Here is a 230,686-nt window from a genome sequence, read left to right on the forward strand (position 1 = left end):
CAAGTCGCGCCAGGAGGTCGACGCGTCGATCATTGATACTGGAGAACGCGCCGCATACGCGAGCGGAGTTCACGGTCTCCATCCGGAGCTCATCAAGCTGATTGGACGAATGCGCTGGAGAACGAGCTACGGCCAGAATATTCTGTCGCATTCGCAGGAGGTTGCCTGGCTGGCCGGAATAATGGCCGCCGAGCTGGGCCTCGACGTCCCGATGGCGCGCCGCGGCGCACTCCTCCATGACATGGGGAAGGTGCTCACGCACGAGCACGAGGGCACACACGTGCAGCTGGGCGTCGAGATGGCGACTCGCTATGGCGAGCATCCTCTTGTCGTGAACTGCATCGCCGCTCACCATGACGATGTGCCGCATGAGAGCGAGATCTCCGTACTCGTTCAGGCGGCCGACGCAATCTCGGGCTCTCGGCCCGGCGCGCGCCGCGAAGCGTTCGAGACCTACGTGAAGCGTCTCGAGGGACTGGAGAGAATTGCTTCAGGCTATCGCGGTGTAGAAAAAGTGTTCGCAATCCAGGCGGGGCGTGAGGTTCGCGTCATCGTCACGCCTGACGACATCGAGGAAAACAGGATGCCGTCGCTCAGCGATGAGATCGCGCGTCGCATCGAGGCCGAGCTGCAGTACCCCGGCCAGATCAAGGTCGTCCTGATTCGCGAGACACGCTCGGTGGACTTTGCCCGCTAAGCTGATCGACGGAGTTGCAATTGCGCGCAGCGTGCGGGATCGCGTCGCGCGCGAAACAGCGGCGCTCAAATCACTCGGCATAACACCGGGTTTGGCGGTCATTCTCGTTGGCGATGATCCAGCGAGCGCTACGTACGTGCGGTCGAAGGGGTTGGCGAGCGAGGAGGCAGGAATACACAGCTCGGCGATCCGCCTTCCGGCGGAGACCACGCAGGCGGAGCTGCTCGCCCGGATCGACGAGCTCAACTTGAATGAGTCGATTCATGGCATCCTCGTCCAGATGCCGCTGCCGCCGCAGATCGATCCGGATGCAGTCATTCTTCGCGTCGACCCGGCGAAGGATGTCGATGGGTTTCATCCCGTGAATGTCGGGAAGCTGCTGATTGGCCAGCGCGACGGATTCGTCTCGTGTACCCCAGCCGGAGTCATCGAGCTCCTTCGCGCCGCTCACGTGGAGACAGCGGGGAAAGAGTGCGTCATCATCGGCCGGAGCATGATCGTGGGGAGGCCGATGGCTGCACTGCTCGTTCAGAACACCGAGCCCGGCAACTGCACGGTCACGGTCTGCCACAGTCGCACCCGAGACCTTCGCTCTCACACGCTGCGCGCGGAGATTCTCATTGTTGCAGCGGGGCGCGCGGGCCTCGTGACGGGTGACATGGTTCGTCCCGGCGCGGTTGTCGTGGACGTAGGGATGAACCGCATTCCCGACGCCTCAACGCGCTCGGGGTCCCGCCTCGTGGGCGACGTGGATTTCTCTTCCGTCCGCGAAGTCGCGTCGAAGATCACGCCCGTCCCCGGCGGAGTCGGACCGATGACGATTGCGATGCTGCTCTCGAACACGGTGCTGTCCGCATCTCGCTTTGCAGATGCGCGCACACACGCGGCTGGCCGAGGCACTCCCCAGGCAGCGGCGGTTCACGCATGAGACCTCGCCTCACCCCTGAAGATTTTGCGACCTCGATGCCGTTGCTGGGCTTTCCGAAGGCACCGCCAGGCTCGACGCGCGAGACCGCTATCTGCATCACCGATCTCAACAACTCGACGAAGCAGCTGGTCGAAGAAACCTTCGGGCACTTCTGGGTGAGAGGGGAAGTGAGCGATTTCAAGCGGCATCGGAACGGTCACTGGTACTTCAGCCTGCGCGATAAAACCGCGCAGATAAGCTGCGTGATCTGGTCCAGCGACCAGCGGCGCATGCCGGCGTCGCCCGATGACGGAATGCAGGTTATCGCTCTCGCCCAGTTGACAGTGTTTCCGGGCAGAGGCTCGCTCCAGCTCAGAGTCATTCGGATCGACGCGGACGGCGATGGACTCTGGAGGAAGGCGATCGCCGAGACCGTTGAGCGTCTCCGCGCCGATGGACTTCTGGAGAGGGAGCGGAAGCGTGCTCTCCCTCTCTATCCTCGCTGCCTCGCTGTCGTGACAAGCGCGAACGGCGCGGCTTTGCGCGACATTATCTCGGTGGCGACGCGGCGGCGTCCCGGAATCGAGATCGTCGTCGCCTGCGCCGCTGTTCAGGGCGATAGCGCGCCACGCGAGCTGCGTGCTGCGCTCTCGCGCGTGCGCAGATGGAAAGGCGTGGACGTGATGATCATCGGGCGCGGTGGAGGAGCGCGCGACGATCTGCGCGCGTTCAACGACGAATCAGTTGCTCGCGCAATTGCCGCCTGCGAGATGCCGGTCATCTCCGCAGTCGGTCACGAGATCGACACCACAGTGTGCGATCTCGTTGCGGATGTTCGCGCAGCGACACCTTCGGCAGCGGCGGAGCGCGCGGTGCCGGCGCTTGCCGACCTCGACGCTGCGCTTCGCGCTCGACGCGGCAAGCTCATTGCCGCACTCACCCATCGAACTTCATTTGCGCGTGCCGACGTGAGGACCACCGCGCGAGACCTGCGGACTGCGGCAGTCCGCATCGTCGACAAACGCCGGTCAGTGATGAGCGGAGCTGCCGGCCGCCTCAACGCCCTCAGTCCTCTCGCCACGCTCTCGCGCGGTTATGGGGTCGCTCGTCGCCCGGATGGCGAGGCGCTCACGAGCGCCACCCAGTTCGCGGCGGGAGAAAGCTTCAACCTCACTCTCCGTGACGGGGTTGTCGACGCGACGGTGGAGAATGTCCGGGCAAAAAGGGGGAACACGTGACGGGACGGGCCGCCGAGACGTATAATTGCGATCCCCATCCGATGTCCAGATGACCGCAGCACAGCCCATCTCAGAGTCAACCGTTGTCGGCGGCCGCTACAAGATCGAGCATGAGGTCGGTCGCGGCGGCATGGCCGTGGTCTATCGCGCGCACGACACGAGACACGACCGCCCGGTTGCGATCAAGGTCCTGCACCCCGAGGTCGCGGCCGCACTCGGCACGACGAGGTTCTTCCAGGAGATACGTCTCGCCGCGCGCCTGAATCACCCGCACATCATCACGCTGCACGACTCGGGCGAGACGGACGGCACGCTTTACTACGTGATGCCCTTCATCGACGGGGACAATCTCAGGGCAAGACTCGACAAGCAGGGAAGGCTTCCCGCCGACGAGGCTGTGGATCTCGCGCAGCAGATCGCGAGCGCCCTCGATTATGCGCACCGGCTCGGCGTCGTTCATCGCGACATAAAGCCGGAGAACGTGATGATCTACGAGGGTGAGGCGCTCGTCGCCGATTTTGGAATCGCGAAGGCGGTCAGCGTAGCCGGTGGGGCAAACCTCACCAATACCGGCTTCGCGATCGGAACGCCGGCCTACATGAGCCCCGAGCAGGCGGCGGGACAGACCGACCTCGATGGCCGCAGCGATGAATACAGCCTCGCATGCGTTTTGTACGAGATGCTCACCGGCGAGCCTCCGTTCACTGCGTCAACGCCCCAGGCGTTGATTGCGAAACGCTTTACCGATACGCCACGCCCGGTGAGCGCAATCGTTCCCGCAATTCCGGAATACGTTTCGGTCGCTGTTCGGCGAGCGTTGTCGCGCGACGCGAGCGATCGATTCCCGACCGCCGCCGATCTCTCCATTGCGCTCGAGCCGCAGCAAAAGAAAGTGGACGAGAAGCCGTCGATCGCGGTGCTTCCATTCAGCAACATGAGCACCGATCCTGAGAACGAGTTCTTCAGCGACGGAATTGCCGAGGAGATCATCAACGCGCTGACCAAGGTGCAGGCTCTCGAAGTCGTCTCGAGAACGTCTGCGTTCGCGTTCAAGGGAAAGAATCTCGACATGCGTGAGATCGGTCGGCAGCTCGGCGTGAAGACTCTTCTCGAAGGCAGCGTCCGGAAGGCGGGGAACAGGCTCCGCGTCACCGCTCAGGTCATCGACGTCGACACGGGCTATCATCTCTGGTCCGAGCGGTTCGACCGCGAGATGGCGGACGTGTTCGCTATTCAGGACGAGATCGCCGAGAACATCGTCAAAGCCTTGCGCGTCGTTCTCTCGAAGCGAGAGGAGTCTGCGATCAAGGCGGCGCGGACGAGCAATGTGCGCGCGTACGAGTATTACCTTCGCGGCCGTCATCTCTTTCATCAGTGGCGGCGGGAATCCTGGGACGGGGCCGACGACATGTTTCGTCGGGCGATTGCTCTCGATCCGGATTACGCCCTGGCGTACACGGGGCTCGCCGACTGCTCGGCGACCCGCTACATGTATTTCAGCGGCGGCGAGGAGGCACTGCAGCAGGCCGATGCGGCGAGCCGCCGCGCCGTCGACCTCGACCCCACCTTGGCCGAAGCCCACGCGGCGCGAGGCCTCGCGCTCTCGTGCCAGAAGCGTCTGGACGAAGCCGACCAGGAGCTCAAGCGCGCGATGGAGCTCGATCCGACTCTGTACGAGGCGCCCTACTATTACGGACGAATGCTTCAGATGCAGGGTCGCTTCGCTGAGGCTGCAGGCTACTTCGATCGCGCTGCCTCACTCCGCGAAGATGATTTTCAGGCTGCGGGACTGGCACACACTATTTATCGCGATCTTGGTCGCACCGAGGACATGATAAGAGCCGCAAAGCGGTGTGTCGACGCGGCAAGGCGCGAGATTGCGGTCAGTCCCGGTGATTCACGAGCGTTGCAGCTCGGAGCGCTCGCGCTGCATGACCTCGGCGACACTAAGCTGTCGAAGGAATGGGCTGATCGCGCGATCGAAGTGGACCCGAATGAGGTCAGCACGCTGTACAACATTGCCTGCCTGTTCTCCATTAGCGGCGACCAGGATCGGGCGTTGGACCTGCTCGAGCGGGCGGTCGATCTCGGGTGGTCACGTGCGGAGTGGCTGAAGGCTGACCCCGATTTCACCGCGGTCCGCGGCCATCCGCGTTATCTGGCGCTTCTCGAGCGGCTCGGCGGCTGAACCGAAAACGCTCTTCATGTTAAGCCTTTACAGGGGCCCGTAAGTCGGCTAAATTTCAAGGCTTACGAGGATTCAAAGACACCAGCGCGCATAGGCGCGCGGAGAGCACAGCACCAATGGCATTTCAGAAAACAGCTACCGTCGAAAAGTACCGTACACACGGCACCGACACCGGCTCGGCCCAGGTCCAGGTTGCGATTATCACCGAGAACATCAACTACCTGACCGACCACTTCCGGGCTCACGCGAAAGACCATCACAGTCGTCGCGGATTGCTCAAGATGGTCGGAAGACGTCGCCGCCTGCTGGATTACCTCAAGCGGACCGACCTCGAGAGCTATCGCAAGATCATCGCTGATCTTGGACTCCGTTACTAAGCTGATTGTCTGATTGTTCGCGCGCGGGAGCACGGTGCTTCCCGCGCGCTTTGTGTTCTCTACAAAAATGAAGGAAAGAAATGCAACGCATTGAACGCGACTTCGCGGGCAGGAAGCTCGTCATCGAGACGGGCCGCATGGCAAAGCAGGCATCAGGCTCTGCAGTAGTTCAGTTTGGCGAGACGATGGTTCTCGCAGCAGTGACGGTCAGCGACACCGAAAGTCCGCTCCCGTTTTTCCCACTTCTCGTCGAGTACCGTGACAAGGCCTACGCCGCCGGCAAGATTCCCGGCGGATTCATCAAGCGTGAAGGCCGGCCGCACGACTCCGAGATCCTCAAGGCCAGAATCATCGATCGCTCCATCCGGCCGCTGTTCCCCGATGGATTCAAGAACGAGGTTCAGGTCTTCATCTATGTAATCTCCGCCGACCAGCAGAACGACGCTGACGTGATCGCGCTGCTCGCTGCGTCGTTTGCCATCAACACGTCGAAGATCCCGTTCATGGGGCCGATCGCCGGTGTTCGAGTCGGACGCGTACAGGAGAACTGGATCCTCAATCCGACGTTTCAGCAGCTCCCGTACAGCGACATGGACATTGTTGTCGCGGGCTCGAACGACTCGATCATGATGGTCGAGGGCGGAGCGATCGAGGTTCCCGAAGCGGACATCCTCGAGGCGATCAGCGTGGCACACGGCGGCATCAAGGACTTGATCGCGATTCAGGAGGAGATGCTAAACAAGGGTCGCGCTGCCAAGATGCCCTGGACAAAGGCATCGTCCTCCGACGAGCTGGAGACACGCGTCAAGGCGCTCGCCGAGGGTCCCATCAGCTCCGCGATCAATCAGCCTGAGAAGCACACCCGCATCCAGTCGGTCGAGCGAGCCAAGAAGGACGTTGCGAAGGAGCTCATCGATGAGTTCCCCGAGAACAGCAAGGACATCGCGGCTCTCGTGGAAGACATCGAGTACAACACGCTCCGCTCGCAGGTTCTCGACAGCGGAAGGCGCGTCGACGGACGTGGCCCCAGGGACGTGCGTGAAATCACGATTGACTCGCAGGTGCTGCCGCGCGCGCACGGGTCGGCGCTGTTCACCCGCGGACAGACGCAGGCGCTCGTCGCCGTCACCCTCGGTACCGCGAACGATGTGCAGCGTCTCGACAGCATCGACGAGGCGGGCGAGTCGACGAAATCGTTCATGCTGCATTACAACTTCCCGCCTTTCTCGACAGGCGAAGTTCGGCCTATGCGCGGCACGAGCCGGCGTGAGATCGGACACGGAAATCTCGCCGAGCGGGCGCTGCAGAGCGTGCTGCCGCCCTTCGATGAATTTCCGTACACGATTCGGATCGTGTCCGACATTCTCGAGTCGAACGGATCATCGTCCATGGCATCCGTGTGCGGAGGGTCCCTGGCACTCTTCGACGCGGGAGTCCCGATTCGCGGTGCTGTTGCCGGCGTCGCGATGGGTCTCATCAAGGAAGGATCGAAGTACGCGATTCTCACTGACATTCTCGGTACCGAGGATCACCTTGGTGATATGGACTTCAAGGTCGCGGGCACCGAGACGGGTGTGACATCCATTCAGATGGACATCAAGATTCAGGGCCTCGCCCTCGGGATCATGGAAGAGGCGCTTGCCCAGGCCCGCGAAGGACGCCTTCACATTCTGAACGAGATGAAGAAAGCGCTGCCCGAGCCGCGCGCTGATCTCTCAGCTTTCGCGCCGCGGATCGTGACGCTCAGTATCAGCCCGGAGAAGATCGGTGAGCTGATCGGGCCCAAGGGAAAGACCATTCGAGGCATCCAGGAAGAGACCGGCGCCGAAATTACAGTGGACGATGCCGGCCTCGTGACGATTGCGGCAGTGGGCGGCGAAGCGATGGAGCGCGCACGGCAGATGATTCAGGCGCTTACAGCCGAGCCCGTCATCGGCGAGACCTACGAGGGCACGGTGAAGAGCACCACTGCATTTGGCGCATTCGTCGAGATCATGCCTGGCACCGAAGGTCTGGTCCACATCTCGGAGCTGAAGCATGGACGCACCGAGAAGACCGAAGACGTGGTCAAGAAGGGCGATCGAGTGAAGGTGAAGCTTCTCGAGCGCGACGAGCGCGGGCGTCTCCGGCTTTCGATGAAGGCCTTGCAGCCGAAGCCGGAAGGTGGCGCTTTCGGCGATGCCCCAGGCGATGTGTCGGGTGGCAGTACTGGAGGAGCCGGCGGGTCGCGGGCCGAACGTGGCACCGAGGAAACTGCCACGGGCGGCGATGACAACTACGCGCCATCCGAGGGCGAGGCGACAGCTGCCGTCGGTCAACGTGAGGATCGTCCCCGGCGACCCCGCGGCGGCCGCTCTCCGCGAAGCGGCGGAGGTCGCGGGCGAGAGTGACCGTTGTCGCGACGGACGATGTAACACTTCGCCGCACCGTTTTGCCGAACGGCTTGACCGTACTCTCGGAGCACATGCCGGGAGTACGGTCTGTTGCGTTGGGGGCCTGGGTACGTGCGGCGTCGCTCCACGAAACGCCCGCGACGATGGGGCTCTCGCATCTGCTGGAGCACATGGTCTTCAAAGGTACGGAGCACCGGTCGGCGAAAGAGCTCGCGGTAGCGCTCGAATCAGTTGGTGGATCGCTCGACGCCTACACGTCGCGCGAGCACACCGCCTATCAGGCCCGCGTCCTCGATGAGCACGTCACGATCGCTGCAGACGTGCTTGCAGATCTCATCTTCCGTCCACTTCTACGCCAGTCGGACCTCGATCTCGAGCGCAAGGTAGTGCTGGAGGAGATCAGCACTGTCGAGGACACTCCCGACGATCTGGTCTTCGAGTTGCACGGCGCCCAGCTGTGGGGCGAGCATCCCTACGGCTATCCGATACTGGGAACCCGCAAGACCGTTGGCTCGTTCACGACGAGCGACCTTCGCGCGCTTCACAATCGTGCTTATCATCCCGACCAGGTGGTCGTTGCGGCCTCGGGCAATGTCGAGCATGACGAGCTGATCTCGATTCTCGACGCGACCGGATGGGCAAGTGTTCCAGCCGGTGGGCAGTCGCGACTGCGAGCCATCCCGGCGACGCCGGTTCTTCCGTCGATCAATCATTTCCGGCGCAAGGGCGCTCAGACGCACATCGTCTTCGGCTCCGCGACTGTGCCACACGGTGATCCGCGGCGGTATGCACTCGCGCTCGTCAGCACGCTGCTCGGCGGCGGCATGAGCTCGCGTCTCTTCCAGCGCGTGCGCGAAGAGCTCGGACTCGCATATGCCATTTACAGCTTCCAGTCGTTCCATCACGATGCGGGAGTTCATGGAGTCTACGTCGGTACGGCACCCGAGACCGCCGCACTCGCGATCGATGCAATTCGCGATGAGCTCAACCGTGTCGCGTCGGAAGGAATTCCCGAAGAGGAGCTCGTCGCTGGCAAAAACCAGCTAAAGGGTCAGATTACACTGTCGCTGGAAAGCGTCTCGTCGCGCATGTACCGGGCTGCCGGTGTCGAGCTATACGACGAGGAGTTCCGTTCGCTCGATGAAGTTCTCTCATTGATTGAATCGATTGATAACGAGAGTGTCCTCGCGGTTTGCCGTGATTTCTTTGCGCCGGAACGACAGACGGTGGTGAGCCTGGGTCCGGACGCCGCCCCGCAATCTGTCTGACCACACAACGTCAACTCACCACCATCCAATGAAGATCGGCGTTCCCAAGGAGATCAAGACAAACGAGAATCGCATCGCGCTCGTTCCCGCCGGGGCGGAAGCTCTAGTGGCCGCCGGCCACGACGTGTTGATCCAGCATGGTGCAGGCGAGGGCAGCGGCTTTCCGGACGAGCTTTACACGAGCGTCGGAGCGCGCATTGCGCGCGACGGGCCCACCGTCTGGCGCGATTCGGACATGATAATGAAAGTGAAGGAGCCAATCCGCCGCGAATGGCCGCGAATGCGCGAAGGCCAGACGATCTTCACGTATTTCCATTTTGCCGCTGACGAGGCGCTGACTCGCGCGCACATGGACAGTGGCGCGACCTGCATTGCCTACGAGACGGTCGAGCTCTCAAACAGAGAGCTGCCGCTGCTCACTCCGATGTCCGAAGTTGCCGGGCGTATGGCCGTGCAGGAGGGCGCAAAGTATCTCGAGCGCCTCTACGGCGGGCGCGGCGTTCTGCTTGGCGGCGTGCCGGGGGTGGCTCCGGCAAAGGTCGTCATACTCGGCGGCGGTGTCGTGGGGATCAATGCAGCCAAGATGGCCGCCGGAATGGGGGCCAAGGTGACCGTTCTCGATCTCTCACTCGAGCGGCTCCGGTACCTGTCGGACGTGATGCCGGCGAACGTCACACTCATCTATTCCAATCGTCATAACATACTAGAGCAGATCTCGACGGCGGATCTGGTTGTGGGCGCTGTTCTGATTCCCGGCGCTGTCGCACCGCGTCTTATTCGTCGTGAGGATCTCAAGACGATGCAGCCGGGATCAGTGATAGTCGACGTCGCTATCGATCAGGGCGGATGCGTGGAGACCATACATGCCACGACCCACGAGAACCCGACGTATGAAGTGGATGGCGTTATCCACTACGGAGTGGCGAACATGCCTGGCGGAGTACCTCGCACGTCGACTCTCGCGCTCACGAATGCAACGTTTCCCTACGCGATGAAGCTGGCCAACCTCGGCTGGCAGGAGGCCCTTCGTGAAAGCGCACCACTGCGCAAGGGCCTGAACATCGTCGGCGGACAAGTGGTGTACCCGGCGGTTGCCGAGGCATTCGGTTTGCCTCTCGCAAGCGTCGATTCATATTTCACCTGAGACTAAATGCGCTGGCCCTTCTTCAAGGCGGGATCGCTCTTCCCCGCGAACGCGATCGCCGTAGACCTCGGCACCGCCAACACCCTTATCTACGTGAAGGGCGAAGGCATCGTTCTCAACGAGCCGTCGGTTGTCGCGCTCGACCGCGAGACCAAGAAGATCAAGGGCGTTGGCCTCGAAGCCAAGCGCATGCTGGGCCGCACGCCGGAAGGAGTCATTGCCGTCCGGCCGATGAAGGACGGCGTCATCGCGGACTTCGACGTCACCGAGAAGATGCTCCGATATTTTCTCGCGCTGATCATCGAGAATCACTTCTTCAAGGTGAAGCCTCGCGTGATCGTGTGCGTGCCCTCCGGAATTACCGAAGTGGAGAAGCGCGCGGTGCGTGACTCGGCTCTTGGTGCGGGCGCCAAAGAGGTATTCATGGTCGCCGAGCCCATGGCGGCTGCAATCGGCGTCGGACTCCCCGTGGAGACGCCAACCGGCAACATGGTTATCGACATCGGCGGGGGAACAACAGAAATTGCCGTCATCGCGCTGTCGGGAATCGTCAGCGACACGTCGATTCGCACCGGCGGCGACGAAATCGACATGGCGATCCTTCAGTCGATGCGAAAGAACTACAACCTCCTGATCGGAGAGTCCACCGCGGAGCAGGTGAAGATCCAGATTGGCTCCGCGTATCCGGTTGGCGAGGAGCGGGAGATGGAAGTGAGGGGTAGAGACCTGGTGTCGGGAATTCCGAAGAGCGTCAGGATACATTCCGCTGAGATCCGCGATGCGGTGCAGGAGCCGATTCAGCAGATTGTCGGCGCAGTGAGGCGGGCGCTGGAGATCACGCCTCCCGAGCTCGCTGCGGATATTGTCGACCGGGGTATAGTGATGACGGGTGGCGGCGCGCTGATTCGAGGTCTGGATGTGCTCTTGCAACAGGAGACTGGCCTGCCGATTCACGTGGACGAGGATCCGCTGACTTGTGTCGTCCGGGGCACCGGTCGCATTCTCGACGACGAGGAAAAATACTGGTCTGTACTAGCAACCTGAGGTTGCAGTGGCACGCGCAATACGAAGCAGCAGCAGTCGAATTGATCTGATAGTGCTCGGGACCTGCGCCCTGCTGGCTCTGGTAGCCCGCGGCCTTCCGCCGAACCTGCGAGATCCGGTGGCGACGTCGATGCGGCGCACATTTCTCGCGCCGCTCGTGATGCTGCAGGAGCGGGCCGAAGCAAGCCGACGCTCACTCCTGCTCGACAAGGAGCGCACGGCGATTCGCGACAGCGTCACTCTTCGCGCCATGCAGGTGAAGAGCCTCGAGGACGAAAACGAGCGCCTGCGCCAGCTGATCGGCCTTGGCTCTCGGCTCAGATGGGGATTCGTTCCCGCCGAGGCGATTCACGGTCGCGGAGTTCGCGACGTGACGACGATGACTCTTACGGCCGGATCGCTGGCGGGGGTGCGGAGGCTAAGTCCGGTAGTATCGTCCGAGGGCGTGGTGGGGATGGTCACCGACGTCGATCCGACGATGAGCCAGGCGATGATCTGGACGCATCCCGATTTCCGGGTTAGCGCGATGTCGGAGGACGGCAGTGCCTTCGGCATAGTGCAGGCGCATCTGGCGAGTGCGACGAGCGGATACCTTATGGAGCTGCGCGGCATTCCATTCCGCACAGCGCTCAAGCCGGGAACTCTCATCGTGAGCTCCGGCCTCGGCGGCGTCTGGCCGCGCGGCATTCCCATTGGCCGCGTAATCGAAGAAGTAAAAACTTCGGAGGGCTGGGCGCGAACGTATCTCATCAAGCCGGCGGTCTCGCCAGCCGACGTTGGCGCGATCATGATCCTCCGCACAGAGCGGGCGACGAAGGAATTGGACAACGTCTGGAGCAGCGTCACGGCAGCAAACCAGGCAGCGATGCGGATTGTGCAAGCGGGCGATTCGGCGGCGAAGAGCGCGGCACTCGCCGAGGCGGCCGCGCGTCGTGCCGCCCTCGACACGACGGTAAGAGACACAACGGCCGGCGGGCAGATTCCCGGCGGGCTTCCGCCGGAGCTGCGACCGGACACCCTCGGCACCGCGGGACCCGTCCTGAGCGATTCTGCCGCGCGGGCTGCCGCGGCGAGGCGGGCGGCTGCAGCCAGGCGAGCCGCGGCACGGCGCGACTCCGCACGGCGCGATTCGATCAGTCGCGACTCGTTACAGCGTGACTCGCTGGTGCGAAGTCCGACCAGGGGCAACTGATGACCCTTGGCGGTACGCTGCGCGCCGTTGTAACGTTCGTAATACTGGTCCTGCTGCATTACACTCTCCGCCCGCTGCTCGGGTGGCGCGCTCCGATGGACTTTCTGCTCCTCGCTTTGCTCCTCGCTTCGATTCGCGTTCGTCCGGCCGTCGCTGCACTGATCGGACTCTCGCTGGGGCTCGTCGCCGATTCGCTCACGCCCGAATCTCTGGGGGCCGGCGCAATTGCAATGACCGTCGTCGGGTACGTCGCGTCGTGGCTCAAGGCCGTGTTCTTCGCTGACAACCTCGCGCTCAACGCATTCTTCTTCTTTCTCGGAAAGTGGACGTTCGACCTCATCTACTTTGTCGTTGAGCAGCGGCTTGGCGGCATCGAGCTCGTGCAGCAGGTGCTCCTCTGGTCTCCGCTGTCCGCCGCGGCCACGGCAACTGCCGGTGTGCTGCTTCTCCTGATCATGCGGCCGATGCTCGAGCCGGCGCGGGCATGAGCTTTCATCCAAACGACATCGCGCGGCGAACCCAGCTCAGCTCGGTTGCGCTGGCCGCGGGATTCATCCTGCTGCTCGGAGCGTTCTTCCGGACGCAGGTGCTGGATCATCGGAGCTACGTCCTGCAGTCGGAGGAGAACAGGCTCCGTCCCATACCTCTCCCGGCGCCGCGCGGGATTATTTACGATCGCGCGGGAAAGATCATAGCCGAGAATCTCCCGGCATACTCCGTCTCGCTGATTGCGCCGAGCGAGGATTCTCTTCGCGCAACGATGAAGGTGCTGCAGTCGACGCTGCAGCTTACCGACGGTGACATCTCCGCCGCTATCAGGCGTTTTCGCCGGGCGCCGACGAGGCCGACCGTTGTCCTCCCGGACGCATCGATAGATGTCATCTCGGTTCTCGAAGAGCACCGGATCGATTTCCCGCGGCTCATCATCCAGTCCGTTCCGAAACGCTACTACCCGGATGGCCCACTGGTGGCATCCTTCGTCGGCTACACGGGCGAGATAACCGAAGACGATCTCAACAAGCCGGAATTCGCGGGCTACAAGCCGGGCCAGATTATCGGGAAGGGAGGGCTCGAGAAGCAATACGAGCCGATACTGCACGGGCGGGAAGGCGTGCGCTTTGACGAGGTCGACGCTCGCGGTCGGCCGGTACGCGGGGTCGGGCCGCGTCCCGATCTCGATGCGCAGGGCGCACCACCGATGAAGACGAACATCGACATGGACCTGCAGAGATACGCCGCATCACTGTTCGGTGACTCGCTGATGGGTGGGGCGATTGCCCTCGAGCCGAAGACCGGAGGCGTGCTTGCATTGTACAGCCACCCGAGCTTCGATCCCAATCGGTTCACGGGCGGCATCCCTCCTGACTACTGGAAGGAGCTGAACACCGATCCCCGGCGACCACTGTTCAACAAGGTGATCCAGGGGACGTATCCGCCGGCCTCGACCTGGAAGCTTGCTACTGCCAACATCGGCATGGAATTGGGTCTGGTGAAAATCGACACTCGTATGCCCATCGCCTGCTCGGGCGGCCTCCAATACGGGCGCCGGTACTTCCGATGCTGGGAGAAGCGCGGGCACGGCAGCCTGAACCTCGCCGGCGCAATCACGCATTCGTGCGACGTGTACTTCTACCAGCTGGGGCTTAGAATTGGACTGAACCGGCTCGTCGCTGGGGGAGTAGACCTCGGGTTCCGCGAGCGTTCGGGGATTGACCTTCCAAACGAGTACAAGCCAAGGTTTCCGTCGAAGGACGTAAAAACCTACTACGACCGGTTGTTCGGTCGAAACTGGAGCAATTCGGAGACGCTCAACCTGGCGATTGGTCAGGGTGCAAACTCACAAACCGTCGTCAGCATGGCGAAGTTCTTCACGAGTCTGGCGACCGACGGTGCTGCGGCTACGCCCTACCTTGTCGCTCGCCCGCCGGAGCGGACTCCAATAATGAAGCTCACACCCGACCAAATAGCGGGATTGCGAAGGGCAATGGCTGGAGTTGTGTCAGCCGGTGGCACAGCCGCTTCTGCAAATATCAAGGGTGTGGTCCTGGCCGGGAAAACGGGCACCGCTCAGAACACCGAGAGACCAGACGAGGATCACGCATGGTTCGTCGGATTCGCTCCGGCTGACGACCCGAAGATAGTTGTCGCCGTGTTCCTCGAGTTTGGAGAGCACGGTTACTACGCGGCGCGCCTGGCATCGAAGATCATCAGTTATTACCTAAAGGTGGATGTGAAACCGGAGCTGGTAGAAGCTGGCGGCTAAGTGATGCGACGCATAGTCGCGGACTATCCGCTCGTCATCACGGCGCTTCTGCTCTCGCTGTTCGGTGTGGCGATGGTCTATTCCGCCGGCCAGACCGATACACCTACTGCGGTCATGCGCGTCTACCGATCCCAGCTGCTCTGGCTCCTCGTCGGTATGCTCGGCGCGTACGGCATCAGCCGCTCGTCGGTGCGCTTCATCGAATGGGTGACGGTGCCGGCCTACTGGCTGTCGATCGCTCTGCTCGCGTTGACTCTCGTCATCGGCGCCGGAGCCGGCACCGCGGCGAGCACCAAGAGCTGGCTCGCAATCGGCGGAGTTCGAATCGGGCAACCCTCCGAGTTGGCAAAGGTCACAGTGGTCCTGATGCTTGCGAGGATCCTGGCTGCGAGGCGCGAGCCGCCGAAATCGATTCTCGACTTGTGGTGGCCCGCGCTCGTCGTGGCGATTCCATGGGTCATCATCATGCTTCAGCCTGACCTGGGCACCGGCATCGTCTTCATCGGGATCTTTTTTGGCATGCTGTACTGGTCGGGAGTAGCGTGGCCGCTGCTGCTCCTGCTTGCAAGTCCCGTCGTGAGTCTCATCCTGTCGTTCAGTACCGGGCTGTGGGGAGCGTGGTTTCTGGTGCTCCTCGCGCTCGTGCTGTACTACAGGCCGTACCTGGTCGAAGGCATCGTGTTGATGGTCGCCAACATCGCGACCGGCGTAATTGCCCCGATTCTCTGGGAGAAGCTCGCCCCGTACCAGCAGAACCGACTACGGGTGTTCATCGATCCTTCGGCTGACCCGCGCGCGTCGGGATACCACGTCATCCAGTCGAAGATCGCAATCGGATCCGGCGGGCTGTTCGGAAAAGGGTTTACACTCGGAACGCAGAAGCGACTGGCGTTTCTTCCCGAGCAGCACACCGATTTCATTTTTGCGGTTGTCGGTGAGGAGATGGGATTCATCGGGGTGACCATCGTGCTCACCCTGTTCCTCGTTCTCTTTCTGCGTGTCACGCAGATCGCGGGGCGCGCGAACGATTCCTTCAGCTCACTCGTTGCGTTCGGTTTGATGGCGAGCTGGTTCGTGCACGTGCTGGTGAATGTCGGCATGACGCTGAACCTGATGCCGATCACGGGTATTCCGCTTCCGTTTTTCAGTTACGGCGGATCGTTCATGCTCGCGAGCTGGCTCGCGATCGGGATACTGATGCGGATCTCGGGAGAAGGGCGAGGCAAGGCGGCGTTCAAGAAGAGCTAAGCTGCCTTAACTGAACAACTACCAAAGCGAAGAGCGTCCAGGGCGTAAAGCGTCGGGCTTGGAGCTGCCTACGACAATGACTTCCCTCATGCGCGACAACGGCATTGCCTACGACGATGACTCATCTTGCGGGCGCGACTTGTCATCTCCCTTGTCCTTTTCCGCTTTCCGATCGTTGATACGATCCAATAATCCGTAAAGCATCTTACGAACCTCGATAGTTTGCGCGGTTAGCTTCGCATAGTGCTTTGTCGACATGGCTTTGAGGTCGTGCGCAACGAGTAAATGATATTCGAGCTCACTTGCCGAGTTAACAGAGCTTCGAAGGTAGCGCGCGAATTCGGCCTCACTGGCTTTTCCTCTTCCTTCAACAATGTTGGCGCCGATCGACATCGCGGCGCGACTCATCTGATTTCGCAGGGATGAATGCCTTCGTGGGCGTATCTTCGCTGCGACATGATCTGTGTTGAGCGCTAAGGCGTGAGCTTTACGCCAAACATGAAGTTTCTTGAAATCCGCCATGTGTTGACAATGGCCCATACCGCGCGAGAACTGTCATCATTTGATTCCGACCGTGACGGTCGCAACGCCTGTCGCGCATTGAGGGAAGTCATTGTCGTAGGCAGCTCCAAGCTGGACGCAGTAGGCCCTCGACGCTCTTCGCTATAGCAGTTGTTCAGTTAACGGTTCCCCAAAAAACAAGCGTAGCCGGTTCGGGGTCGCTTGCTTGCTCATCCCCCCGCAACCACATTTTAGTGAATGGCCTGGTTTCGCAAGGAAAAGAAGCCCCGGCAGCCGCGGCGCGAGAAGCACGAGATCCCGCCCGACGCGTGGGACAAGTGCGTGAAATGCGGGCACACCGACCTCACTGAAAAGTTCGAGCGGAACCTGAACGTCTGCCCGAACTGCGACCATCACCGGCGCATCCGGGCCATCGAGTACGTGAATCTCCTGCTCGATGAAGGAACCTCCGAGGAAACCGAAACCGAGATCCGATCGACCGACCCGCTCGGCTTTCCGGAGTATCCGCAACGCCTCGACAAAGCGGTGTCGAAATCCGGCGATGGCGACGCGATCCTTACCTTCACCGGTAGGCTGCTCGAGCTCCCTGTTTGTCTTGGCGTCATGGATTTCGCGTTCATGGGCGGATCCATGGGCTCTGTCGTCGGTGAGAAAATCGCGCGTCTCGGTCAGAAAGCTCTGGAGCGGAAGTTCTCGCTGATTCTCGTCTCGGCGTCGGGTGGCGCGCGCATGCAGGAGGGGGTGCTCTCGCTGATGCAGATGGCCAAGGCCGCGGCGATGTTGTCGCAGCTTGCAGAGCGACGCATACCATACGTGTCGATTCTCACGAACCCGACGACGGGTGGAGTGAGCGCGAGCTACGCCATGCTTGGCGATGCGATTCTCGCGGAGCCCGGCGCTGTCATCGGGTTTGCCGGTCCGCGCGTCATCAAGCAGACAATCGGACAGGATCTGCCCGACGGGTTCCAGACCTCCGAGTTTCTCCTCGAGCACGGAATGGTCGATGCCGTCGTTTCACGGAAGGATCTCAAGCCCACCGTCGGTCAGCTTCTCCGGCATATGAGCGGCAAGCCCGCCGCCACGGGGTGGACAGCGGCCTGACGAGCTACCGCAGCGCACTCGACGAACTCTTCGCGCGCACCGGCAGCACCGCCAAGTTTGGACTGGACCGCACGCATGCGTTCCTCGCGCTGCTCGGCAATCCGCACCGTCGCTTTCCCTCGTTCCACATCGCCGGGACAAACGGCAAGGGAAGCGTCGTGGCTACGCTCGACACGCTGCTGCGTGCGAAGGGATTGAGCGTCGGACGCTACACATCGCCGCATCTGGTGGATTTTCGTGAGCGCATCGTCGTCGACGAGAAGCAGATCGCCGAGGACCAGGTTCTGGATTTCATTCAACGCTGGCAAGGCGACTTCGAACGTCTGGGAGCTACTTTTTTCGAGATCACGACAGCGCTTGCGTTCGAGCATTTCGCGTCGCGCGATGTAGACGTCGGCCTCGTCGAGACAGGACTTGGCGGACGCCTCGATTCGACGAACGTCATCATGCCCGTTGTAGCCGGGGTTACGTCGATAGGCATCGATCACGTCGACTATCTGGGTGATTCTCTCGAAGGCATTGCCGCCGAGAAAGCCGGCATCTTCAAACGGGATGTACCGGCCGTGTTCGGTCCGGCGGCCTACGCAGCACGCGCCACGCTTGTCTCTGTGGCGCACGCCGCTGGGGCGACACCGGTCCTTCAGTCAACCGAGCTCTACCGCCCCATCAATGTTCGTGTGGACTGGACCGGGACGACATTCGATGTCGAGCGCGGCGGTGAATCCGCAACTCTCACGACGGGGCTTGCTGGAGACCATCAGGCGATCAACGCCTGCACGGCGCTCGCGATGCTCGATGCTGCGGGTGCTCCGTACCGAACGAGTCTGACTGAGGCAGGGCATTCGCTGCCTGGATTGAAACTCCCCGGCAGATTTCAGCGAGTGGGCAAATTCGTCCTCGATGTTGCTCACAACCCTGACGGAATTCGCGCGCTCATGTCGACACTCGATTCCGTCAAGCCGGCGCGCCCCATCGTTGCGGTGCTCGGAGTTCTTCGCGACAAGGACTGGAGAGAGATGATGAGATCCCTCTGTCCCGTGGTGGACGCCACCATCGTGACGACACCAGCCAGCGCTTCAGCGGAGCGTGTCTGGGATGCCACCGAAGCGCTGAAGTTCGGCAGGGAAGGCGGATGGTCGGTGACGCTGGTTCCCGAGGTTGCGGAGGCAGTGGAGCGTGCCGCCAGCGAGGCAGCCACGGTTGTCGTCACCGGCTCGTTTCACACTGTGGGCGACGCGAGCTTGTTCGGCGGACTCAGGTAAGGCAGGATGATGAGTGTGCTTGCCGCACTCTCAGGAATCCATAGCTTTCCCTAATGGCGCAACGGGCGTTACCGGGATTCCGCGATTTCTACCCTGAGCAGCTGGCGGAGCGCGCTTATCTCATGAGCGTCTGGCGCCAGGTGATGCACCGTTACGCGTTCGTCGAGTTCGACGGGCCTCCACTCGAGTCACTCGACATCTATCGAAAGAAGAGCGGGGACGAGCTCGTCGGACAGCTTTACGCCTTCACCGACAAGGGCGATCGTGAAGTCGCTCTCCGACCGGAGATGACTCCGACACTCGCGCGAATGGTCGCCGCCCGCGCAAGCTCGCTCCGCAAGCCGGTCCGGTGGTTTTCGATTCCGCAGCTCTTCCGTTATGAGCGTCAACAGAAAGGGCGACTGCGTGAGCATTTCCAGCTCAATGCCGACATCGTCGGCGAGGCGGGAATCGCCGCGGACGCCGAGCTGCTGGCAGCGGCACTGGACGTGATGCGTACTCTTGGACTCGGTTCTGCGGACGTCGTTGCCCGCGTCTCTGACCGGCGGCTCCTCCAGTCGCTGCTTCTCAACGCCGGCGTAACGGAAGCCGATCTTCCGGCTCTCTACACGGTGATCGACAAGTACGAGCCCGACGGTGGCGAGGGCTCGCGCATGAAGCTCGAGCGAGCCGTGGGAAACGGAGCCATCGCAGACAGCGTGGACTCGATTCTTGCCTGCCGCGATGTCGCATCACTGCTGAAGCATTATGGCGATCTTCCGGGCACCGGCGAGCATATCGAGCGGATGCGACAGTATCTGCGGTACGTTGCCGACCTCGGGTTTGGAGAATGGGTTCAGCTCGATCTGACTATCGTGCGCGGGCTTGCGTATTACACCGGCACCGTTTTCGAGCTGTTCGATACTGCCGGCGAAATGCGCGCGATCTGCGGTGGGGGACGGTACGACAAGCTGCTGGAGACGGTCGGAGGTGTGGACCTGCCGGCGCTCGGCTTCGGGATGGGCGACGTCGTGCTCGGCGATCTGCTGAAGTCGAGAGACCTCATTCCAGCCACGGTGCCCAGACTCGATTTCTGGGTGGCGTCGGATGACGAGTCTCTCACCGGCGACGTGATGAGAATTGCCGGCGAGCTCCGCCGCCGAGATGTGAGTGTCGAGTACGCGCTGCACCCGCAGCAGCTGGCCAGGCAGCTCAAGTCGGCTGCTGCAGCCGGTGCGCGACGCGTCGTCATCCTGAAGCGCGATCGATTCGTGTTGCGCGAAGTAACCGTCCGCGATCTCCTCGTCGGGACGGAGCGGACGCTCCAGGTCGAGGAGCTCATGAGTACCTTGCATTCACAGTTAAATGGCTGAAGACAAGAAACTGACGACACGCGCCGCCGATTTCAGCGCGTGGTACAATGAAACCGTTCTCAAAGCCGAGCTGGCAGACTACTCGCCTGTTCGCGGCTGCATGGTGATCAGGCCGCGCGGCTACGGCATCTGGGAGCGTATGCAGCGCCAGCTCGATTTCATGTTCAAGGATACCGGCCACGAGAACGCGTACTTTCCGCTCTTCATTCCGGAATCCTTCCTCCACAAGGAAGCCGAGCACGTCGAAGGATTCGCCCCGGAAGTCGCAGTCGTCACTCACGGCGGAGGCAAGAAGCTCGACGAGCCGCTGGTGATACGGCCTACCTCGGAAACAATCATCTATGCGATGTTCGCCAAGTGGGTGCAGAGCTACCGGGATCTTCCACTGCTTATCAACCAGTGGGCAAACGTCGTCAGATGGGAAATGCGCACGCGCCTCTTTTTGCGAACGCTCGAGTTCCTGTGGCAGGAAGGTCATACGGCTCACGCGACCGAAGCCGAGGCCGAGGAGGAAGCGCGGAAGATGTTGGGCGTCTATCGCGATTTCATGGAAGGGTGGATGGCAATGCCGGTGGTTACGGGCGTGAAGACCGACTCGGAGCGATTCGCCGGCGCGGTGCGCACCTACGCGTGTGAAGCGATGATGCAGGACAACAAGGCGCTGCAGGCCGGCACGACGCACAACCTCGGTCAGAACTTCGCGAAAGCGTTCGACCTGAAGTTTCAGTCCGAAGCGGGAGGCATGGAGTACGCGTGGAACACGAGCTGGGGCGTTTCGACCCGGCTTGTCGGCGCTCTCGTAATGACGCACGGCGACGACTTCGGCCTTCGCACGCCGCCGTTCCTTGCGCCCGTCGAGCTGGTGATCGTGCCGATATGGCGATCCGATGAGGACAAGGCTCGTGTGCTCGAGGCCGCGGAGAAAGTTCGAGCGACGCTTGCGGCCTGGGAGCGGCGGAAGACGGGAAAGCTGCGCGTGCACCTTGACGACCGGGAGGGCATGAAGCCTGGCGCGAAATACTACGAGTGGGAGCTGCGCGGCATTCCTGTCCGACTGGAGATCGGTCCGCGCGACATCGACAACAATCAATGCGTGCTTGTGCGCCGCGACAATCGCGTCAAGCGCACGGTCACGCTCGACTCAATCGGTGAAGACGTCGCCGACCTGCTGAGCATGATGCAGACAGACATGCGAGTCGCCGCGTTCGAGCGGCGCGAAGCGAACAGCGTGCGCGGCGATGTGACGTACGATCGTTTTCGAGAGCTGATGGCCGGAGAAGGCGGCTTCGTTTACGCCGGCTGGTGCGGCGGGGCTGACTGCGAGGTGCAGATCAAGGAAGAGACAAAGGCGACAATACGAGTTCTGCCCGACGAGGAATTCCGTTCCGCCGAAGCTCCGACCAGCTGCGTCAAGTGTGCGCGTGCCGCGACAGCCGAAGCTTTGTGGGCGAAGGCGTACTGACTTTGGGAGTTGACGCCGCGGCCCGCCCGCCTCTCGATCCGAGCCTAGCGCAGGCCCCCGGCTTCCGACGCGAAGCAGGTGCTTCACTGTTGTGCGACGGTGTCTCGCTCGAGCTGATTGCCGAGCAGATAGGAACGCCGTCTTACGTCTACAGTGCGCCGGCAATTCGCCATCAGTACCAGCGCCTGGCATCGGCGCTCGACGGACTTCCGAATCGGCTTCACTACAGCGTCAAGGCGAATTCCAACCTCGCGATACTCGGGGTTCTGCAACAGCTTGGTGCGGGCGTCGACATCGTTTCCGGCGGCGAGCTTTACCGCGTACAGTCAGCGGGGTTCGCAGGCCAGGACATCGTCTTCAGCGGAGTGGGCAAGACCCGACGGGAGCTGGAGGAAGCTCTGACGGTCGGCGTCCTCCTGATCAACGTTGAATCCGAGGACGAGCTCGATCTCCTGAACAAGATCGCCGGCGAAATGAATCTCACGGCTCCGGTCGCGCTGCGCGTCAATCCGGAAGTGATGGTCGATACGCCGCATCCATACACGCGAACCGGTGTGAAGGGGATGAAATTCGGCATTCCCTTCGACGAGACTCTGGTTGTCGCGAAGCGCGCGCTGGAGATGAAGAACGTGCGGCTGATCGGGCTCGACATGCACGTAGGGTCGCAGATCTCGAAGTTCCAGCCTTATGAGATCGGCCTCGGCAGACTGCTTCAACTGCATTGGGAGATCAAGGTCGCCGGCGCAACGGAGCTTCGCTACCTGGATATCGGAGGCGGGCTCGCAGTGACTTATGACGCCGAGCACCCGATTGACGTCGATGGGTTTGGCGCCGCCGTTCGTCGGCTGGTCAAGCCGACAGGGCTCGATCTCATTCTCGAGCCCGGCCGTTTTCTCGTCGGCAATTCCGGAGTCCTGCTCACTCGCGTTCTCTACAGAAAGCGCAGTGGAGGAAAGGAGTTCATCATCATCGACGCGGGAATGAACGACCTGCTTCGCCCGTCGCACTACAACGCGTTTCACAGGATCGAAGCGGTCACGCCGCGCGGGGGCAAGGTGACCGCCGACGTCGTCGGGCCGATCTGCGAGAGCGGCGACTTTTTCGGGCTGCAGCGAGAAGTCGATGACGTCCTTCCGGGCGACCTGATGGTGGTGCGCTCGTCGGGCGCGTACGGATTTGCCATGGCATCGAACTACAACTCGAGGCCGCGGGCCGCCGAAGTGCTCGTCGATCTGGGCCGCTTCGGCACTGTCACCGAGCGCGAGGATTATCCCGATCTGGTGAGGAAGGAGCGGCTCGAGCCCGACTGGAGGCCGGCCTGATGCTCGTTGGACTCATCGCCGACACGCACGATCGGCTTCCAGCGATAAGCGAGATCGTCAAGCAGTTCTCCGACCGGGGGATCACGCTCGTGATGCATGCGGGCGACTACTGTGCACCGTTTTCGCTCGATCCGTTCCACGAAGCGGGACTCCCGCTTCTCGGAATCTTCGGGCGCAACGACGGAGATCATGAAGGTCTCAAGGCGCACGGGGCGCTCGGCATGGCCACGGAGCTGTACGAATCGCCGCACAGCTTCGACGTCAGCGGCCACCGGATTCTTCTCGTCCACGACCTGGGCGAAGTGAACAAGCGATCGATCGAGGGCCATGATATCGTCGTGCACGGCCTGACCCATCGTCAGGAGACTGTCACGCGCGGTAACACGCTGCTCGTCAACCCCGGTGAGGCCTGCGGGTGGCTAACTGGTCGCTGCACGGCCGCAGTGCTCGATCTCGACACGAAGCACGTCGACATAGTCGACTTGTGAGCAGCCGGATACTCATACTGGACTACGGCTCCCAGTACACGCAGCTGATCGCGCGCCGCGTGAGAGAGGCGCGGGTGTACTCGGAGATTCATCCGCCAACGCGATCGCTGGAATGGATTCGCGCGTGGAATCCGGCAGGGATAATTCTGAGCGGCGGGCCGAACTCGGTATACGGCGAGAATGTTCCCACGGCCGATCGCGCGCTCCTCGACATCGCTCCCATTCTGGGGATCTGCTACGGGATGCAGCTCATCGCGTACATCGAGGGCGGGGAAGTCAAGCGGGCTGGTAGGCGTGAGTACGGTAGAGCGGAAGTACGCGTCACCGAGCCCGATGAGATGTTCGCCGGATTCGAGCCGGGGGAAGAGTTCTCGGCGTGGATGAGTCACGGCGATCACATCGAATCGTCGCCCGCCGGATATCGCTGCACCGCATCGAGCGAGATCAATCCGCTGGCTGCGTTCCGTCACGAGACAAAGCCGATTTTCGGTGTCACGTTTCATCCCGAGGTGGCGCACACGCCTCGCGGGGGCGAGATCATCGCGAACTTCCTGTTTGGCGCGTGCAACGCCGAGCCAAGCTGGACTGCAGGCGCGTTTATCGAAGACGAGATCGCGAAGATTCGGGCCGCCGTCGGCTCGAGCGGAGTGATCTGCGGACTGTCCGGCGGTGTTGACTCAGCAGTGGCGGCCGCGCTCGTGCATCGCGCGATTGGAGATCGGCTGACGTGCATCTTCGTCGACACCGGACTGCTCCGGATGCACGAACGCGATCAGGTCGAGCGCACCTTTCGGGAGCATCTGGGGCTCCGGCTCGTGACCATCGACGCTGAAGAACGATTTCTGACCGCGCTTGCCGGAATCGAGGAGCCGGAAAAGAAACGCACAGCTATCGGTCACACGTTCATTGACGTATTCGAGTCCGCGGCCGCGGAGGTTGGCGGTGAGCAGGCATTCCTCGTTCAGGGAACGCTTTATCCCGACGTGATCGAATCGACTTCACCAAAGGGCGGGCCTTCAGTGACCATCAAGACGCATCACAACGTCGGTGGTCTCAAGCCGGGAATGAAGTTCAAGCTCATCGAGCCGCTGCGCGAACTGTTCAAGGATGAAGTGCGGAACGTCGGAAGAGAGCTTGGCCTCCCGGAGGAAATGGTTGGCCGGCATCCGTTCCCCGGGCCGGGTCTGGCGATCCGAGTGTTGAGCGACGTGTCGAAGTCGAAGCTCGACATCCTTCGCGAAGCCGATGCGATCTATCTAGAGGAGATTCGCGCAGCTGGACTCTACGACACCATCTGGCAGGCATTTGCCGTGCTGCTGCCGGTTCGCAGCGTGGGAGTGATGGGCGACGAGAGAACCTATGAGAATGTGCTCGGCCTTCGCGCAGTGACCAGCACCGATGGAATGACCGCTGACTGGTATCCGTTCCCGCACGAGGTACTGGCGAGAATCTCGAACAGGATCAGCAACGAGGTAACGGGGATAAACCGCGTCGTCTACGACGTGAGCTCGAAGCCGCCGGCGACCATCGAGTGGGAGTGACGTAACCGGAGCATCACGCGCCCGGCCTCTTACCCTCGGTTCAGTAAGGATCTGTTAGCTTGCCACAGAGACACAGAGGCACAGAGAACTGCGGGAAATGGGGGAACAGCACCCGCCACCTCATTTACGACCGCAGTTGTAGTTAACCAAAAAAAGGAAGACCTTCATTGTGAAAGGTCTTCGAGTCGCGCCGCGATCGCGCTTGTCGTTTCTCTGTGCCTCTGTGTCTCTGTGGCCAGCTCACAGATCCTTACGGAAACGAGTGCACGAGGCCGTGCGGGCGATACCGAACTAGAGAGCTTTTTCCTCTAGAAGAGCCATGAACTGCGCGGGCTCGGACAAAGCGAAGAGACGGTCCGGGATGTCGGGCTCCTTGCTGAATTGAGCAATCTTGCCTAGGACGGGGAGGTATTGATTCGAGACTTCGAGCGGCGGCGCGACGATGAGAAAGAAGAAGTTCACCGGCTTTTCGTCGATTGCCTTGAAGTCCACCCCGTTTGTCTTACGGCCGAACGCCACGCGAAGCTTGCTGACTACCAGCGAGCGGCAGTGGGGAATCGCAATGCCGCGCCCGATCCCGGTCGATCCCAGGTTCTCTCGGCGCTTGAGCATCTTGAACAGCATTCCCTCGGACTTCTCGTCGAGCTTGAGCAGTGAGATCAGCTCTTTGAGAATGTCGTCCTTCGCGGTGCTCTCGAGCTCGAGCTTGACCGCGTCCTCGGAAAAAAACTCGCGCAGCTCCATTCACTCCCTCGGTTCGCTGTTGCACACGCCCGCGCGTGCGGAATCGAGCAAGTTACCGGTGAACGATAAGAGAGTCAAACCGTGACGTTGCATGCATTTCCAAGGTCCGTTAGCTTCGAAATCATGCGCTTCCCGTTCGCTGTCGACGCTGCATTGCCGCTTTATCTCGCACCGATGGCTGGTGTATCCGAGTCGCCTTTCCGGCGTCTCTGCCGCCGCTTTGGCGCTGATGTCGTGGTAACGGAGTTTCTCTCCGCCGAGGCAATCCGTCGCGAGAACAAGGCGACGCTTGCAAAGCTGCGCTTCGCTGCCGACGAGCGCCCTATCGGAGTGCAGATCTTCGGCTCCGATCCGTTGGGAATGGGAGAGGCTGCCGCACTCGTCACCGAAGTGTTCGAGCCAGAGTTCATCGACATCAACTTCGGATGCCCGGTGAAAAAGGTCGTGAAGCGCAACGGTGGCTCCGGCTGTCTCAAGGATCTCGATCTGGTGCAGACGGTCATACGATCGGTCATCAGTCACACGCATCTTCCGGTGACGGTAAAGATTCGCAGTGGATGGAGCGAGGAGATGCGCGATCCCGTGACCATTGGATTGCGCTGCCAGGACGCCGGAGCTCGCGCGCTTGCGCTTCACCCTCGCACGCGGACGCAGATGTACTCGGGTTCGGCGCGATGGGAGGAGATTGCAGCGGTCGTCGATGCGCTCGACATTCCGGTGATCGGGAATGGCGACATCAAGACGGCGGAGGACGCTGTGCGGCTTCAGCGTGAGACCGGATGCGCGGCAGTGATGATTGCGCGCGGCTCGTTCGGGCAGCCGTGGATCTTCGATCAGACGCGTGCATTGCTCGAGGGCAAGCCAAAGCCTCCCGCGCCGCCGGTCGAGGAGCGGTTCGCGATCGCCATCGAGCACGCGCGGATGGCGGAGCATTACGAGCCCGACTTGCGCGGCGCGGCGATCGAGTTCCGAAAGCATCTGGGCTGGTATGTGAAGGGATTGCCGAGCGCTGCCGAGCTCAAGAAGCGGCTGTTTGCTGTTCAGTCTTTTGGCGAGATAGAGGGGATTTTCGCCGATTATCTCGCCGGCCGGACGGAGGAGCTGGTCCCAGCGTAACTGTTGCTCTCCCAGCGGCTTGCGTGAAGCACTTCAAGTAACGTCTCAGCCTGATTTCTGTTGACTGGGGAGTGCTGGAGCGCTATATTCAATAATTAGGGGGCGACTGGCTTCGACGGGGTTGGTGAAGCTGTGGCCGCGTGCCCAGGTCCTCGGATCCTGGTAAAACCTCTGGGAAAATTTTCAACTGCCAACGATAACCTGGCACTGGCTGCGTAACTCTTAGGAGTTGCTGCACCTGCCCATGATGAAGCCCTCCTGAGGCGGCGTCATGGGTATCGCAAATTCGGGATAGTCGGGCGTCGCGCCTTCAGGCGCCCTGCGAAACTTTAGAAGGCTTGTTCAGCAGTGGGCCGCCCATCGGCCAGCGGCTGGAGACCTCAATCGATGGGATACGCACGTAGAAGCTGTGGTGAATTCAGTCTCGGACCGGGGTTCGAATCCCCGCGCCTCCACTCGTACGATGTCGATTTGAGCCGAGCGGCGCCTCGCAGGCGCCGTTTCGCTTTTCACGACTTCGCCGCGAAACGAAGACGATTTTCGGCATACAGACCCGCCGCCCACGACCTCGCAGCCGACAACTATATTGGAGCCGATGAGACTGTCAGCACTGTCCCTCGGCGCGTTGATTGGCGGGATCGCGGTCGGCTGCGGGCCGGATAAACGGGCGGCTGCGGAGAATCCCGTCAAATGGACCGTGTCGGATTCTACGGCGCAGCTGCACGCCGGAACCGCAACAACGTTGCGCCTCGCCGCCGCGATCGATTCCGGCTGGTACATCTACTCGATCACCCAGAAACCCGGCGGTCCCACGCCAATGACAATCTCCGTCGCTCCCTCGCCGCCATTCAGTCTCGATGGATCTGCTGTTGGCCCGCAGCCGATAGTCATCTTCGACAAGGAGTTCGGAATCGAAACCGAGCGCTACGAAGGGAATCCTGCTTTTGCCGTTCCGGTTTCCGTCGCTGCGACTTCAGGCGCAGAAACTAAGACGCTCGACATCAAAGTTCGCTATCAGGCGTGTAATGCCAGCTTCTGTCTCCCGGCACGGACAACGGTACTTACGACGCGCGTCGAGGTAGCAGGTCGAACATGAGCTCTTTCCTCTGGCTTGCAGCTGTCACAGGCGCGCTCTCGCTCCTCACGCCCTGCGTGTTCCCGATGATTCCGGTGACGGCAGCGTACTTCAGCCAGCTCTCGCACCGCGGACGCGGCTGGGTGCTGCGCAACGCGCTGCTCTTCGCCGGCGGGATGGTCGTGACCTTCACGGGGCTGGGACTCGCGCTCGCCCTGCTCATCGGAGCGTCCGGCCTGGCACGGCTCGCCGCCAACCCGTGGGTGAACATCGCGATCGGAATTTCCTTCGCCGCATTTGCGTTTAACCTCATGGGGCTCTGGGAGCTCAGAGTGCCATTTGCAAACGCAGCCGCAGGCAGCGCGGACGCTTCCGCCCGCGCGCGCGCAGGAAGCGGATCCGCCTCGCTCCTCATGGGCTTTGCATTCACGCTCGCTTCATTTACGTGCACGGCGCCGTTCGTCGGCCCGCTGCTCGTGTCGGCCGCGCGAGGGGACTGGCCTCGCCCGCTGCTCGGCATGCTCGTGTTTTCGCTCGTCTTCAGCGCGCCGTTCTTTCTGCTGGCTGCCGCACCGGGATGGACTCAGCACCTTCCGCGTCCGGGGAAATGGATGGTCGAGCTTCGATTCGTCGTCGGCCTGGTTGAGCTGGGCGCTGCAATCAAGTTCTTCTCGAACGCCGACCTCGTCTGGCGCACAGGCATGATTTCGCGCGAGGCCATCGTTCTCTTCTGGGCAGCGCTGATGCTGATCGGCGCGATTTATCTCGCGCGGCCGTTCGCACGGTGGGGAACAGCGACACGTTTTTCGCTTGCGCGCTCCTTCGGCGTCATCGCGTGTGTCGTGTTCGCCGGCTGGATTGCGCGAGGTACGAGCGAAGGCACACTCGGTGAGCTGGAGGCTTTTCTACCACCGGAAGAAATCAGCGAGTCGGCATCGGCGTCTCTCGCGTCGGGCGGCGGCCCGGAATCGATCCGGTATCAATGGATTCTCAACGATCATTCGGCCGCTTTGAGAAAAGCACGCGAGTCGGGCAAGCTCGTCCTTATCGATTTCACCGGCTACACCTGCACCAACTGCCGGTGGATGGAATCACGTATGTTCGCCCGCCCCGACGTGTCAAAGGCGCTGAGCAATTTTGTCCTCAGCCGTCTCTACACCGACGCGGAAGGGGAGATATACGAAACGCAGCAGGCCTTTCAGGAGCGTCATTTCGGCACCGTCGCTTTACCGCTCTACGCGATTGTCGACGCCAATGGCCGAACCGTTCGAACTTTTGCCGGACTCACCCGGAGCCCCGCCGAGTTTCTCGCTTTCCTTGGGGCTGTCTCCTAGAAGAACAGGCTCGCGGTTCTCCGTGAGCGACTCCGCCTCTTTCTTCGCGCGCGACTTGAAGATGAATTCCGGCGCCAGTAGCACTCCCAGCAACGTCAGCGGAATTATCTGCAACGTCTGAATCAGCAGTGACACCGCGATCGCATCGTTGCGCGGGACGCCGAACTGCTCCGCCGTGAGCGCGTAGACGAACTGAAAAAAGCCGACGTTCCCGGGCGTCGCGCGAATCAGAAGCCCCAGGTTTACGGCGAGAAGCGCGGCGAGACTCGCGGCATAGGGCATGGGGACATGCGCCGCCTCGGCGGCAAGCACGAACGTCACGAGCTGCCCCGCCCATGACAGCATCGAGAAAAAAAGTGCACCCAGGAATCGCGGACCGGTGGAGAGCGTCCGCGTGCTCGACGCGAACCCGGAGAGATACCGGCGTACGCGGCCCCACATCGCGAGCGGCTTGGCGCTCTCGTCGGCAACCTGCGCCGGCGAAGCTTTTCGAGCGCCGTAGAGAAACCAGACCAGCAGTATCGTTATTCCGACCAGCAGCAGCTCCGCCGGCACGCGCCATTTCTCGAGCGCGTTTGGAAGCTCGAAGGCAAGCACCCCATAAACGAGGAGGATCACGAAGCCGACCGGATCGAACAGCCGCTCGAGCGCGAGCGTCGCGAGAACGGTCGAGCTCGGTAATCCCGTTGCGCGCGAGACGAAGACTACTCGCGCAGCGTCACCGCCATTCGCGACGAGGACGTTGTTCAAGCCGGCTCCGGCGATTGTCGCTCGCATCGCGAGCGGCAGCGACGGCGATCCCGCCGGCTTGAGGAACAGCCACCAGCGCACCCCCTTTACCGCCATGGAGAGGAAGTTGATTACGACTGCGGCCACCAGCAGCGGCATGGACGCTTGACGGATGGAAGTCCACGCAGCCGTCCAGTCGATCGTTCGCGCAAAGACGACCAGGAACGCAACGATCACCGCCGTGAGAAGCCAGCGGAAACCGCGCGCTACCTTGTGATTCATGCGACGGGCAGTGTCACGAACTCGTAGCCGCGCTCTCGCAGCCGTGTGATGATTTGCGGAAGCGCACCAGCAGTCTGCATGCGATCACCGCTGGCGTTGTATCCGTCGCCGTCGTGAAGCAGCACGATCGACCCCGGCTTCACGCCCTCCACTGTCTGGTCAGCGATCGCCTGCACGCCTGGCCTGTCGCTGTCCCACACTCCGAGCGACCATCCGATGGTTCGCTCGCCCAATGAGCCCGCAATCGCGGAAACCCATGGGCTTCGGAATCCGTGCGGCGCCCGAAAAAACTGCGGTGTCTCCGAGCTGGCTCGCTCAATCGCGCGCTTGCCGAGTGTCACGTCGCGCCGGACATAATGCGGAAGCTTGAAGTGCAGCTTTCGGTGAAAGTAGCCGTGATTGCCAACCTGATGGCCTTCCTGCACCGCCCGATGGACGAGCTGAGGCCAACGCTCCGCATGCCGTCCGAGAATAAAAAACGTCGCCTGCACGCCGTACTTGGCCAGCGTATCGAGGATAGACGGGGTCGCCTCAGGATTCGGGCCGTCGTCGAACGTGAGCGCAACCTTTCGATCCTCCGTCGGCAGATGGCCCAGCACCGGCCCGAATACAAAACTGTTCCGGTGGAACGCGCCGTGTACCGCGCCTCCAAGCATGGAGAGTCCTACGGCTGCCTGCAGAATCATACCGTCACCGATGGGCCAAGAACGGCCGCATAAACGTCGAGCACGGCTTCGGTAACGCTCGGCCAACCGTACAGCTGAGCTACCTGGCGTCCCGCTTTTCCCAGACGCGCGCGAAGCGTCTCATCATCGAGAAGACGAACGAGACTGTCCGCCAGCGCGTCGCGGTCGCCGCAATGAAACATGAGTGCTTCACGCTCGTGCTTCACCACGTCGCGAAACCCCAGGATATCGGAGCATACAACGGGAGTCTCACACGCCATCGATTCCAGCAGAGTGATTCCAAACGACGCCTTCGTTGTCGGGCACGCGTAGATGGCGCTGTGAGCGTAATAGCTCGGCCTCGAGCCGAGAACTGAGCCGACAAAGGTGATGTCAGGATCGGCGCCTGCGGCGCGATAGTAGTGTTTCCGCAGCGGACCGTCCCCGACCACCACCAGCTGCGCCTCGCGGTGGCGACCCCGAACCTTCTTGAAGGATTCAATCAGCGTGGTCAGTCCATTCCTTGGATCGAATCGACCGAGGAAAAGAATGACCGGCACGTCGCGCCGGATTCCCGGCGGCGGCGGCACATGTGGATTGAAGAGGTGAAGATCGATCCCGTTCGGGACGATCGTCCAGTTCGCTTCGAAGTAGCGGTTCAATGCGACCGTCGTCGAATGCGACACCGCGATCGCCGCGGAGAGCTTGTCGAGCTTGTTCTGCAGATACTGGCGACTTATCCCGTACAGATACGAGCGCTCGAAATAAGTGTGGAAAGTTCCAAGCACGGGACAGTCCGCCTCATCCATCGCCAGCAGGGGAAGCGAAGGGCTGAGCGGAGAATGCACGTGAACGAGATCGTATCTGCCGCGCCTCAACGTCTCGCGCATTTTCTTGCGCAGCGAAAGCCCGACTGTGAGACGAGCCTGCGAGCCATTGAAGTAGACCGGCTGGCTCGTGCCCAGGCGAATGACATGCGGCTCGTCCTGCGTGCCTTCGAGCTTGGATGTGATGATGTCTACGTGGTGCCCCAGCCTGCGTGCTTCACGCGCAAAGAAATGCACGTGCTCGCAGATGCCGCCGAGGTGAGGATAGTAGTACTCCGTCACGAGCGCGATTCTGAGAGGGCGCGCGAACATCGGCGCCTCGACCGGCAGCCAGGCCGCCGGCGTCATGTCTATCGCTCTCGCGAGATTGTTAGTTCTTACCCAGGGCGGCATGAGCAGCGGCTAGGCGCGCGACGGGCACGCGGAATGGTGAGCAGGAGACATAGTCGAAGCCCATATCGTGACAGAGCTGAACGGAGCGAGGCTCGCCTCCGTGTTCGCCGCAGATTCCGATCTTCAGCTTCGGGCGCACCCGCCGTCCGTCTTCGACAGCGATCCTGATGAGGCGGCCGACGCCGGCCGCATCGAGCACCTGAAACGGATCGTCGGCAAAGATACCACGTTCGAGGTACGAAGGAAGGAAACGGCCTGCATCGTCGCGGCTCAGGCCAAAGGTTGTCTGTGTGAGGTCGTTGGTCCCGAACGAGAAGAACTCCGCTGACCGGGCGATCTCGTCGGCCGTCAGCGCCGCCCGCGGAAGCTCGATCATCGTACCGATGAGGTGGTGGATTGTCTCGCCCATTGCGCCGAGGACCTGCGCCGCGCTCTCCTCGAGGATGGCGCGCTGATTGTCGAACTCGGTTACGCTCGAGACGAGCGGGATCATGATCTCCGGCCTGACGTCGATGCCCCGTCGCGCCGCACGCACGGCAGCTTCGAAAATCGCTCGTCCCTGCATCTCGGTGATCTCGGGGAACGTGATCCCAAGTCGGCAGCCACGATGCCCGAGCATCGGATTCGTCTCACGGAGCGACTCGACGATGCGACCGAGGTCTGCACGTCGGAGGCCGAGTGTGCGCGCGAGCAGCTTGCTCTCTTCGCCTCCATGCGGAAGAAACTCGTGCAATGGCGGGTCGAGCAGGCGAATCGTAACCGGGTATCCGTTCATCGCTTCGAAGATTCCCTCGAAGTCCGAGCGTTGCATTGGCAGGAGCTTCGCGAGTGCACGCCGGCGGCCGGCCGCGTCCCGGGCAACGATCATCTCCCGCATCGGCGTGATGCGGTCCCCCTCGAAGAACATGTGCTCGGTGCGGCATAATCCGATGCCCTCGGCTCCGAACCCACGCGCGATGCGAGCGTCGCGCGGAGTATCGGCGTTTGCCCTGACGCGCATCGTTCTGATCTCGTCCGCCCAGCCGAGCAGCTCGGCATACGACTGATACACGGGAGCGGCAGAGCTTTGCAGATCGCCTGTTGTCACTCTCACGATCTCGCTCGGAACGGTCGGGAGGTGGCCGGCAAAGACCCGTCCGGTTGCGCCATCCAGCGTCAGCCAGTCGCCTTCCGATATCTCCGTGCCGTTTACCGCAAAGCTGCGACGCTCGAGGTCGACCTCGATCTCCTTGCAGCCGACGATGGCGCACTTTCCCATTCCGCGCGCGACAACCGCTGCGTGGCTCGTCATTCCGCCACGCGCTGTGAGTACCGCACGCGCGGCGACAATTCCGGCAAAGTCTTCCGGGGTGGTCTCGTCACGGACGAGTATCACGTGGTCGCCGGCGGCCGCACGGGTCTCGGCACTATCGGGATCGAACACCGCAATGCCGCTCTCCGCACCCGGGCTCGCGGGGAGCCCGGTGCAAAGTGGAACGGCGCGAACTGACGGGTCGATGATAGGATGCAGGAGCTGGTTGAGCTGTCCGGCCGGAACGCGCCTGACCGCTTCGTTCTTGTCGATGAGTCCCTCACTAACCATGTCACGGGCTATGCGCACTGCTGCGGCAGCGGTGCGTTTGCCCGTACGCGTCTGCAGAAGAAAGAGTTTCCCGCGCTCGACCGTAAACTCGAGGTCCTGCATCTCGGCATAGTGTTTTTCCAGCCTGTCCTGAGTCTGGAGCAGCTCGGTGTACGCCGCGGGCAGCCGCTCGGCCATTTCCGAGATCGCCAGCGGAGTTCTAATGCCTGCGACGACATCCTCTCCTTGCGCGTTGACGAGAAACTCTCCGTAAAACTTCGGCTCGCCGGTGGATGGATCGCGTGTGAAGGCAACACCGGTGCCGGAATCATCGCCGAGGTTTCCAAATACCATGGACACTACATTGACCGCTGTCCCAAGGCCTTCGGGGATGTTGTTTACTTTCCTGTAGTCACGCGCCTTTTTCAGCGTCCACGACTTCCACACCGCTTCGATCGCGCCCCACAGCTGCACCGTTGGATTGGTGGGAAAAGCCGCGCCCGCGCGGTTGCGCACCAGCGACTTGTATTCCTCGACGAGGTTGCGCAGTGCGTCTTCGCTGAGCTCGGAGTCGCTGCTGGCGCCGGTCGTCATCCGTCGGGCCTTCAGCAGATGCTCGAAGTCGCTTCCCGGGACGCCGAGGACGACGTCGGAGTACATCTGGATGAAGCGACGGTACGAATCGTATGCGAAGCAGGCGCTGCTGCTGAGCCTGGCGAGCCCTTCTGCTGTCCGATCGTTCAGCCCCAGGTTAAGAATTGTTTCCATCATCCCCGGCATGGAGACGGGCGCGCCGGAGCGAACAGAGACGAGCAATGGATTCGCCGGATCTCCGAACCGCCGGCCAGTTGCCTTTTCGAGGCGAGCCAGATTTCCCTCCACCTGGGCGCGCAGTCGATCGGAGTACTTTCCGTCGCGCAGGAACGCGATGCACTCGGAGCACGCAATCGTGAAGCCGGCTGGAACCGGCACGCCGAGGTTGGTCATTTCGGCGAGGTTGGCGCCCTTTCCTCCGAGGACGCTCTTCATGTCGCGCGTGCCTTCAGCGGCGCCGTTGCCGAAAAAGAAAACAGATTGGGTCATGCCGTCAGCAGCCGCAGCCGAATCGAAGCTTCTCGGGGTCGGTCGGCGGCGGAGTTGGATAGTCGCCCGAGAAACAAGCGTGACAGAATCCGTTCGGGCCGTTAGGTACCGACTCGAGCATTCCTTCGAGAGAGAGGTAGCCGAGCGTATCCACCTCGAGAGTGCGGGCTATGTCATCCACCTCGAGATTGGCGGCGATCAGCTCGTCGCGGTTGGGCGTGTCGATTCCGTAATAGCACGGGCCCGTGATGGGTGGAGAGCTGACGCGCATGTGAACCTCGCGCGCCCCCGCTGCGCGAACCATCGCTACGAGCCCCTTTGTTGTCGTGCCACGCACAATGGAATCATCCACCATTACGACGCTTTTCCCGTTGAGCACCTCGCGGACCGCGTTGTACTTCACCTTCACCTTGGCGTCGCGGCCGGCCTGCGTCGGTTGAATGAACGTGCGGCCTACGTAGTGATTGCGAATCAAAGCGAGCTCGAACGGCAACTTTGATTCCTCGGCGTATCCAAGGGCGGCGGAATTGGATGAATCCGGAACGCTGAAAACAAGCTCTGCGCCCGGAGCAGGGCATTCGCGCGCAAGTCGGCGCCCCAGAGCACGACGCGCGCGGTCTACCGATCCGCCAAACACCCTGCTGTCGGGTCGCGCGAAATACACGTACTCGAAGACGCACTGGCGGCTTTCCCGCTTCGGCAGCGGGAATGATGATCTTGTTCCGTCCGCGTCGACGGCCACGATTTCTCCGCGCTCCACCTCGCGTACAACGGTTGCTCCAACAATGTCCAGGGCGCAGGTCTCGGATGCGAAAACGGTCGAGTCACCGAGCTTGCCCATCACGAGCGGTCGCCAGCCTCGCGGATCGCGCGTTGCGAGCAGGGTCTCACCGATCATCACTACCAGCGAGTAGGCTCCTTCGACATCGCATAGCGCGTCGGCAAGACGCTCTTCGGGCTTGCCCGCCGAAGAGCGCGCGATCCGATGGACAAGCACCTCGGAGTCCATCGTCGACGTAAAAATCGCCCCGGTTTCAACGAGATCGTGTTTCAGCTCCGTGGCGTTGGTCAGATTGCCGTTGTGCGCGAGAGCGACGTATCCATCGCGCACGCGCGCAAGAACCGGCTGTGCATTCTCGATTGTCGACGAGCCTGCCGTGCTGTAGCGTGTGTGGCCGATCGCCAGGTCGCCCGCGAGACGCGCGACATCCATCGCCTCGAATCCTTCCGAGACAAGGCCCATCGTCTTCGACGCGCGCGCGCCGGTGAGTCTGTCCAGCGCAACGATGCCCGCCGATTCCTGTCCGCGGTGCTGCAATGAATAAAGCCCGAGATGCGTTATCTCAGCGGCTTTGGGGTGGGCGTAAATACCAAAGATTCCGCACATCGTCAGACGCCGGCCATGACAGGCTCGGGCTCCGGGTCGGACGCAAGCGCCGGCCGCGACATGATCTCTCGAATCGCGTTGTGATAGGCGTCGGAGAGTGCATTCACCTCGGCCCTCAGCACGTCGCCGCCCAGTCCGATACGAAAACCTTCCTCCGGACCCGTAACGCTGCCAATCTCGCGAGCAGGAACCCCGTGCGAGGAGGCAATTTGCAACACGGCCTCGACGGCGCTTGTCGAGAGAACGAACCGCGCCTGCGCCTCGCCGAACAATGCCGCACGCGTAGAAATGCCGTGATCCGATCCGAGCTCGATGTCGATGCCATGCGGCGGGTCGCGATTTGCGACGCAGCACTCTGCGAGCGCCACGGCAAGGCCACCGTCGCTGCAATCGTGCGCGGATGCGACGAGTCCGTCAGCGATGCATTCGAGAAGCGCTTCGATGGCGGCGCGCTCCGCGTCGAGATCGCACGCCGGTGGGCGGCCGGCAACAACACCGTGTATGCACGCGAGATACTCGCTGCCGCCGAGCTCGCCTGTGCACTCGCCGAAGAGGACGATGTGGTCTCCTTCGTTGCGGAACGTCGCCCGCGTCGCGTGGGCGATGTCGCTCAGCACGCCGACCATTCCAATTACCGGTGTCGGGTAGACGGCGCCGGCGGGACTCTCATTATAGAGTGATACATTCCCACCGGTGACGGGTGTCGAGAGGGTCGTGCAGGCCTCGCCTATTCCCGCTATGGCCTCGCTCAGCTGAAAGAAGACTTCGGGCCGCTTCGGATTGCCGAAGTTGAGACAGTTCGTGATTGCCATCGGACGTCCGCCGCTGGCCGCGACGTTGCGCGCGGCTTCGGCCACGGCGAGACGTCCTCCCATTCGTGGGTCGAGATAGACATAGCGCCCGTTGCCGTCGGTCTTGAGCGCGAGGCCCTTTCGCGTTCCGCGCACGCGGATGACGGCTGCGTCGCCGCCAGGGCCAACGACCGTGTTCGTGCGAACGGTCGAGTCATACTGTCGGTAAGCCCAGGCCTTGCTCGCAATTGTCGGCGAAGCGAGAAGCTGCAGCAGTGTCCACGAGCGATCACTCTCCTCCGGAAGCTCTGCGATTGCGTCCACGTCAACGGCGCGCAAGGCCGCAATCTCAGGGTCTTCGCGTGCCGGCGGCGAGTAGCGCGGGCAATCCGTGACGAGCCGCGAACCCGGGAACTCAGCGACGATCCGCTCGCCCTCTGTTACGCGATAAACGGGCTCGGCAATGACTTCACCGATCACCTCCGCTTCCAGATCCCATTTTGCGAGTATCGCTCTGACTTCGTCCTCCCGCCCGCGAAGTGCGACGACGAGCATCCGCTCCTGGGATTCGCTGAGCAGAATCTCGTACGGAGTCATGCCTGTCTCCCGCACCGGGACTTTGGTGACGTCGATCACCACGCCAACTTCGCCGCGCTCGGCCATCTCCGCCGAGGAGGAGGTGAGCCCGGCTGCTCCCATGTCCTGGATGGCTACGATATGTCCGCTTGCGATGAGCTCGAGGCTCGCCTCGAGAAGAAGCTTCTCGGTGAACGGGTCGCCCACCTGCACACGCGGCCGCTTTGCGTCGCTCGCCTCCGAGAGATCTTCCGAAGCGAACGATGCTCCATGAATTCCGTCGCGACCCGTGCGGGCCCCGACCGCCATTATCGGGTTGCCGACTCCCTCGGCCTTTGCGCGAATCAGATCTTTCTCGTGCACCAGGCCGACGCACATCGCGTTGACGAGAGGGTTTGTCTCATAGGCTGGATCGAAGACGATCTCGCCGGCAACGGTGGGAATACCGACGCAGTTTCCGTAGTCGCCAATTCCTTTTACGACTCCCGAAAAGAGGTATCGCACTCGCGCGCTCTCGAGAGATCCGAAGCGTAGCGAGTTGAGCATGGCCACCGGACGTGCTCCCATCGTGAAGACGTCGCGGAGAATTCCACCGACGCCGGTTGCCGCTCCCTGGTACGGTTCGACGGCCGAGGGATGATTGTGCGACTCGATCTTGAAAGCGACGGCCATGCCGTCACCAATCGAGATCACGCCGGCGTTCTCGCCCGGACCCTGGAGCACATACGGCGCTGAAGTCGGGAGCGTCTTCAGCAGATTTCGGGAATGCTTGTAAGAGCAGTGCTCACTCCACAACGCGCTGATGATTCCGAGCTCGGTGAATGTAGGCGTGCGTCCGAGCATTCTTGCGAGCCAGTCGAATTCAGCGTCAGTCAGTCCGTGCTCCGCGACGATGTCGGGAGTGATTGGCGGATCGCCGGGGCGGGGAAGGACCTTCGTCACGCTGACGCAGCCGATTCGAGTAGAGACTCGAAGATTCCAATGCCGTCACACGAACCGACGATCTGATCCATTGCCCGCTCAGGGTGTGGCATGAGCCCCACGACGTTGCCGCGCTCGTTGACTATCCCCGCGATGTTATTGGCCGCGCCGTTCGGATTTGCCCGCGCCGACGCTTCTCCCCTGGAATCCACGTAGCGGAAAACCACTCGTCCCTCACTCTCGAGCTTGTCCAGCGTCTCTGCATCGGCCGTATAGCGCCCATCGCCGTGGGCAACTGGCATCGTGACGAGCTGACCCGGCTCGTACGACGACGTGAAAATGGTCCGAGTATTCTCGACCCGCATTGTGATCGGCGACGAAACGAACTGCAGTGTCTGATTTCGAAGCAATGCTCCGGGGAGCAGGCCGGCCTCGCACGCGATCTGGAATCCGTTGCAAATGCAGAGAACGGGTGCGCCGCGGCGCGCGTGCAACACGACCTCGTTCATGATCGGACTGAACCGCGCGATCGCGCCGGGACGCAGGTAATCGCCGTAGCTGAATCCCCCCGGGAGCACGACTACATCCACGCCCTGCAGATCGCGGTCCTTGTGCCAGATGTAAACTCCCTGTTCCCCAAGCGTGTCGACGACCCCGCGCATAGTGTCGTAGTCGCAGTTCGAGCCCGGGAAGGTGACGATTCCAAACTTCATGCAGGTGTCGCGGATTCGATCTCGAAGTCTTCCGTCACAGGGTTGGCGAGCAGGCGCTCACACATTGCCGTTACCGACGTTACTGCGGCGTCGGCATTCTCGCTTTCGGTGTCGATAGTCAGGTGGCGGCCGACGTGCACTGACATCACTCCCTCGAACCCCAGCGAATGAAGGGCGCTTTCCACGGCCTTACCCTGCGGATCGAGGATGCCGCGGCGAGGAGTGATATGAACGGATACACGGAATATGCTCACAGGTCCTCGTCGGGCGCCGCGGGGCGAGGTGGAAAATCGCGCGGGCGATTTTCGTCCTCGCGAGGATAAGGACGCCGGCGTTTGCGCCGGCGCGTCCCTCGCTGCGGAACCGGGCCGATGTCCGGCACCAGTATCTCCGGCGGATCGGTCCGCCCGACGTCGAACTCCTCGTCGTCGTCGGTAATTACCGGGATGTCCCCGCGTGGAAGCTTGCCGATCAGTCCAAAGAATACTGTTTTGCCCACACCGTAGAGGACATAAGCGACAAGGGCTGGGAAGTAGAATTGTTTCTGCAGGAAGATGATGCCCAGGATCGTACCGGCCACGACGAGTGAGCCGAGGATCTCCGAGATCTTGCGATAGCCGATAGTCGGGACTGCGGGATACGAGACGTTGCTGATCATCAGAAAAGCGAGGGCCAGCATCAGGAACCGGAGCCAGAAATGCCACGGCAGATCTCCAAGGATGGTCTCCGTGTACAGCGGGGTCTGACTGAACCAGTAATAGGTGGCGAGCGTCATTCCCGCGGCGGGGCTGGGCAGCCCGTGGAAGTACCGCTTGGCCCGGCCCGCCTGCTCGACGTTGAAGCGCGCGAGTCTGATTGCCGCGCAGGCAACGTAGAAAAAGACGACGAGCCAGTCCCACCCCTCACGATTCAGGATCGCGAAGTACATGATCATCGCTGGAGCCAGTCCGAACGAGATCACGTCAACGAGCGAGTCAAGCTCCGAGCCGAATCGGGATCCGCTGCCCGTTGCCCGCGCCACGCGTCCGTCAAGCGCGTCGGCAACTCCGCCCAGCACGATCAACAGTCCGGCCAGATCGAGCTGATTGCGCGACGCGCTGATTATCGCGAAGACGCCGCAGAAGAGGTTGGCCAGCGTCAGGCCGCTCGGCAGAACCACGACGCTTCGCCGAAGCTTCTGCCGGCCACGCCTCACCCGATGCTCGCGGGGCTCGTCCGGGGTGCCGATCATTGCAGCTCTGCCAGCACGGTCGTCCCGGCGGTCGTCAGATCACCAACCTTGGCGAGGACTCGGGCGTCAGCGGGAACGAAGACATCCACCCGCGATCCGAATCTGATCAGTCCCATTCGGTCGCCCTGACGCACAACCGTCCCAACCTTGCTATACGTCACGATTCGTCGCGCGATCAGCCCCGCTATCTGGCGAACCAGCACGCGGTGCTGACCGGATTCAATTCCAACCGACATCTGCTCGTTCTCGAGACTGGATTTCTCGGCGGCCGCGTTGATGAACTTTCCCTTGTTGTAATGCACGTAACTCACCGTCCCGTCCACCGGGTACCTGTTTACATGGACGTTGAAGACGTTCATGAAGATGGACATGCGGACGGCCCGGCCCTTGATGAAGGCCGACTCATCCACCTCCGTCAGCATTATGAGCCGTCCATCGGCGGGAGCGAGGACCAGCTGGGCGCCTCGGTCGCCCGTACGCTCGGGATCGCGGAAGAAGTACGCGACCCACAGGGCAATGAGCGTTACGATCACTGCGAGCAACCACAGCGCCCAGGACCTGCGTGCCAGAGCGAGAGCGAACGCTGCTACGGCAGCGAGTGTCGCAATGCCAATGAAAAGGTATCCTTCGCGCGCAAAGTTCAATGGATCGGTCCATTCCGAAGAGGCGCGCCTGTCAACCGGCGGAAGATTTCGAGATACCGGTCGCTCGTGGCGTGCACGACGTCCGGCGGCAGGGGCGGCGCAGGATGCTCGCCGTTCCAGTTGCCGAGGCGCCGCTCACCGTCGAGATGATCGCGTAGCGGCTGCTTGTCGAAGCTCGGTTGAGTCCGGCCGGGCTTGAAACCTTCGTGCGGCCAGAATCGGGAGCTGTCGGGAGTCAGCACTTCGTCCACTAATATAACCTCCGCAGGGTCGAATCCCCGCGAGCTTCCCGAGTAGCCAAACTCCAGCTTCGTATCCGCGATGATGATGCCGCGCTCGCCCGCGACCGCGCGGCCGTATTCGTAGACAAGGCGTGTCAGACGCTCCAGCTCGGCTGTGGCTTCGCTCCCCACAAGCTCGCGCATCTTCGAGATGGTGATGTTCTCGTCGTGCCCGTGTTCGGCTTTCGTTGCCGGACTGAAAAGCGGCACCGGCAGGCGCTCCGCCTCACGGACGTTCGGAGGAAGTTTCTCGCCGGCCAGAGTCCCGTGCGCCAGATACTCCTTCAACGCCGACCCCGCGATGTATCCGCGAATCACGCATTCAACCGGAAACACTTCCGCACGAACGCAGAGCATCATCCGATCGCGAAGCTCATCGGCGTGCGCCGCAAGCTGCGGCAGCCGCCGAATGATCTCTTCACTGTCGGCGGAAAGCATGTGATGGCGAACGAGGCCGGCAAGCTGCTCGAGCCACCATGCGGTGAGCTGCGTGAGAACGGCGCCCTTGAACGGAATCGTCTCCGACATCACGACGTCGAAGGCGCTCACCCGATCGGTTGCAACGAGCAGCAGGCGCTCAGCGTCGACTTCGTAGACGTCTCGCACCTTGCCCCGCCGGAGAAGCGGGAGGGGAAGCCCCGTCTCCGCGACCAGCACTTAGACGCGCACCTCCGTGTGGCCGGCGCCGTCTTCAGCACCCGCCAGCAGCGGCGCGACAACCTCATCGAGGAACTCGTCCACCTGCTGTGGCGCTCGACCGACGAACGCCCGCGGGTCCGCCGCATCTTCGATATCGTGACGGCTCAGGCCGAGCTGAGGGTCGCCAGCCAGTCTATCGAGCAGCCCACCTGATTCGCGTCCATCAGAGGCGTCTCTTGAAAACGCAACGGTATGGCGACGGATGGCTTCGTGAGCGTCCTGGCGATCGCGTCCGCCGCGGACCGCCAGCACAATGAGGCGCTCTGTGGCCATCAGGGGCAGCTCGGCGCGGACACGCTCGGCGATTCGGTTGCGCCGCACTTCGAGTCCCGACGCGACATTGCTCATGAGAATGAGAATCGCTTCGGCGGCGAGAAATGATTCAGGAATAACGAGCCGTCTGTTCGAGCTGTCGTCGAGCGTGCGCTCGAGGAACTGAACAGAATGTGTCTGGTTCGCGTTGGGCTCGAGCGAGAGAACGAAACGGGCGAGACCGGCAATGCGCTCTGATCGCATCGGGTTTCGCTTGTAAGCCATGGCCGAGGAGCCAACCTGCTCCTGCTCGAAAGGCTCCTCGATCTCGCCGAACGACTGGAGCATGCGGATGTCGCCGCTGAACTTGGCTGCCGAAGCGGCGATGCCTGCGACGACAGCGAGAATCGAAGCGTCGAGCTTGCGTGTGTATGTCTGGCCGGTGACACTCAGCGACGATGGAAAATCCATCATCGCGGTGACGCGCCTGTCCAGCTCGCGGACCTTAGCATGGTCGCCCTCGAATATCTCGAGAAAGCTCGCCTGCGTTCCAGTCGTTCCTTTCACTCCGCGGAAAGGAAGAGTCGAAACGCGGTGGTCGAGATCCAGCACGTCGAGAACGAGGTCCTGCATCCACAGTGTGGCGCGCTTTCCGACAGTCGTGAGCTGAGCCGGCTGCAGGTGAGTGTATCCCAGTGTGGGCTCGTCCTTCCATTCCGCGGCGAATGCCGCGAGCGAGCGCAGAACTCCAACGAGTCTTCCCCTCAGGAGGTGGAGACCGCGCCTCATCAGAATGAGGTCTGCGTTGTCGGTGACGTAGGCACTCGTTGCGCCGAGATGTATGAACGGCTTTGCGGCAGGTGCGGCGTCGCCGAAAGCGTGAAGGTGTGCCATCACGTCGTGACGGAAGCGTCGTTCGTACGCAGCGACCGCGTCGAAATCGATGCCGTCCAGATTCGCGCGCATCTGCTCCATCGCTGCGTCCGGAATCGGGACGCCCAGCGCCTTCTCGGCTTCCGCAAGCACGAGCCATAGCCGGCGCCACAGGCCGTACCGCGTCCGCGCAGACCACAGCTCGAGCATCGCCTCCGATGCGTATCGCTCCGAAAGGGGTGACGAGTATGTGTCGTGCATCATTACTGGATCACGAACTCGGTTGTGTATACCTGGCCTCCGCGCTCCAGGTACATCACGATCACTCCGCGTCCGGCGTAATAGTCGATCGCTCGCGCGGCTGATTGGGCGTCTGCGATTGGCACTCGATTGACTTGAAGGATTACGTCGCCCGCCTGAATTCCCAGCTGCTCGGCCACCCGCGGCGTCACCATCTGCACGAGTGCTCCATTCGCGCGGCGCACGCCACGCTCTGCCCTGATTGCGGGCGTCAGCGTGACGAGCTGAATCTCACGGAGAACCGTCACCTTCGGTGCATTCACCTCCGGCAGGTCGGCGACCTTCACGCTCACGCGTACCGTTTGTCCACCACGCCGGAGCACTAGCGGCACATCCTCTCCAACCCGCAGCTCCAGCCGCTCCGCTTCCCAGTCGTACGGGTTATGGATCGATCGTTCCCGCGATTGTGCCAGCACGTCCCCCGCACGGATGCCGGCCCGGTCCGCCGGCGAGCCCGCGACGACCGAGACAATCGGAATTCCGTTCGACGAGGAAGCGCGGGTTCTCGTCGCGCTGCCGAGCTGAAGCTTGATGCCAATCCACGGCCGCCGCACGACGCCGTGCGCGAGCAGATCGTCCGCTACGCGCCGAGCCCGGTTGATCGGAATCGCGAAGCCAAGGCCGATCGACCCGCCGCTCGGCGAATAGATGGAGCTGTTCACGCCGATCACCTGACCCAGCGCGTTTACGAGAGGCCCGCCCGAGTTGCCGGGATTGATGGACGCGTCCGTCTGTATCATGTCGACATAAACGCCTGAGCCCTGACTCTGTGCAGCGAGATTGCGGCCGGTTCCGCTGACGACGCCGGCCGTCACGCTCGGCTCGGTATTCGCCAGCATGAATCCGTAAGGATTTCCAATTGCTATTGCCCATTCTCCAACGAGGAGATTGGACGAATTGCCCAGAGGAGCGACCGGGAAGCCCTTGGCGTCGATCTTGATCACCGCGAGATCGTTGGATTCGTCCGCCCCGAGGAGCCTGGCCGGATACGTTGTGCCGTCGCGCATTGCAACGGAGATGCGTGATGCGCCGGTGACGACGTGTGCGTTCGTCAGAATCACGCCGTCCTCGCGGACGATGAAGCCCGACCCGAGGCCGGCGGCAGAGCGTGTGCCGGAACGACCGCCGAAGAATTGCTCCAGCAGGTCCGCGGGGACCCGCTCGACGACCTCCGTTTGCACGGTCACCACGCTCGGTGCAACTCGCGCGACGGCCGCGGTAATCGCGGTGCGCCGGCCAGCGGCAATCTCCTCTGTGCGCTGTGCCGGAAGCTGTGTCGCCTCGGCGGCCGGCAGCGCCTTTTCCTCGCAAGCGCCAACGAGCACAGGGAGAAGGGCGATCCACAGAGGTGATTTCATTGCTGATCCACAGGGGCTCGCGGACGCTTGCTGAGGCTGCTGAGGAATCGATCCAACCCCCGATCGGTGAGCGGATGAAGAAGCAGCGAGCGCAGCACAGCAGGCTCGACGCAAACGATCTGAGCGCCGGCAGTGATGCATTCCGTGAACTGCGTCGTAGTGCGGGGAGAGGCGACCATCACATCGCACTCGCACTCGCTTGCGGCGAGGAGCGAACGGATCTCGGTAACCGCGTTGGTGCTCGTCTGACCCTGAGCGTCGAGGTCGTGCAGGGACACGCGAACCATCGATGCACCTGCCTTTGCGGCGAGGACGGCCTGCGCGCCGTTGAACACGTAAGTCGCACAGATGCCGATTCCTTCTGCATTCAGACGATGCATGGGAACGAGGGCATCCTCCACCAGGGGAAGCTGAACGACGACGTTGTCGGAGATTCTGGCGAGCTCACGTGCGGCCTGATACATGTCGTCGCCGCTGATCGCGCCGACCTCGACGCAGATCGGAACTGCAAACTCCTGTGCAATAGCCGCGATCAGGTCGTGTGCCCCGACCGCGGCCTGGCCCGCCGAATGATCATACTCGGAAAAGATCACTCCGTCGGCGAATCCGGCCGCCGAAGCCTGCCGGATCTCGTCGATCGAGACGCTCTCGATGAAAATGTTCATGTGGCTCGCAGATAGAGTTCGGGAGGATATTCAACCTGGTCGAGGTAGAGCGCATGCGGTGGCACCGGCGGTGACGCCTCGTGGTTGTCGCCGGATTCGAGCAGTCGTTTCACGAGGCCTGCATCGCGGCGGCCGCCGGCAACGTCCAGCATCGTGCCCACGAGAAATCGGACCATGTGGTGCAAGAAACGGTTCCCCCGGATTCGGAAATCGATGCCGTCGCTCCGCTCGGTCCACGCTGCCTCATAGATGGTGCAGCGATGCTCATCGTGCACGGGGGCGGTGCCTTTTACCGCGAAAGCGCGGAATGAGTGATCGCCGATTATTTCGGCCGCGGCCTGATCGAGTGACGTCATGTCAATTGGGCGCCGCCAGGAAAGCTCGCGATTTCTTCTGAACGGTGACTCCGCCTCCTCATCGGTTCCAACCAGATAGCTGTAGCTCCGCGACAACGCACTATATCGCGCATGAAATTCCTGGCGCATCTCGAATGATGATTTCACCCAGACATCCGAAGGTAGGACCGCGTTGAGCGAGCGTCGCAGCGCCGGCGCGGTCCATTTTTCCGGCACTCTCACTCCCGCGGCCTGACCGCGAGCGTGAACTCCGGCGTCGGTCCTTCCTGCGCCGAGCACGGATACGTGCGACTGGCACAATCTGAGCAGCGCGTCCTCGACAACGCCTTGCACGGTTCTTTCATCAGGCTGCCGTTGCCACCCCGCGAAGCCCGCTCCGTCGTACTGCAGTACAAGTTGCATGCAGCGTGACGTCATGGCTGAAGTTACCGTGCGGCGGAAACTGCCGCGAGTGTGCGAGTTGGAGTCAGTGACGTTTGTTGATCGGCTCAGCCTCCCATTCTCAGATGTGCCCACCGACGAAATAGAGTGGACGACCCGCGCGACGATCCTGGTGATTGACATTCAATGATGCAACGCTCAAACTCGGGACGCGCACTCTGCGTTTCCGGACCAAATGCCGCCTCGCACACTCGCCAGTCTAGCCACGGTTCTTTCCGCAGCCCGCGATGCGGATGCCGCGCTGACGCTGCTGCAGCACGAAGCGTGGGACATCGAACGCTCGGCGCAGGTCGCGCTTTTTTTGTGTGATTCGCGCCGCCAGCTCATAACCGAGCGCCTGACTCCAGTTGCCGGCGGCATCGGCCGAACCCCCATGAACGTCGCAGTGGACCATCTCCCGGCGCCAATTCGCCGGACTCTCGCGTCTGGCTCGGCGGTCGCGGACTTCGGTACTGAGTCGGACGACTACCTGAAGCTCCTGGGTCTGGCGCCACAGCAGGGCGGTGGAATTCTTTCTGTTCGTGGTCTTACACTCGACGGCGAGATCTGTGGGTTTGTCGCCGTGTACGAGCCGAGGCGACGGTTCGGCAATCGAGTCATCGAGCGGCTTGCCCCGGCAATCGACTTGTTTGCGCTCGCATTCGAGCGCATCGCGGAGCACGACGCGCGCTTCGAGGCGGTGCAGGCTCTGGAGGAGCTGACGCGGAACATCCACTCCGAGTACAACAGCGCCGTCCGCGGGCTCAAAGCCGAGCTCGATCAGGCACGGTCACTCAATGGCTCACCCGACGAGGCCGCGGCTCAGCGGATTGCCGAGCTCGAGCGGGCAATCGCCGCTGCTGCCGACGACGCACACGCGAGAGGAGCCCGTCTCACGGCAGTCGAAGACCAGATTGCGCGAGCCGTCAGCCGCCTGGAGGAGGCTCACGTGGAGCTTCACTCGCAAGGTGAGCTCGCACGGAATCAGGGGCGCACTCTATATGAGATCGAGCGCGCACTCGATGAAGGCGGCGATCCGGAAGAAATCGTGCGAAGAGTCAGGGCCGCGTTCAGCCCGCGCAGCTGACCCGAGGCTCAGATGACTGCGGTCCCGCCTCAGTCGCCGCTTTACGCGGCAATCGTCAAGCTCGCGCATCATTCCGCTCTCACGGCAACCGATGCTGCAGATGCATTCGGTGTGATCATGAGAGGCGAGGCCACCGCGGTTCAGATAGCCGCCATGCTCACCGGCCTTCGCGTACGGGGAGAGACGGCCGATATAGTCGCCGGTGTCGTCCGAGCACTGAGGGCGGTGATGGTGCGCCTCGATTCGTCCGATCCGGATTCGCTCGTCGACACGTGCGGGACCGGAGGCGGCGCCGTCACGACGTTCAATATCTCCACAGCAGCCGCACTTTTGGCGGCCGGGGCCGGAGTGCGAATCGCAAAACATGGGAACCGGTCGTTCACGTCGCGGTGCGGCAGCGCCGACGTCCTCGAAGCGCTGGGAGTGAAGCTCGAGGTCCCGGTGACGACGATGGCGGCTGCTCTGGAGAGCGCGGGAATCGTCTTCATGTACGCTCCGCTGATGCATCCGGCGATGCGTCACGTCGGCCCGGTGCGGCGAGAGCTCGCGATACCTACGGTCATGAATGTGGTCGGACCGCTTGCAAACCCTGCCGGTGCCCGGCGGCAGGTTGTCGGAGTTGCCGATCCCAATCGGGTGCCGATTCTCGCGGGCGCGCTCCTCGAGCTGGGCTCACTCCATTCGCTCGTGGTTCATGGAGAGCCGGGCCTGGACGAGATCTCACCGCTCGGCCGCACGAGCGTTGTGGAGGTGCGCGACGGCCGCGCGACCGAATGGACGATCGACCCTGCGGAGTTCGGCTACATGGGCATGAATGCGGATGCTCTCGCCGGGGGCGACTCGGCGAACAATGCGCGAATCATCCTGGAGATTCTTGGCGCTCAGGCAGTTAGCACGGATCCCTCGGCCGCCCGGGCCGCGGTCGTGATGAATGCAGCCGCGGCGATTTACGTCAGTGGGAACGTGGCCTCGTACTCGGAAGGCGTCGCGGCCGCGCGGAACGCACTCGAGAAAGGCGAGGGGATCCGCGCTCTGGACCGCCTCAGGTCGGCTTACGCGGCGAGCTGATCAGCAGCGGCGAATCACGCCCACGACGACGCCCTGAATCGAGATGTCGTTCTCATGGACGTAGATCGGCGTCATCGATTCGTTCGCCGGCTGGAGACGGATCCTTCCGTCCCGCTCGCGATAGAATTTCTTCACGGTAGCGGAATTGCCGTCGACCAGCGCGATGACCATCTCACCATTGTCAGCCGCCTGGCGCTCATTCACGACGACAAAATCTCCGTCGCGAATCTGTTCGTCGATCATTGAATTGCCGCGGACACGAAGGACATAATGGTTGCCGCCCCGCCGAACGAGGTCATCTGGCACCCCGATGGACTCGCGTGTCTCTATGGCCTCGATGGGCAGACCAGCAGCCACCGTACCGACCAGCGGAAGCTGATGTGCGCGAGGGTACATCTCGGACGGTAGAACCTCGATTGCACGGCTCTCGTTGTACTCTCTCTTGATGTAGCCCTTCTTCTCGAGGTTGCTCAGGTGCTCATGCACTGTTGCCAGCGAGCTGTATCCGAATTTGCCTGCGATTTCCTCGAAGCTGGGCGCGTAACCGCGCTCCTCGGAGTACTCTGAGAGGTAAGTGAGAATCTCCCTTTGGCGCTTTGTCAGCGACATATCTTTCCCTCGAAGATTGGTTTCTTCGCCTGCGACCTGACCGAACATTTGCCGAATTCAAAGGATAGCCGAACAACGCCCGAAACGCAAGGTAAAACGCTTTGGGCCCCGCCAAAGGGCGCCCTGGGAGCCCTGATAAAAGCGGCGACCGACCGGGCGGCGGCCCTCGAACGGCGAACATCCGAACTCGAAGCGGAGGCTCTCGCGATGCCACGCGCTCCATCACTTTTCAGCGCGCTTCGGGCTTCACATGTTGCGGTGATCGCCGAGATCAAGCGAGCTTCGCCATCTCTCGGCGGGATTCGCCCCGGACTCGACGCCGAAGCACAGGCACGAGCTTACCGGCGAGGCGGGGCAGCCGCGATTTCAGTGCTGACGGAGCCTGACCGGTTCGGCGGGTCCGACGACGACATCCGTACGGCAGCTCGCGGTGCCGCGCTCCCGATTCTCCGGAAGGATTTTCACGTTTCCGTCTCACAGCTTCACGAGGCGCGCTGCCTCGGCGCTTCGGCAGCGCTCCTCATCGCCCGAGCGCTCGAGCCCGCGCTTTTCTCGCACTTTCTCGAAGCGGCGAGAGCAATCGAGCTGGAGATTGTGGCCGAGGTTAGAGATATAGCGGAGCTGGATAGAGTTCTCGCGGCAGGAGCGACAATCATCGGGGTAAACAACCGGAATCTCGAGAGCCTCGTGATCGAGCAGGGGACCGCAGAGTCACTCATCCCGCGAATTCCTCACGGCGTCATCGCCGTTGCCGAAAGCGGGTATGCCGACAGAGCGAGCATAGAACGCGTTGCCGCCTGTGGTGCCGATGCCGTGCTGATCGGCTCCTTTCTCTCAGCCTCGGCCGATCCGCGGGCTGAAGTCGAACGACTTACCGGGGTAGGCAGAGTGAATCGTGGCAGATAGCGATCAAATACCGCAAGCTCAGGCGGATGCGACCCCGCTCATCAAGTTCTGCGGAATAACGAGGACGGAGGACGCGACGGCAGCCGCGAGGCTCGGTGCCGCGTACGTCGGGGCGATTTTCGCGACAAGCCCGCGGCAAGTCGATGAAGCCACAGCCCGCTCCGTGTTCAGTGCGGCAGGTTCCGGCATTGGAAAGGTCGCGGTTTTCGCGGGCGGTGCGATCGAGAATATCGCCGCCGCTGCAGAACGCGTGGCGGCAGATGTTGTCCAGCTCCATGGTGACATCGGGCCGGCGACCATTGAAGCGCTTCGCGCGAGATTCGCTGGTAAGATCTGGGCAGTCGGCTCGGTCGATCCCGACGGGGAGCTGCTCAGTCCCCATCTCGACGATCTTGCCCGGGAAGCCGATGCGATTGTCTTCGATACCCGGGTCTCCGGGCGGACCGGTGGCACGGGCGTGCCCTTCGATTGGGGTCGGCTCGCGGATACCGTCGATCGCGCTCGACAGGACACCAGCATCGTTCTGGCGGGTGGTTTGGACGCCGGTAACGTCGCCTTTGCTATTCGTGCCCTTCAGCCCAACGTCGTCGACGTTTCCTCCGGAGTCGAGGCGTCACCCGGAATCAAGGATCACTCGAGAATGCTTGCTTTTGCGGAAGCGGTACGTTCCGCGTCTACAGATGGAGGGAGAACCACCTCTTCCTCATAACGAGTCACCGAATGACAACTACGGCGGAGACCGGCCGGTTCGGCGCCTTCGGGGGCCGATACGTTCCGGAAACATTGATACCAGCTCTGGATGAGCTGGCTGCGGCGTTCGACGCGGCCGTTGCCGACTCGGCATTCATGGTCGAGGTGGATGAAATGCTGTCGAGCTATGTCGGCCGGCCGTCGCCGCTCAGCTCGGCGCCCCGGCTTTCGGAAGCACTCGGCGCGACCGTCTTCCTCAAGCGCGAGGACCTCAATCACACCGGCGCGCACAAGATCAATAACACCGTCGGTCAGGTGCTGCTCGCGCGGCGGATGGGTAAGCGACGCATCATCGCAGAAACCGGTGCAGGCCAGCACGGCGTTGCGACGGCGACAGTGTGCGCGCGATTCGGCCTGGACTGCGTCGTTTACATGGGCGAGGAAGACATCAGGCGCCAGGCGCTCAACGTTTACCGCATGCGGCTGCTTGGGGCCAGGGTAGTTCCGGTCACCTCGGGAACGCGGACGCTCAAGGACGCGACCAGCGAAGCGATTCGCGACTGGGTGACGAACGTGGGCGAGAGCTATTACGTCATCGGCTCTGTTGTTGGTCCGGCGCCATATCCAAGGATGGTGCGCGAATTCCAGGCTGTCATCGGGAAAGAAGCCCGCGAGCAGATTCTCGCCGCCGTTGGTCGCTTGCCGTCGGTCGTGGTTGCCTGTGTCGGAGGCGGATCAAACGCCCTCGGAATCTTTCACGCATTTGAGAGTGACAGGGCTGTTCGGCTCGTTGGAGTCGAGGCGGCCGGGCGCGGTCTCGACTCGGGTGAGCACGCCGCGTCGCTTCTGAAGGGGTCGCCGGGCGTATTACACGGGAGCTTCAGCTATCTCCTTCAGGATGCCGACGGTCAGGTTCATCCCGCGCATTCAATTTCAGCGGGTCTCGACTACCCTGGCGTCGGCCCGGAGCATTCGTTTCTCAAGGAATCCGGCCGCGCGGAATATGTCGCTGTGACGGATGGTGAGGCCGTCGAGGGATTCAAGATGTTGAGCCGCCTCGAGGGAATCATTCCGGCGCTCGAAACTGCACACGCAATCGCCTGGGCTGCGACAAACTCGTGGTCACCCGACGATGTGGTTCTCATCTGTGTCAGCGGTCGCGGTGACAAGGACATGGCTCAGCTCTCCGAGCATGGAGCCCTCGACCAGTGACGGAGCTCCGCTCGAACCTCGCGCTCGTGGAAGATTCCGATGAGCCGCCCTTCGAGATATCGGTTGTCACGGACGTCCTTCGCCAGTTCGGGAAGGCGGCGCGCGCGCAACAACTGTATGCGTCCAACAATCCAATGCATGCGCGGGCGATGACCTCGGTGCGTGAATCGCTCAAGGCGCTCTGGGACCACGCCAGCTCGCTCGAGCTTCAGATTACCGACAGCACCTTCGCCTGGCTCGGGCGCACGGTCATCGAGGAGCCTGGACGTACGTCGGACAGTCTGCCGTGGCTCTTCTACAAGGATGGCGTACGGGAGCTGACGATGCTGCCCGGGTTCGAGGATGAAGAGCTCGCGATGCTTCTTGAAATCGTCCAGCGGACCAGACTTGCATCGGCTGACGACGACGACATGCTGACGCGCCTGTGGGAGCGCGAATTCGGGTTCCTTCAGTACAAGTACGTCGAGCTCGCGGTTGAAGTCGGGGCGCCGCTGCTGGCACACGGCATAGTCGCTGGGTCGAAAATCGTTTCACCGAGGGCGGTCGAGTCGCAGGAGAGTGAAGTTCTCTCCGCGTCGTCCTTCGCGCGGATGGAAGAATACGATTCCACGCTCTACTTCCTCGAGGACTCGGAGATCGACTACCTCCAGCGGGAGATAAAGAGTGACTTCAGCTCGGATCTGCGAAGCAGAGTAGTCGCATCACTGCTCGACACATACGAATCCGAGCTCGACCCCACAGTCCGGGAGGAGATCGCCGCCATCCTGGAGCAGTTCTTTCTCGTGATGCTTTCGCTCGGCCATTTCGGCCCGGCGGCCTACATCATTCGAGAGGCAAAAGTTACAGCGGGCCGCGCGCGGAACGTTCTCGACACCGAAAGAGAGCGGCTCCTCGCACTCGCGGACGGGCTGAGTGAGCAGGAGGCTATCGAGCAGCTGCTGCAGACTCTCGAGGCAACTGCGCTCAGACCGCCGCAGAACGATCTTCACGAGCTGCTGATGCAGCTTCATCCCAAGGCGATGGCGAGCATCCTCGGGTGGCTTGGTGGAAGCACGAATGCCGAGCTCCGCGCTCTGCTCGAGAGCGCTGCTTCGCGGATGGCGGCTTCGCATACGACGGAGCTTGTACGTCTGATTTCGGTCGAGGATGGGGTGGTCGCCTTCGAGGCGATCCGCCGCGCGGGTTCGCTGAAGGCGGCTGCGGCGGTTCCCGCTCTGGCCGGAGCGATTGCGCAGGGAACTCCGGAGATGCGTATTGCGGCCGTCACTGCGCTCTCGCAGATCGGCTCGGCCGGTGCGATGGAAGCTCTCGGCCGCGCGCTCGAGGATGAGGACACCGACATTCGGATCGCTGCAGTCCGCGTGCTCGCGACGCGCGGCCACAGCGCGGCGGTTCCGCGGATCGAAGCCCGCATTCGTACGTCGAGCGTTCGTGACGGATCTCTCGCGGAGAAGATGGCGTTCTTAGAGAGCTACGGTGCGCTGGCCGGTGAGGCAGGCGTTGGGTTTCTCTCCGGTATCCTCAATTCGCGCGGATTCTTTCACAGGCGAGAACCGGCAGAGCTGCGGGCGTGCGCCGCTATCGCGCTCGGAAAGATCGGAACCTCGCTCGCTATGGAAGCACTGCAGCAGGCGGGGGGCGACGGTGAGCTCATCGTTCGAAACGCGGTGAGCAGGGCGATTCGGGGTGGCTGAGCTCCTGTCCCTCACTCAGCAGCGCGAGCCTGACAAGGCAAAGGGCGTCGACTCTGCCGCTGCCTACCTGCGCCGGCGGGGCCGCGACTTCATCATCTCGTTCTACGGAACGCTTCGCGCAATCAAGCTCTACCCTCTCGAGCACACTGCGGTCAAGCGATCGCTCGTGGAGCTTTCCGGAATTGCGCGCGAGATCGTCGGGCGCGAGCGCGATCTCGAGTTTCGCTTTTCCGGTGAATTCATTTTCATCAATACCACTCGGCTTCGACTCGACCTTACCAACTACGCGAGCTTTGGCTATCTGCTGAAGATCTGTCGGGACGCCGGCATCGGGGTGATTCGTGTGCACGACGACGCGGGAGAGCGCACGTGGCGTGTGTTTCTCTCGCTCCTCGACTCATCCACCGAAACAGATCCCGACGAGCGGCGCGAGAAGATCATCGGACAGCTCGCCGACGCTGGACTGACATCGCTCGAGCTCGGGCCGCCGCAGGAAGACCTCAACGACAACGAGCAGGCCGAGCAGACGAAGGAAGCGGCCAATCGCACGTACACGCGCTCAGTCGCACTCACGCGGGACGTGATCAACTCCGTCAGGCTGGGGCGTACGCCGAGCATAAAGAAGATCAAGCGCGTCGTGCAGGGAATTGTCGACCAGATTCTCAACGAGGAAACATCGCTGATCGGGCTCACCGCGATCCGCGACTACGACGAGTACACGTTCACGCACAGCGTCAACGTCTGCATCTTCTCTGTTGCACTTGGCCGCCGACTTGGGATGACGAAGCTCCAGCTGTTCGACCTCGGCATCTCCGCCCTGATGCATGACATCGGAAAGTCCCGGATTCCTGTGGGGCTGCTTCAGAAATCCGAGGACCTGTCGGAGGACGAGTGGCTCCGCATTGCCGCGCATCCGTGGCTCGGTGTCCTCGTCCTCTTCAACCTGAAGGGTCAACAGGAGGAAGTCAGCTATCGCGCAATGACCGTTGCCTACGAGCATCACATGCGAGCGGACTTGAGCGGGTACCCGAAGGTCATCCGACCGCGCAGTCCGAGTATGGCCAGCAGGATCGTTGCGGTTGCAGACGGTTACGACGCGGCGACATCGCGTCGCTCATACCAGACCGTGCCATACCCGCCCTCGGCGGTGCTTCAGGATATGCGCGACAACCCGCGGCGCGGAATGGATCCCGTTGTCGTGAAGGCCTTCATCAACCTCCTCGGTATTTACCCGCCTGGCACACTCGTTGTCCTGGACACGTTCGAGCTCGCGGTGGTTTCCGCGGCAAATTCGGGCTTTGATGCTCTGTCCCGTCCCATCGTCAAGATCGTGAGTGACGCCAACGGCAACATGGTCGCTCCGCCACTGGAAGTTGACCTTGCGCAGGTAGACAGCAACGGCGACTATCCCCGAACGATCATCAAGACGGCGGATCCCGACAGGTATGGCATCAACATTGGCGATTGTATCGTCTAATCGAATAGATCGGCGATTCGCGATTCTGAAGGGTACGCGTCGAACGGCGCTGGTCTGCTACGTCACGGCCGGCTACCCCGACATGAAAAGGTCGCTCGAGCTCCTTCGCGGCCTGGAGGACCAGGGAGCGGACGTGGTCGAGGTAGGTGTTCCGTTTTCCGATCCGATCGCCGACGGGCCCATCATTCAGGAAACCTCGATGCGCGCTCTCGAGGCAGGAATGACCTTCGAGCGAACACTGGAACTCGTGGCGCAGGCGGATTTGGGCATTCCAGTTGTGCTCTTCAGTTATCTGAACCCGATCCTCGCCGCGGGTGAGACCTGTCTGCACCGGGCGGCGACTGCGGGAGTGGACGGCGTTCTCGTAACCGATCTTCCGGTTGGTGCGGACAAGGAGCGAGAGGCGTGGCTGGGCGAAAGCCAGCTTGCGTTCATCAGGCTCGTCGCGCCGACGACGCCACTCGAGAGGATGCGGGAGATCTCGAGCCACGGCAGTGGATTTGTGTACTTGATAAGTCGCCTCGGAGTGACTGGAATGCAGGAGTCGATCTCTGCGGAGCTCGAGCCTGCTGTCGCGCGTTTGCGGAGCGCGACTGACTTGCCGATCTGCGTCGGCTTTGGCATCTCGAGTCCGGACCAGGCCCGCGCGGTTGGGAGACTTGCGGATGGAGTAGTCGTGGGGAGCGCTCTCGTGCAGGCGGCAGGCAGAAGCACAGATGAAGCCCTGAATCTTGCTGCCGCGCTTCGCGCGGCACTCGACTCCTAGAGATAATGCCTTCGCTCGACGTCGTAACACTGAAGGCCATGGCCTTCCACACGCGCATCGGCGTGCTTCCGCACGAAGCGCAGATTGCCCAGTCCATAGAGGTGGATCTTTCGGTGTGGGTGGCGCGCCCGCCTGGTGCTCATGGTGGCGAAGGCATTGTGGACTATCGTCAGCTGTACGATCTCGTCGCGGCCGTCGTCAACGAAGGCCACACCCATTATCTGGAGAACCTCGTCGAGCGCATTGCCGCGGCTGCGCTCGAAATCGCCGGCATTCGGCGCACCCGCGTAACGGTTCGGAAGCCTCACGTCGCACTGCCGGGCCCGCTCTCGTACGCTGAAGTCTCGCTGGAGCGCGCCGCTGATGAGTGACCTCGTGTATGTTGCGCTCGGATCAAACCTCGGCGACCGCGAAACGACTCTGACGAAGGCCCGTGCCGCGATCGCCGCAATCCGCGGCGCTCGCATCGTTGCAGAGAGTCCTATAGAAGAGACCGATCCGATCGGCCCTATTCCTCAGGGGCGATATCTGAACCAGATGGTGGCCGTCGAGACGATGCTTCCGCCACGTACTTTTCTTTCCGCTCTGCAGCGCATCGAGCGCGCAGCGGGACGGATCAGGTCAATGCGCTGGGCTCCCCGCACGCTCGATCTGGACATAGTTGTGATCGAGGGAAAAGAGTTTTCAGACGAGGTCCTGACGGTGCCCCACCCGGAGCTTCACAATCGCGACTTCTGGCAGCGCGAGCTCGACGAGCTGAGGATTGCTCTCCATGTCTGACAATCGGGCATCGTCGGCGAAGCGCATCACGCTTAGAGAGATAGCGCGCCTCAAGCGCGAAGGGCAGAAGCTCGTCGTCGTGACAGCATATGATGTGCTTTTCGCTCGCGTTGTCGACGACGCGGGCGTGGACATCGTGCTCGTCGGTGACTCGGTGGGGAACGTCGTCGCTGGATTCGATTCGACGCTTCCTGTAAAGCTCGATCAGATGATCTACCACGGCGCGGCCGTGCGACGAGGAGTAAAGCGCGCGCTACTGGTAGTCGATCTGCCATTTCTCGCCTACCAGGCGAGCGTCGAGCGCGCAATTCTAAACGCGGGTCGAGTCATGCAGGAGACGGGCGCCGACGCCGTGAAGATGGAAGGCGGAAGTTCTGAAATGGTAAAGACAGTCGCGGCGCTGACGCGGATCGGCATCCCGGTGATGGCGCATCTGGGCTTTACTCCGCAGTCGGTGCGGGCTCTCGGCATGCGGGTTCAGGGCAGGGAAGAGGGTGATGCTGATCGGCTCGTGAATGAAGCGTCAGCGCTCGAGCAGGCCGGTGCATTCTCGGTTGTTCTCGAGCTGCTGCCCTCTGACGTCGCGGCACAAATCACTGCCGCGGTGAGCATCCCGACGATCGGCATCGGCGCCGGGCCGCACTGTGATGGGCAGGTGCTCGTGCTCCCCGATCTGCTCGGCTTGAACGACGGGTTCGAGCCAAAGTTTCTCAAGCGCTACGCCAACCTTGCTGAGACGTCCCGCGAGGCGGTGGCGAAGTATGCGGACGAAGTCCGTTCCCAGGTCTATCCGGATGCCGAGCACAGCAACTAGCGTCCAACGCGTGTCGAGGATCGCCGATGCACGCGCGGCGATTGCGAAAGTGAGAGCCGATGGTGCCCGCATCGGATTTGTCCCGACAATGGGCGCTCTTCACCGGGGCCACCTGAGTCTCGTGGATCGCGCGCGTCGCGAGAGCGACGCCGTCGTGATGAGCATCTTCGTCAACCCCCTCCAGTTCGGTCCCACCGAGGATTTCGGTCGCTACCCACGTCCGCTGGAGGAAGATGCGCGCCTCGCCTCCGAGGTCGGTGTGGACATTCTATTCACACCTTCCTCCGACGAGATGTACCGCGACGGGCGCGCTACGATAGTCAGCGCCGGCCCGCGGGGCGAAGTGTGGGAGGGAGCAGTCAGGCCGGGACATTTCGACGGCGTGCTCACCGTGGTTGCGAAGCTCTTCAACATCGTTCAACCCGACGTCGCGATACTCGGCCGAAAGGACCTGCAGCAGGCATCTCTCATTCAGGCGATGGCTCGCGATCTCGATTTTGATTTGACGATCGTCGTGGCACCGACAATCCGCGAGGGCGACGGACTGGCCCTCTCGAGCCGGAACGCTTACTTCAGCAAGTCCGAGCGCGGTGACGCTCTTGTGCTGATTCGGGCGTTGCGCGCTGTCGCTGCCGCGTTTGGCGCCGGTGAGCGGGACGGACGGCGCCTCGAGGACATCGGCCGACAGCGATTTGCCGATGTTCGTCGAGCGAGTCTCGATTACTTCGCGGTTGTGAATCCCATGACGCTCGAGCCGGAGCCCCGCGCGGAGCGGGGATCGGCCGCGATAGTTGCGGCGCGTCTCGGCGCGACACGACTCATCGACAACATCATCCTCGGCGAGAATGATCAGGACTGACGCCAATGGGCTGCCGGCGTGGGCGTGTGTCGGCCAGAAACGGCTGTCACACATCGAGCGTGTATGCTCGCTTTTGCGCGCGTGGGGAGCGGCGATGCGCCTTCCCGCCGATGAGGCGCGCGCATGGCTCGACGCGGGGGTCTGGCACGATGCACTTCGTGATTCGCCTGAAGACGAGCTGCGTGAAATCACTGGCGACACCACATCACCGGCGGGTCTTCTTCACGGGCCGGCCGCGGCAATTCGACTCGAGGCTGATGGCGAGAAAAGGCGTGACGTGGTCGACGCCATTCGGTATCACACCGTCGGCTCGCCGGACTGGGGACGAACCGGGCGGGCCCTGTACATGGCGGATTACCTCGAGCCCGGCCGCAAATTCCTTCACGAGGACCGTTTCTTTCTCGCGGCCCAGGTACCTCATTCGTTCGACCAGGTTTTCCGCCAGGTGGTGCGCTTTCGACTCGACTGGTCGGTTCGTGAGGGCAATCACATCTTTCCCGAGACCATCGCGCTTTGGAATAGTCTGCGGTGAAGGTTGGAAGGTGGATCCTTCTCGCGGCGGTTGTGGGAGGTGCCGGCTACTACGGCTGGACTCGTTACGAGCGCGCGCGCTCAGCCGCCGGCGCGCAACTCGATGCGCCCGTCGATGCAAAGGCGCCGCCCAACACGCGCATAAAGGTCGAAGTGCTGAATGCGACAACGACCAAGGGCCTCGCGCGACGCGCCACACTCTTCCTGCGTGATCGGGGGTTCGATGTCGTCGCTATCGGCACGGCGCGCGAGCAGAGGGAGACGACGCTTGTGATCGATCGCTCGAACCATCCCGCGTGGGCGCGGCTTATCGCGAATGCATTGGGCGCGACCATTACCAGCCGCCCGGACAGCTCACGCTACGTGGATGCCACCGTGCTTGTCGGGGCGAGCTGGCACCCGCCTGCCAAGCCTTTCTACCCGTAGCTGGCCGCAGGCCGCGGCGATGTCCACGCCACGGCTCTTCCTGATTGCGACCTCGACGCCTTTTGCGCGTACCGCGCGCGCAAAGACTGCGATCCCATGCGGAGTCGTCGGCGTGAAATTCCCCGCGCCGCCTGGATGGAGCGGGATGAGATTCACGAACGCCTTGCAGCGTCGTGCAAGCTCCGCCAGCTGCCGGGCCTGATCGAGGGAATCATTAACCCCGCCGAGCATCACGTACTCGAAGGTCACACGCCGGTCGAAGGCGCCGGCGGCATCGATTACATCGGCCAGCGGATACTTCACGTTGATCGGCATGAGCTTTCGCCGGAGCTCGTCCGTCGGCGCGTGAATGGAAAGAGCGAGACGGAACTGCTCGCGGCGCTGCGAGAGCGCGACGATTCCCGGCAGGACTCCCACGGTCGAGACGGTGATGTGACGCGCGCCGATGCCGATACCTGCTTCATCATTGATAATCGTCAGCGCGAGATCGACCGACTTCCAGTTCATCAGCGGCTCGCCCATTCCCATGAAAACGATGTTTGTCGGCTTTCGCTGCGTGAGCAGCATCACTTCGCGAATCTGGCTCGCGATCTCGAACGGCTTGAGGTTGCGCGAGAATCCCATCGCCCCCGTGGCACAGAAGGAGCATTGAAGTGCGCATCCTGCCTGTGACGAGATGCACAGCGTCAACCGTGCCCCTTCTGGAATTGCGACTGTCTCGATGTGTTCCCCGTCCTCGAGCCGAAAGAGAAACTTCTCCGTTCCGTCCGTGGACAGTTGGCGCGCAGCCAGCCCGAGGCGCGGAATGCTGAAGTTTTCGGCGAGCAGGGCACGAAAATTTGCAGGAAGCTCATGCATCTCAGCGAAGCCGGCGCGAGGCGCGCGCCACAAATGCTGCATTACCTGCGTGGCGCGAAACTCACGCTCCCCATGCTCGACTGCGAAATCCCGGATCAGACTCTGGGCATCGGGCGGGGTGAGATCGAGAAGGTTCATGGCAGCCGCACTCTGGTCTGCCGATGCCTCATGCGTCACCTCCACTCCTTCCACCAACTGTATGTCATAACTAAGTTTAACGCGTTGCCACTCATACCTGAAACGGCGTTCAAGACTTCGCTCAGAACCCACCGGGGAGGCGCCTTACGCGCCTCCGATGACGGTCAGCCCGTGTCGCTCGCAGGGTGGGTGCACCGGTCCCGGAATCTGGGCGGAATCGTCTTCCTGGATCTCCGTGACCGCGCCGGCATCGTTCAAATCTCATGCGACCCGAAGTGGACTCCGCCCGCGGAAATCGAAAAGGCGGCTGCACTCGGTCAGGAGTCCGTGGTTACCGTTCGCGGCGCGGTCGCACTCAGGCCTGCCGAGATGCGGAACCCGGAGCTCGCTACGGGCGATATCGAGGTTCGCGCGCACGCCGTGGATCTCATCGGACCCGCGGAGACTCCCGCGATTCCCGTGGCGAGGGGGAAGGGAGAGAAGCTGGCAGCCGAGGAGCTGCGACTGCGTCATCGCCATCTCGATCTGCGACGTCCGGAGCTCCAGGAGAATCTTATGCTGCGCCATCGCCTCATGCAGACGACGCGAAGGTATCTGGACGAGCGCGGCTATCTCGAGATCGAGACTCCAATCCTGACGAAGCCGACTCCCGAGGGAGCAAGAGACTATCTGGTGCCCAGCCGGGTACACGCCGGCGAGTTCTATGCACTGCCGCAATCGCCCCAGCTCTACAAGCAGCTGCTGATGATCTCGGGATTCGATCGCTACTTCCAGATAGCGAGATGCTTTCGCGACGAAGACCTGAGGGCGGACCGCCAGCCGGAGTTCACGCAGATCGACATCGAGGCGTCGTTCATCGCGCCCGAGGACATCATCGCTCTCACGGAAGGTCTGCTCGCCGAACTTTTTCGCGATGCGGGCATCGAGATTCCAGCGCACTTCGACCGTCTTTCGTACGCCGAAGCAATGGAGCGCTTTGGCACTGACCGTCCCGATATGCGCTACGAGCTGGAAGTGTTCGATGCCAGCGCGGCATTCCGCGGCAGCGACTTCGGCATCACGCGCTCGGCTCTCGAGGCCGGTGGCCGCGTGCGAGGGATCAGGATTCCCGGGGGCGCGGCGCTTTCTCGCAAGCAGGTTGACGAGCTCGAGGCGATCGCGAAGTCCGCTGGCGCATCCGGAGTGCTTCGCGTGCGCAACGCCAATGGCACGCTCGAGGGACCGGCCGCGAAATTCCTGACTGGCGCGAGCGCCGAAGTTCTCGCGTTGAGCGATGGCGAGCTCTGCCTCATGGTCGCGGCATCGGACGATGTCTCGTCGCCAGCGCTCGACCGCGTTCGCCAGGAAGCCGCACGCCGGCTGGACCTCATTCCCGATCGGTCGGCACGCATGCTCTGGGTGACCGATTTTCCGTTGTTCGGCCGCGACTCGAGCACCGGTGGACTTACGTCGGTGCATCATCCATTCACGGCCCCCCATCCGGACGACCTCGACAAGCTGGAAACCGATCCACTATCCGTGAGAGCGCTGGCCTACGACGTCATCATGAACGGCACAGAGCTCGGCGGTGGCAGCATCAGGATAAGTGACCCTGCGCTCCAGCGGCGGGTACTTGGCGTGCTTGGAGTCAGCGACGATGAAGCGACCGCGCGCTTCGGATTCCTCCTCGAGGCTCTCAATGCAGGCGCGCCGCCGCATGGGGGAATCGCGTTTGGATTCGACCGGATCGTCATGCTTCTTGCCGGAGCACCATCACTGCGGGACGTCATAGCTTACCCGAAGACGACAGCAGCGCGCGCTTTGTTCGAGGGCGCGCCGACTCCGATTGATTCAGCTGACCTTGCCGACCTTCACCTGAGGACAGAATCAAGAGCTTGAGCGACGAACCAGTAGTCCAGCGCCTCAATACCGAAGGGGCAGACATGCTTACGCTCGCGGGGGTGAATGACGAGAACCTCGTCGAGCTCGCGAAGCAATCGGGTGCGAAGATCGGTCTGCGCGGAGATACGCTGACGCTGACCGGAACACAGGAAGCGGTCAATCGTGCATCGCCAATCGCGCAGCGAATGATCGATACGGCCAAGCAGCAGATGCCGCTGACCTCGGACGACGTGCTCCGCATGAGCTACGAGGCACCGCGGGATTCGAACGGCGCGGAAGACAGCATGCGCATCGTTCTCCCCGGCGTGCGGAAGGTGATTCAGCCGAAGACGAGCGGGCAGGCGGAATACCTGAAGCTCATTCTCGCCAACGACATTGTCGTTGGCATCGGGCCGGCGGGAACCGGAAAGACTTACCTCGCCGTTGCGGCCGCAGTCGACGCTCTCGCCCGCAAGCGCGTGCGCCGGATAATCCTCGCGCGTCCCGCTGTCGAAGCAGGGGAGAGTCTGGGGTTTCTTCCAGGAGATCTGCAGGCGAAGGTCGATCCCTACCTGCGGCCGCTCTACGACGCGCTCGATGAGATGATGCCGCCCGAGCGGGTACAGAAGGCACTCGAGACGCGTGTGATCGAGATTGCCCCCCTCGCATACATGCGTGGGCGAACGCTCGGCGACGCGTTCGTCATTCTGGATGAGGCCCAGAACGCGACCAACGCGCAGATGAAAATGTTTCTGACGCGACTTGGCGTGAACTCGAAGGCCGTCATCACCGGCGACAAGACACAAATCGATCTTCCAAAACGGGAGGAGTCGGGGCTCGTGCAGATCGAGCGGATCCTCCAGGGAATCGAAGGAATAGGTTTTCAATACATGACCGAGTCCGACGTCGTACGGCACCGACTTGTGCGCCAGATAATTCGGGCGTACGCGGAAGACGCCGGAATCTGAGCGGCGTCGGGGCGGCGCGAAGCGATCGCGCCCCCGGCGTCAGGCAGGTGTGAATGTCGATGTCGCGTCGACTGTCAGGCGCCAGCCGATGTCCAATGCCAAAGTTCGAGAGATCGTTAAGGCGACACTCGAAGCCGAGCGCGTTCGCGATGCGCTTGTCTCCGTCGCCTTCGTTGGTACGGGCACGATCTCGCGACTCAACAGGAACTACCTGTCACGGAGCGGTCCCACGGATGTGATCGCATTCGGGCTCGAGCGCGGCGGCTCGACTCCGGTCATAGGCGATATCTACATTTGCCCGCCAGTTGCGGAGCGAAACGCACGCCGACTCCGGATGCCCGTTAAGCGGGAGCTGGCGCGGCTCGTAGTCCACGGTACGCTTCACGTTCTGGGGCTCGATCACCCCGAAGACGAGACTCGCGTCTCGTCCGCCATGTGGAGAAAACAGGAAAAGATTCTTGACTCCATCGACTGAAAGGCTTCTCACGGATTTCGCCGCAGGTCGCACGGCTGCGCTCGCGCGCGTAGTCAGCATCGTCGAGAACCGTCGGCCGGACGCGGATGACGTTCTTGCGTCACTCCATCCGAAATTAGGTCGGGGGAGGCGCATCGGGATCACCGGGCCGCCGGGGGCGGGGAAGAGCACGATCACGACGCTCGTCGCACGCGATTACAGGCAGGCGGGTCAGAAGGTCGGCATCGTGTGCGTTGATCCGACCTCTCCTTTCACCGGCGGCGCACTGCTCGGGGATCGCGTGCGCATGGAGCAGGTTGCACTCGACAAGGATGTGTTCATCCGGTCGATGGCGACGCGCGGCTCACTTGGGGGACTCGCTGCAACAACGCGCGAGATCGCCGATGTCTTCGACGCATTCGGCTTCGACCGGATAATCATCGAAACGGTGGGAGTCGGGCAATCCGAGCTCGATGTAGCGCGTACTGCCGACTCGACCGTTGTCGTGCTCGTTCCGGAATCCGGGGACTCCATTCAGACGCTCAAGGCCGGCGTGATGGAGATCGCGGACATCTTTGTCGTCAACAAATCCGACAGGCCGGGCGCCGACCGTCTCCGGAACGACGTCGAGCTGATGCTCGGACTTCGCCGCGGCGTCAGTTATGGAAATCTTCCGGCGCATCACGGCGTTGATGTCAGGCGACTCACGAATCCGGCGCGCGTGGCACGGGAAGCTGCGGCCGATGCGAGCGCCGTGGAATGGACCCTGCCGGTGCTTCGCGCGGTAGCAGCAAAGGACGAAGGGATAACCGAGCTCGTCACCGCTCTCGACAGGCATTTCGAGTATCTTCAGAAAAGCGGCGCCCTGGTGGAGCGACGGCGCCGGCGGTTGATGGAGCGCGTCGTGGACGCGGTGGAGCGACGGATGCACCAGCGGCTATGGCGCGACGGCGAGGCGAACGAATGGATCGGCGCCCGGATCCCGCAGCTCGAGTCAGGCGCGACGACGCCGTACTCCGTCGCTGATGAGCTCCTCGCAGAGCATGGACACCTCGTAACGCGGACGGACGATTGACTTCAATAGATAGCCGGCGGAGCACGGAGTTCACGGAGCTCGAAAGCGCGAAGAAGGAAGTCGAGCGCCTGCGCGCTGAGATCGCCGAATGGAAGCGGAAGTACGACGCCGCGCCGAAGCGCGATATTGCCTTCACCAATTCGGCTCATGAAGTAGCGCCGGTGTACACGGCTCTCGACGTCTCGCATGAAGATTCCGTAAACCTCGGCGCGCCCGGCGTCTATCCGTACACGCGCGGCATTCATCCCACAGGCTACCGCGGAAAGCTGTGGACCATGCGGCAGTTCGCCGGCTTTGGCAGTGCACGCGACACGAACGAGCGCTACAAGTTTCTTCTCGCTCACGGGCAGACGGGGTTGTCCGTCGCGTTCGATTTCCCGACGCTCATGGGTTACGACTCGGATCACCCGCGCTCCGAGGGCGAAGTCGGAAAGTGTGGCGTAGCGATCTCGAGCCTCGCCGACATGGAGGTTCTGTTCGACGGCATTCCGCTCGACAAGGTGTCGACGTCGATGACGATCAACGGACCGGCCGTGATTCTCTACTGCTTCTACATTGCCGCGGCCGAGAAGCAGGGCGTGAATCCGGCTGCGCTCCGGGGGACGATTCAGAACGACATCCTCAAGGAGTACATGGCGCAGCACGCCTGGTGCTTCCCGATCGAGCCGGCGCTGAGGCTGATCGTCGATTGCTTCGCGTGGTCTGCCGAGCATGTCCCGCAATGGAATACCATCTCCATCTCCGGTTACCATATCCGTGAGGCAGGCGCTACCGCCGCTCAGGAGCTCGCGTTCACTCTGGCGGACGGATTCACGTACGTCGAGCGGGGAATAGCGCGAGGCCTCGACGTCGATACATTCGCGCCGCGCCTCTCGTTCTTCTGGGACATCCACAATGATTTCTTCGAGGAGATCGCGAAGCTGCGCGCGGCCCGGCGCATCTGGGCGCGGCACATGCGCGAGCGCTACGGCGCAAAGGATCCTCGCTCGCTCGTCATGCGATTTCATTCGCAGACCGCCGGAGTCACACTGACGGCCCAGCAGCCAATGAACAACATCGTGCGCGTCGCGTACCAGGCGATGGCCGCAGTGCTCGGCGGAACTCAGTCGCTGCACACGAACTCGATGGATGAGACGCTCGCGCTCCCGACAGAGGAGTCAGTCCAGGTCGCGCTCAGAACCCAGCAGCTCCTCGCTTACGAGAGCGGAGTTCCGAACGTCATCGATCCACTCGGCGGCTCGTACTATGTCGAGGCGCTTACGTCGGAGCTCGAGGATGAAGCGGAGTCACTCTTCGCTCAGATCGAAGAGATCGGCGGCGTGGTGCGTGGACTAGAGACGGGCTGGCTGCAACGTCGGATTGCCGAGTCCGCAGCGCGCCAGCAGTGGGAGATCGAGCAGCACCGTCGCGTAATTGTCGGCGTCAACGACTTCGTCACCGACGAGCCCGAGCTCACGATCCCGCTGCTGAAGATTGGCGACACCGAAGCAGAGCAACGAGAGCGGTTGAGCAGCCTGCGCTCGACGAGGGACAACGAAAGGGTCGCCAGAGCGCTCGCAGCGCTGCGCAGTGCTGCGGCATCGGATGAGAACATGATGCCGCACATTCTCGAGGCTGCACGCGCGTACTGTACCCTGTACGAGATTCGCGCGGCGATGGAGGATGTGTTCGGAGCTTACCGGGAGCCGGTGTTCTTCTGAGGCGCCGCGCCGAGTGGTGGGAAAGCTATTTCGATTCGCAGTATCTCAAGGAATACGAGCCGGTATTTGATCCGGTCCGCGATCGCACAGAAGCACGCCGGCTCATCGAGGTTCTCGGACTCCCTGTCGATTCACGCGTGCTCGATGCACCGTGCGGGCAAGGGCGGCACGCGCACCTCCTCGCCGAAGCCGGTTTCCGGGTGGACGGCATCGACTTCTCGCGCGAGCTCCTTGCCATCGCGGCGAAACGCGGAATGAGCGAATCGCTGCGCTATCGCCGCGCGGATATGCGCAAGCTTCCCGCGAGCTGGAGCGGCCGTTACGACGCGGTCGTCAATCTTTACACTTCGTTTGGCTTCTTCGACAACCCAGCGGACGACGCGCGCGTGATCGCTGAATTCTCACGCGTCTTGAAGCCCGAAGGCACTCTTGTGTGGCAGGGCGCGAGCAGAGACGGTGTGATGTCGCGATTCCTGTCTCGCGACTGGTGGGAGACCCGCGACGGCTCGATGGTCGGCCAGGAGCGGTCGTTCGATCCGCTGTCAGGAGTCTTGCGAATAGAATCCACGCTGCGGCGAAAGAACGGCAGAACTTCGCGCCGCGAGCACCGCATCAGGCTCTACACCGCGACACGACTGGCCGAGCTCTGCGCGCGTGAAGGGTTGATCGTCGAAGAGGCATTCGACGGGTTCAGCGAGCGGCCGTTGACGCGACGATCGGGTGAAATGCTGCTCATTGCGCGCAAGCGCTGAGCAAGCTGACGGCTGCCAGTCATTCCTGCTAATTTCCACGCCGTATGAGACCCATTCGAGTGCTTGTTGCAAAGCCCGGCCTCGACGGCCATGACCGCGGCGCAAAAGTAGTCGCGGCGGCGCTGCGCGATGCAGGCATGGAGGTCATCTACACCGGCCTGCATCAGACGCCGGAGATGATTGCGTCCGCCGCCGTGCAGGAAGACGTGGACGTTATCGGTCTGTCCATCCTGAGCGGTGCGCACATGACGCTCATTCCGCGCGTCAGGGAGCTCGTGACCGCGGAGGGGCGCGACGACATCCTGATCACCGGTGGAGGGATCATTCCGCGCGAGGACATGGACGCTCTTCAGGCGCAGGGAATCGGCCGCCTTTTCGGTCCGGGGACTCCGACCTCGGAGCTGATCGACTACATAAAGGAGTGGTTCGCCTCGCGCGAAGGCGCCGCCGCGTCGCAATCATCGGGCTGAAATGACGCCCCGTCTGCGCGCCCTCAGCGCGGAGGTGCGCGCATTGGAGGCTCGTCTCCGGAAAGGCGGCGGCGACGAGCGGATCGACAAGCTGCACCGGCAGGGAAAGCTCACCGCTCGCGAGCGCGTGAGTCTGCTCTGCGACGACAACGCGCGATTCCTCGAGATCGGCCTGCTCGTCGCACACGATCGATACGATGGCCAGGCGCCCGCGGCTGGGGTCGTCACCGGTATCGGAATCGTCGAGGGACGTGAGGTCGTAATCGTCGCGAACGACCCGACCGTAAAGGCCGGCTCATGGTGGCCCGAAACCATAAAAAAGATTCTTCGCGCTCAGGAGATCGCCATGCGATGCCGCGTGCCGATCATCTATCTCGTCGATTCCGCGGGCGTGAATCTGCCGTTCCAGGAAGGAGTGTTCCCCGGCCAGTACGGCGCTGCCCGCATTTTTTACTACAACTCCCTGATGCGGCGCTACCTCCGCATCCCACAGCTCGCTGCCGTCATGGGCCAGTGCGTCGCCGGCGGCGCGTATCTTCCGGCGCTGTCGGATGTGATTCTGATGGTCAAAGGAACCTCTTTCATGGGGCTCGGCGGGCCTAACCTCGTTAAGGGCGCGACAGGCGAGACGATCGATTCGGAAACTCTCGGCGGAGCAATCACGCACACGGAAATCAGTGGTGTCGCTCATTACGCGCTGGACAATGACGAGGAGTGCCTCGCGAAGCTGCGTGATCTCGTCGCCCGGCTCCCCGGAAAAGGCGCCTCAGCTGCCGAAGGGGATCCATATGCGGTGCGATTCACTCCCAGTGGTGCGGCCGGCAAACGCTCCGGCCGCAAATCGGCGAAGACGCCGGCCAAGCCCTCGGCTGCGGTCGACGCACTGTACGACCTGCTTCCATCCGATCATCGCATGTCGTACGACATGCGCGCCGTTCTCGCCTCGATCCTCGACGATGGGGCGCTCGACGAATTTCAGGCGGGACTCGCCCGCGAGATGATCTGCGGCGACGGGAGTATCGATGGAATACCGATCGGCGTGATCGCCAACGAGCGGGGGCTGGTCAAGGGAAGGGAGGGTGAAAAACCCCGCTTCGGCGGGATCGTCTACGCCGAGAGCGCGGAGAAGGTCGCGTACTTCATCGATCGATGCGACCGCCAGAAGATTCCACTCCTGTTCGTGCAGGATGTATCAGGATTCATGGTAGGCCCCGAAGCGGAGCAGCAGGGAATCATTCGCGCCGGTGCGCGCTTCGTGGAAGCGATGGCAACCGCGCGGGTACCGAAGCTCGTGCTTACGGTGAATCACGCCTCAGGCGCCGGCTACTATGCAATGGCGGGGCAGGGATTCGATCCGGACTTCATCTTCACCTGGCCTACCGGGCGCATGGCGGTCATGGAAGGTGAATCCGCCGTACAGGCCGTGCACGGACCCGCGCTCGAGAAGGCAAAGAAGAGTGGCGCCGACCCCGCGCCGGAAGTCGTCGCTGCAGTCGAGGCAATGCGCGACGACTACGAGCATCAGCTAGACGCACGGTATGCCGCCGCGCGCGGATTCGTGGACGCCATCCTCTATCCGGAGGACACACGCGAAACGCTCGCGATGGCGCTCAGGACGTCGCTGCACAATCCGGGGCCGCATCTCGGACCTTTCGTGCTGCCGCCTCACCTCGGCGAAGACCAATGAAGGAGATCGTACGCGTCGCCAGTGGCCAGGGCTTCTGGGGAGATTCGCTCGAGGCGCCGCGACAGCAGGTCGAGGGCGGCGAGGTGGACTATCTGATGCTCGACTATCTGGCGGAAGTGACGATGTCCATCCTTCAGAAGCAGAAGGAGCGCGATCCGTCACTGGGCTATGCGAGAGATTTCGTCGGCGCAATCGAGAGTGTGCTGCCTGCCGTCACCGAGCGTGGCGTGAAAGTCGTGGCAAACGCCGGCGGAGTGAATCCCCCGGCGTGTGCTGCTGCGATACGTCAGCTCGCCGACGGCCGAGCTCTCTCGGAGAAGATAAAAATCGCTGTCGTCACCGGCGACGATTTGCTCGGACGTCTCGACGAGCTGATCGAAGCAGGCCACAGCCTCTCGAATATGGAAACTAGCGAGCCGCTCGCGACAATTCGGGACAGGGTGCTGTCAGCGAATGCCTACATCGGCTCGACGCCAATAGTCGAAGGACTCGCCAAGGGCGCCAGCATTGTCATCACGGGCCGCTCCACGGACACAGCGCTCACCATGGCGCCCCTCCGCCACGAGTTTGAATGGCGCGGCGACGACTGGGATCTTCTAGCCGCCGGAATCGTCGCCGGGCACATCATCGAGTGCGGGGCGCAGTGCTCCGGGGGAAACTGCCTCTACGACTGGCGCTCCATTCCCGACCTTGCCAACGTCGGGTATCCCATCGCGGAGGCAAAGCCGGATGGAACGTTCATCATCACGAAGCACGCCGGCACCGGCGGCCGCATATCGGTGCCGTCGGTGACGGAGCAGCTCGTCTACGAGATGGGCGACCCGCGTGAGTACATCACGCCAGATGTCGTCGCTGATTTCACATCCATTCGCCTCCGCGATTGCGGTGAAGATCGCGTCGAGGTATCAGGCATCACTGGGCAACCTCCGACAGACAAGCTGAAGGTCTCGATCGCCTACCGCGCGGGTTTCAAGGCGGTCGGAAGTCTGGTTTATTCGTGGCCGGATGCGCTCGACAAGGCACAGCTCGCGGACCGCGTGCTGAGAGAGCGGCTCGACGGACTTGGCCTGCGCTTCGATCAGATTCTGACCGAGTTCGTTGGATACTCGTCCACGCACGGTGCGCTCGTTGAGCGTGAGCTTACTGCAAGCGCGTCAAGCCTGGCGAGTGAGCTCCCCGAAGTTCAGCTCCGCTTCGGCGTGCGTGGGGACGACAAGGCGGCCGTTGACCGCTTCACTCGTGAAATTGCGCCTCTGGTCCTGAACGGACCGCCGAGCGTCACAGGATTTGCCGGCGGCCGGCCAAAGGTGGAGGAGATTGTCGCGTATTGGCCGGCGCTGATCGACAAGACGACCGTGACTACCAAGGTCGAGATCGTCTGATGCAGATTCGCCTGCTCGACATCGCACACGCTCGCTCAGGTGACAAGGGTGATACGGCAAATGTCGGCGTGATCGCGTTGAAGCCGGAGTGGTTTCCGGTGCTGCAGCGCGAGCTTACAGTCCAGCGTGTCGCCGATCATTTCGCTGGTGTAATCGAGGGAGATGTCGAGCGCTTCGATCTGCCGAATCTGAACGCACTCAATTTTCTCCTTCACGGCGCGCTCGACGGCGGAGGCACGCTTTCGCTCAAGACCGACGCTCAGGGCAAGGTGTTTTCGACGGCTCTGCTGCGGATGAAGCTCGAGTTGGCTGACGGCGAGGCACGCGCGCTGGGAATTCAACCGGGAATGAAATAATGACGCCCATTACCACAGCTCGGCTCATAGTTGCACTCATTGCCGCGATACTACTGGTTTACGGAATGCGAATGGACGATGAGGCTGTGAGGTGGGCGGGGATAGGTTTTCTCGTCGCCGCACTACTCATGCGCTTCATTCGTCCACGGGAGAGACCATGACGGCGAGCTCGACAAGATCAGCGCCTGCTGTATCTGACGCGTCGCAGATGGACGCTGTCGCGGTAGCCGCGAATCGCGGGGAGGTTGTGTACTTAGACGGCCGCTACATGCTGAAGAACGAGGTGTTTGTCTCGCCCGACGATCGCGGGTTTCTTCTCGGTGACGGGATTTACGAGGTTGCCGCCGCGTACGACGGCAAATTCGTCGCGCTCGACCGTCACATGGATCGGTTGCGGTCGAGTCTGCGCGAAGCACGCATCGACGACAGCGTTGCCGACCCGCTCGAATCGGTGTTCACCGGGCTGCTCGAGCGGAACGGTTTCGCCGAATCCGGAAAAACGATGGTCTATCTTCAGGTGACACGCGGCGCGGCGCCACGCACGCACGCCTTCCCGAAGACACCGGTTCGTCCCACCGTTTACGCCTACGCCGCCCCGTTTCCCGACATGGGCGATTTTTCCGTGGGCGTAGGTGCAATTGTGCGTCCCGATCTCCGCTGGTCCAGGTGCGACATCAAATCGATCTCGCTCATGGGAAACGTTCTGGAGAATCAACGTGCAAAGGACGCAGGTGCCTTCGAGGCGATCCTGGTACGCGATGGGGTGGTTCTCGAGGGAACGCACACAAGCATTTTCGGAGTGATCGGCGGGGAAGTACGCACGGCCCCGCTCTCCAATCTCATTCTTCCCGGAGTCACGCGAGCGATTGTAATCGATCTTTGCCGCGACAATGACTTTCCAATCCGCGAGGAACCGATGTCGGAGGACGAGCTCCGGAGCGCTGAAGAGCTGTTCCTCACTGGAACCACCACCGAAGTCGTGGGGATCATTTCGCTCGATGGAAAACCCGTCGGCGACGGACGGCCGGGCCCAATTACAGTTCGCCTCGAGAATCTTTACATGAACGCGATCCGCGTGTCGGCGATATGAGCGAGACTGCAATGCTCTACGACGCCGAGCTGTTGTTGCGCGTGGTTGCTGCGGGCTTGATGTCAGGGATCCTCGGCTGGGAGCGGCAATCGGCCGGCAAGCCAGCCGGGTTTCGAACTTTGCTCCTTGTGGGAATGGCCGCCTGTCTGTTCGTGGTGGCGGGAGAGGCCGCTGCGGTTACCTATCCCGCGGGCTCATCTGCGTTGCGCGTCGAGCCTTTTCAATTGATTCAGGCCGTGGCCGTTGGAATCGGCTTCCTCGGCTCTGGCGTCGTATTGCTGACTCAGGATGGAACTCGCGTAATAGGCTTGACGACTGCAGCGTCGATCTGGGCGACGGCCGCTATTGGGCTCACCGTCGGATTCGGGCGTTACATCCTCGCGGCGGGGACGACGGTCCTCATGCTCGTGACACTACGCGTCCTGAGGCGATTCGACAGCTCGCACCCGAACGACTAGCGGTGAATCGACCAGCCATCGCCGTTGCGCGCGGCGTATTGAAGACCGCGTTCGGGTACGATGGATTTCGTCCCGGGCAGGAGGCGGCCATAGAGTCCGTTCTCGCGGGCTCCGACACACTGGTTGTGCTGCCAACCGGGGGCGGCAAGTCGCTTTGCTTTCAGGTGCCCGCGCTCGTTCTTCCCGGACTGACTGTCGTCGTTTCTCCTCTGATCTCCCTGATGAAGGATCAGGTTGACGCGCTGGACGCGCGCGGACTCCCGGCAGCGTTCATCAACAGCTCGTTGACGTCATCCCAGGTCAGCGATCGGCTTGGCCGAGCCACGCGCGGCGAGCTCAAGCTGCTTTACCTCGCGCCCGAGCGATTCGATTACGGAAACATCGCCGAGCGACTGCGCCGCATCGGCATCAGCCTGCTCGCAGTGGATGAAGCGCACTGCATCAGTCAGTGGGGACACGATTTCCGCCCGAGCTATCTCCGAGTCAGGGACGTCCGCGAAAAGCTCGGCTCGCCTCCTACGATCGCGCTGACGGCGACGGCGACGCCGGGTGTGCGCGACGACATAGCTCTACAGCTCGCCCTGCGTAATCCTCGCGTGATCATCACCGGGTTCAATCGCACGAACCTCACCTACCATGTGCTGCCGGCGAGAAATGACACGGAGAAAGACGCGCGGCTCGTGCAGACACTGCGGGCGAAAGACGGCCTTGGCATCGTTTACGCTTCGACCCGAAAGTCGGTCGACCGGCTGAGCGGCATGCTCGAGCAGCAGGGAATTCCCGCGGCCGCGTACCACGCGGGGCTCGACGACCGCCATCGACGCGATGTTCAGGAATCCTTCATGGCCGAGCGGGTCCGCGTGATCGTAGCGACGAACGCGTTCGGAATGGGAATCGACAAGCCCAACGTTCGCCTCGTCGTGCACCACTCGATGCCAGGGACGCTCGAGGCGTATTACCAGGAGGCAGGACGAGCGGGACGCGACGGAAAGCATTCCGACGTTTTTCTGATCCACTCATTCCCCGACCGGTTCACTCACGAGTTCTTCATTCGTGGCTCGTATCCCGAGCGCACGACTATCGAAGCTGTTTACTCAGCGCTCGTGAAACAGTCGCAGCGTGGGGAGCTCCCACACTCGCCGTCGGCAATCGCGTCGCTCGCCGGTGGGAAAACCTCCGAGCGCGAAGCCGAGAGCGCCGTTCGGATTCTATTGAGCGCGGGTGCAATCGTGGACGAGGCAGCGTCAACCGCACTTGCGCGCGTCCGTCTTCTTGCGACTCCCGAGCGAATCAAGCGCGAGCTCACCAGCGACGCGGATCCGGCGCTTGGCCTACTGCGAGCGTTGTGGCGAATTGCCGGCGAAAAATTGCAGACGGGAGCAACGGTCAACCTGGACGCCCTTCCACCGGGGCTCGCTGGACTTCAGACCGCAGCGTCACTGCTCGATGACCTGCAGTCGCGACAGCTACTCATGTGGGAGCGTGTAGGCGGCGGACTTCGGCTCGTTTCTCCGGATCTGCCGATGCAGCGCCTTGCCGTTGATTGGGCGCTGCACGCGCGACGACGCGCGGCAGAGCTGGCCAAGCTCGACGCGGTGCAGAAATACGTCTACGCGAAAGGCTGCAGGCGCGGATTCGTATTGCGCTACTTCGGCGATCCCGAAGCCATGTCGAAGTGCGACGGCTGCGACAACTGTCTCGGCATTACAGTAGCGCGACCACCGGCCGGTGAGCCGGCTCCGCGCAAAGTTCGCGAGCGCAAACGGTCACCGGCAGGCAAGGCGGCTGCCAACCCCGCGCGCAGCAGACACCGCGAGAAGGCGTCGCCTTCGACCGAAGACATTTCGCTCGACGCGGCCGAACAAAAGCTGTTCGAGGCGTTGCGCGCGACCCGAAGCGAGATCGCCCGTAAGGAGAAACTCCCAGCGTATATTGTTTTCTGGGACAGAACGCTGGCGGAAATCGCGAAGCGCCGTCCGCGATCGCTTGCCGCGCTACGCGACGTCCCAGGTGTAGGCGCATCAAAACTGGAGCGTTACGGCAGCGAGCTCCTCGCGGTGATAAATCGCTCAGAAGGCACGGAAGCAGCCTGACGACTGCACTCGATTGATCCGCAACTGGTATCAGCATGCTGGCAGCGGCAAGCAGGTTGCGGCCAACGGGTACGGCTACGGGAAACGGATACACGCAACGGGTAACCGGTAACTGGTAACTGGTTTTGGACGACTCCCTCTATTTCTCTGAGCAGCATCTGGCCGTACGCGACATGGTGCGCGAGTTCGCACGCGACGAAGTGGCTCCCGTCGCTGCGCAATTCGATGCGTCCCAGGAATTCCCCTGGGCGAACATCAAGAAAATGGGGGAGCTGGGACTTCTGGGCATCCCATGGCCGGAATCACTCGGCGGCGCCGGACTCGACATACTCAGCTACCTCATCGTCATCCATGAGATGGCGAAGGTGGACGCCTCGCACGCGATCACGATCTCCGCGCACACGACTCTCGGCACTTCGCCGATAGTCAACTTCGGCACCCCCGAGCAAAAGGAGCTCTACGTCCCGCTCCTCGCCTCAGGGCGTGTGCTCGGCGGATTCGGTTTGACCGAGCCGACCGCGGGCAGCGACGCAGCCGGTACTCGCACAACGGCTGTCCGAAAAAACGGTCACTACGTCCTCAACGGATCGAAGGTGTTCATCACGCACGGCGGGGTTGGCGAGATCTTCGTCGTCACGGCCGTCACCGATCCGGCGCTCGATACGAAGGGCATCACTTCGTTCATTGTCACCAAGGAAGCCGATCTGTCGCAGCGCGGCGCAGATGTGGACATCGGTCACGAGCCGTCGCTTCCGTCGATGGCGGGCTTCAGAGCCGGAAAGAAGGAAGACAAGCTGGGCTGGCGTGCCTCCGATACCCGGGAGCTCATCTTCGAGGATGTCGAAGTACCGGTCGGGAACAGACTTGGCGAGGATGGAATGGGCTTCATCAACTTCATGCAGACGCTCGACTCGGGCCGCATCGGAATCGCTGCCCTCTCGCTCGGAATTGCCGAGGGCGCCTTCGAGCAGGCTTTGAATTACGCTGCCGGGCGCCGGCAGTTCGGCCGTGCCATTGCGAGCTTTCAGGGGATCCAGTTTCAGCTCTCCGACATGGCGACTGAAATCGAAGCAGGGAAGCACCTGATGTTCCATGCTGCCTGGCTGGCTCAGCAGAAGAAACCATTCGGTAAGGAAGCCGCGATTGCAAAGCTTTTCTGCTCCGAGCTTGCAATGAGGTCCACGCTCAAGGCAATCCAGATCCACGGTGGGTACGGCTACACGAAGGATTATCCTGTCGAGCGAATGATGCGCGACGCGAAAGTCTGCGAGATCGGAGAAGGGACCTCCGAAATACAGCGAATCGTGATCGCGCGTCACCTCCTGAGGGGCATCGCCGATTGACTTACTCCGAAGCAGCCAAGAAGCTACGGTTGCCGCTCGGTTTCGCCCTCGGAATTCTCTATCTGCTGTTTGCCCGGCCAACCCAGCTCTCGCTCATCACCGGAGGGCTCATCGCCCTCGTCGGGGTAGCGGTCCGCGCATGGGCCTCAGGACACATCTCTAAGAACGAGCAGCTCGCCGTAGCCGGGCCGTACGCCCACACGCGCAACCCGCTCTATTTCGGGAGCTTCCTGATTGCCGCGGGCTTCGCGGTCGCTGCCCATTGGGCGCTTCTGCTTGTGGTCATCGCGTTCTGGGCCTTTGTCTATGCGCCAACTATGGAGCGGGAACGGGCGAACATCAGCAGCCGCTTCCCGGAGGGCTACGCACGCTACTCGCAGAACGTCCCGGCGTTTGTTCCGCGGGTGAAACCGTGGCGTGAGGAAGCTTCGAACGCGAGTGCGTTCAGCCCCACTCTGTACATGAAGCATGGCGAGTGGAAGGCCTTGCTCACATATCTGCTAGCTATTGCGTGGCTGGCGCTCAGGATTAGTTGAGAGGGCTAAGTCGTTGTCACTATTGCCAAAAGAGAGTTTTTCCCTACATTACAAACGAACAAATTCATTGCTCCGACGAGACTGGGGACGAGCGCGCGACTCGCGCCGTCCAGCACCAGCCCTCGCTGGGGAAAATCAGCGCTGGCCCTGAAGTCCACTCAAGCGTCGCAGTAGTGCGCGCCAACACATAAGGACATCCGCCCGCAATCCCGTGATGCCGAGTCGCCGTCACGGATGCCGGGTGGACGACGATGAAAAGAGAAATCCTCATCAACGCCGGCGCGCGCGAGACGCGCGTGGCGATCCTGGAGGACGGGGAGCTCGTAGAGCTACTCGTCGATCGTCCAGACAACCGTCGCATGGTAGGCGACGTATACCTTGGGAAGGTCGAGGCGGTGCTGCCGGGGATTCAGGCGGCATTTGTCGACATCGGCACGGAGAAGAGCGCCTTCCTTCATGCCTCCGATCTCGTTCATGAAAGCGCCGAAGAGGCGGAGGACGACGAAGACGAGGACGATCCCGACAACGGGAACGGGAACGGAGTCGCGTCGGCGGCGCGCAATGGCGCCGAGAGTATTCCGGCCGCGGTCCATCAATCGCGGCGAGGCCGCAAGGCGCCGCCGATCCAGGACGCGCTCAAACGCGGGCAGGAGATCATGGTCCAGATCTCCAAGGAGCCGATTTCGACGAAGGGTCCGCGCGTAACCGCCCAGCTCTCACTCGCCGGTCGATTCCTGGTCTACATTCCGGATTCGTCGCGGGTCGGCGTAAGTCGGAAGATCGGGTCCGGAGCGGAACGCCAGCGTCTCAAGGAGCAGGTTGCCGCGATATTGCCCGAGCGCTCGGGCGGAGTAATCGTCAGGACAGTGAGCGAGGACGTTACTCCCGAGGCTCTGGAGCGAGACCTCGAGATGCTGATGGCCCAGTGGAAGAAGATCCAGCGCAAGTCCAAATTCACCCGTGCGCCGGCTCTGCTACACCGCGAGACGGGGCTCACCCGGGGTCTCGTCCGCGATCTGTTCAGCGCAAAGGTAGACAGCCTGAAGATCGACTCCAAGCCCGTGTTCAACGAGGTGGTCGAGTACCTCAAGACGGTGGCTCCGGATCTCATTCCCCGCGTGAAGTTGTACGAAGCCCCGACGCCGCTCTTCGACTCAGCGGGAATCGAATCCGAGATCCGGAATGCCTTCAAGCGCCGCTGCGATCTTCCTTCAGGCGGTTACCTCATCATCGAGCCGACGGAAGCGCTGGTGTCGATCGACGTGAACTCCGGCAGGTATACCGGCAAGAAGGACCCGGAGAAGACGGTGCTCCGGACGAACATCGAGGCCGCTGCCGAGGTCGCGCGTCAGCTGCGGCTTCGCGACGTTGGCGGAATTATCGTCTGCGACTTCATCGACATGGAGACGCGGCAGTCCAGGGAGCGTGTCCTGCAGGAGCTTCGCATGCATCTGAGTCGCGACCGCGCGCGCACAAAAGCTTTTGCGGTAAGCGACCTGGGGCTGATCGAGATGACGCGGCAGCGCGTCAGGCAGAGTCACTACCAGAGCATGACCGGGCCGTGCCCGACATGCGAAGGCACCGGAAGGGTGTTCACGCCCGAGACGATCGTGCGCAGAATGGAGCGGTCCGTGCGGCGAATGGTGATCGAAGGCCGCCGCGACAACCTGCTGGTGAAGCTCCATCCCGAAGTCGCGATGTATGTTCTCGAGGAAGAAAAGGAGCTGGTCCACAAGCTTCAGAAAGCCGCATCCTTCTCGCTCGAGCTTCGGGATGATCCGTTGCTCAAGCCCGATGAATTCAAGCTGGTTGTCAAAGCGCAGGGCAGGGACGTAACACAGCAGTACGCGCTCTCATAGCGGGCGCGCGGCCGCCACCGGCCGCTATTTCGGACAATGGAGCAGAATGCAACACGCGAGTGCTGCACGTGCATGTCGAGCGCTCCGCCGCTGCGCAGCGGCCTCGTGGTGCATCGCGCTGCTTGGCGGCTGCTGGAAAATGACTCCGCCCTCCGGTCAGCTGGAACCGACGCTCCGCCGTATCGGCTGCGAAGCGGAGTCGTGTGGCAATCCGGACAATCAGGTCGACGTAACCTATCTCGGCACATCCGGAATTCTCGTCCGGTATCGCGGGGCAGCGTTACTCGCTGCCCCTTTCTTTTCGAAACCTCCCCTCAAGCGCGTTGTTCTCTCACTAATGGCGGCGGGCAGCTCTCGCCTGACGCCCGACACTGCACTGATCGAGCGTTTTCTCCCGGTAGCCGCGGACAGTGCGTCGGCAATTCTCGTCGGACACGGACACTACGACCATCTCCTCGACGTGCCGTACATTGCCAACCACCGTGCGAAATCAGCGAGGATCTATGGGGGCCCATCGATTCGCCACATGTTGATGGGAGATGCCTCGCTTCGGGCAGGCAGCGGGTCGCGGCTGATTGCGATACCCACCGAGAGAGCTGGAACGCGGGACCGTGCCGGGACGTGGATCTATACGAGGGACCGCAGGTTCCGCTTCATGCCGCTTGTCGCGACGCACGCTCCAACGGTGAAGCGTCTCGGAACAAGCTACCGTTTCGCGCCGGGACGCTTGTCGAGGGATTTGCGATCGCTGCCTGCGACCGCCTCGGACTGGAAGCTCGGCGAGCCGTACGCCTATCTCATCGACGTTCTCGCACCTCGCGACACGACGCCCCGGTTTCGGATCTATTATCAGGACGCTCCGAGTGAGCCTCCTCACGGATTTCCTGATCGTGCGACCCTCGAGGCGCGGCGGGTCGACCTTGCGGTTATCTGCGCGGCGACTTCCACCTACCTCAGGAACACGCCGGACAGTCTTCTGAAGGTGCTCGCGCCGCGGAACGTGATGGTTACACACTGGGAATCGCTTTTCAGGCGCGGTACACTCTCGCTGCAGTTCAACGCAGCGTGGGATATCGACAACTTTATCGGGCGCCTCGAGCGCGGATTGCCGCCGGACTCCAGATGGGCGATGCCGCCGCCTCAACGAGTGATGAGCTTCAGGACAACGGCGAACTAGGCACACACAGTCGCGAATCCGCGAACGGCTGCCGCCTCAGGAAAGTCCGAGATTGCTCAGGAGTACATCGAACCGCGGGTCGAGACGAAACGGATCGTACATCGGTGAGCGGATCCCGAATGCCAGCGTGCACGAGCGCTCGGCAAATGCCTGATCGAGACATTCGAAGGCAAGGTCAATCTCTTCGAGGTGTGCGTGAACCCACGAAAGGAGAATGGGAGCGACATACTCTGATCGTGCTTTCTCTTTCAACTTCGCAAGGACATCCTGTGCCTCCTGGATCTTCCCGGACATCGCGTAGACGACGCCGAGCAGCGCCTGCATGAACGTCACACCGGGCGAAAGCCGCGCGCCTTCCCGCGCGTAGTTGATCGCCTGCTCGTACCGCCCTTCGTGGGCGTACGACAGGCTTATGGCGAACAATCCGGTGAACGACTCCGGGTCCAGCTCCAGAACTCGCTCGCAGTACGCGATAGCCTCGCCGTACTCTCGCGCGTGATAGTGTACCAGTGCGGTGATCATGTTATGGAGTGGATCTATCTCGGACGCCCGCTTTGCAGCAGCCTTCGCTTCGGCCCGGCGATCCATGTCGGACAGAAGCCAGGCGAGGTACGAATGTGCGAGGGCGTGTCGTGGATGTTTGGCGATAACCGCGCGCAGAGTAGACTCTGCGCCAGTCCAATCCCACTCGAGGATCTGAACATGCCCGAGGGTCGTTCCCGTCTCGGCAAGATCCGGTGCCAGTTCGACACCGCGTACTGCTGCCGCCTTTGCCCTCGGCATCACCGCGACTGACGGCACGAAGCCATAAACGGCGAGCACGGAATAGCAGTCAGCGAGGCCGTGGTATGCGAGCGCGTATCCCGTATCGTGCTTGAGAGCTTCGCCGAAATGCTGCATCGCCGCCTGCATCTTTCGTGTTCCATTCCATATGAAACGGCCACGCAGGTAGTGCTCGAAAGCTTCGACGTTGTCGGTCCGCCGGCGTCCGAGTGACTCTTTCTGTTCACCGGTGAGCCTTATCTGCATCTTGCCGACGATGCTTTTCGCTATCTCCTCCTGAATCGCGAATACGTCGTCGAGCTCCCGGTCGTAGCGTTCGGCAAAGAGGAGATATCCATCGTCAGCGTTGACCAGCTGCGCGTCAATTCGGACCCGGTTCTTCGAGCGTCTCACACTTCCCTCGAGTACCGCGTCGACCTTCAGCTGCTCCGCTATCTGGGACACATTGAGACCGCGTCCTTTCAGCGCGAACGACGATGTCCGTGCCGCCACTCGAAGAGAAGCGATGCGGCTCAAGGCGCTGATGATCTCGTCGGCAATGCCGTCCGAGAAGTATTCGTTCTCGGGGTCCGCACTAAGATTCGCAAACGGCAACACGGCGATCGAAGGCTCCCGACGCCCACGACGGGTTGTCGCCCTGGACTCCCCGCTGAAGTTGCCGGAGTCCAGCGCCGACACCAGCTCTGCCGAATGCTGTGGCCGGTCACCCGGCTCTTTCTGCAGGCAGTACATCACAAGTGTGGCGAGCGGATCGGGAATGTCCGGGCGACGGGTTGCCACCGGCTCGGGCTGCTCGACCAGGTGCGCCGCGAGCATCGCATGGCGGGAGCGGCCGGCGAACGGAGTTGTACCAGCGAGCATCTCGTACGCCATCACGCCAAGGGCGTAGATGTCCGAGCGGTGATCGAGCTCCAGATCGCCTGCTGCCTGCTCCGGAGACATGTAGGCCGGCGTACCAATTACGAGGCCTTCGGACGTCAACGCGTTGTCATTCGGGCGCATCGCCGCGTGAATCGCTTTGGCGACTCCAAAATCCATCACCATCGCCGAGCCATGGGACAACAGGATGTTGTCCGGCTTGATGTCCCTGTGCACGATTCCGCATCGATGCGCATAAGCAAGCGCCGAGGCCACTTCGCGAAGGATGCGCACCGTGTCGGCGATTGGAAAACCGCCCGACGCGCCGAGCTGTTTTCGCAGCGACTCACCGATGACGAACGGCATGGTGAAGTAGGGAAGCCCACTAACTTCCCCCGAGGAGAATACCGGCAGTATGTGCGGGTGCTGAAGCTGGGCTGCCATCTGGATCTCGCGGCGGAACCTGTCGAGCATCACCGCCCCTGCCAGCTCGGAGGGAAGAACCTTCAGGACGATCTTCCGATTGAGCGAGACCTCGTTCGCCAGGAAGACACGCGACATGCCTCCGCCGCCAAGCTCTCGCTCGATTGCGTAGCTGGCACCAAGGGCGGATTGCAGCTGTTGTCGGAGCTCGTCGGGCAGTTACTACCTCGGGGACGCGGGTTACATGGGTAAGGGTGTTACAACGATACGGATTGACTGAGTCAACCGCCACGTTGGGGGTCGCTGACTGTAGTGCGGTAGTGTCCGATTTTGACTGTGACATTAGGCCGCCTGACCGAGTTTGATTTTCGGGTCCATGAGGCCTAGCACTTTCTCAATCGTCCAAACGTGGTCCGTCACGCCCGCCGCCATGGCGGGTGTCGTCTTGATTCCGTTCGCCGCTTTCGTCAGGGTGATGTGTGAGCGGCAAAAGTTGTAATACATGAAATGCAGGCTCACGGCGTGCGCGTGATTCTCTGCTTTCTTGGAAAACGCATTGGTCAACCGCGTGAAGCGGCGCATGTGCATCCGCATAGTGAGGTTGCACCGCTCGACGTAGGACGTTGAGCAAAGGTCCATGTCCGGGTCGCCCATGACCCACGCTTTGTCCACCCCGATGCAAATGGCCGGACTATACCGCCTCCGTGGGTCCTGCGGGACCATCGTGTTCCCGTAGTCCTTGTCGATGATCGCGTAGTCACAACCACCCCAACCGAAAGCGGCCTCGACAGCATTAGGGTACATCTCGTGTCCGTCCGTCGAAATCTGGACGCGGTTGGCTACCCTGCGGGCGACATCGTACATGAGCGCATGGGCGTTCTGGCGGTTGCGCTTTCCAACCATCCACGACAGGGCAAGCTTCGTTGTCGCGCAGATCGCGGTATACGTCCAGATGTCACCCTGACCCGCTTTCTTGGCGTTCCGTTTCTTGGCGCCCACGAATGACCAAATCTCGTCTGCTTCGATTCTCTCGCAGGGGAGATTGACTAGAACGTGGTGCTGATAGATCGAGCAAAACTCGCCAACCTCAACCAGTAGGCGAGTGACAGTGTCTTTGTCCGTTCCCGTCATACGGGCAACGGAACGGATTGAACCACCTTCAACTAGGCCGCGAATGACAGCGGCGCGTCTGGAAATAGAGAGTACGTTCATACCTAGTAATATGCTTGAGCGGTCAAGCATTATCAAGGGTATGTTACAAACAAAAACCGCCCCGTTACGAGCGGTTAGGAGACTGTTTGACGGGGGGTTATTCCCGGTCTTTCCAGCGGGCGTTTGCGGCCCGTTTGGCAATCTCGGAGCGTTCTTTGGGGGATAGTGATTCGGCTCTTGCTCGACCACCCTTGAGGCCGCCCCGGCGACCCAGCTCAACCGCTGCGGGATTCTTCTTATGGGGCTTGGGTGTGCCTGTAGCCCGCGCCACAATGGACGCAGCCAGTTGGTTGGCGTCGAGTCTCTTACTACTGCTTGACCGCTTAGGCATATTTTCAAACTAATGTCAGAAATCCCTGAAAGCAAACGCCGTTGTGTATTCTGCGGTGGCGGCCCAATGACACGCGAGGACGTTTGGCCTGTCTGGCTGTTGGAATTGATGGAGCAACGACTAACAACGACAGAGGTGGTTGTTTCCCGTGACGGTGTCGAACGAACGGCGCCCAACTTAAAGACACGGGTTAGGCAGGTTTGCAAGTCGTGCAACAATGGTTGGATGTCGCTGTTGGAGGCCGAAACAAAGCCCATCCTCTCGCCCATGATTATGGGGGACGGAGTCTTTACGCTAAGTGAGCGCGAGGTGAAAATACTCGCCCGATGGGCCATGAAGACGTATCTCATGATCGATCTGATTTTCCCTTCACACAGAAGGGTCATTCCTCCTTTTGCGTATCCAGGGTTTCGCCGTTACGGGACCCCACCAAAGCAGTGTGTTGTGTGGATAGCAGCGTACGGAGGGAATAAGCCCAGCTTCACCATCCACAGTGGTTCCGCTGCCGAGGTTGCTCCGGCTGTCTTCAACAACGACGGAGTTGTCATCTCCGGACGTACGGGACCCATCGGTGCTCGGTGCACCTTCTCCGTCTATCGGGTCGTGTTTCAGGTCATCATCATGAACACACCCCTGCCGCTGCGTGGAGCGACCGACCACATCGGCGCGCAGAAGATCTGGCCCCTTCCACGCGGCCCCGTCCAATGGCCTGTCGGCAACATGGCTTTCGACGATGATGTCCTCCTCAGCTTTGCCAATCGGCACATCGACGTCTTCATCCCACGTTAGCCACTCCCCTCGAAACCACTCATCGTCAAATCGCGGGTCAGTCATAGCCGCCCCCGATTTTCGTTACAATCAAAACCGGACACCGCCTGTAGTGCAGAGAAATTGACTTGACTCGGCGAGAAGCTTATTGTTATAGGCTGTACCCGATTTCTTTAACCCGCAGTGCCCAAATGGCTTACGCAATCATCCGGACAGGTGGCAAGCAGTACCGCGCCGAGTCCGGCAAGACAATTAGAATCCCCAGCCTGCCAGGAGACGAGGGATCGAAGGTCACCTTCAGCGACGTCATCCTCGGCTCGGACGGCGACAAGACGATCGTTGGTGTTCCCGCGCTCAAGAGCGCGTCAGTCAAGGGCGAGATCGTCAGGCAGGGTCGTGACAACAAGATCGTCGTCTTCAAGATGAAGCGCCGAAAGAACTACGCCAAGAAGCAGGGGCACCGGCAGGGCTTCACTGAAGTTCGCATCAACGACATCAAGCTCGGATAAAGGAGTTCTCATGGCACATAAAAAGGGCGTCGGCTCGTCCCGAAACGGACGCGACAGTAACCCGCAGTACCGCGGCGTGAAAAAGTTCGGCGGTGAGAAAGTCGTCGCCGGCAACATTATCGTCCGCCAGTGCGGAACCAAGTGGCATCCCGGCCGCAACGTCGGACTCGGCACTGATTTCACGATCTATTCGCTGATCGACGGAGTCGTGAAGTTCGAGCACAAGAACCGAACCCGTTACAAGGTGAGCGTCTACCCCGAGCAGACCGCCGAGAAGGGGAACGCCGCGTAAAAGCTGCCGCATTCATCGGATCGTTTGCGAAGGCGTCGTACGGAAACCCCGCGGGAGCGGGGTTTTTTGCATCCTATGAAACTGCTGGTGGATTTTTTGCGTAGACTAAACACGCAGGGCATCCTCTAACCCGAGACTACAATGGCGTTATTCGACAAGCTCAAGGAAGAGCTCGACCGCGCAGGGAAGGCAGCGCAGGGCGCTTTCGATGAAGGCAAGATCCGGCTCGAAGCGTTCCGCACGCGTCAGCTCGCTGACAAGGCGGCGCAGGCGCTGGGGTACGCCGTGTTTCGGGCGAAGCAGGGCGGCTCGGAAATAGACCCTGACACTTACGCGCGACTCTCGGCGACGCTCGCCACTCACGACGCTGAAGCTTCGCGTTACGAAGGGGAGCTCGACCGGAAGCGGCGGGAGTCGGCCGCTGATCGCGCAGCCAGCGCAGCTGCCCCAGACACAGCGACCGGTGCGGCCGACGCAGGAGCGGCAACACCGTCCACGTCGTCGACATCGAGCACGTCGTCCTCGAGCACGTCATCCTCGACCGGCGGCGACCCAACGACAACCGCAACGGCCGAGTCTCCGCCTTTAGGCGGCTGACACAAGCTCCGAAAACTGTCGAACACGAAGCCCGCGAGATACCTCGCGGGCTTCTGATTTTCTGGTGTTAGCGACCAGCGCCCAGCGCCCAGCGACTAGCGGGTAGCGTGTAGTGCCACCTTGTCGTTTACCGAAGCTTCCCCGGCATTGTGAGGTAGCGTTCAGTAAGCAGATCCTGACGGGTCTTCTCGGTTCGCTGGATACCTCGAACGAAAACATGCTCCGCTCGAGTCGTGAACTCGAATGGATCACCGCTCCAGACTACGACGTTCGCATCGCGGCCCGGCGAGAGCGAGCCAACGCGGTCGGACACGCCGAAGATTTCCGCCGGCCAGAGCGTGACCGCCTTCAGCGCATTCTCCCATGTCATTCCGTAGGCAACGGCGTTGCCGGCTTCCTGCTTGATGTTTCGCACGTTGAAGGCTTCTTCGTCCCCGCCGCCGGCGTTTCCAATGAGTGCAACACGGACACCCGCCGCGCTGAGCAAGCCCGGATTTTCCTGGCGCTGGCCCAGCGCCGCAAAGCCCGCGGGAATGTTGTTCATCGCCCCGGTCAGCACGGGCACGCGCGCAGCAGCGAGCTTGCCTGCCATCAGCCACGCTTCCGCGCCGCCTCCGACAATGAGCTTCAGGTTGTAATCGCGCGCGATGCGCAGCGCGGCGTCGATGTCTGATTGCTTGTCGACGATGACGAGCAGCGGAAGTCGTCCCTGGACGACGGGAATCATCGCCTCGAGATCCAGACGACTCGCCCGAAACTCCCGAGTGTCGGCCCGGTCGAACTGGGCGCGGTGGGTGATGAAGAACTTCGTGTCTTCCAGGAGCTCGCGCAGCTTGACGATCAGCTCGCCTCGCGACGTCGTTCCCGCCTGCGCGGCATTGCCTATCTCGGCGACCATCGCGACCGGCGATCGCATGATCATGTCGGTCGTTGTGCCCTCGACGAGATCGAGTATCGCCGCCTGGCCGGAAACCAAGCCGCCCGTCGGCAGCACGACGAACGAGGTGACGCCTTCCTTTCTAGCCGGAGCGAGCATCACCGAATTGGGATTCAATCCTTCCCAGACCGTGAACGACGCCGCGATGTTGTCCTGCCCGCGCGCCTGCATATCCCGGGTGTCGGCGACCTGGCCAATCTCCACCAGCCCAAGCTGCGTTGACGAGTTGATGAGTCCTGGTGTCACCCACTTACCGCTCGCATCTACACGGCGCGCGTTGGCGGGCACGGGAATATTCGCGCCGACACCCACGATCTTGCCGTTGGTGATTACAACTGTGCCATTCTCGATTGGCGGTCCGGAAACCGGGAAGACCTTGCCGCCGGTAATGGCGATCGTCTGAGCCGCGGCGGGATGCGCCTGGAGAACGAACGCAAACGCCGACATCATGAGCGCTGCAGCTCTGCGCATGAGAAAGTCTGTCATTGTCAGCGGGCCCTCGTCGGCACGAAGCCAAGCTCGAAATCGGTTCGCCAGTGCTCCGCGGTGTCGAAGCGGTCGTACAACATCGCGCCGTCCACCCAGACTTTCTCAACTCGCGTGTAGACGCTGAATGGATCCGCAGACCATAAAACGAGGTCTGCGTTCTTTCCTTTCTCGATAGATCCGATCCTGTCATCGAGGCCGAGGGCCCACGCGGCATTGATCGTCATCCAGCGAAGCGCCTGATCCGACGTGATGGAAAGTCCCGCCTCGATCCCCGCCTTCATCGCCTTCGCCACTTCCTGATTCAGCCGCTGCGAGCCGGAAGGATCATCGGAGTGGACCATCGCATGCGACCCGGGAATGCGGTCGACAAGCGGCAGGTTCGCGCGAACCGCATCCATCGCTTCGATCTTGAAGCTGCCCCAGTCGGCCCAGACGCTCGCTCCAATGCCTTCCTTCGCGAGAACGTCAGCGATCTTGTACGCCTCGACCCCGTGGTGGAATGAGCGGATCTTGTAGCCGAACTCCCGCGCGATGTCGATCATCTGCGCCATCTCGTCTGCCCGATAGCAGTGGTTGTGAACGAGAATGTTTCCGCGAAGCACTTCGGCGAGAGTCTCCTTTCCGAGGTCGCGGGTCGGCGGATCGCCCTTGTGGCCATCATTCCACTTGTCCCACTGCCGGCGGTATGCTTCGGCATTGATCCAGGCGGTGCGATAGCCGGCAACGTTTCCCATGCGTGTGGAAGGCCCGTCGGCCCGCGTCCCGTAGACGCGCTTCGGATTTTCGCCGCAGGCCATCTTGAGGCCGTACTTCGCGCCGGGGAACTTCATGCCCTGAACCGTGCGCGATGGCACGACCTTGAGTACGACGCTGCGTCCGCCAATGAGATTTGCTGATCCGGGTAATACCTGGATCGTTGTCACCCCGCCTGCGAGGGTGCGGGGAAATTGAGGATCATGGGGCCACACCGAATGCTCCGCCCAGACGTTCGGCGTGCTCGGGTTTGTGGCTTCGTTGCCGTCGCTCAACGCGCTGCCGCCCGGCGAGGCATAGACGCCGAGATGCGAGTGAACGTCCACGATTCCCGGCGTGACGTACTTGCCGTTGCCGTCGATCAACACGGCACCGGCCGGAACATCGACCGTCGCGCCGACCGCGACGATCTTTCCATCTGCGACCGAGACTGCCCCGTTGCGTATCGTCGGGCCTGCCGCCGTCATGATGTGCACGTTTCGAATGACGAGCGGCGCCGAAGCGACTCGCACGTACGTGCTCGGAAATGGGTCAGCGTTGGGAAGTGATTTCGAGCCCAATCCGGCAGCAGCGACGGCCGAATCTTTTCCGGATGCCGGTGATGGCCGCTGAGTGCCCGAATAAGGTCGGCACGCTGCCGCCGCAAATGTCGCAAGCGCGGTGAGACGTACGAAATAGCGTCGCATCTAGATGGATTTCCTCCTGTTGTTCATTGGCGAAGCGTCCTCGCTTCGACGCGGCCGAAAACATAGCTCGCCACCTCGAGCTCGGCACGTGTGACGTTGCAAGGGAATTGCGGCATCATCAGCTCTCGTCGATTTCGCGGAGCCAGCTCGCGCAGGCAGCGCTTCTGTCCGTGCAGATGCCGTCCACGCCAATGCCGCGGAAGTGCGCCCACTGCGCGGGGTCGTCACTTGTCCACGCGATGACACGACTACCTCGACTGTGGATTGTGGTTATCAGCGCTTCGTCGATGAACTCGCATGACTGCCAGAGATCTCTGGCGTCGGCGGCTTCCAGGAGGTACGAAGGGTCCACCGGGTATCCCACTTGGAGAATTCCTGCAGGGACATCCGGCGCGAGCGAGGCGAATCGCTTTATGATGCGGTGGTCAAATGAATGAACCGCGCAGCGCGCTGCTGCGGCCGGAACGCTCGATATGACTGCCGCCACGCGGGCCTCTATGTCGCGCGCCTTTATCTCTATGTATACGGCGGCACGCGCCCCGATTGCCTGCAGCACCTCCTGAAGCGTTGGAAGGGCGACACCCGGAGCCAGCTCGAAACTGTCGAGCTCTGCCAGCGAAATAGAGGCGATCGCGCGCCCGGCGATGGGAGAATCGAGGGCCGGCGGAAGGAGGGGGTCGTGATGGACCACAACAGCTCCATCACGCGTTGCATGAACGTCGAGCTCGACGCCGTCGGCGCCCGCATCCAGTGCCGCTTCGAAGGCCGGAAGCGAATTCTCGGGGTATCTGTCGCGAATGCCACGGTGGGCAATTACTTCAGGGTTGCGCAGATCTTTTCCCCCATTGGCGAAGGCGGATGCCTGATAATCATATGCGTTAACGTTCGCCCCGGGATAGCGTCTAACATGCGAGTTGAATGAATCCTCGAACCCAACGGCGCCCCGACGAAGCCGACTCGGTATTGATCGAGCGGTGGAAAGCGGGCGATTCACGAGCGCCCACCGAGCTGGTGGAGCGCCATGCGGATGCGCTCGCACGCTTCGCCGCGAGCGCGGGGGAGCGGGAGGAAATCAAGGAGCTGGTGCAGGACACGTTCGTTCGCGCGTTCGGGTCGCTTCACGCGTTTCGTGGCGAGAGCTCATTTCGGACATGGCTGTTCACGATCGAGCGTCGGTTGATGCTCGATCGGCGTCGAGCGGAGCAGCGGCAGAACAATCTCGTGCCAATCGAAGCGGCGGATGCGCAGACCACCTTCGACGCGCTCGACGGGATGGTGGCGCAGGAGACGGCGACGCGTGTGAGGCGGGCAGTGAATGGGTTGTCGCCGATGCAGCGCGACGTTTTTTCGATGAGAGTGGAGCAGGGCCTGTCCTACAAGGAGATCGCGGCGGTTCTCGAGACGACCGAGGGCGCCGCGCGAGTTCATTACCACAACGCGATACGCGCCGTTAAGGAGTTTCTCGATGAATGATTGCCTGAGCGCCGAAATGCGCGATGTGCTGCCGGAGGTAGTTCACGGCAGGCTCGACGCGGCGAAGCTCGCCGAGGTCGAGGCACACGTTGCATCGTGCGATGCGTGCGCCTCGGAGCTCGAGCTTCTCAGGGCCGTTGTCGCATCAATGCCGGTAGCGCCGGCAATGGATGTTCAGCGGATCGTTGCTGCGCTTCCTGTCGCGGCGAAACAAGGACTGCTGCTGCACAGAGGCAATGGGGAACCGGCTTCGGCGTCTGACACGCCAATCGGGCGGCCGCAGAGTGTGTGGTCCAGTCCGTTGCTGCGCGTTGCCGCAGCCGTTGTCGTTGTCGCGGCCGGCGGACTCTCGCTACTCGTCGGAAGGGACGTGCTCAACCCTGAAGCTCAGGTTGGCGGCAACAATAATCGTATCGCGGTGACGAGTCGGCCCGTGGCGCCTCCGTCTTCGGCGACGACGGTAGCACCGAGCGCTCCTGTGGTTGTCGAGTCGCCTCCGGCCGGCGTACCGGTGGCTGGCACCGGAGCGGGTTTGCTCATGAGCGAAGTGGATGGACTTTCCGACGAGCACCTTGTCGCGCTGCTCAGCGAGATGGACAGCATCGATGCTCTTCCTGACGTCGAGCCCGAGACTATCGTGCCGGCGGTTGTGGATTCGGACAGCGGGGCGGGCGAATGAAACGAGTGAGGTTCGTATTTCTGGTGGCTGGAATAGCTCTGGGCGTGCTTGCATCTATGCCTTTGCAGGGTCAGCGCACGGGCGACTCCGCCTTCCGCCGACCCCTCGGCCCGCAACGCGAGGAGCTCGAGCGGCGTTTTCGGGAGAGAAGCGCCGAGATCGCGCGCCGGCAGCTTCAGCTCACCGATGACCAGATGTCGCGTTTGCGCGCCGTGAATCAGCAGTTCGAGACACAGCGAGTATCACTCTTTGCGGAGGAGCGGCGGGCGAGGGAGGCTTTGCGCGGCGAGCTCACCTCGGCCGCGCCGAATCAGCAGAAGGTCGCGGCCCTGCTGGATGAGCTGATGGGAGTGTCACGCCGGCGTTTCGACATTCAGGCGAGTGAGCAGAGGGAGCTGGCGAAATTCCTGACGCCCGTGCAGCGAGCGAAATACTTTGGCTTGCAGAATCAGCTGCGACAGCGAATGGAGCAGGTGCAGAAGCGCGGAGGTCAACGAGGCGGGCGTCGCCGTCCCCCGATGGCGCCGCCGGGCGGCAGACGCGGGCTTGACTGAGCGATAGACTCCGGCGATACGTGCCGCAGTCGCCGCCGCTCAGCGCTGCGCTCGATTGGTCTTGTTCTGCACCGCCGTCTCACTTAAATAGAAATCCGTACCCCCGTCGCCCGGGTGGCGGAATTGGTAGACGCACGGGACTCAAAATCCCGCGAGCTTAGGCTCTTACGAGTTCGATTCTCGTCCTGGGCATGACACCTCGGTTTTTGCGAACTCCGAACACTACGACGGCGTCATCCGTATAACTTTGGATGATGCCGTCTTTTCTGCTTCTTGTGGCTTTGCAGGGCACGCTTGCAGCCCAGCCGCGCACCCCAGCCTTGATTGACAGTCTCCCGCTCACGCTGCCGCAGGCGGTCGAGCGGGCAATTCGCATCGGCGACGAGTCACGTGCCGCCGCGGCACAGGTCGATGTCGCGGACGCTCAGGTCACCGTCGCGAGAGCCTCCGGACTTCCGCAGCTCCGGCTGAATACCAGCCAGAGTCACGTGATGCAGAGCGCACGCGCGAGCGCCGTCGGGCAGATCTTCAACCAGCCCAATACCTACACAGCGAACGCCATTCTCTCGCAGACGCTGTTTCAAGGGGGGAGGGTCATGGCCGGTTCACGTGCCGCGGCGGCAGTCAGAGGTGCGGCACGTCTGGATCAGACGGAAGTCGCAGCTCAGGTCTCGCTCGACGTGCAGCGTGCCTATCTGCAAGGGCTGTTCGCGGCGAACTATGCCGAAATCCAGGATACCGCTCTCGGCCTTGCCCAGCAGCGTCTCGCGCAAACAATGCAGTTCGAGCGCGCCGGCCGCGCTTCGAGGTACGATGTGCTCCGCGCGGGAGTAGAGCGCGCCAATCTTCAGCCGACAGTCATCCAGGCACACAGTGACGTCGAGCTGGCGATGGTGGATCTGCGGCGTCTCATCAACGTCCCCTTCGATCAGCCGCTCAAGCTTACAAGCCGGATCGACACGACTTCGGTGCTTCGCTGGATCGCGCAGCTCCGCGCTGATCAAGCCACGACGAATCGAGCCGCGCTGCGATCGGCCGAACTCGTGTCGCAGGCGCGACGTGCTGCGGTGAGCGTCGCGCGCGCAGACTTGTTTCCGACAGTCAGTCTCATAGGCATTGTGGGCGCCCAGGCGTTTCCTCAGACGGGCTTTCCCACGACGCGCGGACGATTCGAAGAGATCCCCTGCGCCGACGGCTCGACCACGCGAGTATGCACACGTCAGAACGGCGGGTGGTTCGGTGACAAGTCTTTCGGCGTGAGCATCGGCATTCCGATCTTCGACGGCTTCAGAGCGAAGGGTGCAATCGATCTCGCGAATGCGCAGGCGAGACTCGCCGACCTGCAGCTCGCGCAGACGCGCGAACGCATCGAGAGCGAGACTGCAACGGCTCGCGCCGAGCTCGATCGTGCCGAGGCGCTTTTTGCCGCCGGCGGACAAAACGCGGCGGAAGCGGCCGAGGCGTATCGTCTGGCGAGCCTCCGTCAGTCCCGCGGCCTGGCGACGCAGCTCGAGGTTTCCGACGCCCAGCTCGCTTTGACTTTGGCGCGCACGAACCAGGCGCGGGCGGTTTACGATCTTTATCTTGCGGCTGCAGGCTACGCCCGTGCCATTGGCAGGCCGCCGCAGCTGTTCGATCTTCCGGCTACAACAACTCGTACGTCACTTCCACCTTCGGTGAAGCGTGCTCCGTAAGAATCAGCGGCTGGTCTGCGCGGGATTTTCGGCGTGCATCGTCGTTACGGCCTGCTCCGGCTCCGACCGGGGAGAAGCATCCGCGCGTCCGGCGGGCGGTTCTGCAGCAAACGGCGGTAGAGGGGGGCAGATGCTCACTCTCGCCGAGACCGACATCACCGTTGCGCGACGGGCGAACATGGTCGATGGCGTCGCGATAACGGGTACGCTGCGCCCCATCGAGACCGTGGACGTTCGGGCAAGAATAGAAGGGGTGCTGCAGGGCGTGTTCGTGCGCGAAGGCGACTACGTTCGGGCGGGGCAGCTGCTCGCGCGCTTCGAATCCAGCGGGCAGGAGAGCACGCTTCAAAGCGCCGCCGCCGGGAGGGCTGCCGCCCAGGGCGATCTGGCCACTGCCGAGTGGCGGCTCGCACAGTCCGAGCAGCTCTTCAAGCAAGGCGCAATTGCCGAGGAAGAGTTGCGTAGCTCACGAGCTGCAGTTGGAGCGGCGAGAGCAAAGCTTGCCGCGGCAAATTCCCAGGTGAGGTCGAGCTCGCTGAACCGGCGCGACACGCGCGTTCTCGCGCCCACGTCGGGCACGGTCGAAAAGAGATTCGTCGAGACTGGGGAGCACCTCAATTCCGGGGGACAGCTCTTCACGGTTGTGCGCAACGATATTCTCGAGCTTGCGGCGGCAGTGCCGGAGAAGCAGGCGAACAGCGTGGCAAGAGGGCAGTCAGTCGAGTTCTCCGCAAACGGCCAGGCGTTCGAGGGACGCGTCGCGCGGCTGAGCCCCACAGTCGATCCCGCGTCGAGGTCGATAACCGTCTACGTCCAGGTTCCGAACCCGACAGGTGCTCTGAAGGGTGGCACATTTGCCACGGGAACGGTTCTTTCGCGGACGATAAGCAATGCACTCGTGATCCCGGTTTCGGCACTACGACAATCCCCGAGGGGTGGCCAGATTGTCTACAAGGTTGTGCAGGGCAGCGTCGATACCGCGACAGTTCGGGTCGGGGTCGTTGACGATCGCACTGGAATTGCTGAAGCTCTGTCAGGGGTCGCGGACGGGGACAGCCTCGTCTCGGGTAACGTCGGCAGCCTTGGGAAGGGAATGAAAGTTCAGGTCGTTGGCGCCGGCCGTGGGCAGTCATCCCGGGCATCGTCGCCCGGAGCGGGCACGCCACCGCGCAGTCCGTAGCGAGGAGAAGCGATGTTTCTCTCGAACGTCTCGATCAAGCGGCCGGTATTCGCAACCATGATGATGGCTGCTCTCGTCGTCCTTGGCATCGTCTCCTATGGCAAGCTGGCGATCGACGAATACCCGGACATCACTTACCCGATCGTCATCGCGCAGACGAGTTACCCCGGCGCATCCCCCGAGGTGATGGAGAGGGACATCTCGCGCCCCATCGAGGAAGCGCTGAACACAGTGCAGGGGTTGAAGGAGATCAATTCGACTTCGCTCAACGGCATTTCGATCGTTCGGCTAACACTGAATCTCGACGTTGACGTTCTTGCCGCTCAACAGGATGTGCAGGCGAAAGTCGCCCGCATCCGCCGCACGCTGCCTCCGGAGATCGAAGAGCCAATAATCAATCACTTCGATCCAAACAGCCGACCGATCATATCGGTGGCGATCCAGAGTGGCGACCGCCCGATTCGCGAGCTGACGAGCCTCGCCGAAGAGGTGATATCGCCACGACTTCAGGCAATACCCGGCGTTGGCGGCATAAACGTTTCTGGTGGCGAGACGCGGCAGATCAGGATCGAGCTCGATCCGGCGGCGATGAAGTCATATGGTATCGGGCCGCCACAGGTGATCGCGGCGCTCAGCCGTGAGAATCAGGAGGTACCGGCCGGCCGCATTCAGCAGGGAGACACGGAGCGGCTCATCCGGGTGACCGGACGAGTGGTGAACCCCGCCGCGTTCGCGAGTATCGCCGTAGCGATCCGTGGCGGTGTTCCGATTCGCCTTGGAGACGTTGCGAAAGTCGTGGATGGATCCGCGGACAAGCGGACTGCGGCGCTCCTCGACAACACTCCCGCGCTGGCCATCGACGTTCTGAAGATCTCGGGGTCGAACACCGTCGCCGTTGCCGATTCCGTGCGCGCCGCGGCGGCGGACCTGCGGCGACAGCTTCCCGCAGACGTTCAGCTGCGCGTGATTCGCGACGATTCGAGGCGCATTCGCGAGTCTCTCGAGGACGTCGAGCTCAACATCATCCTCGGCGCGGTTCTGACGATCGCCATCATCTACCTGTTCCTGAACTCGTGGCGCTCGACGATCATCACCGGCCTGACACTGCCGGTGAGCATCATCTCGGCTTTCTTCATCATGTGGGTGTTCGACTTCACGGTGAACACCATGACGCTGCTGGCGCTCTCGCTCGCGATCGGACTGTTGATCGACGACGCCATTGTCGTTCGCGAGAACATCGTCAGGCACGTCCACATGGGTAAGGGTCACGTTCGTGCCGCGCAGGAAGGAACCGACGAGATCGGCCTCGCCGTCGTGTCCACCTCGCTCGCGGTAGTCGCCGTGTTCGTTCCCGTTGCGTTCATGGGCGGAATGATCGGCAAGATCTTTTTCCAGTTTGGCGTCACCGTCACGTTCGCTGTTCTGGTATCGCTGTTCGTGTCGTTCACTCTCGACCCGATGCTGTCCAGCGTCTGGCCGGACCCCGCAGGTGAGAGCGCGCATTCCGGCAAGGCGGTAAGGACAAGAAATCCAATCCGCCGGGTAGGACTCGCGTTCGACGCCTGGTTCGAGAGAACGGCGAACAAGTACCCTCCGCTGCTCTCGTGGGCCCTGGGCCACCGCGCGTTAGTGATGGCGGGTGCTGTAGGATCGATCGTCGCTGCAGGGTTGATCTACCCGTACCTCGGATTCACCTGGCTGCCGGACGTGGACGGCGGCGAATTCAACGTTCGAGTGTCAACGCCACCGGGCTCGAGTCTTTCGTACACGGTGTCAAAGGCGCAGGAAGTGAGCTCGTTCCTCAGATCTCAGCCCGAAACCGAATTCACCTACACGACCATCGGTGGAGGGTTCAGGGGAACGCCCAACAACGGGAGCATTTACGTACGCCTCCGCCCGAAGGGCGAGCGCGAGCGATCGCAGGAAGAGATACAGGGTGCTCTGCGCGGAAAACTTTCTCAGATGGCGGGTGTGCGCCCTGTCATCACCGGGACGCCATCCATCTTCGGCGGATTCCGTCAGCCGATAATCGTCAACGTGCAGGGGCCCGAGGAGACCCGGCTCAAGGTTGCGGCGGAGCAGGTGTTGAATCTGATCAGGGAGACCCCCGGCGCAGCGGAGCCCAATTCCAGTGACGAGGGACAGATTCCACAGCTCGACGTAAACGTCGATCGCCAGCAGGCGTGGGCCGCGGGGCTCGGCATCAACTCAATTGCCGGAACTCTGCAGCCGCTTTTTGCGGGACAGCGTGCTACGCGCTGGGAGGATCCGCAGGGCTTTTCTCACGACGTCGTTGTCGTGTATCCCGATTCACTGCGCAAGACGGCATCCGATGTTGCGAACATTGCGATTCCCGCGGGCACCGTCGATCCGAGCACCGGTCAGCCGCCGATGATTCCGCTCTCACAGGTGGCGGACGTGCAGACTAGCCTGGCGCCGCAACAGATCGACCGCCGCAATCTCGAGCGACAAGTCTCCATCTCCGCCGGCGTCATGCCCGGCTTCGCGATGGGAGCAGTCGCCGACGCGGTTCGCGCCGGCATCGACTCACTTGGACTGCCTGTGGGATACCATGCCCAGTTCACCGGCGACGTGCAGAATCTGACGGAGACGAAAGGTTTTGTCCTCGCGGCTCTGGGGCTCGCCGTCATCTTCATATATCTGATCCTGGCTTCGCTCTTCGGCTCGTTCTTCCAGCCGCTCGCGATCATGCTTGCTCTGCCATTGAGCTTCATCGGCGTAGCGCTGGCACTGCTGTTGACGAATGGAAGCATCAACGTGATGACGATGATCGGAATCATCATGCTGATGGGTCTCGTGACGAAGAATGGAATCCTGCTGATTGATTTTGCGAATCAGCAGCGTGAGAAGGGACATTCGCGCGATGAGGCACTTCTGATCGCCGGGAGAATCAGGCTTCGTCCGATCATCATGACGACAACCGCGATGATTTTCGGGATGATCCCACTCGCTCTCGCGCTGGGCGCGGGCGCGGAGCAGCGTGCTCCGATGGCGCGCGCCGTCATCGGCGGATTGATCACATCGACTCTTTTGACTCTGCTCGTTGTTCCGGTGATGTCGACGCTTCTCGACGACGGCGTGACGCTCCTGAGAACCCGGCTGCCCGACGCGGTGCGGCGGCTTCGCACCAGGAGAATCGCTCCAACGCGCGCGCCGGTGCCTCGACCACGACCTGCAGGTGAGCCTGGAATAGCCGCGCTCGAGCGCGCGGAAAAGATCGCACTCGACGTTCGGTAGGGTCCGGTGAGGCTAATGGCCTGCTGTACTACGTCATGCCTTTCGTCGACGGAGAGTCACTGCGCGACAGAATGAACCGCGACAAGATTCTTCCGATCGAGGACGCGCTGCGCATCGCGAGCGAAGTGGCCACCGCACTCGACTTCGCCCACCGGAAGAACATTATCCACCGCGATATCAAGCCGGAGAACATTCTTTTACAGGAAGGTCACGCACTGATTGCGGATTTCGGAATCGCGAGGGCGGTGAACAGTATGAACACCGCAGCGTTGACCCAGACCGGCATGTCGCTGGGCACTCCGACCTACATGGGCCCGGAGCAGGCGTTCGCGGAAAAGGATATCGACGGCCGAACAGACGAGTACGGCCTGGCGTGCGTTCTCTACGAGATGGCGACGGGGGCCCCTCCCTTCACCGGACCGAACGCGCAGGCGCGCGAGGTTCCTAAAGCAGAGCCATCGACACGGAAATACATCATCGCCGCCGCGGCAGCCGCGGTCCTGCTGATCGTCAGCCTCGTAGCGTGGCAACTCTTTTGATCGCTAAGCTGATCCGCGACGCGTGACGCGGATCGCTTGCTGGGGTCATTCGGCGCGCCTAGTTTGATAGGCCTGCGCCCCCTCCAATTTCCCTGATGGCCGACTATAAACTCTCGACAGTTCCCCGCAACGGCGAGCCGATTTCGTACGCCGACGGAAAGCTCTCCGTGCCTGCTAACCCGATCATTCCCTTCGTTGAAGGCGATGGCACTGGGCCGGACATCTGGCGAGCGTCCGTTCGGGTGTTCGACGCAGCGGTTGAAAAGGCGTTCGGCGGCGAGAGAAAAATCGCGTGGATGGAAGTATACGCCGGCGAAAAATCGTTCAAGCAATTCAATCACTGGCTGCCAAACGAGACCGTCGATGCGCTTCAGGAGTTCCGCGTATCGATAAAGGGTCCGCTGACGACACCTGTCGGAACGGGGATTCGCTCGCTCAACGTGACGCTCCGCCGAGTGCTCGATCTGTATGCGTGCATTCGGCCCGTCAGATATTTCGAGGGCGTGGGAGCCCCCATGAAGGAGCCGGAAAAAGTCGACATCGTGATCTTCCGCGAGAACACTGAGGATGTGTACGCCGGAATTGAATGGCGCGCGGACTCTCCCGAGGCCGCGAAGCTGCGAGCCTACCTGAAAACAGAGTTCGGAAGCGAGATTCGCGACAAGTCCGCCATCGGGATCAAGCCGATGTCGGAGTTCGGCACCAAGCGGCTGGTCGAGATGGCCATCAGCCACGCGATCGCAAAGAACCGCGAGTCGGTGACACTCGTGCACAAAGGCAACATCATGAAGTTCACGGAGGGCGCATTCCGCGACTGGGGTTACGAGGTTGCGGAGGAAAAATTCCGCGACGCGACCTGCACCGAGGCGGATGTGGAGAAAAAGGGCCGCGACACTCGCGCCGACGCCGTCATCATGAAGGATCGCATCGCGGACTCGATGTTCCAGCAGCTTCTGCTGCGCCCGTCGGAGTATGCCGTGATCGCAACTCCGAACCTGAACGGAGACTACCTGTCTGACGCCGCCGCTGCGCAGGTGGGTGGCCTCGGCATCGCGCCCGGTGGAAACGTGGGCGACGGCATGGCCGTGTTCGAAGCAACGCACGGAACTGCTCCAAAATACGCGAACCTCGACAAGATCAATCCGGGCAGTGTGATTCTGTCGGGAGCGATGATGCTCGAGTATCTGGGCTGGAACGAGGCTGCGAATCTCGTAATTCGGGGAGTCGAGAACGCGATCAAGGCCAAGAGGGTGACGTACGACCTTGCGCGCCAGATGCCCGGAGCCACCGAAGTCTCCACATCCGCATTCGGTGACGCAGTGATCGCAGGCATGCGGCAATAGTGGCACCCGAGATTCAGCTCAGCGCCGCCGCAGTCGCGGACTTTTCGACCGCTCTCCTCGCTGTTGCGATGGACGAGAACCCCGGCGCCGCGACGCTCGAGGATCTCGACCGCGCGCTGGGAGGCGAGCTGCAGCGCTCAATCGCTGCGCGCGAGTTCCGTGGGGCACGGGATGAATTGCTGCAGTTCACCGGCACAGCAAACGGGGCGCGCCGTATCATGCTCGTCGGGATGGGAAAACCAGGCGACAGAGCTGGTGGTCTGCGGCGCGCGGCGGCAGTGGCTGCGCGACAAGCCCGTAAGCTCGGGTCAGGAGACCTTGGATTTCACGCCGGCGTTCTAGGCGAGCGCGAAGTCGAGGCCGTAACAACCGGCTTGCTCGCCGGAGCGTGGGAGTACAAGGATCTGAAGAGCCCACCTCCGGAGGAGGAGCGGCGTGCACCGCTCGCGCGCGTAACGATACTCGCGGACGACAATCCCGAGAACCGCGCTGCGATGGACGCAGGACAGGCAATTGGCGCCGGGCATTCTCTGGCGCGCACGCTCGCCATGATGCCCGGCAACCTTTGCACTCCTCAATTCCTCGCTGACACCGCGAAACAGATCGCCGACCGTCACGGCCTCAAGCTAACTGTGCTCGGACGCGCTGAAATGACGGCCGAGGGGATGGGCTCTTTCCTCAGCGTCGCGCAGGGAACACCGCAGGACCCGAAGCTGATCGCCCTCGAATATGCAGGTGGCAAGCCGGGTGAGAAGCCGGTCACGCTCGTCGGGAAGGGGCTGTGCTTCGACAGCGGCGGAATTTCGATCAAGCCCGCGCAGTCGATGGAAGACATGAAGTTCGATATGTGCGGCGCGGCCGGAGTGCTTGGAGCGTTTGACGCGATATGCCGAATGAAGATTCCGGTGAACGTCGTGGGTCTGATCGGTGCGACCACCAACATGCCATCCGGAACGGCAGTCAATCCGGGTGACGTCGTGAAGAGTCATCTCGGCAAATACATCGAGGTCATCAACACTGACGCCGAGGGCCGACTTGTTCTCGCTGACGTTCTCTCGTATGCGCGCCGCTTCGATCCGGCGGTCGTTATCGACGCCGCGACTCTGACCGGAGCGTGCGTCATTGCGCTCGGTCATACGGCGACCGGAGTTTTCGGGCTCGACGACGCTCTCATCGGCGAGGTGATTGCGGCCGGCAAACGCGCCGGTGAGCCGGGCTGGTCCATGCCGCTTTGGGACGAATACCGCGATCTCATCAAGTCGGACGTCGCGGACATCAAGAACTCGGGCGGCCGGCCTGCCGGGGCGATCACAGCGGCAATGTTTCTCAAGGAATTCACGGAGAGCTATCCCTGGGTTCACCTCGACATCGCCGGCACCGCATACTCGGACGCGGACCTTGGCGCGATCCCCAAAGGCCCGACAGGAATTCCAACGGGCACCTTCATCGAGTTCGTGCGGGGAAGGGTGACCTGAGCGTGCTGCAGCATCACCGCTGGGGTCGTGCTCGCCTCGGCCTGATGGCCGGGGCGTTTTTCGTCGGAGTGCATGTGACCGCCGGAGCACAGGTCGTTCCGCCGCCCGGAAGTGAAGTGCCGATCCCGCCGAAACCCGCGACCGATTCCGCGGTGCCGAAGCGTGATACGATCAAGGCGCGCTTCGGCCGCTCCCGGGATCCCGTCACCGCGGACATAGGGCCTCAGTACAGCTGGGACCGCGAGGAGCTCTTCGCCAGTGGTGCGTTGACGGTCGCGGACCTACTGGACCGGATTCCCGGAGCGCTTACGTTTCGCAGCGGCTGGCTTGCGTCGCCAAAATTCGTGGCAGTAAACGGTGCCGTCGATCGTGTACGCATTTTCTACGACGGCCTGGAGCTGGACAATCTCGATGCGCGAACCGCGCCTTTGCTCGACCTCAACACCGTGCAGCTCTGGACGCTCGAACGGGTAAGCGTGGAGCGTCTTGGTGGAGAGCTCCGGGTGCATCTACGAAGCTGGCAGGTGGAGCGCACGGTGCCGTACACGAGAGTCGACGTTTCGACCGGCGACGAGGACTCCAACCTTTATCGCGGCTATTACGGCAAGCGCTTTCAGAATGGCGCCGGTGTTCAGTTCGCCGGACAGCAATTCAACACGAACTCGGCTCGCTTCGGCGGCGGTGGTGACGGACTGTCACTGCTGGGGCGCGTCGGAACTGGCGGTGCACACTGGAGCGTAGATGCTCTGGCGATCCGCGCAACGCGCAAACGCGTCGTACAGCCGACATTCGGCGCGGGGCAGTCGCTTCCCGGGTACAGTGGAACGCAGACACTCGCATACCTTCGCGCCGCGTGGGGCCGAATCGGCAGTGGCCCCTGGGTCGAGGCGCTTGCATCGGTGAACCGCCTTCAGGAAGACAGCAGACACGTGACGGCAGCGACGGCTGCATCGCTCCGCATCATTCCCGATAGTGCCGACACGACGAGCCGCTTCCAGCAGTACGTCCTGTCCGGCGGATTCGCGCGCGGACCAGCTCGATTGTCGGCCATGCATCGCGTGCGCAGCCGCGATGGCGTAACAACGCACTCACCCAGCGGCCGCTTCGAGCTCGACTGGCGCTATGCACTGGTGAGCGTCTTTGCCGAGCGTGACGGTTTTCACGGAGCGAATCGCGCGGACATCGTGGCGAGGCTGACACCGGTTCCATTCGCGGCGATCACGGGCGCCGTGACACGCTCGACCGATACTCGTGATGAGCTAACGCGCGGGCCTGATATCAATTCGGCGCGCATAGAAGCTGGGGTAAGGGTTTTCAGAACCTGGGTGTCCGCAGGGTTCATGACCCGGGACACTGCGTTGCTGCAGCCGCTCCGCGTTTTCGATACATCCTACGTGGCGACGAGCGCCGGTCTCAGAAGCGGTAGTTTTCTGGCCATCCGCGGGCCGATCATCGGCGCCCTCGGTGCCGACATCATCGCCACGAGATGGGCAGCGTCCGACGCGTACCGTCCCCTCCAGCACTCGCGCGCCGAGATCAATTTCATCACGAGCTGGTTGTCACGCTTTCCGAGTGGAAACTTCGGAATCCATGCCGCGGTGATTCACGAGTATCGCGGCATCGCGCGCTTTCCGGTCGCCCAGGGCGACCGCACCGCGGCGTCCAGCAATGTTTTCATGGGACTGCTGGAGATTAGAATCCTTCGGGGTACTATCTCGTATCAGGTTCGGAACCTCGCGGGCTTGCTCCACCAGATCGTGCCGGATTTCTACATGCACCGGGCGGTCAATCTGTACGGCGTCAGGTGGGAGTTCTGGAATTGACCATCTTGTGTCCTGTCGTAACTTAGGTAGCCGCATATGATAACCAGCATGACGGGGTTCGGGTCGTCGGAGGGCAAGGTGGGATCCCTCCGGGTCAGCGTAGAGCTGCGGACCGTAAATCACCGGTTCTTCAACCCGAGCATCAAGCTTCCCGCCGCCTTCAGCAAGTGGGAAGGGGACGTGCGGGAGATACTGCGGCAGCGAATCGCCCGCGGTCATGCCGCGCTCACGGCCCGGGTTGATCGGGATAGCACGCCAGCCGGGGGGATAAACGAGGCGCGCTTCGCCGAGTATGTCGCAGTCCTTCGCGGCCTGCAGGAGAGGCACGGCCTTACCGGCGGCCTCGATGCCGCCACCGTACTTTCGCTGCCCGACGTCGTGAATCTCGTGAGTCACGAGGGCGACGATGGCTCGGTGGACGAGCTACTTGCAGTGGTCGAAAGGGCAGTTGCGTCATTGCTCGCGATGCGCTCCGAGGAGGGCGCGCGCCTCGCTGGATTTCTCCTCGAGAGGATTAACCTCGTCGCCGCTTCTGTGGACCGGATCGCCGAACGAGCCCCCATTCGGTTGGCGGAGCACGGCACACGGCTCCGCAAATCGGTTCGCGAGCTGGCAGGAGCCGCGAACGTCGATCCCCAGAGGCTGGCGCAGGAGGTCGCGATCCTCGCCGACCGGATGGATATCTCCGAGGAAATCGACAGGTTCAAGGCGCACATCGACGCCTTCTGTAACACGCTCGACGAAACGGAAAGCGACGCGGTTGGCAAGCGGCTCGGCTTTCTTCTGCAGGAGATGGTCAGAGAAGCGAATACGATGGGAAGCAAGGCAGCCGACGCGCCCATTCTCGGCGAAGTGGTCAGCATCAAGGAAGAGCTGGAGAGAATCCGCGAGCAGGTAGAGAACGTAGAGTGAGCGGTTTTCCACTCATTCTTTCATCACCATCCGGGGCCGGCAAAACCACCATCGCGCGCGAGCTTCTGAGGCGCCGTCACGACCTGGGATACTCAGTATCATGCACCACCCGGCCCCCGAGGCCAGCCGAAATCGACGGAACCGATTACTTTTTCCTGACGCCCGAGGCGTTCCTCGCCGCCCGCGAAAAAAATGAGTTCGCGGAATCTGCCGAGGTGCACCAGCATCTTTACGGTACGCTGCGCCGGGAAGTCGACCGGGTGCTTGCAAGCGGCCGGGACGTTGTGATGGACATCGACGTGCAGGGGACGCGTCAGTTCATCGAGGCTTACCCGAGGTCGGTGCTTGTTTTCGTGCTCCCTCCCAACGCGGGAGTGCTGCTCGAGCGATTGAAGGCACGGGGAACCGAGAACGTGCAATCGCTCGACAGGCGGCTGCGGACCGCGGTAGCAGAGCTCAAGGCGGTAGGGATGTATCATTATGTAGTGGTGAACGACGATCTCGATCGTGCCGTTGAAGCGGTATCGAAGATCGTGGACGCAGAAAGGATGCGCACATCGAGGATTGCCCGGCTGGGCGAGCGAGTGGGAGAGCTCGTCGTCGGCCTCGAGGGTGAAATCGAAAACAACAAGAGGAGCAGTTAGACATGCAGGTTTTCATACCGAACGACATTGCCAAGCATGCCACGAACAAGTATCTGGGCGTTCTGGTGGCTGCGAAGTTTGCGCGCGTGATCAATGAATTTCCCCGCGACCGCTCAGCCGCTGGCGAGAAGAAGCTCACGACGCGGGCGCTCGAGGAGCTTGCGCGCGGTGAGATCGAGTATCGCGTCATCCCGCGGCGCCGCACGGAGTAGGTGATTTGCGGCCGTTCGATGGCCGCCGCATTCTCCTCGGCGTAACGGGGGGAATAGCAAGCTACAAGACCGTGATGCTGGCGCGTCTGCTGACCCAGGCAGGCGCCGAGGTCGACGTGGTGATGACGCGCGCGGCTCTCGAATTCGTTGGAGCGATAACGTTCGAGGCGGTCACCGGCCGCCGCAGCTACAGCGAGATTTTCGGCGCCGGCAATGCTCTCGATCATATCCGGCTCGCGAATGAGGCGGCGCTCTTCGTGGTGGCGCCGGCAACGGCCGACTTCCTCGCGCGCGCCGCGCACGGCCACGCAGACGATCTGCTCACGGCCGCCCTGCTCGCAAACACGTCGCCGGTTCTCCTCGTACCCGCGATGAACGACCGGATGTGGGCGAACACGCAAACGGCGGCAAACGTCGCCAGTCTCCGCGAGCGCGGCTACACTGTGCTCGATCCCGACGAGGGGCCTCTGGCAGCCGGGGAGGGCAGCGGGCCGGGGCGGATGCCTGAGCCCGAGACGATCATGTCGCATATCGCGCGGCGGCTGGAGCCGGACAGCTCTCTTTCGGGGAAACGCATCGTCGTCACGGCCGGTGCAACTCGCGAGGCAGTCGATCCCGTTCGATTCATCTCCAATCACAGCAGCGGAAGGATGGGAATTGCGATCGCGGAAGCCGCCTGGCGCCGCGGCGCCTCTGTCACGCTTGTGCTTGGCCATGCGGAGGTGCCGGTTGGTGCCGGGCCCGTAGTCCTGCGTGCGGAGAGCGTGGACGAAATGGCTGCCGCTGTCGCGTCCACTCTGCCGACCGCTGATGCGCTGGTAATGGCGGCGGCCCCGGCAGATTTTCGTCCGGCGAAGCCCGCCGACCGGAAGATCAGCAAGCGTGACGATTCGGCCGGGATGGCGATTCGCCTTTCACCGACCACCGACATTCTCCGTTCAACGCTGCCGTTGCGTCCGCCGCACGCGATAATTGTCGGGTTCGCGCTCGAAACGGGTGACGCACTGGCAAAGGGCGAGGCGAAGCTGCGTGAGAAATCACTCGACATGATCGTCGTAAACGATGCCCTGGAAGAAGGAGCCGGCTTTCGTGTCGACACAAATCGAGTGACGATCGTGACTCCCGGCGCCAAGCCGGAGAGGCTTCCATTGATGACGAAAGCCGCGCTCGCCGATGCGATTCTCGACCGCGTGGAGCCGCTGTTAAGTGGACGCTAGAGATCAGCTTCGCCGGTACCTCGAGCAGCGCCGGGACATGGGCGAGACCGAGCTTCTGCTCGATACAATGACCGTTGACGACGTCATGAAGGCGATTGGTGCGATCAATGCTGGTGGCTCAAGGGCTGTAGCGGCGGCGGAGCCTCGAGGCGACTGGCGCGCGGTGCTCGGAGAGAAGCCGGCACCCGCTCGAGGCCTGGAGGCTCCGGCCGATAGCACGGGACTCTTTGACGACGACGTCATGCGACTCGCATCTCTGAAGGCAGTCGAAAAGTCGGTGGCGAAATGCACGCGCTGCCGCCTGTACAAGACCGCGCTGAACCCGGTCCCCGGTGAAGGCAACCCCAAGGCACAGCTCGTGTGCGTCGGCGAAGCGCCGGGTGGCACCGAGGACGAAACGGGACGGCCGTTCGTTGGGGCTGCGGGGAATCTGCTCAACAAGATTCTCGCGGCCGTGGAACTGCGCCGCGAAGATGTCTTCATCTGCAACGTCCTCAAACACCGCCCGCCCGGCAACCGCAACCCGCTGCCTGACGAAGTCGCTGCCTGCAGTCCGTACCTCATAAGGCAGCTCGAGCTTATCAAGCCGAAAGTAATCGTTGCGTTCGGAGGCTTCGCCGCCCAAACTCTTCTCGACACCAAAACACCGATCGGAAAACTGCGGGGCCTGGTGCATCAATATCGCGGCATCCCGCTGGTCGTCACGTACCACCCTGCGGCACTGCTCCGGAATTCCGCATGGAAACGCCCAACATGGGAAGATGTCAAGCTCGCCCGTCGAATACTCGATAGCCCCTCAAGGGCGTGATCCGTACTCGGAGCGGCGCCCTCCGTATTCGGAGGATGCCGAGCAGGCCGTGCTGTCCGCGATGCTCATGGACAAGGACGCGATTCTGCGCGCCAATGAGCACGTCGACGAAAGCATGTTCTATCGGGAGGGGAACCGTCGAATTTTCCGGGCGATGGTCACCCTGTCGGACCGCGGCGATGTAATCGATCCGCTGACGCTCACCGAAGAGCTGGGCCGCACCGGCGAACTGGAGGCCAGCGGCGGCCGAGACTACATCAGCTTTCTCGTCGACGCCGTTCCCACCGCGGCGAACGTCGAGTATCACGCCAAGATCGTTCGAGAGAAAGCCCTCCGCCGCAGGCTGATCGAGGTTTCAACCGCAATCGTCAGCGAGGCGTTCGACTCTGCCGCATCCGCCGGCGAGCTGCTCGATGCCGCGGAGCACAGGATATTCGAGGTAAACCAGAGCAGGGGAGCCGAAGGATTCACGCGGATCAAGGAGCTCCTCTGGCCGACCATGGAGCGGATCGAGCTCCTGCAGCGCGGCGGCGAATCGATTACAGGCGTGCCAAGTGGGTTCAAGGATCTGGATGACATCACGGCAGGTTTCCAGCCGTCGGACCTCGTCATCGTCGCCGGCAGGCCATCCATGGGAAAAACAGCGTTCATTCTCAACATTGCCCAAAACGCTGCTCTCGATAACGAAGTTCCCATCGCGTTCTTCTCTCTCGAGATGAGCAAGGAGCAGCTGGTTCAGCGGCTTCTGACGTCGGAGGGTCGCGTGGACGCCCAGCGTCTTCGCAAGGGCAAGCTGCACGATGACGAATTCGTCCGTCTCGGCCGCGCCGCGGGAATGCTCAGCCACGCGCCAATCTGGATCGACGACACGCCGGCGATGACGCTGCTGGAGATGCGGTCCAAGGCGCGCCGGCTCAAGATCGACAACAACATCGGCATGATCGTCCTGGACTACCTGCAGCTGATGCAGGGGCCGACGAATACGGAGAGCAGGCAGCAGGAGATCAGTTACATATCGCGATCCCTGAAGGCGCTTGCCCGCGAGCTCCGCGTACCCGTGGTTGCATTGTCGCAGCTGTCGCGCGCACCTGAACAGCGCACGGGGGAGAACAAGCGCCCGCAGCTCTCCGATCTTCGCGAGTCCGGCGCAATCGAACAGGATGCCGATCTGGTGATGTTCATCTATCGGCAGGAGGTGTACGACGGGCCGATTGACAAAGACGGGAATTCGCTCGAGGGCCGCGCGGAGATAATCGTCGGCAAACAGCGAAACGGGCCGACGGGTCTGGTAAACCTGTTCTTCAACAAGACCTTCACCCGCTTCGAGAACTATTCGCCTCGCGCTGTTCCAGCGTGACTCCGAAGGCAAGGACGCTATACCGCTGCACCGGCTGCGGTGCGGACCATCCGCGATGGGCGGGACGCTGCGACGTGTGCGGGGAATGGAACACGCTCGTCGAGGAATCGATCTCGCGCGCTTCGACGGCATCAGCGGGGAAAGGCGCCGCTCGCCGCATCGGTGGTGCGCGAGCGCTCGGCGAGGGCGGCGACGTTGCGACCCCACGCCGTCTCGCGGACATAGTCGGTGCAGCCGAGCCGCGGTGGGTGAGCGGACTTGCCGAATTCGATTTCGTGCTCGGAGGTGGAATCGTTCCCGGCTCGATGGTCCTTGTCGGCGGCGAGCCCGGCATTGGCAAATCCACGATTCTGCTCCAGGTCGCGGCGCGCCTTCAGCAGGCGGGGCACCGCACGCTCTACGTATCCGGAGAGGAATCAGGACTTCAGGTAAAAATGCGCGCGGAGCGTCTGGGAGACGACGCGGGCGATGTTCTGGTCCTCGGTGAGACTCTTCTGGAGACGATTGTCGCCACCGCCGTAAAGCTCACTCCGCATATTCTGATTGTCGATTCGATCCAAACTGTTTTCACAGCGGACCTCGAGAGCGCGCCGGGAAGCGTGGGTCAGGTGCGCGAATGCGCGGCGCGGCTCATGAGATTCGCCAAAGAGACCGGCACGACGGTGTTCGTCGTCGGGCACGTAACGCGCGAGGGAGGAATCGCTGGTCCGAAGACTCTCGAGCACATAGTCGACACCGTTCTCTATTTCGAGGGCGAAGGAACCCTGGATCATCGCGTGCTGCGCGCAATCAAGAATCGCTTTGGAAGCGTCGACGAGATCGGGGTTTTCAGAATGACCCAGAACGGGCTCGACCCGGTGGCAAACCCTTCCGAGCTGTTCCTCGGCGACAGACTGAATCACGCATCAGGGAGTGCCGTAACCGCTCTTCTCGAGGGAACCCGACCGGTGCTGATCGAGATTCAGGGTCTGGCCGCAAAGTCAAGTTTCGGCACACCGCAGCGCGTAGCCACCGGATACGACGGCCGCCGTCTCGCGCTGCTCCTCGCCGTGCTCGACAAGCGCGCCGGCATTTCGTTCGCGCAGCTCGACGTGTTTCTGAATGTCGTGGGCGGTGTGCGGTTACAGGAGCCTGCCGGAGATCTAGCCGTTGCGACTGCCCTGGCATCGAGCGTTTACGACCGCCCGGTCGCTTCGAGCTCCATCTTCCTTGGCGAAGTGGGACTCGGCGGTGAGATCAGACCAGTGTCGCAGTCGGAGCGGCGGCTCGCAGAGGCGGCAAAGATGGGAATGACGACGGCGTATATGTCAGCGCGGGCGATTCCGTCGCGGCCTCCAAAAGGAATCACTCCTCGAGGAGTTCGGACCGTGAGTGATCTCTTCGGTCAGCTGTTTCAGTGAGCGCGGCTGACGTCGGCGTGATCATCGTTGCGGCTGGCTCGAGCACCCGAACCGACGGCGAGGAGCTCAAGCAGTTCAGATGGATCGCCGGAAAGCCGATGCTCCTGCACAGCCTTCAGACATTTCAGCAGCGGGTCGACGTTGCGATGGTGGTTGTGGTTCTTCCCAGGCAGCACGCCGGCGACCCCCCGCCATGGCTCTTCCAGTGTGACGCCGAGCGAATGCTGGTTTCGGTGGGCGGACGCGAGCGGAGTGACTCGGTTCGCAACGGGCTCGAGGACATCGGTGATCTCGCACGAATCGTCGCAGTGCACGACGCAGCACGTCCACTGGTGAGCGAGGCGATGATCGAGCGGGTCATCAGCGAAGCGAGAAAGGGTCACGGAGCGGCGCCCGGACTTCCCGTAGTCGACACGCTGAAACGCGCGGACAACGCCGGCAAAGTTCTCGAGACTGTCGATCGCACCGGACTCTGGAGAATACAGACGCCGCAAGCTTTTCCGCGCGAGATGCTCGAGCAGGCGCACATCGAATCGGCCGCGACTGATGTAACGGCGACGGACGACGCGTCGCTGTGTGAGCGACTCGGCATGGAGGTCGTGATCGTGCCCGGGAGTGAGCGCGCGATCAAGATTACCAGCGAGACGGATTTCGCGCTGGCTGAGGCGCTGAGTATCTTGCCGGAATGACATCTGAAGGGCGCGCCATCCCGTTCTGGTCGGACGAGGAAGTCGAAGCTGCGCTTGGTGCCGCAAAATCGCATTTGAGAGAGCATGGTGTTCTTGCGTATCCAACCGAGACGGTGTACGGGTTCGGCGGGGCAGTGGACACGGAATCGGTCAACAGACTGATCGCACTCAAAGGCCGTCCGCCCAACAAGCCTTTTCTCCTCATCGTTGCCGCGAGCGAGATGATCGGACGTCTTGAATTACATCTCAGCGCTTACGCATCGCAGCTTGCCGCGCGCTTCTGGCCCGGGCCATTGACGCTCGTGCTCCCTGGTGGCGAACGGCGCGTCCCCGATCAGTTACGCGGGCCCGAGGGAGGAATCGCGGTCAGGTGGACGCCGCATCGCGGCCTTAGCCGGCTTGTGCAGGCGTATGGCGAACCGATCACCTCGACCAGCGCGAACCGGCCGGGAGTGGACGCCGCGACGAACGCCGGGGAGATCGTCGAGCAGTGGCGGGAGTCGATTGTTCGCGGCGTACTGCACGTCCTCGACGGAGGTCAGCTTTTGCAGTCACCTCCCTCGACCGTTGTGGATTGCACTGGACCGCGACCGCGGGTAATTCGCCCCGGCGCAGTGTCGGCAGCAACGCTGAGAGCCGTCGTGCCGGACATCGTCGCCGACACGTAGGCCGTGAGAATCCTTTTCGTCTGCACCGGCAACACCTGCCGAAGCCCGATGGCCGAAGCTATCGCGCGCCGACTCATCCTCGAATCCGGCAGGACAGACCTGGAAGTCGAGAGCGCCGGTACTCAGGCGTGGGACCGCTCACCGGCATCGGATGAAGCGCTTCTCGTCGGAGTCGAGCGCAATCTCGACATATCGGGCCACCGGGCTCGCCGATTGACGCCCGAGATTGTCGCCAACGCCGATCTCGTGCTCGTGATGTCGCCGGCGCATCTGGCGCAGGTGCGCGAGATGGGTCCGAACGCCAACGTCCATCTTTTCGCCGGCTACGGGGTGAGTGGCGCAGCCGGTCGTTCAATCGCCGATCCCTTCGGCGGAAATCTCAACGACTATCGCGCGACAGCCGACGAGCTCGAGCACGAGCTGAAGGAAATTCTGGAGCGAATCCAGGCAGCGTGAGGCTCCCCGGGCGGCTTGTGCTACTCGGCCATCCAGTGGCGCACTCGCTGTCACCGGTCATGCACAATGCTGCGCTCGCAGCTGCCGGAATTCCTCTGCGCTACGAATTGCTCGACGTTCCGGCGGCTGCACTCGACGCGGTCCTTGCTTCGCTCGCAGGCGAGCGCGCTGCGGGCAATGTGACAATACCGCACAAGGAAGCCGTCGTGAGTCTCATGAACAACGTCTCGCCTCTCGCCGAGCGCATCGGTGCGGTCAACACATTCCGCACGTCCGACGAAGGTGATCTCGCCGGCGACAACACCGACCCCGTAGGTTTTGGCGCGTTTGTTCGCGCGATGCTTGGACAGGAGCCTCGAAACGCGCATTTCGCGATTGTCGGCGCGGGCGGCGCTGCCGCGGCCGTACTGGCCACGATCGAGAGATGGCCAGGATGCAGCGCCGGCATCTATTCGCGAAACCAATCACGTGCCGGCCGTCTCGTCGCACGCTTTCCTGATGTTGCGCGCATCGAAACGCTGAGCGAGGACCAACCTGTCCGTGGTGAGATTGTGATCAATGCCACGCCCATCGGTCTCGAATCCGACGATGTCCCAGTTTCGCTTGCGAAGCTCGACCGTGATGCCGCTGTCCTCGATCTCGCGTACAGGGTGGGAGAGACGGCATGGGTTCGCCTCGCGCGAGCCGAGGGCCGGATTGCAAGCGATGGTTTGCCGATGCTGCTCGAGCAGGGTGCGGCCGCCTTCGAGATATGGTTTGGTGTGCAGCCCGACCGGGATGTAATGTGGACGGCATTGAAAGCGGCCACCGGACGTGCATAACGCAACGAGCGGCCTCTTTGACGGACGCGGCGGTGGTGGCGGCGGCGGCGAGCGGCCGAGCACTGGTTGAACTCTTTCTTCCCATTTGTTGCGTTGTCTGCGAGCGCCTTGTTCCTCACGGCGACAGGGGAATCGTCTGCGGACATTGCTGGACGCTCGTGCGGGAGCTGCCGTACCCGAGATGCGAGCGGTGCGGTCACCCGTTGAGCAGGTACAGCTGCCAGTGGTGCGACAATCTGCCTCCCTTCGTGCGCGCGGCGCGATCCTACTGCTGGGTTTCGCCCGGCACGGGCGGGCAGATCGTGCACGCTCTCAAGTATTCCGGGTGGTGCGATGTGGCACCGTCGGTGGCGCGGCGTATGACGCGCCTTGCCTGGCCGCGGGATGTAATCGACGAGCGAGCTGCAGTCGTTCCCGTTCCACTCGCTCCGTCGCGGGAGCGCGAGCGCGGATACAATCAAAGCGCCGTCATAGGGGGCGAGCTCGCGCGGCTCTGGAGGATTCCGATGTGGGAGGATGTGCTCACGCGAACACGAGCCACACGCACGCAGACGGAGTTGACTCCGGGGGAGAGACTGAGCAATGTTGCCGGAGCATTTCGCGTCCCCGAAAATGCGCGCGCGAAGCTCCGCGGCGGACACGTTCTTCTCGTCGACGATGTCGTGACGACAGGTGCAACCCTGAGCGCATGTGCCGCCGCGCTTTTCGACGCGGGTTCGCGAATCATCAGCTACGTGACATTCGGCCGGGCCGCTGCTGCTGGTGACCGGCTGACACCATAGGAACGAATCGAGAAATGGCCATTCGTGTCGGCATCAACGGTTTTGGGCGCATCGGGCGACAGGTGCTTCGTGCCGCGAAGGAGCAGGAAGTACTGGACCTTGATTTTGTCGCGATCAACGACCTCACGGACACGGGAACACTCGCCCATCTCTTCAAGTACGACTCGATCCATGGAACATACCGCGGAGATGTCGGAACCGATGGCTCGTGCCTGTCCGTGGATGGAGACGAGATTCGCGTCCTCACCCACAAGGATCCGGCCGAGCTGCCGTGGCGTGAGCTTGGAGTCGAGATCGTTCTCGAGTCCACCGGCCGGTTCACGAGCGCGGCGGATGCAGGGAAGCACATTACTGGCGGCGCGAAAAAGGTGGTCATCTCCGCGCCGGCGAAGGGCGAGGACATCACCATCGTGATGGGCGTCAACAGCGACCGGTACGATCCCGCGAAGCATCACATCGTCTCGAATGCGTCGTGCACCACGAACTGTCTCGTACCGATGGTCAAGGTGATTCGCGATAATTTCGGTTTTGTGCACGGGTCGATGCTCACCGTTCACAGCTACACCAACGATCAACAGATCCTCGACCTGCCGCACAAGGATCTGCGACGCGCACGGGCCGCCGCTCTCTCGATGATTCCGACAACGACTGGCGCGGCAAAGGCTACATCACTCGTCATTCCCGAGCTCAAGGGAAAGATCGACGGGGCCGCCATTCGCGTGCCGACGCCGGACGTCTCCTTCACCGATCTCACTGTCGAAGTGGAGAAGGCGACGAACGTCGCGGACGTCAACGCGGCGTTCAAGGCCGCCGCCGCTGGCGATCTCAGCGGGTATCTCGAGTACACCGAAGAAGAGCTCGTCTCGAGCGACTACATCGGCAATCCCGCGTCGTGCATCTTCGATGCGAAGACGACGATCGTCGTCGACGGCACGCTCGTGAAAGTCTCCGGCTGGTACGACAACGAGTGGGGATACGCATCGCGTTGCGTCGACATGCTCCGCTTCATGGGCGCCCGCCTTTAACCCGATCCGGGTGGCAAAGAAAACGCTCCGCGATCTGAGCGAAGAAGAGCTGCGCGGCAAGCGCGCACTCGTTCGCGCGGACCTCAACGTTCCGCTCGATGACAAAGGCGAGATCACCGATGACACGAGAATCCGGGCATCGATGCCAACGCTCAGGTATCTGCTCGACCACGGCTCGCGTCCGGTCGTTCTCTCGCATCTTGGGCGGCCAAAGGGAAAGCCAACGCCCAAGTACTCGCTGCAGCCCGTGGCGGATCGGCTCGAAGAACTGATGAAAGTGAAAGTGTTATTCATCGAGACGACCGACACCGACGAAGCGATGAAGGCTTCGCGCAACCTCGGGCCAGGCGAGATTCTTCTTCTGGAGAACACGCGATTCCTCGGTGGCGAGGAGACGAATGATCAACGCCTCGCGCGCGCCCTCGCCGAGCTGGGCGACTTCTTTGTCAACGATGCGTTCGGAGCGGCCCATCGCGCCCACGCGTCGACGGTGGGCCTGTGTGAATTCCTTCGGCCCGCGGTGGCCGGCTTCCTCATGGAGCGCGAGCTCGAATATCTCGGGAAGGCTCTCGCGGACCCTGAGCGACCTTTCGTGGCAATTCTTGGCGGCGCAAAAATCTCCGGCAAGATCGACGTGATAGAACAACTGGTGCCAAGAGTGGATGCGCTCCTCATCGGAGGCGCGATGGCATGCACCTTCTTTCGGGCTCTGGAGCTCGTGACCGGCAAGTCTCTTGTCGAGGACGACCGGCTGGAGATGGCACGCTCGCTTGTCGACCGAAGCGGGACGAGACTCATCCTTCCGCATGACGCAGTCGTGGCCCCCACACTCGACGACGCCGCCTCTGCGCATGCGGTTCCCAGGGACGGAATCCCTCCTGGCGAGGCGATGTACGACATTGGTCCGAAAACCGCCGAATCGTATTCACGAGCTATCGCTTCGGCGAAGACCGTAATCTGGAATGGCCCGATGGGTGTTTTCGAAAAGCCGCCGTTCGACAAGGGAACAATGGCGATCGCGCAGGCAATGGCGGCCGCAACCGATCGTGGGGCCACGACGATAGTCGGCGGAGGGGACTCAGCAGCCGCCGTCGCGCGCGCAGGGCTCGAGGGCCGGATGAGTCACGTCTCGACAGGCGGCGGCGCGTCGCTCGAGTTCCTCGAGGGCAAGCAACTGCCCGGCGTCGAAGCGCTGGACGACCGGGAACCTGCATGATCGCCCCAATCTTTGCCGCCAACTGGAAGATGAACAACGGGCCAACGACCGCCCGGGAATTCATGCTGTCGTTTCTCTCGCAGTATCCACGGCAGAACGACAGAACTATCATTTTTTTCCCGCCCGCTCTTTCGCTTCATGCGGTTGCCGCAACGCTCGGGGAGAGGCACGACATACTGCTCGGCGTGCAGAACGTGCATTGGGAGGATCAGGGCGCGTTCACGGGCGAGCTGTCGGTTCCGATTGCGCGCGACGCCGGTGCGCGCCTCGTGCTCGTGGGTCATTCCGAGCGCAGGCACGTCTTCGGTGAGACGGACGAGGACTGCGCGCGGAAATGCGCTGCAGTCGAGCGCGGGGGACTGACGCCGATGTTATGCGTCGGCGAAACGCTCGAGCAGCGCGAAGCGGGCCAGGCGGAAGCGACGGTCACACGGCAGCTGCGCGCCGGGCTTTCGCGGATGACTCAGCTGATGCAACGCCCGGTCGCCATCGCGTACGAACCAGTCTGGGCAATCGGCACGGGCAAGAACGCAACACCCGACGACGCGACGACGATGCACGAGGCCATTCGCGACGAGCTCGAGACCCTGTGCGGCGATCGAGCGCGAACGACGAACATTCTTTACGGCGGGAGCGTCAATCCCGGAAACGCTCCACAGCTCATCGCGGCTCCTGAAGTGGATGGTCTGCTCGTTGGAGGAGCAAGCCTTGACCCGGGCGTCTGGCTCGCAATTGCCCGCGCTTAGAAACGCGATACGCTGGGGCCAGGGAACGACGGGACGACGGAACCACAAAAGAAATGGAAAAACGATTCGGCGGATTTAAGCGGATTCGGCGGATAACTACAGGTTTTTGGGGGGCACAGCGGTAGGAGACGGTCACTGCCTCGACCGTAGTTGCCGTAGAACCAAAGAACTCCCGTCGTATCGGCCGAATCTGTATGAATCCGCCGAATCGTTTTTCCATTCTTTTGTGGTTCAGTAGTCCCGTAGTTCCGCAGTTGATCTGCAAAATCCGGAAGCACTGTTGACTAGAGTGCGATGCGCCCGTGATATTTCGATGTCGGACTCCCTCCTCGCAAACTCTGAATGCTCTACAATTTCCTTCTCGTAATTCTCGTCATAGATGCGCTCGTGCTCGTGACCGCCATTCTGCTTCAGGCGGGCAAGGGAAGCGGACTGGCCGCGAACTTCGGCGGCGCCAGCTCTTCACCCGACGCGTTCATTGGGATCCGCCAGGCCGGCACGATTCTCACCAAGGCCACATGGTGGTGCGCCGGAATTTTTCTCGGCCTCGCCTTTGTGCTGCAGGTGATGTCCACCCGCGCACAGGCTCCGAGGTCAGTGCTCGAGAAGACGTTCGCCAACCCGCCCGCTCCCGCGGCGCCGACTCCGGGAACATCGGCACCCGTAATTCCGCTCGAGCCCGCAACCGGTGGAACACCAGCTCCCGGCGGCGCCGCGGGCAGTGCGCCACCAACTGGTGGTGCCGCGACGACGGGCGGCGCAGGTGTTCCGCTCAGTCCGGCTCCCGCGACTCCGCCACCAGCGGCGCCACAGAAGAAGTAGCGCGAAAGTTGAGCGACCGCGAGCTTCAAACAGGGTTCCTTCTCCTCGAGGATGGAACCCTTTTTCGCGGGCACCTTCGGGCGCGGAATGGCTCCCACGACGACGCGGGCCTCGCCGCCGCCGAAGTCGTTTTCACAACGAACATGACAGGCTATCAGGAGGTCTTTACCGACCCTTCCTACAACGGTCAGATCGTCGTCATGACCGCGCCTCAGATCGGCAATTACGGAATCAACACCGAGGATCCGGAATCGCAGCGCCCGCAAATCAGCGGCGTAGTCGTTCGGGAATTGTCGAGACGCTACTCCAACTGGCGCGCGACCGGCGATCTCGGGACGTGGCTTGCTTCGGCAAAAGTTCCGATTCTGCAAGGAGTTGACACCCGGCGATTGACGCGTCACTTGAGGTCAGTTGGAGTGATGAGAGGCGTCATTGGCGCCGGTGAAACTCCAAGTGCAGCCGCCCGGGAAAAACTCGCGGAATGTCCCTCGATGGAAGGCCTCGACCTGGCGAGCCGGGTTACTACGCGCGAGAGCTACAAGTGGGGCGATCCTGGCGCGAAGCGGCACATCATCGCCTACGATTACGGAATAAAGCGCAACATTCTGCGCCTCTTCTCGGAGCACGACTGTCGCGTAACGATTGTCCCCGCCGACACGCCCGCGCCGGACGCGCTCGCCGCACGCCCGGACGGGATTTTTCTCTCGAACGGGCCGGGCGATCCGGATGCGATTGCGTACGCGCCGAACACAGTCCGCGACCTGGCGACGAGCGGGACACCGGTTTTCGGCATTTGCCTCGGTCATCAGCTCCTCGGGCTCTCGTTCGGGGGCACGACCACAAAGCTTCCGTACGGACATCGCGGAGGAAACCATCCGGTGAGGGAGATGCGAACCGGGCGGGTATTGATCACATCGCAGAACCACGGCTTCGCGGTTGAGGGCGACGAAAGCGGCGTCTCGAGAGCTCCCGACCTTCAGGTCACGCACGTGAATCTCAACGACGGGACCATCGAAGGCGTCCGCCACCGCGAGCTGCCGGTGTTCGGAGTTCAGTATCATCCGGAGGCGGCTCCGGGCCCGCACGACGCCGTCCCCCACTTTGACGAGTTCCTGACTGCGATAAAGACCCGCTAGGCCCCCCTCCGAGCCCACGAGCCATAAAGACCCACTAGGCCCCTCGTCCGAGCCCTCGCGCCATCTTCGAGAACGCTTGACACAATTTCAGTAAAACCATACTTTGAAACGAGTTACGCTACATAGCCCGTGTCACTACTGAGGCATCCAGATGACGAAAGCGGACCTGGTCGAGCGAGTTACGACCCAGATCTCCCGAACCGCAGGCCCTATGATTTCGAAGAAGGACTGTGCGCGCGTCGTGGATGCGTTCCTGGAGGCGATCAAAGAGTCGCTTCAAAATCAGGAAAACATCGAGGTGCGGGGCTTTGGCACTTTCAAGATCCGCCGGCGCAAGACGAGAATGGCCAGGAACCCCCGCACCGGCTCTCCTGTCGAGGTTTCCGCCCGTCCCGTCCCTGTCTTCAAGCCGTCCAAAGAGCTGCGCGCCCTGGTCGCGGCGGTGGAAATGACCGACTCGAAGGAACGCGAGCTTTCGGGCGCCGAGTAGTTCCGCAGACGGGTGGTGAGCGAGATGTTGATCACCGTCCGGTTCTTCGCCTCGTATGCTGACAGCCTGGGCGTCGCCCGCACTCAGCTTGCGCTCGATTCGGGATCTCGCGTCAGCGATGTGCTAGCTTCCGTCGCTCGATTGCCAGGAGCCTCGGCACTTCCGAAGAACCCCCGTGTCGCAGTAAATCAGATCTTTGCCGAAGCCGACACGGTCCTGAAGACCGGCGACGAGGTGGCACTCATTCCGCCTGTCGCAGGCGGCTGAGTGCGCGCTGCTATCGTAAAGGCTCCGATCGACATCGGCGGTATGATTCAGGAAGTTGCCGACGCCCGGCACGGGGCGACCGCGATATTTGTTGGAACGGTGCGCTCAGTCAACGAAGGACGTGAGGTGCGGGAGATCGAATACACGGCGTACGAAGAGATGGCACAGCGTGAGATGAGCGCAATTCTCGCTGAAGCAGGGCGCGCAAACGAAGGGGCCGCCCTCGTCGCCGAACATCGTATCGGCCTGCTGGCAGTTGGCGAGGCAAGCATCGTGATCGCTGCCGCTCACGAGCGACGCGGATGCGCTCTCGATGCGCTTCGCTACGCAATCGACCAGATGAAAGTCCGTGTCCCGATCTGGAAGCGCGAATTGTACAGTGATGGGAGCCAGTCCTGGGTCGATCCAACGCGGGCAGCAGCAACATGAACGCAAGCGACGGGGCAAGAGACCAGTTCGGCAGGCGCATCGAGTACCTGCGTATCTCGGTGACGGACAAGTGCAACTTCCGATGTCTCTATTGCATGCCGGCCGAGGGATTGCCCTGGCTGCCGCGCTCGGAGATCCTCGATTACGAGGAGATCGCCGCGATTGTAGCGGAGCTTGCTCCCCTCGGCGTACGGCGGCTCCGGCTCACAGGCGGAGAGCCGACTCTCCGCCCGAACCTCGAGATTCTCATTTCGCTGCTGAGAAACGTCCCGGGCGTCGAAGACATCGCGCTATCCACCAACGGTGTGAGATTCGGTGAGTTCGCACCCGTGTTCCGCGCTGCCGGTCTCGATCGCGTCAATATCAGCGCGGACTCGCTGAGGTCCGATCGCATCCGCGCCATCTCCCGTCGCAATCTCGATTTCGCGCCGCTAGCCGCGATTCGGCTCGCGCATTCGGCCGGCCTGACGCCGGTGAAGCTGAACGTGGTTGTGCTGCGGGGCATCAACGACGACGAGATAGAAGACTTTGCCCGGCTTACGCTGGAGCAACCGGTGCATGTCCGGTTCATCGAGCTGATGCCGGTGGGCGGGATGCGTGAGCTCACCTGGGAACACGTAGTGCCGTCGCAGGAAGTTCTGGAGCGCATTTCGTTGCTCGGACATCTCGCGCAGGTTGCCGGCCCGCCGCGTGGCAACGGCCCGGCCGAGTACTATCAGCTGGACGGCGGAGTGGGAACGGTCGGCGTGATCACTCCGATGTCGCATACTTACTGCGGCACCTGCAACCGTGTCCGTCTCACCGCCGACGGCCGGCTCAGGACGTGTCTTTTCGGTGACCACTCGGTGAATCTCCGCGAGCCGCTCAGGGCCGGCACTCCGATTGGGCCGCTGTTCGAGAGGGCACTCGAAGAGAAGCCGCTGGAGCATCACCTCCTTCGGATGAACGTCGGCGGACTTCGTGCGCTCTCCGAGGTTGGCGGCTGACATTGCACGCGAGCGTGTACCCATAGCTCTCGCTGACAGGCTCGGATAACTTTCCGGCTCCACCAAAAAGAAAATCGAAATGGTAAACAAGATTACGGTCGTCGGCGCAGGGAACGTTGGCGCGACGACCGCGCAGCGCCTGGCGGAAAAAGAGCTCGCCGGCCGCGTGATACTCGTCGACATCCAGGAAGGCATTCCGCAGGGAAAGGCACTCGATCAGTGGCAGTCGGCGCCGATTGAAGGATTCGACACGCGTCTGACCGGAACGAACACCTACGACGAGACTGCTGGCTCGGATATCGTCGTGATAACTGCTGGCATCGCGCGCAAGCCCGGCATGTCGCGCGATGATCTGCTGAATACGAATGCCGGAATCGTGAAGCAGGTCTCCGAGAACGTACGCGAGACGTCGCCCGAAGCGATCATCGTGATGGTGTCGAACCCGTTGGACGTAATGTCGTACGTCGCCAAGCAGGTGACCGGCTTTCCACGCGAGCGCGTGCTCGGGATGGCCGGCGTCCTCGACACCGCTCGGTATCGCGCGTTCCTCGCGGAGGCGCTCGACGTGTCCGTGCGGGATATTCAGGCAATGGTCCTCGGCGGCCACGGCGACACCATGGTTCCACTGATCTCATACACGAGTGTCAGCGGCATCCCCGTCAGCCACCTGATGTCAGCAGACAGGCTGCAGTCAATCGTCGACCGTACACGAAATGGCGGCGCCGAAATCGTAAAATATCTGAAGACGGGCTCGGCGTATTATGCGCCGTCGGCAGCCGCGGTGCAGATGTGTGAAGCAATCGTGCACGATCAGAAGCGTATCCTGCCTTGTGCGGCGTGGCTCGAGGGAGAGTACGGAATGACCGGTCTCTTTCTCGGTGTGCCATGCAAGATCGGCCGTCGAGGTCTGGAGCGCATCATCGAGGTCACACTCACGGAAGCTGAGCGTGAGGCGCTCGCCAAAAGCGCTGAGGCAGTTCGCGAGCCGATGGCGGCAGTGAAGTTGTAGCTCTGGAAGCGTGAGCAAATCGTAGCCGCCCGGGCGTGGATTCAGCCCCCGGGCCGTTCAAATGCCGCATTTCGCAGGGGTTCTTGCGGGTTGCGGCATTTTGCCAACCTCTCGTTCTCCTTCTCAAAATCGTTGTAAAAACTTTTCGAACCTTTTTCGGGAGTTGCTCGTCAATAGGGGACTGCACTGCGTCCGATCACACCGAAACCCTGGAGTGTGACGCCGACAAACGTGTGGCTCCGATCGTGCTTTTGTGCATTTTGTTACAAGATTTTCGAAAGTTCGTCTGTGGGGCATAGGGCAGTAACGCAACAGAGTTGAACTTGTTCGCTCCTCCCCAATGGAGGTCGCGACAAAGGCAAACCCGCTGAAAAGCGGGGACGCAAAGCCACGAGGCTACAGCTGACGCGAATGCGGCGGCCAGGCCGGTCGGGTTACCGAACGATTCAGGAGGAGTCGAATGAAGTCGATTCACGATTTTCGCACGTCCCGGTCGGGCCTTGGTCGCTTGATTCTCGCAGCTGGTCTGACGACGACGCTGTTTTCCTGCCGCGACGCAGTCGCCCCCGTCACACCATCAGACGATCAATCCGTGTTGGGAGCGCTGGCATCAGCGCGCGAAGACCGGAAGATCAAAGACGAGTACATCGTCATCTTCAAATCGAGCGTTTGGGACGTACAAGGCGCCGTGAGTGGCCTTGCGCGGCGTCATACGCTTTCGCCCAGGCACTTCTACACGAGTGGACTCAGAGGCTTCGCCGGACATATGTCCGCAGAAGTAGCCCAGGAGCTCGCTGAGGATCCAAGCGTCGCATACGTCGAGCAGAACGGAGTGGTGAGCGTAACAGACACTCAGTCGCCGTCTGGTTGGGGGCTCGATCGGATCGATCAGTCGGATCTGCCGCTCACCGGGTCGTACTCATACTCGGGGAACGGTTCGGGCGTCAACGTCTACATCATAGACACGGGAATCAGAACGACGCACACGCAGTTCGAGGGTCGCGCGGTTGCGGCATTCACGTCTGTTCTCGACGCGAATGGACTCCAAGGCTGTCACTGGCACGGCACTCACGTGGCGGGAATTGTTGGCGGATGGCAAGTGGGAGCCGCCAAAGCAGCGACGCTCTATTCAGTCCGCGTGCTCGACTGCGCCGGCCTCGGAACCGTCGCCGGCGTGATCGCGGGCATCGATTGGGTGACGGCGAATTCGGTGAAGCCTGCCGTCGCCAACATCAGCATTGGTGGGTCACTCAGTATTGCGATGAACGATGCGATCCAGCGTTCCATTGCTTCCGGCGTCACGTACGTTGTTGCAGCCGCCAACGACGCTTCTGACGCGTGCAACGTGTCGCCAGCATCGGCGCCCAACGCGATCACTGTTGGTGCGACCGGCAAAACCGATGCGCAGACGAGCGTTTCGAACTGGGGAACTTGCCTCGATATGTACGCGCCGGGCTACAACATCCTCTCGGCGTGGAACACCGACGATGTCGCGCTCGGTCCGGCAAGCGGAACATCGATGGCTGCTCCTTACGTGGCAGGCGCCGCGGCACTTTACCTGCAAGGCCGTCCGTCAGCTTCACCGGCCGAGGTTGCGAATGCGCTGATTTCGACGGCAACGAATGGGGTACTCACTGGTCTCGGACCGGGGTCGCCGAATCGCCTTCTGCGCGTGAATGTTCCTTTCCCGGAGCCAGCTCCGGCGCCAGCTCCTGCTCCGGCACCTGCTCCAGCACCAGCTCCGGCGCCAGCTCCGGCGCCAGCTCCGGCTCCAGCACCTGCTCCAGCACCTGCTCCGGCGCCAGCACCTGCTCCAGCACCTGCTCCAGTACTGAGCCAGCCACCGACGGCCTATTTCAGCTGGAGCTGCTACAAGAACACCTGCTCGTTCAATGGTTCCGGTTCGAAGGACGACGTAAAAGTTGTGGCCTGGAATTGGAACTTCGGCGACAACACAGCAGAGGTGCGTCTGACAACCTCCTCGACGAAACACACCTTTGCGGCGAAGGGCTACTTCTACGTGAAGCTCACGGTGTACGACGCCGACGGACAGAGCCACAGCCTGACGAGGAGGGTCAAGATCGAGAGACTCGCCAACTGAGACTCATAGAGGCCTCCGCACGGAGGAGGCCGACCCGCGCGCTGCCCGCGTGGAGGCGGTGGGCAGCGATACCGTAGCCGCTTCCCTCAAATACAAAGAAGGACCCTCGCGAGAGGGTCCTTCTTTTACAGCCGCGGGAGCGTCACCCCGGTCTGGCCCTGGTACTTCCCCTTCTTGTCCTTATAGGAGACAAGCGGTTCTTCCTCACCCTTGAAGAAGAGAACCTGCGCAATGCCCTCGTTCGCGTAGATCTTTGCCGGAAGGGGAGTGGTATTTGAGATCTCGAGCGTAACATACCCTTCCCACTCCGGCTCGAAGGGCGTGACGTTCGTGATAATGCCACAACGCGCGTAAGTGGATTTTCCGACTGTGATTGTCACGACATTCCGCGGAATCCGGAAATACTCGACCGATCGCGCCAGCGCGAACGAGTTCGGAGGTACAATGCAGACGTCACCGCTGAATTCCACGAACGAGCGCGGATCGAACAGCTTCGGATCGACCACCGAGCTCAAGACGTTCGTGAAGATTCGAAACTCGTTCGCGACGCGCATGTCATAGCCGTACGAACTGACCCCGTAGGAGATCACCCCGTCGCGCACCTGGCTGTTCTCGAACGGCTCGATCATGCGATGCTCGAGGGCCATTTGCGTTATCCATCGGTCTGATTGGATTGTCATTCTGTGGATAGGATTTTGCGGAGGGGTGCGCGCGGGTCGGCGCTCGAAGCGAGGCGGTGAATGTATCCGAGCGTGTGAAATCCTGCCACTTCGTGCGCCCCTTTCGCGGCCGTAGCCGGGCACGATAGATTTTCATTACGGAGTTAGTGAAATTTTTCACGAAGTCGGAACTCGATGAGCCGCGCGTATTTGCCCGTCCTGATGTTAGTCGGATTCGTCGTCATGAACGCCGTCCTCATCGTGGCGATTTCGGCGCTGACGATGCGCTCCCGTCCCACACCTGTCAAACAGAATCCGTACGAATCCGGCATCCCGCCGCTGGGCGATGCCCGCGAGCGATTCTCCGTCAAGTTTTACCTGATCGCGATTCTGTTCATCATCTTCGACATCGAAACGGTGTTCATGATTCCGTGGGGAGTGCACTACAAACAGCTCTCCTGCGCCGAGCCGCTCGTACGTGGAGTCTGTCCCCCCGAAAGCGTCACCTTCTTCGGGCTCGGCGAGATGATCGTGTTCATGGTGATCCTGTTCGTGGGCTTCATCTATGTCTGGAAAAAGGGAGCCCTGCAATGGGATTGACGACACCCGCGCACGGCTCGCGCGCCGTTTCATACGTGCCAGAATCGCAGGAAGGCTGGGTAGCGACGCGACTCGACTTTCTCGTGAACTGGAGCCGGGCGAATTCGCTGTGGCCCATGCCATTCGGAACAGCATGCTGTGCGATCGAGTTCATGGCGACTGCGGCCAGCCGATTTGATCTCGCCAGGTTCGGGATGGAAAGGATGAGCTTTTCACCGCGGCAGGCAGACGTGCTGATCTGCGCCGGCAGGGTTCCATTCAAGCTGGCGCCCATCATCCGCCGGATCTGGCAGCAGATGCCTCAACCGAAGTGGTGTATCTCGATGGGAGCCTGCGCATCGAGCGGCGGAATGTTCGACAATTATGCGGTGGTGCAGGGAATCGATACGATCATTCCGGTAGACGTCTATGTGCCGGGATGTCCGCCCCGCCCGGAAGGGCTGATTCACGGGATAAGGCTGCTGCAGGAAAAGGTCATGAACGAGCGCAGAGCGGACAAGCGGATTCGTGAGGAGATGGATCCCGATCCGTCGAGCGAGCTTTACATCCCGGCCTCGGTGATCAACGAGCTTGGCGAGCCGTTTGGAAACTCCGTCCATCAGAACCGAAGCGCCCCATGACCGCAGCCGGACGGTTCGAGATCGTGACTACGGGAAGCGCAGTCGCCGCGGCGCCGGCACCAGTCACTCCGAGGAACGTGAGTCATCTTGCCGGTGAGGCAAACCCAAGCGCCGCTGCGCTTCTCGAGAAATTTCCACTGGCGGTCGAGCGGACGCTCGTCGTGTGGGGTGAGACGGTCGTCTATGTCTCGACGAACGCGCTGCTCGAGGTGATGCAATGGCTTCGCGACGACCCCACACAACGCTACGACTATCTGAGCGACGTCACCGCGGTCGAATACCGCGACTTCGACCAGCCGATTGAAGTCGTATGGCATCTTCGGTCGCTTCCGTTCCGTCGTTTTCTGCGAGTGAAGGTACAGCTTCCCAAGAGCGGCCCGCTCGAGGTTCAAAGTGTCTGGAGCCTCTGGAAATCCGCGGATTGGCTCGAGCGTGAGTGCTTCGACATGTTCGGGATAAGATTCAACGGCCATCCCGACCTGCGCCGGATTCTGATGTGGGAGCAGTACCGCGAGGGTTACCCGCTGCGCAAGGATTTCCCGCTGCGCGGCCGTTTCAGCCGCGCAGAGCAGCTGCGTCAGGCGCTGGTGCAGAACCCGGAGTCTCGCTACTCGATGGAAGAGCTGACCGTCGCCGACGCGTTCGAGGATCTGCCGGAAGATATGCGAAGGCGCTTGAGCGCGGGCGAGAGGACGGGCGAGTAGATGGCGTCAGGAACTCGCACGGTAGAGGTAGAGCTTTCGACAACGGGTCTCGATGCCCAGGGCCGTCCGCAGCGCGTGCCCCTGGTGACTGGTGGTGATACAGGCGATTTCGCCGTCGCGCCGTCGCCGTCGCTCGAGCCGGAGCTCTCGACCGATCACATGCTCATCAACCTCGGGCCACAGCACCCGGCTACGCACGGAGTGCTTCGTCTGGTTCTCGAGCTCGAGGGCGAGACGGTCGTGCGCTGCATCCCGCACATCGGCTACCTGCATTGCGGGTTCGAGAAGATGGGCGAGTACCGCCAGTACAACCAGATCATCACCTGGACCGACCGTGAGGACTACCTCAACTCGATCGGAAACAATGTCGCGTTTGCCCTTGGCGCGGAGCGTCTGTGGGGCATAGACATCACCGAGCGCTGCACAGTGCTGCGTGTCATTGCATGTGAGCTTTCGCGAATCATCTCGCATCTCGTCTGGCTCGGCACCACTTGCATAGACATCGGCGCTTTCACGCCGTTCTTATGGGCGTTTCAGGAGCGCGAGAACGTCTACAACCTGCTCGAGGGCTGGGTTGGCGCGCGTCTCACGACTTCGGCGACGCGCGTGGGTGGGATGGCGGCGGACATTCCCGCCGGCTGGCTCGACGGGCTGCGAAACTTCATCCGCAGTTTCCCGAACACAGTGGATGAGATCGATCGCATGCTCACGAGGAATGCGATCTGGGTGGGACGAACCGTTGGCCTTGGGATCATGACTCCGGACGAAGCGGTCAACTGGGGTCTCTCGGGTCCGATGCTCCGTGCGTCCGGTGTCGATTACGACGTGCGCAAGGATTTTCCATACCTCGACTACGAGACTTACGACTTCGACGTCCCTGTTGGAACCAATGGTGACGTCTACGACCGTTATCTGGTTCGAATGGAAGAGCTGCATCAGTCGGTGCGCATCCTTCAGCAGGCGCTCGATCGGCTTCCTGACGGACCGATAAACGTCGACGATCCGCGCGTGATTCTGCCGCCGAAGTCGAAGGCCACGAGCGAGATGGAATCTATGATCCATCACTTCAAGCAGGTGATGGAAGGGCCCCGTCCACCCGTTGGTGAGTCGTACGTTGCCGTCGAAAGTCCGAAGGGGGAGAAGGGGTACTATATGGTCTCCGACGGAACGTCGAAGCCGGTGCGGTGGCGGATTCGTCCGCCGTCGTTCGTGAATCTGTCGGCGATCCCGAAGATGGTGGAGGGTCACCTACTCTCGGATGTAATTGCGATCAATGCCAGCATCGACATTGTGATGGGAGAGATCGACCGTTGAGCCGTCCCGTGATGGGAGGCGCCGAGTCGCCCGACGTGGCGGCTCACGATGCTCACGCGCACGAGATCGAGCCTCATGTACCGGTTTTCGCTGCCGCTGTCAGGAACGAGCTGGACGAGCTTCTAACCCGCTATCCGACGAAGATGGCGGCACTTCTTCCGGCTCTGTGGATCGTGCAGCGCGAGCGCGGCTGGGTGAGTGAGGAATCGATGGCCGAGGTTGCCGGACTTCTCGAGCTCACGCCGGCATACGTGAAGGGCGTCGTAACGTTCTATACGATGTACCACCAGCACCCGGTGGCGAAGTACTTCATTCAGGTGTGCACGACGTCACCTTGCGGCATCTGTGGAGCGGAGGATGTTGTGAAGGCTCTCCTGCGCCATACGGGCGGGGGCGAGCTGGGCGTTCCGTCGGCAGACGGCAGATTCGCGGTCATCGAAGTGGAGTGCCTCGGTGCCTGCGGCTTTGCCACGCCGATCATGGTCAACGACGAGTTCATCGAATCCGTTACGCCGGCAAACGTGCCTGACATTCTCAAGCGGCTCGCCTGATGGGTTATCCGCACAAGTCGCATCCACGCGAGACTCCGCTCCTCACGCGCTATTTCGGCGAGGAGGAAGCGCGAACCCTCGACGGCTGGAAGAAGCGCGGCGGTTATCAGGCGCTGGAGAAAGCGCTCGTCATGACCCCCGCCGAAATAGTTGACATTGTCAAGGAATCAGGATTGCGCGGCAGGGGCGGAGCAGGCTTCCCGACGGGAATGAAGTGGTCCTTCATGAAGCCGGGCGACGGCAAGCCTCATTACCTCTGCTGCAACGCCGACGAATCGGAGCCGGGAACCTTCAAGGACCGCGAAGTGATGCGCTGGACTCCACACGCGCTCGTCGAGGGATGCGCGATCGGTGCGTATGCGATCGGGGCCGAGACCACCTACATCTATATAAGAGGTGAATTCACCGAGCCGCTCATATGGATGGATCGGGCGATTCGCGAAGCGTACGATGCCGGAATTCTCGGCGCCAATGCGATGGGCACCGGCAAGCGAATCGAGATGTACGTTCACAAGGGCGCGGGCGCCTACATCTGCGGCGAGGAAACCGCATTGATGAACTCCCTCGAGGGCCAGCGTGGAAACCCGCGCATCAAGCCGCCTTTCCCGGCCGTCTCGGGGGTGTTCGGACAGCCGACGACGATCAACAACGTCGAGACTCTCGCGGCGGTGCCTGAGATCATCATGAAGGGCGCCGCGTGGTACAAGAGCATGTCGCTCTCGAATCTGAAGAGCACAGGAACCAAGCTGTACTCGGTGTGCGGCAACATTCGATATCCGGGAACTTACGAAGTCGAAATGGGGTTCCCGTTCGGGGAGTTCCTGCATGAGCTTTGCGGCGGGGCTCTCGACGGCCGGAAACTCAAGGCTGTCATTCCTGGCGGGGCATCAGTGCCGATTCAAACAATGGCCGAAGCAGACGCGACGCTGATGGATTACGAGGGCTTCGTAGCCCAGGGATCGATGCTCGGCTCCGGCGGCGTGATAGTCATCGACGACAAGCAATCGATGGTGCGGGTGATCGCCCGACTCGCTCGCTTCTTTGCCCACGAGAGCTGCGCTCAGTGCACGCAATGCCGCGAAGGCACCGCGTGGACTACGAAGATCCTCGAGCGAATTCGCGACGGGCAGGGCACGATGGAAGACCTCGATACTCTGCTGGATCTCGCGGACCTCATGACGGGAACGACGATCTGCGTGCTGAGCGATTCGTGCGCGGTTCCAGTCGTTTCGGGAATCAAGAAGTTCCGCGCCGAGTTCGAGGCTCTGATTCACGGCAAGCGCGTGCATCCCGTTCTCTCGGCGGTGGCCTGATGGCCGAGCGAAAGATGGTGAGCCTGACGATAGAGGGACGTCCTGTCTCCGTGCCCGAGGGAACATCGATCCTCGAAGCCGCCAAGGCCGTGGGAATTCTCATCCCCCACTACTGTTACCATCCCGGACTGCCGGTGGCCGGCGTGTGCCGCATGTGTCTGGTGGAAGTCGAGAAAGCACCGAAGCTTGCAGCGTCCTGCGCAACCCTTGTGGCGGACGGCCAGGTTGTGCGGGTCCACACCGAGCGCGCGCTCGAAGCGAGAAAGGGCGTGCTCGAGTTCCTGCTCATCAATCATCCGCTCGACTGTCCCATCTGCGACCAGTCGGGTGAGTGCGAGCTACAGGACTACACATATCAGGAGGGCCGGGCGGATTCGCGGTACCGCGATCCCAAACGATTCAACCCGGTAGAGGACTTCGGGGGAGACGTTCTTTACGTTCCCAATCGGTGCATACTGTGCACTCGATGCGTTCGCTTCATGGACGATGTCGCGCATGACACCGTCCTCAATGTCAGCGAGCGCGGCGACCGCGCACTCATTGGAAAGTTCGAGGGAAAGGATCTCACGCATCCCTGGGCTGGAAATGTCGTGGACCTCTGTCCTGTTGGAGCGCTCCTCTCCAAGGATTTCCTCAACAAGGCTCGCGCGTGGGAGCTCGACCGCGTTGCTTCCGTTTGTCCGAGCTGCACGCAGGGCTGCAATATCACGATCGAAACGCGTGATTCAGCCGTCGTCCGTCTCAAGCCGCGCCCGAACGAAGACGTCAACAAGTTCTTCATGTGCGATTACGGCAGGATGAATTATCGGTGGATGAATCGCACCGACCGCGCTGAGTCGCCGCTCGTCCGCACGGAGGGCGCGCTTCGCGGTATCGACTGGGATGTAGGGATCCATGCCGCGGCATCGCTCCTTCGCGAGAGGCGCGTATTCGTTGTCGCTTCTCCAAAGCTGTCGAACGAGGCGCTTTACCTGTTGTCGAGGCTCATCGAGGGAAGCGGCGGAGCAGGAGTGTTCCGTGTCGACACTGGCGATGAAGCTCCGCTGGCCGGAGTGGAGGACCTTGCACTTCGGCGTGACCGTGCCGCCAACGTGAAAGGCGCGGAGCTGTTCGGCTTCGAGCGTTCGGAGAGTCCCCTGGCGAAGCTCGGTGACGGCGATGTTCTCGTGATTGCCGACGACGATCTCGATGGAATCGCAGCGGACGATCTCGTACGTGCCGCTCAGGTGATCGTAATCGGAACGACACTGCCCGAGGCTGCGAAGGATGCAGCGGTCCTCTTGCCGATCACTAACGTCGCCGAAGAGGAAGGGACCTTTACGAATCTTCACGGCCGCGTTCAGCGATTCATGCAAGCCAAGCCGGCCCCCGGCCTCGCGCGGCCCAGCTGGCTCGTGCTTGGCGATCTCCTCGGGGCGCTCGGAAAGCAGAACGGTTTCTACCTGCCGTCTGACGTCTTCACGCGCATCGCAGAGTCGCATCCCGCGTTCTCCGGTCTTTCCTACGATTCGCTGGGGATGCGTGGCTTGCCCGTGCTCGACTCGGACGCGCGTACCACGACACGAATGGGTGAGGGTTTGGGCATGGGCCAGGAGGCTACGAGATGATCGAGCCTCTCGCACTCCTTCAGCTCGCAAACCCGCAGCTCCCCCCGACCGGAACTGGCGTTTTCGTCATCGCGACGATCGTGAAGATTCTGATCGTTTTTACCATCTACATGGTTGGCGTCGCGTTGCTCACGCTCGCCGAGCGCAAGATCTCGGCGTGGATCCAGGACCGGCACGGCCCGAATCGAGTCGGCCCTTCCGGGCTGCTGCAGCCGGCGGCAGACGGTCTGAAGAACTTCATGAAGGAAGAGACCTATCCGGAGGCTGCTTACAAGCCGCTGTTCATCCTTGCTCCCATACTTTCGTTCATTCCAGCTCTCACAACGTGGGTGGTCATACCGTTCGGCGCTCCGTTCCCGACGCGGTGGGGCCGAATCGATCTCGTCGTTGCCGATCTACCGGTGGGATTTCTCTTCATCCTCGCCATCTCTTCGCTCGGCGTGTACGGAATCGTTCTCGCCGGCTGGGCGTCGAACAACAAGTACGCGCTTCTCGGCGGCTTACGGTCCAGCGCGCAGATGATTTCCTACGAGATCTCGCTCGGCCTGTCAACCATTCCGGTGCTCCTGCTGGCCGGCAACGTGACGCTGGCCGCGATCATCACGCAGCAGGCATACGGTGGATGGAACGTGGTGAACCTGACGATCGCGTTCTTCATCTTTCTGGTCGCAGCATTCGCCGAGACCAACCGGCTGCCGTTCGATCTTCCGGAGGCGGAGTCGGAGCTCATTGCCGGCTACCATACCGAGTACAGCGCGATGAAGTTCTCGCTGTTCTTCATCGCAGAATACGCGAACATGGTGACGGCGAGCGCCCTGATGGTGACGCTGTTCTTCGGCGGTTACGACGTGCCGTTCACGCCGCGCGACAACATCGGGCCTTTCAGCGGATGGCTCACCATTCTCTCGCTGCTGATCTTCTTCGCGAAGCTTCTGTTCTTCCTGTTCTTCTTCATGTGGGTGCGCTGGACGCTCCCGCGTTTCCGTTACGACCAGCTGATGTCGCTGGGGTGGAAGTTCATGCTGCCGCTGGCACTGGCGTACATCATCGTCATCGCAGCCGTGGTTCTGGTGCTCGATGCAGCAGGAATCACGCGTGGCGCCATGCACAGCTCGATTCTCGGCGCGGTGAACGTGGTGATCGTGATGATCGTCTTTGCGATTCTCGATCACGGCCGGATCATCAGTCCGGCTTACGGACGCATCGACGCTGCTCGTATCGCGAGACTGCGCGGCGTTTCCGGCCGGTCACCCCTCGCATCCGGAGTCGTCAGATAATGCCGATCACCGTCAAGGTGCTCGATCGTCCCATCGAGGACGTCAGCTATGTCAAGGCGACCCTCAAGGGAATGGCGCTGACTCTCAAGCACCTGGTCAACCCGCACAAAGTCACGGTGCAGTACCCCGAGGAGAAGTGGCAGATCTCTCCGCGGTGGAGGGGAACGCATCGTATGCTCACGACGGAAACCGGAAAAGCAAAGTGCGTCGCCTGCGGTCTCTGTCCGACAGTTTGTCCGGCCAACTGCATTAAGCTGGTGCCGGGTGAGGACGAAGAAGGGAACCGGTATCCCCTGATCTTCGAGATCGACGAGTTCCGCTGCATCTTCTGCGGCTACTGTCAGGAGGTTTGCCCCGAAGAAGCCATCCACGTCGGAAGACATTACGAGAACGCCGAATACAGTCGCGCGGGATTCGTTTACGATCTCGAGCGGCTGACGGCGCAGACTCATCCCGTTTGCGAGATGTGGGACCCCGACGATCCGAGGGGCGAATAGATGCAGCTGCAGTATCCGCTGTTCTACACTTTCCACTTCTATCTCTTCGGAGTGATCGCGATCGCCTCCGCGCTTGCGTTCGTCACGCGCAAGAGCCCGGTTGCCGCCGCACTCTGGCTCGTCAACACGATGTTCTCGCTCTCAGCGCTGTTCGTGCTGCTGGATGCACAGTTCATCGGGGTGATGCAGGTGCTCGTGTATGCGGGCGCGATCATGGTGGTGTTTCTCTTCGTCATCATGCTTCTCAACCTCGGTCATCCTTCGGAGATCGCCGACAAGCGCGGCCTCTGGGCGACTCTGATCGCGGTTGGGATGGGAATTGTACTGGTGGCGCAAATCATGGTGATTTCGAGCGGAAAGGTGGCGACTCCATACGTGATGCCCCCCAACTTCGCCGCCGACCAGATGAAGAAGATGGGCGCCGTAAGCACTGTTGCCGCTCCACTCTTCAATGAGTACCTGCTCGCATTCGAGCTGACGAGCGTGTTGCTGCTGGTGGCGATTGCCGGAGCGGTTGTGCTGGGGCGAAAGAGAGACGGCCGTGCTGGCTGAGTCGCTCGCACTATCGGCCGTGCTGTTCACTATCGGTGTCGTGGGAGTCCTCACGCGCCGGAACGCGATCATCATCTTCATGTGCGTGGAGCTGATGCTCAACGCGGTGAACCTCACTTTTGTCGCCTTCTCGCGCGTTTACGGGGCGACCGGTCAAGTGTTCGTCGTGTTCGTGATGACCGTCGCGGCGGCTGAGGCTGCGGTGGGACTGGCGATCATCATCGCGATCTTCCGTCACCGACAGACAGTGAATCTGCAGAACATCAACCTCATGAAAGGTTGATGCTTCTCCAGGAAGTCGTGGCGGTGGGCGCGCACCCGCTCGCAGGTACGATGGCCCGCTACGTGTGGCTGCTTCCGATGCTGCCTCTGCTGGGCTTCCTGATCAACGGACTTCTTTCACTGGTGAGTGCGGCGCGAATCGGCCCCGACGATCCGGATATGGCGCATGGTGATGACCATTCCTCGGCGGCAAGTCATGATGCGCATGCTATCTCCGCTGCAGACCAAGCCGAGGCTCCCGGCGACGACCACCATGCAATCGCGCCGCACCGTTATGCCGGCATCGTAAGCATCGTGGGGCCCGGTGTGCTCGTGCTGTCGTTCGTGCTCGCGTGGGCCATGTTCGCGGCGATGCGGAGCGTGCCCATGGAGGCCCCCTTCGTTCAGACTTACTTCAACTGGATGCCCGTTGGAACGCTCCAGATTGATGCCGCACTGCAGCTCGATCAGCTGTCGATGCTCATGGTGCTCGTTGTGACAGGAGTGGGGGCGCTCATTCACATCTTCAGCGTCGGATACATGCACGAGGACCCGGGCTATCCACGCTACTTCGCCTACCTCAACCTGTTCGTGTTCTTCATGCTGGTGCTCGTGCTCGGCGCGAACTATCCGGTGTTGTTCGTCGGCTGGGAGGGCGTGGGGCTCTGCTCCTATCTGCTCATTGGCTTCTGGTTCTCCGACAAGGTGAACGCCGACGCGGGGAAGAAGGCATTCATCGTCAACCGAATCGGAGACTTCGGGTTCCTGGTCGCGATGTTCATTCTGTTCGCGACACTCGGCGCGCTCGATTTTCAGAACGTGTTCGCGAGCGCCGCATCGCTTCCGTATGGCGGAACGGTCGCGACCGCGATCTGTCTTTTCATGTTTCTGGGCTGCGTAGGAAAGAGCGCGCAGATTCCGCTTTACGTCTGGCTGCCTGACGCGATGGCAGGTCCGACACCGGTGTCGGCTCTGATCCACGCCGCGACGATGGTCACTGCCGGCGTCTATCTCGTTGCGCGCAGCGCGCCGCTCTTTTCGATGGCTCCAGTGGCCAGCCTCGTCGTCGCACTCACGGGCGCAGTGACCGCGATCTTTGCGGCGACCATCGGGCTCAAGCAGTGGGACATCAAGAAGGTTCTCGCCTATTCGACGGTGTCGCAGCTCGGGTACATGTTCGTTGGTGTCGGAGTGGGAGCCTATACCGCTGGCCTCTTTCATCTCGTTACGCACGCCTTTTTCAAGGCGCTGCTGTTCCTCGGCGCGGGCTCGGTGATTCACGCGATGCATGCAGCGTATCACAGGACGCACAGTCAGGACGATGCCCAGGACATGCGAAACATGGGCGGCCTCAAACAGTTCATGCCCATCACGTGGGTGCTGATGTGGATTGCGACGCTGGCGATCGCGGGCAGCCCGCCGCTCTCCGGATTCTTTTCCAAGGACGAGATTCTGGGCGCCGCCTTCCACCGGGCGGGAGGCTCTGCGCTGGCGGATGCGACGCTGTTCGGAATAAGCGGAGGAGCCTGGCTATACCTCGTGTACGTGCTGGGAATCGCTGCCGCTTTTCTCACAGCGGTCTACATGACGCGGCTCATGCTCTACACCTTCCATGGCCCGAACCGTACTGGTGAAAAAGAGCGCTCGCATCTGCACGAGGCGCCGTGGGTGATGACAGGCCCTCTTGTTGTCCTTGGCGTATTGAGCGCGTTCGGGGGATGGCTCAACATCCCCGAAGTGATCTCCGATCTCGTACCGCTTGGACCAACGGCAACTCTCGAGCACTGGCTCGAGCCCGTGCTTGGCGCATCGACGGCGCGCGTCGCGCAGTCGGCTGCCCCACATGCGATGTCGGTCACGACTGAGGAGCTGCTGATCCTGCTGGCGGTAGTTGTGGCCATGGCGGGAATCGCGTTCGCCTGGTATCGGCTCAAGCCCGCGCACCTCGTTCCGAAACGCGAGGCCAGGCCTGAAGAAGGCTTTGAACTCGTCCTGGCCAACAAGTACTTCGTAGACGAGGGCTACGCTCGGGCAATCGTCAACCCGACGTATCAGATCTCGCGGAATGTCCTCTGGCGATTCGTGGACAACGGCATCATCGACAGCTTCTTCGTCAACGGCAGCGCGGCTCTTGCCCGCGGATTTGGATGGGTCGGATCACGCTTGCAGACCGGTGCGGTAGGGACATACGCCTGGGTGCTTGTCGCCGGCGTCCTTGCAGTCCTCGGCGCGGTGACTCTCCGCTAGACGATGAGAACACTCCTCGAGTCAATCGGCTTCAACGGATGGGTTCTCCCGGCCCTGCTGATCATTCCAATGATCGGCGCAGGGCTGATACTTGCGCTCACGACTGGGAGCGGCGAGCCGGCTCGAGCGGAGGCGGCGAATCGTGCAGCTCGTCTCATCGCGCTCTGGTTCTTCATCATCGAGTTCATTGTCTCCGCCGGCCTGTGGTGGTCGTTCGATCCTGCCATCACAGAGTGGCAGGCCGTTACCGACATCGCCTGGATCCCGACCTGGGGGATCAGATTCACACTTGGGCTCGATGGCATCGCGCTCATGATGATCCTGCTCACGACGTTCATCATGCCTCTCACGGTTCTGGGAAGCTGGACCAGCATCAAGACAAAAGTGCCTGCGTTCTTCGCGCTCATGCTGATTCTCACCAGCGGAATGCTGGGAGTCTTCGTCGCGCGGGATCTGTTCCTGTTCTACGTGATGTGGGAAGTGATGCTCATTCCGATGTATTTCATCATCGGAATCTGGGGCGGGGAGCGACGCATCTACGCGAGCATCAAGTTCTTCATCTACACGATGCTGCCGTCGCTGCTGATGCTCGTCGCGATCCTCTACCTCGGCATAAAGGCCGGCAGCGGCGGAACACCGAATTTCAGCTATGACAATCTGCTGGCGAATCTGACAGTCGCGCCGAGGGCGGCGCTCTGGCTTTTCGCGGCGTTCTTCCTGGCGTTCGCGGTGAAGGTTCCGATGTTCCCGTTCCACACGTGGCTGCCCGACGCTCACGTTGAGGCACCGACAGGCGGCTCGGTGATCCTTGCGGCGATCATGCTCAAGATGGGAACCTTCGGCTTCCTTCGATTTGCGCTGCCGCTTTTCCCCGACGCGGCGATGAACCCGACCGTCCGCGCCACTGTTGTCACGCTGGCGGTAATCGGAATTGTGTACGGCGCGCTGGTGGCGATGGTGCAGCCCGACCTGAAGAAGCTCGTCGCCTATTCCTCCGTCAGCCACCTCGGGTTCGTTATGCTTGGAATCTTCGCGGTGACGCTGCAGGGCGTTCAGGGAGCGCTGATGATCATGATCAGCCACGGCATTTCGACCGGCGCGCTCTTTCTCCTTGTGGGAATGATCTACGAGCGGCGCCACACCCGCGAAATCGAGGCATACGGAGGCATTGCGCGCGTTGTGCCGCTGTTCGCGACGGTGCTGACCATAGTCTCGCTCAGCAGCATTGGGCTCCCCGGTACCAACGGATTCATCGGCGAGTTTCTGGTGCTGGTCGGGTCATTCCAGCCTTATCCAATAGCGACGATGATTGCGACGACCGGTGTGATACTCGCGGCAGCGTACCTGTTGTGGGCAATCCAGCGAGTTCTCTTCAACCCGCTCGCCAAGCCGGCGAACGAACACATTCCTGATCTGAACTGGCGAGAGATTGCGATAGTCGCTCCGCTCATTGCGGCCATTATCTGGCTCGGCGTGTATCCAGCTCCCGTTTTGAGACGGATGGAACCGGCAGCGGCGAAATTCGTCGCGCAGGTACAGGCAGGCATGCCCCCGGCGGCCGTCCCGACGACAACCATTGCAGCCGAGACGGACGGCACGCGATGACGCTCAACCTCGCGATCCCCTCGCAGCTGATGACCGCCCTCGGGCCCGATCTTCTTCTGATGGGCGGCGCGATGCTGCTGCTCCTGTGGTCCGCATGGCGCCCCGAATCGGAGGCGCACCAGAGGCAGATCGGTATCGCCAGCATTGTTCTTTGCGTCTCGGTCGTCCTCGCGATCGGATTCTACGTTGCGAAGGGCGACACGGCCGGAAACGGCGTGATTGCAATGGACAATTTCCGCTGGAGCGCCGACCTCGTTTTCCTTATCGCGACGATCGCGACGATTGCGCTGTCGATGGACTACAACGCGAGACAGGGCATCACAGCCGGCGAGTCGCATGTGCTGCTGCTCTTCGCCACCTCCGGAATGATGACTCTCGCCGCCGCGCGCGATCTGATGATCGTGTTCCTCGGGATCGAGATCATGTCCGTTGCTGTGTACGTGCTCGCGGGCCTCAACCGGCGGAGCGAGCGCTCCGCAGAAGGCGCAATCAAGTATTTCCTGCTCGGCGCATTCTCGACCGCATTCCTGCTGTATGGAATCGCCCTCGTCTACGGTGCGACTGGCACGACGAATCTCGCGGATATCGGATCGCGCGTCCGCGAGCTCGCGCTTGCCGGCAACACTTTCCTAGTTGTAGGCGTTGCGCTGCTCCTCGTCGGGTTCGGCTTCAAGGTTGCCGCAGTTCCATTTCACATGTGGGCGCCCGACGTCTATGAGGGTGCACCAACGCCGACCACGGCTTACATGGCTGCAGCCGTAAAGGCCGCGGCCTTCGCCGCATTTCTCCGCGTCTGGCTCGAAGCATTTCCAGGCCTGGGCGAGAGCTGGCACGGGCCGGTATGGTGGCTGGCCGCGGTGACGATGATCGTTGGCAATCTCGTCGCACTCGTGCAGAAGAACATCAAGCGGATGCTCGCGTACTCGAGCATTGCGCACGCGGGATATATCCTCGTCGCGATCGCCATCGGTACGCCAGCGGCCACCGGGGCATTCATGTTCTACCTCCTTGCCTATACTCTCGCGACCTTTGGGGCGTTCGGCGTGATCGTCGCGCAGGGCGACGCCGGAGAAAATCTGGACATCGACGGTTACTCCGGGCTGTGGCACGTACAGCCGAGAACCGCAATCGCGATGGCCATTTTCATGCTGGCGCTGCTCGGATTTCCTGTTTTCGGCGGTATCGGCTTCCTCGCGAAGTACTGGATAATTCAGTCCGCGCTTCAGGCACCCAACCCGCAGACGCGCCTCGCCGTGATTCTTGTCGTCACGAGCGTCGTCTCGGCCGGCTATTACCTCTATGTGGTGATGGTGATGTTCATGCGGCCGAGGAAGGCTGACGCTTACGTGCCGCCGCCTGCCGGCACGTGGACCCGCTTCGTAGTCGCCGGCGCTGCTGTCCTGATAATCGTTCTCGGGATCCTGCCGAACTCAGTGGTTCGCTGGACTGAGCGCAGCAAGCCCTCGATGGAAAAACCCGCTGCAACAGCGGCTCTTCCCGCGCCGGCTCCGGCCGCGTCGTCCGCGCCATGACAACCTTGTCGCGGGATATATTCCGCGAGTATGACATCAGGGGGATAGCTGGAAAGGATCTGACGCCGGAAGTGGCACGTCTCGTCGCTCGCGCGTATGCCGCTTTCCTCGTTGAAAAGAAAGTGGCGGGAGCAATTGCCGTTGGACGCGACAACCGTCCGAGCGGTGTGAACCTGCACCGCGAGATCGTTGACGGGCTCCTGGAGAGCGGATTCGACGTCGTCGACATCGGTGTGGTTCCGACTCCCGTCTCCTACTGGGCTCAGCACAAGCTCGACGTTGTGGGTGGAATAACGATTACCGGCTCGCACAATCCACCCGAGTTCAATGGATTCAAGCTCGGGTTGGAGACGCGGTCGATTTACGGTGCCGACATTCAGCACATGTACGCCATCGCCGCTGCCGGGAATTTTCCGCAAGGCACGCGGAACGGAACGAGTCGCAGCGAGGACGTCATTGGACCGTACATCGACGATATCGTCGCTCGCATTGGGCAGCTGCCGCCCGAGCTGAAGGTCGTTGCCGATGCCGGCAACGGCGCGGGCGCATTGGTGGCACCAATGCTTTTCGAGCGACTCGGCATCGCAGCTCGATGTCTCTTCTGTGAGAGCGACGGGACATTTCCCAACCATCACCCGGATCCCACGATTCCCGAAAATCTCCGAGATCTCATCGCCGCCGTTGCCGAGGACAAGGCGGACGTGGGCATCGCGTTCGACGGGGACGCGGACCGGATCGGTGTCGTCGACGACACTGGTGAAATCATCTGGGGCGATCACCTCCTTATCATCTACGCGAGGGATGTCATCGCAAGAAAAGGGAAGGGCCAGCCGATCATCTTCGACGTGAAGTGCTCACAGGCGCTGCCGGAATCGATAGAAAAGGCGGGTGGCAAGCCGGTGATGTGGAAGACAGGCCACTCGCTGATCGAAGAGAAAATGCACGAGACGGGAGCCCCGATTGCCGGCGAGATGTCGGGGCACATGTTTTTTGCGGAAGGATTTTACGGATTCGACGACGCGATGTACGGCGCGGCACGCCTGCTCCGCATCATCGCGGACTCCGGAAGGTCCGTCCACGAGATGCTGGCCGATGTCCCCCGATTCGTCTCGACCCCCGAGCTTCGTGTTGCATGCCCCGACAACCTGAAGTTCGGCATAGTCGAGGAAGCGAAGAAGCACTTTGCTGCGTCCCACAAAGTGATCGACGTGGACGGTGTGAGGGTCCTCTTCGGGGACGGCTGGGGCCTGATTCGCGCCTCCAACACACAGCCCGTCCTCGTGATGAGATTCGAAGCCAGAACGCAGGAAGATCTGCAGAGAATCCGGTCGGAAATGGAAGGATGGCTCCGGCAGCACGGAGTGCAGGTTTGAGATGACGCCGGGGCGGCGGCTCCTCTTAGGGCTCGCCGCTGCTGCGGCAGTTCTCCTCCTCGGCCGCATTCTGGCGGTGGTTTACGCCGATTACAGCTGGTACAGCGCTCTCGGTGCATCCGCGCTGTGGAGCGAGCGGGCGCGCGACGTCGCCATGATCCACACTGTTTCCGCCGCGGTGGCCGGCATTTTCGCCCTGATCAACCTCTTCGCCATTCGCCGGAGCATCGTCTCACTGGCTTTCCCACGGCGACTGGGAAACGTGGAGTTTGGCGAGGCGGTACCGGCGCGGTATCTCGACAGGGGAGTGCTGATCCTGTCGCTGGTCGTTGCGCTTCTCGCCGCGATTGTGGTCCCTCGCTGGGAACATCTCGCTCTGATTAAAACGGGGGTCCTGTTCGGCGAGAGAGATCCGTTTTTCCGCATGGATTTGAGCTTCTACGTCGCGTGGCTGCCGCTGGAGCTCAGCGCGTATACGTGGGTGCTCACCGTGCTCGTCAGTGTGTCCGCCGCAGTCATTGGACTCTATGCGCTGACGCCGAGCCTGCGCTGGGAAAGGGGCGCGTTCCGATTGTCGGTTCACGTGCGCAGACACCTGGCGGTACTCGGCGCGTTGTTTCTGCTGATCACGGCTTGGAATTACCGCCTCGCCGGCTATCGTCTGCTGATCGATGGAACCGGCGTGAACGGAATGTTCTCCTACATCGACCATCAGTGGCTCATCCCAGCGTATCTGTCGCTGTCGGTGGTCACCGTCGCGGCGGCAGCGCTGGTTCTCGTCAGCGGGTGGACTGGTCAGCTGAGGACCATCTTCTTCACGATAAGCGCAGTTCTCGTTTTCTCGATCGCCCTCGACCTCGTTCTTCCTTCGGTCGCGCGGAGGTTCGCGGCCTCGAGCGTTGATACGAGCCAGCAGCAGCCCTATGCAGCCACGAGGGCAGCGTTCACGCGGCGCGCTTACGGCGAAGGTCCGCGGTCTCCAGGTGCGCCGACCGAAATCACCCGCTTTTCCAGTTTCGGAGACTCGGCGCGTTCTGCAGGACTCATCGAGGAAGAGAAGGAAAGGATGCTCGTCTATCCGGGTGCGCATACCGCTGCAATCGTGCGCCCGGCCGCCGCCATTCCCGCACCAGCCCTCGGCAGTGGACTTAGCCGTCTCGCTCATGCCTGGGCGGAACAGCGTCTGGATCTGATCTGGGGTGCGTTTCCGCCGACGGCCCGAGTCGTCCGCATTCGAGACGTTCGCGACCGTGTCCGATTGCTCGCACCGGTTTTTGCGCAGGGCAGCAGAGTAAGTCCCGCATTTCTGGGGGATACTGTCATGTGGGTGGTGGAGCTCTATTCCGCCTCCGCGACGTATCCGCTGAGCGCGCATTTCACTCTCGCCGGCGAAGAACGCTCCTATTTCAGACACGCCGGAACCGCTCTCGTCAACTCGAGGACCGGCCGCACGTCTTTCGTTTCGAGCGCGACACCCGACCCGGTCGCCGTCGCGTGGCGCGAGCGGTTTCCGGCGACGTTCCGGGCCGGGGGCCCAGACATTCTCGACGCGCTCACCGCCAATCCGCTGAGTGTGGCGGGAGGGCCACGCGGCGCACGCTCGTCTCCCACGGACAGCGTCTTTCGGCGCGAAGTGTCGCGGCTGTACGCGCGCATGCGGCAGGCACTCGCATCCGGCAACCTCACCGCGTTCGCGACGGCTTACGACTCGCTTGGGGCGTTGATCGGACGTGAGTGATGGACAGCGAACGGCGGTCGTCGCGCTGGGAGGGAACGCGTTGTCGCCGCCGGGCGAACGGTCGACGATCGCCGACCAGTTCCGTCATACGCGCGAGAGTCTCGCGGCAATCGTGGACCTCGCCCGCGACGGATGGCACCTCTGCGTCGTCCATGGCAACGGACCCCAGGTTGGTGATGAGCTCATCCGCAACGAAGTTGCGCGCGCCGACGTCGAGCCGCTGCCACTGGGAGTCCTCGTCGCGGCAACGGCAGGATGGATCGGCTACATGATCCAGCAGTCGCTCGACAATGCGCTACGCAAAGCCGGAATCGCTCGTTCCGTTACGACGATCGTCACGCAGGTGCAGGTAGATCCATCGGACAGCGCGTTGCTCAATCCGTCGAAATTCATCGGACATGCGATACCCGAGGACAGAGCCGCTGCGCTCATCGGCGAAGGGCACTCGGTGAAACAGGATGCCAACGGGATGTACCGCCGAGTAGTGGGGAGCCCGGTTCCACGTGGCATTCACGACATGGAGATCATCAAGCCGCTGGTCGAGAGTGGAACGATTGTCATCGCCTGCGGCGGCGGCGGAGTTCCGGTTTACACCGATGCGCTGAAGAACCTCGAGGGTGTTGACGCAATCATCGACAAGGACGCGGTTGCTGCGGTGCTCGCCGCGGAGCTGGGCGCGGAGCTGCTGTTGATTCTCACCAGCGTCGATGCCGTGTACGCTGATTGGGGAACGCCGGCGAAGCGTGCGCTCTCCACCATGACTGTTGCCGAAGCCCAATCGCTCGACGCGGCGAAGGCGTTCGGGGAAGGGAGCATGGCGCCCAAGGTTCGCGCAGCTGCTGACTTCGTCAGCAAGACCGGAGGCCGCGCAATCATTGCGGCGTTGGATCAGGGAATGGAAGCAGTTCATGGTCGGGCGGGAACCACTATTGCCCGTTAAGTTCCCCCGGCGCTCATCCGTCATAGATGCCACAGCATATCTGATGAGGAAATCGATCTAGGTGAACATCCACGAGTACCAGGCAAAAGAGATTTTTCGCGCAGCGGGCATCCCGATCCCGCCCGGCGAGGTAGCCACTACTCCCGATGAAGCTGAGAAGATCGCCCGAAAATTCGGCGGTACAGTGGTGGTCAAGGCGCAGGTCCATGCGGGCGGGCGGGGAAAGGCCGGAGGCGTGAAGCTCGCAAAAACCCCAGAGGAAGCGCGCGAAGCTGCTGCCCGAATACTTGCTCTGACGATCAAAGATCTTCCAGTGAAAAAAGTTCTCGTCACCCCGGCGGCCGAAATCGCGACTGAGGCGTACGTAGGAGTGATCGTCGATCGCGCGTCGAAGCGGCCTGTTTTCATGGTGAGTCCGGCCGGCGGCATCGACATCGAGGAAGTGGCGGAAAAAACGCCCGAGAAAATCCGGCGGCACCCGGTCGACCCGCGGTATGGACTGCGCACCTACGAGGCAATGGAGCTCGGCTTTTTTCTGTACGACGATGTGAAGCAGGCGCGCGCTGCCGCGAAGATCATGCAGCAGCTTTACTCGGCCTTCATCGCAAGCGGCGGGTCCCTCGCTGAAATCAATCCGCTGGTCACGACGCCCTCGGGAGATGTCGTTGCTCTCGACGCAAAGATGGTCGTCGACGACAACGAGCTCGATCGTCTACCGAACCTTGCCGCGCTCCGCGACGAAACCGCGGAGGCGCCAAGCGAAGTCGAAGCGCGCAATGCAAGCCTCACCTTCATCAAGCTCGACGGAAATGTGGGCTGCGTCGTGAACGGAGCTGGACTCGCGATGGCAACAATGGATCTCGTGAAGTACTACGGCGGGGAGCCCGCGAATTTCCTGGACATCGGGGGCTCTTCCAATCCTGAAAAAGTAGTCGCCGCGCTGCGCATCATCACCGCCGATCCGAATGTGAAGGCAATCCTGTTCAACATATTCGGCGGAATAACGCGCACCGACGATGTAGCGAATGGAATAGTGACCGCGACAAAGCTCAATCCTCTGAAAGTGCCGATCGTGATCCGGCTCACGGGGACCAACGAAGAGATTGCGGTGAAGATCCTCGAGGAGAACGGGTTCGTCGCGATGACCGACATGGATGAAGCCGTGCAGAAAGCAGTGGCGCTCGCGACGGGAAAAGCAGCGTGAGCATATTCATCGATAACGACACGCGGCTCATCGTTCAGGGCATCACCGGCCGCGACGGCTCGTTCCACGCGCGGCAAATGATGGAGTACGGGACCCGGGTCGTCGGTGGTGTCACCCCGGGAAAGGGTGGGCAGAAGTTCGACGGAACAGTGCCGATCTTCAACACCGTCGAGCAGGCAGTAGCAGAGACCGGTGCAAACGCATCGGTCATCTACGTTCCACCGATGTTCGCGGCCGACGCGATGATGGAGGCTGCAGATGCCGGAATTCCTTTCATCGTCTGCATCACCGAAGGCGTCGCTGTGCTCGACATGACGAAGGTCTATCCATTCGTGCGGGAGAAGGGCGCCAGGCTCCTCGGACCGAATTGTCCCGGCCTCATCTCTCCGGGAAAGTCGAAGGTCGGCATTATCCCCGGCAGGATTTGCACGCCGGGGCCAATTGGGCTCGTCAGTCGTTCCGGAACGCTTACCTACGAGGTTGTCTTCCAGATGACGAGGGCCAACCTCGGACAGACGACATGTGTCGGAATCGGAGGCGATCCGATAAACGGGACCAGTTTCATCGACTGCCTCGCGGCCTTCGAGGCCGATCCTGATACCCAGGCTGTCGTCATGATCGGCGAGATCGGCGGCACTGACGAGCAGGAGGCAGCGGCATTCGTGAAAGCAAAGATGAGCAAACCGGTGGTCGGGTTCATTGCGGGGCAGACGGCTCCGCCGGGACGCAGGATGGGTCACGCAGGCGCGATAATCTCGGGATCGTCCGGCACGGCGGCCGAGAAGATGGAAGCCTTCGAGAAGAACGGAATCGCTGTCGCAAGGCGGCCCATCGATGTCGTGCAACTTCTCAGGTAACAATAACCAAGTCACTACAGGACAACGATATGGCTGGAAGCAGGACTCTCTCTATAATCAAGCCGGATGCCTTCGCCTCCGGGAAAGCAGGCAAGATCATATCGCATCTCGAGGACGCGGGATTTCAGATTGTCGCGTCGCGAGTGTTGCGACTCACTCAGGAGCAGGCCGGCGCTTTCTACGCGGTCCACAAAGAGCGCCCCTTCTTTGGGCCGCTCACGACTTTCATGACCTCAGGCGCGTGCATGCCGATGGTGCTGGAGCGCGACGACGCGGTTGCGGCGCTCAGGCGGACGATTGGAGCGACCGATCCGGCCGAGGCGGAGGAGGGTACGGTCCGCAAGCTGTACGCGGAATCGAAGGAGCGAAACGCGATTCACGCCTCCGATTCGGACGAAAATGCGGAGCGCGAAGTAGCGTTCTTCTTCCCGGCAACCGAGCTTCTTCAGGCGCGCTAGGGCGCGCGCCGTCGGCCTTTTCCCTTGCGGTTAAGGTCGCTAGTTTTAAGAACTTATGCTGTCATTTGACATCCGCTCGCTGGAGTCGCAGGCAGCGCATGTGGACGGCACCGTTTCACCGGACGATCCGGTGTGGGAGGCCCGAGACATGCGCCCCGCGAGGCCGATCCATGTCGAGGGTCGGCTTTCAGCGGCAGGTCCGGGCCGCTTCTATTTCAGCGGACGAATGAGCGGCACAAGCGAAATGCCTTGCCGGCGATGCCTGGAGGACGTGCGAGTTGAGGTGTCGGAGGATGAGCATTTCATCTTCTCGGCCGCCGGTGAGGAGGAGACTGACGATCCGGATGTCTTTCCTTTCGATCCCCAGGCTCACCAGCTCGACATGAGGCCGGCCGTCAGGGAAGCCTGGCTGCTCGCCGCGCCAGCCTTTGTGCAATGTCGTGAGGACTGTAAGGGGATTTGCCCGACGTGTGGAACCGACTGGAACGTGGCCGATTGCGACTGCGAGCCAGTGACAATTGACAGCCGCTGGGAAAAGTTGCGCGCGATTCGCGACGACCTTTCCTAGAGCGTACCTACTTTATCCTGATATCAAATGGCCGTCCCGAAGCGACGTACCTCGAAGAGGAAGAAACGCGCGCGCAACACGCACAAGATTGCGCCTTCGATTGCGATCCAGAAGTGTCCGCGCTGCCAGAGCATGAAGCGTCCGCATCACGTTTGTGAGGAGTGCGGATATTACGACGGTGAGCAGCGAGTAGCAGCAAGGGAAGCATAGAGTTGGCGCGCATCGCGTTGGACGCCATGGGGGGCGACTTCGCTCCCAGGGCACCTATCGCCGGTGCGCTGCATGCTCTGACAGAGCTCGAGCACGACCACGTCGTGCAGCTCGTCGGGCACACTAGGTCCATTGAGAATCAGCTCAGCGCCCTGCTTGAAGGCGAGCTCGCGGGATGCCGGCACGTGCGCGAGCGGATCACGATCGTCGACGCTCCGGATACGATAGCGATGTCCGACAAGCCGACCGCAGCGCTGCGGAGCGGATCGAACAATACCGTGTCGGTCGGATTGAGGCTGCAGGTGGACGCTGAATCCGACGCATTTGTATCCGCGGGGAACACCGGCGCTCAGATGGCCGCCTCCGCACTGCTACTCGGGCGGCATGCCGGACTCACGCGGCCGGCGATCGCCACGATTTTTCCAACGGCGCGCAAGCCCCTCGTTTTCCTCGACTCCGGCGCAAACGTCGACTGCTCCGCAAACGAGCTCGTGCAGTTTGCCTGGCTCGGTTCGGTCTACGCCGAATACGTGCTCGGCCGGTACAAGCCGGCGGTTGGCCTCCTCAGCATCGGCGAAGAGAAGGAGAAGGGAAATACCACCAGTAAAGCGGCATACGCTCTGTTCCAGAGCGCAGGCTTCAATTTTCACGGCAACGTCGAAGGTCGTGACCTTCCGGCCGGCGCAAGCGACCGCGGGCCGATCGACGTCGTCGTATGCGACGGCTTCGTCGGCAATGTCGTGCTCAAGTTCTACGAGGCCGTCATGCCGATGATCGTCGGCCTTTTGACCGACGTGCCATCGTTCGACAGAGGGAAGCTGGAGGCTGCGCTCGGCCCGCTTGATTCCACTTCCTACGGCGGAGCGCCATTGCTCGGCGTTCGTGGCGTCAGCATCATCTGTCATGGAAACTCTTCGCCGCGGGCGATCAAGAACGCAGTGAAAGTCGCAGTGCGTGCGGTCGAGACGCGCGTGAACGAGCACATCGAAGAGCGTCTGCTCGGCCTGGTGTCGGGCTCGGGCACGGGACAGGTCGCGTGAAGCGGCCTATCGCGGCGGTGGTGGGCACCGGTCGAGGCGTTCCCGAAGGCGTGATGACGAATCACGACTTCGCAGCCATCGGAATCGAGACGTCGCACGAGTGGATTGTCGAGCGGTCGGGGATCGTCGAGCGCCGCATCGCCCGCAACGGCGAGACGACATGTTCGATGGCTGCAGACGCCGCACGGAAAGCCATGGAGCGCGCCAACGTCCACCCCGGACAGCTCGACACCATCATTCTCAGTACAGCCACGCCCGACCGCCTGCTGCCTTCGACTGCCGTCGATCTTCAAGCCGAGCTCGGCGCAGGCCGCGCCGCTGCTTTCGATATTGGAGCTGCGTGTGCGGGCTGGCTCTACGCGATGACCGTGGCCGAAGGGATGATTACCTCTGGAACGTCCGAGACGGTTCTCGTCGTAGGCGCCGAGAAGATGAGCGCAATCGTCGACTGGAAGGATCGAGCGACGTGCGTTCTCTTCGGAGACGGGGCCGGCGCGGCGATTCTCCAGCGCGCGAAAACGGGCAAGGGAATTCTCTCTGCCTACATGCGGAGTGACGGAAAACTCGCCGACCTGCTGTATCGCCCCGCGGGCGGGGCGACAAATCAGTTCTCGCAGCAGGTGCTCGACGAGCGTACCCACTACGTGCGGATGGCCGGGAGGGAGGTTTTCAAACACGCGGTCAGGTCGATGTCCGATGCTGCTGACCGTGCTCTCGACGCGGCAAGATTGACCGGTGACGACATTGACCTTCTGATTCCGCATCAGGCCAACGTCCGCATCATCGAAGCGACTGCCAAGCACTCCGGCATTCCCATGGAAAAGGTCTACGTCAATGTCGACCGCTTCGGCAACACGTCGTCGGCGTCGATTCCAATCGCTATCGACGAAGCAATCGAGCGCGGTCAGATTCACGAAGGAAGCACCGTCCTTCTTGTCGCTTTCGGCGCCGGCTTCACCTGGGCGTCGATGATAATCCGCTTCTAGAAGGTGGACGTCGTCCTTCTGTTCCCCGGCCAGGGTTCGCAAAAGCCCGGGATGGGTAAGGATCTCGCAGAGGAGTTTCCGGAGGCGCGCCGGGTTTTCGAGGAGGTCGACGAAGCTCTCGGCTTCTCGCTCAGCAAGCTCTGCTTCGAGGGCCCGGCCGAAGAGCTGACGCTGACGCACAACGCGCAGCCGGCGCTGCTTGCACACGGGGCCGCAGCGTGGAGTGTCGTTCGGAATCGGATCGGAAGCGCGGTCTGCGCCGCCGCGGGCCACTCACTCGGCGAGCACACCGCCTACCACGCCGCCGACGCGACGACGCTCGCGGATGCGGTGAGACTGGTTCGCCGGCGCGGACAGCTCATGTACGAGGAGGGGCTCAACCGGCCCGGCGCGATGGCAGCTGTTCTCGGCAAGCTCGAGCAGACCATCGAATCACTTTGCGAGCAGGCAAGCCGCACTTCGGGAGTCGTCGTACCCGCGAACTACAATACGGAGGAGCAGATCGTCGTGTCCGGCGAAGTGAGTGGAGTTGAGCGCGTAATGGCGCTGGCAAAGGAGGCGGGTGCGAAGCGCGCAGTTCGTCTTCCAGTGAGCGGTGCGTTTCATTCGCCATTGATGAAGCCTGCCGAGGACGGCCTTCGACAGGCGCTGGCGTCGACGCCGTTTGCGGAGCCCGCTTTTCCTGTTTTCTCGAACGTGACCGAGCAGGAGTCGCGCAGCTCCGCCGACGCGCGCGAGCTTCTCGCAACGCAGCTCACTTCGCCCGTACGGTGGGCCGGGGAGATCACCAACATCGCTTCTCGCTTCCGGGACCCGATTTTCGTGGAGCTCGGCCCGGGAGCAGTATTGACTGGATTGCTGACGCGGATCGTGCCCGGTGCGCGGGGGTTGGCGTGCGGAACACCGGCTGAAGTCGAGAAGCTCATGAGTAAGGTGGCTTGATGGAGATCGATCTCTCGAACAGAGTCGCGCTCGTCACAGGCAGCACGCGCGGAATCGGGCGCGCGATCGCCTCGACGCTGGGTAGCTGCGGTGCCCGGGTCGCCGTGGTTGGACGAGACAAGGAGAAGGCCGACGCCGTTGCGGCCGAGCTCGGTGGTGGGGCGATGGGCTTCGCGTGCGACGTGAGCGACTCGGCTGCGGTCGCGCAGCTCGTTGCGGAGACTGAAGCCGCGTTCGGCTCACTGGACATCCTCGTCAACAACGCCGGATTGACCCGGGACAACATAGTCATGCGTTTGAAGGACGAGGACTGGGACGCGGTGCTCGATGCAAACCTTCGCGGCGCGTTTGCGACAATACGCGCAGCGAGCAAAGGAATGATCAAGCGCCGGTGGGGAAGGATCATAAACATCTCGAGCGTCGTCGGGATCATTGGCAACAAGGGCCAGGCAAACTACGCGGCGAGCAAGGCGGGGCTGATCGGTTTAACGAAGACAGTCGCGAAAGAGCTGGCATCCAGGAACATTCTGGTGAATGCCATCGCGCCGGGCTTCATCGAGACCGAAATGACAGACGCGATGACGGCGGAGGCCCGTAAAGGCCTGATTGACGCCATCCCGCTCGACCGTCTCGGATCAACGGATGATGTAGCTCAGGCAGTTGCGTTTCTTTCATCTGATTATGCGTCGTACATCACCGGCCAGGTACTCGTTGTCGACGGCGGAATGGTGATGTAGAAGCCGCTCTAACGCAGCGGCGTAACTTTCTGTCAGTACGTCAGTTGGATATATTTCTGACCCAACCCACCACGAAGAGGAATTTGAGATGGCCGACAACTCTGAGAAGGTCAAGGACATCATCGAGAAGGAGCTCGGCGTCGAGCGTGAAAAGCTCACCAATGAAGCCAGCTTCATCGAAGACCTTGGGGCGGACAGTCTCGACATCGTCGAGCTCGTCATGGAATTCGAGAAGGAGTTCAATATCGACATTCCTGACGAGGATGCAGAGAAGCTGCGGACCGTCGGAGACGCCCTGGGCTATCTGAATACGAAAGTTCCCGCGTAATGAAGCGAAGGGTCGTCGTCACCGGCATGGGAGCGATTACGCCCGTTGGTAACGACGTGGCGACGACTTGGCAGGCCCTGCTGGATGGAAAATCAGGCGCCGCGCCAATCACCCACTTCGACGCGTCCGGCTTTCCGGTCCGCTTTGCGTGTGAGGTGAAAGGATTCGATCCCCTCGAGTTCATGGATCGGAAGGAGGCCAAGCGCGCCGACCAGTTCACCCAGTACGCAGTCGGTGCGGCGAAGCAGGCGATGACACACGCCGGTCTCGCGGTGCAGAACGGAATGGACCCCGACCGTATCGGCGTGATAATCGGGAGCGGCATCGGCGGTCTCAAGATTTTCGAGGAGCAGCACGATGTCTACCGGCAGCGTGGACCGGGAAAGATCTCTCCTTTCTTCATCCCGATGTTCATCTCCGACATCGCCGCCGGCATCGTGTCGATGCAGTTCAACGCCAAGGGCCCAAACTACGCCACCGTATCAGCTTGTGCGACGAGCGCTCACGCAATTGGTGATGCCTACCGCACCATCCAGTACGGCGACGCCGACGTGATGATCACCGGAGGAGCGGAAGCGACTGTGACGCCGATGGCGATCGGCGGATTCGCGAACATGAAAGCTCTTTCGGAGCGGAACGAATCACCCGAGACAGCTTCGCGTCCCTTCGACGCGACGCGCGACGGCTTCGTGATGGGTGAAGGCTCGGGGATCGTGATCCTGGAAGAGCTCGAGCACGCGCGCGCACGCGGCGCGAAGATTTACGCCGAGGTCGCCGGGTATGGAGCGACGGGAGATGCATACCACCTGACCGCGCCGGCTCCAAACGGCGAGGGCGCCCAGCGCGCCATGAAGCGGGCAATGAAAGATGCGGGATTTGCCGTGGAAGACATCCAGTACATCAACGCCCACGGAACGTCGACGCCGGCCAACGACCTGAACGAGACTGCCGCAATCAAGGCGGTGTTCGGAGATGCTGCGAAGACCGTGAGCATCAGCTCCACCAAGGGAGCGACCGGTCACATGCTTGGAGCGGCTGGAGCGATCGAGTTCATCATCAGCACGCTGGTGGTACGCGAGGGGGTCATTCCTCCAACCATCAATTACGAGACTCCCGACCCCGAGTGCGATCTCGACTATACGCCCAACAAGTCCATCGATCGCGACGTCACGGGTGTCCTCAGCAACAGCTTCGGCTTCGGCGGGCACAATACAACGCTCGCCGTGAAGCGATTCGTCGACTAGACGATGCTGCGCTCGCCGGAATTCGATCTGTCCCGTGTTTCGGACGCGCCGCTTCGCAGGGTTGGCGAGAAGGTCCTCGCGGGCGCGCGACTCAATGACGACGACGCGGGAGTCATGTTTCGCTCTCCCGATCTCCTCGGTCTCGGCGCACTTGCTTCGCATGTGAATGCGCTCCGTCACGGCGACGTCGTGACATTTGCCGCGAATCAACACATCAACCCGACCAACGTTTGCTACCTCAGGAAGACATGCGTTTTCTGTTCCTTCGCGCGGCTCCCCAAGGAGGACGGTGCTTACCGATACACGCTCGAGCAGGTGCTCGACGAGGCGGCTGTGGCGGGGAATGGCCTGACGAAAGAGTTCCACATCGTTGGCGGCCTCGATATGCACGCGGGCCTCGACTACTACAGCGAGATGTTCCGGGAGCTCAAGACGCGGCATCCGCAGGTTCACATCAAGGCCCTCACGGCGGTTGAGATTGCACACATCGCCCGTATCGAGAAGATGTCCATCGAGGAGGTTTTGATCGCCCTGCGCGAAGCCGGCCTCGACACTTTGCCGGGCGGGGGCGCCGAGGTATTCGGGCGCGGCGTAAGAATGGAGATAGCGGACAAGAAGCTCGCTGCCGAGGATTGGATCGCCGTCCACCGGACGGCTCATCGGCTGGGAATCAGGTCGAACTGCACGATGCTTTACGGCCACGTCGAGACGATCGAGGACCGCGTTGAGCATCTCGGAATTCTTAGATCTCTGCAGGACGAGACCGGCGGCTTCCTCGCGTACATCCCACTCGCGTACCATCCGGACAACAATGCGCTCGGCATCGAGCTGGGCCGCGAGGGCACGGCTACGACCGGGTTCGACGACCTTAGAAATCTGGCAGTGGGGCGGCTCTTCCTCGACAACTTCGAGCACGTCAAAACGCACTGGATCATGGTTACGCCTTTCCTCTCGCAGATTGCGCTCTCGTTCGGAGTCAATGATCTGGAGGGCACGGTCGTACGCGAGAAGATCTACCATGAAGCTGGCGCAACGACGGCGCAGGGACTCGGGCTCGACGATCTGCTCAAATTGATCCGCGACGCTGGGAAGATTCCGGCGGAGCGCGATTCGTTCTACAACATCCTGCGGACGTTCGACGGACCGCACGCGGCGGCGGCATGACTTTGACCATCGGCCGCATCCCGTACATCAACTGCTATCCCGTTTACGGGGCCATCGACCGCGGGCTGATCCGGATCGATGCAGACCTCGTCGATGGAGTGCCGACGGCGCTGAACGCTTTGATGGCGGCCGGGAAGCTCGACGTGAGCGTTGTCTCCGCCGTGGAGTATGCGAGGGATTCGCGTCGCTACCTCCTGCTCCCCGATCTGGCGATCTCCTGCGACGGGCCGGTGCGAAGCGTGATGCTCTTTTCGAAGCGGCCGGCGACCGAGCTGTCTCAGAGGCGCGTGCTCGTCAGCCGAAGCTCCATGACGAGTGTGGCGCTCCTGGAGCTGCTTTTCGACAACGTGTGGCACGCGCATCCGCTCTTCGTACCGACAGACGCAGAGATAAGTGATGTCGCAAGATTCGGCACCGAAGAGCACGAAGCCCGGCTCGTCATCGGCGACGCGGCACTTCTGCTGGAAAGCAGCTCCGCTGCCGAAGCGCATCGCGCCGACAAATGGTCGCAACTTGCAGCAATTCCCGATTACCCATACGCATACGACCTTGGCGACGAGTGGAAGCGGTGGACCGGACTTCCATTCGTCTTTGCCGTGTGGGTTGCGCAACGCAACGTGGCGGTGGATGCCGCGCTTGCAGCGCACGCCGGACTCATCGCATCCCGAGACTGGGGCATTGCCAATGTACGCACGCTTGCCAGACAGGCGTCGCAAGCAACGGGCGTCACCGTCGGCGCATGCGAGGAATACCTGGAAGGCCTCGACTACGGGCTGTCTTACCCGCACCTCGCGGGTCTCACGGAGTTTTATCGTCGTCTCGTCGAGAGGGGCAGCGTGCCCAATGGCACTTTGACATTCCTCCCGGCTGCGTGATGGCGCGCGACCTCCTCGACTTCTACGCCAATGCCCCGCTCGTCGAGCTGGGAATGGAGGCAGACCGCGTCCGGGAGCGACTGCATCCCGGCAACATCGTCTCGTATATCATCGATCGAAACATCAACTACACGAATGTCTGCGTAGCCGATTGCGGCTTCTGCGCTTTCTACAGGCGGCCGAAGCACGGCGAAGGCTACACGCTCTCATTCGAGCAGATCGGCGCCAAGATCGACGAAGCCAAGGCCCTCGGCGCAGTACAGATACTGATTCAGGGCGGCCACAATCCGTACATCCCGTTTCAGTGGTATCTGGATCTGATGCAGTACATCAAGCACAACCATCCGATTCACATTCACGGGTTCAGCCCGAGCGAGGTGGACTTTTTCGCAAAGCTGTTCCGGATGGAGGCGATCGACGTCATTCGCGCGCTTCGTGCCGCCGGCCTCGATTCGATCCCGGGCGGCGGAGGGGAGATTCTCGTGCAGCGAGTGCGCGACATCGTCGCGCGCAAGAAGGCCGGCGCAGACAGGTGGCTCGAGATCATGGAGCTCGCGCACGGCGAGGGAATGAAAACTTCGGTCACGATGATGTACGGCATTGGCGAGACTCTCGCCGAGCGGATGGAGCATCTGGAGCGCGTCCGTGAAGTGCAGGCGCGGACGGCCGGATTTACAGCGTTCATCTGCTGGCCGCTCCAGCCCGAGAACACGCCGACGATGTCGAATCAGCCGAAGACCGGCGCCGACGAGTATCTCCGTACTGTGGCCATCGCACGGATCGTCCTCGACAACGTTCCGAACCTGCAGTCGAGCTGGGTGACGATGGGAATGAAGATCGGGCAGATCGCGCTCCGCTTCGGATGCAACGACTTCGGGTCGTTGATGATCGAGGAGAACGTCGTGTCCGCGGCGAACACGACGCATCGAACCTCGACAGAGGAGATGGAGCGCCTCATTTCTGACGCCGGATTCAGACCCGTGCGCCGACGCCAGGACTACTCGCTCATCGAGTCCGCGGCGCATGCCGCCTGAGCGACCGCCCATCGCTCGCACCGGCATCGGCTACGATTCGCACCGCTTCGCACCCGGCCGCGCTCTCATCCTCGGCGGCGTAACAATCCCATCGGAAGTTGGTCTGGAGGGGCACTCCGACGCTGACGCGGTCGCGCATGCGGTTACTGACGCACTGCTCGGCGCTGCCTGCGAAGGCGACATCGGCACGATGTTTCCGGATACCGACCCCGCTAACAGGAACCGGGATTCTCTGGAGATGCTTTCCCTCGCCGTCGAGCGCTTGAAGAGCAAAGGATTTTTCGTCGTGCACGCCGACATCACGGTAATCGCTGAGCGTCCGCGCATCGGGCCTCATCGCGCGGCCATTCAGGAATCTCTTTCTGGTGCTCTGAGCATTTCGCCGTCCGAAATCAGCCTCAAAGCCAAGACGAATGAAGGGATGGGATGGATCGGCAGAGGCGAAGGTCTTGCGTGCATAGCGGTGGCGACGGTGGCCACGGTGGCCGAATCGACCGGGTGACGTCGCCAAAGATCTCGCGGTTGGCAGGACCAGAGAAAGAAACGGGCAAGGCCGCATGAACATCCAGTCGATCATCGATACTCTCAGCGGCATGCCGCTGCCGCTTCTGTACCTGTCCATCGCCGTCATCTCGGCGATCGAGAACATCTTTCCGCCGTTTCCCGCAGACGCCGTGGTCGCATTCGGCAGTTTCCTCGCGGCACGCGGGACGGGCGATCCTTATTCCTCATTCCTCTCTGCGTGGCTCGGCAACCTCGCCGGCGCGACGCTCACGTATTACATCGGGCGCCGATACGGGTCCGGTCCGTTTCTGCTTCGTCTCGAGAGGTGGGTCGGGCGGAACGCGGAGGTGCGCTTCATGGAGCTCTACGGGCGGTTTGGTCTTCCCGCGCTTTTCGTGAGCCGCTTCCTGCCGGCGGTGCGGTCCTTGGTGCCGCCATTGGCTGGAGCTATGAAGCTGCCGCCCATTCCGGTTGCAATTGCCGTGGCGGGTGCTTCGGGAATCTGGTTCGCGTTTCTCACCTGGGTCGCTTTCCGGGCCGGATCCGATTGGGACGCGCTTTACGCGTACATACTCCGCTCGACAAAGATGGTCGGCGGGGGGGCGGTAATCGTTCTGGCAATCCTGGTGCTGGGCATTTACCTGTGGCGACGTCGAAGGAAGCAGAAACTTGAGCCGTAGCGCGACAGTCGAGCTCTCCGATGAGCTGTCACGCGCCTTCCATCTGGAGGGCTTCCACGATTTTCTCGCCGTGGAGAAGGGGGCCTCGGCGCGCACCGACGAAGCATACCTGCGTGACCTCGCTCGGTTCGCGACGTTTGCGCGGCTGAAGGGCGCGAGTGCGCCAAGCAATGTCGGCGCAAAGACTCTCCGCGAGTACGTCTATCATCTGAAGGATCTCGGACTCGCTCCGTCATCGATTCGGCGCAACGTCTCGGCCGTTCGGAGCTACTTCCGCTTCATGCTCGATGAGGGTCATCTCGTGCGCGATCCGAGCGAGAGGCTGGAGACGCCGAAGCGTTGGCGAACGCTGCCCGAAGTCCTGACGGTGCAGGAGGTGGAGAGTCTCATCGCGGCGCCGTCGCTGGACGAGCCGCTGGCCTTTCGCGACCGGGCAATGCTCGAGCTCGCTTACGGGGCCGGGCTCAGAGTCTCGGAATGGATCACCGTGGGAGTACGCGATGTCCTGATGGACGAGCGGCTGGTCCGCGTGTTCGGCAAGGGCGGCAAGGAGCGGGTTGTTCCTATCGGTCGGAAGGCGATTGGAGCGGTCGCTATCTACACGCGCGAGCTCAGGCCAAAAATCGAGCGCGGAAAAGGGAAGGGGATTCTGTTCCTCAACTCGAAGGGAGAGCCGTTGTCGCGGATGGGAGCGTGGAAGATTCTTCGCAAGTACGTCGATCAGGCAGGCATCACGAAGCGTGTGTCTCCGCACACTCTCCGCCATTCGTTTGCAACTCACCTTCTCGAAGGTGGCGCTGACCTTCGTGCGGTGCAGGAGATGCTTGGGCATGCCGATATTTCGACAACGCAGATTTACACGCACGTCGACCGTGAATATCTGCGCACCGTTCACCGTCAATTTCATCCACGCGCGTGATACTTGTAATCGACAACTACGATTCTTTCACCTATAACCTGGTGCAGTATCTCGGGGAGCTCGGTGCAGAGCCCGTGGTTCGGCGCAACGACGAAATGACGGTCGACGACGTGGAGTCGCTGAGTCCACAGGCGATCGTGATCTCGCCAGGTCCCGGAAAACCGGCCGACGCCGGGATAACCGTGCCCCTCGTGCAGCGGTGGGGGAGCTCGATCCCCATGCTGGGTGTGTGCCTCGGTCATCAGGCAATTGCGGAGGCGTATGGCGGCAACGTGGTACCTGCACCGCGGCTGATGCATGGGAAGACATCCTCGATTCTGCACGAGCGTAAAGCACTGTTTCACGGCATGCCTTCGCCGTTACAGGTAATGCGCTATCATTCTCTCATCGTCGAGCGCGAGTCGCTGCCGGGGAGCCTCGAGGTGATTGCCTGGAGTGAGGATGACCATTCCGAGATCCATGCCGTGCGGCATCTGGAGCATCCAGTCTGGGGCGTTCAGTTCCATCCAGAATCGGTGATGACCGACCACGGCAAGGACCTTATCAAAAACTTTCTTTCACTGGCAGGATGATCCACTCCAAATTGCGCACCCGCATTACCAAGCCGCTGTTTTTCGCCGCGGCTTTTGCATTGGCGGCCCCGCTGGCAGCGCAGGGGACCACGCCGGGCCAGGCCGCAGACACGAGTTACGTCGAGTACCGCGAGAGTCCGATATCGCTCCCCCAGGGAATTGGCGTCCGCGTTCCGATGTACAATCGAGTCGATGGTCTCGTAATCCCGTGGGGCCCCTTGATCTCGCTTGCGAACGACCGCATTCGCGTCGACCCAACGGTTACGTATCGCTCGCACATCGGGAAGTTCGACCCGTTCGTCAGAGTTCAGATTGCTCCGATGGCTGGAACGCGGGTCGAGATCGCGGGCGGCCGAGGGACGTTCACCAATGATGCATGGATTCGATCAGATCTTGTGAACTCCCTCGCCGCGCTTGCGGTGGGCAGCGACGCCAGGAACTATTTTCGGGCCGATCGGGGTTGGGCGACCGTCGCGCACGATTTCGTGGCGAACGCCATCGTGTTCACTCCATCGATTGGAGTGCAGACCGAGAACGACTGGTCTACCGGCTCGCCAGTGCGCCATACGAATGCACCGTGGAGCCTGCTGAACGAAAGTGATTCGCTGAAGTTGCGGCGGCCCAACCCGGCCATTGTGGAGGGCCACGTCAGCTCGATACTTGGCAGGTTGAAGACGGATTATGAGCGGGAGGACGTAAAGGCGAATCTCGATGTTGGAGTGGAGCACGCGTTTGACGGTCCCCCATCGTCGTACGTAAGTGGTAACCGCTCCGTGTCCAATATTGACGGCGACTTCACGCAGTTTACGATTGGAAGCAAAGCGTCCTTTCTGACGTTCGGAGAGCAGAGTTTTGCGTTTCGTGGCCACGCTCTGTTTATGGCTGGAGCGTCGGCACCTGCGCAACGGTATGGCTACCTCGGCGGAGCGGGTACGCTTGCAACGGTCGATCTTATCGCACTCGGTGGCGACAGGCTCGTGTTCGTCGAGGGTGAATACTCGATTCCTATCCCGCGGGTCCAGCTGCCACTGGTGGGCAATCCAATCGTAAGCCTCCGCTACGCCACCGGATCGGCTGGTGTGGCGGAGCTACCGGAATTCATTCAGAACATCGGAGTCGGCGCGGGAGTGCGCTTTCTGAAAGTCGAGTATCACATCGATCCGAACTACAATGAGACTCCTTTCACGCATAAAACCGCGTTCTCGGTCAGTTTGTCGCTATCGCTGTAAACTCTGACGCGCGGTTTTGTTTGCTCGTCGCGACTGAAAGGTCTATATTCAATGGCGTGACTTTTGCATCCGGCCGCGCGAATTTGGATGGTGGGTGAGGACGCTAGTGGTGATTCCGGCGCGCCTCGCAGCGGTGAGACTCCCCCGCAAACCGCTCCGCCTCCTCGCCGGCGTCCCACTCATCGTCAGAGTGTGGCAGCGCGTCTCCGCAATGAAGATCGCCGACGCTTGCGTAGTCGCTACTGACAGCGAGGAAGTAGCAGAGGCGGCGCGCGATGCCGGCGCTGAGTGCGTCATGACGAGCAGCTCGCACCAGTCCGGCACCGAGCGAGTAGCAGAAGTCGCGCGGCAGCCGGCGTTCGCGCGCTGCACGACTTTGGTGAACGTGCAGGGGGATGAGCCGTTTATCGGACGAGGCGCCGTGGACGGAGCAGCAAGAATGGTCTCGTCCGGAGCTTTTCCACTTGGAACCGCGGCTTCGCGCGCTTCGTGGGAGATCGCCGAGAATCCCAGCATCGTGAAGGTCGTTTGCGCCGACGATTCGAGGGCGATGTATTTCTCGCGCGCCGCAATACCATTTCCAAGAGATGGCGCTGGATCTGCCACAATTCAGCCGTTACAGCATATCGGAGTATACGCCTACTCGCGTGACGCTCTCGAGAAATGGGTCGCTCTTCCTCCGCACGAGCTGGAGGTAACCGAGCGACTCGAGCAGCTGAGGCCGCTTGCCGCCGGAATCCCGATGGGAGTTGCGATCGTCGACGAGCCACCGGCCGCGGGAATAGACACCGAGGACGACTTGAGCCGCGCCAATGCGCGGTGGGACGCTTTCATCGCGGGACAATAGAGCATGCAGCTGAATCCGAGTCAACAGACACGGTACATCTTCGTCACCGGAGGCGTCGTCTCGTCCCTCGGCAAGGGAATCGCTGCGGCGTCGATCGGCAGGCTGCTCGTCGAGCGCGGGATGCGCGTGACGATAATGAAGTTCGATCCATACCTGAACGTGGATCCGGGAACGATGTCTCCGTTTCAGCACGGAGAGGTGTTCGTCACCGACGACGGGGCGGAGACCGATCTGGATCTCGGACATTACGAGCGTTTCATCGACCGGTCGCTGGCTCAGGCCAACAACGTCACAACCGGCCGGATTTATCTGAACGTCATCACGAAAGAGCGGCGTGGAGAGTACTTAGGCTCGACAGTGCAAGTGATTCCTCACGTCACGGATGAGATAAAGGCCGCGATGAAGCGGCTTGCTCCGGAGAGCGACGTCGTAATCATCGAGATAGGTGGAACAGTCGGTGACATCGAGTCGCTGCCGTTCCTGGAGGCGATTCGTCAGTTTCGACACGAGATCGGTCGCGAGAACGCAATCTTCATTCACCTCACGCTCGTTCCGTTCATCGCCGCCGCCGGCGAGGTAAAAACAAAGCCTACGCAGCATTCGGTTCGAGAGCTGATGGAAATCGGAATTCAGCCCGACATACTCATCTGTCGCAGCGAGCGCGCCCTATCCGAGGAAGTGAAGCGGAAGATCGCGCTCTTCTGCAACGTCGAGTTCGGTGCAGTGGTCGAAAGCCGCGATGCGCCGACGATCTACCAGATCCCGCTCGATTTCCACGAACAGGGTCTCGATGAGCGCGTGATGTACCGCCTGGGTCTGCTCGGCCGCAAAGCGCCCGATCTCTCTCGTTGGCGGCGGATGGTTCAAAGCATTGTCGATCCCACGAGCCGGGTGAAAATCGCCGTGATCGGCAAGTACACTGAGCTCGTCGACTCGTACAAGAGCGTTCAGGAAGCGCTGATTCACGGCGGAATTGCCAACGACGTGGGCGTGGACATCTCCTGGCTGGCGAGTGACATGTTCACCGACCGCGCGCGCACTCGGGAGCTGCTGGCGGATTTTCACGGCGTTCTGGTTCCCGGTGGCTTCGGCGTACGCGGCGTTGAAGGTATGCTCGAGGCGATTCGCTACGCGCGCGAGTCAGGGCTGCCGTTCTTCGGCATCTGTCTTGGCATGCAGAGCGCGATCATCGAGTTCGCACGGAATGTGATCGGGCTCGACGACAGCCACTCCAGCGAATTCGCTCCGGAGTGCGCCGATCCGGTGATCTCACTCATGGAATCTCAGCAGCATCTGACGGATATGGGTGGAACGATGCGGCTCGGCGCCTACCCGTGCAGGCTGGGCGTCGGCACTCGCGCCGCGACCATCTATGGTGTTCCGCAGGTCAGCGAGCGGCATCGGCACCGATATGAGGTTTCCAACGCTTATCGCGACCGATTCGTCGAGCATGGTCTCACCTTGAGCGGACTGTCGCCGGACGGATCGCTTGTCGAAATCGTCGAGCTTCAGACGCACCCGTGGTTCATCGGCTGCCAGTTCCATCCAGAGCTTCAGTCCCGTCCAACCCGGCCGCATCCACTGTTCGCCAGCTTCATAGCCGCAGCGACCGAGGCCAGAAAAGCCCGCACCGAGCGGCGCCGCGCAGTGCTCGAGACAGCGGAATAGGTGGACCCGCTCTTCCCGCCGGACCGGCTGTTCGTCATCGCCGGTCCTTGTGTCGTCGAAGACGATGCGCTCAACATGCGCGTCGCCACAGAGCTGGCGCGCCTCCAGTCAGGTGTGCCGGGTGGAATCGTCTTCAAGGCGAGCTTCGACAAGGCGAACAGATCGAACGCGGACGCCGCTCGCGGCCCGGGGACAGATCGCGGTCTGGACGCGCTCGGGCGCGTGCGCGCGGAGACAGGTTTGCGCGTCCTGACCGACGTGCATCTTCCCGACCAATGCTCACGCGTCGCCGAGGTCGTGGACGCGCTGCAGATTCCGGCCTTTCTCTGCCGTCAGACTGATCTGCTGCATGCTGCGGGGGCTACTGGCAGGCCCGTCAACGTGAAGAAGGGCCAATGGCTTCATCCCGAAGCTATGCGAGGCGCTGTCGACAAGGTTCGTGGAGCACGGCCGGCCAGCGGCGCGGCCTTAGGCGTTAGCGACGAGATCGCGGTGACGGAGCGCGGGACGTTCTTCGGCTACGGCGATCTCGTCGTTGACATGCGGTCTTTCACGAGATTGCGCGAAACCTGCGAAGTACCGGTCATCTTCGACGCCACACACAGTGTTCAGCGTCCCGGCCTGGGCGCCGGCGGCTCAAGCGGCGGGACGAGGGAGTTCATTCCTCATCTCGCGATGGCTGCTGTAGCGGCAGGCGCGCAGGGGATCTTCATCGAGACCCACCCGGACCCGGACAACGCTCCGAGTGACGGGCCGAATATGTTGCCGCTCTCCGATCTCGAGCGACTTCTCGAGCGAATCGTTGGAATCTGGGAAAGGGCTCAGCCGTGAAACAGTCAGAGATCCTCGAGCGTGGGCGTCGGGTCATCCGCATGGAGAGGGAGGCGCTCGCCGAAACGGAGAAGCGACTCGGCGAAGACTTCGCGCGCGCTGTCGAGGCGCTCGCGAAATCGACCGGTCGAGCGATCGTCGCTGGAGTCGGAAAGTCCGGGCTCATCGGGAGAAAGATCGCTGCGACGCTGACCTCCACCGGCACCCCGGCAACCTTCCTTCACCCGGCAGAGAGCCTGCACGGCGACCTGGGAATCGTCGGCGCGTCCGACGTCGCAATTCTGATTTCAAAGAGCGGCGAGTCGCATGAGATGGTCGATCTTCTCGATCACCTCAAGCGCCTTGGAGTTTGCACGATCGCGATCACCGGCAACGATGGGTCGACTCTTGCCAAGCACACTGACATTCACCTGGACGGGTGGGTCAGCGAAGAAGCATGCGTCCATGATCTGGCGCCAACTACCAGCACCACGGTGGCACTGGCGCTCGGCGATGCGCTGGCGGTCGCGCTGCTCGAGCAAAAGGGGTTCAACGCCAACGATTTTGCCCGGCTCCATCCGGGCGGTGCCCTTGGCCGCAGGCTCCTGACCAAAGTGCGTGACGTAATGGTCACTGGGAAGCTCGTGCCGGCGCTTCCGGCGTCCGCGACCATGCGTGAGGCAGTGGTCCAGTTGGCGGAAAAACGCGGAATTGCCGTGATTACGGGGGAGCAAGACGACGTGCTCGGGGTTATCACTTCGGGGGACCTGACGCGTCTGATGGAGCGGGAAGAGAACGTCTTTCCGATCACGGTCACCGAGGTCATGACCGCGAAGCCGAAATTGGCTGAGGCCGACGAGCTCGCCAGCGCGGTTGTGTACCGAATGGAGCAGCACGGAATAATCTCGATGCCCGTGGTCGAGAGCGACCGCCGGCTTGTCGGCGTCGTTCATCTGCATGACCTGATGCGGGCGGGAGTGGTATGAAGCCAATGGAACTCATCGTTGCAGCAATACTGTTTGCCGCCGGCGTGCTTATCGGTTGTGACGACAAGGCGCAGCCGCCTGTGGTCGGCGGGTCGCCGCTTGTCGACTCCGCTGACCAGGTGGGATTCAAGGTTCGGTTCAAGCTGAACGATCAGGGCTTGTCACGGGCCGAGCTCGAGGCCGACACGGCCTTTTTCTTCGACGACAACACGCGGGTAGAGCTTCGCAATATCGGCCTGACGTTCTTCACTACCACCGGAGCTCGCGACGCCTATCTCACATCGCGGCGGGGAACGTACCTGAGCCGCACAGGAAACATGACCGCGCGGGACAGCGTCGTCGTCGTCACCGAGGAGGGCCGTCGCCTCGAGAGTCAGGAGCTCAAGTACGATCAGGTGGCCAATGAGATCTCGAGCGACAGCGCCTTCGTGATGACTGAGCCCGGCCGAAGCGTGGCAGGAATCGGCTTTCGATCCGATCCAAACATGCAGAACGTCCGTATCCTGAAGACGAGGAGCGGGACGACCGGCACTATCCTGCTTCCTGATCAGTGAGAACTCGCCTCACCGCGGTTCTTGGATTCGCGTGCGTTGCCGCTCCGTCGGCACTCCTGGCGCAGACGCAGCGCGAGTGCGTGCTCGACTATGAGTCGCCGACGGGAAACACACGCACTACCGCTGTCCAGCTCCCAAGCGGCAGGTACAACATTTTGCAGGGCGGTGGCGTACTGTACCGCTGCCGCGGACAGGACAATACCATCATCGCCGACAGCTCCGAGTACTTCGGCGATCAGAGTGTCCTCTATCTCATCGGACACGTCCACTATCGCGAGACGAAGGCGAACGTGGACTCCGACAAAATGACATATTACCAGCTCGAGGACCGGTTGCGCGCGGAAGGGAACGTGAATGTAGCGCTGCAGAGCGGTACCACGATGCGCGGACCAGTCGTCGACTATTACCGCTCAACTGCGTCGAGACCGCTGGCGAAGGCAGTGGCGACCGGGCATCCGACGATGAAGCTCGTCGAGCGGACCAACAGCGGGCGGCCGGCAGCGCCAGTCGACGTGGTCGCGAACCAGATCGTCTCAGAGGGAGAGAACCTCGTGTTCGCGTCGGGCGCAGTTGTGATCACACGCCCGGACGTGATAGCAAAGGGTGACTCGGCTTTTCTCGACAGCCGGCGGGAGTTCGCGCGGCTGATGCGCTCACCATCGGTCGTAAGCAAGGGAGAGAGGCCGTTCACGCTGCGTGGCGGAGTGATCGATCTGTTTTCCACCAATCGCGTTCTGCAGGAAGTGATCGCCGCCCCGGATGGTCATGCCCTCAGTCAGGATCTCGAGTTGGTTGCCGACACCGTCGATCTCAAACTGAAAGACGACAAGCTGGAGGAGGTTATCGCCTGGGGGAAAAAGCGAGCGCGAGCCATTTCGCCGGATCGCGAGATCACAGCTGATTCGATCGATGTCATCATGCCCGGGCAACGTGTGCGCGAAGTCAGAGCGGTACGCAATGCGTACGCGAGCAGCCATCCGGATACGGTTCACGTCGTCTCGACCGAGCGCGACTGGATGCGCGGGGACACCATCATCGCTCAGTTCGACAGCCTTGCAGCGAACGACACTACGACAAGGCCGCAGCCGCGGCGAATCGTGGCAACCGGGAACGCGACGTCGTTTCACCAGCTCGCCGCCGATACCCGCGTGCGCACGCTGCCCAACATCAACTACGTGAAAGGCAAAGTCATCACTGTGCTCTTCGCCAACCGGGAAGTCACGCGGGTCGAAGTGTTCGAGCAGGCGTCCGGAGTGTACATAGAGCCACTGCCTTCGGCCGTGCCGGTTACCCCGGCCGCAGGTAGCGCATCTCCCGGCGCTGGCCGCGCCACTCCGCCGGCATCGAGCGTTACTCCCGGGCGTATCCGATAATCCAGTGACGCCGTCGCAATCGTTTCCACCACGCGTGCGCGAGATCATACGGCAGCTCTCGGGTGATGAGCGCTCGATCGCCATCGCCCTCGGTGCAATTATTCACGAGGCCGACACGTCCGGCTCAGCGCCTTTCAACGCTGTGGTCATTCGGTACCGCGACGACTACCTCCGTGCGCTTCGCACCGAAGGCAGGGACGCCGAGCGCGAGGCGGGACGCCTTGGCCTCGATGAAGTGCGTAACTACTTCGCGAGCTCGATCGTTCCGCGCCTCATCGGCGACGGCGCGCTCCTGCCGCCGGCCCCAGACCCGGAGGACCCGGATGCACGACTTCGGCTCTCGGAAGCCCTATGGCGCGACGTAGGCCCCAACAAGCTCGAGGTCGCCGAAGGTTTTCTGCATGTAGGTGAGGAGGCGTCCACCGATCCGCTGCGGCAGCAGCGGCCCGCCCCGAAAGGGAGCATTCTCGAGGCTAAGGGGCTGGTGAAGTCATACCGCCGACGGGCGGTAGTCAACAATGTCGATCTCAGGCTTCAACAGGGCGAGATCGTGGGACTGCTCGGACCGAACGGAGCAGGCAAAACGACTACGTTCTACATGATCGTGGGGTTGATCGAGCCCGAGAGGGGACGCATTGTGCTCGATGACAAAGACATTACCGACATGCCGATGTATCAGCGGGCGCGTCACGGAATCGGCTATCTATCGCAGGAGCCGTCAGTCTTCCGCAAGTTATCCGTCGAGGACAACATTCTGGCGATACTGGAGACGCTGCCGCTTACGAAAGCCGAGCGGCAACGACGGCTGGAGAAGCTGCTGGACGAGCTCGGCATCAAGCGGTTGCGGAAGAACAAGGCTTACTCGCTCTCCGGGGGGGAGCGGCGGAGGCTCGAGATCACCCGTGCTCTTGTGACCGACCCGAAATTCATGATGCTCGACGAGCCGTTCGCCGGTGTTGACCCAATCGCGGTACATGACATCCAGACTATTGTCGCAGGCCTTCGGCACCGGGGAATCGGAGTTGTCATCAGCGACCACAACGTCGAGCAGACACTCGACATCGTCGACCGCGCGTATATCATGTTCGACGGTCAGGTAAAGGTTTCAGGAACAGTGCGCGATCTCGTATTCGACGACACTGTGGCCGACATCTATCTAGGCCCGACGCTGACCGCGCGTCTGCGTGACCGGTTCTCGCATTTGACCGTCGCCGGAGCAGCCTCGTGAAGCCGGGAATCAGCCAGACGACGCAGCTCCGCCAGGAGCTCAAGATCAATCCACGCCTGTACCAGGCGATGGATCTTCTCTACATGCCTTTGCTCGACCTCCAGCAGCACCTCAAGCAGGAGCTGCTTAACAATCCGTTCCTCGACCTCGTGGAAGAGGAAGAAGAGGAAGAGGAGCAGACAGAGACTGAAAACGTCGAGGAGACCGAGGAAGAGAAGCGGGGCGAGGAAATCGATTGGGAGGAGATACTGCTCGACGGCTTCGACACCGCCGGGGGGAGAAGAGAAGAGCACGAGGAGCGGGAATACTTCGAGCCGGTGACGGTCGCGACGCGCGACCTGAGCGACCACCTCCGCGATCAGGTGAGCCTGCTCGAGCTCGATCCGCGCCAGATGCTGCTCGCCGACGAGTTCATCGGCAATGTCGGCGACGATGGTTATCTGGCGTCCGCTGTCGAGGAGGTTGTTTCCTCCCTCAACGATGTCGTTACGCGTGCCGCCGAAGAGGCTGGGCGAGACACCGACGATCTTCCGCTCTATACTATAGAAGAAGCCGAGAAGATGCTGGCAACCGTGCAGAGCCTCGACCCGCCCGGAGTTGCCGCCCGCACGCTGCAGGAATGTCTGTTGCTCCAGCTCAAGGAGGCCGGCCTCCAGCAGTCGCTGCCTTATCGTCTCGTGCACGACTGCTTCGACGAGCTCATCGCTCACCGCTGGAGTGAGATCTCGAAGCGTTTCGGCATCAGCGCCGCGGACGTCCAGGGCGCAGCCGACGAGATTGCCAAGCTCGATCCAAAGCCGGGCCTGCGTTACAGCAGCGGAAGCGACAATTACATCATCCCCGATCTCATCGTCGACAAGATCGACGGCCAGTACCACGTCTTCCTGAATGACGCGAACCTGCCGCGTCTCAAGCTCAGCAAGACCTATCAGGAGATTGCGCGGGACAAGAAGAAGTTCGAAGGCGAGAACAAGGAGTTCATCTCCAACAAGCTGAACTCCGCCAACTGGATGATTCAGGCAATCGAGCAGCGGCGCCAGACGATGCTGAAGGTGATGAACTACATCGTCGACAGACAGCGTGAGTTCTTCGACAAGGGAGTGCAGCACCTGAAGCCGCTCACTCTCCGCGAGGTGGCGGAAGTGATCAACATGCACGAGTCCACGGTAAGCCGGGTGACGAACGAGAAGTTCGTGCAGACTCCCAGGGGCGTCCTGCCGCTCAAGTTCTTCTTCTCCTCCGGGCTCGCGACAACTGATGGTGAAGACGTTTCAGCGCGCGGCATCAAGGCACAGCTAGAGAAGCTGGTCCAGGAAGAGGATCCAAAACATCCGCTGACCGATCAGGCGATAGTCAATATTCTCCGCGAGAGCGGCGTTCAGATCGCGCGCCGGACTGTGGCCAAGTATCGCGATCAGCTTGGCGTTCTTTCAGCAAGGATGCGCAAGCGCGTATGACATCGGTGCGGTCGGAGACTACGCCAGTCTATACAGCTGCCCGCCGGCCGCTGGTGAGCATCCTCGTCCCCGCCAAGGACGAGGCGGAGAATCTCCCGCCATTCATGGAGCAGGCAGCAGCGGTGTTTGCGCAAAGCCCCGGCATGTACGAGGTGGTCGTTGTCGACGATGGATCGGTCGACGATACCTGGGAGGTTCTCGGGTCGCTGCAGCGCCAGTATCCGTTTCTCACGGCCGCGCGCCACCGATACAGGCGCGGAATTGCCGAAGCCCTGCGCACCGGATATCTGCACTCCCGCGGTTCGGTGCTCGTTTTTTATCCGGCGGATCTCCAGTACAAGCCGGAGGATATTCCGCGGCTCGTGGCGCCTGTGCTCGACGGCACCTCCGACATGGTCACCGGCTTCAAGGAAGGGCAGTACGAGAAGGCATTCGTATCCGGCGTCTACAATCGTCTCAGCCAGCGCCTCTTTCGCGTTCCGGTTCGCGATCTGAATTCGGTGAAGGCCTACCGAAGGGAAGTAATGGAAGCTCTTCCGGCTCGGCCGGACTGGCACCGGTACATGATCGTGATGGCCGTAGCGCAGGGATTTACGGTTTCGGAGGTTTCCGTACCGCTGTACCCTCGCTATGCGGGCAAGTCGAAGTTCGGAATCGGAAGAATTCCGATCGGCGTGCTCGACATGCTGGCGGTATGGTTCGAGCTGCGGTTTGCCAAGAAGCCGCTGCTCCTCTTCGGCATGCTCGGCGCCGCGCTGTTCGTGCTCGGTGTCCTCGTGGGAATTGCTGCTGTGCTCTGGCGAATATTTGCAGGAGAAGGCTTCCGTCCGCTGCTCAATCTGATCGAGACGTGTCTCATCCTCGGGAGCGTGCTGTTTGCTACGGGATTGATCGGAGAGCTGATCGCGGCGCAGCGCGCGGAGATGCGCGAGCTTCGCGCTCGTCTGGAGGAATTGGCGCAGGGGCGCGACACGCTGCAAAAGCCATAGCAGCGTGAACGTCCTTTTTCTGACGCACTCGTTCCCCAGAGGGTATGGGGATGCGCCGGGCTCGTTCCTGCTCCGGCTCGCTGTCGCGCTCCAGAAGCAATCAGTAAACGTCCACGTCGTTGCCCCATCGGCGGCCGGACTCTCGTCCTCGGAAGCGCTCGACGGAATCACAATCGAGCGCTTTCGCTATGCGCCACGCCGCTACGAGAAGCTCGCCTACACCGGGAACATGGCCCAGGACGTCGCATCCTCGTGGAGCGCGCGGTTCGCTCTGGTCGGGTTCCTCGGCTCGGATTTCGTTGCGGCGGTTCGCGCGCGCAGAAGCTTCGAGCCAGACGTCATTCACGCGCACTGGTGGTTTCCAAGCGGCGTGATTGGCAGCTGGCTCTCGAAAATGTCGCATCGTCCGCTCGTCACGACATTGCACGGGACTGACGTGCGTCTCGCGCGGACGGTGGCTATCAGCCGTCCGCTGTTCCGGCACGTCCTCCAGCATTCTTCCGCGGTAACGACTGTATCCAGGTGGCTCGGCGCGGAAGTCAAAGCAATGGTGCCGTCCGTTACGCCGGCAATCGCACCAATGCCGGCGGATACGGCGAGATACACTCCCGGCGGGCGGCGCGAGGATGCCCGCCTTCTTTTTATCGGTCGCTTCACGCCGCAAAAGGGTCTGGACCATCTGCTTCGCGCGCTGTCCCTCATGAAGCAACGAGCGATCCTCGACGTCGTCGGGAATGGCGGCGACAGTGCGCGGTATCGCGCTCTGGCGGACGAGCTTTCAGTCAGCGATCGCGTTGCGTGGCACGGACAGCTGAGGACCGATCAGCTCGCCGGGCTATATCGCGCGGCGACCGCACTCGTTGTCCCCTCGATCGATGAAGGACTGGGGCTAGTCGCGGTTGAGGCGCTTCTCTGCGAGACACCGGTTGTCGCATTTCAATCGGGCGGCCTGACTGACGTGATTCAGGACGGGCGCACCGGCGTGCTCGTGCCGCCGGGTGATTCAGCGGCGCTCGCATCGGCGCTCGATGACGTTATCGCCGAGCCGGAGCGGGCGCGCACGCTGGGTGCGGCGGGGAGGCTGTACGCGCTGTCGGCATTTGCGCCGGAATCGGCCGCCCAGCGCTACGCCGATATCTACAAGAAAGTAATTGACGACCAGCCGGCGTAAGCTCTTCGTCGCAGCGCAATGGATTTTCGCTGCGGCAATCGTCTGGGCAGCGGCAAATGCACTTCGAGGTCAATGGAGCGCTGCCGCAGGCAGACTTGCAACGCTTTCCCTCGACTGGACGTGGATCGCTGCGGCGACGGCAATCGTGCTGCTCACGTATGTGCTGCTGATCGACACGTGGCGCGGACTTCTGGCCGGGTGGGGAGGGTACCTGCATTTCAGCACCGCGGCGCGCATCTGGTTCATCTCGAATCTCGGGAAATATCTTCCGGGAAAAGTGTGGTCGATCGCGGCCATGAGCGTGATGGCGCGCGAGCAGGCAGTGTCGCCCGTGGCAGCCGCTGGTTCCTCGATCCTCATTCAGCTCATCACCACTGCGACAGGCATTGCCCTCGCGCTGTTCATGGGCGTGCGCGCAATCGACCAGCCGGTGCTCGCGACAATCGTCGCCGTGGCACTCGGCGCAGCAATCGCATCGCTTCCAGCCACCTTGCCTGCGCTCGCCCGCGCGGCATCTGCGCTGACAGGACGCGCGATCGAGGTGCCGCCGCTGGGGGCGGGAACACTGCTTCTCACTGTGGCCCGGTCGCTCCTGTCCTGGCTCGCTTATGGAGTGGCGTTTCAGCTCTTTGTCCGCGGAGTGCTCGGCTCGGCGGCTGGCGAGACCTCCTCGTACATCGCAGTTTATGCGGCGTCGTACATCCTCGGTTTTCTCGCGCTCTTCGCGCCGGGCGGCGTCATTGTCCGAGAGAGCGCGCTGGTTGCCGGGATGGTGCGTATGGGACTCGCAGGTCAGGCCGACGCGTTCGCGGTGGCGGTTGCGTCGCGCCTCTGGCTCACCGTCATCGAGCTGTTGCCAGGTTTCGTGTATCTGGCCCTGACGCGTCGCTCCTCCTCCAGGTAATGGTGATCGGATGAAACGCAACGCTCGCCCGGCGCGGGATGTGACATCGACGGGAGGCGCCGGCCGCAGCGACCCGAGCGAGCCGGTGGTTCCAGCCGCAAGTCTCAAAGGCCCGCCGCTCGAGACACTCTGGGCGGCAGTGACCTATGCTGTCCTGACCTTCTCCCTCGCCTGGCCCGCGCTCGCCGGAAAGTTTCTCGTCGGCGGGAACAGCGACCAGTACATCGCGGGTTATGCCTTCCGGGAATTCGCTGCGAGCACGCTGCGAGCTACCGGAGAGTTTCCTTTGTGGAATCCGTACCTGTTCGGAGGAATGCCATTCGTCGCGGCGATGCATGGCGACATCTTCTATCCGACGTTTCTGCTCCGGATGATCCTGCCCACTGACGTCGCCATGACGTGGGGGTTCGTCATTCACGTTTTTCTCGCCGGCCTCTTCACGTTCCTGTTCCTGCGCGCGTGTGGCTTCGGTTTTTTTGGATCGCTGTTCGGCGGAGTCGCGTACATGATGGGGGGCCAGGTCGCGTCTCTTGTTTCTCCGGGACACGACGGAAAGCTGTTCGTCAGCGCGCTGTTCCCGCTCACGCTTCTTATGCTGCTCCGCGGAATCCGCGACGGAAAGCGATGGAGCTGGGGCGCGCTGGCTCTCGTGATCGGTCTCGTAGTGCTCAGTCCGCATCCGCAGCTGCTTCAATACCTGCTGCTGGCCTCGGGCGCATTTGCGCTTTTTCTGGCGATCTCCGGGTGGAGAAGGGAAGAGCTGACCTCGCGGGAAGCAGCTATGCGCCTCGGCTTCGCTCTGGGCGCAGTCGTGATTGGCGGGCTCATGGGGGCAATCCAATATCTTCCGCTTCGCGAGTATGTCCCCTGGTCGCCACGAGCCGGCGGTTTGCCTGACTACACCGTCGCAACTTCGTACGCATGGCCGACGAGCGAGCTCTTCAACGCGTACCTCCCTCAATTCACCGGAATACTCAGAAACTACTGGGGCGAGAGCGGTATCCACTTCCACAGCGACTACGTCGGGGTCGCGGTCCTGTTGATGGCCGGCGCTGCATTCTCGAGTCTCAGGACCGACCCTCGCCGGCGTCTGATCCTGTTCTTCACCGGGACGGTGATCATCGCCACACTCTGGGCGATGGGCTCACACACGCCGTTCTATCGCATCCCGTACGCTCTCGTGCCCGGAACGAAATTCTTTCGCGCACCGAATTCGGTTTTCTTCGTTGGCTCGCTTGGAATCGGTGTGCTGGCCGCGGCGGGAGTCGATCATGTCATCGATCGCGTCGTGGGCAGGAGATATCTGTATGCGTGGCTCGGGTTCGGGGCATTCATCGCTGTTCTCGCCTCAGCAGGCATCTTGACGTCAATCGCCGAGAGCCTTGCTCACGAGCAGACGCTGGACCGTGCGATCGCAAACTCGCTCGACCTGATGCTCGGAGCGTGGCGATCGTTCGGCTTCGTCGTCGCAACGGTTGCACTCGTGCTCCTCACACAGCGCGGGAAGATTCCGCTCAGGGCAGGTGGCTGGGCGCTATCGGCATTGGCCGCGGTGGATCTCTGGACGATCCTCCGGTATTACTGGGTGTTTTCACCCGCCGCCGCGCAGCTGTTCGCGTCCGACCCGACGCTCGACGCCCTGAAACGAGAAACCCAGCCGGGCAGGGTGATTGCCGTTCCTCTCGCTGCGATCGGAAATCGCGATCCCATCCTGGAGGGCGATGCCCTGATGGTCCACCGGATTCGAAACGTGCTCGGATATCACGGAAATCAGCTCGGCAGGTACAATGCGCTGCTGGATAAGGACCAGGGATATCGTCAGATAGTAAATCCCAATGTGTGGCAGCTCCTGAACGCGCGATTCCTCCTCACAAACGCGGAGAATCCGGAGCAGCTGTTCCCGGGAGCCACGCCGGTTGCGGGGCCGGCACAGGATGCGGCCGGTATCACACTGTATCTCTACAGACTGCCCGGTGACAATCCATACGCCTGGGTAGTCCCAATCATCGTGAAGGCTCCGGACGACGCAGTACTTGGAACCGTTCTCGACCGTCGCTTCGACGTGCGACGCGCCGCGCTGTTCGACACGGCGGCCGCCGTCACGGGCATCGAGAACGTCACCGCGTTGCCGGAGCCTCTTGCGGTGAAGGCGTCGGTAACGCGCTACGCTCCGGGCAGCGTCGGCATCCGTCTCGATTCGCCGGCTCCGCGCGGATCTGCTCTCGTAGTGAGCGAAAACTTTTACCCGGGGTGGCAGGCAACCGTCGCCGGAAAGCCCGTGCCGACCGGACGCGCCGATTTCTCGCTGATCGGTGTCCAACTACCCGAGGGAGCAACGGAGGTCAACTTGTCTTTTGCAAGCGCTGCATATCAACACGGGAAGGTGATCACGCTGATCGCCCTTGCCGCCGCAGTTCTTCTGACTGGTGTCGGCGCAGTCGCGCAGCGGAGAGCGATTGCCTGAGAAAGCGCTCGTAATCGTTCCGACGTACAACGAGCGGGACAATGTCCCGCAAATTGTTCCGGAAATTCTCTCGCAGGATCCGTCGCTGGACGTTCTTATCGTCGACGACGGATCTCCCGACGGAACGGGTGCGGTAGCCGATGAAATGGCGGCGGCTGACCCGCGCGTTCATGTGATTCATCGGCAGGGAAAGCTCGGCCTCGGCACTGCGTATATCGCGGGCTTCAAGTGGGCGCTCGCGCGCGACTACGCTTTTATCTTCGAGATGGACGCTGACTTTTCGCATCCCCCCGAGCGCATTCCCGATTTCCTTCGCGCCATTCAGAATGCGGACCTCGTGCTTGGCTCGAGGTATCTGAACGGCGAAGTGAACGTCGTCAACTGGCCAATGAGCAGGCTGTTCCTCAGCTATTCCGCGAACATCTACGCGCGAGGAGTCACGGGCCTGCCTGTCTTCGACGCCACGGGTGGCTTCAAGTGCTTTCGCCGGGTTGTGCTGGAGTCGATCAATCTCGATGACGTCCGCTCGAACGGGTACGCGTTTCAGATCGAGATGAGCTTCCGCGCCTGGCGGAAGGGCTTTCGAATTGTCGAGATTCCGATTGTCTTCTTCGATCGCACGAAGGGCTCGAGCAAAATGTCGAAGAAAATCGTGAGAGAGGCAGTATGGATGGTCTGGCGGCTTCGATTGTGGGGCCTGCTGAGAAGGGTGTGACGAGCGCCGGCAGGTCCTTCTATAAGATGAGTGGCTCGGGCAACGATTTCGTCTTTTTTGACATAGACGCCGAGCCGGCTGGTGATCTCGAGACGCCTGAGGCAATTCAGGCGATTTGCGCCAGGGGAACGGGCGTCGGCGCGGATGGCCTCGTATTCTTCAGCCGCCCGCAGGACGATGTGGTGGACATCCGCTACTACAACAGTGACGGCTCCAGCGGGGAGCTCTGCGGAAACGCCACGCTTTGCTCGGTGCGACTGGCGAAGATCCTCGGCAGCTCAGCGGACAGCTTCACGATCCACACCGATGCGGGGGACGTCGACGCGCGGCTTGTGGATGGTCTGCCTGAAATCGATCTCGAGGGTGTCGTTGACGTGACACCTGACTTCTCGCCAATTCCGCCCGCTGGCTCCGAGCAGAGACTGGGCTACGCCATGGTCGGCGTTCCTCACGTCGTTATCGAAGTACCCGACGTTTCGGCGGTCGACATTGTTGGGCGAGGCCGTGAGGTCCGTACCCACCGATCGCTGGCCATGGGCGCCAACGTAAATTTCGTGGCTCGTGACACCGGTGACGGAAAAGAGTGGTCGATTCGCACCTATGAGCGAGGCGTGGAGGGCGAGACCCTCGCGTGCGGGACCGGCGCTGTGGCCGCTGCCGTCCTGCTGACGGCTTGGGGAAGGGCTTCGGAGCCTGTAGGCTTGGTGACGAAATCCGGGCGGACCTTGTCGGTTCGGCTCAGGAAAGTTGGAGCTGGATGGAATCCCTCTTTGCGCGGTGCGGCCGATCTCGTCTTTACGGGCCGGCTGGAGCCCGTCCGCTAACATGCCTCGTGATGTGCATCAGCTTAGCTTCGAAAGGCGTTTAGGGACAAGAGGATACGCCGCGTGCACCCCTAGAGGAGAAGAGAGTTTCTCCACATTTCCTGTGGTTGCGGAGTTTACATAACATATATTATACGTTGTTCCTTTCACCCATGGGCAGGTCGCTCGAGGCTTGACCTCCTAGCCCTTCTGCTGCGCTGCCACGGGCGTCGCCGGGGCCGCCAGCATCTCGCCGAGCCGCACGCGAGCCTCTCCCGCCACCGTGCCTTTCGAGTCTGCCGCGAGCACAGACCAGATCCGCTTCGCATCCTCCTTCCGGCCGCCGAGCAGATATGCGTTTGCCGCGAGCGACTCGTAGCGCTGCCGGTCCTGGTCAAACCGCGCCTTCTTAGCCGCGGCCTGGTACTCGGCCGCAGCTTCGACGAATCTGCGAAGCTGCTCGTAACCGGCCGCCAACAAAACGTGTCCGGACGCAGCGAACTCCTCGGATGATTCCAGCTTTGGGATGGCCTGCTTCAGAATTGTGATGCCTTCCTGGTACTTGCCTTGATCGTACTCGAGCTGAGCAAGGGTCAGGACGGCCTGCTTCGCCGCCGGCGTCCCGTCGTACCGGGTGATCATCTTCCTAAGGTCAGACTCCGCGAGCGGCAGGTTTCCAGCGGCCATCGACTGTTCCGCCGCATAATATGCCCGCTCGGCTCGCTCCCCTTTGAGGTTCTCAGACCGGGTGTAAAACCAGAAGCCTCCGACGAGCACGGCGATGGCAACGACTGCTCCGGTTACTGCTTTGCTGTGGAGCTCCAACCAGTCGGACATCATTTCGAAACGATTATCGGAAGTTGCGCGAGGTCGGTGCGGCGAAGTCATGTATTGAGGGATTCGTGTGAGTATCGAGCTGTAGACGAACGTCTGAAAGTGCCCCCGGGGTGACTCGAACACCCGGCCAACGGTTTAGGAATTTGTTTTAAACCGTTTCTAATGTGAAACAATCTTTCGCTTTTGGGCAATTCTCCGAGGGAAATTAACGGGTGAACGGCACTCCTGCATCGGCCTGTTTTTCAAATTTGTTCAGACCTTTTCAGCCGAATTTGTCCAGAATTTGTCCAAGGCGTTTCCTTTTTCGGCCGATGAAATGCTGGTATGTCGGTCGCTGGCGTAGTTCCGATGTGTAGTCCGCGGCCGGAAGTTCGCACGCGCTCGCCCTCTCTCTCTCTTGCTTTCTTTAGCCTCAAGTAGGTGCAGCTAACCGACACACCAACATTCGCTGCGTCTAACGGCCCCGGTCTTAAGGACTTACGGTCATGTCGGTTGCAGTTTGAACCGTCACGAACCGCCATAACCGACATTTTGCCGTGAACAGTCCGGTTACGCCCCCCTACGAAAACGAACGCCCCCACATCGTCGCGACATGCCAGACCAAGTAGAACACTGCGCCAGCGATTAACAGGCGAAACTGCCAACGGCTGTATTTCGCGGTCGCAGCCGAGTTTGTTTCGGCCGCCTGACGCACGCCGTCCGCAGCAGCCTCAATGAGCTGTGGGTGATTCGGAAGGCCGGGATGCTTACCCTCTTGTATCTGAAGCAGAGCAACGTTGGCGCGCATCGTTGCGTTCATCCATTGGATGTATTTACACCCGCAGAAGAAACTTGCGCCGTAACACAGAACGGCTGCAGCAAGCGGAATTTGCGCGAGTTGAAAACGCGCTTCCTGTGTCTGCCGCACGACAAGCCCAATTGCAGCGGCAGCGATGGCAAGCAGAAAATATGCGTATTTCGCTTGGCTCTCGGTCAGGCGCGAATGAAGACTGTGGGCGCCGGATTCGTTCACATGATTCGCCTTTTCATTGTCTCGGCGTTCACCGCTTTGACGGCGTGCGCGTAGTCGCTGACTAGCGTTTCGAGAATTTCGCGCAGTTCGTCAGTAGGCTCAATTTCACCGCGCAGCAACAGCGCCGCCTCAGTCTCCGAGATGCCCGCCGCAACGGCGATGGCAAACGTACTTGTGAATCCGGCAGTAACAACGGCGGCGAGGCGACCGAACTTCGATGCGACGATACTATGCTCAGGCATTTCTGTCACTATCCATGTTGAAAGGGTCGTCTGGCATGTCGGCGTTTTGCCTTTCAGGCCAGAGGTACGGGCCTCTGCCTTCCCCCGGCAATTAAGGCTGTAAGACAACTTCCGCGGCCAAGCCAAGACTCGCGACGGCAATGTCACGCGCACCGCCCGTCAGTTCATGTGCTTGCTTTGACAGTCGTGCAAGCGTTTGATGCGCTGGGTTAGTAGCGTCGAATCGTGGAATCGGAAGATGTCGCAACGTGAGGGGAGACACCGCAGTGAAATTGGCGAAGCGTTCCAAGAGGCGCTGCAATGCAGGAGAATTGATCATTCCTGCCAAATAGTAAGCCTCCTCCTCCACAACGGTTCGATAGAAAATCACTTTGTGGTCGGGAACGGGCATCACGGTCCGCCCAAGAGATGGATCCCAGATTTCTCGGAGAACTGCGGCAGCCGGCGGAATCGCGATTTCATTCACACAGACCAGAAACCCACCCGGCTCGAAATGGCGAACCCCGGCCAAATGCCACCACAGTTGCGCTGTTGCCACAAACTGAAAATATCTCGGGCGGTCAATGAGCCGCTCTCTAAACTGTGCGAGATATGCATGTGTTGCCCGGTACGGCCCGGTCATTTCTGCCTGCGTTAGCGGCCGAGAGCGAGTTGCGACATCATGGGCAAGAATCACGTATTGGCTGGGCTCAACGCTGAAGGGACCGACGTCTCGTCCTCTCACGGCTGGAACGACGAGGTCGGCATCGACGGCGCCGATTTGGGGGCCGCGCGCAATTACGGCTTGGTCTCGTCCCGCACTGGGAATGTTCTCCACCCTAATTTTTCGTTGCCGATCAACCCTCCCGCGCAAAGTTACAAAGAATATCCCGTTCGCCCCACGAGTATGAAACCCAACACCAAACGTGTAGGTCGAAGGCTGCCCACGAAGTGGAACCTCGCCGGGCCGCCACCACGCCAACGGAGAGGCGTCGTACGTACTGATGGGCGTCCACGCAACGTCCTCCCCTCGCACAGTGCTTCTCCGGACAATGTCCCACTGTCCGTCTGTAATCTGAGTTCCTCCAACCGCCCGGACCCAACGCGAACCCGGAACTGGGAACTGATGAACTTGGTCGCGCCGTAGCACGACAACTATCGGCGAGTTGCTTGCCTCAGGACTAAAAGGCTGGACCTCCGAGAAATCCATAACTTCGACCGGCCGGAAGCGAACGTCTATGACACGTCGCGCGGTTGCTTCGCGTGCACTGCTTATGTGAAATAGTCGAAACGCGCGGTTAGCTGGGTCGCCTGTGATTACTGACTTTGGAAGCACGTAAGCGAGAACACCGTTGGGGGCCAAGTAACGCTCAATAGCGGTCGCGGTGACGAGCACGGCGATGTCGGAAGTTTGCAAGGAGCGAGTTTCGACAACTCCGGGCATTTGCGGAGTCCGATGAATTCCATAATCCTTCCAAATCGGTTCCGCCTTCCGACGCCATGCTTCTGGCAAACGAGTCCAGGTCAACCACGGTGGATTCCCTACGACCACATCGAAACGGCCCAAAGAAAGCGGCGCGAATCGATTTTCGATAATCTCGGCCCATACCTCATCGACGCCACGTGCATGAAGCTCGAGAAGACGAGAATACAGGACGCGGAGAACGGCCTCAGCATTTTCCCACTCGCTGACCGATTGGGTGACTGGCGTTAGGCCAGCAAGTCCGAACTCAGCAGTCAAAGTTTGTACAAATTCGTCCTCAGGCAGCGCGATTCTGATTGATTGTCGAAGGAGCGTAGCCAGCTGAGAGATTTTGGCCTGAGTTTGGAATTCGACCGGCACCGCAAATGGCTGTTCTAGACTCGTCAAGAATTCAAGATACCGGCGACCGGAAAGCGCATCGTCTCTCACGAAATCCGCCTGCAATGGAGGTTCAGCAGGCAACAGCACCGAATCAGCGAGCCACACGGGCAAAAACAAATCGCCAACGCTGGCTAAGTCAGCAAGCGCGATTAGATAGTTCATCCTTGCGGCGATCACCGCAACTGGATTGATGTCTATGCCGACGACATCATTCAAAACCGCTTGTACTTCAGCCTGAGTTGGATTGGGAGTCGTGGAGCGCAGCGATTGAAGGCGACTCGTTATGACTGGCGTGAGAAATGTCCCTGTCCCGCAGGTGCAATCGAGCACTCTACCCGCAGCGAGCGCAGCGCCGTTACGACTCGCAGCGTCTAGTGTGGCCTGCGCGAGCCAGCTAGGCGTTAAGAATTCACCAAGCGAGCGCCGTAGCTCGCGCGGCGTAAGTCCTTGATACAGGTCACGTAGCAAGTCAGTCGTCGGCGCTGCGCCATACGCGATACGTGGAAAAGCAAAGTTGCCTAACGCTGCGCATAGATCACGTATTCCATCGAGAAAGGCAACCCGAGTAGCGAGGTTCTCCGTGTACCAAGAGAAAACGTCGCCTTCAAGGAGGTTTCCAATGTTTATCGTGCTCGGAATCCGCCCTTGCTCAAGCCTGACGAGCATGTCGGCTATTTGACCGTCATCGAGCGTTGGCCAGTGTGACGGCTGGGACTCCGACTCTTGGCCCGAAATGGCCAAGATTTCCGCGGCAACCAAGCGAACGCCTAATGCGAAATACGAGTGTAGCGCGAACAGATGCTCACCTAATAAGGCATCTGTCGTCGTACCGTAAGCGGCCCGCAAGGCCGTTATCGCTGGGCCGTCGCCATCATCTAGAGTGCCGTACGCAACTTCGAGCGACCGGCGCCATTCCCGAAAGAACGTATCCACACGGTCGCCCGCAGCGCGGTTATGCACGACCTCCAGCATCTGACTCAGCAGGCGACGAGCGACTTCGGAACCGGGGCCAAACGCTTCGACAAGGCCCGCGCCGGTGACAGCCGCCTTTGGATTCGAACCCACAATTTGCAGAAACCGGCGACACGCGGCAGTCGAGTTAGTGCGCCAAATGAATTGATCCGCGGCATACGTGGACGGCGCTCCGAATAAATCCAGGCTAGGCTGTACGCCCTCGTCGCGCACCAAGAATCCCCACGTTGCGCCGTCGCACACAACCGCCGAGAACATCTCGGTTGTTCCGATGCGGTCTCTTTCCGATTCGAGATACTGGAGTGCCTGTTCGGCTGCGTGTTCTTTTTTTGCAGGCGTATCCATTCGCCACTCGTATTCGACGACAACGCCGCCGTAGGCAGTGTCAAGCCTGCCTCCTGCGCTTCTGCGTTCAGACCGTATTTGCGTCAGCGAAAACCCGTAAAGGTCTCTGAGCGCCCTATCAATTACTGGCTCGACAAGCAGTCGCAGCTCGGTTTCGTTGGTGCGTTGCCGCACTGCCGTCTCCATCGCCTCGAATACTGCCTCGGCGTGTCTTGTCAGCTCGGCTTCAATTGGTGGCATTCAGAGGCAAGTAGTTCGAGATAGTCCCTTCGCCGAACTCAGACGAGGCGCAACGCGCGACGAAAGCCACACGCCGCGCTCGCAGTTTCCCGCGGACAGAAGTTTGGCCCTGCAACGGAGTGTGGCAAGGCCAATCTCAAACAGGACGCATCGTTTTCGTGCAGTTCCCTACTCTCTTGCGGCGCCCGGTCGATTCACTTTACCCGAGTTTGTGTCCTTGCGTTACGGCACGAATCACGGTGGCATTCAGTTTCAATTCGCGAACTCCGTAGCCAGTTGCATCCGGGTACAAGTTCCCGCTCGTCCTCGGTTATGGGGCCGTCCCAGTTGGTAGTTTTGCGTCGGTGTCGGTGCGTCGAAGCCACTTCATAACCTCCTCGTCGGGATGCGCTAAGAATTCCTCACCGCCAGAAATGTGTACGCCAGCGGAAACTCTGTCGCCAATCAACGGACGCAGCGGTTGTCTCGCGAGCGCATCGCGTAAGTTCTCGGCATTCTTTTCGAAGCTCGACCTTTCAAACAGAAAATTCGCGCTGTCTCCGGGAGGCAGTCGGTGTGGTAGCTGTGGCGCGAGCGGTGGTAACGGCGGAATCTGAATAAACCGTCCGCGTCCCATAAAGCCGACCTTCCACAATACCCCCTGAATCACCACATCGCGAAATCCATCGTTGACGACGCGGATGCTCAAGTACTGCGGCGCCGGACTGGTCGGAAGGCCGACGATCAAAATGCTTCCATAGGTCACGCGCACGCTCAGCGACGGGCGATTCTGTGTGCGAGCAAGCCACAGAGCGACCGCGACGGCACTGACCGTTCCGATCGCAGCAAACCACGTCCCCAAGAGCATCAAGATGTCGTACGTCGATTCTTGCACCGTGACGACCTACGCGCCGCTCACGCTTGCCAGACGCAGCTCCGTCGTTTTCTCGACGAGCGCCCGCCGCCGGTGCACGGGTGTCTTTTTGTAGTAGAGCATCCTCGTTGTAATCTGCGCGTGCCCGGCTTCGTATTGAACATCTTGAATCGGCTCGCCCGCATCAGCGCGGAGAGTCACCAGGCGGTGGCGGAGGTCATGCTGACGGAATCCTTGCTGCACCCCGGCCCGCTTTGCGGCACTCGCAAAGGGACGGCGAAGCGTCTTTATGCGCCGCTCGAGCAATCCGGCAACCGTCGATTTGCCCCATTGTCTGGTGCCATTCACGATGATTTGCCGCTCATTAGTCCGTAGTAACTCCACTTGGCGCCGGTCCGGCTCGATCTCGGCGCGCCGCGCCAGTTCTACGGGGTCGATGGCAACGGCGAGCGAGTCAGCGAGGGTCGGCATTGTCGCTCGCGCTTATGTCGGTTGGCCCACCGTTATGTCGGTTGAATTATCGACCGACATAAGACGGACAATGCCGAGGAAACGGCCCAACTCCCGGTGCTATTTGTCCAACCGGCTCAAAAGCGGAACATGATCGCTGTAAGTCGTTGAGTGACAGTGCCCCCGGGGTGACTCGAACACCCGGCCAACGGTTTAGGAAACCGCTGCTCTATCCACCTGAGCTACGGGGGCGAGGTTGCACTACAACAACTTAGCTAATTGGCCCTCGCGGTTTCCATCGCTTTGTTTGCCGTTTGTTTGCCGTTGAGCCTCTGAGCGACCGCGCGGGGCCGGTCCGTTGAGTCGATGATGTTGGTCAGACATATCACGTGTCTTCCATCCGGAGCCTGCGGCGACCCTTAACTCTGGGGGGGCTTCGATAGTCTGCCTGACCCTGCGAAGTATGTTCTCAACCAATGCCACAAGGAGTGGCTCGGATCCACTGGCACGACACTCGTTCATGCCTAAACGCACTCTTTTGAGTTGACCAGCGATATTCTTGAACGGCTGGGGCAACCCCGCGCCTCAACTCGCGGAGCGCCCCGTAAAGCCCGTCGTCAAGCCGGATCAGCCGTAAGACGAGTGTGCGACGATTGTCGCGACGCCTGTCTTGACGGTTGTCAGTACACCGTTAGATATAGACGGTGTGTAGCGCATGCGTAGAACGTGTGTACTACACAGAGGGTGGAGCGCCCGGGGATCGAACCCGGCCTGTAGATCCTATGAAGGGACCCAGGGTTACCAAACGCGCCCCCCGCTTTGTTTCATCTGCGGCCCGGAGCAACACGCCTCCGGGCCGTACTTTTTTTGTACCTGAGTCGAGTTTGGGCGAGTTCGTGCTTTCACGCAAGGGGCGAAATATTCGCTCACACTTTTTAGGACTCACGCCTGGCAAGCGTGTGCTCTTGACCATCGGTCTATAGGTTCGATTCTGACCGTTTTTCCCTCTATAAAGCCGTAAGGAGCAACGGATTTTCGAAACCGACTAACCATCGGTTCAATTCCGGTTTTGCAAAACAAATTCGCCTAAAGTGTTTGCGAAAATAGTTTGCTAAGGTGGTTTTTCGCGCGAAAACACCCAATGAATTCCTGAAGCCCGTTCTGACGCCCGCGGCGAGCAGTACCTCAGTCGGGTGGCGAGGTCGTCTCGGAGCGCGCGTTTACGCTGGCACCTCATCTGAAGGTGGTTCGGGCATTGTGCAGGCAAGTAGAAACTTCTCACCTAGCACTGTAATGTGGACGTCCAGGGTACGCGGACGGCCGGACCGGGCAATGAATCGCTGAATCTTTTTGTTTTTGTCGGCGAAGCTGGAGCCGTCGTCGTCGTCAAGCGGAAGTCGTTCAACCAGGCCGAATGAAATCAGCGTATCAACTCCCTGCTCGACTTCGGTCTGGGGCAGACTTGGATCGTTGAGTCTCTCGTGAATTAGCGTCAGCTGTGAAAGCTGCGGCGTGAGGCGTCTGAATGGGCGGTTGTAGCCGATCGCAGCAATGGCCTCAAGGACTCGTGCGTCGAGCGGAGTCAGGCTTGAGAGAATCTGAATATAGATCGGACGCACTTTCCCCGGCGTCTGTCCGTTGGCTGCATTGGCCAGCAACGCGGCCCACTTCTCCGCGAGCATCTCGTCCTCCTCCAGCCCACCGTGCTCGAGGAGTGGGAGAAGAATCTTTGGCGGCACTTCAACGGGTTCGGCCCGCGCGGCCTGAAGGCCTGCTATTGCACGCTCCGCCAGTTTCCTTCGGCGATCGATCAAAAACCCGGGAACGATTGAATGCCCTATTCCGTCTGCGAGCGGGCCGACAATTCGCAAGAAAATCTTTGCTGCCGTCGGAGTAAGACGATAGGCCGCGATCGCTAATCCGACGCCCTCGGGGGTTATGGGGCTCACACCCCGAAGATAGTTACGCGGAGCCTTTGGGGTAATTCGGCCCTTGCGTTGCGATCCAGGCATCTATTCTGACACGCGCCTTTCGTGCGGCTTCGCTTCGATCTTCTCCCCACACCTCGGGGAACGGGGCCGGCAGCTCCGCTATTGCTCCGTCAGCGTCTTCGCGTGTGAGCTGCACGATCGTCGCCGCATGGGTGAACTGACCAGCAGGCGGGTCGATTTCTTCCACCTCAATCGCGTACGAAAACTTTGGCGAGGTCATGGTTTTTTTATTGATTGCACCGTGCGCTTTTGCTCTATGGCAATGGCTCGACCTTGAGGACGTCGTTGTCGAAGTGCCGGATCAACCCGCATTTGGCGCAAGTAAGAATTAGGACCTGCACCGTTTCGACTGGCATCGTGTTAAGACTTGCATTCATTGGCCGAACGGCCGGCCGCGCGGTACTTCCGCACGCCGGGCAAACATTCTTGACGCCAGCTCGCTCCAATGCGGCTGCCGTTTGCGCGGCGGTGAACTTCGGGGGCTTGTAATCCTTCACGGCGTCTCCCGATCGTTGAGCGGTTGAACGTGCGTACTCCTTGCGTTCTTCGCTAGTCATTTTGTCGAGGATCGTAAATCATCCTGCGTCCTTGATTCCGTGCTTGAGGTTGTATCGCTCAATTGCGCGGTCGATCGCTTCTTTGGCTGAAGTGCCGTTGGAAACCGGATAATAGAGCGGCGGCTGTCCTGGTCCGCGGGTGCGGCAGTAATGCACCATGTAGTGCTCGCCGTTTGTGTGAAGCGTCAACTTGTGAGCGGAGAGGAAGCGGAACCGATCAGCATCGGACGGCACGCAATAAAGCTACGGAACACCGAAAATGTTTGCCGGTCAGTGCCTGCCAATACGGTCAAATAGGGTCATTGAAAGCCAACGCCGCACTATGAAAATGCGTCTTCATAGTACGGCGGGTTTGGTTCAGGAAACCGGTGCTCTATCCACCTGAGCTACGGGGGCGCTTTGAGAAACCTGTTGGAAACTATACAGTTACCGTTTGAAGTTGAACCTGTATGACTGAGTAGTTCTTTGCCCTGTGCCGACGCGCTACGCCGCTTCGTGCTCCCACAGCGTGTATTCTGTGTTATCGATGTAGGGCACGCCTTCCATCATCGGAAATTTCCAGATTGACGATACACCCGGAGTAATGATCGACCTAGTGATATTCTTCGCTCACATAGCGCAACGGTTTTGGATACGCCGAGCGACTATTGTGTGGCTGGAGATTGGAATTGGCATCCTCGGTTCCCTCCTTCTATTAACAGGGGACCACGCCTCGCGCACGACTTGGATTCTCCTAGGGCTGCTGATGACGCCCCCCTGGGGTGGTTGCCTAGTGACTGAGGATTGCCGCTGTACGGCTATTGCGCGTGGGGGTGGACGGTGTAAGAACGCCGTCGTGCGCGGCGCGCATTGCCGATTTCACTCGGCGCACCCTGAGGACCGGGCACGTGTGAAAGCGATGGGGAAACGTGGGGGCATATCGAAAGCCTACGGTGCGCTCCCATCCGCGCCCTCGATTGCGGACGTGGTCGACGTGGACGTGCTCGATCTGGAGACGCCCGCCGGTGCTCGTGCGTTGCTGGCCGGTGCGTTACGTCAGCTCGCGCGCTTGCCGCTCGACGTGCGCGTGGCGAACGCGCTCGCCCAAGTGTGCACGGCGCAACGCGCCATCATCGAATCGAGCGACCTTGTGCGGCGTCTTGACGCGTTGGAAGCGGCGACGGTGCGCCGCGCGGGGTGAGATGGTCGCGGCTACTTGCCACGGTGGGAGATTGCGCGGGCCGGCCGGAAAGCCGAGCTTGATTCGCGCGAGAAGGCAAAGACAGGCGAGAAGGCAAAGACTGTGCATTGGTCGCTCGATTATTACGATCTCGAGGGCTAGTTTGGGCGCGAGGTCGCGCGCGAAGAGCTTTCTCAGATGCTGGGAGCCCAATCGCGTTCAGCCAGATGAATGGCCCCGAGTGATCTTGGGGTCAGCCTGAGCTGCGCTTGCAGCAGTCCGTTAGATAACAACAACCATCATGGAGGGTAGCGTGATGCGCTTCCGTGTAGCAACACTGTTGCTCAGTTTCCTCAGCATCGAGGCATCCGCGCAACCCGGCTGGGGTAAGTTCGAAGGAGCGCTACAGACTGAATGGCTGTCGAACGGGCGAGATATGAAACTTCTTGCGGCGTTTGCGTACGTGGATCAGGCTAGTATGCGGTGGGCGGCGCCGACGGGTTCGATCGTAAATGGCGCCTCGATTCCCCAACCGTTTTGGTCATTCATCGGCGGGCCATTCGAAGGCAAGTATCGCAACGCCTCGGTGGTTCATGATGTCGCCTGTGATCGGCGTGACAAACCGTGGAAGGATGTTCATCGCATGTTCTACAATGCCTCCCGTTTGGGCGGCGTTGGGTTGGTCTCGGGAAAAGTCATGTACTTCGCGGTCTATCACTGGGGGCCGCGCTGGAAGCGACAACGCCGACAGGACGAACTGGATTCCGTAACGCTCGTGGCGCTCCTCCAGGAGGTGCAGCCGCCAACTCGAGCAGTTTCGTCAGATGCTGACTTTCTACGGGGCCGTGAGTTCATCAGGCGACATCCCGATATCTCACTCTCTCGGATTGAAGAGCTGACGAGCGCCGAATTGCTACGGACTGTCCCAAGAGTGCCTCCACCCCTTCGAATAGATCTCGATCGCGATGTCGAGCCGATTCCTGCGAGAGCCTCGAGCGGAAAGGATTCCCTGCCTCCAATGTTTGATTCGCTTGCGGGCGATCTCGCAATATTCGGCGTCGCGCTCGATACCGATGATCGCTTGGTTTCGAGTACGGCGGTGACGACGCTCGAAGCCGCACAACGCCCGTTAGGCACGCGTTCTGACGCTTCGCGCGAATCGGCCGCACGTCACAGACGTCATGGCCGCTACTTGATGTGAACCGCATCACCGCGTAACGTCACCTCGATGACACAGAACTCTCTGTACTACGGCGACAACCTTGACGTGAATCGGCCGCACGTCTCGGACGAATCGGTCGATCTGGTCTACCTCGGCCCTCCCTTCAACTCCAGCGCTAACTGCTAATCAGCCCTAACAGTTTCCATCGGAGTCTTTGCCGTTACTTTGCCGTTGAACCTCTGAGCGACAGCGCGTGACACATGAACAGAGAAATGCTCGACCAACTGAAACAAATGGCGAAGGATGGGCTTCCACGAACCCGGCTGGTACTGATCGCATGGGGCCGCGTCCTCAAAGCGGAACCGATCACCGGCGACGAGTATCCCGAGGACACCCGGAAAACCTTGGTCGCGGTTGTTGATTCGTCGGAACACCCGACCTCTCCGATCGCTGATCGGCATCGTCGCACGCTAGACGTGGCTGCCGAATTTAGCTATCGGTAAATCACGAGGTTGGCCACCTCGGAGCCTTTGGGTGTCCCGCGCTCTGCCAGATAACATCGAACATTGGGTAAAGTGCTTCGCGCACAGTATCTGGATTCGCGACGTTGATGACTACCAGCGGCAACACTATTTCTGAAACGTTGATAGGTTCGCCATGATCATAGCTCCGAACGCCAAGGATTTGAGCATTGCGAACACCTTTTACCGCAAGGCCGAGCGCGTATGGTGCAACGACATCGAGTCGCGTAGCAAGCAACTCCACGGATTTGGGAAACCAATCCAACGCATTCCGGAGCATGTATTCACCGGCGAGCTGGGTCGACTGGGCTTCCTTTCTTACGTAGCCGCTGTCGTAGCCTTCGAGCCCACCGAATCGGAAAAGCTGCGTATATGACCTAATGTGCGTGTCGGGTTGGTGGTAACCCATAAGCCCATCCGAATTGTAACGGCCGTTGCCCCCGCTTGATCCAGGCGGGAAAAGACGTGGAAGCAACTCCTGATAACGTCCGCTCAGATCCAGCATTACGTCAAGCCGACCGAGCGGTAGTACGTGAAAGAAGGCTGGTGACCCAGTATAGAGCCAACCGGCCACGTCGCCGGTCTCGGTTCGGGCGAGGCGCTTCGCCCGAAACATCTCGGCGGCTTCCGACCAAACCGAATGCTCATTGAACATCGAGCGCAGCTCGTTGATGGCTGGTTGATACTTCCCGCTCTCTGAGCGTCGCCAAAACTTATTGCTCTTTTCGAGCGTTACCATGTGCGGGCCTGCGAACCCTTGCGGGATTCCAAGCACCAGAAGTGGATCGCCACCAGCAGGGTTTGCGACTTCTTGTAGCTTGGCCACACCCCCGATTGCTGGGCTCACAGCATCGTTGAGCATTGAAATCAGCCTCGCTTCCTCCGCTGCAAAGCGTAGCTGGGGAATTCCGATTATCTCTTGCGGTAGACCGGTGTTCTGTCCTTCAGAGTCCTTTGCTTCTCGAATCCCGTATACGATCACGCCACCCGCAGTATTTGCTAGCGCAGTGGCGTCTGCGAGGAACTCCATCCGTTCTTTTGTTGAATTCCCCGGCAGTTCGAGCTTGTAGTCTAATAGCCGGGACTCGCCGACCTGATTCTCGTGGAGCGATGCCAAGTCCACTGGTTCAATAGCTCCAACCAGCTTGCCCCGAAGTCTCACTGGGGGCTCATTTCCGATATCGACCTTTTTCGCACCAGTAACGCAGTTTCACCGGGCCTGACTTCGCGTGCATCAAAGCGCTCACTTCGTTGCAGATGTCGCGATTGTATATCTCGCTCTCCCCAGCATCGAAGGTGGCCACATGCACCCTTAGCGAGTCGTTCACAACGCTGTTGCGATATAGCGTGTACGTTTGGCTCGAACTACTGCAAGTAAGCGACATAGCGGCTGCCAGCAACATGCTCAACCGCCGCGCACTCACCGCGATTGTGATCAAGTCAAGCGCGTGACAAGTAGGCGTCTGCGCATTCTTTCGCCCACTGCACGATTTCTTCGTCGTTGTCATCTGGCGTGCCAGCCCGTTCGCCGGGAATAGTGCTCCCGTCAATTGTGACGCGCCATGTTGCGTTGCTCACCCGCGCAACGTCCGGTGGAACTACAGAGGCGACGCCCCCGGAGTGGCACTCAGCATGGAGTAAGTGATCCCGGTATCTAATCATTCTGATTTGGTGAAGCATGACTCGACCTCCAAAACTTTGCCGTAGACTTTCCCGGTCGGTGTGCGCCAATGCTGCCAAATATGGTCCGTGAAAGCCAACGCCGCACTATGAAAATGCGTCTTCATAGTACGGCGGGTTTGGTTTAGGAAACCGCTGCTCTATCCACCTGAGCTATGGGGGCAGCGTTGACCTACAACAACTCAGCTAATCAGCCCTCGCGCTTTCCATCGTGTTCGTTGCCTTTATTTGACGTTAAAGCTTTGAGCGACCGCAAGACGGGTCCGCCAAGCCAATGATGTTGTAACGGTCAAACATATCACCCTGCCTACGGCAATAATCGATCTTAGTGCTCGCCGTTCGTTGTGCGGTGTCAGCTTGCGCGTTGCGAGGAACCGAAAGCGCCGCGGTCGGATGGTACAACTACCTCAACGACGCGCTCGTGCCTCTTTGAGCCTACGTCGGTATTCGGGGTTGTCCACGTCGAGAAGCACTGCTGCCGAATACGATGCCTGAGCGTCGGCCCATCTATGAAGCAACATCATGAGCGAGCCCAGCGCGGCGTGATACTTGGCAACAGAACCATCGTACAGGATCGCCTTCTGAAAGGTTTGCTCTGCCTTCGCCCACTCGTGGGTACCGACATAGCCTTGGGCTTCTTCGAACGCTATGACTCCTGCTTGGCGGTCGGCCTCAGACCGTGGCGCTCCGATAGTGGATTGCGCGATGCTCGGTGACAATGGTTCTTCGGCATCCATCGGTGTGGTTGGCCGAACCGTCGCCTTTGGATCTGGAGTTGTCGATGGTTGTTCAGAACCCGAAACGGGCTTTGTGACTTTTGAAATCTTACGATTACTATCCTCAGCGCGCGTTTCGTCTTGCGAGATCGGTCGCGCAGTTTCCGTTATCGGTAAAGCTGCAGCTCGTTCACCCTGCACGCCAAGAATAGAGAAAGTGAAAAGGTAGTCGTTCGTAAATCCTTCAATTTGCAATGGGAGCAGTAGTTTTACGCTCTTTCCGGTATATCGTTCTCGGAGGTCCGACAGAATCGCCTCTCGATTCGCAGAAACCATTGGCGGACGGGGGAGAAAAGGAGATGTGTGCCACCCACCGTAAGCGCCTGAGGAGTACGTAACGTTCGAAGTAGGAACGACGATGTCGGTAACAAAGCCCTTTGCTACTACGACAGTGGGCGGTTGCGAACTGTTTCGATCCACATACTTGACGCCGGAGTGTAGTACTCGCCCGCTTTCTCCAGCCGGATCAACGATCGCAGCGTCATCCCACACAATCCGGATAGAGTGAAGAGTCTTGTTCTCGAGCCGGAATGCAAAACCATCGGTGATGGGTGCGAGCGTAATTCGCACCAACGAATCATCGAACGTGAATTTTGTCTTACCACTGTCGGAAATCACGGCCAAATGCTCACGCCCATAACGTTGTTGGGCCGTTGCTGGCCGTTGAACTGACATAAGTCTTAAGGAGTAATCAGGCCGTTCGGGAATCAGCGAGGCGCACCCTGCGGACAAAGCGAACGCAGCGAAGGGCGCAGAACGAAGGGCTAAGCGCGAGAACGTCAATGCTAGCCAGCGGATGGCGACGACTTTTCTCGACCACATCGGGGGCACTCTGGAGTTCGTGGCGGAGGCCTAATATTGCCACTGCCAATATTGGCGCCCCGGGCGCGGGGCCGCTACTCGCGCGCATTCTTTGCGGGTCACGGCGGGCCACTGGGTCAAATGCATTTCCCTAAGTGCCAACGCCGCACTATGAAACAGCGCCTTCAAAGTAAGGCGGGTTTGGTTTAGGAAACCGCTGCTCTATCCACCTGAGCTACGGGACGAAGCGGGCTGCGGTGAATTCTAACCAATTTTCAAAACGGAACGATCCCGGTTGCGTCGATCTATCGGACAGCGAAAGGAGCTTTGAGGTCGTCCAGTGACGATAGCTCCTCGACCGTCGAAACTTCAGCTCCATCGGGTCCCTGACGAACCACGCGCGAGAACTCATCCAGATTCTTCTGCTCTCCGGAGGCGGCGACTTCAACGCTTCCGTCGGGATGGTTCGCCACCCACCCCGCGACACCGAGTCTTCGCGCATGAACGCGGACGAACCATCGGAACCCGACTCCCTGCACGCGACCGCGAAGGCGGAGGCGTATCGATGGCACGTGCCTACCCTCTGTTTCGCAGCAGAGACGCGAATGCCGCAACGATGGCCGCCTCGGGCGGGCTGCCTCTGAACTGGTGAAGCGACAGCTCACCGGATCGGATCCTTCGAGCGATTTCGACGAGCGCTGCGGCAACTTCATCTTCGCGCAGATGTGTGGACGTGTCAGCCGGTGCATGCCGACCCGCATCCCAGTTCGTCGTAGACCACGCCGCGTGCGCTTCCGCCGCTTCAGGTACGGGCGCGCCGAGTGAAGCAAGTCCACTCCAATCGTAGGATTGCCAGTCACCCTCCGCCCAGCCTTCGCTATCCGTCTCCCCCAAGTGCTGATTCGCAACGCTGCCTGCCGCCTTCGCGGAGTTCGGATGTACTGCCAGCGGCACGTCAGGTTCAAGCAGAAACTCATCGATAGACGGCAGATCATCCACGAAGCGATCGATCGACGGCAGGCTTTCCGACGAATCGAACGCAAAACCTTCCGTCGCAAGCGCGTCCGAAGATTCGAGGAAATCCGCAAAATCGGTCTCGTCTGCGGGAGCCTCGGCGGCCATGTGCGGCGTCGCGCCACGCCCCGGATCCGGCTTCGCGAATGGCGGATGCAGTCTCTGGCGGTGCTCGCTCTGTCCCGGCGATGTCGGCATCTCCGTCAGCTCTCCCAGCTGTGCTTGCCGACCAGTGGCACAAACCGCACCGGCGCGAGATCCTTTTGCTCGAGCTGGCCGTCCCTGCGAGTGAAGAGCTGCAGCACCTGCTCATCGCGCCCGCCGAGCGGAATGAGAAGTCGTCCACCCTCCCCCAGCTGCTCGATGTACGCCGGCGGAACTACCGGGGCTGCAGCTCCGACGAGTATCGCGTCGTACGGCGCGAACTGCGGCCATCCGAGCGTGCCGTCGCCCAGCATGAACGAGACATTCGTTATGCCAACCTGCTGCAGCACCTCGCGCGCACGCTCGAGCAGCGGAGCAATTCGCTCTATGCTGAATACCTGCGACGCAAGCTTGCCGAGCAGCGCGGTCTGGTACCCCGAGCCGGTGCCGATCTCGAGAACACGCTCGCTGCCCGTCAGCTCGAGAACCTCGAGATAACGGGCATGAATGGAGGGCTGCGAGATCGTCTGCCCGCTGCCGATTGGAAGCGCCGAATCCTCGTAAGCGCGATGCCGCACGGCACTCGGCACAAAGACGTGCCGCGGGATCTCGTCGATCGCATGCAGAACCGCGAGGTCGCGAATCCCCTGATCCTGCAGCACCGAAACGAGTCGCCGCCGCGCGCCACGATACTCCTGTGCCTCTATAGCTCCTGCCACCAGTTCTCCGGCGACTCCAGCATCGCGTGGTGTGTGACGTCGAGGTGCAATGGCGTCACTGAAATGTAGCCTTCCTCTACAGCGCGGAAGTCGGAGTCCTCATGTCCCGACCATTCGATCGACCCGCCGCCGATCCAGAAGATTGGCCGGCCCCACGGATCCTGCATCTTCGTGATCGAATCGGAATAGACCCGCCGGCCGAGCCTGGTAAGCTTGACGCCTTTGATCTGCTCTCCATGCACCGGCGGAAGATTGATGTTCAAAAGAGTGTTAGGCGGGAACGCACGCAAATTGAAAATGTGTCGCAGCAGCCGGGTGAGCGGCTCGATCTGATTGTTGAGCATGCTCGTGTCGGCGCGCAGATCGCCGCCCGCGAACGAGATAGCTATGGACGGAATCCCGATGGAGATGCCCTCCATCGCTGCAGCGACCGTGCCCGAGTAAAGCACATCTTCGCCCATGTTCTGGCCGTGATTGATGCCGCTCAGAATGAAATCCGGCCGCTCTTCCATCAGCGCTTCGACCGCGAGCATCACGCAGTCCGTGGGAGTGCCGTCCACCTGCCAGCGCTTCTCTTCCCTGAGAATCGGTCTGACCGGATGGTGAAGCGTCAGGGAATGGCTTGTAGCGCTCTGCTCCCGGTCAGGCGCGACAACGGTTACATCACCGAGTGGCTCAGCCGCTGCCACGAGGCATGCGAGGCCGTGCGCGAGTATTCCATCATCATTCGTGCAGAGTACTCGCATCAGACCTCGTCGGGGTGCGAGAGCGGACGCTTCACTCCGCGCCGGAATGCTCCTGCGCGGTGCTTCCAGAGCACTCCGATCACGAGCATCGCGTCGCGGAATTCGCGGAAATAACTCGCCGAGCCGTAGATCGTGGAGATTGGAACGTTGGTGATGCTGAAGCCTGCGTGAGCCGCGCGAATGATGAAATCGGTCTCGAATTCATACCGGTCGCCCTCGGCGTGCACGGCTGACAACACCTCACGCCTGATTCCTCTATAGCCCGACTGGCTGTCCCGGACCGCGCCGCCCGAGACCATCCGAGTTGCCGCACTCGACATGAAATTCGCGATGCGGCGGTGGCGAGGGACGTGCTCGCCCGACAGGTCGCGCGTTCCAATGGCGATGTGAGAAACGTCGAGTGCTTTGAGAATCGATGGGGCGAATGCCGGGTCGTGCTGGCCATCGGAGTCGATGGTCAGCACAGCGCGGCAATCAGTCTCCAAAGCTGCCGCGAAGGCAGCTCGAAGCGCGGCTCCCTTTCCGCGATTCTCCGGAAAGTCGATCGTCTCATCGCAGATATAACGCAGCAATGCGGCGGTGCCATCCGCTGAGCCGTCGTTGACTCCGATGATCGACGCACGCGGCAACGCCTCACGGAGACCCTTGATGACAGGTCCTACGGTCTTCTCCGCGTTGAACGCCGGAACGATGACTGCGATCGGCTCGATCATTCGATTTCCGGTTCTCCGTCAATTGCCGCCAGTATCGCTTCCAGATCGGATTCCATGGACTCCACCGTCTGCGAGTCGAGTGCCGCGCGCGCCACAGAGCGCAATTCGCCGCTTTTTCTGTACTCGTCGATCTTCTGGCGGGCGCCGTCGATCGTGTATTTCTCGGTGTACAGCAGCTGGCGAACGAGCATTATCAGCTCGATCTCCCGCCGCTGGTAGACGCGGTTTCCCGAGCGATTCTTTGCGGGGTGCAGAAATCGGAACTGACTCTCCCAGTATCGAAGCACATGCGGTTTGAGATCGGTGAGATTGCAGACGTCACCCATCGAAAAGAATTCGCGGACCGGCTCGGCAGATGGCATCAGTCGCTCTCCGATCTCAGCTCACGCGTCATCAGCGATCCGATCGCATCGCGCGGAGGATGGCCCTCGAACAACACACGGTAAACGGCATCGACAATCGGCATTTCCACTCCCTCCCGCGCTGCGAGTGCGCGCGCGCTTCGTGTTGTAATCACACCTTCGGCAACCGTCTCCTTCCCGGCAAGCACTTCCTCGAGCGAGGCGCCTCGACCCATCTCCACTCCAACACTCCGGTTCCGGCTCAGGGTCCCGGTACACGTGAGAACCAGATCGCCCATCCCCGCCAGCCCGGCCAGCGTTGTGGCTTCCGCGCCGAGACGAGTTCCGAGTCGTGTCATCTCGGCGAGGCCGCGGGTGATCAACGCCGCTCGCGCGTTGAAGCCCAGGCCCAATCCTTCAGCGATACCCGTCGCGACAGCCATGACGTTTTTCAGAGCACCGCCTATCTCCACGCCCGTCACGTCACTGTGCGTGTACGCCCGGAAATCAGTGGCGCTGAAGGTTTGCTGCGCGAATCTCGCGGCTTCAGCATCGGCGGACGCGACAACCACGGCTGTCGGTTGTCGATTCGCAACCTCCACTGCGAAGCTCGGGCCCGAAAGTGCAACGACTGTCGAGTCCGCGACTTCGGCAGAAATCACGTCTGTCATGAGGGCCAGCGACTCTGCCTCGATGCCCTTCGATGCGACTACGATCGGCACGCGCGCCGGGAACGCATCACGGGCGCTGCGCACGATAGGACGTAATACGTGTGACGGAGTCGCAACTGTCACGAGCTCAGCGCCGTCTACTGCATCCGCCACGTCAGCCCAGGCCGTCACGTCTGCGCTCAGCTTGTGTCCGCTCAGAAAGCGACGATTCTCGTGGGACCGGTTTATCGTCTCGACGACGTCCCACTCGTACGCCCATAGCCGGACGGGATGGCCATTCCGAGCGAGCAGGTCGGCAAGCGCGGTTCCCCAGGCCCCAGCACCGAGCACGGCGCATCGAGTCACCTCGCGGGTGCCTCGACCTTACGTCCGAAACGCGGCTCCTCGCCGCGTCTGAGCCGCCCGATGTTCGCCCGGTGCGTCCAGACAACGAAAAACATCATCGCGAAGCTGACGATGAACAGCGGTGCTCGTGGTCCGGCCCAGAGGCACAACGCAATGGGGAGCGCGATGGCAGCGGCGAGCGAAGCAACGCTCACGATTCGTGTCAGTATGAGAGCCGCGGCGAAAACAAGAAGTGAGATCAGCGTGGGCAGCCACGCCAGTCCGAAAAAAACTCCACCTGCGGTGGCTACTCCCTTCCCGCCGCCCTTGCCCCGGAGGAAAATCGGCCGCACGTGTCCAGTCACGGCAGCGAGTCCGAAAGCAATCGCCCAGAGCTCGGGGTTCGACGTGGTCACAACCTTCGGGAGCAAAAGAACCGGCAGCAACCCCTTCAGCGTGTCACCAAGGTAGACCAGCCCGCCAACTCGCGGTCCGAGAACTCTCAGCGCGTTCGTTGCTCCGAGATTGCCCGAGCCATGTTCCCGCAGATCGATTCCACGCGCCTTGCCCGCGAGATACGCGAACGGCACCGAGCCCGCGAGGTACGAGAGGAGAACCCCGAGAAGCGGATGCACTTACGCGGATTTCCTCCGCATTACCACGCGAAGAGGATTTCCCGTGAATCCCCACGCCTCGCGAAAGCCGTTGTGCAGGTAGCGGATGTAATGCTCCTGCACGAGGTCGGGGTTGTTTCCAAAGACAGCGATCGTCGGCGGGGCCGTCTCGACCTGTGTCGCGTAATTGAGTTTCACTTCACGCCCTGACGCCTGGGGCGGCTGCTTCCGGGCAACAAGCGCCTCGAGCGTCGTGTTGACCTGCGAGGTTGTGATGCGCTTCTTCCGCTCGGCGTCGACATCGAGAATCACGCTCAGCAGCTTGGCGACACGCTGTCCGGAAAGCGCCGAGAGGAAGATGAAAGGAACGAATTTCAGAAATGGAGCTTTCGCCTCGCATTCGCGCTCGAAATCCCTCGCCGAGTTCGTCTCCTTTTCGGCGAGGTCCCACTTGTTGACGACAATGATGAGCGCCCTCCCGGTTTCCCACGCGAGAGCCGCAATCTTCAGATCCTGATTGTGCAGCCCCTCGGTCGCGTCGATCACGAGCAGGCAGATGTCGGCACGATCTATCGCGCGACGCGATCGCAGGGCCGAGTAAAACTCGATCCCGTCATCCACCCGCGACTGGCGGCGAAGTCCCGCCGTGTCGACGAAGATCATTCGGCGTCCGTGGTAGTTGAGCGGAGTGTCGATTGCATCCCTGGTCGTTCCGGCGATCTCGGAGACAACCAGGCGCTCCTCTCCGAGAATGCGGTTTACGAGGGATGATTTTCCGACATTCGGGCGACCTATGACGGCAACGCGCAGCGCATCCTCTTCCTCCGCGGGACTTTCCGGAATCGCTGCGGCGATGACATCGAGCAAGTCGCCCGAGTTCTTACCGTTCACGGCAGAGACCGGCAAAGGGTCTCCCGCGCCGAGCTCATAGAACTCGTAGTAGTCGGTGCTCGCCGGATCGTCCACCTTGTTCGCGACGAGTAGCCATGCCTTGCGCGATTCGCGAAGCAGATGGAGAACTCGTGTGTCACTCGGATGCAGGCCTGCCTTTGCGTCGACCACCATCAGCAGAAGGTCCGCCTCGCCTATCGCCTCGAGCACCTGGCGCTTGATCTCGACGTCCATCGGAATGTGCGGATCGTCGGTTAGGCCGCCGGTATCGACCAGCCAGAACTTCCGCCGGTTCCACTCTGCGAGAGCGAAATGGCGGTCCCGCGTCGTTCCCGCTTCTTCGCTCACTATTGCGCTGTGATCGCCCACGATGCGGTTGAACAATGCCGATTTGCCGACGTTCGGCCTGCCGATGATCGCTACCACGGGAACGTTCATGCCGCCACCGCCTGCGCTTCGGCCAAGAGAACGTCGATGAAGTCGTACGACGGGTAAACCGGCATCGGCAGCGACCGACGCAGCTCCTCGAAGACGACATCGTCGAGAAAGATTCCGTCGTCGTTGATCGTTTCCGCGGGAATGAGTGCGATCGAGAGATCGTGACGATCAGCCAGCGCACCGCGGATGTCGGCACCCACGAGAAGTCCAGCCGTTGTGATCGTCGGCCCAAACAGCGAATTCTCGGCGACGATCACCTCGAAAGCAGCGCCTGTCGCGTTCTGCAGCTGCGCTATGAGCTCGGGCATAAGAGCGGCCATTCCCTTCCCCGTCACCACTCCAATGCGCCTGCCATCCATTCGTGGCAGATCATCGACGCCGGCGGCGACCCTCGAGCGGAGCGAGGCGACCGCCCCGATGCCGTTCTCGATCTGCGAGAAATCTCCATAGTGATCAGCCGGTGGCAGCTCGCGCTCGGCCAGCAGATACAGCTCGTCCGAGCCGTAGACCCAGTTTTCTCCGCGCTCTCGCTGAGCTCGCTCGCTCCACCGCGCAACCCTTTCCAGGAGCTGACGGGCTGCAGCCGCATCCATGGGCTTGCCGGTGTAAAGATGAGAGAACTGCGTGATGCCCACGGGAACTACTGCCGCAGAGATAACCGCGTCTCCGAGCTTCCATAGATCGCTCAGGGATTCCTCGAGTACATCTGCGTCATTCAAGCCGGGAACGACAACCATCTGGCAGTGAAACTGAATGCCACCCTCGGCGAGGCGGGTCAGCTGCTCAACTATGTTGGGTACACGAGGATTGTTGAGAAGGACCTTCCGTGCCTCCCAGTTCGTCGCATGAACCGATACGTAGAGGGGAGACAGGCGATACTCGAGGATTCGCGCGATGTCCCGCTCCTTCACATTCGACAGCGTGGCGAAATTGCCGTACGTGAACGACAGCCGGTAGTCGTCGTCGCGGATGTAGAGGTTTCGGCGAAGTCCGACAGGAAGGCCTTCGATGAAGCAGAACTCGCATCGGTTGGCGCAGCGTCGCACCGTGGGCGGCTCGAGAGTGACACCGAGCTGCTCGCCCTCTGGCCGCTGGATCTCGTAGACGATTTCGTCGCCGTCGGGTTGCCTCGCTTCGACGAGAAGCTCGTCGTCGGCGGTCAGAAACTCCCAGTCCAGAAAGTCGTGCAGGTCGCGGCCGTTCACCGAGATCAGCTCCGTTCCGACTTCGATACCGAGCTCGTCGGCGATACTGTCCGGCAGGACGCGGGCGACTTTAACCATAGCTAAAGTAATTTAGAGATATAGCCGCCGAACACAAGGAATTGCCTAATGTTAGCTCGCTACACAGGCGAGCTCGCTGCGAGAGATTCAAGGAGTCGCCGGGCCTGCTCCGCGTTGAATCCCGGGACCTTGGAGATGGCCTCTTCGCTGGCCTCGCGAACACCCTGAATGCTCCCGAACTCCTGGAGCAGGCGTCGCCGCTTCACCGGCCCGATTCCCGGCACCTTCAGGAGTTCCGACGTGAGCGTCCGCATGGTGCGCCGCTTCCGGTTGTAGGTCACAGCGAAACGGTGCGCCTCGTCGCGGATCTGCTGGAGAAGGCGAAGCGCCGTCGATCGGCGCGACATTCGGATGGGCGTCTCCCGTCCCCAGACGTAGACGTCTTCCTCACGCTTTGCAAGGCTGATGAGCGGCCTGTCCCCGAGCGCCAGCGACTCCAGCGCCTCGTGTGCGGCCGAGAGCTGCCCCTTGCCGCCGTCGACGATTATCAGATCAGGGAGCGGCTTTTCATCGGCCTGGCGCCGCTGGAAGTAGCGCGTCACCACTTCCCGCATTGACGCGAAGTCGTCGCTACCCTCCACGGTCTTCACGCGGAATTTCCGGTATTCGCCACGCTTCGGCCGGCTGTTCTCGAACCATACGCCTGCGCCTACTGTGTCGGTTCCCTGGGTGGTCGAGATGTCGAAGCACACCATCGTTCGCGGGAGGCGCTGGAGCCCCAGCTCCCGGCCGAGCTCGTACACCGGGTCGCCTGCGACGGTCGCGCCCTCGATGGTCGCGGCCCGCAGCTCCTCCAGCAGATGACGGGCGTTCTGCTGCGCCAGGTCCACCAGCTCGCGGCGTGATCCACGCTGCGGAATGAGAATCTTCGTGCCGGATAGCGACTCCTCCAGGAGCTCGCGATCGCCGAAGTCAAACGGCACGAGCAGCTGGCGTGCGCGTTCATGCAATGCGACATAACTGCCCGCGAGATACGCCAGCAGAATTGCGGAATCCTCCTCTCCTTCGACGTTGACGAGGAACCTGTGCTCACGGGAGAGGAGCTTTCCGTTGCGCACGCGGAGCAGGACTGCGCAGGCGTCGTCTCCGTCGCGCGCGAAGCCGATCACGTCGCGATCACCGCCTTCGACCTCGAGAACTACTGTGGGCTCCTCCATCTGATCTAGGTGTTGAAGCGCGTCACGAAGCTCCGCTGCCCTTTCGAAGTCGAGTGAGCTCGACGCAGCCTCCATCCGCTCCTTGACGCGGCGCATCACCTCGTCGGGACGACCATCGAGGAACAGAACGACCTCCTCGATCATCGAGCGGTATTCCATCTGGCTCTGCGCGAGGATGCACGGCGCTTTGCAGCGATGGATGTAGTAGTCGAGGCAGGGCCGGTCAGGCATCTCGCGCGGCATGTCGTAGTTGCACGATCTGACGGTGAAGATCCGCTTGACGACGTTCAGGGCGCGCCGCATGGCGCCCACGTCGGTGTAGGGACCGAAGTAGCGCGCACCGTCGTTCTGCAGCCGGCGTGTCACGTATACGCGGGGGAACGCCTCCTGGACCGTGACCTTGATGTACGGATACGACTTGTCGTCGCGCAGCGAGATATTGAATCTCGGCCTGTACTCCTTGATGAGATTCGCCTCGAGGATCAGCGCGTGCGCCTCGCTTGGCACTACGATCGTCTCTACGTCGACGATTTTTCCGACGAGGTGGCGTGTCTTGGGACTCTCTTCGTGGTCGGCGCCGAAGTAGCTCCGCACGCGGGACCTGAGGCTCTTTGCCTTCCCGACGTACAGAATCTGCCCGTCCCCGCTTTTCCAGAGATAGACTCCGGGTCCGTCGGGCAGGTGAGGCAGCTTCGATGCGACTTTGTCGGGGACGGTGATCATCACCTAATTATACCTGCACCTTCGACGCTGGTTCGAATCGGACGAGGAAGCGACCACGCCGCTTCGCATCCGACAAGAAGTGGCCCGAGATGCGTTAAGTTCGACGACGCAGCCGAGCGGTGAGTGCCTGCGCCTCGGGAACCTTTAGCAGCGCGGTGATCAACAAGTAAGTCATACCGTAGGCGGCAAGTATGAGCAGGCCGATGAGCACCGTGTGTGTTCCGTACAGCGTCAGCTTCGCGCCCCACGCGACCAACGCCGAGACGATTGCCGCCGCCCAGATGCGAAGCGTGAACCCCGCGGGCAGGCTAGTCGGTCCGATTCGCTGCGTGAGTGCCCGCCTCAGAAGATAGAACTCGACGCACGCCGCAATGCCTCCTGCTGCGGTGAGTCCGGCAGCGCCCAGTCGGGGATCCAGACCGAGCCAACCCGGCAGGCGGAGAGCGCCAACGTACCCCAGCACGATCGCCAACGCGACACGAAGTACCGCAAATCGAAGCGGGGTGCGCGTATCCCGAAGAGCGTAAAACGTCGACGAGTACAGCCTTCCCCACGTTGACGGCAGCAAACCGATCGCCGCGCCTGCGAGAATCTGCCAGACCCACACACTGTCCGCGCGTGTGAATCGTCCGGACTCGAACAATACCGCGGCAATCACATCGCCGAGGGCGAGGAACGCGATCGCCGAGGGTACGATGAAAAAGGCAATTCGCTCGAGGCCGCCGTCGAGGCGGCCGCGCAGATATGATGCGACCTCCTGCGGTGTTCCCGTCGCGCTGGACATCACCGGCAGCTCCGCAGCCGACACAGCCATCCCGAACAGGCTCACCGGCAGCACGTAGAGAACCTGCGAATACGCAACGACCGCGACCGATCCTGCCGGTAGCCAGCTGGCGATGAGCTCGTCCACAAAAGCGCTTATCTGAACGACGCCGCGGCTGATGAAGGCTGGGACAAAATTGCGGATGACGGAGCGCGCGCTGACCGTGTTTGTCCCGAGATTGAGCCGAACGCCACGCGCGTACTTCAACACGAACGGGAATTGCACGCCGAATTGCAGAGCACTTCCAACCACCGAAGCCCATGCGACAATCTCTGCAAGACGCACTTGCGGTGTTCCACTGCCGAAACCAATCAGCGCCGCGATCATCGTCAGATTCCACGCAACGGGCGCAGTGTAGCTGACGAAGAATTTTCGATGGCTGTTGAGAATTCCGAGGCACCACGCGGACAGCACGAGGAGCCCGGCGCCGGGAAACAGAATCCTCGTCAGCTGGATCGTCAGCTCCCGGCGCTCGCCGGTGAACCCGCCGGCGACGAGTGTCACGAGCAGCGGCGCGAACAGCACTCCAAGCAGAACAATCACGGCCGAGACAAGAGCCAGCACCGCAGCTACGACGCCTGCAAGCCTGTCCGACTCTTCCTTCTTCTTTTGCGCCAGCAGACCGGCGTATTCGGGAATAAATGACGCCGAGAGCACGCCTTCACCGAACAGGTTCTGCAGCAGGTTCGGAATTCTTATCGCAGCGTTAAGGGCATCCGCAGCCAGCGAGGAGCCGAAGTAATGCGCGAAGAACTTGTTGCGAATGAGGCCGGCGATGCGGCTGAGGAAAATCCCGCCACCGACAAGGAACGAGGCTCGGCGGGAGCCGTCCTGACTCATACCAGCGTCGCTACGTGATCTCTCACTTCGGGCATCACCGAGTCGAAGAGCTCATCGCCGTACCTCGCCATTAGGGGAATGCCGTTGAGTATCCGCTCCTGAGGAACGCCGAACGGATAAAGCGAAGCTCGGGCGGCGGCGATCTCGTGCAGTGCAGAGCTCCCTTCCCGCTTCACCGCCGCCGTATAGCGCCGCTCCAGGCGCTCGACTCTATGAAGCAGGTTGCGGCGAAGCCCTTCGAGAACCCGAGGCGAAACAAGAAGATCGTCATGACGCTCGGCGAGACGCGCTACTTGCTCTTCGACCGTCCTGCGAAGATCGACGAGTGACGCTCTCAGTTCATGCGGAAGAGACTGCGCGGCCAGTCTGGTCTCGACCGCGTGAGGATCGCTGAAGTCGGCCGGCGACAAGCTGTGGCGCTCGAGAATTTTGTGGATGCGGGGCTCCACCACCATGCCCGACCATCGCGGAAGGATGAGCGGGAGCTCCGAGCCGAGTGCTGCGGCAACGGCCCCAACTTGCGCAAAGTATGCGATCTCAGCCGGTCCCCCGAGGTAGGCGACCGTCGGAAGAATGTGGCGCTCGACAATCGGCCGAAGCAGCACGTTGGGTGAGAGGCTCTCCAGCGCGCTGTCGCTCGAGACGTGTGCCGGGTTGCCGAGTGATACACGCGCCCGTCGCCCGTCAGTCGCCGAGAAGACCAGCGACCGGCCGCGCACTGTCTGGACCTGCGGAGAAAATCCGGCGGACTTGATTTCACTGTCGCGTGCAACAAGCGCCGCCTCGACCTCCTTTCCGTGCTGCAATGCCCGCTGCAGCAGCGGACGCGCGCGTTCTCGCACCGAGTCGTGCGATGAATCCAGCACAGCTATTCCACGAGGAGTCAGCACCTCACGAAGCAGCTTGACGAACGAGCTGCCTATTGTCTCACCGGGCTTGTAGGCGCGCGCGATGACGTCGAGTACGCCAGCGTGCGGCGCGGATCCGGCTGCGCGGCGCAGAGCCTCCAGCTGCGACGTCGCGTCGCCGAGTGGAACGAGCGCCATTGGCAAACCGGGGTCGTCGCGGCCCGCGAGCTCGATTCGCTGTGCACCGTCAGGAGTGACCATGACGGTCGATCGAGCCTCGTCGAAATCGGAGTCGTCGGTCGCCGCCCAGAAAACAGGCGCGACTGGCCGGCCTGTCGTCGCCTGAAGAGCGTTGGCAAACTCGAGCGCGGAAAGTGCCTTCCACCAGGTGTAGAGCGGGCCTCCAAACAAACCCGGCTGCTGCCCGCACGTGACCACGAATCCGTCGCGTTGTGCGGCAGCCAGACGGTCGGCCGCCGGCCCGCTCGGTTCGAGGGCACCCTCGAGCGCCGTGAGCCACTCGGGCGACTCCATCGACCTGATCACCGCGTCGGCGCGCGCTCTCCAGCCGTCGCTGCCGCGCGGAGGCGCAGTGTACCACGCGGCATCGAGCGACCCATCCAACGCAGCACGCGTGAGCTTCTTTCCCGCAAGCGGCGTGGAGATTACGCGGAGCGTCAACTGCGGCTCGCGAAGAGAATGACGCGCGGTGACGCTTCGGTGAGCCATTCGCCGCCATAGTCACCGAATGCTGTCTCGATGCGGAACCCTGCACGTTCCATCATTTCCTCGAGCTCACGGCGTGTGAAGAGTCGGACGCGCTCCACGAACTCGCGCCCCTCGCTCTCGAGAGAAATGTGCTTTACCACGAAGCGACCTCCGTCCGTGATCTCGCGCCTCTGCGCCACAACCCGCCCGCCGATGCTCCGCTCATCATGTGGCACGAGCTGCTCCCGCACCCGCTCGGCGTTGAGATAATCGAGAACGAATGTGCCTCGAGGTGCGATGACCCGCGCGAGATCCCGAATAACCAGCTCGTGCTCCTGATCGGTCTCGAAGTAGCCGAAGCTGGTGAAGAGATTGACCACCAGATCGAACGCCGAGTCGCGGTAAGGAAGCGCCCGGACGTCCCCGCGGACGAGTCTGGCGGGCGTGTCATTGCGTCGCGCAATTCGGAGCAGGACTTCCGAGAGGTCGATCCCCGACGTCCACCACTGCTTTCCGAGATACCTGGCGTGGCGTCCGGACCCGCACGCCAGGTCGAGAACCTTGCGCACCGGGCGGGTCCCCACAGTTCGAGCAATGAGACCCACGGCGCGCTCCGCCTCCGCTTCGTTGCGGTGCGGATACAGCGCGACGTAATCCTCGCCGAACCATTCCTCGAACCATTCGGAATCCCGTGTGCCGCTCACTTGTGATACGGTTCTCCCCGCACGATGGTGCCCGCCCGGTACAGCTGCTCGGCGAGGACGAGCCGCGCCAGCTCGTGAGCGAGCGTCCATGGTGCCAGCGACAAGCGAACGGACGATTTGGCGAGCACCTCCTCCGAAAGACCGAAGGCTCCGCCGATGACGAACGCCAGATCCCGGTCCCGGTCCCGCTCGGTGCGCAGCCATTCGGCGAAGCGCTCCGATGTATAGCTGACACCGGAAGCATCGCATGCGACAAGACGCGATGCACCGGCGCGCTCGGCGAGTCGATCTCCCTCCTTCTGCCGGACGATTCGAGGCGTAAGGGACGCTGACCGCTCCTCTTTCACCTCTTGAACGTCGAGCGGCCAGTACCGCGCCGCCCGAGTCTCGTAATCATGGATGGCCGCCGAGAGAACGGCATTTCGCGGTTTCCCGACGACCGCGACAGTCAATCGCATCAGGCGTAAATGCCCCGAAGCCTGTGAACAGTCGCAACGCGGTTGATCGCGAGCATGTATGCCGCAGTGCGCATGTTGACCTGGTGCTGGCTCGACAGCGTGAGAACGGCCTGAAAGCTCTGTATCATGATGTCGCGAAGCCGGTCGTTTACAAGCTGCTCGGTCCAGAAATAGCCGCCGCGATTCTGCACCCACTCGAAGTACGAGACCGTCACACCGCCGGCGTTGGCGAGAATGTCGGGAATGACAAACACCCCATTCTCCTCCAGGATGGAGTCGGCAGCGGCGGTCGTTGGTCCATTGGCGCCCTCGCAGATTATTCTCGCGCGGACGTCGCGGGCGTTCTTCGTAGTGATCACGTTCTCGAGGGCTGCCGGTACCAGCACGTCCACGTCGAGTGTGAGAAGGTCCGCGGCGCTGATCAGGTCCCCTTTCGTGTAGCCGTCGAGATGCCGGTGCTTTCTGACGTGATCGATGGCGTCGTTGACGTCTATTCCGTCAGGGTTGTAAATGGAGAGCGATCGATCTCCGATAGCTACGACCTTGCATCCCTCGGCCTCGAGGAGCTGAGCTGCAACGGAGCCGACATTGCCGAAGCCCTGGACCGCCACGGTCGTGCCGGCCACAGGCATACCGAGATGTGCGAGTGCCTCTTTAGTCACAATCATGCAGCCGCGCCCGGTGGCTTCGCGGCGGCCGAGCGAGCCCCCCATCTCCACGGGCTTCCCTGTAACTACAGATGTAGTTGTATGCCCGACGTGCATCGAATACGTGTCCATGATCCACGCCATCACCCGCTCATTCGTGTTGACGTCGGGAGCCGGAACGTCGGAGTCCGGGCCGAGGACATTTATGATTCCGGCCGTGTAGCGGCGGGTCAGCCGCTCGAGCTCGCCGATGCTCATGGTGTGCGGATCGCACACCACGCCGCCCTTTGCGCCGCCGAAGGGAATGTTTACGACGGCGCATTTCCAGGTCATCCACGCGGCAAGAGCTTTTACCTCCTCGAGCGTGACGGTGCTGTCGAACCTGATTCCCCCCTTTGCCGGACCCCGTGAGGTGTTGTAGAGAACACGAAAGCCAGTGAACACCTCGACCTCACCGCTGTCACGCATGACGGGAATCGATACGATGATCTGTTTTTCGGGATTTCTGAGGACGCGGTAAAGCCCCGGCTCGAGATCGAGCAGCTCAGCGGCGCGGTCGAAGCGAAGCATCATCGCTTCGAACGGGTTCTCCTCATTGAGGAATGTGTCCTTGTCAGGACCGACAATCGAGTCTGTTTGAAGGCGAAGATCGGTGGCCATGAGTGGGTGATGGATTCGATGACGCGTGACTGCGTCCTCAGCTACCCTCGGTTGAGTTCGGGAGCAAGCCGGGTCAGCAGCTTCTCGATCGCTTCCTCCCCACTTTCCACGTTCAAAGCCTGTGAAACATACCATAATGGGGGTGTGGTGACAGGCCACAAAACACCCAGTTTGACCGCATCCTTGAGGGTGCAGACAAACATCGTGTCGTCACGGCGCTCACCGCTAAGAAGTTCGGTTATCTCGGCAGCCGTGTAGCGATGATGGTCAGGAAAGCTGTGCGGCTCGACGCGGGCGCCGGCTTCCGTCACCTGTCGGAAAAACACCTCGGAATCTGCTATACCGGCAATTGCAACGACTGGCCGCCCCGCGATCTCCGCAAGAGGGAGGGTCTCACCAGCCGCGGTACCGACAACCCTGCGAAGCTCACCGAGTGCGAAGCTGACAACTGCCTGCGGCAGCTGCGGAGCGGCGTCGCGAATTGTGGCGGCGAGCCCGTTTATGGTCGGGTCGTCTGCGGTCTTTCGCGTGATCACGGCGATCGACGCGCGCTGGAGAGCACGAAGCGGCTCACGCCACGGACCTGCCGGCAACAACCGCGGCGACCCGCGCCATTGCTCGGCCGCGATCAACACGATGTCGGCAATGCGTCCCGCCGCGCGATGCTGAAACGCGTCGTCGAGCACGGCAACCGTCGCTCCGATTGCGGCCGCGCGCCTGATGCCTTCGGCGCGCTGGGGCTCGATCACAACGGGAATTTCCGGATTCAGGCGGGCATGCACGAGCGCTTCGTCGCCCCCGTAGCCGCGCAGCACGACAGCAGGCTGCGAGCCCCTCCTTGCGAGCTCGGCAGCGAGCCATGCCGCAAATGGAGTCTTTCCGGTACCGCCAACCGATAGATTCCCGACGCTGACGACAGGAATCGGCGACGTGCGCACGCGAAGCAGCGAGTGATCGTACATCCAGCCTCTCGCAGCGGTAACCGCTCTGTACGCAGCTTCGAATGGCGTGAGCGCGATGCGAGCGGTGCGCGAAACCGCGTCGTCACCGCGCCATATCCGGTCAATCAGGTGCAAGCGAGACGCTCCGTCTCCGTCATCATCGCCTGGAAGAGCGGAGCTTCGAGAGCGGCATCCCGCGAGCTCGGAGCAATGACCGGAGTTGGTCGACCGTAAGCCACGCTCACCGTCGCGAATGGCTTCGGGATCAGGAAGCTGTCCCAGCTCGAGAGGTGCCAGGCGCGGCTGGCGTGGGCGGCAACTGGGACTATCAGTGCGCCTGAGCGCTGAGCGGCGATGAGAGCTCCGGGCGCGTAGCTGCGAGCCGGCCCCTTCGGACCGTCGGGTGTGACCGCAGCGTCGACACCGGATTTCAGCTGCGTGGCCAGCGCGAGCAGGGCTCTCTCGCCTCCACGCGTCGTCGAGCCCCGTATCAACCGATAGCCAAGCGACGTGGCGACTCGCGCTATGATCTCGCCGTCACGGTGCTCACTGACAAGGATCGCGATTCCTTCGTTCCTGTGAAGCCAGATCAAGGGAAGAAGCTGCCCGTGCCAGAGGGAAAAAATCACGGGCGTCCCGCCGGCGCGCGCGGATTTCACCGCTTCATCTCCTGCGATCTTGTAGCGCCACGTGGCGGCAAGCATGCGCAACGCTGCGCCACCCGCGAATTCCGCAAGACGGGCCGAAAACGGAAACTCTCCGGTACCGCCGCTCTCCCTGCTCATGGCACCAGCTCGCTGGCGATTGCCGCGACACGGCCAGCGGCGCCGGGAGTACCGAGCCGCCCGCGAACCTCGGCGAGTCCTTCCAGCACACGTTGACGCTCCGTGCCGCCGTGCTCGAGCAGTGGCAGGAGAGCGCCGGCAACAACATCCGGCCGAAGGTCGTCCTGAACGAACTCGCGGGCGACTTCCCTGCCGGCTACGACGTTCACAAGTCCGATGTGGGGGATCTTCACCATCGCGCGCGCAAGCAGGTACGAGATGATTCCGGCGCGATACGCGACCACCAGTGGACATTCGGATATTGCCGCCTCGAGAGTCGTAGTTCCGCTTTTGCAGAGCGCGGCGTCTGCTGCGCGCAGTACCGTAAACGATGCTGATTCGATCCGCTGATACGGGCAGCCCGCGACGTCGATCGTGACCGTCGGCGCAGCGCTCACCACGACTTGAATGCCCGGAACCTGCGCCTCGACCATTCGCGCTGCATCGACGAAGTCATCCAGGTGACGGTCGATTTCCTGTTGCCTGCTCCCGGGAAAGAGTGCGAGCACCGGACGGTCGGGATTCAATCCCAGGGCGGCCCGCGCCGCCGGCTTCGAAGGAAGATCCCCCGCGCGGTCGAGCAGAGGATGTCCGACGAAGGTCGCGTTGATTCCGTATCCACGGAGCAGCTGCTCCTCGAATGGCAGAATCACTGCGGCTCGAGTGACGATCTTCGCCAGCTCCGGAAGACGTCCCGCGCCCCATGCCCAGACCTGCGGGGTGACATAGTAGAGAACCGGAACGCCCGCGTCGGTTGCCGCGCGGGCGACTTTCATGTTGAACCCCGGATAATCCACGAGGATGACGAGGCTGACGCCGCCGCGTGCGATGCGCGATCTCAGATCGTTCAGGAGGTTGAGGTGACGCGGAAGATGACGAATCACTTCGACGAATCCCATCACCGACATCTCGTCGTAGTTCGCGATGAGCTCGACGCCCGCGTCGCGCATGCGCGGACCGCCGATGCCGGTGAGCTTCAGCACCGGCCGGATGCGACGGAGCTCTTCGACTACACCCGCGGCATGAAGGTCCCCTGACGCCTCGCCAGCGACAAAGAGGACGTCAGGCACGTGTCGCGGCCAGCTCTCCGGCGAATGCGGGAGCCGTGCGCTCGATTTCCACGACGATCTTGAGCGCCACAGCGAGCGCTCGTCGGCCTTCTTCTCCGGTTACGATAACCGGCCCCTCGCCGCGGATCGCAGCTACAAAGCTCTCGAATTCGAGGCGCAGCGGCTCCCCTTCCGGCGCCGTCAGCTTGATGCGGTCGACGAAGTCAGTGATGTCGACGGGTCCGGCGGGCGGATTGCTCGTGTCCATCCGCTGTTTGAGGCGAAAGAACTCGCCCGTCCCCGCGGCGAGGTCCAGTGAGATGTACCCGCTGTGCTGAAAGATTCGAATCTTGCGTACGCGCTCGCGTGAGATGCGGCTGGAGGTGATGTTAGCAACCGCGCCGGATGTGAACGTCACCCGTGCGTTCGCTATATCCAGCATCGGTGTCAGAACCGGGACGCCAACTGCGGTTATCGATTCGGTAGTGTCGTCGACCAGGGTGAGAATCAGGTCGATGTCGTGAATCATCAGGTCGAGCACGACCGCTACGTCTGACCCGCGCGGGTTGAACGACGCAAGGCGCTCACTCTCGATGAATCGCGGCCCCGATACGTAAGGAAGCGCAGCACGCACCGCGCGATTGAATCGCTCGACGTGCCCCGTCTGTATGATCGCGCCAGTGCGCTTCGCGATCGACAAAAGCTCGTCTGCTTCGTCCAGCGTAGTGGTGATTGGCTTCTCGATGAAGGCATGCTTTCCAAGCTCCAGCGCCTGCTTCGCCACACGGAAATGCGCTGGCGTCGGCACGACGATCGTGACGGCGTCAACATCCTCCAGCAGGGCGCCGACGTCGTGGTATGCCTTGACTCCGAGCTCGGTCGCGACTTGCGATGCACGCTCCGGACGTTCGTCCACGAAGCCCGCCAGGCGAACTCCTTCGACGTCGCGGAGGATCCGCACATGGTGGTAGCCAAGGCTGCCGGCGCCAACCACGCCCATTCGAAGCGGGCCCGTCAAATCACCACTCCACGCTCACTCGCTTCCACGAATTGAACGAGCTCGGCAACCTCGGGGAACTGCTCGAGCTCTGTCTCGGCTCGCTGCATCGCTTGCGAAAGATTGAGATCCGACCGGAAGAACAGTCGATAGGCGCGCTTGAGCTCGCGAACGACATCCTCCGGAAATCCGTTCCGCCGCAGACCGATACTGTTGAGACCGTAAAGCTTCACCGGGTTTCCCACCGCCTTGAGGAACGGTGGAATGTCCTTCGAAACCCGCGAGCAGCCTCCGATGAAGCTGAATCTCCCGATGCGAACGAACTGATGTACGGCGGAAAGTCCGGAGATCGTCGCCTTCTCGTCGACCACTACGTGGCCGGCCAGCTGCACGCCGTTGGCGAGGATCACTCCGTTGCCGATGTGACAATCGTGGGCGAGGTGCACGTAGGACATGAGGAGGCATGAGCTACCCACGGTGGTCTTGAACGACTGCGACGTGCCCCGGTTGATCGTCGTGTACTCCCGCACCACAGTGCGTTCGCCGATCTCTACGGTCGTCGGCTCGCCCGCGTACTTGAGGTCCTGCGGCGCGCCCCCGATGACACTCCCGATCCCGATTTTCACTCCGGCCGCGAGTCGCACGTCGCGCTCCAGCGTCGCACGCGGAGCAATCACACAGTCGTCGCCCACTTCACAGCCGTCGCCGATGATCGCGAACGGTCCGACTTCGACGCGCGAGCCGAGCACCGCCTTCGGCGAGACGATTGCGCGCGGATGAATGGCCGAGCCGCGCTTCATTTATCGCGAACCATCGCGGCCATATCGGCTTCAGCGACGATTTCGCCATCCACCTTCCCAACTCCCCGCATCTTGCAGACCGGGCCGCGAATCTGAATTACATCGAGCTCGAAGCGAATCTGATCGCCCGGCTTGACCGGCCGGCGAAACTTGACGTTGTCGAGCGACATGAAGTACACGACCTTGCTCTCGGCGTCCTTGACGGAGCCCATCAGCAGCATGCCGCCCACCTGCGCCATCGCCTCGATGATCAACACGCCCGGCATCACCGGGTGCCCCGGAAAGTGGCCCGCGAAGAACGGCTCGTTGATGGTGACGTTCTTCAGGCCGACGATGCGCTTGTTCTCCTCGATCTCCAGAATACGGTCGACGAGCAGAAAAGGGTAACGGTGTGGCAGCACCTTCATGATGTCTTCTATTTCGTACACGACCGCCCTCCCCTTGTCTCGTTTTTTCCCGGCCGCAGGCGGCGAAGCGCCGTTGCCCAATGAGCGCACTCCCATTCGAACGAGCTCTCTCACAAGCGTCACCGTACCACGGTGACTTGGCCTCAGTGCGACCACACGCGCATGAACGTGCGCACCGGCCAGCGCGAGGTCGCCCACGCAGTCCAGCATCTTGTGCCTGACGAACTCGTCGGTCCACCTGAGCGGTCCGCTCAACACCGTCGATTCGTCGAGCACCACGGCGTTCTCGAGTGACGCGCCCTTGATCAGGCCTTTTTCCCTCAGCGACTCGACCTCGTAGACGAAGCCGAAGGTGCGCGCCGATGCGAGCTCGTTTCGAAATGTGTCACGGTTGATGTCGAACCGTTTATTCTGCCGGCCGATCTTCGGGTGGTCGAACTCGATCGTGACATCCAGCTCGAGAGCCGACGACGGGTAGGCTTCGTAGACGGAATCTCCGTCGATGATCCTCACGGGTTCGGTGAGCGTCAAATAATCCGGCTGCCCCTCGACTGCCGCAAGGCCGGCCGACGCGAGCGCCTCGAAAAATGCCGACGCGCTTCCGTCGAGGATCGGTGGCTCGGGTCCGTCCATCGCAATCGTGAGATCGTCGATGCCGTGTGCGGCCACCGCGGCGAGTACGTGCTCGACCGTGTGAACCGGGTACGGCTCACGTCCCAGCTGGGTCCGTCGCTCGCTCGCCGAAACGTGATCGACGAGCGCCGGAATCGGCGCGCTGTTCGAAACGTCGGTGCGCTGGAAGAGAATCCCCTGCTGTGCTTTCGCGGGCGTAAATGTGAGTGTGCACCGCTCGCCAAGGTGCAACCCCGTTCCGTCGAGGGAAACGGAGCGCTTGATGGTAATCCGACTCAACGTGGAATCTTCTCGCCGAGAAGGTCCTCCACTCGCTTCAGCAGCTCCGGCAGCTTGAAGAGCGCTCCCGTGGCGCGAAGGGCCTCACGGTGCGGACGCGCCGGATACCCGGACCATTTTTCGCCGGCGGGCACATCGCCGAATACTCCGGCCTGGCCACCGATAGTCGCCCCCGCGCCGATAGTGAGGTGGCCGCCCACGCCCGCCTGTCCGGCGAGAACACAGCCGTCTTCTACGTGGGCGGAGCCGGCCAGACCTACCTGAGCCATGATCAGACAGAGCTTACCAACGCGGCAGTTGTGGCCAATCTGAACCAGGTTGTCGATCTTGGTTCCCGCGCCAATCACCGTGTCGTCGATGCTTCCGCGGTCCACGGTCGTGTTGGCTCCGATCTCCACATCGTCCCCGATGACGCATCTGCCTACGTGCGGAATCTTCGCGTGGTGGCCTTCCCTGAACACGTAGCCGAATCCGTCCGACCCGATTACCGATCCGGCGTGAATCCTCACTCTCGCTCCGATCTCGGTTCCGCTGTAGACGGTGACGTGTGGATAGATCCTCGATCGGTCGCCGACGCGAACGCCGTCCCCGATTACGGCATGGGCGCCGATCCAGACTCCATCCCCGACCTCCACGCCACGGCCGATGATCGAGTACTCGTCGAGCGATACGGCATTCCCGATCCTTGCACCATGCCCCACGCGCGCGCTCGCGTGGATTGCCGGCGTCCGGTCAGGCTCCGGATAGAACTTCGGCAGGAGCGCGAGTAAAGCTTCGTGCGGCCTAGCCACAACAATGATTGACGGCGCGCTACTCGGCGAATCGGCGAGCTCGGCAGTTGCGAGAACCACTCCCGCGCGCGTGTCGCGCAGCAGTGGCGAATACCTTCCAGCCGAGAGGAAAGTGACATCATCCGGGGTTGCCCGATCGAGCGGAGCGACGCCGCTGACCCTTGTCGCCGGGTCGCCGCGGAGCTCGCCGCCAACGATGCCCGCAATGTCACCAGCGGTGAGAGTGCAAGCACGCTCACCGCTGAGAGATGTGGAACCCGGATTGGATTGGATCACCGGTCCGGGGGGCGCGACACTCCCGTGGGCTTCGGGGTCATCGTGGCGGGCGAGGCAACAGGCTTCGGTGCTGCCTTGACGCGGGCAAGGACTTTCTGCGTGATGTCGAGATTCTTGTCCGCTGCGACGATGATGCTCGTCTGCGAGCCGACATCGAAGATCATCGCATAGTTGTCCTCGGTGCGTACCGCCTCGATGATCTTCTGAAGATTCTCCATTATCGGGCGCACGAGCTCGGCCTGACGGGTTTGCATCTGCTCGTCGAGCTTCCGCGCCCGCGTTTGATAATCGGTCTCCCTGGAGCGGATCGACTTCGCGCGAGTCTCGCGAGTGGCGCTGTCAAGCTTGGGCGCCTCCTTGTCAAAATTCGCTGCGAGCAGCTGAAGAGAGTCGCTCATTCGCTGAAGCTGGGCCTGGTACGCCTTCACTTCATTGTTGAACTGCGCCTCTGCCTCGGCGCGTCCGGGCGCCTGCGCCAGAATCGCCGCCGAGTTCACGTATCCGAATTTTGGCGCCGCCTGCGCGGCAGCAGCGCTACTCGCGACGGCCGTCAAGACGAGTGCGATCACGGTCGCACGAATTGAACCACCCATGTAAAACTCCAATGTTAGAAGATCTGACCGAGCTTAAAGTGCAACTTCCAGCCTGGGGCGCGGCGTCCAGCCGTGTCGAGGCGATCGAATCCATACCCTAAATCGAGACCGATCGGTCCAAGCGGGCTGATCACGGCCGCCCCAACGCCTGCGCCCCGGAAAAGCCGGGTCGGGTCGAACTCGCGCGGATGGCCCCAGACATTACCAGCCTCGAAGAATGTATTGAAATAGAGCATCTGGTTCACGCGAAGTCCCATCTCGGCAGTGCCCGTGAAGTAGGCATTTCCGAACGACGCACGGCCGGCGCGCTGGCCTTCGGCGGCGAACGCATCGTAACCCGACGGAGTGATGGAAAACTCGTCGTATCCGCGAAGCTGCTCGCCGTACTGTGTTCCTCCGAGCGTGAACGACTGGGAGTAGAAGAACGGACCCGGATTCCCGAAGAGCGCGCCGGCTTTGGCAGTCAGTCCGAGAACGATTGCCATTGGCTCACTGCCGAGCCCTCCGCCTCCGATCGTGCCGATTGGAACGTACGACCTGAGCTCGGTGGTGTACCGCTGGAATGCGGCGGTGCCTCCGAGTGGACCGCCATTGAATTGCGCCGTGAGCGTCTGTGAGCCGCCCTCAGCCGCGAAAGGCAAGCCGACGCGTGTATCGTGCGAGCCGGTGATGCCAAGCGTGGATCGGAAGCAGCTCGAGCACTCATCGGCAACTGTCCCCAGGAGCCCTTCGTCGCCGTACCGAACCGCCTCGCCACCGTAAGATAGAAGCACACGGCTGTAGAGCGACCACGGCACCGGAAATCCAACCTGCACCTGTCCACCGGTGCGGGTGGCGCGGCCCAGCTCGGCAAAGCGAAAGCGCGACTGCGTGTGGTACGCGGTGACGCTGCCCGAGAACCGGGTCTGGTTGATGTTGGGGTCCGTGTACGTCGCGTTGAAGTCGTTGATGTACTTCCCGAACTGATACTGAAGCTGGGCCCGCTTGCAGCGTCCAAGCAGGTTCGGCTGGTCGAGACCGATGAAGCCGCCTACTCCCGTACCCTGCCCCGTGGAAGCGCCAAAGTTGACGTTGCCGGTCCGCTTCTCCTTTACGTGAAAAATGATGTCCACGTCCCCCTGCTCGCCACTCGGACGAGTCTCGGGAGCGGGCATCGGTGTCTCGAAGAAATTCAGGTTGCCGATGTTCTGATAGCTCCGGAGCAGATATCCACGGTTGAACACCTGCCCGGGTGCGAGCACGATCTGCTCACGGATGCACGATTCGTAGGTGAAATCATTTCCTGCGATGTCTATCCGGTTGACGATGGCCGGTGCTGCCTCCTCGATCTCCCACCGCAGATTGACGGTTCGCACGCTGTCTCCGCCCGGCAGTCGCTCGACGACGGGACGAATACGCGCATAGATGTAGCCTTCGTCACTATAGGCATCGCGCAGCTTGCTTTCCGCGGCTTCCCATTTCGTCGCGTCGAAGGTGTTTGGCGGATTGCGATACGACCGCCGCACGAGTCCAATGGCGCGCTGACTGATGGTCGGCGACTGTACGCCAAACGGATAGTACTGCTGTACTTCTTCGGTGGAGAATCGCTTGTTGCCGATCACCTCGAAGCCGCCGATCCGGTATCGAGGCCCCTCGACGACCGTGAGGTCGATGACGGCTTTTCCAGCGTCGCGGTCGACGATCAGAGAATCGTTGACGATTCGAAAATCGATGTAACCCCGGCTTGCATAGAGGCCTGGAATTTTCTCGGCCAGGTCAGACGCGTACTTCGTGTCGTCGAATTCTCCCGCGCGGAACCACAGGAAACCCTCTGGCTTCGTCTCCATCACGTCTGCGATGTCGGAGGCCGAGACGTTCCGGTTCCCCCTGACGCGGAGACCGGAAATGGCCAGCCGACTCCCTTCCTCGACCCGGAAGGCAATGCTGATCTTGTCGCCCGTGAGAGTGCTGTCCGCTCGAATCCTGGCCAGGTAGTACCCTTTCGATTCGTAAAGCGAATCGGCCCGCTCGACCGCTTTGGCAACGAGCGCCGGATCGAGGGGACGACCGACCATGAGTGTCAGCCGCTCCTTCACGTCGTCCGGGTCTACTCGACTGGCCCCTACGACAGTGAATCCTGAGAGGAGAGGACGCTCTCGGACCTGAATCGTCAGCGTGGTTCGCGGTGCCGCCGGCGGAATCGTGCAAAGAACCTGAACGTCCTCGAACTGACCAGTGGCAAAAAGCGCCTTGATCGCGCGCTGAACGTCACGGTAATTCAGCGTTACGCGCGGCGTGAGCCCGGCCGTGGTGCGGACCGTAACTTCGGACACACGCGAGTTGCCCGAGACGGCTACAGTGTCGGGGGTGGTGCAAGCGCCAGGCGCCGCGTCCTGTGCGAGCGCGGTAGAGCCTGCTGCACACAAAAACAGCAGGGATAAAGCAAATTTTTTCATTGCTGAAATATACACGAATGGGGTTTAGAGGGTCCTGTCCGGGGCCGTCGAAAAATTAGACATATGAACGCGGGAACCCGTTGCCATGCCGAGAGTTTCGGCTTGGGAGTGAGATGCTTTCGAGGACAAACCTCGCCGCAGAGGCACAGAGCACACAGAGCACACAGAGCACACAGAGCACACAGAGAAAACCTTCTCTAAGGGGAACAACCCGCGCGGCTCGGAACTCGCCCGCCAAGATGTGTTAAACCCCAAAGAAAAGAAGAACGCCGCATCGATGTGCGATGCGGCGCCCGTTGTTCTCTGCGTGCTCTGTGCCTCTGTGGCGAGGTTTTTTCGTTGTTACGCCTTTGTCGTACTCGTCAGCACTCGGAAGTCCAGCTTGTCTCCCGAAGGCGCGACGTCCACTTCGATCTCGTCTCCCTTTGCAAACTCCCCGACGAGAATCTTCTCCGACAACGGGTCCTCGATGTACTTCTGGATCGACCGCTTCAGCGGCCGCGCCCCGAACTTTTCATCGAATCCATTCTTCACCAGGAACGCTGAGCCGGCTTCGGTGAGCTTGAGCGTTAGCTCCTCATCCCCAAGCCGCTTCTGCACTTCCTTCAGAACGATGCTGACGATCTGACCGATGTCCGACTCCGAGAGCGGATGGAAGACAATCACGTCGTCGAGCCGGTTCAGGAACTCCGGGTTGAAGACGTGGGTCATCTCTTCCTTGACCTTCTCAGCCATTCTCTCGAACGCATTGCGCCCGTCCGGCGCCGCGAAGCCCATCGTTCTGCTCTTCGTGATGTCCCGCGCGCCGACGTTCGAAGTCATGATCACGACCGTGTTCTTGAAGTCGATCACACGACCGTAGTTGTCGGTGAGATGCCCTTCATCGAGCACCTGCAGCAGGATGTTGAAAACGTCGGGATGCGCCTTCTCGATCTCGTCGAGGAGCACCACGCTGTACGGCTTACGCCGCACCGCTTTGGTGAGCGTGCCCGAGTCCTCGTATCCAACGTAGCCCGGAGGCGCACCAATCAGCCTCGAGACCGAGAATTTTTCCATGTACTCGCTCATGTCCACCCTGATCAGCGCCTGCGGATCAGCAAACAGGAATCGCGCGAGTGCACGGGCGAGCTCCGTCTTGCCGACTCCTGTCGGGCCGGAGAAGATGAACGACCCGATAGGACGATCGGGATCCTTCAATCCCGCGCGGCTTCGGCGAATGGACCGGGCAAGCGCGCGAATGGCCTCGTCCTGCGCCACGACCGACGCATGCAGCTCCTCCTCCATTCGCATGAGACGCGCGGTCTCGGCTTCCTGGAGGCGCATTACCGGGATTCCCGTCCATCGGCTCACGATAAACGACACTTCCTCTTCGCCGAGCACGGGCCGGTGCGACTGGCGGTGCTTCTCCCATTCCTCCTGCTTCCGCCGAATGTCTCCCTGCAGCTCGCGCTCACGGTCACGCAATGATGCAGCGCGCTCGAAATTCTGATCGCGCACGGCGGATTCCTTCTCGGTGTTCACGCCGTCGAGCTGGCCCTTGAGTGCAGTGACTTCCGGCGGTGGCGCCTGCGTTGCAAGCCTTGCACGAGCGCCTGCCTCGTCGATCACGTCGATTGCCTTGTCGGGCAGGAAGCGGTCGGTGATGTAACGCTCCGACATCTTGGCCGCGGCAGTGAGCGTCGTATCGGGGATCGTCACCTTGTGGTGATCCTCGTACTTGCTGCGAAGGCCTTTCAGAATCTCGACAGTCTCGTCGACTGTGGGCGGCTCGACGATCACGGTCTGGAACCGGCGCTCGAGCGCTCCGTCCTTCTCGATGTACTTCCGGTATTCGTTGAGCGTTGAAGCGCCGACGCATTGCAGCTCACCCCGCGCGAGCGCGGGCTTCAACATGTTGCTGGCATCGATCGCGCCTTCTGCCGCGCCCGCGCCGACGAGCGTGTGCAGCTCGTCGATGAACAGGATGATGTTCTTGTTCTGCGCGATCTCGTTCATTACGGCCTTGAGACGCTCCTCGAACTGACCGCGGTATTTGGTTCCTGCGATGACGGCAGCCATGTCGAGTGAAAGCACGCGATGCTCGCGCAGCGAATCGGGGCATTCGCCCGTCGCGATGAGCTGCGCCAGACCTTCGACGATTGCGGTCTTGCCCACTCCAGGCTCGCCGATGAGCACCGGATTGTTCTTCTTTCGGCGGGTGAGGATTTCCATCACCCGCTCGATCTCTTTCGAGCGGCCGATTGTCGGGTCGAGCTGGTTCTCGGCGGCAAGCTGCGTGAGGTCGCGGCAGAAATGATCGAGCGCCGGCGTCTTGGACTTTTTCTCGCCCTTGCCAGTCGCTGCGGGCGCTCCCGATGTTGTCGACGACGACCCGGTGGTGGCGCCGCCCTGTGGCATGTCGGTGCCAAGCAGCCGGAGGGTCTCGGCGCGAGCGGCGTCGAGGTTGATTCCCGCATCCGTCAGCACCTGGGCTGCGATTCCCTTCTCTTCGCGGAGGAGACCGAGAAGCAGGTGCTCGGTACCGACGTAGTTGTGCGTGAGGTCGCGTGCCTCGGCCATCGCGAGCTCGAGAACTTTCTTGGCGCGCGAGGTATAGGGAAGGTCGGGACCGGTTGCGGCCGTCGCCTTTCCCTTCTTGACCGTGTCCTCGATCTTCTGCTGAATCTCGTCGAGGTCCACGCTGAGGTTCTGCAGCACCGCCGCGGCGACGCCTTCGCCCTCACGGATCAGCCCGAGCAGTATGTGCTCGGTGCCGACGTATTCGTGCCGGAGCCGTTCCGCCTCTTCCCGCGCCATAGCGAGGACTTTGCGGACACGCTCGGTGAAGTTGTACCCGTTCATCGTGTAGACCCCATGTCATTCGCGAGTACGCCGCGCACGAAGCGCGCGCGCGCGATATTCGCTTCGCTCTCCGTCAGCTGTCTCCCCTCGGCATGCACCAAGTGAGCTGGCTGACTAAAAATCAGGAGCTTGTTGAGGGTATATACACTTAGATCGGTGATCAGTTTCAGCCCGACGGCAAGCCGCACGCTGCTGAGATAGCTCATCACTTCGTCAAACGACAGGCTGCGAGCGTAACGAAGCGTTCCGTACGCGCGCCACAACTTGTCTTCGATAATATATCCCGCGTCTCGAAGCAATACTTTTCTTGCTTCTTCTTCGCGCTCGATGACGTGAGTCACGACACGGACAAGGTAATCGAGAAGCTCTCCTTCCGATCTTCCCAGTGTGGTCTGATTCGAGATCTGGAAGAAATTTCCGACTACTTCGCTCCCCTCTCCGTATAGCCCGCGATAAGTCAGCCCGACCTGCTGCAGACCAGCGAGCACCTTCGCGATTTCCTTCGTAAGGACGAGACCCGGAAGGTGTATCAGCACCGAGGCTCGCAATCCCGTTCCGACATTCGTCGGGCAGGCGGTGAGGAATCCGAACTCCTCGTGATACGCATAGGGAACGCGCTCGCCGAGATCGGCCTCGAGCCCCTCGACTACCGAGAAAGCGTCTGCCACGTGAAACCCGGACTGGAGTGACTGCAGTCGCAGGTGATCTTCCTCGTTCACCATGATGCTCGTACCGCGAGTCAGGTGAACGGCCGCACCACTGCGCACAGGGCGCTGAACATCTAGCCCGGCGAGCTCGCGACTGACGAGATGTCGCTCGTGCAGCAGCAGCCGATCCTCGGGAGGCAGCTCATCCACGCGCACCAGGACGCCCTGCTCGAGAGTTCGCATGCCCGCCATTGCTTCGCGGACCTGCGCCAGCACGCGCAATCGCTCTCCGTCACGCGCTCTGCCGGAGAACGCGTAGCCCTCGAGATTGCGCGCGAGACGCACACGAGTCGAGATGACTATGTCGGCGCTCTCTCCTGACGCGTCGAGCCATCCCACTCCGCCATCCGGAAGAAGCGTCAGGTCGATCATCACTCGAGACCCCGCAGACGGTCACGCAAGTCTGCCGCAAGCTCGAATTGCTCCGACTGGATCGCGCGGTGAAGCCGGTCGCGAAGCTCGTTCACCGTCCCGGCGTCGGGAATCTCGGTGCTGGACGGCGGCTCGTAACGCCTGCCGATGTGGCGCGAGCTTCCGTGAACCCTTCTCAGCAGGTCGCGCATGCTCTTCTCGAACGCCTCGTAGCAGTGAGCACAGCCCAGGCGCCCAGTCGTACGAAAATCACGGAATGTCGACGAGCAGAACGTGCAGCGCGCGGCATCGCCCTGCGCCGCCTGCATCTGCTGATGCACGCTTTGAAGGAAATTGGTGACGTCAGGCTTCGCCGTCGCAAGCGTGGTCTCGACGCCGCGCTCGGCGGCGCACCGCTCGCAGAGGTGGAGCAGGCGAACGCCCGTCCCCTCTATTTCGGTGAGCTGAACTACCGCATCCGCTTCCTTGCACACATCGCAAACCACTGGTCTACCTTCCTTCGCCGCATTCTTCCGGCGCCTGCAATTCTCCGGCTCCTGCCTGCGTCATCATACGACGACGCCACCGAGCACGGTTTCAGCGAGCTTGCCCCCCTCGAGCAGCAGAACACGGCCGGCGCGCGCGGCAAGCCCCCTGTTATGAGTCACGACGATCATACCGATCTCGAGGTCATTTACGACCTCCACCAATAGCTCGTGCAGCATCTCCGCATTCGCAAGATCGAGATTTCCGGACGGCTCATCGGCGAGGATAACCTTGGGATCCATCGCCAGCGCCCGGGCAACAGCGGTGCGCTGCTGTTCGCCCCCTGAAAGCTCGCCCGGCCGGTGGTGCATTCGCGCCGAGAGCCCCACCCGCGCCAGAAGCTCCGCCGCGCGACTCCGCGCTGTATCGTAATCGCGATCGGCGATTCGCAACGGCATCATCACGTTTTCCAGAGCAGAAAACTCGCGAAGCAGATGATGGAATTGAAACACGAAGCCAACCGATCGGTTTCTGAGGGCGGCGAGCTGCTCCTCATCGAGTCCGTTGATCGGTTCACCCCCGACGACGACATATCCGCGCGTCGGCTTGTCCAGAGCGCCGAGTACGTGCAGCAGCGTGCTCTTGCCTGCGCCGCTCGCTCCAACGACGGCGACCATTTCGCGCCGGGCGAGACTCAGGTCGACGCCCTTCAGAACGTTGATCGTTCCCCCGTCGCCGCCGACGTACGTCTTGTGGAGGTCGTGTGCTTCGAGGACGGCCGTCATTCGTGTCTGATCGCGTCGATGGGGTACAACCGCGACGCCTGGATAGCGGGGTACAGCGTGGCAACGGCCGACGTGAGAATGCTAGCGAGCACAATCCACGCGACGTCCACAGGCTGTGTCGCAACAGGCAGGTGATCGATGAAATAGATCTGCGGATCGAGCGGGATGAACTTGTATCGCTCCAGTGCGTAAGCGCCTCCGAAACCCACAATCAGGCCGAGCGTCGTTCCGACTGCGCCGATGACGACTCCCTGCACCAGGAAGATCCGCCGCACCGACTTGGCCGGCAGACCCATCGCCTTGAGAATTCCGATCTCACGCGTCTTGTCGGTGACGACCATGATCAATGTGCTGACGATGTTGAAGGCGGCGACTACGACAATGAGCAGGAGAATGACACCCATGCCCATCTTCTCGAGCTTGAGCGCCTGGAACAGCGAACGATTCTGCTCCATCCAGTCCACAGTACGGTAGGGCCAGCTGAGAGCAGCGGTGAGACGTTCCGCCACAACCGAGGCAGCCCAACGGTCCGTCGTCTTAACCTCGATCCCCGTCACGCCTTCGCCAAGCGCCGCGAATTCCTGGGCTTTGTCGAGCGCCACGAACACGTACGAGTTGTCGTACTCGTACATCCCCGTTTCGAAGATCCCGGTTACCTCGAATTGATAGACTCTCGGAACGAAACCGCCCGTGACCGGATTGGCCTTCACTCCCGCTATCGAGATCAGATTGATCTTGTCGCCAGGCCACGCGTTGTACCGCCCCGCAAGCAATTTGCCGAGGACGACGCCGCGTCGTTGCCCATCGCTGCTGGCAAAGCGGAAGTCCCCCGACGTCGCGTGCTGCCGGATGGTGGTGACATCGGGGACACCGCGCGCCTGCGGGGGAATCCCCACCACGTAGGCGGCGCCCGCGTAGTCGTGCCCGGCGTTCATACCACCTTCGACCAGCACGAACGGAGCGGCGGCAACGACGCCCTGCTGTCGCTTGACCTTGTCGAGGATCGACGGCCAGTCGGTGATCTTCAGGTCCTCCCCGTAGCTCAACACCCGGATGTCAGGGCTGCCCACGAGAATCTTCTCGCGAAGGTCGCGCTGCAGGCCATTCATCACGCCGATGATGAGAATGAGTGCGCTCACGCCCACGACAACGCCCGCAATGGCGATGAGGCTGATCAGCGAGAGCAGCTTGGATCCGCGGCGGCTGCGCAGATATCGCCAGGCGATGGAAAGCTCGAGCCTGGTCATTCAGGCCTCATCGTCGGGAAAAGAATCGCGTCGCGGATGTTAGGTGTGCCCGTGAGCCACATGAACAGCCGGTCGACGCCGACACCGACGCCACCCATCGGAGGCATTCCGTATTCCATTGCTCGAAGATAATCCTCGTCAACGCCCACGGCCTCTTCGTCTCCGGCATCACGGAGCCGCGATTGCGCCTCCAGTCGCGACCGCTGGTCCACGGGATCGTTGAGCTCGCTGAAGGAATTTGCCAGCTCCCGGCCGTCGGCGAAAAGCTCGAACCGCTCCGTGAGACGCGCATCTCCGCGCTTTGGCTTTGCCAGCGGCGATAGCTCTACCGGATAGTCGAGAATGAATGTCGGATCGACGATGGTCGATTCGACGATCGCCTGAAACAGCTCGTCCATCAGCTTGGGACGGCTCAACGTTTCCGGCTTTTCGACGCCTGCTCGTCGCGCCATCTCGCGAAGCGAAGCATCTTCTGCGGCCAGCACGTCAGTGCCGAGCCCGGCGTTGAGCGCCGGAACCCATTCCAGGCGAGGCAGCGGCTTGTTGAAGCTGGGAATCGAATTCGCGAGCTGGGGGACCGAGCGCAGCGACGCGATGATCGCTTCGAGCAGCGATTCCACTCGTCCCATCATCGTCGTGTAGTCCGCGTAGGCCTCATAGAACTCCAGCATCGTGAATTCCGGATTGTGAGTTCTATCTATCCCCTCATTCCGGAAATCGTGCCCGATTTCGTAAACACGCTCGAAGCCTCCAACGACGAGTCGCTTCAGATAAAGCTCGTCGGCGATCCTCAGGTAGAGCGCCATGTCGAGGGAATTGTGGCGCGTGACGAACGGCCGCGCCGCGGCACCGCCGTACTGCGGCTGCAGGATCGGCGTCTCTACCTCGAGATATCCGAGCCCGTCGAGGAATGAGCGCATTGTCCCGATCATTCTCGACCGGGCGGCGAAGTGTGTCCGCACCTCAGGATGCACCGCCAGGTCCGCATAGCGCTGACGATAACGCTGCTCGGGATCACTGAATCCCGAGTGACGAATTATCTGGCCGTCAATTTCTTCTTCCTTCCCGAAGGGCAGCGGACGCAGGGACTTCGCGAGTATCTCGAAGGACGCGACGCGAACGGTCACCTCACCGGTGCGCGTTCTGAACAAAGGTCCCGCGACTCCGATGATGTCGCTGAGATCCAGCTGATGCAGCAGCGCATAGCGATCGTCGCCGAGCTCATCGCGTCTGAAATAGAGCTGAATCCTGCCGCTCGAATCGGCCAGGTGCGCGAAAGCGGTTTTTCCGTGTGCTCGCCACGCGACAATGCGACCGGCGATGCTGACACTCGGCCCATCAGCAGCTGGCGCAGCGCCGCCAGTCGTCGCACCAGCGCCGGCATCCGGCAGGAGCGCGAGCGCTGCTGCCGTTGTGTGCTCGCGATTGTAGGAATAGGCGAATGGCTCGACACCGGCGGCGCGAATCGCTTCGAGCTTCTCCCGCCGCGCCCGCAGGACGAAGTTCAGGTCGTCAGTCATTACCGGGCTGCTGCGTCATTCCCTGTGATCTTGAGGTATGCCGTGATGAACGGATCGATCCCTCCGTCCATCACCTTCTGGACGTCGGGAATCTTCAGCTCGGTTCGGTGGTCATTGACCATCGTGTAAGGCTGAAACACGTAGCTCCTGATCTGACTTCCAAAGCTCACGTCGGCCTTCGTTGCATCGACCGCCGCTTTCTCGCGCTCCCGTCGCTCCACCTCCGCCTGATACAGCTTGTTCTTCAGCATCTTCATCGCCTGCGCCTTGTTCTTGAACTGCGAGCGCTGTTGTTGAGATGCCACAACCGTGTTCGTCGGAAGATGCGTGATCCGAACAGCCGAGCTCGTCTTGTTTACGTGTTGACCGCCGGCCCCGGATGCACGATAGACGTCGATCTTCAGATCCTCATCCCGGATCTCGATGTTGATCTCCTCGTTCACCACGGGATAGACGAACACCGACGCGAAGCTCGTGTGCCGGCGTGCGGCCGAATCGAAAGGCGAGATGCGAACGAGCCGGTGAACGCCCGTCTCCGCTCGCAGGAATCCGTACGCGTACTGACCGCGGATCTCCACCACCGCGCCTTTGATGCCGGCCTCCTCGCCTTCGCTCTCGTCAAGCAGCTCGAGCTCGAACCCGCGACGCTCAGCCCACCGTGTGTACATCCTGAGGAGCATCGACGCCCAGTCCTGCGCCTCGGTTCCACCGGCGCCGGCGGCGATCTCGACCTGCGCGGCGCGCCAGTCGTCTTCGCCAGTCATCAGTGTCTTGAGCTCGAACGAATCGATCTCCGAATCGAGAGACTCGATCATGTCGTCGAGCTCCTTCTCCATTTCGGTGTCAGACGACTCAGTCAGCAGCTCGTGGAGCTCCCGGGCTGTTGTCAGCTGGGTCTCGAGCTTGTCGTAGGGGTCGACCCACGCACGCAGCGCCTTCACTTCCTGAAGGGTTCGCTGGGCGTCTTCCTGATTCGACCAGAAGGAAGGATCTGCCATGCGCAGGTCGAGGGAAATCAGCGACCCGCGCTTCCCCTCGATGTCAAAGATACCTCCGCACTTCAGCGAGACGCTCGGCGCTGCTCGTCAGCGTTCGGCTTCGCTCTCCGATGGTGTCTGCCATTGTCGTCGCGTCCTAGAAGATTCGCTTTCCGGCGCCGAGCACCTCGTTGAGGGCTTCCTGGAAATGCGTCGTGGTCCGCGCGAAATCGGATCCGACCTGAGTGACGTACTCCTCGTAACTCTTCTTTATCTCTTCGCGGAAGAGGTCCTTGAGAGTACCACGCTGCAGCCCTTCGGAGTGTTTCGCCGGATAGTAGGCGACCATGTCCGAGACGAGGGCGCGCGCCAGCCGCTTGGCCCGAAGGCTTGGATCACGCGCCAGGAAAGGATTGATCGGGCGTCGCTCGCCGGGAGCGGGCGCTGGTGCGGCAGTCGCGCTTCCGCTCATCGAGGACGCCGCGGCAGCCGGCTGTGACGGTGGTTGCGGCGTAACCGGGGGCGGAGGTGGAGGAGTGAAAGACGGAACGGATATCGGCGCGACAGCGGCTGGCGATGACGCCAGAGACGGACTTGTTGCGGACGGCGGCGTGAACGGCCAGACCGGCTGCATCGGAGTCGGTGAGGACGGCGTGGGCACTGACGGCCATGGCGCGCGCGGCGTTGGGCGAGGCGGGGGAAGCGCCGCGGGGCGCGGTGGCGTGGACGACCGCTGGCGCATTGGAGCAGCCGGTGTACTCGGCGCGGGCTGATGCATCGACGCGGACCGCGCATACTCAGACGGCGGGCTCTGATATGCCGGCGTCGGGGGTGTCTGGTATGCCGGCGTCGATGGAACGTGATGAGCCGAGGGTGCGACTGGCTGCCGTTCTGCGGTCATCCCAACCGGGATCACTCCGCCGCACGCCGAGCAGCGCGCGCGGACTCCGCCTTGTGGCACCTTCGCCGGGTCCACGCGAAACACGGTCGAGCATTGCGGGCAGCTTACATTCATTCCTCGTCTCCAGCGGCATCGTGAATACTCGGATGACGCGTGTCGTGAACCGGCGGACGCTCGTCTGTTCGGCGATCGACCGTGAACACCGAGCCAGGCAGCGACTTCGCATACGTCTTCATCTCGGTCGCCAGCTGGCTGATCTGACGCGCTTCCTTGATCGATCGCCGCGCATTCGTGACCACTCCGATCGACAAAGTCATCAATGGAACGCGATCGAGAACTCCCCGCCTGTCCTTGCCGAAGAAATATCCGACACGCCGGTCAGTCTCGGAATACTGATATGGTATGAGCTCGTCGAACGTCGATATGATCTCACCGCACACCTCGGCGACCTCGGTCGGCGGAATAATGAAGATAAAGTCATCGCCGCCGATATGCCCGACAAATCCCGCTTCTCCCGCCGTACCCTTCACGACGTCGTGGAGAATCATCGCGAGAATCCGTATTACCCTGTCGCCCTGATTGTAACTGTACCGGTCGTTGAATTCCTTGAAATGATCGAGATCGGCGTAGCACACAGCGAAGAGGCCCTCGATTGCGAGGAGCCGCTTGATCTCCGCTTCGATCGCGCCCGCGCCAGGCAGACGTGTGGAAGGATGCACCCCGAGATCTCTGTCGGAGCGTGCGAGAAACGCGTCCATCCGGAGGCGGACTGCGTGGCCCGGAAGATCAGCGGTGATGACCTCGTCCGCCCCCGCTCCGAAAGCAGTGGCGAGGGCGTTCGCGTCATCCGCGCAGAGAAACACAGCGGGGACGACGCCTGTGTAGGAATCCTTTTTCAAACGTGTGCACGCCTCGAGCGCTTTGGCTGGCGCGAGTCTGCCGTCGAACAGCACAAACCGGGGCCTGCCGCGCAGCGCCATCGCCATCAGCTCGTCGGCCAGTCCGATGCTCGCGAGCGTCACGCTCTGCTGCGAGAGCCAGCCCTCGACGTCCGGTGGCAGGTCCCCGCCGTGAGGGCGGTAGAGCACAGCGCGCACTCCCGATGGACTCGAGCTCGTTCTCACCTGGTGACCCGGAGGTCGGCTCAATAGAAAAAGAAGGCTACGGCAATCGCTGCATACGCGATCAGCAGGAACGTCCCCTCCAGCCAGTTAGACTCGTTGTCCTGCATGACGGATGACGCCACACCTACCGCAAGTGCAACGCTCGCCACCTCCAAGGTCGTAAAGGCCAGATCCATCGGTTGGCCGAGAGCGAGACCGAGAAGGACCAGCAGGGGAGCAATCAAAAGCGCCACCTGAATGCTCGATCCGGCTGCAATGCCGACGGCGAGGTCCATGCGGCCCTTCATCGCCATGAGAACTGCCGAGCTGTGTTCCGCGGCGTTGCCGATAATGGGAATCACGATCAGTCCGACGAAGATCTCGGAGAGTCCTAGTGAGCTGACAGCCTCCTCCGTCGACGCCACGAGAAACTCGGAGAGAACGCCAATCGTCGCGGCCACTATCACAAGAACCACCAGAGACTTCCGCATCGACCACTCGGGCGGAGTCTCGTGATGCGCAACATCGCCTCCCTCACTGAAAGCAGCCTTGTGAGTCCACATCGAGTAGATGAGTGAGAGCACATACCCGAGTATCAGCAGCCCCGAGATCCACGTCGACATGCGGACCGTCGCGACGCGCTCCGGATCCGGATGGACAGCCTGGAAGACTGCCGGCAACACGAGCCCGATGACGGCGACTACCAGCAGCGTGCTGCTCATGCCGGCCAGGCTTCGGTTGACCAGCTGCGTCTTGTACTTGAGGCCGCCGGCCAGCTGCGCGGCTCCGAGAACGAGCAGAAGGTTTCCGATGATGGATCCCGTGATCGATGCCTTCACGAGCTCCACCATCCCGGCGCGCAGCGCAAAGCCCGCAATGACAAGCTCCGCGAAATTGCCGAGAGTTGCATTCAGCAGGCCGCCGACGGTAGAGCCGGTATGGCCGGCGAGCTGCTCGGTCGCGTTTCCGAGCAAGCCGGAGAGCGGAATAATTGCCGCGCAGCTCAGAAGAAAAATCACGATCGGCGACGCATGGAGGAGCTCTGCACCGATTGCGAGCGGGACGAAAATCAGCAGCAGGTAGAATCGCTTCATGTAATCGATGAATGGCAGAGGAAGATCAATGAGCGCCCGGTACCAACAGTGTGAAGCCCAGCCGTGTACCGCTGCGGCCGTCCCTGCTGAAGCGCATTCGAACCGAGACGTAGGCGTCCACGGCACTCAGGATGTGATTGGCGATTATCAATCCCGCGGTCTGCTCGGCGCGCTTGAACGCGGCGTTGCTCGCGCTCACGGAACGCCGATACTGCTGAAATCCTTCGGCCGCGCCGATCCAGGACCATTGCAGGTCGGTTGGAACCGCGCGGGTTCTGTAAAAGGCAAGCGCCGACTGAAACTCGGGCGAAGAGGGAGCCGGGGGCGCGTCCGGATCGCGCCAGTAAGTCTGCCGCGCGAGGAGCCAGATCGAACCGTTATAGGTCGCCGGGTCCGCCTCCGGGTCGAGATCGCCTCCCGGAACTCGGTCGTAGGCACCGCTTGCGGCAAACTTCTCCATTCGTTCGTAGTAATCCCAGTCGCCCCCTGGACCGGCGGGATTGAACGCGGCGCGTGCGACACGCGAGAGCTCACGATATCGGTCGCGGAACCTGTTTCCATCGCTCTCTTGCCTGGAGTACCGAATCCAGCCGAGTGCCTCGACTCCGGCATAAATGAATGCACGGCCACTCTTCAGCAGCGCCTGGCCCGCACCGGGAATAACCGCTGATGCCAGCGTCGCAGCAGCCAGTGACGGTCCCCGGCGGTCTGGTGCCGGGTCCGGCGATTCGGCAGAAACCGCGAATCCAGCACGGGCTTGCGCGAGCGATTGACCGCCGGCGCTCAGCGGCAATAGAGCGGCACATGCCACACCAAGAATAGGGACGAATCCGGTCCGAGCCGTTCTTCGCATTCAGAACAGGTAACGAAGCGAGAGATAGGTCGGAGTTTGGCCCGCGTCCGCCGACAGCCCGCCAAACGTGCGGGCAATGTCGAACATCAATCGTCCTGCAACGACGCCAAATCCCAGCGCCGTCCGTGCGCCGTTCGCGTCGTTGGCGACATAGCCGCCTCGAAGATGAATGTTTTTTTCGTAAGCGAGGTCGGCGCCGATCCGTGCCGCAGGATGGTCGATGTCCTTGTCCGACACCACCGCGGCAGCGATGCGCAGCTCGGTATCAGCAACAAGGGCGGCGATGAAGGGAACCTTGTATTCCGCGCCAAGCTCGATGCGCGTCGGCAACGGGTCCGCCTGCTCGCTGTCGTTCACCTGCAGCCGCGTGCCGACATTTCTCACCGCCGCACCGACCACGAACTGTGAGTCCGATGGAACGTCGTACTGCATCCCGAAGTCGACTGCGCTCGAGGTCGCGGTGAAAGTCGAGACGTTGGTGCACTGGCCTGAGCAGTCGACGCGGTATTGAAGTCGCTTGTAGGTTACGCCGGCGTTTACGCGCTTCCCGAGAGCGGCACCGTACGTGGCGGCGAAGAGAATGTTGCGCGGTAGAACTACGCCGATCGGCACTCCTCCCGGATCCGTTATCTGCTGGTCCCCGAAGTTGAGCACGTTCACCGATAAGGCGAGAGCGCCGACGTCAGCCGTTGGATACAGGACGGTTATCGCGTCGCCCGTCGCCGCAATTGTCTGCGAGTGGTGAATTCCGATCTCCTTCTTGTTCTGGCGCGCGATTGCCGAAGGGTTCCACCACACGGCCTCACTTCCCGGCTGTTCGGCGACCATCGCCTGCCCCATGCCGACGGCACGGGCGCCGACCGGAAGGAGCAGAAAGAGCGCTCCGTCGGTGCTGCTACCCGTCTGCGCTTCCGCAGCGGCTGCCGGAAACGCCACCACAACGAGCGATCTCACTACATGCCTGTGGAAGCCGGCCAAACGTCGGCGCCAACGATCGAGAGAGGAGTTCATCACACTGCGCCGATATCGCTCGCGAGCGAGCGCTACAGCGGCGTTGCCTCGTCGATGAGCATTATCGGGATGTCGTCCCGGATGGGATAGCGCAGCGAGCACGCGTGACAAATGAGGCTGGCTTCAGCCTCGCGATACTCGAGATCGCCCTTGCACTTGGGGCAAACAAGAATTTCCAGAAGCTGAGGATCGAGACTCATGCGCCCTTGTCCTTTGCGATGTGATAGCCGAGGCGCTCGAGCGCGGTAGTGCTCCGGCGCCAGTTCGGTAAAACCTTTACCCACAAATCGAGGTAGACGCTTTCGCCAATGAACGCCTCGACCTTCTTGCGCGCTGCCTTCCCTACCTCCCGGATGCGCGCGCCACTGGCTCCGATGACGATTCGTTTCTGACTTTCGCGCTCCACGTAGATCACTGCTCGAATGTACACAGGCGAGCGGCCCTCGCGGAACTCCTCGACGCCGCAGGCGACGCTGTATGGAATTTCGTCGTGCAGCTGCTCGAGCACCGTTTCGCGAACGAGCTCGGCGACAAAGAATCGAACGGATTGCGTGCTGATCTCGTCGTCGGGATAGAGAAACGGACTCTGCGGCAGATGAGAATCGAGTCGCGCGAGAAGCTCCGGAATTCCCTCCCCGGTGACAGCAGAGATGAAAGCTGCATCCGGGTGCTCCCCTGCCAGGCGGCGATGTTCTGCAGCAGCTAGCAGGTCGATCTTGTTGAGCACCAGGATGACTGGCGCGCGCGGAGGGTGATCCAGTCCCGCTACCTCCGTCAGAGGCCGAGGCGAGCCGGCCGTCGCATCGGATATGTAGGCGATTACGTCGGCGTCGGCCAGCGCAACGAGCGCGGTGGATCGCATCGACTGCTGAAGTGCGTACACCGGCTCGAGGAGCCCAGGCGTGTCGAAGACAATCATCTGGGCGGTGGCGGTGGTGTGGATTCCCACGATGCGATCGCGAGTGGACTGCGGCTTGCGGCTTGTGATCGCGAGCTTCTGCCCGATGATCCGGTTGAGCAGGGTCGATTTACCGGCGTTTGGTGCGCCGGCCACGGTTACGATTCCAGCGCGGGTGCCGGATTGTGTGTCGGTGCCGGGGGCCATCGGCTAAGTATAAGGCGAGCCGCCCGCCCCCGTGCGTACCCTAGCCACCCGCTCAGGAAGCGGTGCCTTCCGCCATAGCAGCCAGAGGAGCAGTCCAACGAGAATGAACAGCGGAATCGGGGACGGATTGGCTGCAAGGAACGGCGCATACGCTCCCGACATCTTGCGAAGCACCGTCAGCCATGGGAGCTCGAGGCCGCTCGTAAAGATGCGCGCCAAGGCTGTGGGGACTGCTTCCCGGGTCATCGCAACGGCCCACGAGATGATCACGGCCGGCACGACGAGCGCTGCGGCCGCCCGCCACGGCAGCCGAAGAAGCACCGGAACCAGCGCAATGAAAAGGAGCGGAACGGCCGGAACCATGTAGCGGACGCCTGTGTTGAATTGCATGGCGGCGAATTGTACCGAGCTCGCAAACACGTATAGCGCCGCGCTCCCAGCGAAGATCAACGCCAGCTCGCTTGGCGCGGGTCCGCCGTCACGCTCGCGGCCGCGGATGAAAGGCGCGGCCAGCGCGCCCAGCAGCATCGGACAAAAGACGAACAGCCCGTACTCTGGATCGAAAAGATTCCCAGACAGCAGGCTGAGGCTCGGGATCGTGAAGCCGTGCCAGCCGCGCACGCTGAATTCTGTCGCCGGAATGTATGCCTGCGCGGGAAGCCATGGGTTTCCGAACGCGGCCCATTGGTAGATGCTCAGCAGCAGCAGCGGCCCGAGAGCGCCGGCAATCAACAGGAGAGGCCACCTGAATGCGAGCGTTTTCCCGCCTCGCCGCCATCCTTCCCAGATGCACCACACGCCGAACGCAACAGCCAGTGCGACACCGCTGTAATCACACAGCACGCAAAGGCCAAGCAGCGCCCCCGCGCCAATAATCCGCGCGTCCTGACGATTTTTCGGCGCCTCCTCGGAGTCACGACCCTCGGCCGAGCTGCTCGCGGAGGGGCGAAGACCAACAACCAGCACGTACGCGATCAGCACCGCATGAGTGACGATTGCGTTCTGGTTGAGGAACGCACTGCGAAAGAAGATCGGCGTTCCGAATGCGTAAAGCAGAGAGAGCCACAATGCCTTGCGCTCATCGCGAAGTCGCGCGCGGAGGAACAGAAACATCACCAGCGCGCCGAGTGCGCCGAGCGGAACCATGAGTCCGGCGTGCATGCTCGCCGCGGCGAGCGCCAGCTTCACGTCGAGCCCCCTGCGCCGCGACTCGTTCATAAACGTCGTTCTGTTCGGGCGCGGATCGGCGTAGGTTGCCGCCGGCTTCGGACGAGCGAGCTCGGGCTTCGCACGGAAGATTCCTGCGATGACGGGACGGGCTATCGCGTACGGAATCGCGCCGAGCATCGACGCGCCTGGATTGCTGTTGATGTATGAGCCCTTGCCCGGGATCTCGAAGAGATCCGGGTGCAGACCGAGGTACTCGTCGACACGAACCGAGAGCTTCTCGCCGAGCGCGATTGCCAGGTAGGTCTCGCGCACGACATTGGAGGCGAAGTGGATCGAGTACACGATCCAGACTGTGATGAACAACCGCGCCGCGACGGACAGTCG

General features: G+C 61.6%; 223 protein-coding genes, 2 tRNA genes, 1 other RNA gene and 1 riboswitch (2 of these 227 only partly in view). Of the genes, 149 read left to right on the forward strand and 77 right to left on the reverse strand.

Translation table 11 applies throughout. The features are described from left to right. The 13 genes from rny to rodA form a co-directional block, all read left to right on the forward strand. On the forward strand, positions 1–697 hold the 3' portion of the coding sequence (gene rny, locus VES88_05875) for a ribonuclease Y (protein HYN81011.1). It extends 893 nt beyond the left edge of the window; 697 of the gene's 1,590 nt are visible here — the last part of the coding sequence; its start codon lies off the left edge, out of view; the stop codon is at positions 695–697. After that, positions 687–1,625: a bifunctional methylenetetrahydrofolate dehydrogenase/methenyltetrahydrofolate cyclohydrolase FolD gene (gene folD / locus VES88_05880; GenBank protein HYN81012.1), complete on the forward strand. Its 939-nt coding sequence runs from the start codon at positions 687–689 to the stop codon at positions 1,623–1,625. The genes rny and folD overlap by 11 nt, the downstream gene beginning before the upstream one ends. After that, positions 1,622–2,842 (forward strand): exodeoxyribonuclease VII large subunit, encoded by a 1,221-nt coding sequence (xseA, locus tag VES88_05885; GenBank protein HYN81013.1) that lies wholly within the window; start codon positions 1,622–1,624, stop codon positions 2,840–2,842. The genes folD and xseA overlap by 4 nt, the downstream gene beginning before the upstream one ends. Before the next feature lie 49 nt (positions 2,843–2,891). Next, on the forward strand, positions 2,892–5,030 hold the full coding sequence (locus tag VES88_05890; protein ID HYN81014.1) for a protein kinase: 2,139 nt from the start codon (positions 2,892–2,894) through the stop codon (positions 5,028–5,030). Between the two features lie 116 nt (positions 5,031–5,146). Beyond that, a complete protein-coding gene (gene rpsO, locus VES88_05895; GenBank protein HYN81015.1) occupies positions 5,147–5,407 on the forward strand; it encodes a 30S ribosomal protein S15 in 261 nt (86 codons plus the stop codon). An 80-nt stretch (positions 5,408–5,487) separates the two neighbouring features. Continuing rightward, positions 5,488–7,797, forward strand: a complete 2,310-nt coding sequence (locus VES88_05900; GenBank protein HYN81016.1) for a polyribonucleotide nucleotidyltransferase — start codon at positions 5,488–5,490, stop codon at positions 7,795–7,797. Then, complete coding sequence (locus tag VES88_05905) at positions 7,794–9,068, forward strand: pitrilysin family protein (protein HYN81017.1); 1,275 nt, start codon at positions 7,794–7,796, stop codon at positions 9,066–9,068. Before VES88_05900 ends, VES88_05905 begins: the two co-directional genes overlap by 4 nt. A 28-nt stretch (positions 9,069–9,096) precedes the next feature. Continuing rightward, positions 9,097–10,212 (forward strand): alanine dehydrogenase, encoded by a 1,116-nt coding sequence (ald, locus tag VES88_05910; GenBank protein HYN81018.1) that lies wholly within the window; start codon positions 9,097–9,099, stop codon positions 10,210–10,212. 6 nt (positions 10,213–10,218) lie between these two features. Then, on the forward strand, positions 10,219–11,256 hold the full coding sequence (locus VES88_05915) for a rod shape-determining protein (protein HYN81019.1): 1,038 nt from the start codon (positions 10,219–10,221) through the stop codon (positions 11,254–11,256). Positions 11,257–11,263: 7 nt separating this feature from the next. After that, positions 11,264–12,448, forward strand: a complete 1,185-nt coding sequence (mreC, locus tag VES88_05920; protein HYN81020.1) for a rod shape-determining protein MreC — start codon at positions 11,264–11,266, stop codon at positions 12,446–12,448. Continuing rightward, positions 12,448–12,936 carry a rod shape-determining protein MreD gene (gene mreD, locus VES88_05925; protein ID HYN81021.1) on the forward strand — a complete coding sequence of 163 codons (489 nt, stop codon included), beginning with the start codon at positions 12,448–12,450 and terminating at the stop codon, positions 12,934–12,936. Before mreC ends, mreD begins: the two co-directional genes overlap by 1 nt. Continuing rightward, entirely contained in the window at positions 12,933–14,711 is a 1,779-nt protein-coding gene (gene mrdA / locus VES88_05930) for a penicillin-binding protein 2 (protein ID HYN81022.1), read from the forward strand. Before mreD ends, mrdA begins: the two co-directional genes overlap by 4 nt. Positions 14,712–14,714: 3 nt before the next feature. After that, complete coding sequence (gene rodA, locus VES88_05935; GenBank protein ID HYN81023.1) at positions 14,715–15,959, forward strand: rod shape-determining protein RodA; 1,245 nt, start codon at positions 14,715–14,717, stop codon at positions 15,957–15,959. 108 nt (positions 15,960–16,067) lie between these two features. Here the strand turns inward: rodA and VES88_05940 are convergent, their stop codons facing one another. After that, positions 16,068–16,481 (reverse strand): four helix bundle protein, encoded by a 414-nt coding sequence (locus tag VES88_05940; protein HYN81024.1) that lies wholly within the window; start codon positions 16,479–16,481, stop codon positions 16,068–16,070. Positions 16,482–16,718: 237 nt separating this feature from the next. On the opposite strand from VES88_05940, the gene accD reads away from it, so the two are divergent. The 7 genes from accD (at position 16,719) to guaA (ending at position 25,009) form a co-directional block, all read left to right on the forward strand. After that, a complete protein-coding gene (accD, locus tag VES88_05945; GenBank protein HYN81025.1) occupies positions 16,719–17,582 on the forward strand; it encodes an acetyl-CoA carboxylase, carboxyltransferase subunit beta in 864 nt (287 codons plus the stop codon). Further along, complete coding sequence (locus VES88_05950; GenBank protein ID HYN81026.1) at positions 17,567–18,844, forward strand: folylpolyglutamate synthase/dihydrofolate synthase family protein; 1,278 nt, start codon at positions 17,567–17,569, stop codon at positions 18,842–18,844. The genes accD and VES88_05950 overlap by 16 nt, the downstream gene beginning before the upstream one ends. 53 nt (positions 18,845–18,897) lie before the next feature. Beyond that, entirely contained in the window at positions 18,898–20,196 is a 1,299-nt protein-coding gene (hisS, locus tag VES88_05955; GenBank protein HYN81027.1) for a histidine--tRNA ligase, read from the forward strand. Continuing rightward, a complete protein-coding gene (proS, locus tag VES88_05960) occupies positions 20,189–21,658 on the forward strand; it encodes a proline--tRNA ligase (GenBank protein HYN81028.1) in 1,470 nt (489 codons plus the stop codon). The genes hisS and proS overlap by 8 nt, the downstream gene beginning before the upstream one ends. Before the next feature lie 89 nt (positions 21,659–21,747). Further along, positions 21,748–22,980, forward strand: coding sequence for a diaminopimelate decarboxylase (lysA, locus tag VES88_05965; protein ID HYN81029.1), 1,233 nt, complete (start codon positions 21,748–21,750; stop codon positions 22,978–22,980). Continuing rightward, positions 22,980–23,468, forward strand: coding sequence for a YfcE family phosphodiesterase (locus tag VES88_05970; protein ID HYN81030.1), 489 nt, complete (start codon positions 22,980–22,982; stop codon positions 23,466–23,468). Before lysA ends, VES88_05970 begins: the two co-directional genes overlap by 1 nt. Next, on the forward strand, positions 23,465–25,009 hold the full coding sequence (gene guaA / locus VES88_05975) for a glutamine-hydrolyzing GMP synthase (GenBank protein HYN81031.1): 1,545 nt from the start codon (positions 23,465–23,467) through the stop codon (positions 25,007–25,009). The genes VES88_05970 and guaA overlap by 4 nt, the downstream gene beginning before the upstream one ends. Before the next feature lie 291 nt (positions 25,010–25,300). On the opposite strand, the gene VES88_05980 is transcribed toward guaA, so the two are convergent. Next, positions 25,301–25,753, reverse strand: coding sequence for a PTS sugar transporter subunit IIA (locus tag VES88_05980; protein HYN81032.1), 453 nt, complete (start codon positions 25,751–25,753; stop codon positions 25,301–25,303). Between the two features lie 123 nt (positions 25,754–25,876). On the opposite strand from VES88_05980, the gene dusB reads away from it, so the two are divergent. The 4 genes from dusB to VES88_06000 all read left to right on the forward strand — a co-directional run bounded on the left by dusB (position 25,877) and on the right by VES88_06000 (position 29,278). After that, positions 25,877–26,869, forward strand: coding sequence for a tRNA dihydrouridine synthase DusB (gene dusB, locus VES88_05985; protein ID HYN81033.1), 993 nt, complete (start codon positions 25,877–25,879; stop codon positions 26,867–26,869). Positions 26,870–26,967: 98 nt separating this feature from the next. Continuing rightward, positions 26,968–27,327: a transfer-messenger RNA gene (gene ssrA / locus VES88_05990) on the forward strand. Positions 27,328–27,464: 137 nt separating this feature from the next. Next, on the forward strand, positions 27,465–27,965 hold the full coding sequence (locus VES88_05995; GenBank protein HYN81034.1) for a protein-disulfide reductase DsbD N-terminal domain-containing protein: 501 nt from the start codon (positions 27,465–27,467) through the stop codon (positions 27,963–27,965). Then, the gene (locus VES88_06000) at positions 27,962–29,278 is read left to right on the forward strand and encodes a cytochrome c biogenesis protein CcdA (protein HYN81035.1); all 1,317 of its coding nucleotides are present in this window, start codon (positions 27,962–27,964) and stop codon (positions 29,276–29,278) included. Before VES88_05995 ends, VES88_06000 begins: the two co-directional genes overlap by 4 nt. Here the strand turns inward: VES88_06000 and VES88_06005 are convergent. Genes VES88_06005 through truA form a run of 15 tightly spaced genes read right to left on the reverse strand, consistent with a single transcriptional unit; the run spans position 29,171 to position 46,267 of the window. Further along, positions 29,171–30,289: a lysylphosphatidylglycerol synthase transmembrane domain-containing protein gene (locus VES88_06005; protein HYN81036.1), complete on the reverse strand. Its 1,119-nt coding sequence runs from the start codon at positions 30,287–30,289 to the stop codon at positions 29,171–29,173. The two genes, VES88_06000 and VES88_06005, sit on opposite strands and share 108 nt — an antisense overlap. Then, positions 30,286–30,975, reverse strand: coding sequence for a polysaccharide deacetylase family protein (locus tag VES88_06010; protein HYN81037.1), 690 nt, complete (start codon positions 30,973–30,975; stop codon positions 30,286–30,288). The genes VES88_06005 and VES88_06010 overlap by 4 nt, the downstream gene beginning before the upstream one ends. After that, on the reverse strand, positions 30,972–32,174 hold the full coding sequence (locus VES88_06015) for a glycosyltransferase family 4 protein (GenBank protein HYN81038.1): 1,203 nt from the start codon (positions 32,172–32,174) through the stop codon (positions 30,972–30,974). Before VES88_06015 ends, VES88_06010 begins: the two co-directional genes overlap by 4 nt. Further along, positions 32,152–34,818, reverse strand: a complete 2,667-nt coding sequence (ppdK, locus tag VES88_06020; protein HYN81039.1) for a pyruvate, phosphate dikinase — start codon at positions 34,816–34,818, stop codon at positions 32,152–32,154. The genes VES88_06015 and ppdK overlap by 23 nt, the downstream gene beginning before the upstream one ends. Positions 34,819–34,822: 4 nt before the next feature. Continuing rightward, on the reverse strand, positions 34,823–36,205 hold the full coding sequence (gene purF, locus VES88_06025) for an amidophosphoribosyltransferase (protein HYN81040.1): 1,383 nt from the start codon (positions 36,203–36,205) through the stop codon (positions 34,823–34,825). Positions 36,206–36,207: 2 nt separating this feature from the next. Next, complete coding sequence (purL, locus tag VES88_06030) at positions 36,208–38,514, reverse strand: phosphoribosylformylglycinamidine synthase subunit PurL (GenBank protein HYN81041.1); 2,307 nt, start codon at positions 38,512–38,514, stop codon at positions 36,208–36,210. Next, the gene (purQ, locus tag VES88_06035) at positions 38,511–39,206 is read right to left on the reverse strand and encodes a phosphoribosylformylglycinamidine synthase subunit PurQ (protein HYN81042.1); all 696 of its coding nucleotides are present in this window, start codon (positions 39,204–39,206) and stop codon (positions 38,511–38,513) included. The genes purL and purQ overlap by 4 nt, the downstream gene beginning before the upstream one ends. Continuing rightward, the gene (purS, locus tag VES88_06040) at positions 39,203–39,460 is read right to left on the reverse strand and encodes a phosphoribosylformylglycinamidine synthase subunit PurS (GenBank protein HYN81043.1); all 258 of its coding nucleotides are present in this window, start codon (positions 39,458–39,460) and stop codon (positions 39,203–39,205) included. The genes purQ and purS overlap by 4 nt, the downstream gene beginning before the upstream one ends. Then, the gene (pssA, locus tag VES88_06045) at positions 39,457–40,437 is read right to left on the reverse strand and encodes a CDP-diacylglycerol--serine O-phosphatidyltransferase (protein HYN81044.1); all 981 of its coding nucleotides are present in this window, start codon (positions 40,435–40,437) and stop codon (positions 39,457–39,459) included. Before pssA ends, purS begins: the two co-directional genes overlap by 4 nt. Continuing rightward, positions 40,434–41,081: a phosphatidylserine decarboxylase family protein gene (locus VES88_06050; GenBank protein HYN81045.1), complete on the reverse strand. Its 648-nt coding sequence runs from the start codon at positions 41,079–41,081 to the stop codon at positions 40,434–40,436. Before VES88_06050 ends, pssA begins: the two co-directional genes overlap by 4 nt. After that, complete coding sequence (locus tag VES88_06055; GenBank protein ID HYN81046.1) at positions 41,078–42,019, reverse strand: phosphoribosylaminoimidazolesuccinocarboxamide synthase; 942 nt, start codon at positions 42,017–42,019, stop codon at positions 41,078–41,080. The genes VES88_06050 and VES88_06055 overlap by 4 nt, the downstream gene beginning before the upstream one ends. Further along, positions 42,020–43,450, reverse strand: coding sequence for an adenylosuccinate lyase (purB, locus tag VES88_06060; GenBank protein HYN81047.1), 1,431 nt, complete (start codon positions 43,448–43,450; stop codon positions 42,020–42,022). Next, a complete protein-coding gene (locus VES88_06065; protein HYN81048.1) occupies positions 43,450–44,844 on the reverse strand; it encodes a trypsin-like peptidase domain-containing protein in 1,395 nt (464 codons plus the stop codon). Before VES88_06065 ends, purB begins: the two co-directional genes overlap by 1 nt. Next, on the reverse strand, positions 44,841–45,509 hold the full coding sequence (locus VES88_06070; protein HYN81049.1) for a transaldolase family protein: 669 nt from the start codon (positions 45,507–45,509) through the stop codon (positions 44,841–44,843). The genes VES88_06065 and VES88_06070 overlap by 4 nt, the downstream gene beginning before the upstream one ends. Further along, entirely contained in the window at positions 45,506–46,267 is a 762-nt protein-coding gene (truA, locus tag VES88_06075; protein HYN81050.1) for a tRNA pseudouridine(38-40) synthase TruA, read from the reverse strand. The genes VES88_06070 and truA overlap by 4 nt, the downstream gene beginning before the upstream one ends. Positions 46,268–46,481: 214 nt before the next feature. Between truA and VES88_06080 the strand changes: the two genes are divergently transcribed. Together VES88_06080 and trpD are read left to right on the forward strand one after the other, a co-directional pair. Continuing rightward, positions 46,482–47,372, forward strand: coding sequence for a hypothetical protein (locus tag VES88_06080; protein HYN81051.1), 891 nt, complete (start codon positions 46,482–46,484; stop codon positions 47,370–47,372). 12 nt (positions 47,373–47,384) lie between these two features. Continuing rightward, positions 47,385–48,440 (forward strand): anthranilate phosphoribosyltransferase, encoded by a 1,056-nt coding sequence (gene trpD / locus VES88_06085; protein ID HYN81052.1) that lies wholly within the window; start codon positions 47,385–47,387, stop codon positions 48,438–48,440. Here trpD and lexA read toward each other — a convergent pair whose 3' ends face one another. Then, positions 48,441–49,049, reverse strand: a complete 609-nt coding sequence (gene lexA, locus VES88_06090; protein HYN81053.1) for a transcriptional repressor LexA — start codon at positions 49,047–49,049, stop codon at positions 48,441–48,443. A gap of 48 nt (positions 49,050–49,097) precedes the next feature. On the opposite strand from lexA, the gene VES88_06095 reads away from it, so the two are divergent. Genes VES88_06095 through VES88_06150 form a run of 12 tightly spaced genes read left to right on the forward strand, consistent with a single transcriptional unit; the run spans position 49,098 to position 59,204 of the window. Further along, the gene (locus tag VES88_06095) at positions 49,098–49,955 is read left to right on the forward strand and encodes an indole-3-glycerol phosphate synthase TrpC (GenBank protein ID HYN81054.1); all 858 of its coding nucleotides are present in this window, start codon (positions 49,098–49,100) and stop codon (positions 49,953–49,955) included. Then, positions 49,945–50,664 (forward strand): phosphoribosylanthranilate isomerase, encoded by a 720-nt coding sequence (locus VES88_06100; GenBank protein HYN81055.1) that lies wholly within the window; start codon positions 49,945–49,947, stop codon positions 50,662–50,664. Before VES88_06095 ends, VES88_06100 begins: the two co-directional genes overlap by 11 nt. 11 nt (positions 50,665–50,675) lie before the next feature. After that, on the forward strand, positions 50,676–51,857 hold the full coding sequence (gene trpB, locus VES88_06105) for a tryptophan synthase subunit beta (protein ID HYN81056.1): 1,182 nt from the start codon (positions 50,676–50,678) through the stop codon (positions 51,855–51,857). Continuing rightward, complete coding sequence (locus VES88_06110) at positions 51,854–53,551, forward strand: HEAT repeat domain-containing protein (GenBank protein HYN81057.1); 1,698 nt, start codon at positions 51,854–51,856, stop codon at positions 53,549–53,551. Before trpB ends, VES88_06110 begins: the two co-directional genes overlap by 4 nt. Further along, the gene (locus VES88_06115) at positions 53,544–55,028 is read left to right on the forward strand and encodes an HD domain-containing phosphohydrolase (GenBank protein HYN81058.1); all 1,485 of its coding nucleotides are present in this window, start codon (positions 53,544–53,546) and stop codon (positions 55,026–55,028) included. Before VES88_06110 ends, VES88_06115 begins: the two co-directional genes overlap by 8 nt. After that, positions 54,997–55,794: a tryptophan synthase subunit alpha gene (gene trpA, locus VES88_06120; protein HYN81059.1), complete on the forward strand. Its 798-nt coding sequence runs from the start codon at positions 54,997–54,999 to the stop codon at positions 55,792–55,794. The genes VES88_06115 and trpA overlap by 32 nt, the downstream gene beginning before the upstream one ends. A gap of 5 nt (positions 55,795–55,799) precedes the next feature. Further along, entirely contained in the window at positions 55,800–56,165 is a 366-nt protein-coding gene (locus VES88_06125; GenBank protein HYN81060.1) for a dihydroneopterin aldolase, read from the forward strand. Continuing rightward, the gene (folK, locus tag VES88_06130; GenBank protein ID HYN81061.1) at positions 56,158–56,574 is read left to right on the forward strand and encodes a 2-amino-4-hydroxy-6-hydroxymethyldihydropteridine diphosphokinase; all 417 of its coding nucleotides are present in this window, start codon (positions 56,158–56,160) and stop codon (positions 56,572–56,574) included. The genes VES88_06125 and folK overlap by 8 nt, the downstream gene beginning before the upstream one ends. Then, the gene (panB, locus tag VES88_06135; protein HYN81062.1) at positions 56,567–57,388 is read left to right on the forward strand and encodes a 3-methyl-2-oxobutanoate hydroxymethyltransferase; all 822 of its coding nucleotides are present in this window, start codon (positions 56,567–56,569) and stop codon (positions 57,386–57,388) included. Before folK ends, panB begins: the two co-directional genes overlap by 8 nt. Before the next feature lie 10 nt (positions 57,389–57,398). Next, complete coding sequence (panC, locus tag VES88_06140) at positions 57,399–58,247, forward strand: pantoate--beta-alanine ligase (GenBank protein HYN81063.1); 849 nt, start codon at positions 57,399–57,401, stop codon at positions 58,245–58,247. Next, positions 58,234–58,779, forward strand: a complete 546-nt coding sequence (locus VES88_06145; GenBank protein HYN81064.1) for a hypothetical protein — start codon at positions 58,234–58,236, stop codon at positions 58,777–58,779. Before panC ends, VES88_06145 begins: the two co-directional genes overlap by 14 nt. Next, entirely contained in the window at positions 58,776–59,204 is a 429-nt protein-coding gene (locus VES88_06150) for a LytR C-terminal domain-containing protein (GenBank protein HYN81065.1), read from the forward strand. Before VES88_06145 ends, VES88_06150 begins: the two co-directional genes overlap by 4 nt. On the opposite strand, the gene rlmN is transcribed toward VES88_06150, so the two are convergent. Next, positions 59,133–60,254: a 23S rRNA (adenine(2503)-C(2))-methyltransferase RlmN gene (rlmN, locus tag VES88_06155; protein HYN81066.1), complete on the reverse strand. Its 1,122-nt coding sequence runs from the start codon at positions 60,252–60,254 to the stop codon at positions 59,133–59,135. The two genes, VES88_06150 and rlmN, sit on opposite strands and share 72 nt — an antisense overlap. A 30-nt stretch (positions 60,255–60,284) precedes the next feature. Here rlmN and aspS point away from each other — a divergent pair, with 30 nt between their 5' ends. From aspS to VES88_06245, 18 genes are all read left to right on the forward strand, one after another. Then, positions 60,285–62,078, forward strand: a complete 1,794-nt coding sequence (gene aspS / locus VES88_06160; GenBank protein ID HYN81067.1) for an aspartate--tRNA ligase — start codon at positions 60,285–60,287, stop codon at positions 62,076–62,078. Continuing rightward, the gene (locus VES88_06165) at positions 62,075–63,028 is read left to right on the forward strand and encodes a PhoH family protein (protein ID HYN81068.1); all 954 of its coding nucleotides are present in this window, start codon (positions 62,075–62,077) and stop codon (positions 63,026–63,028) included. The genes aspS and VES88_06165 overlap by 4 nt, the downstream gene beginning before the upstream one ends. A gap of 88 nt (positions 63,029–63,116) precedes the next feature. After that, a complete protein-coding gene (gene ybeY, locus VES88_06170) occupies positions 63,117–63,503 on the forward strand; it encodes an rRNA maturation RNase YbeY (GenBank protein ID HYN81069.1) in 387 nt (128 codons plus the stop codon). Continuing rightward, entirely contained in the window at positions 63,487–64,557 is a 1,071-nt protein-coding gene (gene meaB / locus VES88_06175; GenBank protein ID HYN81070.1) for a methylmalonyl Co-A mutase-associated GTPase MeaB, read from the forward strand. Before ybeY ends, meaB begins: the two co-directional genes overlap by 17 nt. Continuing rightward, positions 64,554–66,257, forward strand: a complete 1,704-nt coding sequence (locus tag VES88_06180; protein ID HYN81071.1) for a methylmalonyl-CoA mutase family protein — start codon at positions 64,554–64,556, stop codon at positions 66,255–66,257. Before meaB ends, VES88_06180 begins: the two co-directional genes overlap by 4 nt. Further along, on the forward strand, positions 66,254–67,009 hold the full coding sequence (locus tag VES88_06185; GenBank protein ID HYN81072.1) for a methyltransferase domain-containing protein: 756 nt from the start codon (positions 66,254–66,256) through the stop codon (positions 67,007–67,009). The genes VES88_06180 and VES88_06185 overlap by 4 nt, the downstream gene beginning before the upstream one ends. A 44-nt stretch (positions 67,010–67,053) precedes the next feature. Further along, positions 67,054–67,479 (forward strand): cobalamin B12-binding domain-containing protein, encoded by a 426-nt coding sequence (locus VES88_06190; GenBank protein HYN81073.1) that lies wholly within the window; start codon positions 67,054–67,056, stop codon positions 67,477–67,479. Position 67,480: 1 nt separating this feature from the next. Then, positions 67,481–69,166, forward strand: coding sequence for an acyl-CoA carboxylase subunit beta (locus tag VES88_06195; GenBank protein ID HYN81074.1), 1,686 nt, complete (start codon positions 67,481–67,483; stop codon positions 69,164–69,166). After that, positions 69,163–70,548 carry an acyclic terpene utilization AtuA family protein gene (locus tag VES88_06200; GenBank protein HYN81075.1) on the forward strand — a complete coding sequence of 462 codons (1,386 nt, stop codon included), beginning with the start codon at positions 69,163–69,165 and terminating at the stop codon, positions 70,546–70,548. Before VES88_06195 ends, VES88_06200 begins: the two co-directional genes overlap by 4 nt. Then, positions 70,548–70,904: a hypothetical protein gene (locus tag VES88_06205; protein HYN81076.1), complete on the forward strand. Its 357-nt coding sequence runs from the start codon at positions 70,548–70,550 to the stop codon at positions 70,902–70,904. The genes VES88_06200 and VES88_06205 overlap by 1 nt, the downstream gene beginning before the upstream one ends. Then, positions 70,904–71,065 (forward strand): hypothetical protein, encoded by a 162-nt coding sequence (locus VES88_06210; GenBank protein ID HYN81077.1) that lies wholly within the window; start codon positions 70,904–70,906, stop codon positions 71,063–71,065. The genes VES88_06205 and VES88_06210 overlap by 1 nt, the downstream gene beginning before the upstream one ends. Continuing rightward, complete coding sequence (locus VES88_06215) at positions 71,062–71,994, forward strand: aminotransferase class IV (GenBank protein ID HYN81078.1); 933 nt, start codon at positions 71,062–71,064, stop codon at positions 71,992–71,994. The genes VES88_06210 and VES88_06215 overlap by 4 nt, the downstream gene beginning before the upstream one ends. Next, positions 71,991–72,452: an MgtC/SapB family protein gene (locus VES88_06220; protein HYN81079.1), complete on the forward strand. Its 462-nt coding sequence runs from the start codon at positions 71,991–71,993 to the stop codon at positions 72,450–72,452. Before VES88_06215 ends, VES88_06220 begins: the two co-directional genes overlap by 4 nt. 2 nt (positions 72,453–72,454) lie before the next feature. Continuing rightward, positions 72,455–74,545 carry an ATP-dependent DNA helicase RecQ gene (locus tag VES88_06225; GenBank protein ID HYN81080.1) on the forward strand — a complete coding sequence of 697 codons (2,091 nt, stop codon included), beginning with the start codon at positions 72,455–72,457 and terminating at the stop codon, positions 74,543–74,545. A gap of 125 nt (positions 74,546–74,670) precedes the next feature. Beyond that, the gene (locus VES88_06230; protein ID HYN81081.1) at positions 74,671–75,888 is read left to right on the forward strand and encodes an acyl-CoA dehydrogenase family protein; all 1,218 of its coding nucleotides are present in this window, start codon (positions 74,671–74,673) and stop codon (positions 75,886–75,888) included. Further along, a complete protein-coding gene (locus VES88_06235; GenBank protein ID HYN81082.1) occupies positions 75,885–76,424 on the forward strand; it encodes an isoprenylcysteine carboxylmethyltransferase family protein in 540 nt (179 codons plus the stop codon). Before VES88_06230 ends, VES88_06235 begins: the two co-directional genes overlap by 4 nt. A 251-nt stretch (positions 76,425–76,675) precedes the next feature. Then, the gene (locus VES88_06240; GenBank protein ID HYN81083.1) at positions 76,676–78,283 is read left to right on the forward strand and encodes an Rne/Rng family ribonuclease; all 1,608 of its coding nucleotides are present in this window, start codon (positions 76,676–76,678) and stop codon (positions 78,281–78,283) included. Between the two features lie 139 nt (positions 78,284–78,422). Further along, complete coding sequence (locus tag VES88_06245; GenBank protein HYN81084.1) at positions 78,423–79,460, forward strand: hypothetical protein; 1,038 nt, start codon at positions 78,423–78,425, stop codon at positions 79,458–79,460. A 36-nt stretch (positions 79,461–79,496) separates the two neighbouring features. On the opposite strand, the gene VES88_06250 is transcribed toward VES88_06245, so the two are convergent. Further along, on the reverse strand, positions 79,497–81,743 hold the full coding sequence (locus tag VES88_06250) for a protein kinase (protein ID HYN81085.1): 2,247 nt from the start codon (positions 81,741–81,743) through the stop codon (positions 79,497–79,499). Between the two features lie 123 nt (positions 81,744–81,866). After that, positions 81,867–82,766 (reverse strand): IS1 family transposase, encoded by a 900-nt coding sequence (locus VES88_06255; protein HYN81086.1) that lies wholly within the window; start codon positions 82,764–82,766, stop codon positions 81,867–81,869. A gap of 610 nt (positions 82,767–83,376) precedes the next feature. Between VES88_06255 and VES88_06260 the strand changes: the two genes are divergently transcribed. From VES88_06260 to VES88_06275, 4 genes are all read left to right on the forward strand, one after another. Then, on the forward strand, positions 83,377–83,856 hold the full coding sequence (locus VES88_06260; protein HYN81087.1) for a hypothetical protein: 480 nt from the start codon (positions 83,377–83,379) through the stop codon (positions 83,854–83,856). Between the two features lie 170 nt (positions 83,857–84,026). Then, positions 84,027–84,344, forward strand: a complete 318-nt coding sequence (gene rplU, locus VES88_06265) for a 50S ribosomal protein L21 (protein HYN81088.1) — start codon at positions 84,027–84,029, stop codon at positions 84,342–84,344. A gap of 10 nt (positions 84,345–84,354) precedes the next feature. Next, positions 84,355–84,636 carry a 50S ribosomal protein L27 gene (gene rpmA, locus VES88_06270; GenBank protein HYN81089.1) on the forward strand — a complete coding sequence of 94 codons (282 nt, stop codon included), beginning with the start codon at positions 84,355–84,357 and terminating at the stop codon, positions 84,634–84,636. Between the two features lie 141 nt (positions 84,637–84,777). After that, on the forward strand, positions 84,778–85,233 hold the full coding sequence (locus VES88_06275; protein HYN81090.1) for a hypothetical protein: 456 nt from the start codon (positions 84,778–84,780) through the stop codon (positions 85,231–85,233). A 127-nt stretch (positions 85,234–85,360) separates the two neighbouring features. Here the strand turns inward: VES88_06275 and VES88_06280 are convergent, their stop codons facing one another. From VES88_06280 to VES88_06290, 3 genes are all read right to left on the reverse strand, one after another. Further along, entirely contained in the window at positions 85,361–86,656 is a 1,296-nt protein-coding gene (locus tag VES88_06280) for an amidohydrolase family protein (protein ID HYN81091.1), read from the reverse strand. Between the two features lie 2 nt (positions 86,657–86,658). Continuing rightward, positions 86,659–88,098, reverse strand: a complete 1,440-nt coding sequence (locus tag VES88_06285; GenBank protein ID HYN81092.1) for an amidohydrolase — start codon at positions 88,096–88,098, stop codon at positions 86,659–86,661. Between the two features lie 118 nt (positions 88,099–88,216). Next, a complete protein-coding gene (locus VES88_06290) occupies positions 88,217–89,092 on the reverse strand; it encodes a glycerophosphodiester phosphodiesterase (GenBank protein HYN81093.1) in 876 nt (291 codons plus the stop codon). On the opposite strand from VES88_06290, the gene VES88_06295 reads away from it, so the two are divergent. From VES88_06295 to VES88_06460, 34 genes are all read left to right on the forward strand, one after another. After that, a complete protein-coding gene (locus VES88_06295; GenBank protein ID HYN81094.1) occupies positions 89,017–89,571 on the forward strand; it encodes an RNA polymerase sigma factor in 555 nt (184 codons plus the stop codon). The genes VES88_06290 and VES88_06295 overlap by 76 nt on opposite strands. Continuing rightward, positions 89,564–90,250 (forward strand): zf-HC2 domain-containing protein, encoded by a 687-nt coding sequence (locus tag VES88_06300; protein ID HYN81095.1) that lies wholly within the window; start codon positions 89,564–89,566, stop codon positions 90,248–90,250. The genes VES88_06295 and VES88_06300 overlap by 8 nt, the downstream gene beginning before the upstream one ends. Beyond that, positions 90,247–90,804: a hypothetical protein gene (locus VES88_06305; GenBank protein HYN81096.1), complete on the forward strand. Its 558-nt coding sequence runs from the start codon at positions 90,247–90,249 to the stop codon at positions 90,802–90,804. Before VES88_06300 ends, VES88_06305 begins: the two co-directional genes overlap by 4 nt. Positions 90,805–90,912: 108 nt before the next feature. Continuing rightward, positions 90,913–90,996: transfer RNA gene (locus VES88_06310), tRNA-Leu, on the forward strand. Positions 90,997–91,124: 128 nt separating this feature from the next. Continuing rightward, complete coding sequence (locus VES88_06315) at positions 91,125–92,498, forward strand: TolC family protein (protein ID HYN81097.1); 1,374 nt, start codon at positions 91,125–91,127, stop codon at positions 92,496–92,498. Further along, the gene (locus VES88_06320) at positions 92,488–93,678 is read left to right on the forward strand and encodes an efflux RND transporter periplasmic adaptor subunit (protein ID HYN81098.1); all 1,191 of its coding nucleotides are present in this window, start codon (positions 92,488–92,490) and stop codon (positions 93,676–93,678) included. Before VES88_06315 ends, VES88_06320 begins: the two co-directional genes overlap by 11 nt. 12 nt (positions 93,679–93,690) lie before the next feature. Then, positions 93,691–96,936 (forward strand): efflux RND transporter permease subunit, encoded by a 3,246-nt coding sequence (locus VES88_06325; GenBank protein HYN81099.1) that lies wholly within the window; start codon positions 93,691–93,693, stop codon positions 96,934–96,936. Positions 96,937–96,959: 23 nt separating this feature from the next. Continuing rightward, the gene (locus VES88_06330; GenBank protein HYN81100.1) at positions 96,960–97,475 is read left to right on the forward strand and encodes a serine/threonine-protein kinase; all 516 of its coding nucleotides are present in this window, start codon (positions 96,960–96,962) and stop codon (positions 97,473–97,475) included. Between the two features lie 95 nt (positions 97,476–97,570). After that, a complete protein-coding gene (gene icd, locus VES88_06335) occupies positions 97,571–98,818 on the forward strand; it encodes an isocitrate dehydrogenase (NADP(+)) (protein HYN81101.1) in 1,248 nt (415 codons plus the stop codon). After that, complete coding sequence (locus tag VES88_06340) at positions 98,818–100,293, forward strand: leucyl aminopeptidase (protein ID HYN81102.1); 1,476 nt, start codon at positions 98,818–98,820, stop codon at positions 100,291–100,293. Before icd ends, VES88_06340 begins: the two co-directional genes overlap by 1 nt. 44 nt (positions 100,294–100,337) lie before the next feature. Next, positions 100,338–102,116 carry a Plug domain-containing protein gene (locus VES88_06345; GenBank protein ID HYN81103.1) on the forward strand — a complete coding sequence of 593 codons (1,779 nt, stop codon included), beginning with the start codon at positions 100,338–100,340 and terminating at the stop codon, positions 102,114–102,116. Positions 102,117–102,164: 48 nt separating this feature from the next. Continuing rightward, positions 102,165–103,028 carry a YicC/YloC family endoribonuclease gene (locus VES88_06350; GenBank protein ID HYN81104.1) on the forward strand — a complete coding sequence of 288 codons (864 nt, stop codon included), beginning with the start codon at positions 102,165–102,167 and terminating at the stop codon, positions 103,026–103,028. Beyond that, positions 103,025–103,672 carry a guanylate kinase gene (gmk, locus tag VES88_06355; GenBank protein HYN81105.1) on the forward strand — a complete coding sequence of 216 codons (648 nt, stop codon included), beginning with the start codon at positions 103,025–103,027 and terminating at the stop codon, positions 103,670–103,672. The genes VES88_06350 and gmk overlap by 4 nt, the downstream gene beginning before the upstream one ends. Positions 103,673–103,674: 2 nt before the next feature. Continuing rightward, positions 103,675–103,884, forward strand: coding sequence for a DNA-directed RNA polymerase subunit omega (locus VES88_06360; protein HYN81106.1), 210 nt, complete (start codon positions 103,675–103,677; stop codon positions 103,882–103,884). A 5-nt stretch (positions 103,885–103,889) separates the two neighbouring features. Then, a complete protein-coding gene (coaBC, locus tag VES88_06365) occupies positions 103,890–105,101 on the forward strand; it encodes a bifunctional phosphopantothenoylcysteine decarboxylase/phosphopantothenate--cysteine ligase CoaBC (protein ID HYN81107.1) in 1,212 nt (403 codons plus the stop codon). Beyond that, complete coding sequence (locus VES88_06370; protein HYN81108.1) at positions 105,091–105,909, forward strand: uracil-DNA glycosylase; 819 nt, start codon at positions 105,091–105,093, stop codon at positions 105,907–105,909. Before coaBC ends, VES88_06370 begins: the two co-directional genes overlap by 11 nt. Beyond that, a complete protein-coding gene (dnaB, locus tag VES88_06375) occupies positions 105,863–107,266 on the forward strand; it encodes a replicative DNA helicase (protein ID HYN81109.1) in 1,404 nt (467 codons plus the stop codon). The genes VES88_06370 and dnaB overlap by 47 nt, the downstream gene beginning before the upstream one ends. Continuing rightward, on the forward strand, positions 107,263–108,666 hold the full coding sequence (radA, locus tag VES88_06380) for a DNA repair protein RadA (protein HYN81110.1): 1,404 nt from the start codon (positions 107,263–107,265) through the stop codon (positions 108,664–108,666). The genes dnaB and radA overlap by 4 nt, the downstream gene beginning before the upstream one ends. Next, complete coding sequence (gene ispD / locus VES88_06385) at positions 108,663–109,355, forward strand: 2-C-methyl-D-erythritol 4-phosphate cytidylyltransferase (protein ID HYN81111.1); 693 nt, start codon at positions 108,663–108,665, stop codon at positions 109,353–109,355. Before radA ends, ispD begins: the two co-directional genes overlap by 4 nt. Further along, positions 109,352–110,023 (forward strand): L-threonylcarbamoyladenylate synthase, encoded by a 672-nt coding sequence (locus tag VES88_06390; GenBank protein HYN81112.1) that lies wholly within the window; start codon positions 109,352–109,354, stop codon positions 110,021–110,023. Before ispD ends, VES88_06390 begins: the two co-directional genes overlap by 4 nt. 3 nt (positions 110,024–110,026) lie before the next feature. Continuing rightward, positions 110,027–110,479: a low molecular weight protein arginine phosphatase gene (locus tag VES88_06395; GenBank protein HYN81113.1), complete on the forward strand. Its 453-nt coding sequence runs from the start codon at positions 110,027–110,029 to the stop codon at positions 110,477–110,479. Next, positions 110,476–111,300 (forward strand): shikimate dehydrogenase, encoded by an 825-nt coding sequence (locus tag VES88_06400; protein ID HYN81114.1) that lies wholly within the window; start codon positions 110,476–110,478, stop codon positions 111,298–111,300. The genes VES88_06395 and VES88_06400 overlap by 4 nt, the downstream gene beginning before the upstream one ends. 17 nt (positions 111,301–111,317) lie before the next feature. Further along, positions 111,318–112,082: a phosphoribosyltransferase family protein gene (locus VES88_06405; GenBank protein HYN81115.1), complete on the forward strand. Its 765-nt coding sequence runs from the start codon at positions 111,318–111,320 to the stop codon at positions 112,080–112,082. Between the two features lie 14 nt (positions 112,083–112,096). Continuing rightward, positions 112,097–113,107 (forward strand): type I glyceraldehyde-3-phosphate dehydrogenase, encoded by a 1,011-nt coding sequence (gene gap / locus VES88_06410; GenBank protein HYN81116.1) that lies wholly within the window; start codon positions 112,097–112,099, stop codon positions 113,105–113,107. Between the two features lie 10 nt (positions 113,108–113,117). Further along, positions 113,118–114,323: a phosphoglycerate kinase gene (locus VES88_06415; GenBank protein HYN81117.1), complete on the forward strand. Its 1,206-nt coding sequence runs from the start codon at positions 113,118–113,120 to the stop codon at positions 114,321–114,323. Beyond that, on the forward strand, positions 114,320–115,069 hold the full coding sequence (tpiA, locus tag VES88_06420) for a triose-phosphate isomerase (GenBank protein ID HYN81118.1): 750 nt from the start codon (positions 114,320–114,322) through the stop codon (positions 115,067–115,069). Before VES88_06415 ends, tpiA begins: the two co-directional genes overlap by 4 nt. Positions 115,070–115,411: 342 nt before the next feature. Continuing rightward, entirely contained in the window at positions 115,412–115,891 is a 480-nt protein-coding gene (secG, locus tag VES88_06425) for a preprotein translocase subunit SecG (protein ID HYN81119.1), read from the forward strand. Between the two features lie 8 nt (positions 115,892–115,899). Continuing rightward, positions 115,900–117,027, forward strand: a complete 1,128-nt coding sequence (gene carA / locus VES88_06430; protein ID HYN81120.1) for a glutamine-hydrolyzing carbamoyl-phosphate synthase small subunit — start codon at positions 115,900–115,902, stop codon at positions 117,025–117,027. A 151-nt stretch (positions 117,028–117,178) separates the two neighbouring features. Continuing rightward, complete coding sequence (locus tag VES88_06435; GenBank protein HYN81121.1) at positions 117,179–117,517, forward strand: HU family DNA-binding protein; 339 nt, start codon at positions 117,179–117,181, stop codon at positions 117,515–117,517. Between the two features lie 24 nt (positions 117,518–117,541). Continuing rightward, positions 117,542–117,784, forward strand: coding sequence for a molybdopterin converting factor subunit 1 (gene moaD, locus VES88_06440; protein HYN81122.1), 243 nt, complete (start codon positions 117,542–117,544; stop codon positions 117,782–117,784). After that, complete coding sequence (locus tag VES88_06445) at positions 117,785–118,213, forward strand: molybdenum cofactor biosynthesis protein MoaE (protein ID HYN81123.1); 429 nt, start codon at positions 117,785–117,787, stop codon at positions 118,211–118,213. It abuts the gene before it with no gap. Next, on the forward strand, positions 118,210–119,199 hold the full coding sequence (gene moaA, locus VES88_06450) for a GTP 3',8-cyclase MoaA (GenBank protein HYN81124.1): 990 nt from the start codon (positions 118,210–118,212) through the stop codon (positions 119,197–119,199). Before VES88_06445 ends, moaA begins: the two co-directional genes overlap by 4 nt. Before the next feature lie 79 nt (positions 119,200–119,278). Further along, entirely contained in the window at positions 119,279–120,208 is a 930-nt protein-coding gene (mdh, locus tag VES88_06455) for a malate dehydrogenase (protein ID HYN81125.1), read from the forward strand. Positions 120,209–120,555: 347 nt separating this feature from the next. Next, positions 120,556–120,650, forward strand: a riboswitch (cyclic di-GMP riboswitch). A gap of 18 nt (positions 120,651–120,668) precedes the next feature. After that, the gene (locus VES88_06460) at positions 120,669–122,309 is read left to right on the forward strand and encodes a S8 family serine peptidase (GenBank protein HYN81126.1); all 1,641 of its coding nucleotides are present in this window, start codon (positions 120,669–120,671) and stop codon (positions 122,307–122,309) included. A gap of 125 nt (positions 122,310–122,434) precedes the next feature. Here the strand turns inward: VES88_06460 and dcd are convergent, their stop codons facing one another. Continuing rightward, on the reverse strand, positions 122,435–122,989 hold the full coding sequence (dcd, locus tag VES88_06465) for a dCTP deaminase (GenBank protein ID HYN81127.1): 555 nt from the start codon (positions 122,987–122,989) through the stop codon (positions 122,435–122,437). A gap of 174 nt (positions 122,990–123,163) precedes the next feature. On the opposite strand from dcd, the gene VES88_06470 reads away from it, so the two are divergent. The 50 genes from VES88_06470 (at position 123,164) to dapF (ending at position 173,240) form a co-directional block, all read left to right on the forward strand. Next, positions 123,164–123,568, forward strand: a complete 405-nt coding sequence (locus VES88_06470; GenBank protein ID HYN81128.1) for an NADH-quinone oxidoreductase subunit A — start codon at positions 123,164–123,166, stop codon at positions 123,566–123,568. Continuing rightward, positions 123,559–124,188 (forward strand): NADH-quinone oxidoreductase subunit B family protein, encoded by a 630-nt coding sequence (locus VES88_06475; protein ID HYN81129.1) that lies wholly within the window; start codon positions 123,559–123,561, stop codon positions 124,186–124,188. Before VES88_06470 ends, VES88_06475 begins: the two co-directional genes overlap by 10 nt. Further along, positions 124,185–124,892 carry an NADH-quinone oxidoreductase subunit C gene (locus VES88_06480; protein ID HYN81130.1) on the forward strand — a complete coding sequence of 236 codons (708 nt, stop codon included), beginning with the start codon at positions 124,185–124,187 and terminating at the stop codon, positions 124,890–124,892. The genes VES88_06475 and VES88_06480 overlap by 4 nt, the downstream gene beginning before the upstream one ends. Further along, the gene (gene nuoD / locus VES88_06485) at positions 124,893–126,206 is read left to right on the forward strand and encodes an NADH dehydrogenase (quinone) subunit D (GenBank protein HYN81131.1); all 1,314 of its coding nucleotides are present in this window, start codon (positions 124,893–124,895) and stop codon (positions 126,204–126,206) included. It begins immediately after the preceding gene. Further along, positions 126,203–126,757 carry an NAD(P)H-dependent oxidoreductase subunit E gene (locus tag VES88_06490; protein HYN81132.1) on the forward strand — a complete coding sequence of 185 codons (555 nt, stop codon included), beginning with the start codon at positions 126,203–126,205 and terminating at the stop codon, positions 126,755–126,757. Before nuoD ends, VES88_06490 begins: the two co-directional genes overlap by 4 nt. After that, on the forward strand, positions 126,757–128,070 hold the full coding sequence (gene nuoF / locus VES88_06495) for an NADH-quinone oxidoreductase subunit NuoF (protein HYN81133.1): 1,314 nt from the start codon (positions 126,757–126,759) through the stop codon (positions 128,068–128,070). Before VES88_06490 ends, nuoF begins: the two co-directional genes overlap by 1 nt. Further along, positions 128,070–129,677, forward strand: coding sequence for a 2Fe-2S iron-sulfur cluster-binding protein (locus VES88_06500; protein ID HYN81134.1), 1,608 nt, complete (start codon positions 128,070–128,072; stop codon positions 129,675–129,677). The genes nuoF and VES88_06500 overlap by 1 nt, the downstream gene beginning before the upstream one ends. Further along, the gene (nuoH, locus tag VES88_06505) at positions 129,674–130,954 is read left to right on the forward strand and encodes an NADH-quinone oxidoreductase subunit NuoH (GenBank protein HYN81135.1); all 1,281 of its coding nucleotides are present in this window, start codon (positions 129,674–129,676) and stop codon (positions 130,952–130,954) included. The genes VES88_06500 and nuoH overlap by 4 nt, the downstream gene beginning before the upstream one ends. Beyond that, positions 130,954–131,451 (forward strand): NADH-quinone oxidoreductase subunit I, encoded by a 498-nt coding sequence (locus VES88_06510; GenBank protein HYN81136.1) that lies wholly within the window; start codon positions 130,954–130,956, stop codon positions 131,449–131,451. Before nuoH ends, VES88_06510 begins: the two co-directional genes overlap by 1 nt. Beyond that, on the forward strand, positions 131,452–132,003 hold the full coding sequence (locus VES88_06515; protein ID HYN81137.1) for an NADH-quinone oxidoreductase subunit J: 552 nt from the start codon (positions 131,452–131,454) through the stop codon (positions 132,001–132,003). After that, positions 131,993–132,286, forward strand: a complete 294-nt coding sequence (gene nuoK, locus VES88_06520; protein ID HYN81138.1) for an NADH-quinone oxidoreductase subunit NuoK — start codon at positions 131,993–131,995, stop codon at positions 132,284–132,286. Before VES88_06515 ends, nuoK begins: the two co-directional genes overlap by 11 nt. Further along, complete coding sequence (gene nuoL, locus VES88_06525; GenBank protein ID HYN81139.1) at positions 132,286–134,511, forward strand: NADH-quinone oxidoreductase subunit L; 2,226 nt, start codon at positions 132,286–132,288, stop codon at positions 134,509–134,511. The genes nuoK and nuoL overlap by 1 nt, the downstream gene beginning before the upstream one ends. A gap of 3 nt (positions 134,512–134,514) precedes the next feature. Beyond that, positions 134,515–136,116 (forward strand): NADH-quinone oxidoreductase subunit M, encoded by a 1,602-nt coding sequence (locus VES88_06530; protein ID HYN81140.1) that lies wholly within the window; start codon positions 134,515–134,517, stop codon positions 136,114–136,116. Continuing rightward, positions 136,113–137,648, forward strand: a complete 1,536-nt coding sequence (locus VES88_06535) for an NADH-quinone oxidoreductase subunit N (GenBank protein HYN81141.1) — start codon at positions 136,113–136,115, stop codon at positions 137,646–137,648. The genes VES88_06530 and VES88_06535 overlap by 4 nt, the downstream gene beginning before the upstream one ends. Continuing rightward, on the forward strand, positions 137,645–139,021 hold the full coding sequence (locus VES88_06540) for a phosphomannomutase/phosphoglucomutase (protein HYN81142.1): 1,377 nt from the start codon (positions 137,645–137,647) through the stop codon (positions 139,019–139,021). The genes VES88_06535 and VES88_06540 overlap by 4 nt, the downstream gene beginning before the upstream one ends. Position 139,022: 1 nt before the next feature. Next, a complete protein-coding gene (locus VES88_06545; protein ID HYN81143.1) occupies positions 139,023–140,759 on the forward strand; it encodes a UPF0182 family protein in 1,737 nt (578 codons plus the stop codon). Further along, the gene (locus VES88_06550; protein ID HYN81144.1) at positions 140,752–141,699 is read left to right on the forward strand and encodes a carbamate kinase; all 948 of its coding nucleotides are present in this window, start codon (positions 140,752–140,754) and stop codon (positions 141,697–141,699) included. Before VES88_06545 ends, VES88_06550 begins: the two co-directional genes overlap by 8 nt. A 61-nt stretch (positions 141,700–141,760) precedes the next feature. Then, positions 141,761–142,903, forward strand: coding sequence for an ADP-forming succinate--CoA ligase subunit beta (sucC, locus tag VES88_06555; protein HYN81145.1), 1,143 nt, complete (start codon positions 141,761–141,763; stop codon positions 142,901–142,903). Further along, a complete protein-coding gene (gene sucD, locus VES88_06560) occupies positions 142,900–143,760 on the forward strand; it encodes a succinate--CoA ligase subunit alpha (protein HYN81146.1) in 861 nt (286 codons plus the stop codon). Before sucC ends, sucD begins: the two co-directional genes overlap by 4 nt. Positions 143,761–143,789: 29 nt before the next feature. Further along, positions 143,790–144,218, forward strand: coding sequence for a nucleoside-diphosphate kinase (ndk, locus tag VES88_06565; GenBank protein HYN81147.1), 429 nt, complete (start codon positions 143,790–143,792; stop codon positions 144,216–144,218). A gap of 55 nt (positions 144,219–144,273) precedes the next feature. Continuing rightward, the gene (locus tag VES88_06570; protein ID HYN81148.1) at positions 144,274–144,786 is read left to right on the forward strand and encodes a DUF177 domain-containing protein; all 513 of its coding nucleotides are present in this window, start codon (positions 144,274–144,276) and stop codon (positions 144,784–144,786) included. A gap of 27 nt (positions 144,787–144,813) precedes the next feature. Beyond that, positions 144,814–144,996, forward strand: a complete 183-nt coding sequence (gene rpmF / locus VES88_06575; protein HYN81149.1) for a 50S ribosomal protein L32 — start codon at positions 144,814–144,816, stop codon at positions 144,994–144,996. Between the two features lie 2 nt (positions 144,997–144,998). Continuing rightward, positions 144,999–146,036 (forward strand): phosphate acyltransferase PlsX, encoded by a 1,038-nt coding sequence (gene plsX, locus VES88_06580; GenBank protein ID HYN81150.1) that lies wholly within the window; start codon positions 144,999–145,001, stop codon positions 146,034–146,036. After that, positions 146,033–147,022, forward strand: coding sequence for a beta-ketoacyl-ACP synthase III (locus tag VES88_06585; protein ID HYN81151.1), 990 nt, complete (start codon positions 146,033–146,035; stop codon positions 147,020–147,022). The genes plsX and VES88_06585 overlap by 4 nt, the downstream gene beginning before the upstream one ends. Before the next feature lie 3 nt (positions 147,023–147,025). Beyond that, entirely contained in the window at positions 147,026–147,964 is a 939-nt protein-coding gene (fabD, locus tag VES88_06590; GenBank protein ID HYN81152.1) for an ACP S-malonyltransferase, read from the forward strand. Beyond that, positions 147,964–148,701, forward strand: a complete 738-nt coding sequence (gene fabG, locus VES88_06595; protein ID HYN81153.1) for a 3-oxoacyl-[acyl-carrier-protein] reductase — start codon at positions 147,964–147,966, stop codon at positions 148,699–148,701. The genes fabD and fabG overlap by 1 nt, the downstream gene beginning before the upstream one ends. Before the next feature lie 88 nt (positions 148,702–148,789). Next, on the forward strand, positions 148,790–149,029 hold the full coding sequence (locus VES88_06600) for an acyl carrier protein (protein HYN81154.1): 240 nt from the start codon (positions 148,790–148,792) through the stop codon (positions 149,027–149,029). Beyond that, entirely contained in the window at positions 149,029–150,273 is a 1,245-nt protein-coding gene (gene fabF / locus VES88_06605; protein ID HYN81155.1) for a beta-ketoacyl-ACP synthase II, read from the forward strand. The genes VES88_06600 and fabF overlap by 1 nt, the downstream gene beginning before the upstream one ends. Before the next feature lie 3 nt (positions 150,274–150,276). Then, entirely contained in the window at positions 150,277–151,437 is a 1,161-nt protein-coding gene (mqnE, locus tag VES88_06610; protein HYN81156.1) for an aminofutalosine synthase MqnE, read from the forward strand. Further along, positions 151,434–152,312, forward strand: a complete 879-nt coding sequence (locus VES88_06615; GenBank protein ID HYN81157.1) for a menaquinone biosynthesis protein — start codon at positions 151,434–151,436, stop codon at positions 152,310–152,312. The genes mqnE and VES88_06615 overlap by 4 nt, the downstream gene beginning before the upstream one ends. Further along, the gene (gene mqnC, locus VES88_06620) at positions 152,312–153,346 is read left to right on the forward strand and encodes a cyclic dehypoxanthinyl futalosine synthase (protein ID HYN81158.1); all 1,035 of its coding nucleotides are present in this window, start codon (positions 152,312–152,314) and stop codon (positions 153,344–153,346) included. Before VES88_06615 ends, mqnC begins: the two co-directional genes overlap by 1 nt. Further along, positions 153,336–153,848: a 2-C-methyl-D-erythritol 2,4-cyclodiphosphate synthase gene (gene ispF, locus VES88_06625; GenBank protein ID HYN81159.1), complete on the forward strand. Its 513-nt coding sequence runs from the start codon at positions 153,336–153,338 to the stop codon at positions 153,846–153,848. Before mqnC ends, ispF begins: the two co-directional genes overlap by 11 nt. 55 nt (positions 153,849–153,903) lie before the next feature. Further along, positions 153,904–154,530, forward strand: coding sequence for a DedA family protein (locus VES88_06630; protein HYN81160.1), 627 nt, complete (start codon positions 153,904–153,906; stop codon positions 154,528–154,530). Next, a complete protein-coding gene (gene xerD, locus VES88_06635; protein HYN81161.1) occupies positions 154,520–155,449 on the forward strand; it encodes a site-specific tyrosine recombinase XerD in 930 nt (309 codons plus the stop codon). Before VES88_06630 ends, xerD begins: the two co-directional genes overlap by 11 nt. Beyond that, complete coding sequence (locus VES88_06640) at positions 155,446–156,021, forward strand: aminodeoxychorismate/anthranilate synthase component II (protein ID HYN81162.1); 576 nt, start codon at positions 155,446–155,448, stop codon at positions 156,019–156,021. The genes xerD and VES88_06640 overlap by 4 nt, the downstream gene beginning before the upstream one ends. Continuing rightward, the gene (locus VES88_06645; protein ID HYN81163.1) at positions 156,018–157,250 is read left to right on the forward strand and encodes a hypothetical protein; all 1,233 of its coding nucleotides are present in this window, start codon (positions 156,018–156,020) and stop codon (positions 157,248–157,250) included. The genes VES88_06640 and VES88_06645 overlap by 4 nt, the downstream gene beginning before the upstream one ends. Before the next feature lie 94 nt (positions 157,251–157,344). Further along, a complete protein-coding gene (kdsB, locus tag VES88_06650) occupies positions 157,345–158,097 on the forward strand; it encodes a 3-deoxy-manno-octulosonate cytidylyltransferase (protein ID HYN81164.1) in 753 nt (250 codons plus the stop codon). Positions 158,098–158,100: 3 nt separating this feature from the next. Beyond that, positions 158,101–159,765: a CTP synthase gene (locus VES88_06655; protein ID HYN81165.1), complete on the forward strand. Its 1,665-nt coding sequence runs from the start codon at positions 158,101–158,103 to the stop codon at positions 159,763–159,765. After that, entirely contained in the window at positions 159,766–160,596 is an 831-nt protein-coding gene (gene kdsA / locus VES88_06660; GenBank protein HYN81166.1) for a 3-deoxy-8-phosphooctulonate synthase, read from the forward strand. After that, positions 160,593–161,561: a KpsF/GutQ family sugar-phosphate isomerase gene (locus tag VES88_06665; GenBank protein ID HYN81167.1), complete on the forward strand. Its 969-nt coding sequence runs from the start codon at positions 160,593–160,595 to the stop codon at positions 161,559–161,561. The genes kdsA and VES88_06665 overlap by 4 nt, the downstream gene beginning before the upstream one ends. Positions 161,562–161,566: 5 nt before the next feature. Then, positions 161,567–162,115: an LPS export ABC transporter periplasmic protein LptC gene (gene lptC / locus VES88_06670; GenBank protein HYN81168.1), complete on the forward strand. Its 549-nt coding sequence runs from the start codon at positions 161,567–161,569 to the stop codon at positions 162,113–162,115. Next, a complete protein-coding gene (locus tag VES88_06675; GenBank protein ID HYN81169.1) occupies positions 162,112–163,488 on the forward strand; it encodes a hypothetical protein in 1,377 nt (458 codons plus the stop codon). The genes lptC and VES88_06675 overlap by 4 nt, the downstream gene beginning before the upstream one ends. A gap of 34 nt (positions 163,489–163,522) precedes the next feature. Further along, on the forward strand, positions 163,523–164,716 hold the full coding sequence (lptB, locus tag VES88_06680; protein ID HYN81170.1) for an LPS export ABC transporter ATP-binding protein: 1,194 nt from the start codon (positions 163,523–163,525) through the stop codon (positions 164,714–164,716). Next, positions 164,713–166,173 carry an RNA polymerase factor sigma-54 gene (gene rpoN, locus VES88_06685; protein ID HYN81171.1) on the forward strand — a complete coding sequence of 487 codons (1,461 nt, stop codon included), beginning with the start codon at positions 164,713–164,715 and terminating at the stop codon, positions 166,171–166,173. The genes lptB and rpoN overlap by 4 nt, the downstream gene beginning before the upstream one ends. A gap of 53 nt (positions 166,174–166,226) precedes the next feature. Next, the gene (locus VES88_06690) at positions 166,227–167,162 is read left to right on the forward strand and encodes a glycosyltransferase family 2 protein (protein ID HYN81172.1); all 936 of its coding nucleotides are present in this window, start codon (positions 166,227–166,229) and stop codon (positions 167,160–167,162) included. A gap of 4 nt (positions 167,163–167,166) precedes the next feature. After that, positions 167,167–168,333, forward strand: coding sequence for a glycosyltransferase (locus VES88_06695; protein ID HYN81173.1), 1,167 nt, complete (start codon positions 167,167–167,169; stop codon positions 168,331–168,333). Beyond that, positions 168,314–169,237, forward strand: coding sequence for a hypothetical protein (locus VES88_06700; GenBank protein ID HYN81174.1), 924 nt, complete (start codon positions 168,314–168,316; stop codon positions 169,235–169,237). The genes VES88_06695 and VES88_06700 overlap by 20 nt, the downstream gene beginning before the upstream one ends. Before the next feature lie 10 nt (positions 169,238–169,247). Further along, positions 169,248–171,701 carry a hypothetical protein gene (locus VES88_06705; protein ID HYN81175.1) on the forward strand — a complete coding sequence of 818 codons (2,454 nt, stop codon included), beginning with the start codon at positions 169,248–169,250 and terminating at the stop codon, positions 171,699–171,701. Further along, positions 171,694–172,416, forward strand: a complete 723-nt coding sequence (locus VES88_06710) for a polyprenol monophosphomannose synthase (protein ID HYN81176.1) — start codon at positions 171,694–171,696, stop codon at positions 172,414–172,416. Before VES88_06705 ends, VES88_06710 begins: the two co-directional genes overlap by 8 nt. Further along, positions 172,368–173,240, forward strand: a complete 873-nt coding sequence (dapF, locus tag VES88_06715) for a diaminopimelate epimerase (protein HYN81177.1) — start codon at positions 172,368–172,370, stop codon at positions 173,238–173,240. The genes VES88_06710 and dapF overlap by 49 nt, the downstream gene beginning before the upstream one ends. Before the next feature lie 180 nt (positions 173,241–173,420). Here dapF and VES88_06720 read toward each other — a convergent pair whose 3' ends face one another. The 10 genes from VES88_06720 to VES88_06765 all read right to left on the reverse strand — a co-directional run bounded on the left by VES88_06720 (position 173,421) and on the right by VES88_06765 (position 182,750). Beyond that, entirely contained in the window at positions 173,421–174,059 is a 639-nt protein-coding gene (locus tag VES88_06720) for a tetratricopeptide repeat protein (protein HYN81178.1), read from the reverse strand. A 556-nt stretch (positions 174,060–174,615) separates the two neighbouring features. After that, entirely contained in the window at positions 174,616–175,068 is a 453-nt protein-coding gene (locus VES88_06725; GenBank protein ID HYN81179.1) for a hypothetical protein, read from the reverse strand. Then, positions 175,065–175,310: a hypothetical protein gene (locus tag VES88_06730; GenBank protein HYN81180.1), complete on the reverse strand. Its 246-nt coding sequence runs from the start codon at positions 175,308–175,310 to the stop codon at positions 175,065–175,067. The genes VES88_06725 and VES88_06730 overlap by 4 nt, the downstream gene beginning before the upstream one ends. Before the next feature lie 91 nt (positions 175,311–175,401). Continuing rightward, positions 175,402–178,710 (reverse strand): hypothetical protein, encoded by a 3,309-nt coding sequence (locus tag VES88_06735; protein HYN81181.1) that lies wholly within the window; start codon positions 178,708–178,710, stop codon positions 175,402–175,404. Between the two features lie 310 nt (positions 178,711–179,020). Further along, on the reverse strand, positions 179,021–179,437 hold the full coding sequence (locus VES88_06740; protein HYN81182.1) for a hypothetical protein: 417 nt from the start codon (positions 179,435–179,437) through the stop codon (positions 179,021–179,023). Between the two features lie 156 nt (positions 179,438–179,593). Next, a complete protein-coding gene (locus tag VES88_06745; protein HYN81183.1) occupies positions 179,594–180,034 on the reverse strand; it encodes a tyrosine-type recombinase/integrase in 441 nt (146 codons plus the stop codon). 157 nt (positions 180,035–180,191) lie between these two features. Then, positions 180,192–180,265: transfer RNA gene (locus VES88_06750), tRNA-Arg, on the reverse strand. A 968-nt stretch (positions 180,266–181,233) separates the two neighbouring features. Next, entirely contained in the window at positions 181,234–181,962 is a 729-nt protein-coding gene (locus VES88_06755; GenBank protein HYN81184.1) for an Abi-alpha family protein, read from the reverse strand. Between the two features lie 13 nt (positions 181,963–181,975). Beyond that, a complete protein-coding gene (locus tag VES88_06760; protein HYN81185.1) occupies positions 181,976–182,224 on the reverse strand; it encodes a hypothetical protein in 249 nt (82 codons plus the stop codon). 355 nt (positions 182,225–182,579) lie between these two features. Then, the gene (locus VES88_06765) at positions 182,580–182,750 is read right to left on the reverse strand and encodes a hypothetical protein (GenBank protein ID HYN81186.1); all 171 of its coding nucleotides are present in this window, start codon (positions 182,748–182,750) and stop codon (positions 182,580–182,582) included. Positions 182,751–183,525: 775 nt separating this feature from the next. On the opposite strand from VES88_06765, the gene VES88_06770 reads away from it, so the two are divergent. The 4 genes from VES88_06770 to VES88_06785 all read left to right on the forward strand — a co-directional run bounded on the left by VES88_06770 (position 183,526) and on the right by VES88_06785 (position 185,385). Then, a complete protein-coding gene (locus VES88_06770; protein HYN81187.1) occupies positions 183,526–183,741 on the forward strand; it encodes a hypothetical protein in 216 nt (71 codons plus the stop codon). Positions 183,742–183,756: 15 nt separating this feature from the next. Continuing rightward, positions 183,757–183,882: a hypothetical protein gene (locus VES88_06775; protein HYN81188.1), complete on the forward strand. Its 126-nt coding sequence runs from the start codon at positions 183,757–183,759 to the stop codon at positions 183,880–183,882. Between the two features lie 154 nt (positions 183,883–184,036). Beyond that, complete coding sequence (locus VES88_06780) at positions 184,037–184,921, forward strand: DUF1353 domain-containing protein (protein HYN81189.1); 885 nt, start codon at positions 184,037–184,039, stop codon at positions 184,919–184,921. Between the two features lie 233 nt (positions 184,922–185,154). After that, the gene (locus VES88_06785; GenBank protein HYN81190.1) at positions 185,155–185,385 is read left to right on the forward strand and encodes a hypothetical protein; all 231 of its coding nucleotides are present in this window, start codon (positions 185,155–185,157) and stop codon (positions 185,383–185,385) included. 1 nt (position 185,386) lies between these two features. On the opposite strand, the gene VES88_06790 is transcribed toward VES88_06785, so the two are convergent. From VES88_06790 to VES88_06960, 35 genes are all read right to left on the reverse strand, one after another. Beyond that, positions 185,387–186,565, reverse strand: coding sequence for an ATP-binding protein (locus VES88_06790; GenBank protein HYN81191.1), 1,179 nt, complete (start codon positions 186,563–186,565; stop codon positions 185,387–185,389). A 925-nt stretch (positions 186,566–187,490) separates the two neighbouring features. Further along, complete coding sequence (locus tag VES88_06795) at positions 187,491–188,681, reverse strand: hypothetical protein (GenBank protein ID HYN81192.1); 1,191 nt, start codon at positions 188,679–188,681, stop codon at positions 187,491–187,493. A 284-nt stretch (positions 188,682–188,965) separates the two neighbouring features. After that, entirely contained in the window at positions 188,966–189,232 is a 267-nt protein-coding gene (locus tag VES88_06800; GenBank protein ID HYN81193.1) for an acylphosphatase, read from the reverse strand. 4 nt (positions 189,233–189,236) lie between these two features. Continuing rightward, positions 189,237–189,872 (reverse strand): hypothetical protein, encoded by a 636-nt coding sequence (locus tag VES88_06805; protein ID HYN81194.1) that lies wholly within the window; start codon positions 189,870–189,872, stop codon positions 189,237–189,239. Positions 189,873–189,877: 5 nt separating this feature from the next. Continuing rightward, positions 189,878–190,537, reverse strand: coding sequence for a protein-L-isoaspartate(D-aspartate) O-methyltransferase (locus VES88_06810; protein HYN81195.1), 660 nt, complete (start codon positions 190,535–190,537; stop codon positions 189,878–189,880). Beyond that, on the reverse strand, positions 190,522–191,283 hold the full coding sequence (gene surE / locus VES88_06815) for a 5'/3'-nucleotidase SurE (GenBank protein ID HYN81196.1): 762 nt from the start codon (positions 191,281–191,283) through the stop codon (positions 190,522–190,524). The genes VES88_06810 and surE overlap by 16 nt, the downstream gene beginning before the upstream one ends. After that, complete coding sequence (locus VES88_06820) at positions 191,283–191,996, reverse strand: glycosyltransferase family 2 protein (protein ID HYN81197.1); 714 nt, start codon at positions 191,994–191,996, stop codon at positions 191,283–191,285. The genes surE and VES88_06820 overlap by 1 nt, the downstream gene beginning before the upstream one ends. After that, the gene (locus tag VES88_06825; protein ID HYN81198.1) at positions 191,993–192,358 is read right to left on the reverse strand and encodes a MerR family transcriptional regulator; all 366 of its coding nucleotides are present in this window, start codon (positions 192,356–192,358) and stop codon (positions 191,993–191,995) included. Before VES88_06825 ends, VES88_06820 begins: the two co-directional genes overlap by 4 nt. Further along, the gene (locus tag VES88_06830) at positions 192,358–193,353 is read right to left on the reverse strand and encodes an NAD(P)H-dependent glycerol-3-phosphate dehydrogenase (GenBank protein HYN81199.1); all 996 of its coding nucleotides are present in this window, start codon (positions 193,351–193,353) and stop codon (positions 192,358–192,360) included. Before VES88_06830 ends, VES88_06825 begins: the two co-directional genes overlap by 1 nt. Beyond that, positions 193,350–193,967, reverse strand: a complete 618-nt coding sequence (plsY, locus tag VES88_06835; protein ID HYN81200.1) for a glycerol-3-phosphate 1-O-acyltransferase PlsY — start codon at positions 193,965–193,967, stop codon at positions 193,350–193,352. The genes VES88_06830 and plsY overlap by 4 nt, the downstream gene beginning before the upstream one ends. Next, positions 193,968–195,275: a ribosome biogenesis GTPase Der gene (gene der / locus VES88_06840; GenBank protein ID HYN81201.1), complete on the reverse strand. Its 1,308-nt coding sequence runs from the start codon at positions 195,273–195,275 to the stop codon at positions 193,968–193,970. Continuing rightward, the gene (locus VES88_06845; GenBank protein ID HYN81202.1) at positions 195,272–196,558 is read right to left on the reverse strand and encodes a DUF512 domain-containing protein; all 1,287 of its coding nucleotides are present in this window, start codon (positions 196,556–196,558) and stop codon (positions 195,272–195,274) included. Before VES88_06845 ends, der begins: the two co-directional genes overlap by 4 nt. Positions 196,559–196,617: 59 nt before the next feature. Beyond that, positions 196,618–198,438: an excinuclease ABC subunit UvrC gene (gene uvrC / locus VES88_06850; protein HYN81203.1), complete on the reverse strand. Its 1,821-nt coding sequence runs from the start codon at positions 198,436–198,438 to the stop codon at positions 196,618–196,620. 94 nt (positions 198,439–198,532) lie between these two features. After that, positions 198,533–200,101, reverse strand: a complete 1,569-nt coding sequence (gene murJ / locus VES88_06855) for a murein biosynthesis integral membrane protein MurJ (protein HYN81204.1) — start codon at positions 200,099–200,101, stop codon at positions 198,533–198,535. Continuing rightward, entirely contained in the window at positions 200,098–201,630 is a 1,533-nt protein-coding gene (gene bshC / locus VES88_06860) for a bacillithiol biosynthesis cysteine-adding enzyme BshC (GenBank protein HYN81205.1), read from the reverse strand. The genes murJ and bshC overlap by 4 nt, the downstream gene beginning before the upstream one ends. Further along, positions 201,627–202,361, reverse strand: coding sequence for a methyltransferase domain-containing protein (locus tag VES88_06865; GenBank protein ID HYN81206.1), 735 nt, complete (start codon positions 202,359–202,361; stop codon positions 201,627–201,629). The genes bshC and VES88_06865 overlap by 4 nt, the downstream gene beginning before the upstream one ends. Further along, positions 202,358–202,819: a 23S rRNA (pseudouridine(1915)-N(3))-methyltransferase RlmH gene (locus VES88_06870; protein ID HYN81207.1), complete on the reverse strand. Its 462-nt coding sequence runs from the start codon at positions 202,817–202,819 to the stop codon at positions 202,358–202,360. Before VES88_06870 ends, VES88_06865 begins: the two co-directional genes overlap by 4 nt. Then, entirely contained in the window at positions 202,819–204,126 is a 1,308-nt protein-coding gene (locus VES88_06875) for a Glu/Leu/Phe/Val dehydrogenase (GenBank protein HYN81208.1), read from the reverse strand. The genes VES88_06870 and VES88_06875 overlap by 1 nt, the downstream gene beginning before the upstream one ends. Before the next feature lie 41 nt (positions 204,127–204,167). Further along, the gene (locus VES88_06880) at positions 204,168–205,202 is read right to left on the reverse strand and encodes a tetraacyldisaccharide 4'-kinase (GenBank protein HYN81209.1); all 1,035 of its coding nucleotides are present in this window, start codon (positions 205,200–205,202) and stop codon (positions 204,168–204,170) included. After that, positions 205,193–205,852: a lysophospholipid acyltransferase family protein gene (locus tag VES88_06885; GenBank protein ID HYN81210.1), complete on the reverse strand. Its 660-nt coding sequence runs from the start codon at positions 205,850–205,852 to the stop codon at positions 205,193–205,195. The genes VES88_06880 and VES88_06885 overlap by 10 nt, the downstream gene beginning before the upstream one ends. After that, on the reverse strand, positions 205,849–206,961 hold the full coding sequence (gene lpxB / locus VES88_06890) for a lipid-A-disaccharide synthase (GenBank protein ID HYN81211.1): 1,113 nt from the start codon (positions 206,959–206,961) through the stop codon (positions 205,849–205,851). Before lpxB ends, VES88_06885 begins: the two co-directional genes overlap by 4 nt. Continuing rightward, positions 206,954–207,958 carry a Gfo/Idh/MocA family oxidoreductase gene (locus tag VES88_06895; GenBank protein ID HYN81212.1) on the reverse strand — a complete coding sequence of 335 codons (1,005 nt, stop codon included), beginning with the start codon at positions 207,956–207,958 and terminating at the stop codon, positions 206,954–206,956. The genes lpxB and VES88_06895 overlap by 8 nt, the downstream gene beginning before the upstream one ends. After that, the gene (gene lpxA / locus VES88_06900) at positions 207,955–208,737 is read right to left on the reverse strand and encodes an acyl-ACP--UDP-N-acetylglucosamine O-acyltransferase (protein HYN81213.1); all 783 of its coding nucleotides are present in this window, start codon (positions 208,735–208,737) and stop codon (positions 207,955–207,957) included. Before lpxA ends, VES88_06895 begins: the two co-directional genes overlap by 4 nt. Next, positions 208,734–210,056 carry a UDP-3-O-acyl-N-acetylglucosamine deacetylase gene (gene lpxC, locus VES88_06905; protein ID HYN81214.1) on the reverse strand — a complete coding sequence of 441 codons (1,323 nt, stop codon included), beginning with the start codon at positions 210,054–210,056 and terminating at the stop codon, positions 208,734–208,736. The genes lpxA and lpxC overlap by 4 nt, the downstream gene beginning before the upstream one ends. Beyond that, the gene (lpxD, locus tag VES88_06910; GenBank protein ID HYN81215.1) at positions 210,053–211,123 is read right to left on the reverse strand and encodes a UDP-3-O-(3-hydroxymyristoyl)glucosamine N-acyltransferase; all 1,071 of its coding nucleotides are present in this window, start codon (positions 211,121–211,123) and stop codon (positions 210,053–210,055) included. The genes lpxC and lpxD overlap by 4 nt, the downstream gene beginning before the upstream one ends. Further along, a complete protein-coding gene (locus VES88_06915) occupies positions 211,120–211,716 on the reverse strand; it encodes an OmpH family outer membrane protein (GenBank protein ID HYN81216.1) in 597 nt (198 codons plus the stop codon). Before VES88_06915 ends, lpxD begins: the two co-directional genes overlap by 4 nt. Before the next feature lie 14 nt (positions 211,717–211,730). After that, positions 211,731–214,151, reverse strand: a complete 2,421-nt coding sequence (bamA, locus tag VES88_06920; protein ID HYN81217.1) for an outer membrane protein assembly factor BamA — start codon at positions 214,149–214,151, stop codon at positions 211,731–211,733. Between the two features lie 342 nt (positions 214,152–214,493). Then, positions 214,494–216,992, reverse strand: a complete 2,499-nt coding sequence (locus VES88_06925) for an ATP-dependent Clp protease ATP-binding subunit (GenBank protein ID HYN81218.1) — start codon at positions 216,990–216,992, stop codon at positions 214,494–214,496. Then, entirely contained in the window at positions 216,989–218,071 is a 1,083-nt protein-coding gene (locus VES88_06930) for a protein arginine kinase (protein HYN81219.1), read from the reverse strand. The genes VES88_06925 and VES88_06930 overlap by 4 nt, the downstream gene beginning before the upstream one ends. Next, positions 218,071–218,556: a UvrB/UvrC motif-containing protein gene (locus tag VES88_06935; GenBank protein HYN81220.1), complete on the reverse strand. Its 486-nt coding sequence runs from the start codon at positions 218,554–218,556 to the stop codon at positions 218,071–218,073. The genes VES88_06930 and VES88_06935 overlap by 1 nt, the downstream gene beginning before the upstream one ends. Before the next feature lie 63 nt (positions 218,557–218,619). Then, complete coding sequence (locus VES88_06940) at positions 218,620–219,321, reverse strand: ABC transporter ATP-binding protein (GenBank protein HYN81221.1); 702 nt, start codon at positions 219,319–219,321, stop codon at positions 218,620–218,622. Beyond that, on the reverse strand, positions 219,318–220,568 hold the full coding sequence (locus tag VES88_06945) for an ABC transporter permease (protein ID HYN81222.1): 1,251 nt from the start codon (positions 220,566–220,568) through the stop codon (positions 219,318–219,320). Before VES88_06945 ends, VES88_06940 begins: the two co-directional genes overlap by 4 nt. Further along, positions 220,565–222,088, reverse strand: a complete 1,524-nt coding sequence (gene lysS, locus VES88_06950; protein ID HYN81223.1) for a lysine--tRNA ligase — start codon at positions 222,086–222,088, stop codon at positions 220,565–220,567. Before lysS ends, VES88_06945 begins: the two co-directional genes overlap by 4 nt. Then, positions 222,088–223,210, reverse strand: a protein-coding gene (gene prfB, locus VES88_06955) for a peptide chain release factor 2 (GenBank protein ID HYN81224.1) whose coding sequence is annotated in 2 segments (ribosomal slippage) — positions 222,088–223,131 and positions 223,133–223,210 — 1,122 coding nt in all. Because the reading frame shifts where the segments join, the coding sequence is not laid out codon by codon here. Before prfB ends, lysS begins: the two co-directional genes overlap by 1 nt. Before the next feature lie 12 nt (positions 223,211–223,222). Beyond that, positions 223,223–223,537 carry a hypothetical protein gene (locus VES88_06960; protein HYN81225.1) on the reverse strand — a complete coding sequence of 105 codons (315 nt, stop codon included), beginning with the start codon at positions 223,535–223,537 and terminating at the stop codon, positions 223,223–223,225. A 64-nt stretch (positions 223,538–223,601) separates the two neighbouring features. Between VES88_06960 and VES88_06965 the strand changes: the two genes are divergently transcribed. After that, on the forward strand, positions 223,602–223,838 hold the full coding sequence (locus VES88_06965; GenBank protein HYN81226.1) for a hypothetical protein: 237 nt from the start codon (positions 223,602–223,604) through the stop codon (positions 223,836–223,838). Between the two features lie 238 nt (positions 223,839–224,076). Here the strand turns inward: VES88_06965 and VES88_06970 are convergent, their stop codons facing one another. The 7 genes from VES88_06970 to VES88_07000 form a co-directional block, all read right to left on the reverse strand. After that, positions 224,077–225,114, reverse strand: coding sequence for a diguanylate cyclase (locus VES88_06970; GenBank protein ID HYN81227.1), 1,038 nt, complete (start codon positions 225,112–225,114; stop codon positions 224,077–224,079). Next, entirely contained in the window at positions 225,111–226,163 is a 1,053-nt protein-coding gene (gene cax / locus VES88_06975) for a calcium/proton exchanger (GenBank protein ID HYN81228.1), read from the reverse strand. The genes VES88_06970 and cax overlap by 4 nt, the downstream gene beginning before the upstream one ends. A 25-nt stretch (positions 226,164–226,188) precedes the next feature. Next, positions 226,189–227,016, reverse strand: coding sequence for a hypothetical protein (locus tag VES88_06980; GenBank protein ID HYN81229.1), 828 nt, complete (start codon positions 227,014–227,016; stop codon positions 226,189–226,191). After that, positions 227,017–227,970, reverse strand: coding sequence for a PorV/PorQ family protein (locus VES88_06985; protein HYN81230.1), 954 nt, complete (start codon positions 227,968–227,970; stop codon positions 227,017–227,019). It abuts the gene before it with no gap. A gap of 89 nt (positions 227,971–228,059) precedes the next feature. After that, positions 228,060–228,227: a Trm112 family protein gene (locus tag VES88_06990; protein HYN81231.1), complete on the reverse strand. Its 168-nt coding sequence runs from the start codon at positions 228,225–228,227 to the stop codon at positions 228,060–228,062. Continuing rightward, entirely contained in the window at positions 228,224–229,132 is a 909-nt protein-coding gene (era, locus tag VES88_06995) for a GTPase Era (GenBank protein HYN81232.1), read from the reverse strand. The genes VES88_06990 and era overlap by 4 nt, the downstream gene beginning before the upstream one ends. Before the next feature lie 3 nt (positions 229,133–229,135). Then, positions 229,136–230,686: the 3' portion of a hypothetical protein gene (locus VES88_07000; GenBank protein HYN81233.1), read on the reverse strand. 36 nt of this gene lie beyond the right edge of the window; the window shows 1,551 of its 1,587 coding nt (coding positions 37–1,587); the start codon falls outside the window, past its right edge; its stop codon occupies positions 229,136–229,138.

It is taken from the genome of Gemmatimonadaceae bacterium (assembly GCA_035633115.1).
Classification (GTDB): domain Bacteria; phylum Gemmatimonadota; class Gemmatimonadetes; order Gemmatimonadales; family Gemmatimonadaceae; genus UBA4720.

Excerpts from the sequence above, each read along its gene's own strand:
- VES88_06655 (HYN81165.1), top strand. The coding sequence starts at position 158,101 with ATGCAGCTGAATCCGAGTCAACAGACACGGTACATCTTCGTCACCGGA.
- murJ (HYN81204.1), bottom strand. The coding sequence starts at position 200,101 with ATGAGTCAGGACGGCTCCCGCCGAGCCTCGTTCCTTGTCGGTGGCGGG.
- VES88_06530 (HYN81140.1), top strand. The coding sequence starts at position 134,515 with ATGAGAACACTCCTCGAGTCAATCGGCTTCAACGGATGGGTTCTCCCG.
- xseA (HYN81013.1), top strand. The coding sequence starts at position 1,622 with ATGAGACCTCGCCTCACCCCTGAAGATTTTGCGACCTCGATGCCGTTG.
- VES88_06980 (HYN81229.1), bottom strand. The coding sequence starts at position 227,016 with ATGCGAAGAACGGCTCGGACCGGATTCGTCCCTATTCTTGGTGTGGCA.
- cax (HYN81228.1), bottom strand. The coding sequence starts at position 226,163 with ATGAAGCGATTCTACCTGCTGCTGATTTTCGTCCCGCTCGCAATCGGT.
- panB (HYN81062.1), top strand. The coding sequence starts at position 56,567 with ATGTCTGACAATCGGGCATCGTCGGCGAAGCGCATCACGCTTAGAGAG.
- VES88_06245 (HYN81084.1), top strand. The coding sequence starts at position 78,423 with ATGACTCCGCCCTCCGGTCAGCTGGAACCGACGCTCCGCCGTATCGGC.
- VES88_05900 (HYN81016.1), top strand. The coding sequence starts at position 5,488 with ATGCAACGCATTGAACGCGACTTCGCGGGCAGGAAGCTCGTCATCGAG.
- nuoH (HYN81135.1), top strand. The coding sequence starts at position 129,674 with ATGATCGAGCCTCTCGCACTCCTTCAGCTCGCAAACCCGCAGCTCCCC.
- bamA (HYN81217.1), bottom strand. The coding sequence starts at position 214,151 with ATGAAAAAATTTGCTTTATCCCTGCTGTTTTTGTGTGCAGCAGGCTCT.
- fabF (HYN81155.1), top strand. The coding sequence starts at position 149,029 with ATGAAGCGAAGGGTCGTCGTCACCGGCATGGGAGCGATTACGCCCGTT.
- folK (HYN81061.1), top strand. The coding sequence starts at position 56,158 with ATGAGTGACCTCGTGTATGTTGCGCTCGGATCAAACCTCGGCGACCGC.
- dnaB (HYN81109.1), top strand. The coding sequence starts at position 105,863 with ATGTCAAGCTCGCCCGTCGAATACTCGATAGCCCCTCAAGGGCGTGAT.
- VES88_06295 (HYN81094.1), top strand. The coding sequence starts at position 89,017 with ATGAATCCTCGAACCCAACGGCGCCCCGACGAAGCCGACTCGGTATTG.
- VES88_06990 (HYN81231.1), bottom strand. The coding sequence starts at position 228,227 with ATGAGTCTCGATCCTCAGCTTCTGGAAATTCTTGTTTGCCCCAAGTGC.
- VES88_06645 (HYN81163.1), top strand. The coding sequence starts at position 156,018 with ATGATCCACTCCAAATTGCGCACCCGCATTACCAAGCCGCTGTTTTTC.
- VES88_06875 (HYN81208.1), bottom strand. The coding sequence starts at position 204,126 with ATGGCCACCGATCTTCGCCTTCAAACAGACTCGATTGTCGGTCCTGAC.
- icd (HYN81101.1), top strand. The coding sequence starts at position 97,571 with ATGGCCGACTATAAACTCTCGACAGTTCCCCGCAACGGCGAGCCGATT.
- VES88_06145 (HYN81064.1), top strand. The coding sequence starts at position 58,234 with ATGATCAGGACTGACGCCAATGGGCTGCCGGCGTGGGCGTGTGTCGGC.
- VES88_05980 (HYN81032.1), bottom strand. The coding sequence starts at position 25,753 with ATGGAGCTGCGCGAGTTTTTTTCCGAGGACGCGGTCAAGCTCGAGCTC.
- nuoL (HYN81139.1), top strand. The coding sequence starts at position 132,286 with ATGCTTCTCCAGGAAGTCGTGGCGGTGGGCGCGCACCCGCTCGCAGGT.
- mqnE (HYN81156.1), top strand. The coding sequence starts at position 150,277 with ATGCTGCGCTCGCCGGAATTCGATCTGTCCCGTGTTTCGGACGCGCCG.
- VES88_06360 (HYN81106.1), top strand. The coding sequence starts at position 103,675 with ATGCAGGTTTTCATACCGAACGACATTGCCAAGCATGCCACGAACAAG.
- rpsO (HYN81015.1), top strand. The coding sequence starts at position 5,147 with ATGGCATTTCAGAAAACAGCTACCGTCGAAAAGTACCGTACACACGGC.
- VES88_06200 (HYN81075.1), top strand. The coding sequence starts at position 69,163 with ATGAAGGAGATCGTACGCGTCGCCAGTGGCCAGGGCTTCTGGGGAGAT.
- VES88_06280 (HYN81091.1), bottom strand. The coding sequence starts at position 86,656 with ATGACAGACTTTCTCATGCGCAGAGCTGCAGCGCTCATGATGTCGGCG.
- VES88_06255 (HYN81086.1), bottom strand. The coding sequence starts at position 82,766 with ATGCTTGACCGCTCAAGCATATTACTAGGTATGAACGTACTCTCTATT.
- VES88_06000 (HYN81035.1), top strand. The coding sequence starts at position 27,962 with ATGAGCTCTTTCCTCTGGCTTGCAGCTGTCACAGGCGCGCTCTCGCTC.
- VES88_06345 (HYN81103.1), top strand. The coding sequence starts at position 100,338 with ATGGCCGGGGCGTTTTTCGTCGGAGTGCATGTGACCGCCGGAGCACAG.
- der (HYN81201.1), bottom strand. The coding sequence starts at position 195,275 with ATGAACGTTCCCGTGGTAGCGATCATCGGCAGGCCGAACGTCGGCAAA.
- VES88_06780 (HYN81189.1), top strand. The coding sequence starts at position 184,037 with ATGCGCTTCCGTGTAGCAACACTGTTGCTCAGTTTCCTCAGCATCGAG.
- VES88_06300 (HYN81095.1), top strand. The coding sequence starts at position 89,564 with ATGAATGATTGCCTGAGCGCCGAAATGCGCGATGTGCTGCCGGAGGTA.
- VES88_05915 (HYN81019.1), top strand. The coding sequence starts at position 10,219 with ATGCGCTGGCCCTTCTTCAAGGCGGGATCGCTCTTCCCCGCGAACGCG.
- gap (HYN81116.1), top strand. The coding sequence starts at position 112,097 with ATGGCCATTCGTGTCGGCATCAACGGTTTTGGGCGCATCGGGCGACAG.
- VES88_06925 (HYN81218.1), bottom strand. The coding sequence starts at position 216,992 with ATGAACGGGTACAACTTCACCGAGCGTGTCCGCAAAGTCCTCGCTATG.
- VES88_06870 (HYN81207.1), bottom strand. The coding sequence starts at position 202,819 with ATGCGATTGACTGTCGCGGTCGTCGGGAAACCGCGAAATGCCGTTCTC.
- VES88_06350 (HYN81104.1), top strand. The coding sequence starts at position 102,165 with ATGACGGGGTTCGGGTCGTCGGAGGGCAAGGTGGGATCCCTCCGGGTC.
- tpiA (HYN81118.1), top strand. The coding sequence starts at position 114,320 with ATGATCGCCCCAATCTTTGCCGCCAACTGGAAGATGAACAACGGGCCA.
- dapF (HYN81177.1), top strand. The coding sequence starts at position 172,368 with ATGGATGGTCTGGCGGCTTCGATTGTGGGGCCTGCTGAGAAGGGTGTG.
- VES88_05970 (HYN81030.1), top strand. The coding sequence starts at position 22,980 with ATGCTCGTTGGACTCATCGCCGACACGCACGATCGGCTTCCAGCGATA.
- VES88_06630 (HYN81160.1), top strand. The coding sequence starts at position 153,904 with ATGAACATCCAGTCGATCATCGATACTCTCAGCGGCATGCCGCTGCCG.
- VES88_06470 (HYN81128.1), top strand. The coding sequence starts at position 123,164 with ATGAGCCGCGCGTATTTGCCCGTCCTGATGTTAGTCGGATTCGTCGTC.
- VES88_06065 (HYN81048.1), bottom strand. The coding sequence starts at position 44,844 with ATGAAATCACCTCTGTGGATCGCCCTTCTCCCTGTGCTCGTTGGCGCT.
- VES88_06805 (HYN81194.1), bottom strand. The coding sequence starts at position 189,872 with ATGCCGACATCGCCGGGACAGAGCGAGCACCGCCAGAGACTGCATCCG.
- accD (HYN81025.1), top strand. The coding sequence starts at position 16,719 with ATGGCCTGGTTTCGCAAGGAAAAGAAGCCCCGGCAGCCGCGGCGCGAG.
- rplU (HYN81088.1), top strand. The coding sequence starts at position 84,027 with ATGGCTTACGCAATCATCCGGACAGGTGGCAAGCAGTACCGCGCCGAG.
- VES88_06240 (HYN81083.1), top strand. The coding sequence starts at position 76,676 with ATGAAAAGAGAAATCCTCATCAACGCCGGCGCGCGCGAGACGCGCGTG.
- VES88_06215 (HYN81078.1), top strand. The coding sequence starts at position 71,062 with ATGACGGCGAGCTCGACAAGATCAGCGCCTGCTGTATCTGACGCGTCG.
- ald (HYN81018.1), top strand. The coding sequence starts at position 9,097 with ATGAAGATCGGCGTTCCCAAGGAGATCAAGACAAACGAGAATCGCATC.
- VES88_06735 (HYN81181.1), bottom strand. The coding sequence starts at position 178,710 with ATGCCACCAATTGAAGCCGAGCTGACAAGACACGCCGAGGCAGTATTC.
- VES88_06195 (HYN81074.1), top strand. The coding sequence starts at position 67,481 with ATGACGCCCCGTCTGCGCGCCCTCAGCGCGGAGGTGCGCGCATTGGAG.
- rpmA (HYN81089.1), top strand. The coding sequence starts at position 84,355 with ATGGCACATAAAAAGGGCGTCGGCTCGTCCCGAAACGGACGCGACAGT.
- fabG (HYN81153.1), top strand. The coding sequence starts at position 147,964 with ATGGAGATCGATCTCTCGAACAGAGTCGCGCTCGTCACAGGCAGCACG.
- VES88_06500 (HYN81134.1), top strand. The coding sequence starts at position 128,070 with ATGGCCGAGCGAAAGATGGTGAGCCTGACGATAGAGGGACGTCCTGTC.
- VES88_06885 (HYN81210.1), bottom strand. The coding sequence starts at position 205,852 with ATGAGCAGGGAGAGCGGCGGTACCGGAGAGTTTCCGTTTTCGGCCCGT.
- VES88_06720 (HYN81178.1), bottom strand. The coding sequence starts at position 174,059 with ATGATGTCCGACTGGTTGGAGCTCCACAGCAAAGCAGTAACCGGAGCA.
- trpB (HYN81056.1), top strand. The coding sequence starts at position 50,676 with ATGACAACTACGGCGGAGACCGGCCGGTTCGGCGCCTTCGGGGGCCGA.
- VES88_06705 (HYN81175.1), top strand. The coding sequence starts at position 169,248 with ATGAAACGCAACGCTCGCCCGGCGCGGGATGTGACATCGACGGGAGGC.
- VES88_06305 (HYN81096.1), top strand. The coding sequence starts at position 90,247 with ATGAAACGAGTGAGGTTCGTATTTCTGGTGGCTGGAATAGCTCTGGGC.
- VES88_06615 (HYN81157.1), top strand. The coding sequence starts at position 151,434 with ATGACTTTGACCATCGGCCGCATCCCGTACATCAACTGCTATCCCGTT.
- VES88_06005 (HYN81036.1), bottom strand. The coding sequence starts at position 30,289 with ATGAATCACAAGGTAGCGCGCGGTTTCCGCTGGCTTCTCACGGCGGTG.
- VES88_06745 (HYN81183.1), bottom strand. The coding sequence starts at position 180,034 with ATGCCGACCCTCGCTGACTCGCTCGCCGTTGCCATCGACCCCGTAGAA.
- VES88_06960 (HYN81225.1), bottom strand. The coding sequence starts at position 223,537 with ATGAGCGGAAGCGCGACTGCCGCACCAGCGCCCGCTCCCGGCGAGCGA.
- purB (HYN81047.1), bottom strand. The coding sequence starts at position 43,450 with ATGATGCACGACACATACTCGTCACCCCTTTCGGAGCGATACGCATCG.
- VES88_06730 (HYN81180.1), bottom strand. The coding sequence starts at position 175,310 with ATGCCTGAGCATAGTATCGTCGCATCGAAGTTCGGTCGCCTCGCCGCC.
- VES88_06820 (HYN81197.1), bottom strand. The coding sequence starts at position 191,996 with ATGATCGAGCCGATCGCAGTCATCGTTCCGGCGTTCAACGCGGAGAAG.
- VES88_06825 (HYN81198.1), bottom strand. The coding sequence starts at position 192,358 with ATGCCATCTGCCGAGCCGGTCCGCGAATTCTTTTCGATGGGTGACGTC.
- VES88_06480 (HYN81130.1), top strand. The coding sequence starts at position 124,185 with ATGACCGCAGCCGGACGGTTCGAGATCGTGACTACGGGAAGCGCAGTC.
- ndk (HYN81147.1), top strand. The coding sequence starts at position 143,790 with ATGGCTGGAAGCAGGACTCTCTCTATAATCAAGCCGGATGCCTTCGCC.
- VES88_06275 (HYN81090.1), top strand. The coding sequence starts at position 84,778 with ATGGCGTTATTCGACAAGCTCAAGGAAGAGCTCGACCGCGCAGGGAAG.
- VES88_06795 (HYN81192.1), bottom strand. The coding sequence starts at position 188,681 with ATGTGGTCGAGAAAAGTCGTCGCCATCCGCTGGCTAGCATTGACGTTC.
- VES88_06510 (HYN81136.1), top strand. The coding sequence starts at position 130,954 with ATGCCGATCACCGTCAAGGTGCTCGATCGTCCCATCGAGGACGTCAGC.
- ybeY (HYN81069.1), top strand. The coding sequence starts at position 63,117 with ATGTCCAATGCCAAAGTTCGAGAGATCGTTAAGGCGACACTCGAAGCC.
- VES88_05890 (HYN81014.1), top strand. The coding sequence starts at position 2,892 with ATGACCGCAGCACAGCCCATCTCAGAGTCAACCGTTGTCGGCGGCCGC.
- nuoD (HYN81131.1), top strand. The coding sequence starts at position 124,893 with ATGGCGTCAGGAACTCGCACGGTAGAGGTAGAGCTTTCGACAACGGGT.
- mdh (HYN81125.1), top strand. The coding sequence starts at position 119,279 with ATGGTAAACAAGATTACGGTCGTCGGCGCAGGGAACGTTGGCGCGACG.
- VES88_06535 (HYN81141.1), top strand. The coding sequence starts at position 136,113 with ATGACGCTCAACCTCGCGATCCCCTCGCAGCTGATGACCGCCCTCGGG.
- VES88_06190 (HYN81073.1), top strand. The coding sequence starts at position 67,054 with ATGAGACCCATTCGAGTGCTTGTTGCAAAGCCCGGCCTCGACGGCCAT.
- purF (HYN81040.1), bottom strand. The coding sequence starts at position 36,205 with ATGTGCGGAATCTTTGGTATTTACGCCCACCCCAAAGCCGCTGAGATA.
- rodA (HYN81023.1), top strand. The coding sequence starts at position 14,715 with ATGCGACGCATAGTCGCGGACTATCCGCTCGTCATCACGGCGCTTCTG.
- truA (HYN81050.1), bottom strand. The coding sequence starts at position 46,267 with ATGCAACTTGTACTGCAGTACGACGGAGCGGGCTTCGCGGGGTGGCAA.
- uvrC (HYN81203.1), bottom strand. The coding sequence starts at position 198,438 with ATGATCACCGTCCCCGACAAAGTCGCATCGAAGCTGCCTCACCTGCCC.
- VES88_06015 (HYN81038.1), bottom strand. The coding sequence starts at position 32,174 with ATGCCGCCCTGGGTAAGAACTAACAATCTCGCGAGAGCGATAGACATG.
- VES88_06435 (HYN81121.1), top strand. The coding sequence starts at position 117,179 with ATGACGAAAGCGGACCTGGTCGAGCGAGTTACGACCCAGATCTCCCGA.
- VES88_06915 (HYN81216.1), bottom strand. The coding sequence starts at position 211,716 with ATGGGTGGTTCAATTCGTGCGACCGTGATCGCACTCGTCTTGACGGCC.
- VES88_06515 (HYN81137.1), top strand. The coding sequence starts at position 131,452 with ATGCAGCTGCAGTATCCGCTGTTCTACACTTTCCACTTCTATCTCTTC.
- VES88_06220 (HYN81079.1), top strand. The coding sequence starts at position 71,991 with ATGAGCGAGACTGCAATGCTCTACGACGCCGAGCTGTTGTTGCGCGTG.
- VES88_06845 (HYN81202.1), bottom strand. The coding sequence starts at position 196,558 with ATGGTTAAAGTCGCCCGCGTCCTGCCGGACAGTATCGCCGACGAGCTC.
- lysS (HYN81223.1), bottom strand. The coding sequence starts at position 222,088 with ATGACTGACGACCTGAACTTCGTCCTGCGGGCGCGGCGGGAGAAGCTC.
- mqnC (HYN81158.1), top strand. The coding sequence starts at position 152,312 with ATGGCGCGCGACCTCCTCGACTTCTACGCCAATGCCCCGCTCGTCGAG.
- dcd (HYN81127.1), bottom strand. The coding sequence starts at position 122,989 with ATGACAATCCAATCAGACCGATGGATAACGCAAATGGCCCTCGAGCAT.
- VES88_05940 (HYN81024.1), bottom strand. The coding sequence starts at position 16,481 with ATGGCGGATTTCAAGAAACTTCATGTTTGGCGTAAAGCTCACGCCTTA.
- moaD (HYN81122.1), top strand. The coding sequence starts at position 117,542 with ATGTTGATCACCGTCCGGTTCTTCGCCTCGTATGCTGACAGCCTGGGC.
- moaA (HYN81124.1), top strand. The coding sequence starts at position 118,210 with ATGAACGCAAGCGACGGGGCAAGAGACCAGTTCGGCAGGCGCATCGAG.
- VES88_06930 (HYN81219.1), bottom strand. The coding sequence starts at position 218,071 with ATGATCGACCTGACGCTTCTTCCGGATGGCGGAGTGGGATGGCTCGAC.
- VES88_06785 (HYN81190.1), top strand. The coding sequence starts at position 185,155 with ATGCTCGACCAACTGAAACAAATGGCGAAGGATGGGCTTCCACGAACC.
- trpA (HYN81059.1), top strand. The coding sequence starts at position 54,997 with ATGGCATCAACATTGGCGATTGTATCGTCTAATCGAATAGATCGGCGA.
- VES88_06460 (HYN81126.1), top strand. The coding sequence starts at position 120,669 with ATGAAGTCGATTCACGATTTTCGCACGTCCCGGTCGGGCCTTGGTCGC.
- lptC (HYN81168.1), top strand. The coding sequence starts at position 161,567 with ATGGAACTCATCGTTGCAGCAATACTGTTTGCCGCCGGCGTGCTTATC.
- VES88_06010 (HYN81037.1), bottom strand. The coding sequence starts at position 30,975 with ATGATTCTGCAGGCAGCCGTAGGACTCTCCATGCTTGGAGGCGCGGTA.
- mreD (HYN81021.1), top strand. The coding sequence starts at position 12,448 with ATGACCCTTGGCGGTACGCTGCGCGCCGTTGTAACGTTCGTAATACTG.
- dusB (HYN81033.1), top strand. The coding sequence starts at position 25,877 with ATGCGCTTCCCGTTCGCTGTCGACGCTGCATTGCCGCTTTATCTCGCA.
- VES88_06210 (HYN81077.1), top strand. The coding sequence starts at position 70,904 with ATGACGCCCATTACCACAGCTCGGCTCATAGTTGCACTCATTGCCGCG.
- surE (HYN81196.1), bottom strand. The coding sequence starts at position 191,283 with ATGCGAGTACTCTGCACGAATGATGATGGAATACTCGCGCACGGCCTC.
- pssA (HYN81044.1), bottom strand. The coding sequence starts at position 40,437 with ATGATCGGCACCCCGGACGAGCCCCGCGAGCATCGGGTGAGGCGTGGC.
- lexA (HYN81053.1), bottom strand. The coding sequence starts at position 49,049 with ATGTCGCTGACAAAGCGCCAAAGGGAGATTCTCACTTACCTCTCAGAG.
- secG (HYN81119.1), top strand. The coding sequence starts at position 115,412 with ATGCTCTACAATTTCCTTCTCGTAATTCTCGTCATAGATGCGCTCGTG.
- rpmF (HYN81149.1), top strand. The coding sequence starts at position 144,814 with ATGGCCGTCCCGAAGCGACGTACCTCGAAGAGGAAGAAACGCGCGCGC.
- VES88_06125 (HYN81060.1), top strand. The coding sequence starts at position 55,800 with ATGCCTTCGCTCGACGTCGTAACACTGAAGGCCATGGCCTTCCACACG.
- lpxA (HYN81213.1), bottom strand. The coding sequence starts at position 208,737 with ATGAAGCGCGGCTCGGCCATTCATCCGCGCGCAATCGTCTCGCCGAAG.
- hisS (HYN81027.1), top strand. The coding sequence starts at position 18,898 with ATGGCGCAACGGGCGTTACCGGGATTCCGCGATTTCTACCCTGAGCAG.
- VES88_06325 (HYN81099.1), top strand. The coding sequence starts at position 93,691 with ATGTTTCTCTCGAACGTCTCGATCAAGCGGCCGGTATTCGCAACCATG.
- VES88_06545 (HYN81143.1), top strand. The coding sequence starts at position 139,023 with ATGACGCCGGGGCGGCGGCTCCTCTTAGGGCTCGCCGCTGCTGCGGCA.
- VES88_06205 (HYN81076.1), top strand. The coding sequence starts at position 70,548 with ATGCAGATTCGCCTGCTCGACATCGCACACGCTCGCTCAGGTGACAAG.
- purQ (HYN81042.1), bottom strand. The coding sequence starts at position 39,206 with ATGAAGTTTGGAATCGTCACCTTCCCGGGCTCGAACTGCGACTACGAC.
- VES88_06080 (HYN81051.1), top strand. The coding sequence starts at position 46,482 with ATGCCGCCTCGCACACTCGCCAGTCTAGCCACGGTTCTTTCCGCAGCC.
- ispF (HYN81159.1), top strand. The coding sequence starts at position 153,336 with ATGCCGCCTGAGCGACCGCCCATCGCTCGCACCGGCATCGGCTACGAT.
- ppdK (HYN81039.1), bottom strand. The coding sequence starts at position 34,818 with ATGACCCAATCTGTTTTCTTTTTCGGCAACGGCGCCGCTGAAGGCACG.
- VES88_06070 (HYN81049.1), bottom strand. The coding sequence starts at position 45,509 with ATGAACATTTTCATCGAGAGCGTCTCGATCGACGAGATCCGGCAGGCT.
- VES88_06945 (HYN81222.1), bottom strand. The coding sequence starts at position 220,568 with ATGACCAGGCTCGAGCTTTCCATCGCCTGGCGATATCTGCGCAGCCGC.
- VES88_05995 (HYN81034.1), top strand. The coding sequence starts at position 27,465 with ATGAGACTGTCAGCACTGTCCCTCGGCGCGTTGATTGGCGGGATCGCG.
- VES88_06600 (HYN81154.1), top strand. The coding sequence starts at position 148,790 with ATGGCCGACAACTCTGAGAAGGTCAAGGACATCATCGAGAAGGAGCTC.
- VES88_06570 (HYN81148.1), top strand. The coding sequence starts at position 144,274 with ATGCTGTCATTTGACATCCGCTCGCTGGAGTCGCAGGCAGCGCATGTG.
- trpD (HYN81052.1), top strand. The coding sequence starts at position 47,385 with ATGACTGCGGTCCCGCCTCAGTCGCCGCTTTACGCGGCAATCGTCAAG.
- VES88_06540 (HYN81142.1), top strand. The coding sequence starts at position 137,645 with ATGACAACCTTGTCGCGGGATATATTCCGCGAGTATGACATCAGGGGG.
- VES88_06390 (HYN81112.1), top strand. The coding sequence starts at position 109,352 with ATGACATCTGAAGGGCGCGCCATCCCGTTCTGGTCGGACGAGGAAGTC.
- nuoF (HYN81133.1), top strand. The coding sequence starts at position 126,757 with ATGGGTTATCCGCACAAGTCGCATCCACGCGAGACTCCGCTCCTCACG.
- mrdA (HYN81022.1), top strand. The coding sequence starts at position 12,933 with ATGAGCTTTCATCCAAACGACATCGCGCGGCGAACCCAGCTCAGCTCG.
- proS (HYN81028.1), top strand. The coding sequence starts at position 20,189 with ATGGCTGAAGACAAGAAACTGACGACACGCGCCGCCGATTTCAGCGCG.
- VES88_06475 (HYN81129.1), top strand. The coding sequence starts at position 123,559 with ATGGGATTGACGACACCCGCGCACGGCTCGCGCGCCGTTTCATACGTG.
- VES88_06760 (HYN81185.1), bottom strand. The coding sequence starts at position 182,224 with ATGACCTCGCCAAAGTTTTCGTACGCGATTGAGGTGGAAGAAATCGAC.
- VES88_06940 (HYN81221.1), bottom strand. The coding sequence starts at position 219,321 with ATGACGGCCGTCCTCGAAGCACACGACCTCCACAAGACGTACGTCGGC.
- VES88_06285 (HYN81092.1), bottom strand. The coding sequence starts at position 88,098 with ATGCGACGCTATTTCGTACGTCTCACCGCGCTTGCGACATTTGCGGCG.
- era (HYN81232.1), bottom strand. The coding sequence starts at position 229,132 with ATGGCCCCCGGCACCGACACACAATCCGGCACCCGCGCTGGAATCGTA.